Consider the following 224710-nt stretch of genomic DNA (forward strand, 5'->3'; position numbering starts at 1 on the left):
CCGCGCAGCGGCCCCCTGAACAAGGCTGAGCCGGCTTCCGCGTTCAAGTCGCCGGAAACCAAGCTTCCCGCCAAAGCGGCCAAGCCTTCGTTGGAAGACAAGAACCGGCCGGCCGGCATCGCCAGGCCGGCGCTGGTCGACGATCTCAAGCTGATCTCCGGCGTCGGCCCGAGGACCGAGAGCATCCTGCATTCGCTCGGCATCTTCACCTTCGCCCAGGTTGCGTCTTGGAAGAAGGCCGAACGGGAGTGGGTGGACAGCTATCTCTCCTTCCGCGGCCGCATCGAGCGAGACGACTGGGTCAAGCAGGCCAAGGCGCTCGCCAAGGGCGGCGTCGCCGAATATATCCGCGTCTTCGGCAAGAAGCCGGTCTGAGGGACGAACAATGCTTCAGGACAAAGACCGCATCTTCACCAACATCTACGGCCTCTTCGACAAGTCGCTGGCCGGCGCAATGGCGCGCGGCGCCTGGGACAACACGCCCGGCATCGTCGCCAAGGGGCGCGAGTGGATCGTCAACGAGATGAAGGCGTCGGGCCTGCGCGGCCGCGGCGGCGCCGGTTTCCCGACCGGCTTGAAATGGTCGTTCATGCCCAAGCAGAGTGACGGCCGGCCGAGCTATCTCGTCATCAATGCCGACGAATCCGAGCCCGGTACCTGCAAGGACCGCGACATTCTGCGCAACGATCCGCACACGCTGGTCGAAGGCGCCTTGCTCGCCGGCTTCGCCATGGGCGCGGTCGCGGCCTATATCTATGTGCGCGGCGAGTTCATCCGCGAGCGCGAGGCGCTGCAGCGTGCCATCGACGAGGCCTATGAGGCCAAGCTGATCGGCAAGGGCAACACTTCAGGCTACGATTTCGACGTCTATATGCACCATGGCGCCGGGGCTTATATCTGCGGCGAGGAGACGGCGCTGCTCGAAAGCCTCGAGGGAAAGAAGGGCCAGCCCAGGCTGAAGCCACCATTTCCGGCCAATGTCGGCCTTTATGGCTGCCCGACCACCGTCAACAACGTCGAATCGATCGCGGTGGCGCCGACGATCCTGCGCCGGGGCGCGGCCTGGTTCTCATCCTTCGGCCGGCCCAACAACGTCGGCACCAAGCTGTTCTGCGTCTCCGGCCACGTCAACAATCCGTGCACCGTCGAAGAGGCGATGTCGATCCCATTCCGCGAGCTGATCGAGACGCATTGCGGCGGCATCCGTGGCGGCTGGGACAATCTTCTGGCGGTCATTCCTGGCGGCGCCTCGGTGCCGCTGGTGCCGGCCGAGCAGATCATCGATACGCCGATGGATTTCGACGCGCTGCGCGACCTCAAATCCGGCCTCGGCACGGCGGCCGTCATCGTCATGGACAAGTCGACCGATGTCGTCAAAGCCATCGCGCGGCTGTCCTACTTCTACAAGCATGAGAGCTGCGGCCAATGCACGCCGTGCCGTGAAGGCACCGGCTGGATGTGGCGGGTGATGGAGCGGCTGGTGCGCGGCGAGGCGCAGAAGCGCGAGATCGACATGCTGCTCGACGTGACCAAGCAGGTCGAAGGCCACACGATTTGCGCGCTGGGCGACGCGGCCGCTTGGCCGATCCAGGGCCTGATGCGGCACTTCCGCGGCGAGGTGGAGCGGCGCATCGACGAATTTTCGCGCAACGCGCACCGGGCCGAGCCGGTGTTGGTGGCGGCGGAATAGAGAAGCATTGAATGGGCGATAGCCCGGAGCGAGAAGAACGGGGCGGGGCGAACGAAGAAACGACCAGGAGAATTCTATGGCGCCGTATTCGACACCCCACCCGTTGATGCCCAATTTGGACCAGATCGAGAAGATGAACCAGGACCTGACCAGGATGATGCCGAAGGAGATGGCCGGCGCCGTCAACCTTCTGGCGCACCCTGTCGCGGGCGCGGCGGCGATGTCGGCTCTGGGACTTGGGCTCGCCAACCACGCTTTCGGCGTCTGGTTGGGCGCGCTGTCGGGCGCAGCCGAGGCGTCGCAACGCCTCATGCAGCCGCTCATCGAGGATTTCGAGGCGCGCGTCGAACAATTCGAGGATGCGAGCCTTTCATCCACCAGAGCGCGGGCGACGGCCAAGACCCTGATTGCGGAGGCGCAGTCCTTCGCGCAGGAAGTCACCGACATTGCCGCCAGGGAGGCCACCACCACGGTGCCGGCGGCACAGGCGGGGCGGTCAGCGGACGAGCTTCCGGATGTGCTGCTGCCCGAGGATTTCAGGCAGCCCAAGGCTGTGGACAGGCCGGCGAAGCCTTCGGATCTCAAGAAGATATCGGGCATCGGCCCGAAGCTGGAGACGGTGCTCAACGGGCTCGGCATCTGGACGTTCCGCCAGATCGCCGACTGGTCACCCGAAGAGATCGCCTGGGTCGACGACTACCTGTCGTTCAACGGCCGTATCGTGCGCGACGACTGGATTGCCCAGGCGGCTGTGCTGGCCGCGAAGAAGTGAGTGAAATGCCGGGCGCCGCGTCTGTCGCGCCCGGGAAATGAGATTGCGGGAAATCCGCAGAGGTTTGAGGCGAATGGCAAAGCTCAAGGTCGACGGGAAAGAAATCACTGTACCCGACCATTACACGCTGCTGCAGGCGGCAGAGGACGCGGGGGCGGAAGTGCCGCGCTTCTGCTTCCACGAGCGGTTGTCGATCGCCGGCAATTGCCGCATGTGCCTGATCGAGGTGAAGGGCGGGCCGCCCAAGCCGCAAGCGTCCTGCGCCATGGGCGTGCGCGACCTGCGTCCCGGTCCGAACGGAGAAGCGCCGGAAATCTTCACCAACACGCCGATGGTCAAGAAGGCCAGGGAAGGCGTGATGGAATTCCTGCTGATCAACCATCCGCTGGATTGCCCGATCTGCGACCAGGGCGGCGAATGCGACCTGCAGGACCAGGCGATGGCCTTCGGCGTTGATTCCTCGCGCTATCACGAGAACAAGCGCGCGGTCGAAGACAAGTATATCGGCCCGCTGGTCAAGACGGTGATGAACCGCTGCATCCACTGCACGCGCTGCGTTCGCTTCACCACCGAGGTTGCCGGCATTTCCGAACTCGGCCTGATCGGCCGCGGCGAGGATGCCGAGATCACCACCTATCTCGAGCAGGCGATGACCTCGGAGCTGCAGGGCAATGTCATCGACCTGTGCCCCGTCGGCGCGCTGACCTCCAAGCCTTTCGCCTTCCAGGCACGGCCGTGGGAACTGACCAAGACCGAATCCATCGACGTCATGGATGCCGTCGGCTCGGCGATCCGCGTCGACAGCCGCGGCCGCGAGGTGATGCGCATCCTGCCGCGCGTCAACGAGGCGGTGAACGAGGAGTGGATCTCCGACAAGACCCGCTTCATCTGGGACGGCCTGCGCACGCAGCGTCTCGACCGGCCCTATGTACGCAAGGACGGTAAGCTGGTCCCGGCGAGCTGGGCCGAGGCCTTCACGGCGATCAAGGACGCCGTGTCGAAGACTACGCCCGAGAAGATCGGCGCCATAGCGGGCGATCTTGCCGCGGTCGAGGAAATCTACGCGCTGAAGCTCCTGATGGCCGCACTCGGTTCGAAGAACATGGATTGCCGCCAGGACGGCGCCGCGCTCGACCCGTCGCTTGGCCGGGCAAGCTACATTTTCAACCCCACCATCGAAGGCATCGAACAGGCGGACGCGGTGCTGATCATCGGCGCCAATCCGCGCTTCGAAGCCTCGGTGCTCAACGCCCGCATCCGCAAGCGCTGGCGGGTCGGCAATCTGCCGGTCGGCGTCATCGGCGATGTCGGGGATACACGCTATGACTACGAACTGCTGGGCGCAGGACCGGAATCGCTCAAGGATCTGGCCGACGGTGATGGCAAGTTCTTCCAGGTGCTGAAGAAGGCCACGCATCCGCTCATCATCGTCGGCCAGGGCGCGCTGGCACGCCCCGATGGCGCGGCGGTGCTCGGCCAGGCAGCGAAGCTCGCCATGGCCGTGAACGCCGCGCGCGCGGACTGGAACGGCTTTGCCGTGCTGCACAATGCGGCTGGACGCGTCGGCGGCCTCGACCTTGGCTTCGTGCCGAGCGAGGGCGGCAGGAACGTCGCCGGCATGCTGGGCGAGACGGACGTGCTGTTCTTGCTGGGCGCCGACGAAATCGACATGGCAAAGACCGGCGGCGCTTTCGTGGTCTATGTGGGCACCCATGGCGATGCCGGCGCGCACCGCGCCAACGTCATCCTGCCGGGCGCTGCCTACACCGAGAAGTCGGGCACCTATGTCAACACGGAAGGGCGCGTGCAGCAGACCAACCGCGCCGGCTTCGCGCCGGGCGACGCGCGCGAGGATTGGGCCATCATCAGGGCATTGTCGGATGTACTGGGCAAGAAGTTGCCGTTCGATTCACTGCCGCAGCTGCGCGCTAAACTCTACGGCGAGTACCCGCATCTTGCCCGCATCGACCAGGTTGCTGCGGGCAATGCCGAGGATATCGCCAATGTGGCGAAGCTCAGCGGACGGCTGAACAAGGGCACGTTCACGTCGCCGGTCCAGGACTTCTACCTGACCAACCCGATCGCGCGGGCCTCTGCCGTGATGGCGGAGTGCTCTGCGCTGGCCAAGAGCGGCTTCAAGCAGGCGGCGGAATAAGCATGGACACCTTCTTCTCCTTTTACGTGCTGCCGGCGCTGATCATCGTGTTGAAGTCGGTCGTGCTGATCGTCGTGCTTCTCATCGCCGTCGCCTACCTGCTCTATGCCGACCGCAAGATCTGGGCGGCGGTGCAACTTCGCCGCGGCCCGAACGTCGTCGGCCCCTGGGGCACGCTGCAGGCCTTTGCCGATCTGTTGAAGTTCGTCTTCAAGGAGCCGGTGATCCCGTCCGGCGCCAACAAGGGCGTGTTTCTTTTGGCGCCGTTGGTATCGGCGGTTCTGGCGATCTCAGCCTGGGCGGTCATTCCGGTCAGCCAGGGCTGGGCCGTCGCCAACGTCAATGTCGGTATCCTCTATGTCTTCGCCATCTCCTCGCTCGAGGTCTATGGCGTGATCATGGGCGGCTGGGCGTCCAATTCGAAATATCCGTTCCTCGGGGCGCTGCGTTCGGCAGCACAAATGGTGTCCTACGAGGTCTCGATCGGCTTCGTCATCGTCACCGTGCTGCTTTGCGTCGGCTCGCTCAACCTGTCCGACATCGTGCTGTCGCAGCAGGATGGGCTGGGCACCAGGCTCGGCCTGCCCAACACCTTCCTCGACTGGCACTGGCTGTCGCTGTTGCCGATGTTCGTCATCTTCTTCATCTCGGCGCTAGCCGAGACGAATCGCCCGCCTTTCGACCTCGTCGAAGCCGAATCGGAACTGGTCGCCGGCCACATGGTCGAATATTCGTCGACGCCGTTCCTGCTGTTCTTCCTCGGCGAATATGTCGCCGTCGTGCTGATGTGCGCGCTGGCCACCATCCTGTTCCTCGGCGGCTGGCTGCCGCCGTTCGACTTCGCGCCCTTCACCTGGGTGCCGGGGGTGATCTGGTTCGTGCTCAAGATCTGCCTGATGTTCTTCATGTTCTCCATGGTGAAGGCGTTCGTGCCGCGTTACCGCTACGACCAACTGATGCGGCTTGGCTGGAAGGTGTTCCTGCCGATCTCGTTGTTCATGGTGGTGCTGACCGCCGCCTTCCTCAAGATCACGGGGTTTGCGTGATGTCCGCTCTGTCCCAGGCCGCCAAATCGCTGCTGCTGAAGGATTTCGTCAGCGCCTTCTTCTTGTCGATGCGCCAGTTCTTCGCGCCGAAGGAGACGATCAATTATCCGCACGAGAAAGGGCCGGTGAGCCCGCGCTTCCGCGGCGAGCATGCCTTGCGCCGTTATCCCAATGGCGAGGAACGCTGCATAGCCTGCAAATTGTGCGAGGCGATCTGCCCGGCGCAGGCCATCACCATCGAGGCCGGCCCGCGCCGCAACGACGGCACGCGCCGTACCGTGCGCTACGACATCGATATGGTGAAGTGCATCTATTGCGGCTTCTGCCAGGAAGCCTGCCCGGTCGACGCCATCGTCGAGGGGCCGAATTTCGAATTCGCGACCGAGACGCGCGAGGAACTCTACTACGACAAGGATAGGCTGCTGGCGAATGGCGACCGGTGGGAGCGCGAACTGGCGCGCAACATCTCGCTGGACGCACCGTACCGCTGATATCGCATGGACAGGGGCGAGGGCCCTTGTCCGGGGATGACCCGAAGCATTTCAGGCAAGGTCATCCCTCAGGACTTCAGAGTTGCCCATGTTTCTTTGCGCCGGGTCTTTCAACCCGGTTGGAACATGGGCTAGGACAACGCGGCTTCGCACCGGAGGCGGAACGAAGCCACAGACAACAAACAGGACGAACGTCCTGTTTGGACAGGAACCCGGGGGAACCCCAATGCTGAGTGGACTAGAGGCGGCCTTTTTCTACCTCTTCGCCTTTGTCGCCGTGGCGTCGGCGTTCATGGTCATTTCGTCGCGCAACCCCGTGCATTCGGTGCTGTTCCTGATCCTGACCTTCTTCAACGCCGCCGGCCTGTTCATGCTGACGGGCGCCGAGTTCCTGGCGATGATCCTGCTCGTCGTCTATGTCGGCGCTGTCATGGTGCTGTTCCTGTTCGTCGTCATGATGCTCGACGTCGACTTCGCCGAGATGAAGGAGGGCGCTCTGCAATATGCGCCGATCGGCGCGCTGGTCGGACTGATCCTGGCGGCGGAACTGATCGTGGTGCTCGGCGGCTATACCTTCGCGCCGCAGCTCGCCTCGACGGTATCGAAGCCGATTCCCGATCTCGCGGCGCGCTCGAATACGGCAGCGCTCGGCGACATCCTCTATACGGACTACCTCTACTACTTCCAGATCTCGGGCCTCGTGCTGCTGGTGGCCATGATCGGTGCCATCGTTTTGACGCTGCGCCACAAGGAAGGGGTCAAGCGGCAGTCGATCGCAGCCCAGGTCGCCCGCACGGCGGCGACGGGCATGGAAATCCGCAAGGTCAAGTCGGGCGAAGGAGTCTGAGATGGTCGTCGGCATCGCACATTATCTGACCGTATCGGCGATCCTTTTCACGCTCGGCGTGTTCGGCATCTTCCTGAACCGTAAGAACGTGATCGTCATCCTGATGTCGGTCGAGTTGATCCTGCTTGCGGTCAATATCAATTTCGTCGCCTTTTCGGCGGCTCTCGGCGACCTCGTCGGCCAGGTGTTCGCGCTGTTCGTGCTGACGGTCGCGGCGGCGGAGGCCGCCATCGGACTTGCCATTCTCGTCGTCTTCTTCCGCAACCGCGGCTCGATCGCGGTCGAAGACGTGAACATGATGAAGGGTTGACGGAACCACCATGTACCAGGCCATCGTCTTCCTTCCGCTGCTCGGCTTCCTGATCGTCGGCCTGTTCGGCACGTCGCTCGGCGCCAAGGCGTCCGAATACATCACCTCCGGCTTCCTGGTGATCGCGGCGGTGCTGTCGTGGGTTGCTTTCTTCACCGTCGGCTTCGGCCATGGCGAGGTGTTCACCGTGCCGGTGCTGCGCTGGATCCAGTCCGGCGGACTGGAGGCGTCCTGGGCGCTCAGGATCGACACTCTGACGGTGGTCATGCTGGTGGTGGTCAACACCGTGTCGGCGCTGGTCCATATCTACTCGATCGGCTACATGCACCACGATCCGAACCGGCCGCGTTTCTTTGCCTATCTGTCGCTGTTCACCTTCGCCATGCTGATGCTGGTGACGGCCGACAACCTCGTGCAGATGTTCTTCGGTTGGGAAGGGGTGGGCCTGGCGTCCTACCTGCTGATCGGCTTCTGGTACAAGAAGCCCTCGGCCAACGCCGCGGCCATCAAGGCCTTCGTCGTCAACCGCGTCGGCGATTTCGGCTTCGCGCTCGGCATCTTCGGCGTGTTCGTGCTGTTCGGCTCGGTCAATCTCGGCACCATCTTCGCCAATGCGGCGACGTTCATCCCGGCTGAAGGCGCCCCGCAAGGTGCTGCGGTGCTGACCTTCCTCGGTTATGCGCTGGATAAGCAGGCAGCGATGACGATCGTCTGCCTGCTGCTGTTCATGGGTGCCATGGGCAAGTCGGCGCAGGTGCCGCTGCACACCTGGCTGCCGGACGCCATGGAAGGCCCGACGCCGGTCTCGGCGCTCATCCATGCCGCCACCATGGTGACGGCCGGCGTGTTCATGCTGGCGCGGCTGTCGCCGCTGTTCGAGCTGTCGCATTCGGCGCTGACGGTGGTGACCTTCATCGGCGCCTTCACCGCCTTCTTCGCGGCGACCGTCGGCCTCGTCCAGAACGACATCAAGCGCGTCATCGCCTATTCGACCTGCTCGCAACTTGGCTACATGTTCGTGGCGCTCGGCGTCGGCGCCTATGGTGCGGCGATCTTCCACCTGTTCACGCATGCCTTCTTCAAGGCGCTGCTGTTCCTCGGCTCGGGCTCGGTCATCCATGCGGTTTCCGACGAGCAGGACATGCGCAAGATGGGCGGCCTGAGGACGCTGATCCCGACGACCTACTGGATGATGGTAATCGGCACCCTGGCGCTGACCGGCGTCGGCATTCCGGTCACCGTTATCGGCACCGCCGGGTTCTTCTCCAAGGATGCCATCATCGAGACGGCCTTTGCCGGGCATAATTCCGTGGCGGGCCTCGCCTTCGTGCTGCTGGTGATCGCCGCCGGCTTCACCTCCTTCTATTCCTGGCGGCTGATCTTCATGACCTTCCACGGCAGGCCGCGGGCGAGCCATGAGGTGATGCACCATGTCCATGAATCGCCGCCGGTGATGCTGGTGCCGCTGTTCGTGCTGGCGGCGGGCGCGCTGTTTGCCGGCATCATCTTCCACGGTGCCTTCATTGGCGAAGGCTATGCCGAATTCTGGAAGGCGTCGCTGTTCACACTGCCGGACAATCACATCCTGCACGACATTCACGAACTGCCGCTATGGGTCGAGCTGTCGCCGTTCATCGCCATGCTGATCGGCCTGGCGCTGGCGTGGAAGTTCTACATCCGCTCGCCGGAAATGCCGGTCAATCTGGCCGCCCAGCATCGCGGGCTCTATGCCTTCCTGCTCAACAAATGGTATTTCGACGAGCTCTATGACTTCCTCTTTGTGCGGCCGGCCAAACGCCTCGGTTCCTTCCTGTGGAAGACCGGCGACGGCACCGTCATCGATGGTCTCGGGCCTGACGGCATTTCGGCACGCGTCGTCGATGTCACCAACCGCGTCGTCAAGTTGCAGACCGGCTATCTCTATCACTATGCCTTCGCCATGCTGATCGGCGTTGCCGCATTCGTCACCTGGATGATGCTCTGATGACCGCTTGGCCAATTCTCTCGCTGGTCACCTTCCTGCCGTTGGTTGGTGTGCTGCTCATCCTGTTCATCAACGACGACAGCGAAAACGCACGCCGCAACATCCGCGCCATCGCGCTGCTGACGACGACGTTCACCTTCATCGTCTCGCTGTTCATCTGGACCGGCTTCGACAATTCGCAAGCCGGCTTCCAGTTCGTCGAGAAGGTCGCCTGGCTCGATTCCGGCATCTCCTACCATATGGGCGTCGACGGCATTTCGATGCTGTTCGTCATTCTGACCACATTCCTGATGCCGCTCTGTATCCTGGCGTCGTGGGAAGCGATCGAGAAGCGCGTCAAGGCCTACATGATCGCCTTCCTGCTGCTCGAAACGCTGATGATCGGCGTGTTCTGCGCGCTCGACATCGTGCTGTTCTACGTCTTCTTCGAAGCCGGCCTGATCCCGATGTTCATCATCATCGGCGTCTGGGGCGGCAAGCGCCGCGTCTATGCCTCCTTCAAGTTCTTCCTCTACACGCTCGCCGGCTCGGTGCTGATGCTGCTCGCCATCATGGCGATGTTCTACCAGTCCGGCACGACCGATATCCCGACGCTGTTGACGCACAATTTCCCCGCCAACATGCAGACATGGCTGTGGCTCGCCTTCTTCGCCTCCTTCGCGGTGAAGATGCCGATGTGGCCGGTGCATACCTGGCTGCCGGATGCGCATGTCGAGGCGCCGACAGCCGGTTCGGTGATCCTGGCCGCCATTCTGTTGAAGATGGGCGGATACGGCTTCCTGCGGTTCTCCTTGCCGATGTTCCCGCTGGCCTCCGAGATGTTCGCGCCGCTGGTCTTCGCACTTTCGGTCGTCGCCATCATCTACACCTCGCTGGTGGCGCTGATGCAGGAGGACATGAAGAAGCTGATCGCCTATTCGTCGGTCGCCCATATGGGCTTCGTGACCATGGGCATCTTCGCCATGAACCAGGAAGGCGTGCAGGGCGCGATCTTCCAGATGCTCAGCCACGGCCTGGTCTCGGGCGCGCTGTTCCTGTGCGTCGGCGTCATCTATGACCGCATGCACACGCGTGAGATCGCCGCCTATGGCGGCCTGGTCAACAACATGCCGAAATACGCCACCGTGTTCCTGATCTTCACCATGGCCAATGTCGGCCTGCCGGGCACGTCAGGCTTCGTCGGCGAGTTCCTGACCATGCTCGGCGTGTTCCGGGTCAATACCTGGGTGGCGTTCTTCGCTGCCACCGGCGTCATCCTGTCGGCCGCCTACGCGCTTTGGCTCTACCGCCGGGTGATCTTCGGCGCGCTGACCAAGGACAGCCTCAAGGGCCTGCTCGACCTGTCGACACGCGAGAAGGCGATCATCTATCCGCTGGTTGTGCTGGTCATCTTCTTCGGCGTCTATCCCGCTCCCGTCTTCGACGCGACGGCCCAGTCGGTCAAGTCGCTCGTCACCAATGTCACCGCATCCATCGGCGCCGCGCAGACCGCGGCGGCGAACTGACCCAGGGGTTTTGCGAACCATGACGCCGGACCTTCTCTCCAGCCTGTCGCTCTCGACGCCCGAGCTGATCCTTGCCATCGGCGCGCTCGCGCTGCTGATGGTCGGGGCCTATTCGCGCGCCAACACCGCCAACACCGTGACCGGCCTTGCCGTTGCCGTGCTGGTGATATCGGGCGCCTGGCTGATCTTCTCCACCGGGCAGGGCAGCGCCTACGGCAATGCCTTCATCCAGGATTCCTTTGCCCGCTTCATGAAGCTGCTGGCGCTGGTGGGCTCGGCGGTGACGCTGATCATGTCGATGCGCTTCGCCAGGGCGGAGCGGTTCGACAAGTTCGAATATCCGGTGCTGATCCTTCTGTGCACGCTCGGCATGATGCTGATGATCTCCGCCAACGGCATGATCGGGCTCTATCTCGGCCTCGAGCTTCAGTCGCTGGCGATCTATGTCTTGTGCGCGATCAACCGCGAGAACCTGCGCTCGACCGAGGCGGGCCTGAAGTACTTCGTCCTCGGCGCGCTGTCGTCGGGCATGCTGCTCTATGGCATCAGCCTGGTCTATGGTTATACCGGCAACACCGGGTTCCAGGAGATCGCGACGGCGCTGGGCGGCGGAGAGCGCCAGCTTGGCCTCGTCTTCGGCCTGGTCTTCGTGCTGGCCGGCCTCGCCTTCAAGATCTCGGCGGTGCCGTTCCACATGTGGACGCCCGACGTCTATGAGGGTGCGCCGACACCGGTGACGGCTTTCCTGGCGGCGGCACCCAAAATGGCGGCTATGGCGCTGATCGTGCGCGTCACCATGGGCGCGTTCAAGCCGATCGCTTCCGACTGGCAGCAGATCATCGTCTTCATCTCCATCGCCTCGATGGCGCTCGGCTCTTTCGCGGCGATCGGCCAGACCAACATCAAGCGCCTGATGGCCTACTCCTCGATCGGCCACATGGGCTACGCGCTGGTTGGCCTTGCCGCCAACAGCCAGGCCGGCGTGCGCGGCGTCGCGATCTACATGCTGATCTATCTGGTGATGACGCTCGGCACCTTCGCCTTCATTCTCGCCATGCGGCGCAAGGAAGGCAATGTCGAGCAGATCAGCGACCTGGCAGGCCTGTCCTCGACCAACCCGATCATGGCGACGATCCTGACCATCCTGATGTTCTCGCTGGCCGGCATCCCGCCGCTCGCCGGCTTCTGGGGGAAGTGGTACGTCTTTCTCGCCGCCATCAATGCCAACCTCTACGCGCTGGCGATCATCGGCGTGCTGGCCTCGGTAGTGGGCGCCTATTATTACCTGCGCATCATCAAGATCATGTGGTTCGACGAACCGGTCGGCGGCTTCGTGCCGATGGCCAGTGAATTGCGCCTCGTACTCGGTGTCTCCGGCGCTTTCGTGCTGTTCTATGTGCTGATCGGCGGTCCGATCGGCACCTATGCCGAAGCCGCCGCCAAGACATTCTTCTGACGGGATGGCATTTCGGCTGGCTCCAACCTCGGCGTCGGAAGGATTCCGGCTGGAGGCGCATGACAGCGTCGGCTCCACCAATGCGCTGGCGCTGGATCACGCCCGGGCCGGCGACCCCGGCAGATTGTGGGTCGTTTCCAAGAAACAGGAAAGCGGGCGCGGGCGGCGCGGCCGCGTCTGGGCGACACCCGAGGGCAATCTGGCGGCGACGCTGCTCGTCCTCACCGGGGGCGAGCTTCGCCTCGCCGCGACGCTCGGTTTCGTCGCCGGCCTGGCGCTGGCCGATGCGCTCGACGCCGTGGTGCCGGCGGGCCGGATCGCCATCGGCCTCGACGGCGGCAATGAAGGCAAGAACCGTTTCGAGCTGAAATGGCCGAACGACGTGCTCGCCTCCGGCGCCAAGCTCGCCGGCATCCTGCTGGAATCGGCCATGCTGGACGGCGGCCGTTTCGCGGTGGCGGTCGGCATCGGCGTCAATGTTGTGGCGTACCCTGAGGATTTGCCGTATCCCGCGACGTCGCTTCACGCACTGGGTGCGGCATGCGATGCCGAAACGCTGTTCCTGGCGCTGTCGGATGCCTGGAGCGAGAATGCCCGCCTGTGGGACGACGGGCGGGGACTTGCCGCCGTCAGGCGGCGCTGGCTGGCACGCGCGGCAGGGCTTGGCGGCGAGGTTGCTGTCAGAATTGACGGTAATGTGGTGCGCGGGGTGTTCGAGACCATTGACGAGGACTGCCGTTTCGTGATCCGCGACGATGAGGGCTCGGTTTTGACGATCGCCGCCGGCGATGTGCATTTCGGCGCGGTCGCATCCGCCCGGCTATAGTTTTGTTTTTGCGCAATTCCAGACGGAAAACCGTTACAGACTTTTCCCGGAATTGCTTCAATGGCTTGGCCTGAGGGCCAGGAAGGAAAAAATCATGGCGAAAGCGGAAAACGCCGAACTCGTCTTCGTGCCGCTGGGCGGCGTCGGCGAGATCGGTATGAACTTCGCTCTCTACGGCTATGGTCCGCCGAGCGCGCGCGAATGGATCGTCATCGACGTCGGCGTCACCTTTCCCGACGCGGCGCATCCGGGCGTCGACCTGATCCTGCCCGACACGCGCTTCATCGAAGAGAACATCGCCAATTTGCGCGGTATCGTGATCACCCACGCGCATGAGGACCACTATGGCGCGCTGCTGGATATCTGGCCGAGGCTCAAGGCGCCGGTGTGGATGACGCCGTTCAGCGCCGGGCTGCTGGAAGCCAAGCGCCAGGGCGAGCAGGGCGCGCCGAAGATCCCGCTGACCATCTACCGCGCGGGCGAAAAATTCACTGTCGGTCCGTTCGAAATCGAGGCGATCCCGGTCGCGCATTCGATTCCCGAACCGATGTCGCTGGCCATCACCTCGCCGGCAGGCACCGTCATCCACACCGGCGACTGGAAGATCGACCCGGCGCCGACGATCGGACCCAAGACCGACGAAGCACGGTTCCGCGCCTATGGCGACAAGGGCGTGCTGGCGCTGGTCTGCGATTCGACCAATGCTATGCGCGAAGGCGAATCGCCATCGGAAGTCGCGGTCGGCGAGGGGCTGAAAGGGGTTATCCAGGCCGCCAAGGGCCGCGTCGCCGTCACCACCTTCTCCTCCAATGTCGGCCGTATCGTTTCCATCGCCAAGGCGGCGCGCGATGCCGGCCGTCAGTGCCTGGTGCTCGGCCGGTCGCTGAAGCGCGTCATCGATGTCGCCGGCGAACTCGGCTACATGGACGGTCTGCCTGAGTTCATCGCCGAGGAGGATTTCGGCTTCATTCCGCGCGAAAACCTGGTCGTCATCTGCACCGGCAGCCAGGGCGAGCCGCTGGCGGCGCTTGCCAAGCTCTCGCGCGACGAGATGAAGTCGGTGTCGCTGACGGCCGGCGACACGGTGGTGTTTTCCTCGCGTACCATTCCCGGCAACGAGAAGGCGATCCTCGAAATTAAGAACCGCCTCGTCGATCTCGGCATCAAGATCATCGAGGACGGCGATGCGCTGGTTCATGTCTCCGGCCATCCGCGGCGCAGCGAATTGCGCAAGATGTATGAATGGGTACGGCCGCAGATCGGCGTTCCAGTGCATGGCGAGGCCGCGCATCTGGTGGCGCAGGGCTCGCTGATGTCGACGTCGGGCATCGGCCAGGTGGCGCAGGTGCGCGACGGCGACATGCTGCGGCTTGCTCCCGGCCCTGCCACGATCATCGACCAGGTGCCGTTCGGCCGCATCTACAAGGACGGCAGGTTGATCGGCACCGACCAGGCGATGGGCATTCGCGACCGTCGCAAACTGTCCTTTGCCGGCCATGTCGCGGTCAATGTGGTGCTGGACGAGAAGTATGAGCTCGCCGGCGACCCCGATCTCGTCGCAATCGGCGTCGCCGAGGCCGACGCCAGGGGCGAGACGCTGGAGGACCTGATGATCGATGCGGCAATCGGCGCGGTGGACTCCATCCCCCGTCAGCGCCGAAAAGATCTCGATCTGGTGCAGGAGGCGGTACGCCGTGCCGTACGTGGCGCCGCCAACGAAGCCTGGGGCAAGAAACCGCTGGTGACTGTATTCGTCACGCGGTGACGAATAGGGGAATAAGGCAGTAGGGGAGTAGGGGAGAATGAGCCGTTGCTTTTCTTCTGTCTTGTTTCCCTACTCCGTTACTCCCCTAAAGCGGAGCGCTCTATGCTTGGACGCCTGAACCATGTCGCGCTTGCGGTGCCGGATCTGGCTGCGGCTGTCGCTTGCTATCGCGACACGCTAGGCGCCGAAGTGAGCGAACCACAGGCGCTGCCCGGGCATGGCGTCACCGTGGTGTTCGTCAATGTCGGCAACACCAAGATCGAGTTGCTGGAGCCGCTCGGCGAGGGCTCGCCGATCGCGGCTTTCCTCGAGAAGAACCCGTCGGGCGGCATGCACCATCTCTGCTATGAGGTCGACGATATCCTTACCGCGCGGGACCGGCTCCAGGCAGCCGGCGCCCGGGTTCTGGGCGACGGCAAGCCGAAGACCGGCGCGCATGGCAAACCTGTGCTGTTCCTGCATCCGAAGGATTTCTTCGGCACGCTGATCGAACTGGAGCAATCATGAGCTGGGTTTCGTTCACCGCACTGTTTTTCGCGACCTGGTGGGTGGTGCTGTTTGCCGTTCTGCCGTTCAGCGTCAGGACGCAGGATGACGACCGTGACGTGACGCTGGGCACGGTGCCTAGCGCGCCGCGCGGACCACATATGCTGCGTGCGGTGATCCGCACCACCGTCGCCACGGCGGTGCTCATGGGCATTTTCTACGGCCTGACGCACGGGCTGGGATATAGCCTCAACGACATCCCGCACATCGTGCCGGAATTCGGCCAGGCCACGGCAAAATAGCAGCATTCAAACCGGCTCTTGCGCTTCGGGCGAGGTCATGCCGCCATTCGGCGCCGGCTCATCTGTTCAGGCTTCAAAAATCATGACGCAGGGTAAGGTGGTTTGGCAACGCATTGCGCTAAGCAGGTGATTGCACAAAAAAAATGCAAGGCACAAGGCCTTGCAATTTAAACGCGTCCGATCTGTTTCCGGTTTCCGGCGGCAGCGAGTAACCGCGCCTAGATCGCATCCTCCCAAGACTTTGACCGCGTAGGAGAACAGATTTTTCTCTGCTCTCTCGGTTATCGGGGCACATTAGCCCAACGGAAATGAAAATGTCACGAAGAATTTTGCCTTGAAACGGGCATTCTCGTGCTGCACTGCACAATAGTACGGCAGGCTTTGCTTGGGAAACCACCAGCCGGGCGTTTTATGCAACCGTGGCTCCTTCGATCGTCCAGCATTCGCGGCGCGCGCGAGGGGTGCTCAAAACGTTTTCATTCCGCGCGCCACGCCGTTCGTAAGCTGAATTTCCGATTTCCGGGTCGATGCGTCCGGGTTCCCATTGCGCCATGAAATGGCTATGAAGCCGGGGCAAGCAAGCCTGCGTCGCACCGATTCTGGCGCGGCCTCCTCATTCACGGACCAGTCCATGCGTTTGTCGCGCTATTTCCTGCCCATCCTCAAAGAGAATCCGCGCGAGGCGGAGATCGTCTCGCATCGGCTGATGCTGCGCGCCGGCATGATCCGCCAGCAGGGGCAGGGCAGTTTTTCCTGGCTGCCGCTGGGCAAACGGGTCCTGGACAAGGTCTGCCAGATCATCCGCGAGGAACAGAACCGCGCCGGCGCGCTGGAAATCCTGATGCCGACCATCCAGTCGGCCGACCTTTGGCGCGAAAGCGGCCGCTATAACGACTACGGCAAGGAGATGTTGCGCATCAAGGACCGCCAGGACCGCGACATGCTTTACGGCCCGACCAACGAGGAAATGGTCACCGAGATCTTCCGCGCCTATGTAAAGTCCTACAAGGACTTGCCGCTCAACCTCTACCACATCCAGTGGAAGTTCCGCGACGAGGTGCGGCCGCGCTTCGGCGTCATGCGCAGCCGGGAATTCCTGATGAAGGATGCCTACTCCTTCGATCTCGACTTCGAAGGCGCGAGAGCCGCCTACAACAGGATGTTCGTGTCCTATCTCCGGACCTTCACCCGCATGGGCCTACAGGCGATCCCGATGCGGGCCGACACCGGTCCGATCGGCGGCGATCTCAGCCATGAATTCATCATCCTGGCCGACACCGGCGAGAGCCAGGTGTTCTGCCATCGCGATTATCTGTCGCTCGGCGTGCCCGGAGCCAACACCGATTTCTCCAACGACGCCGAGATATCAGGCATCGTCAAGACCTGGACGACGCCTTACGCCGCGACCGACGAAATGCATGACGAAGCGGCCTGGGCTGAGGTTCCCGACAGCGACAAGGTTTCGGCGCGCGGCATCGAAGTCGGCCATATCTTCCATTTCGGCGAGAAATACTCCAAGCCGATGGGCGCCAAGGTGACCGGGCCCGACGGCAAGGATCATTTCGCTTCCGGCGGTTCCTACGGCATCGGCCCGTCGCGGCTGGTTGCGGCGATCATCGAAGCCAGCCATGACGAGAACGGCATCATCTGGCCGGAAGCGGTGGCGCCGTTCGACATCGGCCTGATCAACATGAAAGCCGGCGATGCCGATTGCGACCGTGTCTGCGATGAACTCAACGCAGCTTTCACTGCCGCCGGCAAGGATGTGCTCTATGACGACACCGACCAGCGGCCGGGCGGCAAGTTCGCCACCGCCGACCTGATCGGCCTGCCCTGGCAGGTGATCGTCGGACCGCGCGGCGTGGCCGCCGGCGAGGTCGAAATCAAGAACCGCAAGACCGGCGAGCGCGTGACGCTGCCGATCGCCGATGCGAAAAAACGCTTCGGTGCCGCCGCATGAGCGAGGCGGCGGCAGCGAGACCGGCAGGCGCCGGACCGTTTTCCATCTTCGAACGCACGGTGGCGTGGCGCTATCTGCGCTCGCGACGCAAGGAGACGGTGATCTCGGTCATCGCCTCGATCTCCTTCCTCGGCATCATGCTGGGGGTGGCGACGCTGATCGTGGTGATGGCCGTCATGAACGGGTTCAGGGCCGAGCTGCTCACCCGCATTCTCGGCGTAAACGGCCATCTGATCGTGCAGCCGCTGGATTCGCCGCTTGAGGACTATGCGCAGGTCGCCGGCCGCATCAACGGCGTGGCCGGCGTCAAATACGCCATTCCGCTGATCGACGGCCAAGTGCTGGCGCAAGGCAATGTCGGCGGCGGCTCCGGCGCGCTGGTGCGCGGTATCAGGGGCGAGGACCTGGGCAAGATCGCCATCGTCGCCAGCAACATCAAGCAGGGCTCGATCGCCGATTTCGACACGGGCGAGGGCGTCGCCATCGGCAAGCGCATGGCGGAGAATCTCGGCCTGGCGCTCGGCGACACGATCACGCTCATCTCGCCGGACGGCGACGTGACGCCGCTCGGCACGACGCCGCGCATGAAGGGCTACAAGATCGCGGCGATCTTCGAAGTCGGCATGTCGGAATATGACGCCTCCATCGTCTACATGCCGTTCTCGGAAGCGCAGCTTTATTTCAACATGGACGGACGGGCGCAGACGATCGAGATCTATGTCGACAATCCCGATGATGTCGACGCGCTGAAGCCGAAGGTGGAAGAAGCGGCGCAGCGACCCATCGACCTCGTCGACTGGCGGCAACGCAACGAGACCTTCTTTTCCGCCCTGCAGGTGGAGCGCAACGTCATGTTCATGATCCTGACGCTGATCGTGCTGGTGGCGGCGCTCAACATCATCTCCGGGTTGGTCATGCTGGTGAAGGACAAGGGGCACGACATCGCCATCCTGCGCACCATGGGCGCCTCGCGCGGCGCCATCCTGCGCATATTCCTGATGACGGGCGCGGCGATCGGCGTCACCGGCACCATCGCCGGCGTGCTGCTCGGCGTGATCATCTGCCTCAACATCGAATCGATCCGCGAGTTCTTTTCCTGGATGACGGGCAAGGTGCTGTTCAATCCAGAGCTCTATTTCCTCAGCCAGTTGCCGGCAAAGATGGATCCGCGCGAGACGACCTATGTCGTCATCATGGCGCTCGGCCTGTCCTTCCTGGCGACATTGTTCCCGGCCTGGCGGGCGGCTCGGCTCGATCCGGTCGAAGCATTGAGGTACGAGTGATGGCGCAGGCCATTATCGAGCTGAAGAGCGTCGAGCGGCACTATGTCCAGGGGCCGCGCAAGCTCACCATCCTCAACGGCGCCGACTTCTCGCTGCGGCGCGGCGAGATGGTGGCGCTGGTGGCGCCGTCCGGTACCGGCAAATCGACGCTGCTGCACACGGCCGGCCTTCTGGAGCGCCCGGATGCCGGCGACGTGATCCTGGCCGGACGCGCCTGCGGCCGGCTTTCCGACGACGAGCGCACGTCGATCCGCCGCAACGATGTCGGCTTCGTCTACCAGTTCCACCATCTGCTACCGGAGTTTTCGGCGCTGGAAAACATCATGATGCCGCAGCTCATCAAAGGGCTGCCGCGCAAGGAGGCGGCCGAGCGCGCGGCGCAGCTGCTCGACTACATGCAGATCGGCAAGCGTGCATCGCACCGGCCGTCCGAACTGTCGGGCGGCGAGCAGCAGCGCGTGGCAATCGCGCGTGCGGTCGCCAATGCGCCGCTGGTGCTGCTGGCGGACGAGCCCACCGGGAATCTCGACCCGGTCACTGCCTCCTATGTGTTCGAGGCGCTGGAGGCATTGGTGCGGCAATCCGGCCTCGCGGCGCTGATCGCCACCCACAATCACCAGCTGGCAGCGCGCATGGACCGGCGGGTCACCCTGGCCGAGGGCAAGGTGGTGCCGCTCTAAGGGGTACCTCGATGTCCGCTGCGAGATTGGGTTCAACCTTAACAACGTCCAGCGAGATTTCCGCGGGTTTAGTTTGCCTTCGGGGATACTGATCCCTCCGGGAGTCCTCTGGATCAGAACCGCCAGTGAGCCTTCAGTGCGATCAGGGCGGAAGAGATCGCGGTCATCACCAGGATGAGCAGCCAGGGTCACAAAGTTGCGCGAGAGGCGCCACCGGCGGCCTTGCCTCATGCGCTTTCGCCAGCGATCAGCTTGATTGGCGCCTTGGTGTTGCCTCACGTCCATCACTCGGCAGTCGTAGCTTACCCACTATTGTCTCTACTGAGATTGAGGGCAGCAGGCGCTCATCCCATATGCTAACTGACGATAGCGTCGCCGACATCTTCCTGACCTGTTGATAGGTCCCGCGCCGTCAACCTTTTCTTAACCCTGCCGGTTTGATCGCTCGAAAATTCCGGCAGCGGACGGATTCCGCTCGTTGACTTTGAAACAAAATTAGAACAAATTGCGAACATATCAACAACAGGAGAGAGTTATGACCGATCTGGTTCAGGATGTCATCTCGCTGGTTTGCATGAGCACCTTTCTCATTTCCATGGCGATCTGGATCGGAGCCATGTGAGATGGCGGTGTCTGCCGTCGCTGTTCCGGCGGACGAAAGTCCGCCTTGCCGTTAAGCCTTTCTTGCCGCCATGGCGCTAGGGTATCGCTCCTGAAAGCAGGAGCGCCGCGTGTCGCCCATCGTCACCGCCTTCCTCGTGGCCAGCAATCTCGGGCTGATCTTTCTCCTGATGAGCGTGCCGCTTGGTTTGCGCACAATCAGGCTCAGCCGCACGGTCGCGGCCGACCGGCAGCGTCTGTGGCAGGCGCTGTGGCCGCTCGGGAGCAATGCCGGCTGGTCCGGCGAAATCCTCTCGGCAGAGATGCTGGGCGAGGGAGTGGTCCGCACCAGAATGTCCTGGGAGGGCCGGGACGGCCTGCCGATCGAACGCAAGGCCTTGCTCGAGAATGTCGTGCACGGCAGGTGCTTTTCGATGCGCGTCATCGAGGACACGGCGCTCGATCCGTCTTTCTGGGCGCATTATCGGGAAACCGCGCAGTTGGTCTCGATTGGCGAGGCCACCCGGGTGACGCTCGCCCAGACCGACCGTTACCGCGGCCTGGCCTTCCTGGCGTTCCGCTATTTCGCCATGCGCCGCGAACTCGCCAAGCTGGATGGCTGGGCCAGGACAGGGCGGTATCGCAAGGGCGGCTGGTTCGAACATCCGCTGAGCCAGTTCGGCTTCGCCGCTCTCTCGGCATTCATCCTGTGGCCGTTCTTCGGGCTTCACCGCGGCGGGCTTGCTCTGGCCGCGATCCTGACTTCCGTTGTCGCCCTGCACGAGCTCGGCCACATGGCGGCATTCCGCCTGATGGGCCATCGCAGGGCGCGCATGATCTTCATCCCGCTGCTCGGCGGCCTCGCCATTGGCGGCCGGCCCTATGACAGCCGTTTCGAAGTTGCGTTCGTGGCGCTGATGGGCGCCGGGTTCTCTGCTTTCCTGGTGCCGTTGGCGATGATGGGCAGCACGTTTGCAAGCGCGGAAGGGCACTGGCTTGCCGCGACATTGCTGGCGACACTGGCGGGCTGTGCTGCCCTGTTCAACATCGCCAATCTGGTGCCGGTGTGGAAATTCGATGGCGGCCAGGTGCTGCGCCAGATCTGCCCGGGGCCGGTCGCGCTGGCGCTGGCCTCCTTCTTCCTGCTCTCGGCGTTCCTGGCGCTTGGCTGGCGGGCCGGCTTTTCCATCGGCTTTCTGCTCGTGGCCGGCGCGGTCTTTGCAATCCTCAGCCTTCTGACAGCGGGCAGCGGGGTGAAGCCGCGCCACGAACTGAAGCCGATCCGCACGGCCGACCGTTTCGTCATCGCGGGCGCGCTGCTGGCGGTGTTCCTCATCCACGGTTATGGAGTGCTCTGGGCGTCGGCACGGCTGATCTGAGCTGTCCGGGAAGCGTTCAGCCGGCCTCGCGGGCTGTTTCCACGGGCAAGGCCGTGGCTGGGCCGAAGACATCCTCGAACGCTGATTTCAGCGCCAGGTCGAGATCGGCCATCGTCACCGGCAGCCCGAGATCGACGAGGCTGGTGACGCCGTGGTCCTGCACGCCGCACGGCACGATACCGCTGAAATGGCCGAGGTCCGGCTCGACATTGATGGCGATACCGTGAAAACTCACCCAGCGCCTGAGCCGAATGCCTATTGCCGCGATCTTGTCCTCGGCGGCAGAGCCGTCCGGCAGGGCAGGGCGATCGGGCCGTACCACCCAGACGCCGACGCGATCCTCACGGCGCTCGCCATTGACGTTGAAGGCGGCGAGCGTGCCGATGATCCATTGTTCGAGGGCGGCGACGAAGGCGCGCACATCCTCCCGGCGGCGTTTCAGGTCGAGCATGACGTAGGCGACGCGCTGGCCCGGCCCATGATAGGTGTATTCGCCGCCGCGGCCGGCCGAAAACACCGGGAACCGGTTGGCGTCGATCAGGTCCTCGCTGCGCGCACTCGTGCCGGCGGTATAGAGCGGCGGATGTTCGACCAGCCAGACCATCTCGCCGGCGGCCCCGCTGCGGATCGCTTCGGCGCGCGCCTCCATGAAGGCAAGCGCCTCGGGGTAGGCGGTGAGGCCGGGCTCGATCGCCCATTCGACGGGCGCCGAACCGGGCAAAGGCAGGAACGACGTGGCGATCTGGCTGCGTTCTGGCATGGGATGTCTCTTGTTGTACTCCATATGGCGATATCGGGCCGAAACGTCCAGTTCGCGGTGCATTTTGGCGCTTTGATCCGTTTTGGCAATTCCCAGCGATTAAATGCTCGGGGCGCACTTGTTTCGCCGGAAACGATTTGCTACACGCCGCGAGCCGGTCGGTTCCGGCTCCTACCACGTGCGGTCGTGGCGGAATTGGTAGACGCGCAGCGTTGAGGTCGCTGTGGGGCAACCCGTGGAAGTTCGAGTCTTCTCGACCGCACCATTCTCTCTCCCCAGAATCTGATTTGTAGCGGCACCTCCAGCCCTACGGACACCGCGCATTTCGTTTGATATTCCCGCGCGTTACGCCAGTTTCTTTTTGAGCGTCGGATTTTCCCGAAACCGGTTTCCACTTTCGGGTCCGATGTTCTAGACCTGAGATGCACCTTTTCCAGGATTGCAATGGCGGGAGGCGCTGGTGGAAGGCCAGGACGAACGGACGACCGGCGCTGGGGTCGCTGACGAACACCGCGCCGACATCTACGGTGAGGACGGCGCTGTCCTTTCGTCCTTTCTCGCCCAGATCGGCGCGGCGATCGCCGACCGCGATACGCTCACGCTCAAGCGTGAGGTCGACGACCTGCACCAGTCGGAAATGGGCGACCTGATCGAGGCGCTGCATCCCGACCAGCGGCGCGCCCTTGTCGAGCTTTTGGGGGCCGACTTCGATTTTTCCGCGCTGACCGAGGTCGACGAGGCGATCCGCATGGACATCGTCGACAATCTGCCCAACGCGCAGATTGCCCAGGCGGTGCAGGAACTCGATTCCGACGACGCGGTCTACATCCTCGAGGATCTCGAACCGGAGGACCAGGACGAGATCCTGTCGCAGCTGCCGTTTACCGAGCGCATCAGGCTACGTCGCTCGCTCGACTACCCCGAGGAGACCGCCGGGCGGCGCATGCAGACGGAGTTCGTCGCGGTGCCGCCGTTCTGGACGGTCGGCCAGACCATCGACTACATGCGCGAGGACAAGAACCTTCCCGACCGCTTCAGCCAGATCTTCGTCATCGACCCGAGCTTCAAGCTGCTTGGCGCCATAGACCTCGACCAGATCCTGCGCACCAAGCGCTCGGTCAAGGTCGAGGAGGTCATGCATGAGACGCGGCACGCCATTCCGGCCACGATGGACCAGGAAGAGGCCGCGCGGGAGTTCGAGCAATATGACCTTCTGTCCGCCGCCGTCGTCGACGAGAACGAGCGGCTGGTCGGCGTGCTGACCATCGACGACGTCGTCGACGTCATCCAGCAGGAAGCCGAGGAAGATCTCCTGCGCATGGGCGGCGTCGGCGACGAAGAGCTTTCCGACAGCATCTTTTCGACCTCGCGTTCGCGTGTGCCATGGCTGCTTGTCAATCTCCTGACCGCCTTCCTTGCGGCATCGGTGATCGGCCTGTTCGACCACACGATCGAGCGCATCGTGGCGCTCGCCGTGCTGATGCCGATCGTGGCCGGGATGGGCGGCAATGCCGGTTCGCAGACCATGACCGTCACCGTGCGGGCGCTGGCGACAAGGGATCTCGACATCTACAATGCCGGCCGCATCATTCGCCGCGAGATAGGCGTGGGCTTCATCAACGGCATCGTTTTCGCCATATTGATCGGCATCGTAGCCGCCGTCTGGTTCCGCGATGCCAATCTGGGCGGCATCATCGCCGCGGCCATGATCATCAACATGTTCGTTGCGGCCCTTGCCGGCATCCTGATCCCGCTGCTGCTCGACCGCTTCAAGGTCGATCCCGCGGTCGCTTCGGCAGTCTTTGTCACCACGGTCACCGACGTCGTTGGTTTCTTCGCTTTTCTGGGCCTTGCCACGTGGTGGTTCGGCGTCCATTGATCCGGCTCAATTGACTTTTACGTAAATGCCGTGCGAGGCTCGGCGACAGGCAGACTGCGGCCGATTCCGGCAGGTCTGCCGCGGACGGAGAGCAGCAGTCGCCAATCTCCGGCTATGGGGCGAGAATGCGGGAATATTATTCGATCACCGAGCTGACGCGCGAATTCGACGTGTCGACGCGGACGCTGCGGTTCTACGAGGACGAGGGACTGGTGCAGCCGGTGCGGCGGGGCCGCACGCGGCTGTTTCGTCCATCCGACCGACACTTGATCCGGCAGATCATGCGCGGAAAACGGCTCGGCTTCTCGATCAACGAGATCCGCGAAATCATCCAGATGTACAAGGAACCGCCCGGCGAGGTCGGCCAGCTCAAGCTGATGATCAAGCGCATCGAGGAAAAGCGCGAGGATCTGAGGCAAAAGCGCCGCGACCTCGAGGAGACATTGGCCGAACTCGACCAGGCCGAGGAATCCTGCGTTGAGCGGCTGGTGGAGCTCGGGGTTAATACGTAGCGGCCTTCCAGGCAGGACAATCGCTTTAGAGTCGGCGCCGCCCCTCATCGCCCTGCCGGGCACTTCTCCCCGTATAGTCACGGGGAGAAGGGGGCTGACCGTGATCTCGGTCTCTTTCCTGCAACGCTGGTGGCTGGCGAAACCGCTGATGACAGCGCCCCTCTCCCCGTCACTATACGGGGAGAGGATGCCGGCAGGCAGGTGAGGGGCGGCGCCGACATCGACAAATTGTTGGTCTCCGCCACAAATCGGAAACCGTTATCTTCCCGATATGGCTCTGGCAGCCGGCGTTCAGATGCTCAAATCCAGCGCCGCACTCTTTTGGCATAGTCGCGGTATTTTTTGCCGAACTTTGCCGACAGCATCTTTTCTTCCTTTTCCACCGCGACCTTCTGCGTGACGAAGGCGGCGACGAAGGCGAGCGGCAGGAACCAGACCATCCCGGAGATGAAGGCAACGCCGATCAACAGCAGCGTGTTGGCGAGGTACATCGGATTGCGGGTGATGCCGAAAGGACCCGTGGTGACCAAATGGTCCGGCACGGCGTTGGGGTTGAGCGTGGTCTTGGCCCGCGTCATGGTGCGGATGGCGGTGAACCAGAGTGCGGCGACGCCGAACAGCGCCACCCAGCCGGCCGCGTAGAGGAGGTCGCCCAGGAGGTCGCCGATCCAGGGCAGGGGAAAGAGCAGGCCGAGCGCGATACTGATGGCGATGGCGGCGATGTAGATCAGCGGCGGCCACGGTATCAGCCCAGGTTTGGGCGGGGTCTCGGTCATTCGACACCTTCCTCCGTCATCTTGCTGTCGGTCTGGGCCGTGCAGGTGCCGGCGAGATCCGCCAGATGCGCTCTCCATTCGGCGGTCTGGTCGTTCTTATAGAGCCGATCAAGCGTTGCCTCGCCCTCCAGCGTGTCCAGCATGCACCCACAATAGCTCGAACAGAACTTGCTGTCGCGCTGCTGCTCGCACGAGATCTGGCAGGTCTTGAGAAAGTTCACCTGCGGGGTTTCGACCTTGGCCGGCATTACTTGCGAGAACAACCAGACACTGCCGATCAGCAGCGGCTGATGGATCAGGTAGAAGGCCAGGCTGTGCCGACCGATGAAGACCAGCGGGTTGGACCAGCGCCCGGGCGCCACATCCGCCAGGCGCGCCAAGACGCCGAAGCGGGAGGCAAGCTTGGTCGCTCCGAGGCCCACAAGCACCGCACCGAACCACGGGAACAGCGGGACATAGTCGTTGGAGTGTGGGTTGACCGCGGAAAGACCGACCCACCACAGCCAGGGGTGATCGAATGATTCCAGCCGAAAATAGAAGGGAATGGCGATGACCGCCGCGGCGATCGGCAGTGTAAGCAGCGCCGGCAGGCGCAGGAATGCCAGCCCGAGCAGGCTCGCCAGCGCGATCTGGTGCAGGATGCCGAAGAAGATCCACCCGTCCGGCGTGGCGATACGGGTGGCGACCGAAATGGCGATCGCCGCTCCGGCGACCATGGCGAAGCGTCTCCAGAAGCCGTTCCAGCGGATCTCTTTGCCATGGGCGAGATACAGGCTGACGCCGACCAGGAACAGGAAGGTCGAGGCGATGCAGCGAGCATAGAACTTCCACCAGCCGAAGGCGGTCAGGCCGGGATCGGTGTAGCCGAAGAATTCCAGGTCCCAGGTGAAATGGTAGCTCGCCATGGCGATCAGCGCGATGCCGCGCAGCATGTCGACGGCGACGATGCGCTTGGTCTTCGGCAACTCCGCGGCGGGCATGGTCGGCGTCTGGATGCTCATGGTCTCGCGATCTGATTCAGCCCCGCACGAGGACTATCACGGTTACGCCGGACAAAAGAAGGCCGTGAGCTTCGATACGGACGATCAGCCGGCGCTGCATCAGGCACCCCTTTAGGCCAGCACCGGAAAGCCTTTGACCGGCTTCGTTTTAACCGGGGCACGTCGGTTTCCTGTTACCGGTCGCGAAATGATGGCCGCAGATTTGGCTGATGATTCTGCTTTGGGGAAGCAATGTCCACGCATGTGCGCCATCCGATCTGGCTACCGGCCCTCAAGGCCGCGGATGCCCGCACCTTCGCCTCGCTCTACGCGGTCGAATCCTTCGCTCGCGCCACGGTGTCGAGCGTCATCCCGATCCAGGCCTACGAGATCCTCCACAACGAGCAGATCGTCTCGATCCTCTACACCATCGTGGCGATGCTCGGCCTGTCCGTGACCTTGTTCATGCCGATGCTGATCCAGCGCTTCGCGCGGCGCTGGGTCTACACGGCGGGCGCCTGCCTGCTGGCGATCGGCTCGTTGTTCTTCGTCACGCATACGCTCGCCGGGCAATTGGCCGGCATGCTGTGCCGTGTCATGGGCGCCAGCGCGCTGTCGATCACGCTCAACCTCTACATCATGGACCACATCCGCAAGACCGATTTCATGCAGGCCGAATCGCTGCGCATGGCGTGGTCGATGTTTGCCTGGACGGGTGGGCCGACGCTCGGCATCTTTCTCTACACACGCTTCGGCATCTATGCCGCGCATGGCGCGGTCGCCGTATTCGCCTTGGCCCTGCTGGCGTTGTTCTGGACCTACCGGCTCGGCGACAATCCCTCGATCCGGCCGGGCAAGACGCGCCCGGTCAACCCGCTGGCCAATATCGGCCGCTTCGTCGCGCAGCCGAGGCTGAGGCTGGCCTGGCTGATCGCCTTCGGCCGCTCCTGCTTCTGGACGACATTTTTCGTCTATGGCCCGCTGTTCATGGTCATCACCGGTGAGGGCGAACTTGCCGGCGGCATTCTGGTTTCGGCAGGCAACGCGCTTTTGTTCATGGCGATTTTCTGGGGCAAGGCCGGCAAGCGCTTCGGCGGCCGCAGGACCATGACTTTTGCCTATTTCGCCATGTCGGTGGTGCTGCTGGCGGCGGGTGCCGTCGGCGAAAGCGCGCCGCTCGTCACCGGCGCCTTGCTGCTGTGCGGCGCCTTCTTCACCATCGCGCTCGACGCGCTGGGCTCGACCGCCTTCATGCGCTCGGTCCGCTCTTATGAGCGGGCGCAGATGGCTGCGGTCTACCGCACTTATCTCGACTTTTCCGAACTGACGCCGCCGCTGGTCTACTCGGTGGTGCTGGCCTTTTTCGGACTGGGCTCGGTTTTCGTCACGCTCGGCCTGCTTGCGGCGGTCTGCGGTTATGTCACCTGGCGGTATCTGCCGAAGTCGCTGTGAAGCTTACGGCACAAGCGCAGCATGTCGTTCGCGTACCCAATCGTGGAAGCGGTGGAGGTCGTACTCCTCCGGCATCAGCACGCCGGCCTTATGGCGCATGGAGCGCAGCCCTTTCTGGTTGACCTCGCAGATCGCGGCATCCTCCTCCAGCACCTGGGTGCCGAATCCGACGATGTTGTCGATGTCGGTGGCGGCGAGCGCGTCGGGCGCGAACAGCCATTCGGCGGTCAATTCGGTCTGCTCGGGGCCAAGCGGCACCAGCCGTACGGACCTGACATAGTCGACGTGGCCGACGATGAACATCGAGGGCAGGCTGGTGGCGTAGGTCTGGCCGGCGGCGTGCTCGGCCGGCGTCAGGCCCGAAAAGACCGGCCCATGCGCCTGGCCGTCACGTGACCATGTTTCGGCACCCGCCCGCAGCCCGCCGGAAAATTCCGGCGCGTCATTGTCGGCATGGCGGGTCCATTCGGGGTCGTCATGCCGGCCCATCAGGCCGCGGCCGTAGATCGGCACCAGCCGCGACAGGTCCTTGTGGACGCCGGGGCAATGCAGGCATTCGTTGAAGTTTTCCCAGAAGATCTTCCAGTTGCAGTTCATCACCTTGCGCAGCACATGGCCCGATACCAGCGATTCCAGCGGCCAGTTGCCGAGATCGCCGGAGGCCGGGTCGAAGGATGAGTGCGCCGAGCCGGCGGCATCTTCCGCGAGATTGACGAAGACGAAGCCGCGCCAGACCGACAGCGCGACGCGATAGAGCGGATGGTCCGCCTTGTCGAAACCTTCGGGCAGCGTTTTCGATGGCACGCGCACGAGCTCGCCGCGCAGCGAATAGGACCATGCGTGGTAGGGGCAGGTGATCAGCCGCGCCTTCAGCCGCCCCTCGCGTTCCTGGCAAAGCTGCGAGCCGCGATGCCGGCAGGTGTTGTGGAAGGCGCGCAGTTCGCCGGTATCGTCACGCAGCACGACGATCTCCTGGCTGCCGACACGGAAGGTGCGGAAAGCCAGCGGTTGGGCGAGATCAGCTTCACGGCAGACGAGCAGCCAGTTCCTGTACCAGATGGCGTCGAGGTCGCGCTGGTAGGCCGCCGCATCCCAATAGGCCGAGGACGGCAATGTCGGCTCGGCCCGGGTGAGGCCGTTATAGGGGGCGTGCTGGCTCTGGACGGGCTGCATGGCTGGCCTCCTGTGAGGATGGCAGCCGACACCCGGCCACGGAAATTGTCAATTGCAGCGGAGCAAGCGGCCGGACGGCGCTAAAGCGCTTGTCGCCGTCGGAATTTTGGTTTGCCGGATGCGGCGATTTTCCCTATAGTCACCTTCGTCGTCGGTTCCGATTGGAGCCAAGAGGGAATGCGGTGCGGGCAGATTTGTTGCCCAATGCCGTGGCTGCCCCCGCAACTGTGTGCGGTAGTCCTCTCCATATGCCACTGAAGATTTTCTTCGGGAAGGTGGGGAAGGGCGCTGATCCGCGAGCCAGGAGACCTGCCGGCGACAGGAAACTGACTTCGATGCCCTCGGGTGGAGGGTGAAAGGACAAGACATGAATACCGCTTCCGTCTCCCTCGGCGCCTCCATCTCCTCGCAGTCGCGCCTCCTGCAGCTCGCGCTCGCGGCGCTGCTCGGCGTTTTCGTCGTAGGCTTTGTCGGTTTCTCGCATATCGACGCGGTCCACAATGCCGCGCACGACTATCGCCACTCGATGGCGTTTCCCTGCCACTGATAGGGATTTGACATCATGAACCTGTTTCGCAACGTCGTGTTCATCGCGGCGATCGCAGGGCTCGTGGCCGGTGTCGTTCTCGCCTGCATGCAGGCCTATGCCACCGTGCCGTTGATCCTGAAGGCGGAAGTCTACGAACAGGCCGGCGGCGGCCACCACCACGACCATACCGCACCGGCCCCGACCGACAACAACGCCATGAACTCTGCCGCCCCGGCGGGCAATGCCATGAGCTCCGCCGCGCCGGCAGCCGCTGAAGCTGTTCCGGCTGAAGAGGAAGGCTGGGCGCCGGCCGACGGCTTCGAGCGTTTCGCTTTCAGCGTGCTTGCCAACATCGTCACCGGCATCGGCTTCGCGCTGGTCCTGGTCGCGGTTTCGGAATTCGCCGGCGGCATCGGCAACTGGCGCCAGGGCGTGTTCTGGGGACTGGCCGGCTTTGCCGTGTTCACGCTGGCGCCGGGCCTCGGCCTGCCGCCGGAACTGCCGGCCATGCCTGCCGCCGAGCTTCTGCCACGCCAGATCTGGTGGACGGCGACGGTGGCGGCGACGGCGATCGGCCTTGCCCTGATCGCCTTCCGCAAATCACTGCCGCTGGCGATTCTGGGTGTGGTGTTGATCGTCGCGCCGCATATCGTCGGCGCGCCGCAGCCCGACAGTTTCGAGACGCCGATCCCGGAAGGCCTGCACCATCAGTTCGTGGTGGCGGTGACAGTGACGAACCTGGTGTTCTGGCTCGTGCTGGGCGCTGTCGTCGGCGTGGTGCGTGGACGCTTCACCGGCAGCGCGACGAGCCTGCGCGACAGCTTTGCCTGATCGCGGAAGACTGACCTTCATCATCGGCGGTGCGCGCTCCGGCAAGAGCGCGCACGCCGAAACGCTGATGACCGCCTTGCCTTCGCCATGGGCCTACATCGCCACGGCGCAACCTTATGACGACGAGATGCGGCAGCGCATCGCGTTGCACCGGTCGCGGCGCGGCGAGGGCTGGACGACCATCGATGCACCGCTAGACCTTGTCGGTGCACTCGAGGCCCTACCGGAGGACCAGCCGGTGCTTGTCGACTGCCTGACGCTCTGGCTGACCAATCACATGCTGGCCGATCATGATGTAGAGGCCGAATGTCGGCGGCTGGCTGACATGCTGTCGCGGCCGCGCGGACCCTGGTTCGTGGTATCCAACGAGGTCGGGCAAGGCATCGTGCCCGACAATGCGCTGGGGCGCCGGTTCCGCGACGCCGCCGGCCGGCTCAACCAGCAGGTCGCGGCGATTGCCGAGACCGTGCTTTTGATGGTGGCGGGGCTGCCGCTCAAGGTGAAGTGACATGACCGACATCGACGAAAAGGACGAAGAGCGCCACCGCGCCAAGATGGCCAAGCGCAAGGCGGTCCAAGACGCCGAGGTGGCGAGCAAGACGGTCGAAAAGGGGCTGCTGATCGTCAACACCGGCCCGGGCAAAGGCAAGACCACGGCTGCCTTTGGCCTGGCGCTGCGGATGCTCGGCTACGGCAAGCGCGTCGGCGTCGTCCAGTTCATCAAGGGCAAATGGCATACGGGTGAGAAGGAGGCCTTCGCCGCCTTCGGCGACCGCGTCGTCTGGCACGCGATGGGCGAGGGGTTCACCTGGGAGACACAGGATCTGAAGCGCGACATCGCGGCGGCCGAGGCCGCCTGGGCCAAGGCGCTGGAGCTGATGGCCGATCCGTCGATCAGTCTCGTCGTGCTCGACGAACTCAACATCGCGCTGCGCTACGAGTATCTCGATCTGGACAAGGTGGTTGTCGCGCTGAAAGCGCGCCGCGAGGGCCTGCATGTCGTCGTCACCGGTCGCAACGCCAAGCCGGCGCTGGTCGAGGCGGCCGACCTGGTGACCGAGATGGGGCTGACCAAGCACCATTTCGCGGCGGGCGTGAAGGCGCAGCAGGGGGTGGAGTTTTGAGAGCTGTTGTCCCCTTTTGTGGATGAGCATTCAAGTCTGGTCGCCAAACGCTTCCAGCAGGGCTCACTTCCTTTCCCTCCGGAGGGGGGAAAGGTGGCGCTGCGAAGCAGCGACGGATTGGGGGAAGGCGGTTATCGAACGCGCGGTCCGCAGACAGGCAGGCGCAACCCGGCGGGTGCGAGAAACGCGACTGCCGAGCTCGTCGACCCCCACTCCGTCTCGGCTCGCCGAGCCACCTCTCCCCCGATCGACGGGGGAGAGGAAAGGCGCGAACCTGTTGCAGCCCGGCTCCCTTCCTCCCCTTCGGGAGAGAACTCACGGGGGGGGTGAGATCATGCCAGAATGACGATCGCCGAAACCACGCCGAACAGCGCGATCAACAGGCAGTCGGCGACGCGGTAGAGTTTCAGCGCCCGCCTTATGTCGATGCTGTCGGCTTCGCGCCGGCCGCCTTCGCCCATGAACGCGTCGTCGACCGTTACGCCGCCATAGCTGCGCGGCCCGGCGAGCGCCAGGCCAAGTGCGCCGGCCATCGCCGCCTCCGGCCAGCCGGCATTGGGCGAGCGGTGCTTTTTCGCGTCGCGCCGCACCGCCTGCCATGCGGCTTTCGCGTCGGCGCCTTTCACCAGGAAAGCCGCCAAGGTGATGAGCAACGCCGTCAGCCGCGACGCCGGCAGGTTGATCCAATCGTCGAAGCGTGCGGCTGCCCTGCCGAATGCTTCGTGGCGCGGCGTGCGATGGCCGATCATCGAATCGGCGGTGTTGGCGGCCTTGTAGGCGGCGCCGCCGGCGAGGCCGCCGACGCCCGTCCAGAAGGCGGGGGCAACGATGCCGTCGGAAAAATTCTCGGCCAGGCTCTCGATCGCCGCGCGGCAGACGCCGGCCCTGTCGAGGGTTTCGGGATCGCGGCCGACGATGCGCGAGACGGCGGCGCGGCCCATGTCGAGGCCGCCCGAGTCGAGCGCATCGGCGACGGCCTCGACATGCTCATAAAGGCTCCGCTGCGACAGGAACGATGTTGCCAGAAGGGCGGTGATGAACAGTCCCAGGGGAATGAACCAGAGCAGGATCTGCACGCACAGGCCAATTAGCGCCGGCACCAGCACGATGACCAGAAGCGCCTGGACACCACGTTGGCGACGCAGTGCGTCGGGATCAGTGGCGCGGTTGAGCCTGCGATCGAGAAAGGATATCAGCCTGCCAAACCACGTCACGGGATGGCCGATGGCGCGAAACAGCCAGTCGGGGTAGCCCAGCGCGGATTCGATGGCCAATGACAGGAAAGCGATCAGGACTGACATGAAGCTTCTTGAAGGAGCGGTGGACCATGGTGGAAGTCTCGGCCGGGCAAGGGCGCTTTTCCCCAACGCCCCCCAGCCTTTCGTCGACCTCTCGACCGGAATCAATCCGCACTCCTACCCGCTTTTCGAGCTGCCCGCCACCTCGCTGTCGCGATTGCCGGAAGCGGGGCGGGCGCGTGAGCTGACGGCGATCGCGGCCATTAGCTATGGTGCGCCCTCGCCAGCCAATGTCGTCGCTGCGCCCGGTACGCAGATCCTGCTGCCACGCGTGGCTTCGCTCATCGCACCGGGCAGGGCGCTCGTGCTGGGGCCGACTTATGCCGAACATGCCCGCGCGGCGGCAATCACGGGGCACGAGGTGACCGAAGTCAGCGATTTCGCTGATCTGGCGGATGCCGACCTGGCCATCGTGGTCAATCCGAACAACCCGGATGGGCGCATCGTCGAGCGCGACCGGCTGCTGGCGCTGGCCGCCGGTTTGCGCGCCAAGGGCGGGCTGCTGGTCGTCGACGAGGCGTTCATGGATGTCGGCCCGCGCGAACACAGCCTTGCCGGCTATGTCGGCCAGGGCGGCATCGTCGTGCTGCGCTCTTTCGGCAAGTTTTTCGGGCTGGCCGGCCTGCGGCTTGGATTTGCGCTTGCCGATGCGCCGGCGGCCCAACGGCTGGAAACGCAATTCGGACCTTGGGCCGTCACCGGCCCGGCGCTCGAATATGGCATTCGCGCACTTGCCGATATCGGCTGGCAGGACGCGATGCGCGCGTCGCTGGCGGAGGTATCGGCTCGGCTCGACGGGCTGTTCGGTCGTTTCGGCGTGCCTGCCGCGGGCGGCACCACATTGTTCCGCTATTTCAGGCTGTCGGATGCCGCCGGCTTGTTTGCAGCGCTTGGCGAGCGCGGCATCCTGCTTCGCCATTTCACCGACCGCCCGCACGTCCTGCGGGCAGGCATGCCGGGGAACGAGGAGGAGTGGCTGCGGCTTGAATCCGCCCTTGCCGAATGGGCGGCGCGGCGCGAGGATCGAGCGGAAGGTATCAAACCATGATCCATGTCTGCTCGCTGGCAAAGGTCGAGGAAACGGTGGCGAGGACCGGCGCCGAGCGGCTGCTGTCGCTGTTGGCCGCCGGCACCGATGTGCTCCGCCCGGCCTCGATCATGAGGGAAAACCATCTGCACCTGGTCATGCACGACATCGCGGCGGCGCAGGATGGCATGACCATGCCGGGCGAGGAGCATGTGCGCAATCTGCTCGATTTCGCGCGCCGCTGGGACCGCGCAAGGCCGATGGTCGTTCACTGTTATGCCGGCATCAGCCGCTCGACAGCCTCCGCCTATATCATCGCTGCCGCGCTGGCGCCGAAACGCGACGAGGCCGAGCTGGCCCGGACGTTGCGGAGGTTGTCGCCTTCGGCGACGCCCAATCCGCGGCTGATCGCGGTGGCCGACGCGCTGCTTGGTCGAGGCGGCCGCATGATCGCGGCAATCGAAGCGATCGGGCGCGGCGCCGATGCCTTTGAAGGCACACCGTTCGAACTGAAGATCGATATGTAGGGCTACTTCAGCCAATCGGCGAGCTTCGCCTTGCGTACATCCCTAAGCAGGCTGACAAAACCATCAGCCTGATGTTCCGCTGTCAGCCGACCTTTTTCAGCCGTGGCAATGCTGGCGTCGCCGACCACGCCGTTCGGGTTGAGATCGCTGGCGATCCAGGCGAAGGCGTGGGTGCCGGTGTGGCGCAGGAGCGAAAATTCCTGCTCCGCGTTGGCGACGTTGGAGACGAAATTGTCGGCCTTGGTCATGTCGACGAGATCCGGCCGGAAATGCAGCATCAGCGAGGTCTCGACGTCGCCGCCATGGATGCCGTGGCGGTCCTCGAGTTCGGTGTACATGCCGGCCGGGCGGCCGAAGCGTTGCCAACTGGTCTTCACCGCCAGCATCTTTTCGCGCACCCGCAATTCGCGCGTGACGATGCCCATGATCTCCTCGTTGCCGCCATGCGAGTTGACGACGACCAGCTTGCGCACGCCTGCCCGCGCAATCGACACGCCAAGCTCGGTCCAGGCTTCCACCAGCGTCGCAGCCGGTAAAGTGAGGGTGCCCGGCGCGTGCAGATGCTCGTTCGATTTGCCCACCGCCTGGACCGGAAGGGTGCGGATGTCGAGATCGTCGGGCAGGCGGGCGATCACCGTGTCGAGCATGCCGTTCATGATCGAGGTGTCGGTCGAGACAGGCAGATGCGGTCCATGCTGCTCGATCGCCGCCACCGGCAGTACGGCGATCGTCGCTTCGGGATCGATCGAGGCATATTCGGTGGTCCGATAGTCACCCCACCACACGCGTCTTTTTGCTACGGTCATGTCATGCCTCTTCGATGAACGGTGAGACCTACCGCGAGATAGGCGGTGTGTCGATCACCCGGCCGCGATGGCCTCGACCTCGACCTTGAATTCAGGCCGGGCAAATCCGCTGACGATCATCAGCGTCGAGGCCGGCGCTGGGTTCGAAAACAGCCGGTCGCGGACATCCATATAGGGTCGCAGATGCGCGCGGTCGGTGACATAGGCGTTGATGCGAACGATATTGCCGAGCCCCAGCCCCGCCTCGCCGAGGATCGCGGCGATGTTCTTGAAGCAAAGCTCGGCCTGGGCGCCGGCGTCTTCGGGGATCTGGTCGTCCGCCGTGATCGCGACCTGGCCTGAACACAACACCAGCCGCTTGCCCGGGGGCACTTCGACGCCGTGACTGTAGCGGGCAAAAGGCGGCTTGATCGACTTCGGGGTGAGGAACTTGAACATGGCAATCTCCTGGATACCGCCAGCCTAAGACTGGATTCATCACAGCTTCAAGATGGCGGTGCATGTCGCCGGTGCGATTGTGGACAGGCGTTTAAAAAATAGGCACGATGCCTCCGGTGCAGCACGACCTTTCCGGCGTTCGCAGATGGCTGTGGTGCAGGCGGGCGGGTCCCGGCGCGAGACGCCGGTGGCATGTGTCTTGCTTCTTGAATCTCTGGTGTCGAGCCTGGCGCGTGGCGCGCCGGAGCAAACAAAGGGTGGTGGTGTCGATGTACGGAAAACTGAAGATGTCGGTAGCGGCGGTGGCCGTGCTTGCAGCGAGCACGCTTGGTGCCGCGGCAAATGAAAAAGTCACCTTCGGCACCAACTGGCTGGCCGAGCCGGAACATGGCGGCTACTACCAGGCCGTGGCCGACGGCACCTATGCCGCCTGCGGCCTCGACGTCACCATCATGCAGGGTGGCCCGCAGGTCAGCGGCCGGCCGATGCTCCTGGCCGGCAAGATCGATTTCTACATGGGCGGCAACCTGCTGTCGGCCTTCGACGCCGTCCAGCAAGGCATTCCGATGCGCGTGGTGGCGGCGGACTTCCAGAAGGATCCGCAGGTCATCATGTCCCATCCCGGCGAGGGGCTGGACAAATGGGAGGACCTGAAGAACGCCGAGCAGTACATTCTGGGTGACGAGGGCGCGCAGACCTTCTTCCAGTGGATGATCATCGAGCTCGGCTTCGACGCGGCCAAGCGCGTGCCCTACACCTACAACACTGCTCCCTTCCTCGCCAACAAGAAGTCGATCCAGCAAGGCTATGTCACGTCCGAGCCGTTCGCGGTCAAAAAGGAAGGCGGCTTCGTGCCCAACCAGTTCCTGCTCGCCGACTATGGCTGGGACACCTATTCGACGACGATCGAGGTGATGCAGGACACGATCGACAAGAAGCCGGAGGTGGTCCAGTGCTTCGTCGATGGCTCGGCCAAGGGCTGGTACAAATATCTCTACGGCGACAACAAGGCCGCCAACGACATGATCAAGAAAGACAATCCTGACATGACGGATGAGCAGATCGCTTTCTCAATCGAGCAGATGAAGAAGTTCGGCCTAGCCGATTCCGGCGACACCGAGAAGCTCGGCATCGGCGCCATGAACGAGGCGCGGATCAAGAGTTTTTACGACAAGATGGTCAAGGCCAAGGTCACGCCCGCCGGCATCGACATCACGAAAGCCTACACGCTGGCCTTCGTCAACAAGGGCGTCGGGCTCGAGCTGAAGAAATAGGCCGTCCCAGCATGATGCGGGAACAGGTAGCGCAGGCGCCGGCGAACGGGTCCGACACGGCTCCGGCATTGTTGGCGCTGCGGGGCGTCGGCAAGGTCTTTTCCAATGGCGTGACGGCGCTCGCCGACGTCGACCTGACGATCCGGGAAGGGGATTTCCTCAGCCTGCTCGGGCCGTCCGGCTGCGGCAAGTCGACGGCGCTGCGGCTGATCGCTGGCCTGTCAACGCCGACCTCCGGCATGCTCGACTGGCGTGCGGGCGGTTCGCTCGACCGCTCGAACATCGGCTTCGTGTTCCAGGAGCCGACATTGCTGCCCTGGGCCAGCGTTTTCGACAATGTCTGGCTGCCGCTTAGGCTGAAGGGCGTCAGCCGCGCCAAGGCGGCACCGGTGGTGACCGAGATGCTGGCAAGGGTTCATCTCACCGGTTTCGAGAACGCGGTGCCGCGCGAACTGTCGGGCGGCATGAAGATGCGCGTCTCGATCGCACGGGCCCTGGTGACCAAACCGCGCGTGCTTTTGATGGATGAGCCGTTCGCGGCCCTCGACGAAATCACCCGCTTCAAGCTCAACAACGATCTGCTGGAGTTGTGGCAGGACGAGCGCTTCACCGTCGTCTTCGTCACGCATAGCGTCTTCGAAAGCGTGTTTTTGTCCAACAGGGTTGTCGTGATGGCGGCGCGGCCAGGCAGGATCTTCGACGAGCTTGCCATTGACGCGGCCTATCCGCGCGACGAGGCCTTTCGCACCTCACCCGATTATGCGGCGCTGTGCCGGCAGACGTCCGACGTGCTGGTCAAGGCCATCAACTCAATTGCAGGCTCGCATCATGACGGCCATTGACGGTGCATTGAAACTCGACCCCGAGGAAGCACGCCGCGCGCGCCAGGAGCGGCTCGAGCGGATCGGCCGCTGGGTCCTGCCGCTGGCGATCATGGTCCTGGCGATCTGGCTGTGGGACCGCATCTGCGTATGGAATGAAATTCCGCAATACATATTGCCGCGTCCCGGTGTGGTGCTGGCAACGCTCTACAACGACGCCGGCCTGCTGTTCTCCGCACTGCTGGTCACCTTGCGCATCACCTTCCTCAGTCTGCTCCTTGCCGTCATCGGCGGCGTCGGGCTGGCGGTGCTGTTCGCGCAGTCAAAATGGGTGGAGATGTCGTTCTTTCCCTTCGCCATCGTGCTGCAAGTGACGCCGATCGTGGCCATCTTCCCGCTGATCAACATCTATGTCGACAACCAGACGACCAAGCTTCTGCTCTGCGCCTGGATCGTCGCCTTCTTTCCGATCCTCTCCAACACCACCCTCGGCCTGAACTCGGTCGACCGCAATCTGCGCGACCTGTTCAAGCTCAACGGCGCAACGCGCTGGCAGCAATTGCGCTATCTCAGGCTGCCGGCGGCGATGCCGTATTTTCTCGGCGGGCTGAAGATCGCCGGCGGCCTGTCGCTGATCGGCGCGGTGGTGGCCGAGTTCGTCGCCGGCGCCACCGGCCAGTCTTCGGGCCTCGCCTCGCGCATCATCGAGGCCGGCTACCGGCTGAACGCGCCCAGGCTGTTCGCGGCGCTGTTCCTGATCTCGCTGACCGGCATCCTGATCTTCCTCGTGCTGTCGCTGATTTCGCATCTCATCTTACGGCGCTGGCACGAGAGCGCGCTGAAGCAGGAGCGGTAGCGCCTTGATTCCGAACACAGGTTCATACCGGCTCGCCAACGCACGCGTTCATCGGTCCGTCACGCCTGGCCTTGCCGCGCCCTTCGACGGCGACGGTTTCGCACTTGCCGACATCGCGGTGGGCGACGGCAAGATTTCCAGCATTGCTGTTCCTGGCAGATCGAACGCACCTGCCGATGCGATCGACCTCGGCGGGCGGATTCTGCTGCCGTGCTTCATCGATTGTCATACCCATATCGACAAGGGCCATATCTGGCCGCGAAAACCCAATCCTGACGGCACTTTCATCGGGGCGCTGAATGCCACAGGTGCCGACCGCACTGACCGCTGGAGTGCCGAGGACGTGGCGCGGCGCATGGATTTCTCGCTGCGCTGCGCCTACGCGCATGGCACCAAAGCACTGCGCACGCATCTGGACAGTGTCCCGCCGCAGGAGGAAATCTCCTGGCCGGTGTTCGAGACGATGCGCGAGAGGTGGCGCGGCCGCATCGAGTTGCAGGGCGCCTGCCTGATTGGCGTCGAGGGCGTGCGCGACAAGAATTGGTTCGACAGGCTGGCCAAAAGGGTGGCCGCCGCCAAGGGCGTGCTTGGCGTCGTCACCTACATGGTGCCGGATCTGGAAGAACTGCTCGACCATGTCTTCTCCCAAGCCGTCAAGCATGGCCTCGATCTCGATTTCCATGCCGACGAGACCGACGACGTCGCGGCGATCTCGCTGAAGAAGATCGCCGAGGCGTCGCTGTGGAACGGCTTCGAGGGCAAGATCCTCGTCGGCCACTGCTGTTCGCTGGCGCGCCAGCCAGACCTCGAGGTGCTGGACACGCTGGACAAGGTGGCGAAAGCCGGGCTGGCGATCGTTTCGCTGCCGATGTGCAATCTTTATCTGCAGGACCGGCGGCGCGATCAAACCACGCCCCGCTGGCGTGGGGTGACGCTGCTGCACGAGATGAAGGCGAGGGGCATTCCGGTCGCGGTCGCTTCCGACAACACGCGCGATCCCTTCTATGCCTATGGCGATCTCGACATGCTGGAGGTCTACGGCATGGCGACGCGCATCCTGCATTTCGATCATCCGGTCGCCGATTGGCCGCGGGCCGTCACGGCAACGCCGGCTCACGTGATGCGGCTCGATGGTTTCGGCACGCTTGCCGCCGGCGGCGATGCCGACTTCATTGTCTTCAAGGGCCGCAGCTGGACGGAATTGCTGTCTCGGCCCGAATCGGATCGCATCGTGGTGCGCGCCGGGCGAGCGATCGACCGGCAATTGCCCGACTATGCCGAACTCGACGAGCTGATGGTGGACTGATGGATATCGCCGCGCTGAAACGCGATCTCGACGGGATAAAACTCGACGACAATCCGGCCATCGTCCAGCAGAAAAGCCGCGATTTCTACTGGTACAGCCCGGTGCTGAAGCAGCAGCTCGATCACGTCACCGGCGACCTGGTCGTGACACCCAAGAACGAGGCCGAGCTGATCCGCGTGCTTGCCGCCTGCCACCGGCATGGCGTGCCGGTGACGCCGCGCGGCAGCGGCACAGGCAATTACGGCCAGGCGATGCCGCTCTCGGGCGGCGTGGTGCTCAACCTTGCCGAGATGAACGAGATCAAGTCGATCGCGCCGGGGCGCGTGGTGACCGGGCCGGGCGCGGTGCTGGCCGACATCGACAAGGCAACGCGGGCGCATTCAGGGCAGGAACTGCGGCTCTCACCCTCGACCTACAACACCGCCTCGATCGGCGGCTTCATCGCCGGCGGTTCGGGCGGCGTCGGTTCGATCAATTTCGGCGGCTTGCGTGATTTCGGCAATGTGCTGCGCCTGCGCGTGGTAACCATGGAGGCCGAGCCGAGGGCGCTCGAACTCACCGGCGAGGATCTGCACAAGGTGACGCATGCATACGGCACCAACGGCATCATCATGGAAGTCGAAATGCCGCTGACCGCGGCATATGAGTGGATCGACATCATTGTCGGCTTCGACGCCTTCATGAATGCGGCGCGCTACGGCAACGCGCTGGCCTGCCAGGACGGCATCCTGACCAAGCTGATCACGCCGATCGCGGCACCGGTGCCGCAGCTCTATTTCAAACGGCACCAGAAATTCCTGAAGGATGGGCAGAGCATCTGCGTCGTCATGGTGGCGCGGCATGGGCTGGACGCCTTTCTCGCTTTCACGCGGCGGGCTGGAGGCGAGGTGGTGTTCAATGCCGCGACGGCGACGCCGGAGGAGAAAAAGGGCCTGCCGCCGGCCTATGAGCTGGCCTGGAACCACACGACGCTCAGGGCGCTGCGGATCGACCCCGACATCACCTATCTGCAGTCGCTCTATCCCTTTCCCAACCAGCTGGCGCTGGTCGAGAAAATGGACGCGATGTTTCCAGGCGAAGTGTTCTCGCATCTGGAGTTCGTGCGGCTGGATGGCAACATCACCTGCTTCGGCCTGCCGCTGGTCAAGTTCACCACCGAGGCGCGGCTCGACGAGATCATCCGCTTGCATGAGGAGAATGGCTGCCCGATCTTCAACCCGCATCGTTACACGCTGGAAGAGGGCGGCATGAAGCAGACCGATGCGGTGCAACTCGCCTTCAAGCGCGAGACCGATCCGCAAGGACTGCTCAATCCCGGCAAGATGATCGCCTGGGAAAACCCGGATTATGATTACCGTTCGGGACGAACTTTTCTGTTCAAGGGGCTGCAGAGGACGGGATGAGGAGAGGTTCGCGCTTGAACACCCCCCTCTGGCCTGCCGGCCCGGGCCCTTCGCTGTCGCTTCGGGCGTTCGTCGCTCGGAAAGCCAAGAAATTGGCTTCCCGTCCGCTGCGCGGACCACTCCTCACCCCCCGCATGGGGGGAGATCGGCAGCTTAAGCGCTGCCGCCAACCTGCCGCGCTGACAATTGGCGAAAGCAAGGAGATAGTCCGATCTCCCCCCTTGCGGGGGAGATGCCCGGCAGGGCAGAGGGGGGTGCCTCGCGCTGACCCAGGCAATGCCTCGCCGTGAACATCCTCGTCCTCCACGCCCATCCGGTCGAAACCAGCTTCAATGCCGGCCTGCACCGGACGATCGTCGAGCGACTGACGGCTGCCGGTCATGCGATTGACGACTGCGACCTCTATGCCGAGGACTTCGACCCGCGGCTTTCTCGCCAGGAACGGCTGGACTATCACAATCCGCGCGGCTCCGCCGACCCTGCGGCGCCGTATGTCGAACGTCTGTTGCGCGCCGATGCGCTGGTGCTTTCCTATCCGGTCTGGAATTACGGCTTTCCGGCAATTCTGAAAGGGTTCTTCGACCGCGTCTTCCTGCCCGGCGTGTCGTTCAAGCTGGTCGACGGCAAGGCGCAGCCGTCGCTGCACAACATCAGGAAGATCGCGGCGGTCACCACCTATGGCGGCAGCCGGTTCCGCGCCATGCTGATGGGGGACCCGCCGCGCAAACTGGTCCAGCGCGTGCTGCGCGCCACGGTCAAGCCGGGCGCTTCGGTTTCCTATCTGGCGCATTATTCGATGAACATTTCGAGCGACGAGACGCGCAAGGCGTTCTTGGCCAAGGTCACGGCCAGCATGGACAGATTCTGATGCGCGCGCTGGTGGTTTATTGCCATCCGGTGCCGGAGAGTTTTTGCGCCGCTATCCGCGACACCGCCGTGGAGGTGCTGACGCGAAAGGGCTGGGAGGTGCGGCTGCTCGACCTCTATGCCGAGAAGTTCGATCCGGTGATGAGCTGCGAGGAACGGCGTTTCTACAACAACCAGGCGCCGCAGGACCTTGCGCTGAAGCCGCATTTCGAGCTGCTCAACTGGGCCGAGGCAATCCTCTTCGTCTATCCGACCTGGTGGTACGGGCTGCCGGCGATGCTGAAGGGTTGGCTCGACCGGGTGTGGGCGACGGACGTCGCCTTCAAGCTGCCGGCCGGCAAGGGGCGGATCAAGTCGCTGATGCGGCATGTGACCAAGGTCGGCGTCATCACCACCTGCGGTGCGCCGACATGGTGGAGCGTCGTCGTCGGCCAGCCCGGGCGCAAAACCTTGCTGCGCGGCATGCGCGCGCTGTGCGCCACGCGCTGCCGGACCTTCTTCCTGGCGCACTATCTGATGGACGCCTCGACGCCGAAGACGAGGGCCGCGTTTCTGGCGAAGGTGCGGGCGAAGCTGGAGCGGTTTTGAGGGGGCGAACTTCCCTTCTCCCACAAGGGGAGAAGGGAAAACCGCGCTACGTCTTCACCCGTTCCGATTTCGGATCATACATCGGCTTCAGCGATGCCTCTGCCGCAAACCGCTCGCCGGCGATCTCGATCTCATAGGACGAGGCCAGCACATCCGCCTCGGTCTCCCCCTGGCAGGGCACATAGCCCAGCCCGATCGCGCCGCCGAGATGGTGGCCGTAATTGCCTGAGGTGATCGGACCGACGATCTTGCCGTCGCGCAGGATCGCCTCGTTGTGGAAGAGCAGCGGTTGCGGGTCCTTCAGCCGGAACTGGACCAGCCGGCGGCTCAATCCGGCTTCCTTCTTCTTCAACACCGCGTCGCGGCCGATGAAATCGCCCTTGGCCGTCTTCACCGCGAAGCCGAGGCCGGCTTCCAGCACATTGTCTTCGTCGGTGATGTCGTGACCGAAATGGCGGAAAGCCTTTTCGATACGGCAGGAGTCGAGCGCATGCAGCCCGCACAGCTTGAGGCCGAAATCGGCGCCGGCCGCTTCGATGGCTTCAAAGACGTGGGCCGCCTGGTCGGTCGAGACATAGAGCTCCCAGCCGAGTTCGCCGACATAGGTGACACGGTGGGCGCGGGCGAGGCCCATGCCGATCTCGATCTCCTGGAACGTGCCGAATGGGTTGTTCTCGTTGGAGAAGTCGTTGGGGCTGACCTTCTGGATCAGTTTTCGCGCATCCGGGCCCATCAGGCAGAGTACGCTTTCGGCAGCGGTTACATCGGTGATGACGACGAACTCATCTGTCAGGTGCTTGCGCAGCCAGGCGAGGTCGCGCTGCAGCGCGGCGCCGGGCACGACGAGGAAATAGGCGGTGTCCGACAGGCGCGACACTGTGAGATCGCTCTCGATGCCGCCGCGCCGGTTGAGCATCTGCGTGTAGACGATCTTGCCCGGCGCTACGTCCATGTCATTGGCGCAGAGTTTTTGCAGGAAGGCGCAGGCGTCGCGGCCTTCGACGCGGATCTTGCCGAACGAGGTCATGTCGAACAGGCCGACCTTGTTGCGGACGGCGAGGTGCTCCTCGCGCTGGTTGTCGAACCAGTTCTGCCGCTTCCAGGAATAGCGGTACTCGCGCTCCTGTCCCTCGCGCGCGAACCAGTTGGCGCGCTCCCAGCCGGCGACCTCGCCGAACACGGCGCCGCGCGCCTTCAGATGCTCATGCAGGGGTGAACGGCGCACGCCGCGCGACGTCGCCATCTGGCGATAGGGGAAATGGTCGGCATAGAGCAGGCCGAGCGTTTCGGAGACGCGCTCCTTGAGGTAACGGCGGTTCTTCTGGAAAGGCTGGGCGCGGCGGATGTCGACTTCCCACAGGTCGAACGGTGCCTCGCCGTCGTTGATCCACTGTGCCAGCGCCATGCCGGCGCCGCCTGACGAGACGATGCCGATCGAATTGTAGCCGGTCGCCATCCAGTAGCCACGCAGTTCCGGCGCCTCGCCGAGATAGTAGCGGTCGTCGGGCGTAAAACTCTCGGGGCCGTTGAAGAAGGTGTGGATGCCGGCGGTCGCCAGCATCGGCATGCGGTTTACGCCCATTTCCAGGATCGGCTCGAAATGGTCCATGTCCTCGGGCAGTTGATCGAAGCAGAAGTCCTCGCGGATGCCGTCCATGCCCCAGGGCTTCGCCACCGGCTCGAAGGCGCCGAGCATCATCTTGCCGGCATCTTCCTTGTAATAGGCGCACTCGTCGGGCACGCGCAGCACCGGCAGGCGGCTCAGCCCTGGGATCGGCTCGGTAACGAGGTAAAAATGCTCGCAGGCGTGCAGCGGGATGGTGACGCCGTTCTGGGCGCCCAGTTCGCGCGCCCACATGCCGGCGCAGTTGACGACGATGTCGGCCTCGATCGTGCCTTGCTCCTCGCCCTGCGCCCAGAACACGCCGGTGACGCGGCCGTCCCTGGTGTGGACCTTGGTGACCTTCACATTCTCCACGATGGTGGCGCCGCGTTGGCGCGCGCCCTTCGCCAGCGCCATGGCGATGTTGGCGGGGTCGCACTGGCCATCAAGCGGCAGATGCACGGCGCCGACGACGTCGGACACGTTGAGATGCGGATACATCTCCTTGACTTCCCTGGGCGAAATCTCGCGCACATCGACATCGAAGGCGCGGGCGAGTGACGCCTGACGGTAGATCTCGTGCTTGCGCTCCTCGGTCAGCGCGACGGTGATCGAGCCGACTTGGCGCATGCCGGTGCCGACCTCGGTCTCGGCTTCCAGCTTGACGTAGAGGTCGGCCGAATATTTCGCCAGCCGCGTCATGTTCTGCGAGCCGCGCAACTGGCCGATCAGGCCGGCGGCATGCCATGTGGTGCCCGAGGTCAGCTGCTTGCGCTCCAGAAGGACGATGTCGGTCCAGCCGAGCTTGGCCAGGTGATAGGCGACCGAGCAGCCGGAAACGCCGCCGCCGATGATGACGGCTCTTGCCTTGGCGGGAATGGTTCTGGGGGAGGGGATATTCATGCGGCCTCGCGGCGGTAGCTGGAGACAAAGCGGCGCAGCCGGAGCGCTGCTTCCCGCAAGACGGGTTCCGGCTGGCACAGGCTGACGCGGATATGGCCGGCCGCGGCCTCGCCGAAACTGGAGCCGGGCATGACGCCGACCTTCTCCTTGTCGAGGAAGGCGAAGGCGAATTTCTCGTCGTCGGATTCGACGGCCGATATGTCGAGCATGACATACATGCCGCCTTCGGAGCCGCGCACGCCGACATCGTTCATGCCGCGCACGGCGTCGAGCAGGACGGCGCGTCGCGCCGCATAGCGTTCGGCGATTTCCTTCACGCCATAACCCTTCTCCAGCGCCTCGGTGCAAGCGATCGAGATGAAGGCCGGGAGGCCGTAGGTCGTCACCAGATTGAGGTTGGTCAGCAGCGAGATCATCTCGCTGGGGCCGGTCAGCCAGCCCATGCGCCAACCGGTCATGCCATGGCTCTTGGACATGGAATTGATGACCAGCGTGCGCTCAGCCATGCCGGGCAGGGAACGCGGCGAGATGTGCTCGCCACCGCCGAGCGTCCAGTAGACTTCGTCGGACAGCAGCCACAAATCGTGCTCGCGGCAGACCTCGGCCAGCTGTTCCAACCGTTCGCGCGAATAGACGGCTCCGGTCGGGTTGTTCGGCGTGTTGATCAGGATGGCGCGCGTATTCGGCCGAAGTGCCGCCCGGATCATGTCGGCGCGGGGCTGGAAACCGTCCTCGGCCGGCGTCTCGACAACCGTGAAGGTCGCGCCCGCGGCGCTGAAGGTGTTGGGGTAGGTCGCGTAGTATGGCGCGACCACGATGGCGTGGTCGCCCGGATCGAGCACGGCCTGCACGGCGGCGTAGAGCGCCGCCTGGCCGCCCGGCGTGGCGATGACCTGGTCCGGCGTCGTCCCGACGCCCGTGCAGGCGACCGAGGCCGCCGCCATCGCCTTGCGCAGGCGCGGCAGGCCGGGCAAAGGGGTATAGTGGTGATTGCTGCCGCGAACCGCGGTCACGCAGGCCTCGATCGTTTCGGAAGGTGTGTCGAAATCGTGATCGCCGACCGACAGCATGATGATGTCCTCGCCGGCTTCCTTGCGGGCCCACGCGGCGAAATGGACTTCCCAGCCATCCTTGCCCGACGGCACGATGCCTGAAATGCGCGATGATGGTTTTGGCATCAGGCTCTCAACCTTTCGTTCTTCGGATCCCACAAGGGCTCATCCTTCTGCACGACCGCCTTGAAACGGCCGCCGAAGATCTCGACTTCCACGGCGGTGCCGGGCTCCGCCAGATCGGCACGCAGCATGCCGAGCGCGATCGACTTGCCAACGCGATGGCCCCAGCCGCCCGACGTCGTCTCGCCGACGATCTGGCCGTCATGCCACAGCGTCGACATGTAGGGCGCGTCGCAATCGCCGGGGTTTTCGACCACCAGCGTGACGAAGCGCTTCTTGACGCCCTGCTGCTTCTCGTTCTGGAGCGCCGCCTTGCCGCGGAACTCGGGCTTGTCCCATTTGACGAACCGCTCGAGCCCGCCTTGCAGGATCGAGTAGTCGGTCGAGAGGTCGCCTTTCCAGGTGCGATAGCCCTTTTCGAGCCGCAACGAATCCAGCGCGTACATGCCGAATGGTTTCAGGCCGTGCGGCTGTCCCGCCGCGCAGATGGTGTCGAAAACGGCGGCGGTGTCGTCGACCCTGGTGTGGATTTCCCAGCCGAGTTCGCCGGCGAAGGAGACGCGGACCAGCTTCGCCCAGCGCCCGGCGATCTTGGTTTCCTGATGCGTGAGCCACGGCAAGGTCAGGTCGGCCTCACAGACGGCGGCGAGGATTTCCCGCGACTTGGGTCCGGCCAGGATTTGGGTGGAGAATTCCTCGGTCCGGTCGATCAGCTTGAAAGTCGCATCCACGGGCATGTGCGATTTCAGCCATTCGAAATCATGCCATTGCGCCACCGCCGCGGTGATCAGCGTCATGGACTCCTCGCCGTGGCGCACCACCGACATTTCGGTGACGATGCGGCCCTTGTCGTCGGAGAAATAGACGAGACCGATGCGGCCGGGCTTCGGCACGAGGCCGGTCACTTGCCGGCTAAGCCATTCGGCGGCGCCCGGACCTTCGAGGTTGAAGCGCGAAAAACCCGGCAGGTCGAGGATGCCGGCGGCGTCGCGGACGGCCAGGCATTCCTCGCGCACGCGGTGCTGCCACGGCCCGTCGCGACGGAAGGTGAGCGTTGCTTCCTCCGAGACGTCGTCGCCATCCTGCGCATACCAGGTGGCGCGCTCCCAGCCATTATAGGCGTCGAAGCGCGCGCCGAACGCCTTCATGCGATCATGGATCGGCGACAATTTCCTGTCGCGTCCCGCCGGCCAGGCATGGCGCGGAAACTGGATGGCGTATTCGTTGCCGTAGATCTCCATGCCTTTGGCAACGCAGTAATCCGGAGCCGAAGCGAAGGACGTGAAGCGGCGCGGGTCGCAAGACCACATGTCCCATTCGGTCTGGCCTTGCGTGACCCATTCGGCCAACACCTTGCCTGCACCGCCGCCTTGCGCGATGCCGAAGGTGAAGACGCAGGCCTCGAAGGCGTTGGGGACGCCTGGCATCGGCCCGATCAGCGGATTGCCGTCCGGCGCATAGGGGATCGGGCCGTTGATGACCTTGGACAGGCCGGCGGTACCCAGGATCGGCACGCGGGCGACGGCGTCGGCCAGATAATGTTCCAGCCGGTCGAGATCGTCGGGGAAAAGCTGGAAGGAAAAATCCTCCGGCATCGGATCGTTGTGACCCGCCCAATGCGCGCGGCAATTGCGCTCATAGGGGCCGAGATTCATGCCGTTCTTTTCCTGGCGCAGATAGTAGGAAGTGTCGACGTCACGCAGCAGCGGCAGCTTCCTGCCCTGTTCCTTCGACCATGCGGCGAGCTCGGGGATCTCCTCGAACAATATGTACTGATGGCTCATCACCATCATCGGCACCTCGCGGCCGAACATTTTTCCAACTTCGGCGGCACGGTAGCCGGCGGCGTTGACGACGATCTCGCAGCGGATCTCGCCTTGCGGCGTCACGACCACCCATTCGTCCCTTTCGCGGCGCACGCCTGTCACCGGGCAGAAGCGTATGATCCGGGCACCCATGTCGCGCGCGCCCTTGGCCAGCGCCTGGGTCAGCTGCGCCGGGTCTATGTCGCCGTCGCTCGGGTCGTAGAGGGCGCCTTCCAGCTCATGCGTCTCGATGAAGGGATAGCGGCGCTTGATCTCGTCCGTGCCGACGATATCGATGTCCATGCCCTGGTAGCGGCCCATGCCCTTGGCGCGCTGGAACTCCTGCATGCGCTCTTGCGTGTGGGCAAGCCGCAGGGAGCCGGTGACATGGTAGTTCATAGGATAGTCGACGGCCTCGGCCAGCCCGCGATAGAGCTCGGTCGAATAGCGCTGCATGTTCATCAGCGACCAGGACGAGGAGAAGGTCGGCACGTTACCGGCGGCATGCCAGGTCGAGCCGGAGGTGAGTTCATTCTTTTCCAGGAGAACGCAGTCGGTCCAGCCCGCCTTGGCGAGATGGTAGAGCGAGGAGGCGCCGACGACACCGCCTCCGATGATCACCACGCGTGCCGTGCTCGGCAAACCGGCCATGTTCTTCTCCAACCCTTGGTCCAATTTCATTCAATAAACTGGCGGCGAAACCACCCAGATGACGACCGCCGGCTCCATTCCCGGATTGCGCCAGCGGAATGGCTTGCCCTCGAAGCGAAAGGAATCGCCTTCGCCGAGCCGATGCCATGTCCCCGATATTTCGATGTCGAACGTCCCCGACACGACATATCCAGCCTCTTCGGTCGGCCGACGCGCCTCGCTCTTGAGCTCAGCGCCCGGCGCGAAGACGGAACGCAGCATCTCGAAGCTACCGCCGAGATCGGGCGACAGAAGCTCCTCCATGAGGCCGGATTCGCTTGTGCCAAGGGTGCGGCGGCTGCCGGCCCGCACGACCGCGCCGCGCTCGCTTTCGACAGGCACGTCGTGGCCGAAGAACAGGCTGACCGGCACGCCGAAAAGTTCGCCGAAAGCCCGGAGATCACTGAGCGACGGTGTCGACAGGCCGCGTTCGACCTGGCTGACCCAGCCGACCGACCGGCCGAGTTTCAGGGCGATCTCGGCGAGCGTCAACCCTCGCGCCTTGCGCAGCGCCCTGATGTCGCTGGCCAGCAATCGCTCGTAATTTCCCTGCAATGCTTTCGCTGTAGTTGGAGGCAAATCGCGCTCTCGTGAAAAAATCCCATCAAATTTCATGAGATGCCGGAGCGGTGAAAAAATCAAGCGGATTTTCACGGGTGCACAAGATTTGCTTGCGCGATTTTGGCGGTTCATGCAAAGGCTCGGCCGCGAGCGGCGAGTGGGGACGTCCGATCGGGACACAGGGTAAGGACGGCCCATGCTTGGAAAGAAGGCTCGAATCACGGTTGATGCCGAGATCGTCGACGGCGCGATCGTATCGCGCCGGTCGGTGCGCGCTTTTCTGCCCGACATGGTCGACGACAACACGATCCGCGACATACTGGCGGTCGCGGCACGCGCCCCTTCCGGCACCAATATGCAGCCATGGCGGGTCTATGTCACCAAGGGTGACATCAAGCAGCGGATATCGGATGCCATCCTGAATTCCGGCATCCGTGCTGAAAAGGCCGATTGGGACGAATATCGCTATTATCCCACGCAGTTCTTCGAACCCTACCTGACCCGCCGCCGCGCCAACGGTTTCGGGCTCTACGGCGCGCTCGGCATCGGTCGCCGCGAGGTCGACAAGATGCGTGCCCAGCACGACCGCAACTTCGTCTTCTTCGACGCGCCGGTCGGCATGATCTTCACCATCGACCGCCGGCTTAACCAGGGTTCCTGGATCGACTACGGCATGTTCCTGCAGAACATCATGGTTGCCGCGCGGGGCAGGGGCTTGCACACCTGTCCGCAGGCGGCGTTCGCGCCCTATCACCGGCAGATCAGGCCGGTGCTCGGCATTCCCGACGAGGAGATCGTCGTCTGCGGCATGGCGCTCGGTTATGAAGATACGTCGAAGCCCGAAAACGCCTTCCGAACCGACCGCGTGCCGCTGGAGGAATGGGTGACGTTCAGCGAGTAGGCCGCTGCTGCGCTGCGACATCCGCTATTCCGTGTTCATCTGGGCGCCATGGCCGCTGACATGGGCGCCATCCTGCGGCGTCAGCTTGAGATAGGCTGATAGCGCGCACAGCGTGATGACACCCTCGATCACGAACAGTATCCGGAAGTGATTGGCGACGGCCGGGCCGCCGCCGGCCAGAAACGATAGTGCAGCGGCGGCGAGGCCGACGCTGATCGCCACCGCCAGTTGCCACAATATGTAATAGAGCGCGCTGAAGCGAGCGAGCTGCTCGGGCGCGATGTCGGAATAGGCAAGGTTGCCGGTCGACGCCCATTGCGCGGAGCGGAAGACGCCGAAGATGAAGATGTAGGCAAGCACGATCCACACCGGTGTGGTCGCCTGCATCAGGGCAAAGCCCGCAACCATGGCCGCGACGACGGGCGTGTTGAAAACCAGCACGCGGCGGAAACCGAAGCGGTTGAGCAGGCGAGGCATGAAGACACGCATGACCACCGACCCGACCGCGGCGACGAAGGTCAGCGACCCCGCCTGTACCGCGCTCATGCCGAAGCCGAGCTGGAACATCAGCGGCAGCAGGAAGACGACGGAGCTGAGGCCGATCGTGTCCAGACCGCCGCCGGTGAGGAAGGAGATGCGGAAGGTGCGGATGCGCAGGAGCTTGAGGTCGAGCAAGGGATTGCGCACGCGCAGGCAATAGAACGAGGCGACCGTCAGGATGACCAGCGCCAGGGCAAGCTCGGCCGCGATCACGCCGGCGGCCGCATCTTTCGCCGCCAGCGAATCCATGCCGAAGACAAGCAGGACCATGCCGCTGCCGACCAGCAGGAAGCCCGGGAAATCGAACGGTGTGCGCACGGGTTTGGTCACCGTCGGAAACAGCGAGGCGGCAAGGACAGCCGCGGCCAGCGCGAAGGGCACGTTGATGAAGAAGATCCAGCGCCAGGAAATGTAAGTGGTCAGCGCGCCGCCGACGAGCGGACCGACGAGCGGGCCGGACTGGCCGGCCAGCGAGATATACATGTTGATCTTCAGCGTCCGGCTTCGAGGGAAGGTCGACAGGATGACGACCTGACCGAGCGTGCCCATCAGCGCGCCGCCGAAGCCCTGCAGCGCGCGGGCGCCGACCAGCGTCCAGATGTTGTCGGACAGGCCGCACAGCGCCGACGAGGCGGCGAATACCAGCAGCGCAAAGCAATAGACGTTGCGCAGGCCGAAGCGGTCGGCGGCCCAGCCGCCGAGCGGCATCGAGATGATCAGGCTGGCGACGTAGACCGTGATCAGCAGGCCAAGCTGGCTCGGTGGACGGCCAAGGCTTTCGCTGATGCCGGGCAGCGCCGTCACCACGACATTCTGGTCGAGACTGGTCATGAACACGCCGCAGGCGACCGTCAGCGGCAGCAGGAGCAGGGCTCTGGCTGGCACATCGGCGCGATCGGTGACGCCGGCGGATATTTCTGCGGTCATGGAGATATTCGAACCAAACGGATGCGCGGATTCTGGAGACGGGTTTTGTTACCCTTCGGACCGGCTTGACGGCCATATCACGCCATTATGGCGGCCGCCGGCGCATTGCTGTAGCGTCAGAGCCGGCCGGCCTTGATGCCAGAATCCCTCGAGGCGCGCCTACTGGACCTCGTAGCCGACTTCCTCGCTGGCGTGACACAGCGCCTTCCAGAAGGAGCGCGCGAAAGAGCGGAAGAGGTAGATGTCGAACTGGTCGCCGCCGGTGCGTTGGATCTGGGCGAAGACATCGTGATGGGTGGTCGAGCGGCCGGCGCCGAGCGGGAAGGCAGGCAGCGCGAAATCGATGGCGAAGAACTTCGCCAGCACCCATTCGGCCTTCGGTCCGGCGATGCGGATCGCGCTGCGGCCATGCGAAAGATCGGTCACCGTGCCGATGGCGGGGGTCACCACGCCCGCGAAAGCCGCGGCCAGCCCCTCGGCTTCGTCGGCTACGGTGAACTTTCCCGGTGCGAAACCGAATGCCGATTTGGCGCCATTGGTGGCGCCACCGCCGGCACCGTCGGGCAGCGCAAGCCCGGTGACGGCGCGGATGCATGATATCAGTTTCTTCTCTTCGCCCGGCCAGGCGGCGAGCTGCACGATCGAGCCCGGTCTCGTCTCGGTCAGGATGACCTCGACACCATGTTCGAAATTGCCGTGCGAGCCGACATGGAATTCCGGTTCCAGCGGTGAAAGGCGCTCAACCATGCATGCGGCTCCCGTCCGGATCGTAGAAGTGGTTGGAAACGATCTCGACCGGTCCGAACCGGTTGCGCAGCGGATCGGAGACATGGGCGCGCGAGCCGTGCCTGGCCTTTCCGCCTTTGATCAGCGCCAGCGCGATGTGCTTGCCGAGCGCCGGCGAATAGCAGCAGGCCGTGATGTGGCCGATGGAGCCGTGCGGATTGGACTCGTCAAGCTCCTCGACGATATGCGCGCCGCCGTTGAGCGGCCTGTTGTCGAGCGCGACCAGCCCGACAAGTTCCAGCCGGTCGGGGGAGATGAGGCCCTCGCGGTCCATCATCGCCGAGCCGATAAACGGCTTCTTCTTCGACAGCATCCAGTCGAGATGCAGGTCGCGCGCCGTGGTGCGGCCGTCGATCTCGGCGCCCGTCACATGGCCTTTCTCGATGCGCATGGTGCCCAGTGCTTCCAGTCCGTAGGTTACCAGTCCGAACGGCTTGCCGGCCTCGATAAGCGCTTCCCAGACATGCGTGCCATGGTCGGCGCCGCAATAGACCTCGAACGCCATTTCGCCGGAAAAGGACAGCCGGCAGATCATCACCGGCACACCAGCGATCTGGCCATGCACGATGCCCATGAACGGCAGCGCCGCATTGTCGACAGCGGTGCCGACGACGCAGCCGGCCAGGATCTGCCTGGCTTTCGGCCCGCCGATCGCGGCACCCGCCCACTGGTCGGTCACGGAGGTGACATGAACCTTGAGCTCCGGCCAGACCACATCGAGGAAATATTCCAGATGCTGCATAACCTTGCCGGCATTGGCCGTGGTGGTGGTCATCAGGAAATCCTGTTCGCCGAGCCGCCATGTGGTACCGTCGTCGAAGGCCAGCCCGTCCTCGCGCAGCATCAGTCCGTAGCGCGCCTTGCCAACGGCCAACGTGGAAAACATGTTGGTGTAGACACGGTCGAGGAATTCGGCCGCGTCCGGACCTTGCACCGCGATCTTGCCCAGCGTCGAGACATCGACGATGCCGGCGCTTTCGCGCGTTGCCCTGGCCTCGCGTACATAGGCCTGCTCGATCGTCTCACCGGGAAGGCCGTAGATCATCGGCCGGTACCACAGGCCGGCGGAATACATGGTCGCGCCATTGGCGACATGCCAGTCATGCATCGGCGTCAGCCGTTCGGGCTTGAGGTCACCGAAGCGCTCCGCCGCCAGCGATCCGATCGAAACCGGTGCAAAGGGCGCCCGGAAGCGTGTCGTGCCGACTTCCGGGATCGGCTTGCCCAGCGCCTCGGCCATGATGGCGAGGCCGGGGACGTTGGAATTCTTGCCCTGGTCGGTCGCCATGCCGAGCGTGGTGTAGCGTTTCAGATGCTCGACCGAGACGAAGCCTTCGCGGTGCGCCAGCCGCACGTCCTCCGACGTCACGTCGTGCTGGAAGTCGACGAAGCTCTTGCCGCTGGCCCTGATCTCGAACACCGGCGCCGGATCGGGATCGCAAGCTACGGCTTTGACCGAGGGCAGTGCGGCCGGCGTGGCTTGCGCGCCTGCCGCGGCAAGGCCCGCGGCCCGGCCCTCGGTCATCGCTTCGGCGGTGGAAAAGCTGCCGGTGAAGGCGCCTGCGCCAATCCAGTTCTGCGTCGGCTTCGGCGGCAGGAAGGCTTGTCGGGCGGCATTCCACTCCGCCTTGGCGCCGGCCTGGCTGGCCAGATGGATGGTTGGCGACCAGCCCCCCGACATCAAGAGGCAGTCGGCATGGATGCTGCGGGCGTCGCCGGTGAGCGTGCCGTTGGCCATGTCGAAGCGCTGCAGCTTGACGCCGGAGAGCGCCTTGCCGCCCTCAGTGGCGATCACGGCATGGCCGGGAAAGATCTCGGCTCCGGTCTCCTCGGCCAGCTTGCGCATTTCGCCCGAAAGCTCGGGACGGACATCGACAATCGCGGCAATCCTTGCGCCGGCCTTCTTCAGCGCCAGGGCGCAGCGATAGGCGCTGTCATTGTTGGTGAACAGCGCGACCGTCTGCCCCGCCAGCACGCCGAATTCGTTGGCGTAGCGCTCCGCGGCATGCGCCAGCATCACGCCCGGGCGGTCATTGCCCGGAAATACGAGCGGCCGTTCGAAAGCGCCGGTGGCCAAGACCACCGATCGGGCGCGGATCGCCCAATAGCGATGGCGCGGTTCGCCCTTGCCGGGTGTCTCCTTGTGATCGGTGACGCGCTCAAGGGCGGCAAGCGTATTGCTGTCGTAGTAGCCCCAGACCGTGGTGCGCGGCAGAAGCCGGACGTTGTCGTAACCCTCGAGCTGGGCCACGGTTCGCCTGGCCCAGTCGGCCGCCGGCAGGTCATCGATCGTCTCGTTCGACCAGTTGGCAGAGCCGCCGAAACGCGGATCGAGTTCGGCAAGCATGACGCGCGCGCTCTGATCAGCAGCGGCCTTGGCGGCCGTCAGCCCGGCAGGGCCGGAGCCGACCACCAGCACGTCGCAAAAGGCGTTCATGCGCTCATAGCGCGCCGGGTCGGCGGTGGAACCGGCCCGGCCGAGGCCGGCGGCGCGGCGGATGAAATGCTCGCAGAACATCCAGAAGCGCGTGCCCTTCAGCGGACCGATCACCGGACCCATGAAGGTCTTGTAGTAGAAGCCGGCCGATAGGAGCTTGCCGCCGAGCTGGTTGACGGCGCTGACGTCCCAGGCCAGCGACGGAAAACGGTTCTGGCTGACGGCGACCAGCCCGTCATGAAGCTCGACCATGGTCGCCGCGACGTTGGGCTCGCGGACCTCGCCCTTCAGCACCGTCACCAGTGCGTTCGGCTCTTCCACGCCTGCTGTCAGGAGGCCGCGCGGGCGGTGGTATTTGAACGAGCGCCCGTAAAGCGTGACGCCGTTGGCCAGCAGCGCCGAAGCCAGCGTATCACCGGCATGGCCGGTGTAGGGCGTGCCATCAAAGGTGAAGCGGATGGTCTTCAGCCGGTCGATGCGGCCGCCGGTCTCGGTCCGGCGCGGGCTCACGATCTGCCCTCCGCCTTGCGCCGCGCGACCGGGCCGTGGTCGCCGCGTGCGAAGGCGACGCTGGAAATCTCATGCGTCAGCGTGTTGCGCACGACCCTGAGATGCGCGCGGCAGCCGCCGGAATGCTGCCAGATCTCGTTGTGGTCTCCGGCCGGGTTCAGCCGGTCATAGACATAGGCGTTCCAGGCTTCGAAGTTCTGCGAGGCGGGGTCGGGACGCTCGCGGTTGCCGTCACCCTGGTAGGTGAACTCGATGACGTCGCGCGGGCCGCAATAGGGACAAGTGATCAACATCGGATATTCCTGGTGCAGCCTTGCTCGGTGAAGCCTTGCTTGGAGAGATATTGTTCAGTGCAGTCTGGGATTGGCGCCCTGGCCCTTGTCGTCGATCACCAGGCCGCGATGGAAGCGGTCGAGCGTGAAGGGGGCGTTGAGGTCATGCGGCTCGTCCTTGGCGATGGTCCAGGCAAAGCACCAGCCGGAGGCGGGCGTCGCCTTGAAGCCGCCATAGCACCAGCCGCAGTTGAGATACATGCCGGGCAGGGGCCCGGTGGTGATGATGGGCGAGCCGTCCATCGACATGTCGCAGACGCCGCCCCAGGAGCGCAGCATGCGCACGCGGGCAAGCCCCGGGAACAGCGCCAGCATCTCGCTCATCACCTCGTCGACGATGGGCAGGTTGCCGCGCTGGGCGTAGCTGTTGTAGCCGTCGATGTCGCCGCCGTAGACGAGGCCGCCCTTGTCCGATTGCGACATGTAGAAATGGCCCATGCCGAACGTGACGACCGTATCGATGAAGGGCTTCAGCGATTCGGTGACGAAGGCCTGCAGCACATGGCTCTCGATCGGCATCGTCTCGATGCCGGCAAGCTGCATCACCCGGCCGGTGCTGCCGGCCACCGCGACCGCCACCTTCTTGGCGCGGATGTCGCCGCGTGATGTGGTGACGCCGGTGATGCGGTCGCCGTCGCGCAGGAAGCCGGTGACCTCGCAATTCTCGATGATGTCGACGCCGCGCCGGTCGGCGCCGCGCGCATAGCCCCAGGCCACGGCGTCGTGGCGGGCGGTGCCGGCGCGCCGCTGCATCAGGCCGCCGACCACGGGGAAGCGCGCATCACTGGAAATATCGAGCGCGGGGATCAGGCGCTTGATTTGCGCCGGCGTCATCAGTTCGGCGTCGACACCGAGATGGCGCATGGCGTTGCCGCGCCGTGCATAGTCGTCGAACTGGGCCGGCGTGTGCGCCAGGTTCAGGCAGCCGCGCTGCGAGAACATGACGTTGTAGTTGAGATCGTGCGACAGGTTCTCCCACAGCTTCATCGAATGCTCGTAGAAGCGGGTGTTGGCGGGCAGCAGATAGTTGGAGCGCACGGCGGTGGTGTTGCGGCCGACATTGCCGGAGCCGAGCCAGCCTTTTTCCAGCACCGCGACATTGGTGATGCCGTGTTCCTTGGCGAGATAATAGGCGGTCGACAACCCGTGCCCGCCGCCACCGATGATGATGACGTCGTAGGATGCCTTCGGGTCCGGCTTGCGCCAGGCCGGCTTCCAGTCCTTGTTTCCCTTGAGCGCGTTCGCGAGCAGCGAAAGGGCCGAGTACTCTGCCATGGATATGATGTCCGTTTCGGGCGATGCGGCAGACTATAGAGCAGGCCGCACGCGCAAAGCCAATATTGCGCCATCGCCTTTCGACTGGCCGACGCTCCGGCCACCGCCAGATCAGCGCAGGTGCGGTCGGATCAGGCGACGAGTCCGGGTGACGGGGTCCTTCGCCGGCGCGCTGTTGATGGAGCATTGAACGAAAAAACCCGCCTGTGCGGCGGGTCGTTGGCGCAACTCAGCACCATGACTGAATATCTACCATAGCTGCCTTCACCCAGTCAAGAAAAAATTCCTATCACAAAGCTGCCGGCACAACGGGACTGGCGGTCGTCAGGTCTTTGTTGCCCCGAGTTCGGAGCCCTGGCGGTCGGATGCGACGGCTTGCCCCATGATATGGCCGTCTTTATCAAGGACAGGCAAATTCAATTGCCATTGCCGCCTTGAGTCGCCAACAAATCATGTTTTTCAAATTGCTTCGTCTCGTCTTGATGTTCGCGCTTGTCGTTTCGGCGCCGCTTTCGTTCGATGCGTCGGCGCAAGGGCTTGGCCAGGCGCCTGCCGGACTGGTCGCCGACCAGCAGAAAATCCTTCAGGACCTGACGACCAAGACCGATAATTTCGACAAGAAGATCCAGCAGGACGGCGACGACGACGCCACTCTCGTCGATATCCGCCTGCAACTCGAGGAACTGTCGCGGCAATCGCTGAACAGCGCGCTGGCCTTCCGCACCCGCCTTAGCGAGATCAACAGCCGGCTCGAGCAGCTTGGCCCGGCACCCGCCGCAGGCCAGCCGCCGGAACCCGACATCGTCAGCACCGAGCGCCAGGCGCTGGTCTCCGAAAAGGCCGAGATCAACGCGGTCATCGCGCAGGCGCAGACGCTGTCGATCCGCATCAGCGGGATGATCGACAAGATCGGCAACATGCGCAGCGCGCTTTTCCGCAATCTCCTGACCAAGCGCTATGTGCTGTCGGATGCGCTGAGCCCACAGGTCTTTTCCGACGCCCGCGACGAGTTCGGCAATTTCTACAAGGCGGTCTCGTCCTGGCTGAGCTTCGCCTTCAGGTTCAAGTTCCAGGCCATTCTGGCGGCAACCTTCGTGGCGCTCGGGCTGGCCCTGGTGCTTCTGGTCGGCGGCAGGCGGTTGTTTGGACGGGTGTTCGAAGCCGATCCGTCCAATGAGGACCCGTCCTATCTCAGCCGCCTGTCGGTGGCCTTCTGGTCGACATTGCTGCCGACGCTGGCGGTCGGCGCCTTTCTTGGGTCGACGATTTTCTTTTTCAACTATTACAACGTTTTGCGCGGCGACATTGGCCTTTTCCTCAACGCGCTGGCGACGGTCATCGGGGTGGTGTTCTGCGTCAATCGGCTGGCCAATGCGGCGCTCGAGCCGAGGCTGCCGAACTGGCGCCTGATCCCGGTCGAATCCGGCCCGGCGCGTTGGCTGGTGCGCCTGACCACCGCCATGGCCGTGGTCATCAGCGTCAACACCTTCCTGTCCGTCATCAACGACAAGATGGGATCGCCGCTGTCGCTGACGATCGCGCGCAGTTTCGTGGCCACCATCGTCGTCGGCATCATCCTGATCCTGATGGCGATGCTGCGGCCGTTCAAGGCCCGTGACGGCAGCTGGCGGCCTTGGCCGGCATGGCTGCGCTACCTGGCGCTGGCTCTGGGGCTCTTCACCATCATAGCCGCCTTGCTTGGCTATATCGGCCTTGCGCTGTTCGTGTCGCTGCAGGTGGTGGTCACCGGCACGGCGCTCGTCACCGCTTATATCGGCTTCCTGTCGGCACAGGCGATCGGCGACGAGGGCGCCTTCGCCAATACGTCGGTCGGGCGCTGGCTGTCGGCCAATTCCAGCTACGAGGACACCGCGCTCGACCAGCTCGGCCTTGTCGTCAGCGTGGCCATCAACGTGATGATCGTGCTGGTCTTCCTGCCGCTGATCCTGTTGATGTGGGGCTTCCAACTGGGCGACATCCAGGCCTGGGCCTACAAACTGGCGACCGGGATTAATATCGGTTCGGTGACGATTTCGGTCACCGGCATCCTGTCGGGCATCGTCGTCTTCATCATCGGCTATTTCCTGACGCGCTGGTTCCAAGGCTGGCTCGACGGTTCGGTGATGGCGCGCGGCAAGGTCGACACGGGCGTGCGCAACTCGATCCGGCTGGCCGTCGGCTATGCCGGCGTGGCACTCGCGGCACTGATCGGCATCTCGGCGGCGGGCATCGATCTGTCCAGCCTGGCGCTGGTCGCCGGCGCGCTTTCCCTCGGCATCGGCTTTGGCCTGCAGAACGTGGTGTCGAACTTCGTCTCGGGCCTGATCCTGCTGGCCGAGCGGCCGTTCAAGGTCGGCGACTGGATCGTCGCCGGCGACATCAGCGGCACCGTCAAGAAGATCAGCGTGCGCGCCACCGAGATCGAGACCTTCCAGCGGCAGTCGGTGATCCTGCCCAATTCGAACCTGATCAACAACGCCGTCGGCAACTGGACGCACCGCAACAAGCTCGGCCGCATCGACATCAAGGTCGGCGTCGCCTATGGCAGCGACGTCAAGCAGGTGCACGCCGTCCTGCTCGAGATCGCCCGCGGTCATCCGCTGGTGCTGAAGAACCCCGAACCCTTCGTGCTGTTTTCCAATTTCGGGCCTGCCGCGCTGGAATTCGAGATCCGCCTGTTCCTGGCGGATGTGATGAACGGCAACATCGTGCAGAACGATATCCGCTTCACCGTGCTGGAGACGTTCAGCGACCAGCATATTGAGATACCCTCGACGCCACGCGCGGTCGTCGAGCCCAAGCATGCGAAGGCCTGGCCGACCGACGACGACAAGATCGAGGCCGATTTCGCCGAGCAGGAACGAGCAAAGGCGGAAGCCGCGGCCGAGGCCAAACGTCTAGCCAGATCGGGACGCAAGGCGAAGAAACCTGATCCGGATTAGATCGGCGATCGGAAGGTTTCAGGCCGTCGAAACCAATTGCGGCATGAATGCGGCATTCAGTTGCGGTTCAGCTTCCATCTCATATAAGCTCCCATGCAAAGGCGAGGATGCCTTGCGAAATGCAACAGAGGCGGTGGGAACACCGATATTGCACATGTGGAAGTCTCTCGTCGCTGCCGTCGCCTTGCTCGCCGTGAGCGGCTCGGCCTATTCCGCCAGCGCGGTCAACAAGGACGCCGAGACCCGCACGCTGATCGTGACGGAAGGCGGCAGCAAGACCGACCTGGCGTTGGCCGCCGGCGAAACCGTGGAATTCTGCCCGAATGGCTGCTTCGTCACCTTGCCCAATGGCGACCTCGAAGCCCTGACCGGCTCGGAAACCGTCGAGATCTCGGGCGGCGTCGCCCGCATCAAGTAATTTCGACGGCATGCCTTGAAAGGCCGGACATTTGTTCGGCCTTTTATTGTTTTCGGTAGCGGTTGTTTAACAATGACGCCGGAAATACCGCGGCGACAGCCGCCCACAACCGGGCGTTTTAACGTTCGTTACGCCATCTCCCCGCTATACGTCTTGTGAAGACGCCGACAAACGGCGCGACGGGTTCGAGGCAGGGCAGGACGACATGGACGCGCGGTCCGACGGAAACGCAATACCGCTTGCGGTCGATCTCGACGGCACGCTGATCGCGACCGACCTGCTATGGGAAGGACTGTTCATCCTTCTCAAGAAGAACCCGCTCTACATTTTCCTCGTGCCTTTCTGGGCTGCGGCCGGGCCGGCCCGGCTGAAGCAGGCCATCGCCCAGCGCGTCGATATCGATCCCGCGTCGCTGCCTTACCGCGCGCCATTGCTCGACCGCATCCGGGCCGAGCATGCCGAAGGCCGCAAGATCGTGCTGGCGACAGGCACGCCGCGCAAATTCGCCGACGCCATCGCTCGCCATCTCGGTGTCTTCGACAGGGTGCTGGCGTCGGACGGGGTCGACAATCTGACTTCCGGCAAGAAGCGTGCCTCGCTTGTCGCGGCCTATGGCGATGGCGGCTTCGACTATGCCGGCAACAGCCGCCATGATCTCAAGGTTTTCGATGCGGCACGCAGCGCGATCGTGGTGGCGCCGGACCGCCACGCCGCGCGCTGGCAGGCGGCGCATGGCGCCGAAACCATGTCGGCGCCGAAACCGACATTGCGGACCATCGTCAAAATGCTGCGCGTGCATCAGTGGCTGAAGAATTCGCTGATCGCGGTGCCGATGGTGCTGTCGCACGAATATTTCAACGCCGGCATGATCTGGGAGTGCGTGCTGGCGTTCATCTCGTTCAGCGCGGTGGCGTCGGCCATCTATATCCTCAACGATTTCTTCGACCTGGCGCTCGATCGCAAGCATGCCACCAAGCGTCACAGGCCATTCGCCAGCGGCGCGCTCTCCATCCCGTTCGGGATCGGCGCGATCGCGGTGCTGCTGGCGATCGGCATCGGCACAGGGCTGTTTCTGGCGCCCGAATTCCTCGCCGTGCTCGGCGGCTACATGGCTGTCACCACGGCTTACTCGCTGTCATTCAAGCGCATGCTGCTGGTCGACGTGCTGACGCTGGCCGGCCTCTACACGATCCGCGTTCTGGCGGGCGCGGCCGCGACCGGCGTCGAGGTTTCGTTCTGGCTGCTCGCCTTCTCGATCTTCTTCTTCCTGTCGCTGGCGCTGGTGAAGCGCTTCGTCGAATTGCGCACCACGGCCATTCCACCCGGCGAGCGCATTGCCGGGCGCGGATATCGCACCGAGGACCAGGAGATCGTCGCCCAGGCCGGCATGGCTTCGGCCTTCTCCTCGGCACTGGTGCTGGCGCTCTACATGGATAGTGTTGCAGTGCGTGAGCTCTACCCGCATCCCTGGCTGATCTGGCCGCTGCCGCCGATCGTGCTTTATCTCACCATGCGGGTCTGGATCCTGGCGCGTCGCGATGAGATGCATGACGATCCGGTCGTGTTCATCATCCGCGACTGGCGCAGCCAGATCGTGGTGCTGATCGGCGCCGTGCTGCTGGTGATCGGGGGCTGGTAGACATGGCCGGCGAGCGCTTCGACAGCTTCGGGCGCGCGACGCCGCCCGCGCCCCACGCCATCGGCGTCGATGATGCTATCGTGCTGCTGAAGGGCGGCCAGGCCAGGCACGCCTCGCTGCTTGCCTATGGCAATGGCAGATCCTACGGCGATTCCTGCCAGAACGAGGCCGGCGCGGTCGTCGACATGCGGCCGTTGAACCGCATCCGCGCCTTCAATGCCGAGATCGGCCTTCTCGAAGCGGATGCGGGCGTGCTTCTGTCCGACATCATTGCCCACGCCGCGCCCTACGGCTTCTTCCCGGCAGTCGTTCCGGGCACGCAGTTCGTCACGCTCGGCGGCGCCATTGCCAACGACGTCCACGGCAAGAACCATCACCGGCGCGGCACGTTCGGCTGCCATGTCGAAAGTTTCACGCTGCTGCGGTCCAATGGAAGGACCTACCGCTGCTCCGCGACAGACAATCCGCGGTTGTTCCGGGCGACGATCGGCGGCATGGGGCTGACAGGCCTGATCCTGTCGGCCTCGATCCGGTTGATGCGGGTGCATTCCCTCGACATCATCGAGAAGGTGACGCCGTTTCGCGACCTGGGCGAATTTTTCGAGCTGGCCGAGGCGGCGGACCAGGCCAATGAATATGCGGTCGCCTGGATCGATCAGCTCGCCGGCGGCAGGCGCAGCGGGCGCGGCCTGCTGTTCACGGGCAATCACGCCGAGCATGGCTCGCATACCGCCGCGCGCGCCGGCGGCAATTTCGCGGTGCCGTTCCAGCCGCCGTTCAATGTGCTCAGCCGACCGTTCCTGAGCGCCTTCAATGCGGCCTACCGATGGAGGAAGGGCCGCTCTGCCGCGCCGCGCCAGGTCGGTTACCAGGGCTTCTTCTTCCCGCTGGACGGCGTGCGCGATTGGAACCGGCTTTACGGTCCGAACGGGCTGTTCCAGCACCAGAGCGTTGTGCCGGAAGAAGCCGCGCGTGAAGCGGTGCCGATGCTGCTCGCGGCTGCCAGGCGGGCCGGGCAGAGCTCGTTCCTCACTGTTCTGAAACGCTTCGGCGGCGTCCGATCCCCGGCGCTGCTCTCCTTCCCGCGACCTGGCTACACGCTGACGCTGGATTTCCCCAACAGGGGAGCCGCGACCCTGGCGTTGCTGGACGAACTCGACCGCATCGCCATCGGAGCCGGCGGGGCAGTCAACCCCTACAAGGATGCGCGTATGAGCGCCGCGACCTTCGCCGCGTCCTTTCCGGAGTGGTCACGGCTGGAGGCGCAGCGCGATCCGGCCTTCATGTCCGGCATCTGGGCGCGCACCGCGAAAGACATCGACCTACGAAGGCGGGGCGCCGAGGCAGCCGAATAGATAAAATTGAAATGGATCGTGGTTAGCGAGCGGTTAACGAGAAGATTTACTCAAAATGTCCTTGTGAGTTCACGAAATCTTTTCGGGTTTGTAATAGAAGGCGTCACGGGTGGGTGAGCGGACATGAAATATATCGTCTTCATTCTCTTTACGGTCATGACCAATGCGGCCGCGCAGCTGATGCTGAAGCAAGGCATGATGTCGCTTGGGCCGATCTCGTTCGAAGGCGCCAACCCGCTTATCAGGCTTTTGCAGATCGTCTTCAGCCCCTGGGTGTTCCTCGGCCTGTGCACCTTCGTCATTTCCATGGCCTCGCATCTCTACGTGCTGTCCAAGGTCGAGCTTTCCTTTGCCTATCCGTTCCTTAGCCTCGCCTATGTCGCCGTCGCGGTCTTCGCCTATTTCGTCTTCCGCGAGGACCTCAATGGCTGGCGCATCGCGGGTATCGGCTGCATCTGCGTGGGCACGGTGCTGATCGCCCAAAGCGGCCGAGACCTGGGTGACCACGGGCATGACGAGCAGACCGTTTCCATCACCTCCGACAAGATCGGCACCAGCGAGATCGTTCGATGAGACATGTGATTTTCGGCGGCGACGGCTTTGTCGGTCGCCACCTTGCCCCGAAGCTCGTGGCGGATGGCGAGGAGGTTGTCGTCGCCGACATCGTCAAGAGCGATCTTGCGCATTACCGCAACGTCGGCTTCATCCATTGCGACGTGACCGATCCCGCATCGGTGGCGGCGGTTGGGCTGAAGGCCGACGACATGGTCTATAATCTGTCGGCAAAGATGCTGTCGCCGATCCAGGTGCGCGCCAAGCGGCACGATTTCTTCTTTCCGGTCAATTTCCATGGCACCGAGCATATCATGCAGGCGATGGACAAGGCCGGTGCGCCCCGGCTCGTGCATTACACGACCGACATGATCTACGGCCATACGGTCACCTTTCCGATGACCGAGGAGCATCCGGTCGCGCCGCTCGGCGAATATGGCTGGTCGAAGCAGAAGACGGAGGAATTGGCCGCCGAATGGCGCAAGCGCGGCATGTCGATCTCGCTGTTTCGCCCGCGCCTGATCATCGGGCCCGGCCGCCTCGGCATCCTTGAAAAACTGTTCAAGCTGATCGACTGGAGCCTTCCGGTGCCGATGATCGGCTCGGGCCGGAATCCTTACCAGTTCATCTCGGTGTTCGACTGCGCCGAGGCCGCGCGGGCGGCCTGGAAAGCGGGCGTACCAAACGAGGCCTATAATCTGGGTTCGCTCAACCCGCCGCCGGTCAGGAAATTGCTCGGCGACCTGATCAGGCATGCCGGTTCGAAATCGGTCCTGATTCCGACGCCGGGCTGGGCCGTGAAGCGCACGCTGGACCTGCTCGATCTCATGAACCTGCCGATCATGGATCCGGAGCAATATCTGATCGCCGACGAGGAGTGCGTGCTCGACGTCTCCAAAGCGGGACGCCAGCTCGGCTGGGTGCCGCAACATCGCGACGAGGACATGCTGATCGCCGCCTACAGCGAATACCGCGCCAGGAAGGCCGGCCACGCCGTCGCCACCAAACATGTGCTCGCCGAATAGCAGCCCGCCAACAGTTTCATTTGCGCACGATCCCCGATCCTGCGCGCGGACAGGAGATTGAAATGACCGTCATGGCCAAGCCCGATCAGGCGAGCGCGCGCACCATGGTCAGCGCGCCGGCGCTGTCGCCAGCCACCATCGCCAAGCCTGACCTGATCAGCGTCGAGCAGGCCAAGGCGATGGACGTCGCTGCGATGACGGACCTGTTCAAGGCGCATCTCAACCCGGGCCAGCTGCATTTCATGAAGCTGCTCGGCTTCCACAAGGTCAAGATCGAGCGCGCCGAGGGCATGTTCTACATCGACCAGAACGGCCGCAAGATCCTGGATTTCTTCGGCGGCTTCGGTTCGCTGGCCTTCGGCCACAACCATCCGCGCATCCTCGAAGCGCGGAAAAAATTCCAGGAGGAGAAGCGCCAGGAGATCGCCATCGCCTTCATGTCGCAATATGCGGCCGCGTTGGCCCACAACATCGCCAAATGTTCGCCCGGCGATCTCGACATGGTGTTTCTGGGCTCGTCCGGCTCGGAAGCGATGGAAGCGGCGGTAAAACTCGCCGAGCGTGCCGCCGGTCCGAAGCGGCCCAAAATCGTCTATGCCGAGAATTCCTTCCACGGCAAGACCAAGGGTGTGCTGGCGATCACCGACGGCCAGCTCTACCGCGCCGATTTCAAGGTGGCCGACAATGCGGTCCGGATTCCGTTCGCCGACATCGAAGCGGTCGAGCGCGCATTCCGCTCCGATCCCGAGATCGGCGTCATCGTGCTGGAAACCATCCAGGGCGGCGGCGGCATCATCCAGGCGCCCGCGGAATATTGGCAGAAGCTGCGCGCATTGTGCGATCAGTACGGTGTGCTGTGGGTGGCCGACGAAGTGCAGTGCGGCTATGGCCGCTCCGGCCGCTTCTATGCTTTCGAACATTATGGCGTCGTTCCCGACGTGACGGCGCTCGCCAAGTCGCTCGGCGGCGGCAAGGCGGCGGTCGGCGCGATGGTCGCCAGGCGCGAGATCTATATGAAGGCCTACGGCACGCCGAAGACGGCGATGATCCATGCCATGGCGACTTTCGGCGGCATGGGCGAGGCCTGCGTCACCTCGATCGAAGCGCTCAACGTTCTCTATGACGAGGGCCTGATCGACAATGCCGCCGCTACCGGCGAGTACCTTTTGCAGCGCCTCCAGGCACTGAAGGACAAATACCCCAAGATCATCAAGGACGTCCGCGGTAAGGGGCTCATGATCGGGCTCGAGTTCCATGATTTTTCGCAGACCTTGCCGACGGTGTTGCGGCCGGTGGTCAGCGTGCTTGACGACAAGCTGAAGGGTTCGCTGTCGGGCTTCGTCGGCGCGCTGCTGCTGCGTGACTATGACGTGTTGGTCGCCTTCACCGAGTACAACCGCAACGTCATCCGGCTCGAGCCGCCGCTGATCTGCCAGCGCGAGCATGTCGACCGGTTCGTCGATGCTTTCGACAGCCTTTTGTCGCGCGGCATTGTGGGAATCGTGAAGGATTTCGTCAAAAGCCAGGTTCGTTGAGCCCCACGACGATGCTGACCAAGGCGCCCACTCCGCAAAACCCGCTCGACCGGCTCACAGCGGCCGGCCTGGCGTGGGGCGAGGGGACTTATGCGCGGCTGGCGGCACCCATCGGCGCGGCGGCTTTCGCGCTCTACATCCTTTTGACGGCGCTGACGGCCTGGGTGATGCCCGATGCCAATTGGGACATGCTGCCCTATCTCGCCATATCAGAGGAAGGCACATACCCGGATGCGCAGGCGCTGCATGATTATGCCTACAAAACCGTCAAGGCCGGGGTCTCGGCAGATGACTACAAGACGCTGACCGATGATGGCGGCGGCTTCCGCAGCCACATGGCGGAGAATGCCGCCGACTTCCATTCGTTGCTCGGCATGTACCGGATCAAGTTCCTCTACGCCGAGATCCTGTCGACGCTGAGCGCGGCGATGTCGCCGGTCGAAGCGATGCGGCTGGTGCAGGTGGCCTCGGTGCTGCTGTTCGGCGCGATCACGCTGCTCTGGCTGCGCTCGGAAAAGGCCTTGGCGCTGGCGCCGGTGATCGGCGCGGTGCTGATCATGGCCGATTTCGGCGATGCGGCGCGCGCCTCGACGCCGGATCTGCTGACTTCGGCGCTGCTGCTCGGCGGGCTTTACGCCTATGTCAGGGGCCGCGAGGCGGCGACGGCGATCCTGCTCTTCCTCGCCTTCATGGTGCGGCCGGACAATATTGTCTTTCTTGCCGTTTTCGCCGTTCTGCTCATCGCCTTCCGGCAGCAGGCATGGGGTGCGCTGGTCGGTTTTGCGGCGTCCTTCGTCGCCTATTTCGCCATCTCGCACTGGGCGCATCATCCTGGCTGGTGGCCGCATCTGTGGTTCTCCAGCGTCGAGCAGCACTACAATATGGACGGGTTCGAGCCGCCGTTCTCCGTCGTTGCCTATCTCAAGGCATTTGCCGCATCGCTGCTGCGCGCCGTCAACCTGAACAGCTGGGTCGGCGTCTCGGTGCTGGCGCTGGCCGGCTGGTACGCGGTCGGCCGTGCCGGCTTCCGGATCAACCGACGCGCCGGCATTCTGTTCGCGGCGCTCGTGCTCGGCGCGCTGGCTAAATTCACCGTCTTCCCGATCCACGACACGCGCATCTATTTCCCGCATCTGGTCCCGCCATTCCTGCTGCTGGCCGCCCCTTTCATGGCGCTGTGGGCGACGATCGCCCGCGGCCAGCACCGCGCCGCCTTGCATGCCATTCCCGGAGACACGCCATGAGTTCGCTATCCAGCCTGACGCGCATCGCGCTGTCGCTTGGCCTTCCGGCTGGTTTGCTCGACCGCGGTCCGTCGCTGCGCGGCACGAAATTCCTGGCCGGGGCGGCACTGAAAGCGCGCTTCGGCGGGACAAGGCGGCCTTTCCAGATGGTCAATGTCGGTGCCTGCGACGGCGCCCTGTTCGACGACGTCACGCCGTGGCTGCATCGCATACCGGGCGCCCGTGCCCTGCTGGTCGAGCCGATCCCCTATAACCAGAAGCGCCTGCGCGCCAATTATCCCGATACCAGCCGCTTCATCATCGAGCCGGTTGCCGTCACGAAAATAAGGGGGACGATCACCGTCCACACCTTCGATGCCGCCGCGCTTGAGGCCGGCACGCTGCCGATCGAGTTCATCGGCTGCTCCTCGGTTACCGACACCAACCTGATGTCGGGCAAGAATGCCTGGGGCGAGGATGACGTGAATTTCAACAAATTCGCGCCCTATCTCAGGGACATCGAAGTGCCGTCCGAGACCTTGCAGACATTGCTCGACCGCAACGGCATCAGCCATATCGACGCCTTCCTCGTCGATTGCGAGGGCGCAGACTGGATGGTCTTCGAGCAACTCGATCTCCAACGCTACCGTCCGGGCATGATCAAGGTCGAGGTCGGCGCACTGCCCGCTCCGGAGATCGGCCAGGTCGTGGTCAAGCTCAAGACCGCCGGTTATCAGGTCGGTTTCCAGGCCGAGGACATCTGGGCCTTCGCCTGACCGCAGAGATTTTCCCTGATCCAAACTGGGTCGCGACGCATTCGCGGCGTGTCGCAAACAGGCGGTAGCGCGCTCATCGTCGTCTGCATATTGTGCGCCGATCAGACGGGCGCCGACGCCGCCCGCAACAGCACCTGGAGTCGCGGGCAATGGCAGAGTTTCCGAACAAGGCGAAGGTCGTCATCATCGGCCTGGGTGGCATTGTCGGCGCGTCAATCGCCCATCACCTGATCGAACGCGGCTGGGACGACATTGTCGGTATCGACAAATCAGGCATCCCGACCGACATCGGCTCGACGGCGCACGCTTCCGACTTCTGCTACACCACCAGCCACGATTTCCTGTCCTGCTGGACGACGCTCTACTCCATCGATTTCTACGAGAAGATGGGCCATTATGCGCGCATCGGCGGCCTCGAAGTCGCGCGCGTCGGCGATGACAGCCGCATGGACGAAATCAAGCGCAAGATCGCTTCGGCCAAGGCTTTTGGCACGCGCGCCCGGCTGATCGAACCCGCCGAGATCAAGGAGAAATTTCCGCTCATCGAAGAGGCAATGGTGCAGGGCGGCCTGTGGGATCCCGACGCCGGCCTGGTCATCCCGCGCTCGCAGACGGTCGCCGGCAAGCTCGTCGACCAGGCGGAAGCCTCGGGCAAGCTCAAATCCTTCGCCAACACGCCGGCCCGGTCGCTCGTCGTCAAGGACGGCCGCATCAGCGCCGTGGTGACCCACCGCGGCACCATCGAGGCCGACTACGTCATCGTCTGCGCCGGCATCTGGGGCCGGCTGATCGCCGAGATGGTGGGCGAGGACCTGCCCGTCATGCCGATCGACCATCCGCTCACCTTCTTCGGGCCCTACAACGAGTTCGCCGGCACGGGCAAGGAGATCGGCTGGCCGCTGCTGCGCGACCAGGGCAATTCGGCCTATATGCGCGACACCGGCGACCCCAAGACCGCCGAGGGCGGGCAGATCGAATGGGGTTATTACGAAGAGACCAATCCGCGCCTTTGCCATCCGCGCGACCTGCTCGAGAAGGACCAGGCCCGGCTTTCGCCTTCGCAGCGCGATCTCGACATGGAGCAGATCCTGGCGCCGCTGGAGCGCGCCATGGAACTGACGCCAATCCTGGGCGAACTCGGCTATAACGAAAGCCATTCCTTCAACGGCCTGCTGCAGGTGACGGCGGATGGCGGCCCGTCCATGGGCGAGAGCCAGAAGGTGAGGGGGCTGTGGTATGCCGTCGCCATCTGGGTCAAGGACGGCCCCGGCATGGGCAAGCTCATCGCCGACTGGATGACGGACGGCCGCACCTCGATCGACCATCACGCGATCGACTATGCGCGCTTCTATCCGCACCAGACCAAGGAGCAGTTCATCTGGGATCGCTGCACCGAGACGGCGATGAAGGTCTACAATCCTGCCGTGCATCCGCGCGAGCCCTTCTCCAAGGGCCGCAATATCAGGCGCTCGCCGTTCTGGGAGCGCGAGAAGGAACTCGGCGGCTATTTCATGGAGCTGGGCGGCTGGGAGCGCGCGCACGGCTATGCCGCCAACGAGCATCTTCTGGAGAAATACGCCAACCGGGTGCCGGTGCGCGAGAACGAATGGGACAACCGCCATTTCTGGCGCGTGTCCAATGCCGAGCATCTGGCGATGAGCGAAGACTGCGGCATCGTCAACCTGTCGCACTTTTCGATGTATGACATCGAGGGACGCGACCACGTCGCGCTGCTGGAGTGGCTGTGCGCGGCCAAGATCGGCGGCGACAACAATATCGGCAAGGGCATCTACACCCACTTCCTCGACGAGGAAGGCATGGTGCGCGCCGACTTCACGGTCATCCGCATGGCCGACCGCTGCCGTTTGATCGATGGCGCGGACGCCGGCCCGCGCGACTTCCAGTACATGCGCCGCACCGCGCAGGATAAAGGTTTCGATGTCACCATCACCGATGTGACGGAAAAATACGTCACCATCGGCATCTGGGGCCCGAACGCGCGAGCAACCCTGCAAAAGGTGGTCGAGAATCCCGAGGGCCTTGCGCTGGAGAATTTCCCGTTCGCCGCGATCAAGCCGATCCGGATCGCCGGCAAGGACGTCACCGCCTTCCGCATCTCCTATGTCGGCGAACAGGGATGGGAACTGCACATGCGCTACGAGGACGGCCTGGCCGTCTGGGACGCGCTGCGCTCGACCGGCGTCATGCCGTTCGGCGTCGAGACCTATGCCAATACGCGGCGCATGGAAAAGAGCCTGCGTTTGCAGAATGCCGATCTGCTCACCGAGTACAACCTGCTCGAGGCCGATCTTGCCCGCCCGAAAGTCAAGGAGAACGACTTCTGCGGCAAGGCCAAGCACCTGGAATACCGCGCCCGCGAGCACCAGCCGGCGATGCTGTGCACGCTGGTGATGACCGAAAACACCGATTCCAAGGGTGTGGCGCGTTATCCGGTGGGCACGATGCCGGTGCTGGACCCCGAGACCGGCGAGACGTTGGTCGACGAACTCGGCCGCCGTTCCTTCACCACGTCGGTCGCCTACGGCCCGACCATCGGCAAGAACATCGCGCTCGCCTATCTGCCATGGGCCTATGCCCAAGAGGGCCGCAAGCTGAAGGTGGAGTATTTCGGCGAGACCTATCCGGTCGAGGTCGCCGGGGTCGGCTACAAGCCGCTCTACGATCCGGAGAATCTGAAGCCGAGAAGCTAGGCAACCTCCCAGCAGGGCTCGTGAGCAAATTTTGATAAGCCCGGCGGCTATGGTCGGGCTTTTCTCTTTTTCGGCTGGCGATTCTGGCTTACCCTGCGGCATGTCTGCTTTTGCTCGCGCAAGACATCTGCTTTCAGGCGCCGCCGCCCTGGCGCTGATGCTGTGGCTGGCCCCTGTGTCGCTCGCGGACGAACCCGTCGACGTCGAACTGGTGCTGGCGGTCGACGTCTCGCTGTCCATGTCGGCGGACGAGCTCGAGATCCAGCGTCGCGGCTACGCGGCTGCATTGACGCACGATCATGTGCTGCAAGCCATCGCCGCCGGCGCTTATGGCAGGATCGCCGTTACTTATGTCGAATGGGCTGGCACCAACTCGCAGCACGTCATCGTGCCGTGGACGGTGATCTCCACTCGCGCCGACGCCGAGCAGGTGGTGGCGCGGCTGTCCGCCCAGCCTCCCAACAGCGCGCGGCGCACGTCGATCTCCGGCGCGCTGGAATTCGGCGCGGACCTTTTCGCCGAAAGTGGCTTTCAAGGGACGAAGCGGGTCATCGATATTTCCGGCGACGGCCCCAACAACCAGGGCGCGCCGGTCGATATCATCCGCGACGAGGTGGTCAAGCAAGGCATCGTCATAAACGGCTTGCCGCTGATGACCCGCGGCGGCTTCACCAGCGCCTACGATGTCAACGATCTCGACCGCTATTACAGCGACTGCGTCATTGGCGGTCCCGGAGCCTTCATGGTTCCGGTCAACGACTGGACGCAGTTTCCCGAAGCTATCCGCCGCAAGCTTGTGCTTGAGCTCGCCGGCCCGGCCTCGCCGCGGCCGGTTGACCAGGCCGACCGTCCGCCGGTGGTGCTGGCGCAGGCCGAACAGGCCAGCGATTGCCTGGTCGGCGAAAAGATGTGGCGCAACCGCAATTGGATGCTCGATAGCCGCTGAGAAATTCCAGAAAAAGCGCATAGCGCTTTCCCGGTACGCGCGTAACGCTTTCCCTTTGGAATTGATTGAAAAAAATAGTTAAAGCGGTTCGGCGTTTCCGTGAAATGCCGAACTGTTCCAGGCTTGCCAGTCCGGCAGAAGCAGTGGCAAACTGGCCTTGCCGCGCCATCCGGCGGGCGGGGTGACGCGGTCAAACCGAGGAAACACCAGATGAGACGTCTAGCCATCCTGACTGCGGTCGCGTCCATGCTTTACGCCGACGGCGCCAGCGCCCAATACGACGATCAGGCCGCCTGCATCATGTTCGAAAATGGCAATTTTCGCGGACGGTCGATCGCGCTCGGGGCCGACGATTCGGTCAATTTTCGCGGCCGCGAGTTCTGGAACGACCGCGTGTCGTCGGTGATCGTTCGCCGAGGCTGCACTCTCGTTGCCTATGAGGATTCGCGCAGGGGAGGCCGATCGATCGAGATCAGGCGCAGGGTCCGCGATTTCGGCGGTAGCGACTGGAACGACCGAATCTCGTCCGCGGAGTGCTACTGCGACCAGTATTGACGACAAGGTCCTCGGCCTTGCCGTTTTGTGGCGGCAAGGCGAACCTTCGTCGCCGACGATGTGGGCAAACACGGCCCTGTTCATTGACAGCCGGGCGGCGTCCGTGAACATTCCCCCAGAGAAAACAAAGGGGAACTGACATGAACAGGACCATTATCCTTACGCTGGCGCTTGCCGCCGGCTTGTCCGCGCCGGCGACGGCCGCCACATCGGTCACTATCGGGATCAGCGGCTGGACCGGCTTCGCGCCGCTGACGCTCGCCAAACAGGCGGGACTCTTCGAGAAGCACGGCCTCGACGTGACCTTGAAGAAAGTGCCGCAGGCCAGCCGGCCGCTCGCCATCGCCAGCGGCGACCTGCAATGCGCCGCCACCACGGTCGAGACATGGCAGGTGTGGAACGCCAGCGGCGTGACCACCAAGCAGATCTTCCAGCTCGACAAATCCTATGGCGCCGACGGCATCGTGGTGCGCAACGACATCAAGACCGTCGCCGACCTCAAGGGCAAGACTGTCGCGTCCTCGGCGCCGGGCACCTCGCCCTATTTCCTGCTGGCCTGGGTGCTGAACAAGAACGGCATGTCGACAAAGGATGTCACGGTCGTCAATCTCGAGCCGGACGCGGCGGCGCAGGCCTTCCTTGCCGGCCAGAACGACGCGGCCGTCACCTATGAGCCGTTCATCTCGGCGGTGCGCGACAAGGCCGACCAGGGCCACATATTGGCGACCACGCTCGACTACCCGATGGTGCTCGACACGGTCGGCTGCACGCCCGAATTCCTCAAAGCCAATCCGGACGCCGCCAAGGCGCTTGCCGACAGCTATTTCGACGCGCTCGACCTGATCAAGAAGGACCCGCAGAAATCCTACGGCATCATGGGCGCGGACGTGAAACAGTCGGCCAAGGAGTTCGAGGATTCGGCGAAGTACCTGAAATGGGCCGACCGGGCGGAGAACAAGCAGTTCTTCACCAAGGAGTTCCAGGATTTCTCCAAGACCGCCGGCGAGCTTCTGCTGCAGATGGGGCTGATCAAGGAAGCGCCTGACGTCTCCACGCTGGCCGATACCAGCGCCGTGGCGAACTGAGCGGCCGCTGTCTTGCGGCGGCGCCCCGCGCCGCCGTTTCGCTTCCACAAGGACCGTTGTAAATGCCGCGCCCCCTGCATCCGATCTCGCCGGGCACGCGAACCGTGCTCGGCATTTCCTTCTTCGTGCTGTTCGTCGTTTTCTGGGCGTGGATCACGCTTGGCGGCCACGTCAACCGCATCTTTCTCGCCGATCCGCTGTCGATGCTGCGGGATGGCTGGCGGCTGCTGGTCGAGGACCGGTTCTGGCTCGACATACTGATCACCATCTGGCGCGTCTTCGGCGGCTTCGTGCTGGCATCGGCCGTCGCCGTGCCGCTGGGCATAGCGATGGGCGCGTGGAAACCTGTCGAGGCGTTCCTGGAGCCGTTCGTCTCCTTCGCCCGCTACCTGCCGGCCTCGGCCTTCATTCCGCTGCTTATCCTTTGGGCCGGCATAGGCGAACTGGAGAAGCTGCTGGTCATCTTCGTCGGCTCCGTGTCCCAGGTCATCCTGATCATCGCGGTAAAGGTCGGCTCCACGCGCCGCGATCTCGTCGAGGCGGCCTACACGCTCGGCTCCACCGACAACGGCATCGTCAAGCGTGTAATCATGCCCGCCAATGCGCCCGAGATCGCCGAGACGCTGCGGCTGGTGCTCGGCTGGGCTTGGACCTATGTCATCGTCGCTGAACTGATCGGCTCGTCGTCGGGCATCGGCTATATGATCATCAACAGCCAGTCGCGACTGGCAACCGGCCAGATCATCTTCGGCATCATCGTCATCGGGCTGATCGGGCTGTTGTCCGATCTTGCCTTCAAGGCGCTTAATCGCTGGCTCTTCCCATGGAGCCTGGCATGAGCAAGCTTCTCATCGAGGGCGTCTCGCGCACGTTCGCCGGCGTGCGCGGCGGCTCACCGGTCCAGGCGCTGATGCCTGTCGACCTGGCGGTCGCGGCCAATGATTTCATCACCATCCTGGGACCTTCGGGATGCGGGAAGTCGACGCTCTTGCGCATCGTCGCCGGGCTGGAGGCGCCGAGCGAAGGGCGCGTGCTGCTCGACGGCAAAGCGGTGACCCGGCCGGGGCCGGATCGCGGCATGGTCTTCCAGTCCTATACGCTGTTCCCATGGCTGACGGTCGCCGAAAACATCGCCTTCGGCCTGCGCGAACGCGGCATGGCCGAGCGGGAGAGGGGCGAAATCGTCGCCTCCTATATCGACCTCGTCGGGCTGAAGGGCTTCGAGAACCACTGGCCGAAGCAACTTTCCGGCGGCATGCAGCAGCGCACGGCGATCGCCAGGGCGCTGGCCAACGACCCCGCGATCCTTTTGCTGGACGAGCCGTTCGGCGCGCTCGACAACCAGACGCGCGGGCTGATGCAGGAACTGCTGCTCGGCATCTGGGAACGGCGCAAGAAGACGGTGCTGTTCGTCACTCACGACATCGAGGAGGCGATCTTCATGGCATCGCGCGTGGTGGTGATGACGGCCAGGCCCGGCCGGATCAAGTCGGACGTCGCCATCGACCTGCCGCACCCGCGCCACTACACGCTGAAGACCAGTCCGGAATTCTCCGTGTTGAAGGCGCGGCTGACCGAGGACATACGTGTCGAGGCGATGCGGTCGGCAGAGGCGCTCTGAGGCGCGCCTCTATGCCGCCAGCAGCTGCTTGCGGTCGACGCGTTCCTGCTGCGGCGAGCGGGCGTAGAGCTCGCGGTAGCATTTCGAGAAATGCGAGGCCGAAACGAAGCCGCAGGCGACCGCCACCTCGACCACCGGCATCGAGGACTGGATCAAGAGATGCCTTGCACGGTCGAGGCGGATTTCGAGATAATAGCGGGCCGGCGAGCGTCCCATCTCGGTGCGGAACAGCCGCTCGATCTGGCGACGCGACAGGTCGACATGGTCGGCGATCTCGATCAGCGACAGCGGCTCCGACAGATTGCCTTCCATCAGTTCGATGATGGTCAGCACTTTCGAGTTCTGTACGCCGAGCCGGGCGCGCAGCGGCAGGCGCTGGCGGTCGGTGGGGCTGCGCACACGGTCGGTCAGCACCTGTTCGCAGACGCGGTTGACGAGATTCTCGTCGAAATCGTCGCCGATCAGCTTCAGCATCATGTCGAGCGCGGCGGTGCCGCCGGCGCAGGTGTAGATGTTCTGGTCGATCTCGAACAGGTCGGCAAAGACATTGGCCTTCGGGAATGCCTCGGAGAAGCCCGGCAGGTTCTCCCAATGGATGGCGCAGCGCTTGTTGGACAACAGGCCGGCAGCGGCCAGAACATGCGCTCCGGTGCACAGGCCGCCGACGGAGACGCCACGATTGTATTCCTCGCGCAGCCAGGCGAAAGCGGACTTGTTCTGATAGCGCTCGACATTGGTGCCGCTACAGACGATGGCCATGTTGGGGCGATCCGGCCCTCCCATTTTCCTGCGCTCCTCCTCCAGCGAGGTGTTGACCGCGCATTCGACACCGTTCGAAGCGCGCACCGGCTTGCCGTCGATGCTGGCGAGGCGCCATCGATAGGCCTCGTAGCCGAGCATGCGATTGGCCGAGCGCAGCGGGTCGAGCGCCGTCGCAAACGCGATCATGGTGAAGTCGGGAATGAGAAAAAATACAAACGATCGCTTGATCGGATGCTTAACGGCGTTCACGGGAACCTCACGCAGCCATGGCGCGAACAGAATGTCGCGAATAGCATAGCGACAACAGGAAAAACCATCCTTGTCAATCGGCTAAGGAGCTTTAGCAAGATTTAATTTGCGACATGGGTCGCAAATGGGCAATCGTGTTGCGATGCCGCGCAGCCGCGGCGCCGTCCATGATGGAAGCGCCGTCAGGGGTGTGCAAACAAACGCCGCCTCGGCGGAACCGGGCGGCGTCATCTATTCAGGCAGCGCGAAGGAGCGCTGCCTGCGGGATCGGTTCAGGCGACGAAACCGAGGCGTGCGGCAGCCATGGCGCCGGTCTGGCCGGGCATGGTGTTGGCAAGGCGCTGGCGCTCGAGGGCCGTGGTCAGGTTCATTTCGCGGCGAGGGAAAAGGCGGGCAAAAAGCTTCATGTTCATCTCCAATCGGTTGCTCAGACGGGTCGCCTTCGCTTGATGGAGTGGGGCAGCTCGTTTGCTGGCGTGGATATAGGCTTGTGTAAGTAAAAACTAAATCGCAAAAGCGAAGCACTTCATATGAAAAGCGACACGCAAGGCGGGAGCCTTTGTAGGCACTCCCGGATTTTTCGTTAGCTTACAAAGCGTTAGCTCAAAACCCAGCCGCTATGCGGCTTGTTCATATGCGCCATGCAGCGGCAGCATGGCTCCGAAATTCATGTGAACGCAAATAAAACGGCAAAATAGGTCGGTAAAACAAGAAGACCTGCCCGGCGGTTTGCGCGGCAGGCCTTCAATGCATGATACACACGGTTTACTTTGCTCCAGCCCAGGATCCGACGCCGGCGCGTATGCCGGCCTTCGTGTCGGCCGCTTCAGGCCAGCCAATATCCTTCTGCAGCTCGATCGGCAGGGAGCGGATGGCGCGTTCGGTCTGGTAGCGGGCGCGGGCCGCGCTGAATTCGGTCGCAAGCCGACCGATGGATGACAGGATAGACATTTCGATCTCCTCATGTCGGGGCGGAAGTGCCCGGCAATGCCTTACGTCAGGTCTGTATCAGCTTCATTGCATGTCGAAGGCAGGTCTGTGTCGTGATCGTTTCGTGGCTGCCTTGGCAGCATCCTGCTTCGATGGAGTTGACTATGCGCTCGAACTGATGTTCAATCAAACGAAATGGAATGATAGTTTGCATCAGAAAAATTGAAGGTCGATCGTCATGAACGCCCCACTCAATCATCCGCTGCCGCTGCTGGACCTCGACGTGCTGCGCACTTTCGTGGCGATCGCCGAAACCGGCAGCTTCACCACCGCGGCCAATGCCGTCTTCCGTACGCCCTCGGCCGTCTCCATGCAGATCAAGAAGCTGGAAGATATTCTGGGCCGCTCGGTGTTCGCGCGCGATGCGCGCTCGGTGACGCTGACCACCGACGGGGAAATGCTGCTGGGCTATGCCCGTCGTCTGCTGTCGATCAATCGCGAGGCGGTGTCCAAGTTCATCATTCCCGACATTGTCGGCGTGGTGCGGCTGGGTTCGCCGGACGATTATGGCGAGCGCGTGCTGCCGCATGTGCTGAAGCGTTTTGCGCAGTCGCATCCATCGATCGCCGTCGACGTCACCATCGACCAGAGCAGCAATCTGCGCCGGCGCATGGATGACCGGGCGCTCGACATCACGCTGCTCACCAATTCCTACAAGACCAGTGCGCTCGGCGCCGAGGTGCTGTTGACGGAGCCGATCGTCTGGGCCGGCGCCAAGGGCGGCTGCGCGCATCTGCGCGAACCCTTGCCGGTGTCGCTGTGGGAAGAGGGCTGCGCCTGGCGGGCAGGGGCGCTCGAAGCGCTGAGCCGCGAGGGCCGCAACTACCGCATCGCGTATATGAGCGCGCATACGGCCGGCCAGCGCGCCGCCATCATGTCCGATCTCGCCGTGGCGCCGCTGCCGAAGTCTTTCCTCGGCAACGACATGGTCGAGCTCTGTCCCAAGGACGGCATGCCCGATATCGGCACCTACAACCTCGCCATGGTGGTAGCGCCGGATGCCAGCGCGCCGGTCAAGGCGGTGGCCGACCACATCCGGGCGACGTTCGAAGTCTTCCGGGAAACCGGCAAGTTCTGATCAACCGGGGTGCTCTGACTGGAGGCTCTGCCCCGAAGCCTCGGTGGACGGCGCTTCGAAGCCTGCTCCGGCGCCTTCAACAGGGGGCGAGGAGTTCTCGGTCAGAAACGCCACGATCCGTTCGCGCGCGCGGCGCGATTCCGGCATATCGATCAGCGGCCAGACGTGGAACATCCCTTCCTCGTGCACGAGCTCTACCTCGACGCCGGCGGCCCGCGCCTTTTGTGCGAAGATCAGATTGTCGGGCGTGAGAAGATCGCGAGAACCCGCCAGGAGCAATGTCCTGGGTAGTACCGAGAGATCGCCATAGACGGGGCTGATATGCCAGTCAGTCGGGTCTATTCCGGCACTGTAGAGCCGGATGGCCTCCCGTCCGCCCGCGATGCCCAGCCAGGGATCGTTCCGCTCCGCCTCGAACACCTCGGGGTTTGCAAGCGAGACGTCGAGGCCGGGTGAGATCAGCACATGGCGCGACGGCAAGGGCAGGCCTTCTTCGGCAGCCATCATGGTGAGCACCACGGCCATGTTGCCGCCGGCGGAATCGCCCATGAAGATTATGTCTTCCGCCTCCGTCTCGCCGAGCATCCGGCGATAGACGTCGCCGACCATGCCGAACATGGCGTGGAAGTCATGCTCGGGCGCGATGGGATAGATGGGCACAGTAAAGGCATAGCCCAGCCGGTCGGCCATGTCGGCGATCAGGTGCCAATGATAGGGCGTGATTTCAAAGACATAGGCGCCGCCGTGCAGATAGAGAACCCGCTTGCGCTCGCCGGCCCTGGGGGCGATCTCGTAGACGGGAAAGCCGTCGACGGTGCGCGTCTCGATGTTGAAGCGCTGCTGCACTGACACCGGAGGGTGATGGTCCTCTGTCCGGCGCGCCGCAGCGATCCAGCGCTGCAGGTTTTCCGGGCTGGAAAACGCCTTCTTGCGACTGTGCCTGAGCACGAAGGATACGACGTGGCTTTTCAAACTTGGCATGCGGATACACGAACTTCGGCGGCAGCCGACTAAGAGAAGTCCCCTTCATATTTGAAGATCGTGCCCTGGTCGAAGATGTCAAGATTTACGCTGTGTGCACACGTCGCTGTGATGGGCGCCGCATTTCTCGCGGGAGGGATCAGCGCTGCGGCAGAAGGGCTGCCCGCAGGCGGTTGCTGGTGACGGCCGGAGCCCCTCGCGGGCTCCGGCGCGTGCCGAGCAGTTTGCACTTTTCGGCGAAGGTCATCAGCGCGTAAAGCCCAAAAGCAGGGCGGAAAGCGCCGCCTGCGGGTCGCTGGGCGGCGAGGCCGGCCAGCCGATGTCTTTCTGGACATGCGCCGGCAGGCTGTTCAGGGCGCGGACGGCCTTGTTCCTGGCATGGGCCTGCCTGATGGTCGCACCGTAGCGGCCGAGATTTTCGAAGATCGACATTTTCATCTCCCTTGAAGAACGGCGGCGGCCGAGGATTATCTTCGGCCGCCGTTCGATGCCGGGTAAATGCGCCTGCCATGTATCGGTCGGATTTCACGAAAACGGTGATTTGGTTTCCGGATCAGTCATTCCGGAAACATTTGCATACAAATGAAATTGCAGGGCGATTGACACCCCCGAGCGATCGCTTCTTGGCCGCGTCCAAGAGGGCGTGCCGCGATCCTACCTAGCTTGCCCGTTGACAGCAGATGGCGGATGTCTGCTATTGTGCATTGCAGCATCGGGGGTGCGGGTAAGGAGTATGGCGTGAATGACATTCACAGTATCCAATACCTTCGAGGACTCGCCGCTTCCGCGGTAGTTTGCTTTCACATCAACGAACAGTTCGGCGGTCCGTTCGCGGTCGGTGCTGCTGGCGTCGACCTGTTTTTTGTCATCAGCGGTTTCATCATGTGGGTGACCACGGCCGATCGCCCTGCCAATCCACGGCGTTTCATATGGCGTCGGATTGTTCGCATCGTGCCGCTCTATTGGATCGTCACGGTGCTGACCGCGCTGGCAATTTTCCTCAAGCCGCAATTTCTCTACGGACATGTGCTGAGCCCGGAAAATTTTTTCGGCTCGCTGGTGTTTCTTCCGATCGTGCAGGATGGGGTACTTCATCCCGTGGTGATCCAGGGCTGGACGCTGTGCTATGAAATGATGTTTTACGTCATTTTCGCCTTGGCGCTCTTTTTAAGCGAGAAGCAGCGTTTTGCCGCGCTGATCGGCGTGCTGACGGTGATGGTCGCATCGAACTTGCTGCTCAAAGGCTACCGCTTTACCTCTCCCCTCATGCTCGAGTTCGCGGCCGGCATTGTTATCGGGCGGCTGTGGATGGAGGATATTCGGCTCCGGCTTGTGCCGGCGCTGGCGCTGGTTGTTGGCGGATTTCTCCTGTTGATGACGATCCAGATGCTTGACCCCGAGCTGCCTCGTGTTCTGCGTTGGGGTATTCCGGCGACCCTGATCGTTGCCGGAGCGGTTTTTGCCGAGCGTGCCAGACCGTTCAACCCCGTGGCCCTGCTTACATTTTTTGGTAGTGCCTCGTATTCGATCTACTTGTGGCATGTGCTGGTGGTTGTCGTGGTAACTGGCATCATGCTGCGGCTTGGGGTTCCGCCAAATTGGCAGCCGGCGCCGATTGCCTTGATCAGCATCGCGCTTTCCGCGATGCTTTACCTGTCGATTGAAAAGCCGCTGACGGGCTTTCTCAACCGGTCGCGCGTCAAAAGCATGCCGTTGCTGGCTCAGCGGCCCAGCTTGCGCTTGCCATCGAATGAGGCAAACGACTGACAAGCGGCCAAGGCGCCTCGGCGTTGCATTGTGCCCTAATTTTATTCCCGGCCACGTCGCGCGGCGTGGCCTTCGCGCGAGCGCCGGCGCGGGGTGGCGTCGCCGGCGATGCCGTCTTCGCTCACCGTCTTGCGCGGCGGCAGCTTCACCGCCGCCGACAGTTTCGGGAACGGATCGACCTTGTTCGGCAACGCCATCGCATAGACGAAGTGCTCCTGGAATTTGGGCTCCAGTGCGGTCTCGATCTTCTCGATCTGGCTCACCGTCTCCTCGATCTCGCGACGATAGCCGCGATTGAGCAGCGCCATGCGCGCGCCCGCGCCGGCGGCGTTGCCGACGGCCGAGACCTTGTCGAGGTCGCAATCGGGGATCAGGCCCAGCACCATGGCGTATTTCGGATCGATGAAGGAGCCGAAGGCGCCGGCGAAGTGGATGCGGTCGACATGCTCGGTGTTCTGCTTTTCCATCAACAGCTTGGTGCCGGCATAGAGCGCCGCCTTGGCGAGCTGGATGGCGCGCACATCGGTCTGGGTGATGGTGATCTTCGGCTCGCCTTCCTTCAGCACGTAGGAGAAGGTGCGGCCGTTGGCGACGATACGCGGCGAGCGCATGCTGAGCGATCCGTCGACGACGCCGTCTTCCGAAATGATGCCGGCCAGATACATCTCCGCAACGATCTCGATGATGCCGGAGCCGCAAATGCCGGTGACGCCGGTCGCCTGCACGCTGTCGAGGAAACCCGGCTCGTCGGACCACAGTTCAGAGCCGATGACGCGGTATTTCGGCTCGAGCGTGTCGGGATCGATGCGCACGCGCTCGATGGCGCCGGGCGCGGCGCGCTGGCCGCCGGAGATTTCGGCGCCTTCGAAGGCCGGACCGGTGGGCGAGGAAGCAGCCACGACCCGGGCACGATTGCCGAGCACGATCTCGGCGTTGGTGCCGACGTCGACGATCAGCATCATCTCGTCCTGGCGATGCGGGCCCTCCGACAGCGTCACCGCCGCCGCGTCGGCGCCGACATGGCCGGCGATGCAGGGCAGCATGTAGAGGCGTGCGCCCGGGTTGAGCTTGAGGCCGATATCCGAGGCCTTGATGCGCACCGCGCCCGAGACGGCGAGCGCGAAGGGGGCGCCGCCGAGTTCGGTCGGATCGATGCCGAGGAACAGATGGTGCATGATCGGATTGCCGACGAAGACGGAATCCAGGATGTCGTTGCGCTGGACACTGCCTTCCGCGCAGACCTTGTCGACGAGGCCCGAGATCGCCTCGCGCACCGCGACCGTCATGCCTTCGCGGCCATCCGGGTTCATCATCACATAGGAGACGCGGCTCATCAGATCCTCGCCGAAGCGGATCTGCGGGTTCGACGTGCCTGACGAAGCGGCGACGCGGCCCGACAGCAGCGACACCAGATGCATGGCGATGGTGGTCGAGCCGATATCGCAGGCCAGCCCATAGGCCTCGTTCTTGAGGCCGGGCCACAAAGCGATGACGCGCGCGATATCGCTGTCGGCATCCTTGTGGATGGCGGCGGTCGCGGTCCAGTTGCCCTTGCGCAAGATGCCCTGCACCTGCGGCAGCAAATAGAAATCGAATTCGAGGTTCTTGAAGTTCCAGTCCTTCATCAGCGCGATCTTGAGCCGGTCGAGATCGCCTGAAGGATTGTGCATGTCGGGTTCTTCGATTTCGACATAGCACATGCGGATTGCCGTATCGCGCGCGATCACCCTGGTGTCGGCATCCTTGCGGATGGTCTGTGCGTTGATGACCGTGTCCTGCGGCACGTCGATGACAAGGTCGCCGAGGATCTGCGCCGAGCAGGAGAGGCGGCGCCGTTCCGGCAGGCCGCGCACGCGCTCATAGCGCTCTTCCTTGGGCCCCTTGGGCGAGATGTGGTCGTTGGAGGAGACGATCTTGTGCTTGGCGAAATTGCCTTCCTGCACCTCGATCTGGCAGCGCCCGCAAGTGGCGCGCCCGCCGCACACGCTCTCGACATAGACGCCGAGCTGGCGCGCGGCGTCGAGCACCGGCGTGCCGACCGGAAACCGCCCGCGTTTGCCCGACGGCATGAACAGCACGAGCGGATCGGTGATGTTGGTATGCGAATTCACGATTGCGCGCTTATCCCCTTGCCATGCGGGCTTCACGACCGCCACGACGGCGACCGCCATTGCCGCCGCCTTCGCCTGGTGCATTGACCGCCGTCGGAGCGGCGACCGCTTGGCCGCCTTCGGCCGGCTTGTAATCCTTATAGGTGCGAATCCAGTTGGTGCAATTCTCGTCGGTGCCGTTCAGAACGTTGGCGCCGCGCACGGCTTCCATTTCCTGCGGACGCACCGGGTTCATGATGGCCGATGTCATGCCGGCGCCGATCACCATCGGGATGAAGGCGGCGTTGATGCCGTGGCGGTGCGGCAGGCCGAAGGAGATGTTGGACAGGCCGCAGGTGGTGTTGACCTTCAGTTCCTCGCGCAGGCGCCGCAGCAGGGCGAACACCTGGCGGCCGGCGTCGCCGAGCGCGCCGATCGGCATGACCAGCGGGTCGACGACGACGTCATGCGCCGGAATGCCGAAATCGGCGCAGCGCTGCACGATCTTCTTGGCGACGGCGAAGCGCACATCCGGATCCATCGAAATGCCGGTCTCGTCATTGGAGATGGCGACGACCGGCACGTTGTATTTCTTGATCAGCGGCAGGATGGCTTCGAGTTTTTCCTCCTCGCCGGTGACGGAGTTGACCAGCGGACGGCCCTTGGCGACCTTGAGCGCCGCCTCGATCGCGGCGGTGACCGAGGAGTCGATCGACAGCGGCAGGTCGACCAAGCCCTGGACGATCTCCAGCGTCTGTACCAGCAATGCCGGCTCGGTCGCGTTGGGGTCGACGGCGGTGACGCCGGCATTGACGTCGAGCATGGTGGCGCCGCAAGCGGCCTGTTCCAGCGCGTCCTTGATGACGGTTTCGAAATTGCCGGCGATCATCTCGGCGGCGAGCTTCTTGCGGCCGGTCGGGTTGATGCGCTCGCCAATCACGCAGAAGGGCTGGTCGAAGCCGATGATGATTTCTCGTGTCGCCGAGGCAACGATGGTCCGGGTCATGAAATCTCTCCGTCGTGATATAAAGAGTTCTTTATATCGTTATCTCTTGTCGATCAAGCGAATGGTGGCTGTCCCGCAAGTCAATGCGCGGTCTTCACCATGTCCACCTGGGTTTCGGTAACATCGTCGTGCAGGATATGGTCGAGCCGGTCGGCGACCATCTGGTCGTCGCGGCGGATTTCGCGCTTCCACGGCTGGCGGCCCTTCAGCACGCCCGATTCATCGACGATCTCGGCGACATACTCCTCCTGGCGGTAGGCCATCACATGGACGCCTGAAACGCCTGGGATTTCCTTCACCTCGTTGATGATGTCGATGCAGAGCTGCTTGCCTTCCTTCTTCTGGTCCTGGGCGCCTTCCAGCCGCTTGATGACGGTATCGGGAATATGTATTCCCGGCACGTTGGAGCGGATCCATTTGGCGGTCTTGGCCGAGGCGAGCGGTCCGACACCGCACAGGACGAACACTTTCTCCGTGTGGCCGAGATCGCGTGCCTTTTGCATGAAGGCCTTGAACATCGGTACGTCGAAACAATACTGCGTTTGGACGAACTGAGCGCCCGCGGCGATCTTCTTGCCGAGATGGATCGGGCGGAAGTCGAAGGGTGGTGCGAACGGATTGACGGCCGCGCCGAGGAACAACTGCGGCGGCGTGGTGAGCTTGCGGCCGGACAGGAACTTGCCGTTGTCGCGCATGATGCGGATGGTTTCGAGCAGCGACATGGAATCGAGGTCGAACACCGGCTTGGCGCCGGGCTGGTCGCCGGCCTGCACGCCGTCGCCTGTCAGGCACAGCATGTTGGCGACGCCCATGGCAGCCCCGCCCAGCACGTCGCCCTGGATGGCAATGCGGTTCTTGTCCCGGCAGGCGATCTGCATGATCGGTGCGTAGCCCATGCGGGTCAGGAGCGCGCAGATGCCGACCGACGACATATGGCAATTGGCGCCCGACGCATCGACGGCGTTGATGGCATCGACCCAGCCGTCGAAGATCTTCGCCCTGTTGTAGACGTCTTCGGGATCGGCGCTGTCGGGCGGGTTGAGCTCGGTGGTGACCGCGAATTCACCGCGTCGCAGGACGCGTTCGAGCCGGCCGCGCGAGGTGTGGCCGGGCAAGGGGTCGAGCGGCAGATGGATGCCGGCCGGGTTCTCGTCACGCTGGCGGGCGATCATGCGGCCGCTCCGGTCTTCGCATCGGCCGCGGCTTCACGGGCGGCTGCCGCCTGAGCGGTGACGCGCAGCCAGGCGGACGTTTCGCGCAGCGACTGGTCGACCGGCTTCTGCACCGCAAGAATCCTGTCACCGTGCTCCATGTTGCGCGCCCCTTCCCAGGCCTTGACCCAGACGCAAGGCATGTCGGGCTCGACCTCGCAATTGCCGTTGGCGCGCACGCCGCCACAAGGGCCGTTGCGCAGCTGCTTGGGGCAGTTCATCGGGCACGACATGCCGGTCGAGGACAGGATGCACTGACCGCACATGCGGCAGTCGAACATGAAGCCCTTGACGCGCTTTTCGACAAACTTCACCGGGGCCTCGACACGGCTGTAGCCTATGCCTTTCCACAAGGGATGCAGCAGGAGGAACGTGTCGGCGAAGCGGGCATAGAACCATTCGAGCAGGCGCGAGTGCCGGACCGACCATAATCTCACCGCGAAAGAACGCTGCACGCGGCGCTGTGGCGACACGTCGGCCGGCTTGTAGTCGGATTTCGGTGCCGCCTTCTTGACCAGGGTCGCCTGGGTGACCGGCTGGAGGGCCGCCGGGCTCTCCTTGGCGGGAATGGTTTCAGACATTTTCTTTGCCGCCCGCCTTCACCAGAGCGACCAGCCGCTCGCGGTCATATTTCGCGTCGAGGTCCTGGAATGCCTTCTCGACCTCGGCTTCGAGGTCGTCGCCGACCGGAACCGGATCGGCCTTGCGCCATTCGGCCAGATAGTCGTCGGTGCCGCCGGCGCCGGTGCGCATGGCGCACATGTCGATCGCCTCGGTGAAGCGCAACGGCAGTTCGCGCTTGGCGTTCTGGCGGCCTTTCCTGACGATGACCTGGGCAGGGATGTCGCGCCAGTAGACGACGATCAGATCGGCCATGAATTCTCACTCCTCGATCTGCGAGCATTGCCGCATGCGCAATTGGGCCGCTTGTTATGGGACGACGCGCGCGCATTCAAAAGCGACGCATTTGGATGTCGTAAAATGAAAGGCAATCTTCAATGTCGGCCTGAGGCAGAAATCAGCAGGAATGATCGATGCTGCCATCGAAGCCATTGTGCCTCAGATCGGCAATGCGGACGATCATGCTCCGTTTGGGATCGAATGGAAGATCCTGAAAAGCGAAGTCGCGATAGAAGTCTCTTACGCCTTCGTCCAGCGGGTGTGTGATAACGCCGAAGCAGCCGATATTGCTGGAAAACCGCACCGCCGTCCTGAGCGCAAACAGGAGAAGGGAGCGCCCGCAGCCGCGTCCCTGATATTTGCGATCGACGGCCAACTGGCCGAGCAGGATTACCGGAATAGGGTCAGGCCGATTACGCTGTGCCGATTTGGGCAGGTATGCGCGTTCGATCTGGCCAGCGCTCAGCGCAACGTAAGCCGCTATCCCACCGGTTTCGGAATCACAGACGAGGCTCGTCCGCGACAATCCATCCTGCTGGTTGCGCCATGCATGACGGCGAAGCCAGTTGTTCAACGACTCGCGACCGCAATCGAAAGCGTCCCAGTCGTCATCCCCGGCGAGCGGACGGGGTGGCTTCAGTCCCGCCATACTGGCCTGGACGCAGCAAGCCTTTGCAGTCTGGGCTCGGTCTTTGGTGTCGATTTCGCCCAGGCCTCGAATTGTTCCCAATCGACGACGGGAATAACGACGACACGACCGCCCAAAACCTCCATCTCGGCGGCCTCAACAGCCTTGCGCCGAATGAAGTCGCTCAGATTTGTATGAGCCTGCTTGGCGGCGGCCTCGAGAATGTCACGCTCGTCCGAGGTGACGCGAACGCTGACAGGCGCCATGCTGGACATCGATAGGGCTCCACATTTTGTATGACAATAGCATACGATCGCCCGTATCGCCAGCGCTACCAGATGCCGGTTCTGAGCCCGGTCCAGAGATAGAACCAGATCGTCGGGTGGTACCACTGTTTAGATGGCAGGCTTGGATCGAACGTCACGAGTTTTCCGGCCAGAGCATCGCTGATCGCCTCGACGCAGATGTCGCGCGAAAACGCCGTTTGGCGCAGCGCATAGCTTGAGATCGTGTCGCCTGGTTTCGGCTGGCCGTATGCCTGTTTCAGCACGCCGCCCGTGTCCACGCCGGCATCGACCAGATGCACAGTGGTGCCGAAATTCGCGGAATCGCCTGATGCCAAAGCCCAGTAGCCTCCATTCATGCCGCGATATTTCGGCGTGATGCCTGCGTGATAGTTGAGCACCGGGCAAGGCATCCTGGCCAAGAGGTCCCTCGACAGGAGTCGGCAGCCGTTAAGCAGGACAACGCCTGGCTGGATTCTCTGGATCGCCGCGAGACATTCCGGCCCGTTGGCCGAGGCAACATGGATGATCTCCTGACTCGGCCGCGGCTCGGTCTCGAGCTTCTCCTGCGCAATCAACCGGGCGGCATGGCTGGCGTAGAGCCGCTTGCCCAGCCTGCTCAGCACCATCGTGCCGAACTGGCCGATAGCCTGCAGCCAGCCCTGGCGACGGGCACGGCCAAGCAGCAATCGCTTTTTGGATTCAGGGACTTCCAGGATGACGATGACAGGGCCGACATGGTCGGCAATGGCGTTGACCATTGCCCATACGTGCTGGCCTCCTCCGGTAACGACCACGATCGGTGTCGGATTGGTTTCCGGTATTGCCATTGATCTTGCCACCCCTGGGACCAACTGCCACGGCCGGAGCTTAGACGAGGCGGGTTAATCCTTGGTATGCCGGAGCCGTCAGGAAGGCTCCGCTCAGCGCTTGAACTCCATGATGTCGAGCTTCGATTCGTAATAGGGAGCGGGGAACTCGATGCGCCATTCCCCGGCGCTATTGCGGAAGGCGTAGCCGACCTGGTCTGTCCGAGGACCGCTGCCATAGGGTTTTGCCTGGTCGTTGTTGACGGAACCGGAGCCGAGATAGATCGCGCGCTTTTCGCCGCCGTCGAAGAAGCGGCCTTTGGTGCGCTGCGAGCCGGTGAGCTTTTCCAGCCGCCAGCCGGAGCCGTCGTCGGTCACCCTGCATTTGAACCAGCCATAGATAACGAGCGGGCTCAGCCCGCCCACCTTGATGGTGCGGCATTGCCATTTGCCGGTGAGGTCCTTGTCGGAGAAAGCAACCAGCGGCTTGGCCAGCAAGGCGTCGAGCTGCCTGACCTCGCCAGGATTGCCCGCCTTCGCCTCGGCAAGAGCCGCCTTGCGCGTCTCGCCATATTTGTCCAGCCGCGCCTTGTCGGCGGCGGTGATCAGCTTCTGCACCTCGCCGTCGGCAAGCGCGGGCAAGGTGCAGCAGAGAAGGCCGGCAACGGCAAGCATTGGGCGAAGGGTCATCGGCATTCCTCGTCGGTGTCCGGCAGCCGACCGCTGGACGGCGCCTTTGCATGGCTTGCGCGCAATTTACCCATTCGCGGCAGGCTGTCATCCGTGCTTAACAACGAAACCACGCCGCGATCCAAATTAAGGCAATTGGCCTGGGAACAGATCAAGGCCATTCTCCAGTAGAAGGCGGCGATCCGTCCTGTCTTCGCCTTCGGAAAGGGCGATAATCGCCAATCGCCGCGCAAGAGGGCCGCAGCCCAGCCAGCGTCAGACGTCAGCCGCGGCCTTGGCCAGCCCAGCCGTCAGATCGCCATAGCCTGTCGCGCGCCGCTCATAGACGAGGCCAAGCAGTTTCGCGGCCTTTTCCGCGACCTTGTCGAGCTCCGGATCGTCGGTCTGGGCCAGGTAGATCAGCTTCTCGTAATTGCCGAAATAGTCCTTGATCAGCTCCGGATGCCTGTCGAGACCGAGCGGCTTCATGAAGAAGGCATCGAATTGGCGGCAGAGGAAATCGGTCATGTAGAAGGACATCATGTCGTCGTCGGCGACCTTCGCGTAGGCATCCATGCCCTGGTAGAAGGCGAAGCAATGCGGACCGGCCATGCGTTCGACGCCATGCTTCTCGCAGACCCGATCGAGCAGGCCGCCGGTGCCGCAATCGGCGTAACCGACGAAGATGTTGCTGTAGCCTTCCGCCTTGGCCTTTTCGATGGCCTTGTCCATCGCCGGCGCGATGCGGTCCGGATAAAAATGAAACTCGGCCGGAAGGCATGTCAATTCGAGGTGATGGAGCCCGAGCTGTTCCTTGACGGCCAACACCTCGCGCGCAATCATCCCGCAGGCGATGATGAGCAGCTTGTCCGCTTGATTCTGCTTGGGTCTGGGCATCTTCATGAAACCAGCCGAGCCGGCTTTCGTTGCTGTGGGGCGATCTACCGAGAGAGGGATAAACCGTCGATGAAACTGTTACGCATTGCGCCAATCGCAATCCTGGCTTGTGCCCTGGCCCTTTCGGCCTGTGCCAACACCGTTCGCGGCGTCGGCAGGGATATCAAGTCTACCGCGAAAGCCGTTGACGATACCGTCAAGAAACCCTGACCGCCGCTCCCGACATCTGGGAACAAAAAAGCCGCGCTGCAAGGCGCGGCTTCGTCTGTTGAGCGTCCGCCTTGCCTTGTATCAGGCGGAAGCGCGCACATTGTGCTTGCGCTTCATGTAGTCCTTGGCGGTCTCGACCGCCACAGCGGCGTCGCGGCAATAGGCGTCGGCGCCGACCGCCTTGCCGAATTCCTCGTTCAGCGGCGCGCCTCCGACCAGGACCACGTAGTCGTCGCGGATGCCCTTTTCCTTCATCGTGTCGATGACGACCTTCATGTAGGGCATGGTCGTGGTCAGCAGCGCCGACATGCCGATAATGTCCGGCTGGTGCTGCTCGATGGCATCGAGATATTTCTCGACCGCATTGTTGATGCCAAGATCGATGACGTCGAAGCCGGCGCCTTCCATCATCATGCCGACGAGGTTCTTGCCGATGTCGTGGATGTCGCCCTTGACGGTGCCGATCACCATCTTGCCCTGCTTGGGCGCGCCGGTGGCGGCGAGCAGCGGGCGCAGGATGAACATGCCGGCCTTCATCGCATTGGCCGACAGCAACACTTCGGGAACGAACAGGATGCCGTCGCGAAAATCCTCGCCGACGATGCGCATGCCTTCGACCAGCGCTTCCGTGAGCACCTTGTAGGGTGCCCAGCCGCGCTCGAGCAGGATGCGCGTGCCTTCCTCGATCTCTTCCTTCAGACCGTCGTAGAGATCGTCGTGCATCTGCTGCACCAACTCGTCGTCGGAAAGCTCGGAGAGGATAATCTCGTCGTCGGACATTGTTTCTCAGGCTCCTTGCTGCCGGGAACGACCATGGCAGCTTAAAATCAACGCGCCAATACCTAACCCGCAAGGGGCGGGTATCCATAGCTGATTTGCGACTTCCCGCAAAAGGAAAGCGACTGAAAAATCTATCGGTTTTCTTGTCGATTTTGCGACAGGCGTTGGCGCGGACGGGCCGTTTCGAATAGGGTGCATGGCTACGATCCGCCGGAAGCCGCGATAGGCGGCCACAACGGTTCCGGGCCGGGCGCTAGTCAAGCCGGTCCAAATTCAGGGAAGAACGATCATGAGCGAACACGCGGCAGTGGACCAGGAAGCGTCAAACGCGCGACGTGGACGCGGCGCCAGCGGCGGGGCGGCGGCAAGGCGGGCGGCGCGTTCGGGCGGCGGTCCCGGCACCCAGCTCACCTACATCAAGCGCAAGATCAACGTCTATGAAGTGCTGGACGAGGAAGGCCTGGCGCTGATCGAGAAGAACACCGACACGGTGCTCGAAGAAATCGGCATCATCTTCCGCGACGATGCGGAGGCGTTGCAGCTGTGGAAAGAGGCGGGCGCCGACGTCAAGGGCGAACGCGTGCATTTCCCGAAGGGGCTCTGCCGTTCGCTCTTGAAGACCGCGCCCCCCATCTACACCCAGCATGCCCGCAATTCCGAACGCTCGGTGCAGATCGGCGGCAATGCCACCGTCTTCGCCCCGGTCTACGGACCGCCCTTCGTGCGCGACCTCGACGGCGTCAGGCGTTACGCGACGATCGAGGATTTCCAGAATTTCGTGAAGCTCGCCTACATGGCGCCTTCGATCCACCATTCGGGCGGCACCGTGTGCGAGCCGGTCGACGTACCGGTCAACAAGCGCCATCTCGACATGATCTACGCGCACATCAAATATTCCGACAAACCGTTCATGGGCTCGGTCACCGCGCCGGAACGTGCTGAAGACACGGTCGCCATGGCCAAGCTGGTGTTCGGCGACGACTTCGTCGAAAACAACACGGTCCTGACCAGCCTGATCAACGCCAACTCGCCGATGGTGTTCGACGAGACCATGCTTGGCGCGCTGAAGGTCTATGCGCGCCACAACCAGGCCTGCATCGTCACGCCGTTCATCCTCGCCGGCGCGATGAGCCCGGTGACGGTGGCCGGCACGCTGACCCAGGTGCTTGCCGAGGTGCTTGCCGGCGCTTCGTTCACGCAGCTGATCCGGCCGGGCGCGCCGGTGCTGTTCGGCACTTTTGCCTCGTCGATCTCGATGCAGTCGGGCGCGCCGACCTTCGGCACGCCGGAGCCGTCGCTGGTATCCTACGGCGCCGCACAGCTCGCACGGCGCCTCGGCCTGCCGTTCCGCACCGGCGGTTCGCTCTGCGCTTCCAAAATCCCCGACGCGCAGGCAGCTTATGAAAGCGCCAACACGCTGAACTCGACCATTCTGGCCGGCACCAATTTCGTCCTCCATTCGGCCGGCTGGCTCGAGGGCGGGCTGGCGTCCTGCTACGAAAAATTCATGATGGACATCGACCAGCTCGGCATGACGCAAAAATTCTCCGAAGGCGTCGACCTGTCGGAAAACGGCCAGGCGATGGACGCCATCCGCCAAGTCGGGCCGGGCAGCCACTATCTCGGCTGCGACCACACGCAGGCGAATTTCCAGACTGCCTTCTATCGCTCCAACATCGCCGACAACAATTCATACGAGCAGTGGCTGGCCGAAGGCGAGAAGACCGCGCCGCAGCGCGCCAACGAACTCGCCCGCCGCTGGCTGGAATCTTATGAGGCGCCGCATCTCGATCCGGCGATCGACGAAGCGCTGAAGGACTTCATCGCCAAGAAGAAGGGGTCGATGCCCGACGCCTTCACGTGAAAGGAGCCCGAGTCAGGCGGGGCTAAAGTCGCCAACATCATCCACAAGGAAGTCTGGCGGAGCGCCTTCTCCGATCCGGTCAAGAAGGGATGATTCCTTCGCGCGGCAGGATGGAGGAGATTGCGGCCGCGCTTGGCGCCGACGGCCTCATCCTGCGTGGCGGCTTCACCTTTGCGGACGGCGAGGCGGCGCCTTGTGGCCGCTCCGGTGCACCAACCAGGTCGGCGCTGCTGGTGGGACAGGCGGGGGCAGCACCCTGGCCGCATTTTCTGCGCTGGCGTGAAAAGCAGCCGCGAGCAATCGCCAATCCGCTCGACACCTGGTCCCGGCAGGTCATAGGCGCGGTCGCGGAAGAATTCGGCGCACGCGCCGTGTCGCCGTCCGACAAGCCCTATCTGCCGTTCCAGCGATGGGCGATGCGGGCCGAGGGCCTGAAGCCGTCACCGCTCGGCATCCTCATGCATCCGCGATATGGGCTTTGGCATGCCTATCGCGGCGCGCTGCTGTTCGAGGACGAGATCGCGCTCCCGAAGGCTCGCGGGGCGATCCATCTTTGCGACACCTGTGTCGACAAACCGTGCCTGAAATCCTGTCCGGTCGATGCCTATTCCATCCAAGGCTTCGGCTACCAGGCCTGCCTGGCGCATGTGCGCGGGCCGAGTGGCGGGCCCTGTTGTGACGGCGGCTGCCTTGACCGCAACGCCTGTCCCTATGGCACAGCCTATCGCTATCCCTCAGAGGTGCAGGCCTTCCACATGGCAGCGTTCGCGGGCCGGTAAGCTCGTCGCGCTGCCGCACGAAATGTTGACTGCCAAAATCAGGCAACAGCTTGCCCTGTCGGCGTGCCCGGATATGTATCGCCCAGCAACCGAACGGAGCTGGCGATGCCGAAACAGGACCTTCAGATCAAGACCAGGGACGGCACGGCGAGGGCGGGGCTGTTCCGCCCGGCCAACGCTTCCCCGCCCAAGGCCGGCATCATCCTCTATATGGATGCCTTCGGCCCGCGCCCTGCGCTCGACGGCATGGCCGAGCGGCTGGCGGAGGAGGGCTACGCGGTTCTGGTGCCCGATCTCTTCTATCGCAACGCGCCCTACGGTCCGTTCGATGCCAAAACCGCGTTCGTCGAGGAAAGAACCAAGGTGCCGGTGATGGCGCTGATCAGCGGCACGACGCAGGAGATGACGATTGCCGACAGCGGCGCCTTCCTCGATGCACTCGCTGCCGAAGGCGTCACCGGGCCGATCGGCGTTGTCGGCTATTGCATGGGCGGCGCGCGGGCGCTGAACGCAGCCGCCTCCTATCCGGATCGCATCAGGGCGGCGGCCAGTTTCCATGGCGGCAATCTCGCCAGCGATGCGGCCGACAGTCCGCACCGCAAGGCGGGGTCGGTCAAGGCACGCGTCCATGTCGGCATGGCCGGCGTCGACAGGAGTTTTCCGCCCGAACAATCAGCGCGGCTGGCCGAGGCGTTCAGGGCGGCGGAAGTCGATTACGTGCTGGAGAATTATGTCGGCATGGCGCATGGCTGGTGCGTGCCGGACCACAGCGTCTACAACGAAGATGGCGCCGAGCGGCACTGGAACCGGTTGATCACCCTGTTTTCCGAGACGCTCGGGTAGGTCCTTCGGCCCAAACGCAAACCCAGCCTAATTCGCCGGACGCGGCTGCGTAAACTTTCATGAGTTCGCGCCGCCCCTTCGGGCACCTTCTCCCCGTAGAACGGGGAGAAGGAAGAGGTACCAGTAAAAAAATCTTTCCCTCACCCCAAGGATTGGCCATTAGCCTTCGTCCAACAGGCAAATGATGGCGATGATGCTGGATGAGAGCGAAGCCTCCGACGCCGAACTGATCGGGCGGGCGAAGGGCGGAGACAGGGGAGCTTTCGGCGCGTTGCTCGAAAGGCACTATGACTTCGTCTATCGCGCCGCCTACCGCTGGTGCGGTCGGAAGGCGGACGCCGAAGACATCGCCCAGGAAGTCTGCGTCCGGCTCGGCAAGTCGATCCGCGACTATCGCGGCGGCAGCGCCTTCACCACGTGGCTCTATGCCATGACGCTGAACGCCGCGCGCGACATGATGCGCAAGAGCGCCCGCGAGACGGTCAAGACCGAAGCCTATGGCGTCCATGCGCTGATTTCGGGCGAGGATCCTGCCGAGAACGAGGATCCTGCCGAGGCGATGTGGGTCGCGGTGCGGCAACTGCCCGACAAGCAGCGCGACGCCGTGCTGCTGGTCTATGGCGAGGGCTTGAGCCACGCCGCCGCCGCCGAGGCGATGGCGATCTCGGAGACGACGGTTTCCTGGCACATCCATGAAGCGAAGAAACGGCTGAAGACGCTCATGCGTTCAGCCGGGGAAGTGTGACCATGGTCGACGAGAACGAACTCAAGAGGCTGCGCGACATAGTGATCCCGGCTCCCGGCGAGAGCGCGAAGGCGCGCGCCTTCGAGGCCGCCATGCGCGCCTATGATGAGGAAAATATTTCCGCGGTCAGCCAAGGATCGGTCGGCGGTCTTCGTCTCACAGAGCGAGCACGAAAGCTCTGGAGCGAAATCATGCAAAAGAAACTCATTGCCACGCCGGCTATTGCCGGGCTCGTCGCCCTGCCGATCGCCGGATACGCCACTTTCCATATGCTGAGGGAACAGCCGTCCACTTTCGGCGGCGGCGAAAAGATCACCGAGACGCTGGCCGACAAGCCCGCCACGGTGAAGCCGCTGGCTAAACAGGCCACGGGCGATCAGGCGATCGACAAACCGCTCGCAACGAGCGCGCCTGAGAAAGACAAGAAGACCGACGCGGAAAGCCGCGACGAAACGGAGGCCTTGGCGGCGCCGAGCAGATCCGAATCGGCCGTTGCTGGAGGCCTGGCGCCGCAGAATGCGCAGGAACAGGTTGCGCCGGCGGAACCTGCGCCACCTGCGCCAACGGGCGCGTTCGCCCTGGATAGCACTGCCGCGCCCAGCACGTCGCGAGCCGCACGCATGTCCAAAATGATAGCACCGCAGCAGCCGGCCATGGCGCCGGCGGACCAGATCGCACCACCGGAGGAAAATCGCGACCGCGTCCAGGATTTCAAGACCAATTCGGTGCATTCGGCACTCGAGGACCCGGTCTCGACCTTTTCGATCGATGTCGACACCGCTTCCTATTCCTTCGTGCGTCGTTCGCTGAAAGAGGGTTTCCTGCCGCAGGCCGACACGGTGCGCGTCGAAGAGATGATCAACTATTTCCCCTATGACTGGAAGGGGCCGGATGCGGCGTCGACGCCGTTCAATTCGACCGTCAGCGTCATGCCGACGCCGTGGAACGCGCACAGCAAGCTGATGCATGTCGCCATCAAGGGTTTCGACGTCAAGCCGGCCGAGCAGCCCAAGGCCAATCTGGTGTTCCTGATCGACGTCTCGGGCTCGATGGACGAACCGGATAAATTGCCGCTGCTCAAGTCGGCATTCCGGCTGCTGGTCAGCAAGCTGAAGGCCGACGACACCATCTCGATCGTCACCTATGCCGGCGATGCCGGCACGGTGCTGATGCCGACAAAGGTTGCCGAGAAGGACAAGATCCTCAACGCCATCGACAATTTGCAGCCGGGTGGCTCGACGGCCGGCGAGGCCGGCATCAAGGAGGCCTACAAGTTGGCCGAGCAGTCCTTCATCAAGGACGGGGTCAACCGCGTGATGCTCGCCACCGACGGCGACTTCAATGTCGGCCAGAGCGACGACGACGATCTCAAGCGCCTGATCGAACAAGAGCGCAAGAGCGGCGTCTTCCTGTCGGTGTTCGGTTTCGGCCGCGGCAATCTGAATGACCAGATGATGCAGACCATCGCGCAGAACGGCAACGGCACCGCCGCCTATATCGACACGCTGGCCGAGGCGGAAAAGGTGCTGGTGGAGGATGCCTCCTCGACGCTGTTCCCCATCGCCAAGGACGTGAAGATCCAGGTCGAGTTCAATCCCGCCAAGGTCTCGGAATATAGGCTGATCGGCTATGAGACCCGCGCCTTGAACCGCGAGGATTTCAACAATGACCGCGTCGATGCCGGCGACATCGGTTCGGGCTATTCGGTCACCGCGATCTACGAGATCACGCCCAAGGGCAGCGGCGGCGAACGGATCGACCCGCTGCGCTATGGCCAAGCCGCGGTGAACAATGGCGGCGTCGCCAATGCGGACGAATACGCCTTCGTCAAGATACGCTACAAGCTGCCCAACGAGGACGTCTCGAAGCTGATCACCACGCCGGTTACGTCGGCCAACGAAGTTGCGTCCTTCGGCGAGGCCAGCGCCGACCAGCGTTTCTCCGTCGCCGTCGCGGCGTTCGGCCAGAAGCTGCGCGAGGAGGATGCAACGGCGAAGTTCGGCTACGACAAGATCTTGGAGATCGCCACAGCCGCCCGGGGAGCCGACCCGTTTGGGTACAGGTCCGAGTTCCTCTCGCTTGTGCGCCTTGCCTCGGCGCTGAGCGGCAACCGCTGATGTTGATGACGGTCGGTTTCTTCCAGATGGGGTCGTTCTGATGGGAAAACCGGCCACGGGCGGGTGAGGCGAGGCCGGCGAGGGGGCATTCCCTGCCGGCCCGTTTTTTTCGGAATTTGCGATCGTTAAATTGCGCGGCATTTCCGGTACCGGATCGCAATTTCCTCTTGTTACGCCGGATAGGTGTGTGGGGCTGAGGGAGCCGGAATTGCAGATCAGGACTACCGCCAACTCGACACCGCCGGCACGGGACGCTTCGGCGGCCGCCCAATCAGCCAAATCCAGGCGCATCGGCGACGATGTCGCGCAGGCGCGCCACACCGCCATGTCGGCTCTGACCAACGACCGTTTCCGCATTATGCTGGAGCAGATCACCGATCCGGTTTCATCCGGAGCGCTGATGACGATGCGCGGCGACAATGTCGTCGATCTCAAATCGGCGCAGTCGAGCTACGCCGACAACAGCGAATAATTAGAAAGCGGTGGCTTCAGGCCCGGCTGCGACGACGCTCGCGGCGGGCCTCGCTGGTCTCGGCGCTGTTCGCCGTGGCCACCTTGTTGCGCATCGGACCGATGCGCTCGACGATCGTCTCGACGGTCGGACGATCCGCCTTGGTGTGGGCGTCGAGCGCCTTGCGCATGGCGGCCAGGTGCTGGAACGAGGTGCCGCAGCAGCCGCCGATGATTTTCGCGCCGCCGTCGACAGCAAGGCGCACATAGTCGGCCATCAGTTCGGGCGTGCCGGAATAGTGGATCTCGGTGCCGCGGAATTCGGGAATGCCGCAATTGCCCTTGACGATCACGGTTGCCTCCGGCTTCGCCTGCGTCATGTCGAGCAGCGAGGCGAGGATGTCGGAAGCGCCGACGCCGCAATTGGCGCCGACGCCGAGCGGTGCTTGCGACAAGCCATCGGCGACGCCGTGTATGTCCTTCGGCAGCAGGCCCATCATGGTGCGGCCGGCGGTGTCGAAGGAACCGGTATAGGTATAGGGCAGGCCGACGCGGATCGCCGCTTGGGCGGCGGCACGGATCTCGTCGGGCGCCGACATGGTCTCGATCCAGGCGACCTCGGCGCCGCCCTCCTTGAGGCCTTCGATCTGCTCGGCGAAGGCGTCGACCGCCTCGTCATAGGTCATGGCGCCGAGCGGCACCAGCAACTCACCGGTCGGGCCAACGGAGCCGGCGACGATCACCTTGCGCCCGGCCTTGTCGGCAACGGCGCGGGCGATCTCGGCGGCGCGCTTGTTCAGGGCGTGCACGCGGTCCTGGGCATGATGCAGCTTCAGCCGGTGACGGGTGCCGCCGAAGGAATTGGTCAGGATGATGTCGGCGCCGGCGTCGACGAAATTCTGGTGCAGGCTGGTGATGGTGTCGGGCGCGGTCTCGTTCAGCAACTCCGGCGCCTCGCCAGCCTCCAGACCCATTGCGAACAAATTGGTGCCGGTGGCGCCGTCAGCCAAAAGCACGCCTTTTTGCGCCAGCAGCGCGTCGATCGGGTTGGTCGTCGTCATCGGATTGGCTTTCACATTCTGAATTCGAATAAGGATATAAAGAAATCTTTATGTCCGGTCAATAAAATAGCGACGGCGGAGTCGCGGTTAAAGGGCGCGGTTACGGGTGCGCGCTGTCATGCGGAACCTGATGGGAACGACATGCCGGCCAGATTGCGCGCGAAGCTTGCTGCCTCATGCGGGTTGACGTCGGCGGCCCGGATCAGATTGTCGAAATGCCGGGTCAATGCCTGGACCGGCTGGGTGGCGTTCAGCACGACATACATGTCGCCGACATAAATAGCGGCGCGGTATGGTCCGAAGATGGTGAGCGGGATCGAATAGCGCATGCGGCCGTCGTAGAGAAACAGGCGGAAAGTCGGGTAGAGATCATCAAGCAGCGTCGCCATATGGGCGAGTTGCTGCTGACGGTCGGCCTCCGGAAAGCGATCCCAGACGCCGAGGCCGCGTGCAAAAATCTCCAGCGTGTGACGCGGCATGCAGACTTCCATGTCGGTCTCCGGGCGCCGGTTGTATTCGATGCGGTATTGGGTCTCGCTGGCCTGTGCGAGCCTGCTCCTGTTGGTGATGTTTGCCTCATAGTCGACCAGCGCGTGGGTCCGCAGAAGATCGGGAATGCCGGCCGGCACATAGCGGATCTTGGTGCCCGCGGCCTCGGCGAACCATCTGGCCAGAAGCGTGCGGTCAAAACCGTCGGGGGCTTCCTCGATCTCCAGGCTTTCGCGGATTTCGCCGGTGACGCCCTCGTCCTGGCTGAGGCCGAGCAGCCAATCCAGCGACACCTTGAACTCGGCCGCGATGTTGAGCAGCGTTTCGGCCCGCGGCAAGCGCGTCGACGCGCCCGACATCAGCTGCGACAGCGCCGACCGATCGATGCCGACGGCGGTGGCGAAGGCGGACTGGTTGAGGTCGGACCTTGTCAGGAGCAACTTGAGACGCTCCCGAAAGATTGCTGACAGATCTCGTTTGTCCATCTTCCAAGTCTCCGAATCATGAGGAAAAATTTTCGCCGAGACGTCCTGACGAGGCGCTCCAGGCGTAAACGAATCCCTAGGTCTGTTTACAATCTGTAACATGTGCGGTTGAAAATGCGCAATCGCAACATTTTGTACACTTTGTCTCGTTGAGTGGAATCGTTTCTCCTGACACTATGCTGTCAGGAGCCACTGGGGTTCCGGCGACTGAGGGGCAGTGGTCGATAACATGACTGGCAAGAGCATCAGGCGACGCAATACACCGGCCATCGAGTGGCCAACCGTAGCCCTCGCTTTCTTCTGTTACGGAGCATGGCTCGCCACCGGCCTTCTGCTCTGGCCGTCCTATCCGATCTTCGCGCTCGCTCTCCTCGGTTTCATCCTGGCACTTCAGTCGTCGATCATGCACGAAGTGCTGCACGGCCATCCGACGCGCAATGCCCTGATCAACGAGGCTTTCGTCTTCCTGCCGATCGGTCTGGTCTGGCCGTTCCGCCGCTTCAAGACGCTTCATCTGCGCCATCATGCCGACGAGCGCCTGACCGATCCGCTCGACGATCCGGAAAGCTACTACCAGGCGCTTTGGCAGCATGACGACCTGCCGCGAGCAATGAAATTCCTGCTCAGGATCAACAACACCATGGCCGGCCGGTTCTTTCTCGGTCCCTGGCTGTCCTGCATCGGCTTCTTCATCGACGACGCCAAGCACATAATGGCCGGCGACAAGGCCATCCGCAAAGCCTGGCTGCTGCATGCGATCGGCCTCGCCGTCGTGGCGCCGATCGTGCAGTTCGGCTTTGGCATTCCGCTTTGGCTCTATATTCTCCCGGTGTGGCTCGGCCAGTCGCTGATCGCGATCCGCACCTTTGCCGAGCATCAATGGTCCGAGCATCCCGAAGGCCGCACGGTGATCATCGAGCGCTCGCCGCTGTCGTTCCTGTTCCTCAACAACAATTTGCACTTCGTCCACCACAAGACCCCAACGGTGGCCTGGTACAGACTGCCTCAGCTGTTTCGCGAGCGTCGCGAGGAATGGCTGCGGATGAACAATGGCTATGCCTATCCCAACTATTTCGCGCTGATCAGGTCCTATGCTTTCAAGGCCAAGGAGCCGATCGTGCATCCGGTGTTGCGGCGCCAGCCGGAGCCGGGCAGGGCGTTCAAGCCGCGCGTCAGGGCGCGCAGCATCAGCGGGCTCGGCACCGCGCCAGTCCCGGCCGAGCCGCCCAAGGAATGAAGCCCGCGACACGACGGACGGTGTCGGCTATCTCAAATCCGACGCCGCGTTTTTGTGAACCTCTCTCCAGATTTAATGGTCAGATCCCGGCATGAGCGAATTCGTTGCAGCGCTGCCGATGTATGACTGGCCGGAAGTGCGTCGCGAGGTCGACGACCAATGGGCACTGCTGCGCGATGCCTTCCGTCAAGGGGGGATAATCGATGCGCCGGAGACCGTCATTCGCCGCAACGGCGATCTGCCGCCGGTGCCGGGTGGCATTCATAGTGGCACCGGCGTTCTGATCGCGCCCGACCCCGCGACATTGCCGCCGGACGCGCTCGATTTTCACCAGCTCTGGCTGCATCCCGCACTGCTGTTCGCGCAGACCTGCTGGGGGCCGATGGAGCTTGGCCTGGCCGGCCATGTGCAGGTTGTCGGCCAGCCGAGCTATGACGTCTACGAAGGCGGCCAGGGCGAGCTTTATTCGAGCGCGCTGGTGATGCGGGCGGACGGCAAGGCGTCGGTGCCTGCGCCTGGCAATGGCAGGCCCGTCATCCCGCTCGATCTGATCCGGGGCAAGCGCTTCACCTTCAACAGCCTCGATTCAATGTCCGGTATCATTGCGCCGACGCGAGACCTGGAGGCGCTGGGCGAAAGCCTCGACATATTTTCCTCGCGCAGCGAAAGCGGCGGACATCGCGCTTCGATCGTCGCCGTGGCCGAGGGCAGGGCCGATGTCGCGGCGATCGACTGCGAGAGCTGGGCGCTGGCGCAGCGCTTCGAGCGGGCCGCCCGGCAAGTGAAGGTCGTCGGCTGGACGGGCCTGCGTAAGGGCCTGCCCTTCATCACCGCGAAAACGACGCCGGAAAAAACGGTTGCCGCGATGCGCGAGGCCCTTGCCGGCTTAGCCGAGCAGCCTCGCATCCAGCGGATAGGTTGAAAGCTTTTCGTTGCCGGTGCCGGTGACCAGGATCTGTTCCTCGATCTTGACACCCTCGCGCCCGCCGAGCCTGCCGATATAGCTCTCCACGCACAGCACCATGCCTGGCTCGATCACGCCGTCGGGCGTATCCGATGTCCAGTCGTCGGCATGCGGCAAGGTCGGGTATTCGTCCGCCAGCCCGACGCCATGGTAGAGCACACCATAGCGGATCGGGAAACAGTCGCCGGGCGGCACCGCCGAGCGGTCGACAAGGTCGCGGAAGGCGGTGCCCGGCTGTATCAATTCGGTATTGTGCGCGATCTGGTCGGCAGCGATGCGGAAAAGATCGCACTGTTCGTCGGTTGGCTTCACATCCCCGCACAGCCAGGTGCGCGACAGGTCGGCGCAGAAGCCGTAGGGGCCGATCAGGTCGGTATCGAAGGCGACGAGATCGCCCGCCTCGATGAGGCGCGAGGAGCATTCCTGGAACCATGGATTGGTGCGCGGGCCGGATGCCAGCAGCCGCGTCTCGATCCATTCGCCGCCGCGGGCAATGTTGCCGCGGTGCAGTTCGGCCCATAATTCATTCTCAGAGATGCCGGGCTTCAGCGCCTGTTCCATCTCGCCCATTGCCGCCTCGCAGGCGACGATGACGCGGCGCATGGCAAGGATCTCGTCCGGCGATTTGACCAGCCGGGCATTCTCCATCACCGCTTCGCCATTGCCGATGGAAATGCCGCGGCGCGCAAGTTCCTCGGCGCCTTCCGGATCGATGTGGTCGACCGCGATGCGGCTGTTGCCGCCGCCATGTTCCCGCACCAGATCGGCGATCCCGGCCGCCCAGCGGCGGACCTTCTGCTCGGTGAGTTCGCCGCTGTAGAGATACATCCACGAGACGGCGGGGCGAACCTCGTCGACGACGCCGGAATGGTCCGACAGATGTTCGCAGGAGAAATAGTCGAACAGCACCACCGGCCCTTCGGTGGCGACGAAACAATGCCGTGTCGGGTTGTGCGCCACCCAAAGCTGCATGTTCGTGGAATCGGTCGCATAGCGGATGTTGATGGGATCGTAGAGCAGCGCGCCGGCGTAGCCCCGGCGCCTCAGCTCGGTGCGGATGCGCTCCAGCCGGTATTTGCGCATTTCGGCCAGGTCGGGGGCGGCAATGCCTGCCGCCGCCCATTCCGCTTCGGCTGTCGCGCCGTAGCCCAGCACATGCTGGTTGAGATCAGCCGCCTTCCGGCGGGAGGCGTCGCGCAGCGCCTCGATCGAGCCCGGCACAAACGGCATGATCTTGCGGTGGCGGCCGAAGCTCCCCTTTGGCGCCGCGCTGTCCATGGCGAAACCTCAGCTCCGCATCTTCTCGCCGCTCGGGTCGAACGGCGCCTCGACATTGATGCGGGCCGGACGGCGATGGCCGAGGATTTCGATCTCGAACAGGCCGGCACTTTCATCCTCGGCCAGCGCCGCCGGCACGTAGCCCTGCGCCATCGACTTCTGGACGTAGTGGGCATAGCCGCCGGAGGTGACCCAACCGACCACGCGCCAGTCGCCGTCGACGATGCCGCGCACGGCGGATGCGCCTTGTGCCGCCTTGGAGCCCCGCACTTCCTTGCCGGCCGCATCGAAGCGCGGCGCGCCAAAGCCATGCGGCTTTTCCACCGTACCGTAGTCCTTGCCGACCTTGGCCCAGATCGGCTCGTCACCCATCACGTCGGCGTCGGCCGCCTCGACGATAAAGGACACGCGGCGCAGCTTCGGTCCTTCGGCCCGTTCCCTGGCGGCCGCGTCGCGGCCGATAAAGTCGTTCTTCTCCAGCTTGATGAAGCGGTCCATCGAGCCTTCGAACGGTCCGTAGATCGGGCGCAATTCGCGGAACCAGGTCGGGAAGTTCTTTTCCAGGCGCATGGAGAGCAGGGCGCGCATGCCGAAATCGACCAGGCCGAATTCTTCGCCTGCGTCCCTGATCGCCTTGTAAACCAAGCGCTGATAGGCCGGCGCCATCCAGATCTCGTAGCCGAGGTCGCCGGTATAGGTAATGCGGTTGACCATGCAGGGCGCGCCGCCGACCGCCATTTCGCGGAAATCCATGAAGCGGAAGGCCTTGGTCGAGATGTCGACATCGACCAGCTTCTGCAGGAGATCCCGCGACTTCGGTCCGGCAATCGACAGGCCGACAAGCGTCTGGTCGAAGCGGTGGATGCGCACCTCTGACGCCCTTGGACCATCTTTCGGCAGGTGCTTTTCGAACCAGCGCATGTGATATTTCTGCGCGGCCGACGAGCCCCAGATCATGAAGCGTTCTTCCGCGGCCTTGGCGATGGTGAAGTCGCCGATCAGCTTGCCGAATTCGTTGATCATCGGGGTCAGCACGATGCGGCCCGCCTTCGGCATGCGGTTGGTCATCAGCCGGTTGAGGAAATCCTCCGCCCCCGGTCCGGAGACCTCGTATTTGGCGAAGTTGGCGATTTCGGTGACGCCGACGCGCTCGCGCGTGGCGCGCACTTCCTCGCCGATCGGCCCAAAATCGTTGGAGCGGTGGAAGGACACGATATCCTTCGGCTCCTTGCCCTTCGGCGCGAACCACAGCGGCGTTTCAAGGCCCCAGGAGTCGCCCATGACGGCGTTGTTGGCGAGCATGGTGTCATAAAGCGGCGTCGTCTGCGCCGGGCGCGCTGCCGGCAGTTCCTCATTGGGGAAGCGGATTGAGAAGCGGCGCGAATAGTTCTCGCGCACCTTGGCGTTGGTGTAGCGCAGGCTGGCCCATTCGCCGAAGCGGGCGACGTCCATGCCCCATACGTCGAAGCCGGGATCGCCATGCACCATCCAGTTGGACAGCGCCAGGCCGACACCGCCACCCTGGCTGAAGCCGGCCATGACGGCGCAGGCGCACCAGAAGTTGGTCAGGCCCTGCACCGGGCCGACGAGCGGATTGCCATCCAATGCGAAAGTGAAGGGACCGTTGATGATCTGCTTGATGCCGGCCTTCTCGATGCCGGGGAAATGCTTGAAGCCGACCTCCAGCGACGGCGCGATGCGGTCGAGGTCGGGTTGCAAGAGCTCGTGGCCGAAATCCCAGGGCGTGTTGACCGGCGACCATGGCTTGCACGCCTTTTCGTAAGTGCCGAGCAGGATGCCGTTGCGCTCCTGGCGGGTGTAGATCTCGCCCTTGAAATCCATCACGCCGATCATCTCGCGGCCGGTCGATTTGTTGAATTCCTCGACCTCCGGCATGGGCTCGGTCAAGAGATACATATGCTCCATGGCGAGCACCGGCAGCTCGAGGCCGACCATGCGGCCGATCTCGCGCGCCCACAGGCCGCCGCAGTTGACGACATGCTCGGCGTGAACCGTGCCTTGTTCGGTGATGACGTTCCAGGTGCCGTCGACCTGCTGCGTCAGTTCGACGACGCGGTTGCGCAGCACGATCTCGGCGCCGAGTTTCTTCGCCGCTTTCGAGTACGCAATCGTCGTGCCGGACGGATCCAGATGGCCTTCGACCGGATCCCACATGGCGCCGACGAAATTCGTCTCGTCCATCAGCGGGAACATCGCCTTGGCCTCGGATGGCGTGATCAGCTCGGTATCCATGCCGAGATAGCGGCCCTTGGCATGGGCAAGCCGCAGGAAGTCCATGCGCTCGGGCGAGTCGGCCATCATCACGCCGCCGGTCAGGTGCAGCGAACAGGACTGGCCGGAAAGCTCCTCGATCTCCTTGTAGAGCTGCACGGTATAGGCCTGCAGCTTGGCGACGTTGGGGTCGCCGTTGAGCGTATGGAAGCCGCCCGCCGCGTGCCAGGACGAGCCGGAAGTGAGCTCCGAACGCTCGATCAGCATGATGTCGGTCCAGCCGGCCTTGGCCAGGTGATAGAGCACCGAGCAGCCGACGACGCCGCCGCCGATGACAACCGCTTTTACATGGGATTTCATGAAGATAGGTCCGTTTTTGAAGAGATTGAATCGGGTGAGTGCGGTGTGAAAACAAGGCGGAGGTCGGATGCAGCGATGTTTTCGGTCAGCCTGCCGTCGAGCGCGGCAAGGACGGTTTCACAGACGAGAGTACGATGTTTCGAGAGGCGCAGGATCGAGTAGCCTTGGGCGCGCATGAAATCGTCGCGGCGGCGGTCGTAGGAACTGTCGGCGTGCTGTGAGCCGTCGAGCTCGACGACCAGCCATTTTTCGCGGCAACAGAAGTCGGCGTAGTATGGTCCGATAGAGAACTGGCGTGTGAACTTGTAGCCACCAAGTCTGCGGGCATTTAGTTCGAGCCAAAGCAGTGCTTCGGCCTGATTGTTGCCTTGCCTGAGTTTCCTGGCTCTCTGGGTTGTGCCTGACTTTCGGCGACTGCGGGTTTTACGAGCGGCTTCCCCCACTCCGTCGCTGCTTCGCAGCGCCACCTCTCCCCCCTCCGGAGGGAGAGGAAGGGAGCCAGCCCGGCCAAGCTCACGCCCTTCCTCTCCCCCGTCGATCGGGGGAGAGGTGTCGAGCGCAGCTCGACGGAGTGGGGGTCGACTGCTCATGAAGCCAATACAGATCAAAAATCGGTCGGGGCGCCGCCTTCGGCGCGGCGTTTCTGGACGAAGGCGTTGAGCTCTTCGCGGATCGCCGGGTCCATGTAAGGCTCCTCATAGGAGGCCAGCCGCTCCTTCCACACCTTGTTGGCCTTTTCGAGCGCCGTCGGCGAGCCGGCTTCCGCCCAGGTCTCGAAATTGCGCCAGTCGGACAGGATCGGCGAGTAGAAGGCGGTCTTGTAGCGGTCCTGCGTGTGCTGTGTGCCGAAGAAGTGGCCGCCGGGGCCGACCGACTGGATGGCGTCGAAGCCAAGCGCCTGTTCGGACAGGTCGAGCGGGGTCAAGAATTCCGCCACCATCTGCAACAGGTCGATGTCGAGGATGGTCTTCTCGTAGGAGCAGCGCAGGCCGCCTTCGAGCCAGCCGGCGGCGTGCATCATCAAATTGCCGCCGCCCTGAATGGCGCCCCACAGCGAGAACACGCTTTCATAGGCGGCCTGTGCGTCGACCGTGTTGGCGGCGCAAGTGTTGGAGGTGCGGTAGGGGATGTTGTAGCGGCGGGCGAGCTGGCCGCCGACGAGCTGCGCCTTCATGTATTCGGGCGTGCCGAAGGCGGGCGCACCCGACTTCATGTCGACATTGGAGGTGAAGCCGCCATAACCGACCGGCGCGCCCTTTCTGACCATCTGGGCAAACGCGATGCCGGACAACGCCTCGGCGTTCTGCTGCACCAGCGCGCCGGCAATGGTCACCGGCGCCATGGCGCCCGACAGGGTGAAGGGCGTGACGATGACGACCTGGCCCTTGCTAGACATCTGGATGATGCCTTCCATCATCGGCACGTCGAGTTTCAGCGGCGAATTTGTGTTGATGATGGTGAAGACGGACGGTTCTTCGAGCAGCTGCTCGTGGCTGATGCCGCGCGCGATACGGGTGATCTCGATGCCGTCGACATTTCGCTCCTTGCCGAGCGAATAGATGTGGAACACCTTGTCGGTCAGCGTGGCGAGGTCGCGGATGCATTCGAGGTGGCGGACGGAGGGGTGGATGTCGATCGGCTCGACCGGATAGCCGCCCGTGCAGTTCAGTATGTTGTGCATCTGCGCCAGGCGCAGGAAATTGCGATAGTCCTGCTGGTTGCCGGGCCGGCGGCCACGATCGATGTCCGAGCAATTGGGCGCCGAGGCCATCATCGAGATAATCAGATTGTCGCCGCCGAAGCGCACATTGTGCGCGGGGTTGCGGGCATGGATGGTGAATTCAGGTGGGCAGTGCGACACCAGATCGAGGATCATGTCGCTGTCGAAGCGCACGCGCTCGCTGCCTTCGCGCACGTCGGCGCCATGTTCCTTCATGATGCGGCGGGCTTCGTCATGCAGGACGTCGACACCGATCTCCTTCAGCACCCGCAGCGAGGCCAGGTGGATCGATTCCAGCTCGTCGTCGGAAACCAGCTTGGTCGGCTGGAGCGGGATTTTCAGCTGGCGGAACGGCGGCTGCTCGAACGCGGCCGAGCCGCCTGCGCGTTTTCCGGCGCGGCCACCGCGGCGGGCACGATCGGTTGCCAATGCCGGTTCGGCGGGTTGAAGGGCGGCGGTCATGAGGGGCCTCGTACGATGCGAAAGTGGGCGGCATAATGGACCGGCGGCTGTCCGGCCATTGCGGAGGCGGCGACCACTAGAGCGAGGGAAGCGACATGCCGGAACGGCAGCTGCCTGGTCCCGAGGCAGGCCGGCGGATGTGGGTGCGCCATTCGTTGCAGTATCGTCTTTTGCTTCTGGTAAACTTGTGCGTCGAATATCTCCGGAGGGAGAGCCATGCCTGACGTCGTCAAAGTGCGTGCCGCCACCAACAACGAAGTCGCGTTCCTCTCCTGGGACCTCGACGCGATGATCCCGGGCTGCCTGGGCTTCGAGATCGTCCGCCTCTATCCCGACACCGGCGAGGAGCGTTGCCTGGCGTCCTGGGTGCCCTTCAAGGGACAGCGCAACAAGGATTGGATCCCCCAGGATACCGGCGTCTGGCCGGTGCAGAAGACATTCTGGCGCGATCTCACTGTCCGGCGGCGCCGCGACAGCCTCGATGTCAGGCCAGATGGCGAAATGATCGCCTACCGGGTGCGTCCAGTCGGCGACATGAAGGCGGGGCTCGATCCCGTGCCGGCGCGCCCCGAAAAGGCCTATACCGGCCCAGCGCGGCCGCTGGGCTATCTCGGCCGGGGCGCGGTCAGTCCGCCGATCTTCCTCGGCCAGATGTTCGGCAAGGCGCGCGTCGCCTTCACCAATGGCGTGCTGTCGACGCAATGGATGTCGCGCGCGCTGGCCGAGGCCGGCATCAAGGTCGGGCAGCGCGACAAGATCAGGGCTGTGCTGCAGGATCCGACCAGCAAGATACGCGCCTACCTGCATGGCGACGTGCCTGATGTGCTGACCAGCCTGCTGAAGCGGGCCAAGGCCGAAGGCGGCACGGTCAGGCTTGCGCTCTACGAGCTTGGCGACGACGAACTGTGCGACGCAATCATTGCCGCCAAGGATGTCGTGGAGGTCATTCTTTCCAACTCGGGCAGGGATGACCAGACGAAGGCCTGGGACGCTGGCAACGCGCCTTACAGGAAGCGGCTGCACGACGCAGGCGTCGCGATGACGGATCGCCTGTTCAACAACAACCATATCGGCCACAACAAGTTCGCCGTCTATCGCGATGCCCAGGGAAAGCCGCAATCGGTGATGACGGGCAGCACCAACTGGACCTCGACGGGCATTTGCGGGCAATCCAACAACGCCTTCATCCGCGACGACCCGGCGATGGCCGAGATATTCGACGCCTACTGGCAGCGCATGAAGGCCGACCTGTTCCCGCCGCCGGCCACGGAAAGCGCCGCCGGCCATGTCGCGCAGACGCAAGGCGTGCCGTTTCGCAGGGAAAACCACAGGCCAAACCCGCTCAACGGCGCCACGGCGGCGCTGGACGGCATGACGGTGTGGTTCTCGCCCAATGATCCCGAGCGCAACAAGAAGGACATCTCGGTGCGGCCGGTCGATCTCGAGGACCTCTTCGTCCGCATCAAGGCAGCCAAGCGCGCCGTGCTGTTCCTGGTGTTCAATCCTTCGCGGCTCGGCGACAATTCGATCGTCGACCAGGCGGTGGCGGCGGCAAGGGCCGATCCGAAGCTGATCGTGCAAGGGGCAATCAGCGATGAGACCGCCATGCCCAATTATGTCGCGCCGACCAAGGATCCGGTCACCCATAAATCAAACAGGGACGGCAAGTCGCCCTTCGTCTATCCGGAGAAGGTCTGGGAGGCGCCGAACGTTTCCATCGTGCGGGCGGCGAACCTGACCGGCGCCACGATCGCCCGCGATTTCCAGGCGGAGGTGCTGACCGTCGGCCATGCCATCGTGCACGACAAGATCGTCATCATCGATCCGATGGAGGACAACGCGACGGTCGTCACCGGCAGCCACAATCTCGGCTACAAGGCTTCCTACGAGAATGACGAGAACATGGTGATCGTCGAAGGCGACAAGACCTTCGCCGCGGCCTATGCCGTGCATATGCTCGACGTGTTCGACCACTATAAGTTCCGCGCCTGGCGCAGGACCATCGGCAAGGGACCTTCGGATGACGATGGGCTGTCCATCGACGACAAGTGGCTGAAGCCTTACGCGCAAGGCAGGAAAGGCGCGATCGCACGGTATTTTCCATAGCGCTGCCGGCAGGTGCTGACGGCTTTTGACGCGAGCCTTCCGGTGCACGGCGCCGGCCGTTGGCGCAAGCGGATTTCGCTGTCCGGCCCTTCCTTTCCGGTGATCGAACCGGTAGCTGATGGCTTGCCGATCCGCTGGTCGGCGATTCACTCATGGAACGGCAGCATGGTCGCGACCGGCTCGAGCCAAGGCGAAGCGGCAACGCAGTGGGCAGCGCTCGCCGGCGTCACCGCAGCGCTGGCGATGTTCGGCGCCGCGCAAGGGCTGAGCTCGCCGCTGTTCACGCTGCTGATGCAGAAGCAAGGCATGTCGCCGGGCCTGATCGGCCTGTCGGCGGCGATGATGCCGGTTGGCTTGATCCTGTCTGCCTCGTTCGTGCCCGCCGCCGTGCGGCTGGTCGGCGCCCGCACGCTCGCCGTCGGCTGCTCGCTGATCGGTGCGCTGTGCTTCCTGGGCATCGGCTATCTGCAGGACTGTGTGGCGTGGTTCGTCCTCCGTTTCATCATCGGCGTGGTCATCAACCCGCTTTATATCCTCGGCGAGGTGTGGGCGCTGTCGCTGGCGCCGCCGGCGCGACGCGGCCGGGTGATGGGCGTGTTCAACACGCTGATGGGGGCCGGCTACGCGGCCGGGCCTTTCACACTGACCCTGCTCGGCACGTCGGGCTGGGCTCCCTTCAGCGTCGGCATTGGCGGGTTCGTGCTCTGCGCCGTCATTCTGCGCCTTGTCTCCTCAAAGCTCACCGGTTTCGAGGATGACGGCCAGCCAGCCGGCAGCTTTATCGGTTTTGCCCGGCTGGCGCCGGCGCTGCTGCTGGCGGTGCTGGTCTCGGCAGCGGTCCAGCAAAGCACCTATGCGCTGGTTCCGGTCTTCGGCGCCGGCTATGGCTTGCCGGAAGCCGTGCTCGCCGCTCTGGTGATGGCGTTATCCTTGGGCAATATCCTGCTGCAGATCCCGCTCGGCCTGCTCGCCGAACGCTTCGGCGGCCGCCCCATGATCCTGGCCTGTGCGGTGGCGACCACCGTTTGCGCGCTTCTGCTGCCGCTGCTGATCACGACGCCGCTGATCTGGGCGGTGCTGCTGGTGATGGGAGCGGTCGGCTATGGCGTCTACACGATGGCGTTGGTGGAACTCGGCAGCCGCTTCAAGGGCTCGCTGCTGGTCACCGGCAACGCCGCTTTCGCCTTGTTGTGGGGCGTTGGCGGCATTGTCGGTCCGCCCAGCGCCGGTCTGCTGATGCAGGCGATCGGGCCTTTGGGATTGCCGGCGGTGATCGTCGGCCTGGACGCGCTGCTGGTCGCCTTCGTGCTCTACAGATCGGCCAGCCGCAGAGGCTCCTGACAGGGTTTGGCCGGAACAAGCGTGGGTTCGGGCTTTGAGGCTTACGGCTGTCGGGTCGAAACGCTAAGCCTGCAGCCGAGAGGCGATGTGGATCATGGACCGGGTGGAACCGAAGCGCGACGATACGATGCAGTGGGCAGCGATCACCGGTGTGATCGCGACCGTGTCGGTGTTCGCCATCGCGCAGGGACTGTCCTATCCGCTCTTGAGCTTCATCCTGCAGCGGCAGGGCGTTTCGCCTGTCATGATCGGCCTGTCGGCGGCGATGACGCCGATTGGCTTCATCGTCTCGTCGCCGCTCATCCCGTCACTGGCGCGGCGGTTCGGGGCAGGGCGCACGGCGCTGACCTGCGCGGCGCTTTCGGCGGTCGTGCTGGCGCTGATCGGCTGGACACAGAACGTCTATCTCTGGTTTCCGCTGCGGTTCCTGATCGGCGCGGTGACCAATCCGCTCTATGTCTTAAGCGAAATCTGGGTGATCGCGCTGGCGCCGCCGGCCCGGCGCGGCCGCATCATGGGCGTCTATTCCACGATCATCTCGGCCGGCTTCGCCGCCGGGCCGCTTTGCCTGCTGGCCGTCGGTACGGAGGGCTGGCCGCCATTCCTGGTCGGCATTTCCGCTTTCATCTTCTGCGGCGGGTGCCTCGCCCTGGTGGTCGGGCGCCTGCCTAAGGTCGACGAAGCCGGGCATCGGCTTTCGGTGATGGGCTTCATGCCGCTCGCCTGGCTGCTTTTGTCGGCAGTAATCGTGGCTGCCGGCTTCGAGCAGGCGGTGCTGGCGCTGCTGCCCGTCTACGGCACGCATTACGGCATCGCCGAGAACCGTATGTCGGCCCTGCTGTCGACGATGATCGCCGGCAACATCGCCATGCAGGTGCCGCTCGGCCTGCTGGCCGAGCGGCTGACGGCGCGCCTGGTGCGGTTCATCTGCCTGGTGCTGACGCTGCTCGGCTGTCTGCTGCTGCCGCTATTGATCGAAACGCCGCTGGTCTGGCCGATGATCTTCGTCTGGGGCGCGGTGTCCTACGGCATTTATACGATGGCGATCATCGAACTCGGCGAGCGTTTCAGCGGCTCGGCGCTAATTGCCGGCAATGCCGCTTTCTCCCTGATGTGGGGCGTCGGCGGCATCCTCGTTCCGCCGCTTGCGGGCGGCGTGATGGACGGGATCGGCGCGAGCGGCCTGCCGGTGACGCTCGGCGCGATCTGCCTGGCGCTGGCGGCTGCGACCGTCATCCGGCGGCGGATCGTGTGACGGCCTGAAGCGATCTGCCGCGATGACGCGGCTTCAACACCTTGAATCCGGCGCCCTTTGACGCGATGTAGGCAGGGCCGCCCCCCGATTTCCCGGAGACCCCCATGACCATTTCGACGACAAAGCCTGGCTTGGCGACCGATGATCCCTTTCTTTGGCTGGAGGAAAGGACGAGCAAGGAGGCGCTCGACTGGGTACATCGCCAGAACGAAGTCACGGTGGCGCAATTGCAGGGCGATCCGTCCTACCAGGCGTCGTTCGAAACCGCGCTCGATCTGATGACCGCCGAGGACAACATAGCCGTCGGCTCCGCGCTCAACGGCTACGTCTATAATTTCTGGCAGGACAAGACCAATGTGTTGGGCCTGTGGCGCCGCACGACGGTGGCTTCCTACAAGACCGACAGACCGGACTGGGAAACCATCATCGACTTCGACCAGCTCGCGGCGAAGGAGGGAGTGAAGTGGGTGTTCGGCGGCGCCAGCCGGCTCTACCCCGATTTCAACCGCTGCCTGGTTTCGATGTCGCCTGATGGCGGCGACGCCAGCGAGATGCGCGAATTCGACATCGACGCCAAATCGTTCGTCGAGGACGGTTTTCGCGCGCCCGCTTCCAAGTCCGGCTTCGGCTGGCTCGACAAGGATACGGTGATCGTCTCGGCAGCCTTCGAAGAGGCCGACAAGACCGAATCCGGCTACCCGCGCGTCGTCAAATTGTGGACGCGCGGCACGGACCTTGAAGACGCGACGCCGATCTTCGAAGCGCAGAAGGAAGACCTCGCCGTCGGCGCCGGCCTGGAGTTCGATGGCGAGAAGCGGCATTTGTTTCTAACGCGGACGCTCAACTTCTTTGCATCGCACAGTTTCCTGCGTCTCCCGTCAGGTGAAAACAGACGCATTCCGTTGCCCGACGACGTTACCGACACGGCGCTTTTCAAGGACCAGATGGTGTTTGGCGTGCGTACGCCTTGGACGGCGCCGGATGGCACGTCCTGCCGGCCGGACGGGCTCTATTCGTTCGATTTCGCGCATTGGATCGAGACCGGCAGTTTCGGCGTCATCGAGACCTTGCTCGCGCCGGCGCATCGCGTGTCCATCGCCACTCTTGCCAGGACGCAGGACCGCCTGTTCATCAGCCTGATGGACAATGTGCGCGGCAAGGTTGTGGCCTGCGAACGCAGGGACGGCGCCTGGTCGCTGAAACCGGTCGCGTTGCCGGAAAACGGCACGGTAGGCATCAGCCATGCCGAACATTTCGGCGCCAGCGTCTCCTTCTCTTTCACCGATTTCCTGACGCCGAGTTCGATCATCTGGTCCGACGACAATGGCGAGACGCTCGCCACCGTGAAGTCGCAGCCGTCGCGGTTCGATGCTTCGCAGCTCGTCTCGGAACAGTTCGAGGCGCGCTCGAAGGACGGCACGATGATTCCCTATTTCATCGTCAGGCGGCGTGACCAGAAGGGCCCGGTGCCGACGCTGCTCTACGGCTATGGCGGCTTCGAAGTGCCTTTGCTGCCCGGCTATGCCGGCGTGCGCGGCAGGCTGTGGCTGGAGAAGGGCAATGCCTATGTGCAGGCCTGCATTCGCGGCGGCGGCGAGTTCGGGCCGGCCTGGCACCAGGCAGCGCTGAAGGGAAACCGGCAGAACGCCTTTGACGATTTCGCCGCGGTCGCGCAGGACGTCGTCAGGCGCGGCATTGCGACAGCCGCCTCGCTCGGCATCCAGGGCGGCTCGAATGGCGGCTTGCTGACGGGCGTCTCGTTGACGCAGCATCCTGAGCTGTTCGGCGCCGTCATCATCGAGGTGCCGCTGCTCGACATGCTGCGCTACACCGAATTGCCGCCCGGCGCGTCGTGGATGGCCGAATATGGCGATCCGTCCAAGCCGGAAGATGCGACCTGGCTGGCCGCCTACTCGCCTTACCAGCATGTCGAGGCCGGTGCCTATCCGCCGGTGCTGCTCACCACCTCGACCGCCGACGACCGGGTGCATCCCGGCCATGCGCGCAAGATGGCCGCCCGCCTGCAGGAGGCCGGCCACGCCGGGACGCTCTTCTTCGAAGAAACCGAGGGCGGCCATGGCGGCCGCGGCGACCGCCGGCCGCAGGCGGCACAGGCCGCGATGAAGTACGTTTTCCTGCAGAGGACGCTGGGCGGGAAGGGCTGAACCGAAAGCCTTCGGACCGGAGCGAAGGGTGGTTCACCTCGAACCTTCTTTGCTCTAAGGTGCCTTCATGGCTCCCGTGGTGACATTGGCCGGCCTTTTCGGGGTTCGGGCATTTGGGGGCGCGGTGACGCCGTCGCTGCGCACGTTGCGCGCCGAGCTTTTGCGGCTTTGCGCCCGCATAGGCTATTCGCCACCCGCTATCCTCTGAAGAATCCGCCCCGGCGCAGCCGGATTGGTTCCAGAGGAAGATCAGATCCATGACCTATCAAAATTATTCGCTGAAGCAGCTTCAGCAGATCGACGCCGCGCATCATCTGCATCCGTTCACCGACCATAGGGAATTGCGCGAGGCCGGATCGCGCATCATCACCCACGCCAACGGTCCCTTCATCTACGATTCCGAAGGGACGGAACTGCTCGACGGCATGGCGGGGCTGTGGTGCGTCAATATCGGCTATGGCCGCGACGAGCTCGCCGAGGCTGCCTATGCGCAGATGAAGGAGCTGCCTTACTACAATTCCTTCTTCAAATGCTCGACGCCGACGCCTGTGCTTCTGTCGAAGAAGCTGGCGGAGATCGCGCCGAAGAATGTCAACCAGGTGTTCTATGGCTCGTCCGGCTCGGAAGCCAACGACACTGCGCTCAGGCTCGTGCGCCACTATTGGGTGCTCGAAGGCAAGCCGCAGAAGAACCGCGTCATCTCGCGCAAGATGGCCTATCACGGCTCGACCATCGCCGGCACGTCGCTCGGCGGCATGGACGCCATGCACAAGCAGCTCAACGGAGAGGTGCCCAACATCGTCCATGTGATGACGCCGTACGCCTATGAGCTGTCGCTGCCGGGCGAGAGCGATCATGATTTCGGCCTGCGCGCGGCAAAGGCGGTCGAGGACGCCATCCTCGAAGCCGGCGCCGACAAGGTCGCCGCCTTCATTGGCGAGCCGGTGATGGGAGCTGGCGGCGTGAAGATACCGCCGGCAAGCTATTGGCCCGAGGTACAGCGCATCTGCCGCAAATACGATGTGCTGCTGATGCTGGACGAGGTCATCACCGGCTATGGCCGCACGGGCGAATGGTTTGCCGCGCAGACGCTTGGCATCGAGGCCGACACCATCACCACCGCCAAGGCGCTGACGTCGGGCTACCAGCCGCTGTCGGCGCTGCTGGTCGGCGATCGCATTGCCTCGACGCTGATCGAGAAGGGCGGCGAGTTCAATCACGGTTATACCTATTCCGGCCACCCCGTGGCTTGCGCCGTGGCGCTGAAGAACCTGGAGATCATGGAGCGGGAGGGTCTGGTCGACCGCGTCAGGAGCGACACTGGGCCCTATTTCGCCAAGGCGCTGCAAGAGCGCATCGCCGGGCACGAGCTGGTCGGCGAGGTGCGTTCGATCGGGCTGATGGGTGCGATCGAGATCGTCAAGGACAAGGCGACCAAGGAGCGGTTCCTGCCGGCTGGAAGTGCCGCGGTTACCGTGCGCGACCATGCGATCGCCAACGGCATGATGCTGCGCGCCACCGGCGACACAATGATCCTGTCACCGCCGCTGATCTGGACCCGCGATACGATCGATATGGCCTGCGAGCGTATCGGCAAGGCGCTCGACCTGGCGCAAGCGGATCTGCGCAAACGGTAAAAGAAATGGCCGGGCGTTCGTGATCGAGACGCCCGGCCGCTGGCCCCAGACAGACTGAGGGTTCCGGTCGCCGGCGCTATCGGTTACAACCCGCCAAGGCAGTTTTGCCGACGGGGAACGCGATGGCCGGACAACCGCTCAACCAGCCCGCCGAAATCCCGGCTGAGCTCGATCGCTGGAATTGGGGCGCCTTCTTCCTCAACTGGATCTGGGGCATCGGCAACTCCACCTTCATCGCCCTGCTGGCGCTGATCCCGATCGTCAACATCGTCATGATCTTCGTGCTCGGCGCGCGCGGCAGCCGCTGGGCATGGCGGAACCGGGTGTGGCGCGATGCCGAGCAGTTCCGCAGAACGCAGCGCAACTGGGCGATCGCCGGTCTTGCCGTCTGGGTGCTTAGTATCGGGGGCTGCGCGACGATGGTCGGCGGCATCCCTTTCATGATCAAAGGCAGTGACGCCTATCACATGACCATGGAGGTCGTTCGCGCCGATACCCGGGTGAAAGCCGCTATCGGCGACGACGTGATCGCCAATTTCTGGGTCGGCGGCCATCTCAACGTCAACGCAGATGGGACGGGTGACGCGCAGTTCAGCATTCCCATCCACGGCGCCAAGGGAAAGGGCACGGTGTTTTCGCATCTTGTTCGCAATGCAGGCACGTGGAGCACGCACCTGCTCGTGGTCCGGGTCGAGGGCGCCGATGCGCCGATCGTGCTGACCAATGAAGATCACGTGCCGATCCCGAACGCGGCAATCGGAATATGAGGGATGTCGGATCCTGGAACGCAAAAACCGCGCCCCACCGGGAACGCGGCTTTGCCAGATACGCTTGGCGTTTCGCTACGCAAACACTTGGCGAAACTTACGGGCTCCGGTACGCGAGACCTGATCCGGAGCGCCGGGCGGACGCGATATCCGCCTCGCAGTCCGTTTTATAGGGACATCGTTACCGCGGAGTTATCGAGAGCTTAAGCAAACCTAAATTTTGCGGTTCTCCGGCGAGGCGTACGAAAGAAAAACGAGCTTTATCAATCGCTTATTGATTGGCGCCGCGCAGAAAATTTATGATCCCGGAAAAATCGGCGCCGGCATTCCCTTGCGCGTTGAACAGGCCGTAGAGCTGTGTCGCTTCGGCGCCAAGCGGTGTCACCGCGCCCGCGGCTTGTGCGGCTTCCTGCGACAGCTTCAAATCCTTCAGCATGAGCGCGGCGGCGAAGCCGGGCTTGTAGTCGCGGTTGGCGGGCGAGGTCGGCACCGGGCCGGGCACCGGGCAATAGGTGGTCAGCGACCAGCACTGGCCTGAAGAGGTCGAGGCAACGTCGAACAGGGCCTGGTGCGCCAGGCCGAGCTTTTCGGCCAGCACGAAGGCCTCGGCGACGCCGATCATCGAAATGCCGAGAATCATGTTGTTGCAGATCTTGGCCGCCTGGCCGGCGCCGTCGCCGCCGCAATGGACGATGCGCCCGGCCATGGGCTTCAGGATCGGCTCGGCGGCGGCGAAGGCGTCGTCCGAGCCGCCGGCCATGAAAGTCAGCGTGCCGGCGGCGGCACCGCCGGTGCCGCCCGAGACCGGCGCATCAACCGACAGCAGGCCGTGCTTTGCGGCGATGGCATGCGCCTTGCGCGCCGATTCGACGTCGATGGTCGAGGAATCGATGAAAAGCGCGCCCCTATTTGCCTTGGACGCGATCTCTTCGTAGACCGACAGGACATGCTTGCCGGCGGGTAGCATGGTGATGACGACGTCCGCGTCCCTCACTGCTGCGGCGGCATGGGCCATGATGACCACACCATGCTCGCGTGCAACGGTCAGGTTTTCGGGCATGAGGTCGAAGCCATTCACCGTGTGGCCTGCCTTGACCAGGTTTGCCGCCATTGGATTGCCCATATTCCCAAGGCCGATGAAGGCGATTGTGGTCATTGTGTCTCTCCCGGAGTTTGCACGCTTCAGCGACCGATCAACGCGCGGGCGATGATGACGCGCATGATCTCGTTGGTGCCTTCGAGGATCTGATGCACACGCAGGTCGCGCACCAGTTTCTCGATGCCGTAATCGTGCAGGTAACCGTAGCCGCCGAGCATCTGCAGCGCATCGTTGGCGACGTTGAAACCGGTGTCGGTGACGAAGCGCTTGGCCATTGCCGACCATTTCGAGGCATCCGGTGCCTTGCGGTCGAGCTTGGAAGCGGCGGCATAAAGAAAGATGCGCGCCGCCTGCAACTCGGTTTCCATATCGGCCAGCCGGAACTGCAGCGCCTGGAACTGGTTGATCCTGGAGCCGAATGCCTTGCGCTCGGCCGTGTAGGACAGCGCCTTGTCGAGCGCCGACTGGGCCCCGCCAACCGAACAGGCGGCAATGTTCAGCCGGCCGCCATCGAGCCCGGCCATGGCGATGCCGAAGCCGGCGCCTTCGCCTGACAAAAGGTTTTCGGCCGGCACCTTGCAATCCTCGAAAATGACCTGGCGGGTCGACTGCATATGCCAGCCCATCTTGTGCTCATTGGCGCCGAAGGAGAGTCCCGACGCATCTTTCGGCACGACGATGGTGGAAATGCCTTTCGGTCCCTCGGCACCGGTGCGCACCATGACGGCATAGATATCGCTGTCGCCGGCGCCGGAGATGAACTGCTTGGCGCCGTTCAGCACGTAGTCGCCGCCGCTCTTCACCGCCCGCGTCTTCAGGGCAGCGGCGTCCGAGCCGGAACCCGGCTCGGTCAGGCAATAGCTCGCCAGCCATTCCATGGAGGTGAGCTTCGGCAGGAAGCGCTGGCGCTGGCCGTCGTCGCCGAAACGATCGATCATCGAGGCCACCATATTGTGGATCGAGATGAAGGAGGAAAAGGCAGGGTCGGCGTGGGACAGCGCTTCGAAGATCAGCACGGCGTCGAGCCGGCCAAGGGCGGAGCCGCCGACATCGTCCCTGACATAGATGCCGCCGAGGCCCAGCGGGCCGGTCTCGCGGATCACGTCGGCGGGGAAATGCTTGTTGCGGTCCCAGTCTAGCGCGTTCGGCGCGACGCGATCGGCGGCGAAGGCCTGAGCCATCTCCTGGATGGCGCGCTGGTCCTCGTTGAGTTCGAACTGGCTGGTGCTCGCATCGACCGCGGCGTCCATGGCGTGCTCCCTATATACTGGCCAGCTGGCTCGCTGGCCTGTCGTTTTTGGCTTTGCGCGCGCACCAATCTAGACCAATGATGCCGCCGCGCAACCCGAGCCGCCGCGGAGCGGCTGTGCGTCAATGCATGCCCGGAGCAAGATGTGACGACAAAATTCGATGAGCTGCTAGAGCGGTTCCACGCCTATCTTGCTTCCGTGGATGACTTCCTGGTGCAGGATGCGGTGGCGCGCATAGGGTGGGATATGCCCGCCCGCGAGCTTGAACCGCACCCACTCGGCTGCCTGCGCCATCTCGATCGCGCCGCCGAATTGACGCCGGCGCGGACCAAGCAGCTGGTGCAATTTCTGGCGCAGGAGCGCGGCGAATTGCGCTGGGGCCAGACCTACGGCGAGTCGGATTTCGGCAAGGCGTTCATCGACAATTATGGCTGGCTCGAAGTATTCGGCACCCGCGGCCACTTCGCCAACGACGAGGTCGCCGCCGGCGTGCTAATCCTTGGGCCTGATATCGTCTATCCCGACCACCATCATGTCGCCGAGGAGATCTATATCCCGCTGACCGGCGGCACCGAGTGGCGCATGGGCGAGGACAGCTTTCACAAGCGAGAGGCCGGCGAGGTCATCCACCACGCTTCTAAGGTCAATCACGCCATGCGCACCGGCAAGGAGCCGTTGCTGGCGCTCTATATCTGGCGCGGCGGGCCGCTGGCGCAGAAATCCACGATCACCGGGACCGCGACGCAGGGCAGGGGCTGAGCCATGGCTAAAGCCATTATGCTGCAAGGCACGGGTTCGGATGTCGGCAAGACCGTGCTGGTCGCCGGGCTGTGCCGCGCCGCAAAAAAGCGTGGGCTGAAGGTGCGTCCGTTCAAGCCGCAGAACATGTCGAACAATGCCGCTGTCGCCGATATTCCCGGCGACAACAGGGCTGGCGGCGGCGAGATCGGCCGCGCGCAATGGCTGCAGGCGATCGCCTGCGGCGTGCCGCCATCGGTTCACATGAACCCCGTGCTGCTCAAGCCGCAGACCGATGTCGGTGCGCAGGTCATCGTGCAAGGCAAGGTGTTCGGCGAGGCGCGGGCGCGCGACTACCAGGCGCTGAAGGGCCGGCTGATGGACGCGGTGCTGGACTCCTGGGGCAAGGTCGGCGAGGGCGCCGATCTCGTCATCGTCGAGGGCGCGGGCTCACCGGCCGAGATCAATCTCAGAAGCCGCGACATCGCCAATATGGGCTTTGCGACGCGTGCCGATGTGCCTGTCGTGCTGGTCGGCGACATCGACCGCGGCGGCGTCATCGCCTCGGTCGCGGGCACGCATCTGATCCTGCCGGAGGAAGACCGGCGCATGATCGTCGGCTATCTCATCAACAAGTTCCGTGGCGACGTGTCGCTGTTCGACGACGGCATCAACGCGATCGAAGCGTTCACCGGCTGGCGCTGCTTCGGCGTCGTGCCGTGGCTGAAGGCCGCTGCCCGGCTGCCCTCGGAGGATTCGGTGGTGCTGGAGCGGCTTGCCTCCGGGGAGGCGCGTGCGCTGAAGGTGGCGGTGCCGATGCTTGGCCGCATCGCCAATTTCGACGATCTCGACCCGCTCAAGGCCGAGCCGCAGGTGGAAGTGGTGTTCGTGCCGCCTGGAAAGCCGTTGCCGCAGGATGCGGGACTGGTGGTCATTCCCGGCTCGAAGTCGACGATCGGGGATCTGCTGAAATTTCGCGAAAATGGCTGGGACCGTGATCTTCTCGCCCATCGCAGGCGCGGCGGCCATGTCGTCGGCATTTGCGGCGGCTTCCAGATGCTTGGCCGCATCGTGCGCGATCCCGACGGCATCGAGGGCAGCGTCACCGAAGCGGAAGGGCTTGGCCTGCTCGACATCGAAACAGTGATGGAACCGGAAAAGACGGTGCGCAACGTCAGCGCCCGCTCGGTGCCGTTCGATCTGCCGCTCGAAGGCTACGAGATCCATCTCGGCCGCACCACCGGCCCGGACATGCTGCGGCCGTCGGCGATCATCAATGGCGCCGAGGACGGTGCGGTCTCGGCGGATGGCAAGGTGGTCGGAACCTACATGCACGGCCTGTTTGGCGCCGACGCCTTTCGAGGGAGGTTCCTCGAAAGCCTCGGCGTCAAGGGCGTCGGCATCGACTATCGCGCCGAGGTCGAGAGGGCTCTCGACGAGGTCGCGGCCCAGTTGGAGAGCCATCTCGACTGCGACGCGATCTTTTCGCTGGCGCGGTAGCTAGTTGGCCATTTCGCCTGCCTTCGGCCAGTAGGTGCCAAAGGACCAGACATTCTCCTCTGGGTCGCGGCAGATGAATTCGCGGCTGCCATAGTCGCGGTCGGTCAATTCCTGGAGGATCGTGGCGCCTGCCCTCTTCGCCTTGGCGTAGGCGGCGTCTGCGTCGTTGACGGCGATGTAGATCGACTTGCCGCCGCCTGTGCCGGGTTCGCCGACCATCTTGCCGTAGTCATCGTCGCGCGCGCTGCCGAGCATGATCATCGAGGAGCCGAAGACCAGTTCGGCGTGATGCACGACATCGCCTTCGCCGTAGCGGGCACGGATGCTGAAGCCGAAGGCTTCGCACAGCCAGTCAATCATTTTTGCCGCGTTCCTGTAACGCAAGGCGGGGTAGAGGCGAGGGGCTTCAGGTGATGCGGGCATGGTAACCTCCTTCATTCAGGCTGGTCGATGAACCCAGTCTGAGCGACAGCCGTTCCGGCGTCTTGAAGAAATGTTACCCGAGGCTTCAGGCCTGTGCCGAACCCTCGATCGCGGTCGGTGTCTCGCCGGCAAGGTCGCGGAACTCACGCACCAGATGCGCCTGGTCGGCATAGCCGCAATCGGCCGCGATGTCGGCCCAATCGCCAGCTTGCTGCCTCGACAGGCCAAGCGCACGGTTGAAGCGGACGATGCGCGACAGCGTTTTCGGGCCGATGCCGGTCGCGTCCGCGAATTTCCCCGCCAGATGCTTGCGGCTCCAGCCCAGCCTGTCGGCCAGTGACGAGACGCGCACGCGGCCGCCGGAGGCGAGGATCCTGTCATAGGCCCAGGCAACCCCGGCCTGCGTTTCCGGCGCATCGGCCAGCCGGGCGGCGACGAACATCTCGACAAGGGCAAAACGTTTGCTCCAGTCCGCCGCGTTGCCAAGCCGCTCGCGCAAGGCGACGCCTTCGATGCCGAGCACATCGTCCAGGCTGACCATGCGGTCGGTCAACCCGCTCATCGGCTGGTCAAAGAACCGGCGTGCGCCAAGTGGGGTGAAATTGACCTGGACGCAGCAGGCGCCGCCGAAGGATTCGATCATCACGGGTCCGGCATAGAGGCCGGCGGCGAAACTGGCGAAGCGATCATTGTCGCTGGGCGGCTTGCCAAGGCCGATGGCGAAAGGTTCGGCGAAGCTGATGACCAGAGGCACGGTAAGGGAGGCATATTCGACATTGCGGTAATGGCCGGGCGCCGTTTCGCGATAACCGCAAATGTCTGACACAATGCCCGCGAGGGCAGGGCTGGGAAGGCGCCGCCGCATCTCGAACCGCCCGGGGACTGACCGGTCCTGTTCCTGCTGGCATGGCATCTCGATTGGCATCGACAGGACTCTAGCAGAGCCCGGATCCGAATCAAAAGCGCCCGGCTTTTGGCCGGGCGCTCCGAATTGCCTGAGATTTGAATGTCAGGCGCGCCGCGCATCAGGCAGCCGCCGGCACGCACGAGGTAAGCAATGGGCACGATCCACACCGACGCGAGTGGATGAACGAAAGAGGCCGAGGGCGGCGAGAATGCCGATGAGGCGATGACAAGGGAGATGATGAAAACAATCTCGGTAGGTGCGCTGAGATTCATGTGCGGGTCCTCTCCGCGACATGATTCGAACAGCGGCATTCCATCAGGCGCGCGGGTCACACACCAATCAGGACGCGCAGGGGGTTCGCCGGGTCGGCCAGGAGCTTCGCCGCCAGAGCGACGCAGACGATGACAAGCAGCGGCTTGATCAGCCTGGCGCCGATGCGCATGGCCAGGCTGGCGCCGAGGCGGGCGCCGAGGAACTGGGCGACGCCCATCATCAGGCCGATCTTCCAGGAGATGACGCCGACCGCGGCGAAGACGACGAAGCCGCCGATGTTGGAGGCGAAGTTGAGCAGCTTGGTGTGGGCCGTCGCCTTGAGTACGCCGTAGCCGGCCAGCGCGACGAAGGCCAGCATGTAGAAGGACCCGGCACCCGGCCCGAACAGGCCGTCGTAAAAGCCGATGGCCGGCACCAGCGTTATCCCGAACAGGAAGGGCGTCATACGTTCGGCGCGGTCAACGTCGGTCATGTTGGGCTTCAGGGCGAAATAGAGCGCGATGGCGATCAGCACCAGCGGCAGAAGCGCCCGCAGCAGATCGCCGGGCACGATCGTTGCCAGCAAGGCGCCGACGGCACCGCCGGCAAGCGCCAGCAGCGCAGAAGGCAGTTGCCGGCGAAGGTCGACATGGCCTTTCGCGGCATAGTGGATGGTCGCAGATCCCGAGCCGAACATGCCCTGCAGCTTGTTGGTTCCCAGCGCCTCGACCGGCGAGAAGCCGGCCAGCAGCAGTGCGGGAATAGTGATCAGCCCACCGCCGCCGGCAATCGAGTCGACAAAGCCCGCGGCAAAACCGGCGAAGGCGAGCATGGCGACGGATTCTAAGGTGAGGTCGATCATCAGGGAGAAATCAAGCCAGAGATGCTCCGGCTTCGATCACGAACACCCCGTTTGCGCAAGACCGATTTCACGCTACTTCTATCCAAGCGCGTCGCGCCTGGATTTCGCGTTGTGCTGTCATTATCCCAAAACCGCTCCGCTTTTTTGGGCTACATGGATTAGAGGAATCGGCAAAGGGGCTCCCGATGGCATTCGAACTGCTCGACCAGATACGCTCGATCTTCGATGGCGACCCCGGGGTGCGCAAGGTGGCGGACGACCCCGTGTTGTCGGCGGAACTTCTGATGCTGTTCCGCATGATCCTGGCTGACGGAACGGTCAGCGAGAGCGAGATGGTTGCCTTCCGGCGCATCTGCAAGGATGCCTTCGGCATTCCGGAAACCAGCATCGACGCCGTCATCGAATATCTCAACGAATTCGGCTACGAAACCAATGGCTCACAGGCCATCGCGCTGTTCCGCGACCTCGATGTCGAGCGGCGCAAGCAACTGGCGCAGCATATGGCCGAGATCGCCAAGGCGGACGCGCAATTGGCCGAGACCGAGGTGCGCCTGCTGCGCCGCACGCTCGACCTGCTCGACATCAGCCCGGTCGACGTGGTGAAATCTGAGCAGTAGGTTGATGGGATCCCAGCCGGGCCGGCTGTCTACGGCAGCCCCGGCATTTGCGGCCTTTCACTCACACGGCGGATTCGCTTCGCGAACCGATCGCTCACCCCTGCTCCTGCATACGGCGTGCAATTGCCCTGTGCAGGTCCGGCGCTGCGGCGACAAGCGTCTTGGCCGCCTCGGATTGCGGGTGATCCAGCACCTCGCCCGTCCGGCCACGCTCGACGATCTGGCCGTCATGCATGACCAGCACTTCGTCCGTTATGGCGCGGGCGACGGTGAGGTCGTGGGTGATGAAGAGATAGGCGATGCCGAGTTTCTGGTTGAGCTCGGCGAACAGGTCGAGGATCTGAGCGCGGATCGAAACATCGAGCGCCGAAACCGGCTCGTCGGCGACGACCAGTTTTGGGCGGGTGATGATGGCGCGGGCGATCGACAGGCGCTGGCGCTGGCCGCCGGAAAATTCGTGCGGATACTTTTCCATGTCGTGCTGGTCGAGGCCGACCTCGTGCAGCGCCTGCGCCACCATCTCGCGGCGCTCGGCGCGCCCCGGTTTCCTGTCCAGCACGTGCAGCGGCTCGGCGACCAGTTTCTCGACCTTCTGGCGCGGATCGAACGAGCCATAGGGGTCCTGGAACACCACCTGCATGTCGCGCCGCGCCGGCTTCAGGTCCGCCTCGCTCTTGCCGGTGAGGGGCTCGCCGCGAAAGCGGATGGTCCCCGAACTCGGCCGGTCCAGCGCCAGGATCATGCGCGCCAAGGTGGACTTGCCGCAGCCGGAGCGGCCGACCAGCGCCACCGATTGGCCCGGCGCCATCGACAGCGACACGCCGTCGACGGCGCGGATATCAGGCGCGCGCCGGAACAGCGAGGTGCGCCGGCCTGGATAGTCGCGCGTCACGCCCTCCACCTCGAGCAAGGGCCGGGCTGCCGAGGCGCCATGCGGCCGGGCGCGGGCCGGCACGTGCATCGAGGCCAGCGCCAACTGGCGGGTATAGGGGTGGAGCTGTTCAGAGAGCGTGCGGGCCGTATCGCCGGCTTCCATGACTTCGCCCCGACGAAGAATGGTGATGCGATCCGCCATCTCGGTGACCACGGCGAGGTCATGCGAGATCAGGAGCAGGCCCATGCCGCTCTCCGCGACAAGGTCGCGCAAGAGGGTGAGGATTTGCGCCTGCAGCACCACGTCGAGCGCCGTGGTCGGCTCGTCGGCGATCAGCAGCTTCGGCTTCAGCGCGCAGGCCATGGCAATGACGACGCGCTGGCGCTGGCCACCGGACAGCTCGTGCGGATAGCGCGACAGCGGGAATTTTGCCGATGGCAAGCCAACCCGGTCGAGCATTTTTCGCGCCCGCTCTTCCGCCTCGGCACGTGTTGCCTTGGCATGCCAGCGTATGCCTTCGGCGACCTGCTCGCCGATGGTCTTGAGCGGGTTCAGCGCGGTCATCGGTTCCTGGAACACCATGCCGATATCGTCACCGCGCAGGGCGCACATCTGATCCTCGCTTGCCGCAAGGATGTCGATACCGTCGAAGGTGACGCGCCCGCTGGCACGCGCGGCATATGGCAAGAGCCGCATGACGCTCAGAGCCGTCATCGATTTGCCGGAGCCGGATTCGCCGACCAGCCCCATTACCTCGCCGGGCGCGATGGAGAACTCGATGCTCCGGAGGATCGGCGTGTCGCCGATCGCCAGCGACAGATTGTCGATTTCCAGAAGGCTCATCGTTGCCGCCGCGATTTCGGATCGAGGATGTCGGCGATGCCGTCGCCCAAAAGGTTCAGCCCAAGCACGGTGATCACGATCGCCATGCCGGGAAAGATCGCCATCCAGGGCGCCACCACCATGCGGGTCTGGGCGTCGAACAGCATGCGGCCCCAGCTCGGCATCGGCGGTTGGGCGCCAAGGCTCAGATAGGAAAGCCCGGCCTCGGCCAATATGCCGAGCGCGAACTGGATAGTGCCTTGCACCAGGAGCAAGGTGGCGATGTTGGGCAGCACATGTTCGATGGTGATCAGCGCCTTGCCCTTGCCCGCGGCGCGGGCGGCGAGGATGAATTCGCGCGGCCAGATCGCCAAGGCGCCGGCTCGGGCGACGCGGGCAAAAACCGGGATGTTGAAGATGCCGATGGCGATAATGGCATTGATGGCGCCGGGGCCGAAGATGGCGGTGATCATGATGGCCGACAAAAGCGCAGGGAAGGCGAAGACGAGATCGTTGATGCGCATCAAGGCCTCGTCGACGAGGCCGCCGCGCGCCGCGGCGAAAGCACCGAGCGGCACGCCGACGCCCATGCCGATGCCGACCGCGACCAGCGCCACCGCGATCGAATTGCGGGCGCCGACCATGATCATCGACAGGATGTCGCGGCCGAAATGGTCGGTGCCGAACCAGTGCGCCCAGGACGGCGCCAGCGTCTTGTCGGATATCACCAGCCGGGTCACGTCATAGGGCGTCCAGAGATAGGAGAGGATCGCCACCGCCGCCACGAACAACGTGACGGCGAAGCCGGCAAGAAACGAGCGGTTGCCGAACGCCTTGACGAGGATGCCGCCCAGCGTCTCTTCGGGGATGTCCGGATGCAACATCATTGCCGGCTTCGGAGGCGCGGATCGACGACGGCATAAGAGAGGTCGACGACGAGGTTGACGGCGATGACCGCGGCGACCAGCAGCATGACGACGCTTTCCACGACGATCAGGTCGCGCTGGGTGATCGCCTGGAACACCAGCCGGCCGAGGCCGGGCAGGTAGAAGACGTTCTCGATGATGATGGTGCCGGCGAGCAGGAAGGCGAATTGCAGGCCCAGAATGGTCAGCACCGGGATCATGGCGTTGCGCAGTGCGTGCCGCCACAGGACCGCGCGATAGGGCAGGCCCTTGGCGCGGGCGGTGCGGATATAGTCCTCGTTCAGCACCTCGATCAGTGCCGAACGGGTGACGCGTGCCAGGATCGCGGCCTGCGGCAATGCGAGCGCCACAGCCGGCAGCAGCAGTGATTTCAGCGCCGGCCAGGCACCGGCCCCCCAACCGGGAAAGCCGCCGGCCGGAACCAGCCGCAGCCAGACCGCGAAGAGATAGATCAGCATCAGCGCGAACCAGAAATTGGGAATGGCGACGCCGAGCTGCGCGGCGCCCATCGCCGCTGTGTCACCCATCCGCCCGCGATGGTTCGCTGAAAACAGGCCGACCGGGATGGCGATGAGGGTGGATAGGGCGAGCGCAATCAGCGCCAGCGGCAATGAGACGACGAGACGCTCGCGCACGAGGTCGATGACCGGCACCGAATAGGTGTAGGAGCGGCCGAAATCCAGGCAGAGCAGGCCGCCGGCCCAGTGCAGGTAGCGCCAGGGCAGGGGCGCGTCGAGGCCCATCTGGTTGCGCAGCAGCTCAACCTGGTCGGCGCTGGCATTCATGCCCAGCATCAGCCGCGCCGGGTCGCCGGGCAGGATCTCCAGCACCGCGAAGACGACCATGGAGGCCAGCGCCAACGTGGCGGCGGCGATCGCGAGACGCCTGAGGAGGTAGGCGGTCATCGCTTGATCGGCCAACAGTCGAAATCGGCGCTGCCCCTCATCTGCCTGCCGGCATCTTCTCCCCGTATAGAGACGGGGAGAAGGACGCCTTCGCAAAGGATTTCGCCAATCTTCAGCGTTGCAGAAAGGGTGCCGAGGTTGCGGCCAGCCCCCTTCTCCCCGTCACTATACGGGGAGAAGTGCCCGGCAGGGCGATGAGGGGCGGCGCAAACCTGAAGCGATCGTCCTGCGGCTCGGGTCAGGCAGCCCGGCAGGGCAGAGGGGGGTGCGGAGCGCAAGCGTCGCCTCTTGGCCAACGGCTTCACTCGTTCCACTTCACCTTGGTGAGATCATTGGCCTGGATCGGCGCGTTTTCCCACAGGCCCTGCAGCTTGGCGTCCCAGACGCCGACCTTGGGCAGTTCGTAGAGGAAGCCGACCACGGCGTCGTCGGCCAAGATCTTCTGTGCCTGCCCCAGCAATTCCTTGCGCTTGGCTTCATCGGAGGTGACGTCCAGATCGGCGATCACCTTGTCGAAGGCCGGATTGTCGTAATTGAAGTAATAATCCTTACGCGCATAGATACCGATGTCGTTGGGCTCGGTATGGGAGACGATGGTCAGGTCGTAGTCCTTCTTGGTGAACACCTGGTCCAGCCACTGCGCCCATTCGACCGGGATGATCTCGAGGTTGATGCCGACGTCACGGAGCTGCGAGGCGATGATCTCGCCGCCGAGCCTGGCATAGGTGGGCGGCGGAAGCTTCAGCGTCGCCTTGAAGCCATTCTCCAGGCCTGCTTCCTTCAAGAGTTCCTTGGCCTTGGCGACATCGTGCGGATAGCGGCCGGTGAGGTCGACGTAGTCCTTGTTGGCCGGCGACATATGCGAGCCGATCGGCAGGCCGAGGCCGGCCGAGGCACCGTCGATGATCGCCTTGCGATCGAGCGCGTAGGAGATCGCCTGCCTGACCAGCAATTTGTCGAAGGGCGGCTTCTTGTTGTTGATCGACAGGATGGTTTCGCCTTCGGTCGAACCGATCACCACCTTGAAACGCGGATCGTCCTTGACCTGCGCGAGACTGTCGGGATCGAAGAATGGGAACGCCTGGATATCGCCGGAAAGCAATGCCGGTACGCTAGCAGCGGCATCGGGCACGATGCGGAACTCGACCTTGTCGAGGTAAGCCGGCGTGCCCCAATAGCTGTCGGATTTCACCAGCGTGATCGAGGATCCCTTGGCCCAGCTCTGGAATTTGAACGGGCCGGTCCCGACCGGCTTTTCCTTGTTGGCGTCAGCGGATTTCGGCGAGACGATGACAGCATCGCCCCAGCCCATATTGTAGAGGAAGGGTCCCTGCGGGTTCTTCAACGTCACCTTGACCGTTGCCGGGTCGACCACGTCGACCGTATCGATGGCTGCGAACAGGGCTTTTTGCGCATTGACCGAATTGTCGGCGCGGGCGCGGTCGAGCGAGAATTTCACGTCGTCGGCGCTGAAGCCGGCGCCATCGTGGAATTTCACGCCGGTGTGCAGCTTGAAGGTGTAGGTCTTGCCGTCGTCGGAGATGGTCCAGCTTTCAGCCAAATCCGGCAGGACCTCGCCATTTGGCCCGATGCGGGTCAAGCCTTCGAACACGTTGGCGTAGAGAACCTCGTCGATTGCCGCGGCCGCGCCGGCGGTCGGATCGAGATGTGGCGGTTCGAGCGGGATGCCAATGACCAGATCGGTTCGCGCCGCCAGCGCGGGAGTGCCGACGGCCAGCGCCAGGACGGCGGCGGCCAGGATGGTTTTCCACAATTTCATGGTGCTACTCCCCGTGTGGTCAAACATGCGCTCAAACCGGGCGAATAGAAGCGTGATTTCGCACGGGAGTAAATTGCGTTTCGTGCCGCGCGGCGGCGTAGCCGGGAATGTTTTTCTCCGGACGGCCGCATTGATCGTTGGCTCTTGCCCGTGCGGCGCTATCGGGCGCCGCGCAGCAGCATGTTGAGCCCGAACGCCATCACCTTGGCCGATTCCACCATATCCGAGATCCCGACCCATTCGTCCGGCCGGTGGGCGAGATCGAGAATGCCTGGGCCATAGGCGATGCAATCATAGACATGGCCGATGCGGGCAATGTGCTTCTGGTCGTAGGTGCCGGGTGAAATGACGTAGTCGGGCTCGCGATCGAAGATCGCGTGGATGCCTTGCGCGATTGCCTTGACGACGGGAGCGTCGCGTTCGGTCATCAGCGGCAGCACCTCCATCAGGTCACGGATCTCGTAGTCGAACTTTTGCCGATCACGCTTCAGCCGCTCGAGAATGCCGGTCACCTCGCCCTTGACCGTGGCGATATCCTCTTCGAGCAGGAAGCGGCGGTCGATGGTCAGCCGGCAGGAATCGGGCACGTTGGGCGAGGGCAGGCCGGGCCGGAAATCCTCGGTCTGGCCGCCATGGATGGAGTTGATGTTCATGGTGGAACGCTTCGCCCCTTCGGGCACGACCGGCATGCGCGTCATCTTGCGGTCGAGCGCGGGGAACAATTCGTCCTCGAATGCCTGCAGCACGGCGCCCATATGGCGCACCGCATTGTCGCCGAGGAACGGCATCGAGCCATGCGCGATCTCGCCCTTGGTCTCGATCTCGGCCCACCAGACGCCGCGATGGCCAAGGCAGATGCGGTCCTTGTTCAGCGGTTCGGGAATGATGACGTGGTCGACCCTGGGTTTCGAGAAATAGCCGAGCCTCGCCAGATGCGCGACACCGCCGAAGCCGCCGGATTCCTCGTCGACCGTGCCTGATATCTCGATGGCACCGGGAAAATCGGGAAATACCTCCATGAAGGCTTCGGCCGCGATGATCGAGGAAGCCAGGCCGCCCTTCATGTCGCAGGCGCCGCGGCCATAGACCTTGCCGTCCCTGACGACGCCGGCGAAGGGATCGACGGTCCAGCCGTCGCCGGCCTCGACGACATCGATATGCGAGTTGAAGTGGACGCAGGCGCCGGGCGAGCGGCCCTCGAAGCGTGCGACGACGTTGACGCGCGGGTAGCGGTCGGTGTCGCCGGGCGTGCCTTCGGCGCGGATGAACTCGGTTTCGAAGCCGCTCTTCTTCAGCCGCGCGCCAAGAAATTCGGCGCATGGCCGGTACGCTTCGCCGGGGGGGTTGATGGTGGGAAAACGGATCAACTCGGCGGTCAGCGCGACGAGATCGTCGCGCCGGTCATCGATCGCTTGGAAGAGTCGCTCGTTCATGGCCCGAGTTGAGCAACGATCGGCGTCGTTTTGCAAGTCCGCTGGCAATTGGGCCGTTGCGGCGTGTCGTTACGGCAACTCTTGCGGGAATTCGTTCAAATTCGCTGCTTTGGATTGGCGAATTGGTCAAGGGTATATGTTATGCCGTTCACCTGTCATTAAAGAGATGAAAAACGACGTGAAGGCAGGCAAGGGGCAATCAAAGGGGTTTGATCGCATGAAAAAGACAGTTCTCATGGCAGCAGCACTTGTCACGATGCTGTTGGGTGTTTCGGTGCAGAGCTGGGCAGCCAGCCTCATTGCAAATATAGACGTGTCGTCGCAGACGATGACGGTCAGGTACGGCCAGGACGTTTACCGGTGGAGCGTGTCCACGGCTCGGTCCGGCTACTTCACGCCACGCGGCACCTACCGGCCGCAGCGAACGGCCCGGATGTGGTATTCGCGCAAATACGACATGTCGCCGATGCCTTATTCCGTGTTCTTCCACGGCGGCTATGCCATCCACGGAACGGGCGCGGTGAGGCAGCTCGGTCGACCGGCGTCGCATGGCTGCGTGCGGCTGCATACGGCCAATGCGGCGGCTTTCTACTCGATGGTGCGAGAAGTCGGCTTCGGCAACACGCGCATCGTCGTGAGGAACTGACTGCTAAGCCGGCTTGTGCCGGAGGCGCATCGGACGGCTCCAGACTACGCGCTTCGGGTCTTTGCCTTGCGTCGCTTGCGGCTGATGTCCCATCTCTTGTGGAACCACATCCACTGGCCGGGATCCTCGCGCACCCAGCGCTCGACCACGTCGTTGAGGAGCTGGGTGGTGGCGCGCACGTCGACACTGCCATCGGCGGTGCGGGGCAATGTCAGCTTCTCTTCTATCTCGAGCCTGAAGCGGTTGCCCGGCAGCCTGACGCAGCGCGCCGGGTAGACGTCGCAATCATAATGACGGGCAAGTGTGCCGAGCACGCGATTGCTCTGGCAGGGGCGGCCGAAGAATGTCGTTTCCAGGCCGCCCGTGAACTTCTGGTCGACGAGGACCCCGATATTGCCGCCGTTTTCCAATACCGAGGCGAGCGCGAACGAAGCGCCCGCCATCGAGGGCAGCAACGATCCCATGGTCGCGCGGCGCGTCGAGAGGATGTAGTCGGCCAGGTACGGATTGTTGGGCGGGCGAAACAGCGCGGTGATATTCATGCCGAAAGTAGCCGCCGCCACCGGCAGCAATTCAAAATTGCCGAGATGTCCGGTGAAGACGATGTGCGGCTTCTTTTCGGCCGCGATCTCGACGAAATGGTCTACTCCCCTGACCTCGACACGGCCGGGACTGGTGGCGGCTGGATCGTAGTCGAACAAGGCGTCGAGAAAGATGTATTCGGCGGCGAGACGCGCCATGTTGCCCCACATGTCGGAGGCGATGGCCTGGATCTCGGCTTCGCTCTTGTGCGGATAGGCCTTGCGCAGATTCTCGACGGCCACATTATGGCGTCCGACCCATGGACCGATGCGGCGGGCGACGCGGTCGGCGAAATTCAGCGCGCTGTCGGGGGGCAGCAGGCGCAGCACCGAGATGATGATCATCGCAATGCGCGCGACCAGCCAGTGCTCGAACCGGCGCAATTGCCGGCCGTAGCGGAACATCAGGTCGCGGCGAAGCTTCTTCAACACAGAAGTCAGGGCCTAGACGACGCGTAGGATGATCTTGCCAAAGACGTCGCGGCCTTCCATGCGCTTCAGCGCGGCGTCGATGTCGTCGAAGCCGACTTCGGTATCGATGACGGGTGCGACCTGTCCCGCCGCCATCTTCTGCATGGCGTCAGCCATGTTCTCCATGCGGCAGCCGAAGGAGCCGAGCAGCTTCAACTGCTGCTGGAAAAGCTGCATCAGATTGACCTGCGCCGACACGCCGGACGTCGAGCCGCAGGTGACGAGCCGGCCACCGCGCTTCAGGCACAGCATCGAGCCGGCAAAGGTGTCGGCGCCGACATGTTCGAAGACGACGTCGACGCCCTTCTTCTTGGTCAGCTTGCGCACGACGCCCTCGAACCGGTCGTCACGGTAGTTGATGACATGATCGGCGCCGAGCGCCTTGGCCTTGTCTATCTTGTCGTTCGAGCCGACCGTGGTGATGACCGTGCAGCCCATCCGCTTCGCCAGTTGGATGGCGGCCGAGCCGATGCCGGATCCGCCGGCGTGGACAAGGATCGTCTCGCCGGGCTCGAGCCTGGCATTGTCGAACAGCATGTGTTCGACGGTGCCGAAAGTGACGGGGGCGACAGCCGCGCCGATCTCGCTCACGCCTGGAGGGACGGGGACCAGCAGGCGCGCCGGCAGGTTGATCTTCTCCTGCGCGAAGCCGTCGAGGTGGAAGCCATGAACGCCCGAGACGTGTTCGCAAAGATTGTCGCGGCCTTCGCGGCAGGCACGGCAAAGGCCGCAGGTGCGCGCGCCGTAGATCGAGACCAACTGTCCCGGCAGCAGGCCGGAAACGCCGGGACCGACGGTCTCGACCTCGCCGGAGGCTTCCGCGCCGACGACCAGCGGCAGCTTGCGCTTGGCGAAAGCCATGCCGCGCCAGCCCCAGACGTCAATGTGGTTCAGCGCCACTGCCTTGATGCGCAGCGTCACCTCGCCGAGCGCGGGCGGCGGCGGGGGCGGCAGGTCCACCGTTTCAAGACGGCGGTCCTCGATAAGTTGCAGTGCGCGCATGGAGCCTGTCGGTTCTGTTCTAGCGGAAGTGGCTCGCTTAGACCGGTTCCCGCGCCATGACAAGGCAAGTGTTCTGGCCGCCAAAGCCGAAGGAGTTCGAAAGCACGGTGCCAACCTGCGCATTGCGCTTCTTGTTGGGCACGACATCGAGCACGATCGCCGGATCGGGATTGTCGTAGTTGATGGTCGGCGGAATGACGCCTTCGCGCATGGTCATGAGAGAAAACGCCGCTTCCACCGCGCCGGCGGCGGACAGCGTATGGCCGATCATGGACTTGTTGGACGAGATCGGCATCGAGCCGATCCGCTCGCCGAACACCGTCGACAGCGACAGGTGCTCCATCTTGTCATTTTCCGGCGTCGAGGTGCCATGCGCGTTGACATAGTCGATCTCGTCCTCGCCCAGGCCGGCATCGGCGAGGGCGGCGCGCACCGCCGCGATGGCCGGCGAACCATCCGGCTTGGAGCGGGTGCGGTGGAAATCGTCCGCCTTTTCGCCGCAGCCGCGCAGAATGCCCAGAACGCTTGCTCCACGGGCGAGCGCTGCCTCCAGCGATTCCAGCACCAGAGCGCCGGAACCTTCGGCCAGCACGAAGCCGTCGCGGTCCTTGGAGAAGGGCTTAGAAGCCTTTTCCGGGATGTCGTTGTGGGTCGAAAGCGCCGACAGCAGCGAAAAACGGATCAGCGCCTCGGCGGTCGCCGAGCCGTCCGCGCCGATCGACAGCGCCCGGTCGCATTCGCCTCTGCGGATTGCCTCGACCCCAAGCTGGATGGCCGTTGCACCGGAGGCGCAAGCGGTCGACAGCGTGATCGGCAGGCCGCGCGTGCCGAAACGGTCGGCGAGCCGGTCGGCGATCGACCCGAACTGCGTGGTCTCGAATGTATCGAGCTCCTTCAAGCCGCGCGCCACCCGAAGCAGCCTTTCGGCACCGGCGTCGTGCTTGTCGGAATTATAGAGCGCGAACCGCTCATGCCAGTCGAGTTCGACCGGCGGCGAGGCCAGAAACAGCGGTCCGCCGAAGTCGCTGGAATTGAGGCCGGCTTCGGCAACGGCTTCCTGCGCGGCCGTCTCCGCCAGTTCGTATGTGAGGGGGCTGGCGCCCTTCGAGCTCGACGCAAGGAAATCGACCATGCCGGAAATGCGGGTGTTGAGGTGGTCGACAGGGAAGCGGGTGATCGGGTGGATGCCCGATCTGCCCGAGGTCAGCGCCGTCCAGTTGTCTGATTTGCCGGCTCCAAGGGAAGTAACCACGCCGATGCCTGTGACGGCAACGATCGGCCTGCCCATGTGATCTCTGAGATTGGCCATCCGGAAGCCCTAACCTTTGTCGTTGTATGTGGCTGGCCGCTCTATGCGGCGTTGACCAGCGCCATGCCCTCGAATTGGTGGTAGCCGATCGCCGTTGCAAGGACGCTTCTTGGAATGCCTTCGAACGGTTTCTCGGCAGCGGCATCGAAAACGGGGTAGGCGGCCTTACGGTCGACGGCGAGCGCCGCCAGCGCCACGGCGAAGGGAAACTGCGCTTCCTTCATGTGGCCGGTCAGCGTCGCGAAGCCGCGCACCGCGATCGCGGGATTGCTGTCGAACGCCGACTTCTCGGCAGCGGTAGCCGCGTGAGCGCCTGAGGCGCCAGACAGGGAAAGCAAGCCGCCATTCGGCACGGCGGTCTTCTTGAGCAGCGCGGCGATCTCGGAATCGAGCTCGCCCTGCCGCCGCCTGGCACGGCCGGAGACGACCGGGCCGAGCTCGGCATAGATCCTGCGCCCCCGGCTTGCCGCGTGTTCGCGCTGCTCCAGCACCAGGAAAGCGCCGCCGGATCCCGATACCACGCCGCCACCTTCGGCGCCTTGCCGCTGCCAGACGGGCTTCCAGGCGCCGCGATGCAGGTAGCCGGCAAGCTCATAGCCGAGCAACATATCGGAATGTTCGGTCTGGAAGGCGCCGCCCACCAGTATATGCGTCGACTGGCCGGAACGAATGCGCGCGGCAGCCGTCTCGACGGCGGCTACGCCGGCGCCTTCCTCGCCCATGAAGGTCCTGGACGATCCCGTCACCTTGTGGACGATGGAGATGTTGCCGGCGAGCAGATTGGAAAGCTGTGCCAGGAACAGGGTGGGGCGCAGTTCGGTGGTGAGCTTCTCGTTGAGCAGCACGTCACGGTCGTTGCGGCTTTCCGAGGCGGCCAGGATGGCGGCATCGACCGCTTCGTCGCGCTCGCCGCCGCCGGCGGCCACGACCATGTCCATGGTCGTGCAGAGCTCGTCATTGCCCTTGATGCCTGCATCGTCCAGCGCAAGACCCGCGGCATAGGTGCCGAGCCTCTGCCAGGTTTCCATCTGGCGCTGGTCGCCGCGCTTGGCGATCTGCAGGTTCCAGTCGATCTCCGGCAGCGGATGGACGGTGTAGGGCGCGAAACGCTCGGCTTCGAGCACCGGCTTCTGACCCGGCTGAGTGAGCTTGCGCCAGTGTTCATCGGGGCCTTCTCCCAACGAGGAGACAAGGCCAATGCCGGTGATGACGACGTCGCGGGGGCTCATGGATGATCGGGTACGGATCAGGCGGTCTTGGCGGCGACCAGTGCGTCGATCTTGGCGCACAGGTTCTTCATGACAAAGTAATCGTCCGTCGAGGCCTTGCCGTCATTGACTTCCTGGGTCCACTTTTCCAGCGGCACCTTGATGCCGAATTCCTTGTCGATGGCGAAGACGATGTCGAGGAAATCGAGGCTGTCGATGCCGAGATCGTCGATCGTGTGGCTCTCGGGCGTGATGGTGTCGATATCGATCTCGCTGGTGTCGGCAATGATCTTGGCGACTTTGTCGAACGTGGTGGACAAGGGCTTTTCCTTCGGTTGCGGGCGGAATCTGTCCGCATCTTGTTTGGGCGCTGTCTAATCGGTTTTTCCCGGCAGGAAAAGGCCTGATACGCCGGGCGCAGATGGGTAGCGTGCCCAAGAAACGCAAGACGGGCCGCCGGTCAACCCGGCGGCCCGTACATGGCTGGCGGCCGCGGATGATGTTGGCCTCATTGTCGCGGCCCTAGCGCGGCATCTTTTTTGGGTGGTATTTTGGCAACATTACCTCTGTCGCAAGTTCTCATCGACGCGTGGCTGCTCGCGGATGCGCCGGTCGGCCCCGATTTAGAACGTAACCCGGCCGAGCACACGCAGACTGTCGCCCTGCGGCTCGACGACAACGGCTTCGCCCTCGCGCGGCGAGACGCCGGTCAACGCAGCGATATTTTCCAGATGAGTGACCATGACCAGGTTGTCAGAGCCGGAATAGGCGCGGATTTCCTTCATGATCGCGGCGATCTGGGCCGCCTTTTGCGCCGCGTCGCCCTTCAGCAGGTCGAGCGGCGCGAAAGGCTCCGGCTCGGTCTCGAAGGCGATGCGCGCGGTGTCGAGGCAGCGGCAATAGCGGCTGGACAGCACGCGCTCGATCGGCGCGGCGCGGGCGGCAAGCAAGGCGCCGATCTTGCTCGACTGCTGCTTGCCGCGTGCTGACAGATTGACCTGGGTGGCGCAGCTGTCGATATCAAAATTGGCGGGATCGGTGGTGCCGGTGACCATGGCATGGCGCAAAAGCACGACATGGCCGCCATCGCGCAGCAGCGCCCAGCCGGCATCCGTCGCATGCGCTGCAGCCGGAACGCCAAACAGGAACAACGCCAAGGCAAATCGGATCATCGTAATCCTTCCAGGAGCCGGGCACCGGCCACCCGCATATAGGGATCGGAAAGCAGGTACAAAGACAAGCGAAAGGCCTGCGGTCTCCGCGGTCTCACTTCTCCTTCGTCATCCGCTGCTTCACCAGATCGGTCTTCCGGTCGTGAGCGGGATGGGAAAAGTCCAGCCGCCTTCGGCGATGCCCCGCTTGGCAGAACAAATTCGGGGTCGAAGAAATTCGGGCGCGATTGCACCGCGACCTTGGCTCGCCTATCCCTGGAAAAATGTCTCCGCTTACCGAAACCGTCCTTTTCGTCTTCAGCCTCGTGGCGCTCGGCTACCTCGCCGGGTTCACCGGTTATATGAAGCCGGCGAGCGGCGAGGGGATATCCGATTTCGCGGTCAGCGTTGCGATGCCGCTGCTGTTGTTCCAGACGATGGTGAATGCCGATTTCCACGGGGTGGCACCGTGGTCGCTATGGGGGGCCTATTTCGCGGCGGTGGCAATCACCTGGGCCGCCGGCCATGTCGTTACCACGCGGATATTCGGACGCGACGCACGCGCCGGTGTCGTCGGCGGCGTGTCGTCGGCCTATTCCAATGTTGTCCTGCTCGGCGCGCCGTTCATTCTCGGCATATTCGGGCGGGACGGATTCGAGGTGCTGTCGCTTCTGGTTTCCGTGCATCTGCCTGTCATGATGATGGCTTCGATCGTGCTGTTCGAGATGTTCGGCCGCGGCGGCGGCGAGCATGTGCATCCCGTGCGCGTCGTCCGCAACTTCCTGAGGCGGCTGTTCATCAATCCGCTGATCATCGGCATTCTTTTGGGTCTCGCATGGCGCTTCAGCGGCATCCCGCTGCCCGAACTGGTCATGCGGCTGGTGGACGCGCTGGCCGGCACCGCCGGGCCGGTGGCGCTGTTCGCCATGGGGCTCAGCCTGCGCCGCTTCGGCATATCAGGCAATGTCCGCCCGGCGCTGGCGCTATCAACACTGAAGCTGTTCCTGATGCCGGCGCTGGTTCTGATCTTCGTCTGGTTGCTCGGCCTGCCGCCCTTGACCGCCAAGGTAGCGGTCGTGGTGGCGGCGCTCCCATCCGGCATCAATTCCTATCTCATTGCCGTGCAGTTCAACACAGGCCAGGCGCTGGCTTCGAACCAGATGACCATCGCGACCGCGAGCGCGGTCGTCACCACTGCTTTCTGGCTGGCGGTGAGCGTGCACGTCTTCGGCTGACATGAATAAGACCAGGGTATGAGCCGCTCGGCGTGAGTCCGTTCGACGCGATGTCTCAGCGGTGAAATCAAACCTCGGCTCTCGCCTTGCACTGGCATAACCCCTATATGCCATCTTGCGATTGCTTGCGGGGCTTTCCCTAGGTTAAGAGCAATGGCCCCAGCGCACGGTGCGCTAATCGAAGACATCCAGATAGCGGCCCGTGAGCGCCGAACGGAGGCTAGACCATGCTTCAGAAAACCAGCCATTTCATGCGCCAGGCCAATCTCATCAACGGCGAATGGGTGCAGGCCGACAGCGGCCAGACGGTCGACGTCACCAATCCGGCAACCGGCCTCAAGATCGGCACCGTGCCCAAGGCAGGCAAGGTCGAGACCCGCCGCGCCATCGAAGCCGCCGACGAAGCTTTCAAGACCTGGCGCAAGACGACCGCGCTCGAGCGCTCGAAGCTGCTGCGCAAGCTGCACGATGCCATGATGGACAATCAGGACGTTCTGGCGGAGCTCCTGACCATTGAACAGGGCAAGTCGCTGTTCGAATCGAAGGGCGAGATCGGCTCGGCCGCCTCCTACATCCTGTGGTTCGCCGAGGAGGGCCGCCGCACCTATGGTGATGTCGTGCCGTCGCCGTGGGCGGACCGCCGCATCCTGGTGACCAAGGAACCGGTCGGCGTCATCGCCGCCATCACGCCGTGGAATTTCCCGTCCTCGATGCTGGCCCGCAAGCTCGGCCCGGCACTCGCCGCGGGTTGCACCGCCGTGGTCAAGCCCGCCTCGCAGACGCCTTACTCCGGTCTCGCCTGGGGCGCGCTGGCCGAGGAAGTCGGCTTCCCCAAGGGCGTAATCAACATCCTGACCGGTGCGGCCGGCGAAATTGGCGATGAGATCTGCGCCAATCCGCTGGTCAAGAAGATCACTTTTACCGGCTCGACCGAGGTCGGCAAGATCCTGATCCAGAAGTCGTCCGTCACCGTGAAGAAGGTGTCGATGGAGCTCGGCGGCAATGCGCCGTTCATCGTCTTCGACGACGCCGACATCGACCGCGCCGTCGCCGGTGCGATCACGGCCAAGTATCGCAATTCGGGCCAGACCTGCGTCTGTACGAACCGCTTCCTTGTCCAGGCCGGCGTCTATGACCGGTTCGTCGAGAAGCTGGCTGCCGCCAGCGACAAGCTGAAGGTCGGCTCCGGCCTGGAGGAGGGCGTGCAGCAGGGGCCGCTGATCGACGAGAAAGCGGTGGAGAAGGTCGAGGAACTGATCGCCGACGCGACTTCGAAGGGCGGCAAGATCGTCGCCGGCGGCAAGCGCCATGCGCTCGGCGGCTCGTTCTTCCAGCCGACCGTCATCGCCGATGCGACGCCCAAGATGCGCTTCATGAAGGAAGAGATTTTCGGGCCGGTGGCGCCCGTCTTCAGGTTCGAGACCGAGGAAGAGGCGATTGCGCTTGCCAATGACACCGAATTCGGCCTCGCCTGCTATTTCTACACCGGCGATCTCGGCCGCGCCTTCCGCGTCATGGAAGGGCTGAAATATGGCATGGTCGGCGTCAATGAAGGCCTGATCACCACGCCGGAAGCACCGTTCGGCGGCGTCAAGGAGTCCGGGCTCGGCAAGGAAGGCGGACATCAGGGTATCGAGGATTACCTCGACACCAAATATGTCTGCATCGGCGGCCTCGGCCTCTGATAGACTGTCGCCGGGACAGGCAGGCCTGTGATCTGCCTGCCCCGGCTACGAAACGGGCCGTCTGGATCAACTGACGTTTGCGGGCATGGCAATGAAGGACGGCGAGGTTTTCGGCACCACCCAGGCGGGCGACCCGATTCGCCGCTTCACCATCAGAGGCGGCGGACTTAGCGCCAATATCCTTGGGCTCGGCGCGATCATCCAGGACCTGCGCCTGGCCGGCCACGATGCGCCTCTCGTGCTCGGCTATGATAATCTATCATCCTATGAAACCGACACGGCTTTCTTCGGCGCGGTCGTCGGCCGCTATGCCAACCGCATCCGCGACGGCCGTTTCACCATCGCCGGCAAGCGCTACCAGACCGAGCGCAATTTTCTCGACAAGCACACGCTGCATGGAGGCTCGCAAGGCTTTTTCCATCGGCCGTGGACGGTTTCGCTGCACGGGCGGGACTTCGTCACGCTGACGCTGCACGATCCCGACGGCACGATGGGCTTTCCCGGGGCACTCGACGTCACCTGCACCTACCGGCTGAAGATCCCCGGTACGCTCAGCGTCGAGATATCAGCGACGTGCGAGGAGCCGACGCTGTGCAATCTCACGCAGCATTCCTACTTCAACCTCGATGATGGCGGGACGGGCGACATCCTCGATCACCGGATGATGCTCAATGCCGGCGCCTATCTGCCGGTGGATGGCGAAATGATTCCGACGGGCACGGTGAAGCCTGTCGACGGCACGCCCTTCGATTTCCGCCAGGCGCGGCCGCTGCGCATGGAGACCGAAGGCGAGCAGCTTGCCTACGACCAGAATTTCTGCCTCGCCTCGGCGCGTGGGCCGCTCAAGCAGGCGGCGTGGGTGCAAGGAGCGAGCTCCGGCGTCGAGATGGAACTGTGGACCACGGAGCCCGGCGTCCAGCTCTATACCGGCCAGTATGTGACGCCGCGCACGGGGCTGGAAGGGCGAAACCACAAAGCTTTCTGTGGTTTTTGCCTGGAGCCGCAAATATGGCCGGACGCACCGAACCGGCCCTATTTCCCGCAGGCGACACTGTGGCCGGGTGCGATCTACCATCACGTGACGGAATATCGGTTCCGGCTGCCCTGACCCTCAATCCGTTTCGAATGCCGCACGCAACGTCTCGAATGGCGCCAATGCGCCGCGAACCTGCACCACGCTGGCCGCGACACGGTGCGCGCGCTTTGTAGCCTCCGCAGGGGTGTGTCCGGCGAGACGCGCGGCGAGATAGCCGCCGTTGAAGGAATCGCCCGCGCCCGTGGTGTCGACGGGCGTGGCCACATGGATCGCCTGAACGTCCCGCAGCGTCCCGTTCTCGACGATCAGCGCCGGCTGTTCACCGTTCTTGACCACGACTTCGCCGACCAGTTGCCCGAGCCGCCCAGCCGTTGCCTGTGGCGCTTCATCGCCGAACAGCATCTGCTCGTCCGGGAAAGTCGGCAATGCGATGTCGGTGACGGCGAGCGCCTCCAGGATCGCGGCTTGCGCCTCCTCGCGATCGCGCCACAGCCGTGGCCGGTAGTTGGGATCGAAGGCGATCAGCGACCCCGCGGATCGCGCCTCGGCCACGGCCGATAGCAACGTGGCGCGCGCAGCGGAGTCCAGAATTCCCAAAGTGATTCCGGAAAAGTAGACAAGCGCCTGCTTTTCAAGGCTTTTTGCCAACGCAGCCGGATTGGAGGCAAGCTGCCTGGCAGCCGCATCGCCGCGCCAATAGGTGAAGGAGCGTTCCGCGCCGGTCAGCGTGATGGCATAGAGGCCGGGCCGCGCCCCCGGGATAACAGGGCTTTCGCCAATGCCGATGCCATTGTCCGCGAAGAAGCCGATCTGGTCTTGCGAGAAAGGATCGTCTCCGAAAGCCGAGACGTAGGTCGCTGGCCTTCCACTCAGCGCATGCAGGGCCCACAGCGTGTTGAACGTATCGCCGGCAAATCCCATGCGCCAGTTCGAACCTGTTTGGCCCGAAAGCTCGATCATGCATTCGCCGATCGAGGCGACACCTTTGCCGATCATGATCCATCCCCTTTTACGATGCTGCTGTAGCTTTTTGGAGAGTAGAGCGCCATGCTTGGCAAGGGCGGTTTTTTCCGTCACCTGCGATTCCAACAGGTTTGGCGGGATGCGATCGGTGCGGCAAAACGTTATCCCCTGAAGAGGAACCGGCTTGGCTTCGATATGGCGTTATCTTTTGGCGGGTCTTGGTCTGGCAGCCTTGCTGGCTGGCATCCTGGCAGTGGTCTATCTGACCGCACCGCGAACCGCGCAGGTTGCCGGCCCGGATATCTCCCGAACCAAAAAGACCGAGAACGGATTGTTCATGGCGAGCTTCGCGCCGGAACGCGGCGTCGTCCGTCAAGGCGAACTGGAAGCCTGGCTGTTGACGTTGAAGACGATAGCCGGGACGCCGGTGGAAGGGGCCGCGATCGCGGTATCGGGAGGCATGCCGCAGCACCGCCACGGCCTGCCGACCAGCCCGCAAGCGACGGACTATCTCGGCGACGGGCGCTATCGCATCGAAGGCGTGAAATTCACCATGAGCGGCTGGTGGCAGCTGCATTTTGCCATCTCCGCGACGGCTGGGTCGGATACGGTCGTCTTCAACGTCGTGCTGTGAGCCGCAGATGAGGCGTCTTGCGCGCTTTTTCGTCTTGATGGCGATGGCCGTCCTTGCCGGCTGCGGCAAGCCGGACTTTTCCGATGCCGAGAAGAAGACCATCGCCTCGCTGGCGCTGTCGAGGCTGCCGGCGCTGAAACCCGACACCACCAACCGGTTCGCCGATGTCCCGGCCGCCGCTGCCCTTGGCTCGACGCTGTTCTTTGACGCCAGCATGAGCCGCGACGGCACGGTGTCCTGCTCGACCTGCCACAAGATCGACAGGCAGTTTCAGGACGGCCTGCCGCAGGCGGTTGGCGTCGGCCGCACGAACCGGCGTACCATGCCGCTCGCCGGCATCGCGCGCGATCCCTGGTTTTTCTGGGACGGACGGCGCGACAGCCTGTGGGCGCAGGCGCTGACGCCGCTGGAGAACCCCCTGGAGCAGGCGGGAAACCGCGCCGCCTATGCGCATTACATCAAGGCGCGCTTCGGCGACCGCTATGAGCGCATCTTCGGCCCGCTGCCCGATCTGTCCGACATACCAGCCAATGCCAGTCCGCTCGGCAGCGATGCCGAGAAGGCTGCATGGCGCGCCATGAGCGACCAGCAGCGTGACGCGATAAACGGGGTGTTCGCCAACATCGGCAAAGCAATCGCTGCCTTCGAACGCTCGATCGAGCCGCCGCAGGCCCGCTTCGACCGGTTCGCGCTGGACCTGGCGACCGGCGCCGAGCCGAAAGGCGACGCCGCCTTCTCCCGGGAGGAAATCCTCGGCCTGAAACTGTTCATCGGCAAGGCCAATTGCGTGACCTGCCACAATGGGCCGCGCTTCACCGACAATGGGTTCCACAACACCGGCGTGCCGCCGGTCAACGGGCTGCCGCCGGATCGCGGCCGCGTCGACGCGGTACGCCAAGTTCAAGCCGACCCGTTCAACTGCTTCGGCGCCTATCGCGATGGCGATGTCGGCGCCTGCGGCGAATTGCGGTTCATGGTCAAGGATGCGCCGGAATTGGTGCGCGCCTACAAGACGCCTTCGCTTCGCGGCGCGGCGACGCGGCCGCCCTACATGCACGCCGGTCAGTTTGCGTCGCTCGACGAGGTGGTGGCGCATTATGCCAAGGCTGCCCCCAGTGTGGAGGGGACATCCGAAATTCATCCGCTGGCGCTGTCGGACCGCGAGCGCGCGGCGCTGGTGGCGTTTTTGAAGACCTTGGCGGAATGAACTATCGATCCTTCACAGTCTCCATCGCCACGAAGGTCGAGGTCTGGGCGACATGGGGCAGGGCGGAGATGCGCTCGCCCAGCACGCGGCGATAGGCGGCGATGTCGCGGGTGCGGACCTTCAGCAGATAATCGAAGCTCGACGCCATCATGTGGCACTGTTCGATCTCCGGAACGGCTTGGACAGAGCGGTTGAAAGCGTCCAGCGCGGCGGACCGGGTGTCGGACAGTTTCACCTGGACGAAGGCGACATGGCCTTCGCCCATGCGCTCGCGATCGATAATCGCCTGGTAGCCCCTGATATAGCCGTCCTTCTCCAGCCGCTTCACCCGCGCCTGCACCGGCGTCTTGGACAGGCCGACCTTGGCGGCGAGCTCCGACATGGAAAGCCTGCCGTCGCTTGCCAGCGCCGACAGGATGTTCCTGTCGATGCGGTCCAATTGGTCTTCCCTCATCGAAAATGCAGCCTTCTTCGGGTAGTTTGCGGTGACATGATAGATCGATCGAACTGCAATGTCGATTTCTTCAGACCGCCTGAAAATCGGGACTTGTGCTAGCTTGCGCCATTCGGTCCGGTGACCGCCGGCCCGCTCCCTTGTGCTTGCCAGTAGGACCCGCCATGCCAGCGCTCGACGCCATCCGCCAGCAAATCCGCGCCAACTATCTGCCCGACGAGGATCAGGCCGTGAAGCGGCTGGCCGAGGCGAGCGGCCTCTCGGCGGAGGATCGCCGGGCGATTTCGGCTCGTGCCGCCGATCTGGTGCGGGCAGTGCGCGGCTCGTCCGATCCACGGCTGATGGAGGTTTTCCTCTCCGCCTATGGCCTTTCCACCAAGGAGGGCGTGGCGCTGATGTGCCTGGCCGAAGCACTGCTGCGCGTGCCCGATACCGAGACGATGGACGACCTGATCGCCGACAAGATCGCGCCGCACGACTGGTCGGCGCATTCGGGCGGCTCGAGCTCCATCTTCGTCAATGCATCGACCTGGGCGCTGATGCTGACCGGCCGCGTGCTCGATGAAGGCGAGGGCGGCATCGAAGGCACGCTGCGCGCCATGGTGCGCCGGCTCGGCGAGCCCGTCATCCGCAAGGCGGTGGCGGCGGCTATGCGCGAGATGGGCGAGCAGTTCGTGCTCGGCCGCACCATCGCCGAAGCGGTGAAGCGCGGCCGGCCGATGACGCAGAAGGGTTATCTCTATTCCTTCGACATGCTGGGCGAGGCGGCCCGCACCGAGGCCGATGCGCTGCGCTACCACAAGGCGTATGCCGATGCCATCTCGTCACTCGATGCCGGTTCAAACGGGCCTGATATCCGCCACAACCACGGCATCTCGGTGAAGCTCTCGGCGCTGCATCCGCGCTACGAGGAAGCGCAGAAGGAAGAGATGCTGCCTGTCATGGCCGAGCGGCTCCTTTCGCTGGCGCTCGCGGCGCGCCATTCGCGCATGGGCCTCAATATCGATGCCGAGGAGGCCGATCGCCTCGACCTCTCGCTCGACGTCATCGAGCGCGTGCTTGCCGAGCCGGAGCTTGCAGGCTGGAACGGCTTTGGCGTCGTCGTCCAGGCCTATGGTCCGCGCGCTGCCTTCGTCATCGACTGGCTCTATGCGCTTGCCACGAAATACGATCGCACCATCATGGTGCGGCTGGTCAAGGGTGCCTATTGGGATACCGAGATCAAGCGGGCGCAGACGCTGGGGCTCGCCGGCTACCCCGTCTTCACCCGCAAGGTCAACACCGACGTTTCTTATCTCGCTTGCGCGAGAAAGCTTTTGTCGATGACCGATCGCATCTATCCGCAATTCGCCACCCACAATGCCCACACTGTCGCCGCCATCCTGTCGATGACGAAGAACCGTGAGAGCTTCGAGTTCCAGCGCCTGCACGGGATGGGCGAGGCGTTGCACGAGACGGTGCGTAAGGCCGAAGGCACGCGCTGCCGCATCTACGCGCCTGTCGGCGCGCATTCCGACCTGCTCGCCTATCTGGTGCGCCGGCTGCTGGAGAACGGCGCCAATTCATCTTTCGTCCACCAGCTTACCGACGAGGATGTCGAGCCCGAAGACATCGCGCGCGACCCGCTAGAAGCGGTCGAGAGCCAAGGCCCCGCCGCCAATCCCGCGATCCCCCGGCCTGCCGTCATCTTCGGTGCAAGCCGCCGCAACTCGAAAGGGTTCGACATCACCGATCCGGTGACGTTGGCAGCAATCGAGAAGGAGAGGACAGCCTTCGCGGGCCCTAACCGCTGGCACGCCAAGCCGATCACGCGCGCGGCCGGCTATGGCGAGCAACGCCCGGTCGTCAATCCCGCCAGGCCTTCGGAAGTGGTGGGCACGGTCAGCGAAGCCACCGCCAAGCAGGCGGCAACCGCCGTGCGCATCGCCGTCGAAGCGCAGCCAGCCTGGGCAAAGCGTCCGGTTGCCGAGCGCGCGGCCATCCTCAATCGCGCCGCCGATCTCTACGAGGCCAATGCCGTCGAATTCTTCGCGCTGGCCACCCGCGAGGCCGGCAAATCGCTGGCCGACGGCGTCGCCGAAGTGCGCGAAGCGGTGGATTTCCTGCGCTATTACGCGGCCGAGGCGGCCAATGCCGAAGCGGGCACCGAGGCGCGCGGCGTCATTGTCTGCATCTCGCCGTGGAATTTCCCCCTCGCCATCTTCACGGGCCAGATCGCCGCAGCGCTCGTCACCGGCAATTCGGTAATTGCAAAGCCCGCCGAACAGACGCCGCTGATCGCTTTCCGAGCCGTCGAAATGCTGCGCGAGGCCGGCGTGCCGGAAGACGTCATCCAGCTTCTGCCGGGCGATGGCCCCTCGGTCGGGGGGCCACTGACATCAGATCCGCGCATTGCCGGCGTCTGCTTCACCGGCTCGACCGAGGTCGCCAAGCTGATCGAGAAGCAACTGGCCGAGACAGCCGCGCCCGATGCCATGCTGATCGCCGAGACGGGCGGGCTGAATGCCATGATCGTCGATTCCACCGCGCTGCCCGAGCAGGCGGTGCGCGATATCCTCGCCTCCGCCTTCCAGAGTGCGGGCCAGCGCTGTTCGGCGCTGCGCGTCCTCTATGTGCAGAAGGATGTCGAGAAGAAGATGCTGGAGATGCTGAAGGGCGCCATGGAGGCGCTCAAGGTCGGCGATCCCTGGGCTATCTCGACGGATGTCGGTCCCGTCATCGACGACGAGGCGCAGGGTTCGATCCGCGATTACTGCACGACGATGGGTTTGCAGGGACGGCTGATCGCCAAGCTCGAAGCACCCAGGGATGGCCGCTTCGTCGCGCCGCATGTGTTTCGGGTCAAGGGTATCGAGGAGATGGAGCGCGAAGTGTTCGGGCCGGTGCTCCATGTCGCCAGTTTCGACGCCGATGAGATCGATGCGGTGATCGCCGCCATCAACCGCAAGGGCTACGGCCTGACGTTCGGTCTGCACACCCGCATCGAGGGTCGCGTGCAGCATTTCGTCGACGGGATCCATGCCGGCAACATCTATGTCAACCGCAACCAGATCGGCGCGGTCGTCGGCTCGCAGCCGTTCGGCGGCGAGGGGCTGTCCGGCACCGGGCCCAAAGCCGGCGGACCGCATTATCTCCGGCGCTTTCGCAAGGGACCGGAGGCAGGCGCGCCTGTTGGCGACGGCCACAAGGTGACGGCGACCGAACTCGCCGACAATCTGCCCGATCCCGCGCTTGGCGGCTGGTCGACGCGGCCGGACCGCATCGCCATCCTGCGCAAGCATTTGCGCGGCAAAGGTGCCGCGGCGATCGGAGCAGCCGCCGGTATCGATTTCGGCCAGATCGACCTGCCCGGGCCGACCGGCGAGGCCAACACGCTGTCACTGGCGCCGCGCGGCCGGGTGCTGTGCCTGGGACCAGACGGCGACACGCTGCTTGCCCAGACGATTCAGGCGCTCGCCGCCGGCAATGCGGTGCTGGCGGTGGCGCCAGGAGCGCCGGCGGCACTTTCAGCGCTGACCGGCAAGGGCCTGCCGCTGGCGGCGATCGACGGCCGCCCCGATCCGGTCGAGGCTCGGTCGTTGCACGTCGACGTCGTCGCCTTCTCGGGGACGCCGGAAGCGGCGCGTATCGTGCGCAAGGTGATCGCCGAACGCGCAGGGCCGATCGTGCCGCTGGTCAGCGAGGTGCTCAATCCGGCGGCTTACGCGCATGAGCGGGCCGTTTGCGTCGACACGACCGCCGCGGGCGGCAATGCCAGCCTGCTTGCGGCGGCGTGAGGACCCTTATCCGGCTGGCGAGGTTGCTTCAGGCGCCCTCGACGACCGAAAAACCCTCGAACTGGGGATGGCCGATATAGTGGACCTTCGTCGTGCCGACGTTCCTGTGGGCGGCGCGAAAGTTCTCCGACTTGGTCCAGGCGATGAAATCGTCGTGGCTTGCCCAGACCGTGTGCGAGGCAAACAGCGTATAGCCCTCGGTCTCGTTCACTGGGCCGCGAAGCAGATGGAACTCCCGGAAACCCTTCATTTCCGCGAGGCTGGAATCGCGGTTTTTCCACACAGCTTCGAAATCGGCTTCCGAGCCGTTCTGCACCTTGAAGCGGTTCATGGCGATGTACATGGAGTTCCTTTCGATTTCCTGGACTGAGACGGGTGGCTCCCGATTGGGTAAGTTCAGAAAGGCCTGCTTGCGTGCCGCAGGCATGCCGCACGCAGTCCCACGCCGTGCTCAGACCCCGAAGGCGATGCTGGTCTTGGCATCTGTCTTGAGTTTTCGCATGCAGGTGTTCGGCTCGACGCCGGTGCCGACGCATTCGGTCGCGCTGTTGATCAGCACGCGGCTGACCTTGGCGCAGTTGGTGCCAGCGAGATCGAAGCGCGTCACCTTGGTCTTGCCGGCCGGCAGGTCCTTGAAGTCGAGCACGGTCAGGCGGTCGACGACGCCAGCGTCGTTGAACAGCGCGATCTCGAACGCCGCCCTGGAAAGGTCGGCGCCGAGATTGTTGGTGACCACGAAGGTCAGGCGGCAGCCCTTTTCGGAGGGTTGCGCGCCATTGAGTTCAAGGACGAGAGCAGGCGCCGACGCGGACTCTTGTGCCCACGCCGGAACTGCTGCAAGCGACATCGCCAGCGCCGAGGTCAGCAGACGAAGGGATGCCGTCAAGTTCGTCATCATCATCCTCCAAATCGCATCGTTGCCGCCAGCTTCAGCGTTATGCCCGGTTCATAGACCGCGACCGTGGTGCTACCGTTCAACGGATTGGCGTATTTGACATCGAATAGATTGTCGGCGCGGAAATCAACCTTCAGACTGTCGATCGCCTGGTAGCTGGCGAAAGCGTTGACCAGCGTATAGTCCTCGGCGATCGGGTTACCCTTGGGCTTGCCATTGTACTGCACCTCGCCGCCGACAGTGAGTTTGTCCTCGAGGAAGCGCAGGCCGAGCTGCGCGGTGACCTGCGCGGACGGTATCGTGGCAAGGTCCGCCCGATCGCCTTCGTAGGATATGGTGTGACCATTGATGATGGAGGCGGAAAGTCCGGCGTAGCCCCATGCTGCATCATAAACGCCTTCCATCTCGAAGCCGTTGATCTTTGCCTTGGCGAAGTTCTGGTACTGGAAGCAGATCGGAATGCCCGGCCCCAAGGGGCAGCCACTGGTCGGATCAAAGGCCGACAGCGTAACGCCGTCAATATAATCGTCGACGTCGTTGTTGAAATAGGCTGCCTTCAGCCGAAACGCGTCGCCGGATTCCAGAATGTCGTTCTGCTTGTAATTGACACCGAATTCGACGGTCTTGCCGGTTTCGGGCTTTAAATTGGGATTGGGCAGGAACGGGAAGCTGACACCCGCCGGATGGTTGCCGCTGATCAGGGTTTCGGTCAGCGAAGGCGACCGGTAGCCCTCCGCGTAGGTGCCGTAGAATTGCAGGCCGGCAAGGCCGGCGCTTTCGAAAGGCGAGACGCCGACGGTGATGCGCGGCGACAGGCGGTCGCCCGACGTTTCGTGCGTGTCGTCCTCGAGGCTGTAATTGTCATAGCGCAGCCCGGCAATGACTTCGAGCCAATCCCAGCTGAGCTTGTCCTGGACGTAGGCGCCAGAAACGTTGCGCTCGCCGGAAGGCGTGTAGAAGCTGTCGCCGCCTGCCGTGCCGCCAGTCTCGACGTCGTCATTCACCCAGTCGCCGCCATAGGTCAGTTCATGCGCGAGGCCGCCTGTCTCGAATCGCGACGTGTTCCAGATGTCGATGGCGGCTGTGCCGACATCGAAGGTCGACGTCGAACCTGCCGGCAACATCACGGGAAGGCCGGTGACGGGATCGAAGCGGCGCTGCGGAACAAGGCCGGTCAGGTCGAGATTGGTCTTGTTGTAGGAGGTGTTGACGTGGAGGTCGAGCCAGCTCCTGTCTTCGTCCGTGACATTGTAGCGAGCCGTGAAGGTGTTCGATTTCAGGTCGACGTCATTGACCGGCATGCCGCCGCTGATCTCGTTCCAGCCGTCGCTCGAACCGACCCAGCCGAGCTTCAGTTCGCTATTGTCGCTCGGGCGGATCGTGGTCTTTAGCAATCCGCTCAGCACGTCGAAGCCGGTGCCCTTGACGGTGTCGCCGTCGCCATCCTTGTAGTCGTCATAATTGCGGTAGACGATATTGCCCAGCGCATCCAAATTGTCGTTAAAGCGATAGGCGCCGGATGCGCTGGTGGTCCAGCCCTTGCCGTTGCTCTCGTAGCGTCCGGTGACGGAACCAGCCCATGTCTCGTCCGGCTTGAGGATGTCCTGGGCGTCCTTGGTGTCGAAGAAGACCACGCCGCCTATCGCGCCCGAACCATAGGTGTTGGCGACCGGACCACGGATGACGTCGACGGATTTGATAAGCTCGGGGTCGACGTAGAAGGTCGATTGGGTGCCATGGTCGGAACGCTGGAAGTTCTGCCGCGCGCCGTCGACGATGATCGCGACGCGGCCGAAATCCTGCAGGCCGCGGATATTGACGCTGGTGCTGACGCGCCTGGCATCGGCCTGCGCCGCGACGCCGGGCACGCCGAACAGCATTTCGTTCGGCGTCGTCGCCATGCGGCGATCGAGCTGTTCCTGGTCGATATGGCTGGCCGAGGCCAGCGATTGGATGGCCGTTTCTCCGGTGCGGCTAATGACCAGAACCTTGTCGAGCAGTGTTGCGCCCGCTGGCGCCGGCTTTTCCTGCTCAGCCTGCTTCGATTGATCGGCCTGCTCTCCCGCCGCCTGTGCTGATTGCTGAGCGTTGGCAGGTGGCACGAACAAGGCAATCGCCGCCACGCCCGCCAGCAAAGCCGCTGCACCGTTCGGCCCCGACCAGCCGCGCCGTTCCCAAATCGCTAACCCCATGTGCCCCAACTCCAAAGTTTCCAGGTTCGATGCGGGCTGGCCTGGGGCTGGCTGGCATTTGTGATCGTATTCGCGTCTTAAATCTTGACTAATTTAATCCGGTATTGCACTGACTAGTAAACATGATTATTCAAGTCAAGAATGAATCGGATTACGCAAAACGCCTAGCCAGACGCCCGGCACAGGAAAGGGACCGATCCACATGAACACGCACAATCCCAACGACTTCCGCTATCGCATCCGCCGTTCCGACGATGCCTCCGCCCGCTTCGACGGCGTTCCGCTGGCGGTGCGGACGCTGTCGAGCAACACGCTGTTCCAAGGTGAGCACGAGATCGGCATCGAGCATCACGGCGCGCTCTACCGGCTCAAGATCACCCGTCAGGGCAAGCTCATCCTCAACAAGTAAGCGCAAGGCAGCAGGACAATGGACCAGCGCGTAAAACCCACCCCGCACGAAATCCGGCGGGCGCGGACGGATAATCCGAAAACGCGCGAGCGCGATCTGGCCGCACAGCTTGGCATTTCGGAGGCTGAGTTGGTGGCCGCGCATTGCGGCGACGGTGTCGTTCGCGTCGAGCCACGCGTCAACGATCTTCTGACCGGCCTCGAAGCCGTCGGCGAGGTGATGGCGCTCACCCGCAACGAAAGCGCCGTGCATGAAAAGATCGGCGCCTACGACAAGGTCGTCACCGGCAATCACAATGCCATGGTGCTGGGCGAGAACATCGACCTGCGCATTTTCCCGAAAATATGGGCGCACGGCTTTGCCGTGGAAAAACGCGACGGCGACGACATCCGCCGCAGCCTGCAATTCTTCGACGCGGCGGGCGAGGCGGTGCACAAGGTGCATCTGCGGCCGGGGTCAAACCTCTATGCCTATCAGAAACTGGTCGCTTCGCTGGAATCGCCGAACCAGGAGCCACTGGTCGCCATTTCGGGGCCAGCCGCCGAGAACGAAGGCGAGGCGGTGACAACGACCGCGAATCTCGACGATCTGCGCGATCGCTGGAGCCGGCTGACCGACGTGCATCAGTTCTTCGGCATGCTGAAGACGTTGAAGCTCAGCCGCCGCCAGGCAGTGCGCATGGTGGGCCAGGACTATGCATGGCTGCTCGACAATGATGCGGTGAGAGCCATGTTCAATCGTGCCGCCGAGGGCGAGATGCCGATCATGTGCTTTGTGGGAAACCGTGGCTGTATCCAAATCCATTCCGGTCCGGTCAAGTCGGTCAAGCCAATGGGGCCGTGGATCAATGTGCTGGACGAGACCTTCCATCTGCACCTGCGCACCGACCACATCCATGAAGTCTGGGCCGTGCGCAAGCCGACCAAGGACGGCCATGTCACGTCGCTGGAGGTCTACGACGCCGACGGCAACATGATCATCCAGTTCTTCGGTAAGCGCCATGAAGGAGAGGGCGAGCGCGACGACTGGCGCTTCCTGGCCGAGAACCTGCCGCGCATTCCAAGCCCGACCGCAGCCTGAGGAAACAACGATGGGTCTTCTCACCGGATTGACGGCTGTGCGCGGATCGATGCTTGGCCCGATGCTCAGCTTTTCCCTTGCTTTCGGCGCGCTGCAGCCGGCCGACGCCGGCGACGGTGTCTCCGTCTTCGCCGATCCCGCCAGGATCGCGTCCATCGGCGGCTCGATCACCGAGATCGTCTATGCGCTCGGCGAGGAAAAGCATCTTGTGGCGCGCGATTCCACCAGCCGCTATCCGAAAGCAGCTCTCGACCTGCCAGATGTCGGCTACATGCGCCAGCTGTCACCGGAGGGTGTGCTGTCGGTAAACCCTTCGGGCATGCTGGCGCTGCACGGTAGCGGCCCCAAGGAGGCGCTCGATGTGCTGAAGAAGACGAGCATCCCCTTCATCGAAGTGCCTGACCGGTACGACCGTGAGGGCATCCTCGAAAAGGTCCGCGTGGTCGGCAAGGCGCTCGGCGCCGACGCCAAGGCCGAAGCGCTGGCCAGGGAGATCGATGCCAAGCTGCAGGCGGCGGAAAAGCAGACGGCCTCGATCGAGGAGCGCAAGCGCGTTCTGTTCGTGCTGTCGATGCAGGGCGGCAAGATCATGGCGGCCGGCAGCGATACCGCTGCCAACGGCATCATCAAGCTGGCCGGCGGCGTCAACGCGATCGAAGGCTTCTCCGGCTACAAGCAACTGTCTGACGAGGCTGTTGTCACCGCCAGGCCGGACGCGATCCTGATGATGAGCAATGCCGGGCCGCCGGTATCGGACGATGAACTGTTCGGCAACGCATCGATCGCCTCGACGCCGGCCGGAACCGCGCGCAAGCTGATCCGCATCGACGGCGGGTATCTGCTCGGCTTCGGACCGCGTACGGCCGACGCCGTCCACGACCTTGCCGTCGCGCTCTATGGCACGCAGATTACGGACTGAGCGGCATGGTCGACCAGTCGATCGCCGGGCCGGCGGAGAGGAAGATGGCCAGCGCCGGTGACCGTTCCGGGCGCGCCCGTCTGGTCATCGCGCTCGCCTGCGTCATGCTTGCGGCAGCGGTATTGCTGTCGCTGACCTCCGGCGCCTCGGATGCGTCCGCCGTCAAGGTGGTCGGCGACTGGCTGTTCGGCGCAGCGCCTGGCGACGTGGCGATGAGCGCGCGAGATCGCCTCATCGTCTATGACATAAGGCTGCCGCGCGTCGTGCTCGGCGTGCTGATCGGGGCCGCGCTCGCGGTCTCCGGCGCGGTCATGCAGGGGCTGTTCCGCAATCCGCTTGCCGACCCCGGCCTTATCGGTGTTTCGGCGGGCTCCAGCCTCGGCGCGGTGGCCGTCATCGTGCTCGGCACGACCGTGCTGTCGCCGGTGACCGCCTCGCTCGGCGCGCTGATCCTTCCTCTGGCGGCCTTCGGCGGTGGTTTGTCGGTGACGTTGCTGCTCTACAAGGTCGCGACGCGGCAGGGCCGCACATCCGTCGCCACCATGCTGCTTGCCGGCTTGGCGCTGGCCGCACTTGCCATGGCGCTGACCGGTATCCTGATCTTCATGGCCGACGACCGGCAACTGCGCGACCTGACCTTCTGGCAACTCGGCTCGCTGGCCGGTGCGACATGGCAGAAGATCGGCTCTGTCGGCCCGGTCATCGTGCTTTCGCTGGCGGCGATGCCGTTCCTGGCTCGCGGCCTTAATGCGCTGGCGCTGGGCGAGGCGACCGCCGGCCATCTCGGCATTCCGGTGCAGCGGCTTAAGTACACGGCCATCGTCGGCGTCTCGGCGGCGGTCGGCGCCTCCGTCGCCGTCAGCGGCGGCATCGGTTTCATCGGCATCGTGGTGCCGCATCTGCTGCGCCTGCTGATCGGCCCCGACAATCGCTATCTGCTGCCGGCCTCGGCGCTGCTCGGCGCCTCGCTGCTGCTTTTGGCGGACGCGGTCGCGCGCACCATCGTGGCGCCCGCCGAACTGCCGATCGGCATCGTCACGGCGATCGCCGGAGCGCCGTTCTTCCTCTGGATCCTGCTGCGCAAGCGCGGCGTCATCGACCTGTAGGGGTGTTTCATGATCGAAGCGCGCGATGTTTCGGTGGCGATCGGCAGGAAAGGCATTGTCGCCGGCGTCGATTTCGAGGTCAGGCCGGGTGAGATTTCGGCCATTGTCGGCCCCAATGGGTCGGGCAAGACGACCTTCCTCAAGGCGCTGTCGGGGGAACTCGCGCATACCGGCCGGATTGCCATCAACGGCCGCGAGCTCTCGACGATAACGCCAGTCGAGGCGGCGACGCTGCGCGCGGTGCTGCCGCAGGCGACGACCTTGTCGTTCCCCTTTACTGTGCGCGAGATTGTCAGGCTCGGCCTTGTCGGAGGCTGCTCGGGTGTGCTGCCGGGCGAGGACGAACGCCTGCCGGAACGGGCGCTGGCGCGTGTCGACCTCGACGGTTTCGCCGGCCGCTTCTATCAGGAGCTTTCCGGCGGCGAGCAGCAGCGCGTTCAACTCGCCCGCGTGCTGTGCCAAATCTGGGCGCCGGTGCTCGACGGCAAGCCGCGCTATCTGTTCCTGGACGAGCCGGTGTCCAGCCTCGACATCAAGCACCAGCTGATCATCATGAACATTGCCCGCGACTTCGCCAGAAGGGGCGGCGGCGTGGTTGCCATCCTGCACGACCTCAACCTGACGGCGATGTATGCCGACCGGATTTTCGTCATGCACCGCGGCCGGCTTGCCGCCACCGGTTCGCCGCAGGATGTGCTGAGCGACGATCTGATCGAAAGGGTATTCGGTTGCCGCTTAAAGGTTGGAGTCCTGCCAGCCGGCAATATGCCGTTCGTGCTGCCTCAATCAGCGGCCTAGATTCTGGCAGCGGCCTAGATTCTGGACGTTCGCCGCAGGTCCAGCCTGCGGCAAACCGGATCAGGCCGCCGGTGCGCGGCGCTCCAGCAGGTCAATGCCGAGCAGGTTGCGCACGTTCGGACGCGCCGCCACGAGATCGGCGATCGTATAGCGGGCAAGGACCGCGAAGAAGGCGTTGAGCGCCTCGCGCAACGCGGAATTCAGCGCGCAACTGTCGACCAGAGGGCATTCCGCGGCGTCGTTCTCGAAGCACTCGGCCATGGCGAAGCTTTCCTCCGTCACGCGCACGACGTCGAACAGGTTGATCGATTCCGCGGCACGGCCAAGCCTGACGCCGCCATTGCGGCCACGCACCGTCTCGACAAGGCCATTCTCGACCAGTGGCTGGAGGATCTTGAACAGGAAAAGCTCCGACACCGAATAGGCGGCGGCGATCTCGGGGATGCGGCTCAGCCGATCGGTATTGGCCGCGCAATACATCAGGATGCGCATGGCGTAATTGGTCTGGCGGGTAAGTCGCATCTTGTCCTCACAAAGCGCCGGCGAGCTGCGATCACGCCAGATTTTGAACTTTGCTGGTGCGGCTTTGCTCCGAGCTTTCGGATTCGCCACACTGGCCTCGGCGGAATATGGCCTATACCTTGGAATAATTCCAGACTAGCTTCGCCTAATAGCTGAATATTCCCGTCAACTTTGTGTGCGCAAGGCGGCAAGACGCGGGCCGAATCGGCTGTCACGCGCATTTTCTCGGGCGAAACACCAGAGCGGTCCAGTGATTGGCAGAATGGCCGACCGCCCTAACTCTTTGTTTTCACGCAATTCCCTGGGGAAAGCGCCAGGCGCTTTTCCAGAGAACAGCGTTACACACCTTTCCTGGAATGCTCTAAATAGATCAGAGATCGACGAGGAGCGGCTCTGACATGTCACAATCAGCCACGGCCCTGGCTTCCGGCGGATACGATGCCGACGCGCATGCCAAGCTTACAATGCTGCGGCGGACCAAATTCGTCGCCACGGCGGCACTTGCGCTTTGCGTCGCCGTGTTCGCTCTGGCCAAGTCCTTCGAGAGCACCTATCCCTGGCTCGGCTTCGTCGCCGCCTTTGCCGAGGCGGCGACCATTGGCGGCCTGGCCGACTGGTATGCGGTGGTCGCGCTGTTCAAGCGGCCTCTCGGTCTGCCGATCCCGCACACCGCGATCATTCCCGAGAACCAGAACCGTATCGCCGATAGTCTCGGCCGTTTCATCGAAGCCAATTTCCTTGCCCCCGAGCCGGTGCGCGAAAAGTTGGCCGAGGTCGATTTCTCGGCGCTCGTCGCCGACTGGCTGGCCGATTCCGAACGTGCCGCGGGCCTGTCGCGTTTCGTCGTGCGCCTGGTTCCGCAGACGCTTGCCGCCGTCGAGCAATCGGGGCTGCGCGGCTTCGTCACCAGCCGGATGCTGGAGCAGATCGAAAAAGTGCCGCTGGCGCCGTTGGCGGCCGAATTGCTCTCGGCCCTGACCGACGATCGCCGTCACCAGAGGCTTTTCGATGAGTTCATCAAGGTGATCGGCCGGTTCCTCAACGATGAACAGGCGCTGACGACCATGCGCGAAAAGATCCGCGAGGAACTGCCGTCGCTGTTCAACCTGTTCAGGGCCGACGCCTATCTCCTGAAGAAGATCGTCGCCTCGGCCGGTTCGCTGCTCGACGAGGTGAGAGCCGATCCCGAGCACCCGATGCGCGCAGAATTCGATCGTTTCGCACAGGGCTTCGTCGAGCGGCTGAGAACGTCGAAGCAATATGCAAGGCGCGCCGAGAAGCTGAAGCGCGATTTCCTCGCCAGGCCGGAAGTCAAGGCGCTGGCCGGCGACATGTGGGAAAGCCTCAGCCTGTTCATCGAGCAGGATGCCAAGGCGCCGCGATCGATCATCCGCGCGCATCTTGCCAACATGTTCGTCGAGGTCGGCCGGCATCTGGCCGGAGACGCCAAGATCAGGGCCGACATGAACCAGGGATTCGTGGTGGCGCTGTCCTCTTTCGTCGAGAGCCAGAAGAGCGGCGTATCGAAATTCATCGCCGACCAGGTCAAGCGCTGGGACCTGGCGCAGCTGACGCGGTTGATCGAGATGAATATCGGCCGGGACCTGCAATATATCCGCTTCAACGGCATGATCATCGGCGGTCTGGCTGGCATCGCGCTTTACACAGCTGAGCGGCTGTTTCTCGTCAATTGACGGGCGCACGCCATGCCCTATTCTCATGGACGGGCATCAGCAGTCGCGGCAACAGGGGAGCAGATGAGCATGGCCAAACAACCGGATTCCGATTCCTTCACGGACATGTTCGGCCGGTTCGGCCGTGACCTGAAACTGCCCAATGTCGATGTCGAGGCGATCCTCGCGCACCACCGCAAGAACCTTGAAGCACTGGAGAAATCGGCGCGGGCAAGTGCCGCCGGCGCGTCGTCGCTGTTCTCCAGGCAACGCGAGATGCTGCAGGACACGCTGCGCGAAATTGCCGACATGACGCAAGGCTACAGAGCGCCCGGCACGCCGCAGGACCTGATGGCCAAACAGACTGAGTTCGCCAGGAAATCCTTCGAGACTACGTTGAAGAATGCCAGCGAAGTGGCCGAGCTGGTCAGGAAATCCGGCACCGAATCGGTCGACATCCTGCGCATGCGCATCAAAGAGGCGATGGAGGAAATCCGCGCCGGCTACGAGAAGAAGTAGCTTGCGTGACAAAGACCGGTTGCCTGCCAACCCTGCGCCAGGCGAAGTTTGTTCGGATGCTCTTCATCGGCCGCTATGCCTTTACACCATGGGTACCCTCAAATGCCAAGGCCGGGCGAACACGGCTTGACGTAGAGTGATGCCAGGATTCGCATCGATCCCAAGGGGACCGAATCATGCAGGGCGAATTGACAGAGGCCGCCGGTTCGTGGTCCGGAAGCGTTGGAAGCTATCGGGAAAACAGGAATGACCGAAAAACGGCCTAAGACGCCGCCGACCTACGAGCAGTTGAGGACGATGTCCGGGCAGGAGCTTGGCGTCTCGGAATGGACGACAGTCGACCAGAACCGTATCAACCAGTTCGCCGAATGCACCGGCGATCATCAATGGATCCATGTCGACCCCGAACGGGCGCGGCGGCAAAGCCCGTTCCGCACGACGATCGCCCATGGCTATCTGACGCTGTCGATCATCGGCGCGCTGGCGCTCGGCATGGGAATCGTGCCCGAGAACACGCAGGCCGCCTTCAACTACGGCTTCGACAAGGTGCGTTTCCTGGCGCCGGTCAAGGTGGGCGCACGCATCCGGCTGCGCACCACGCTGCTGTCCATGGAGGACAGGGGGCCGGGCCAATACCTGATGAAGGCCGCCAACACCGTCGAGATCGAGGGCGAGGAAAAGCCGGCGCTGACGGCCGAGACGCTGGTCATGCTCTATGAGCGCCGCAAGCGGGCAGGGGCCTGAGCGGCATTCGCCCAAGCCCCCTGAATTGATCTTCGTCAGGCATTCTCCGCCCGCCGGCTCGGCAAAAGGCTGAGCGCCAGCGCCGCCACCGCCAGTGCCGTTGCCGTCTGGAAGGTCACCTGCATTCCGCTGGCCGCCGCCGCTGACGTCAGCATGCCTTGGCCGCCGGCTTCACGTCCTCCGGCCGATGCGGCGGCGAATATGGCGCCCATGACGGAGGCGCCCGTAATGAGGCCAAGGTTGCGCGAGAGATTGAGCAGGCCGGAGATGACGCCGCGTTGACCGGCGCCGACGCTGCGCATGACGGCGGCGTTGTTCGCTGTCTGGAACAGGGCATAACCGAAGCAGGTCACGGTGATGGGGACGACATAGCTGGCGATGCCGAGTGTCGTTATCGCCAGGGACAGGAGGAACGTGCCCGTGGCAAGGCCGAGCAGGCCCGCGACCATCATCCTTTTGGCTCCGAAGCGATCGGCAAGGCGTCCGGCGAGCAACGCCGACAGCGCCGAAACCAGCGGGCCTGTCGAGAGCACCAGTCCGACGTTTGCCGCGTCCAGTCCGAGCCCGCGCGAGAGATAGAACGGCGCAACCACCAAGGTAGCCATCATCACGGTGGCGACGATCAGATTCATGGCCAGGCTGGCGCTCAGCGAGAGATCACGGAAGGCGGAAAGCTCGACCAATGGGTTTTTCGCCATACTTTGCGCCGTGGCGAACAGGAAGATGCCGATGCCAGCCGCGACCAGCAGGCCGATGTTGATGAGCCCGAAACTGCCTCTACCCAGTGTCATCGCCAGCGCGTAGGCCGCCAATGTCAGGGCCAGCAGGCCCGTGCCCAAACCATCGAAGCCGGCTTGACCGGTCCACGCCGTCCGGTTGCCGGCAGGCAAAGCACGCCAGGCCATTGCAAAGGTCAGGATGCCGAGCGGCACGTTGACCAGGAAAATCGAACGCCAGCCGAGAGCGGCGATCAGCAGACCGCCCATGGAGGGGCCGAGCGTGGTGCCGATGGCCGACATGGCGCCGAGCAGGCCCATGGCGCTGCCGGTCCTGGCCTTGCTCACCGTCTCGGCGACAAGGGCCAATGTCAGCGCCATCATCAGCGCCGCGCCAAGCCCTTGCACCGCCCGCGCCGCGATCAGCAGCCACAAAGCCGGCGAGAGGCCGCAGAGCACCGACGCCGATGTGAACAGCGCGATGCCGAAAAGCAGCAGCGGCCGCCGCCCGAGCATGTCGGCGAGGCGCCCGGCACTGACGATCAGGATGGTGATGGCGAGCAGATAGGCAATCACGACCCATTGCACCTGTTGGAACGAGGTATCGAATGCCTGCATCAGCGCGGGAAGGCCGACGCTGGCGATGCTGGTGCCGAGCGACGACAGCAGCGTGGCCAGCGACAGGCTCGCGAGCGCCCATCCAGCCGATGGGATTTTCTGTGCGACCGATGCGTGCCCGTTGCGATGTTGCTCAGTGACTGCCACGGCGATCTCCCTTTGTCGGCTTCAGGTCGAAGCTTCGAAGATCTAATCGTTTGCATGATGTGGCGGAACGCGCAGCATTTGCATTCTATTCGTGCGTTGCACGCCACATCAGCGGATTTCGTGCTAGGATCGAACCATGTCGCCGCCCGATCTCAACCTGCTCGTCGCCCTCGATGTCCTGCTGGACGAAGGCAGCGTGGCGCGTGCGGCGACGCGATTACGGCTCAGCCCCTCGGCGATGAGCCGCACGCTGGCGCGCCTGCGCGCGGCGACGGGAGATCCGCTGCTGGTGCGGGCCGGTCGCGGTCTGGTTCCAACGCCACGCGCGCAGGAACTGCGCCAGCAGGTCGGTCGTGTGGTTCAGGATGCGGAAACGCTGCTGCGCCCGGCGAGGCTGCTTGATCTGCCGGGCCTGGAGAGGACCTTCACGCTGCGCACCAATGAAAGCTTCGTCGAGGAGTTCGGGCCGCGCCTGATCGCCCGCATCCAGGCCGATGCGCCGGGCGTGCGGCTGCGTTTCGCGCCGAAGTCGGACAAGGACATGGCGTCACTGCGCGAAGCGGCGATCGACCTGGAAGTAGGTGTGGCCGGCGAGACCGGGCCGGAGGTGCGCATCCAGGCGCTTTTTCGCGACCGTTTCGTCTGCGCGGTGCGCAGCGGCCATCCGCTCGGCCAGGGCGCGATGACGCCGGAACGCTATGCGGCTGGCTGCCACATCAATGTTTCGCGGCGGGGCCGCGAAAGGGGACCGATCGACGAGGCCTTGAGTCGGCTCGGATTGCAACGAATGGTCGTGTGCATGGCTTCCGGTTTTTCGGCCGCGCTCGCGATGGCGCGCGCCTCGGAGCTGATCGCCAGCGTGCCCGAGCGGCATACGCAAGGCGCGCGCGCCGGCATGCAGACTTTTTCCCTGCCGGTCGACATTCCGGCGGTCACCATTTCCATGCTCTGGCATCCGCGGCTCGATGCCGATCCGGCGCAGCGCTGGCTGCGGAGTTGCGTGCGCGACATTTGCGTGAAGTCCTGATCGCGCAAGCCGCGCCGCAGCCGTCAGCGCGGCATGGCTGCCTCTAGCACCTTGAAAATCCGCTCGTCTTCGCATTGCGCAACGTTGAAGCGCAGGAATCGGCTGGCTGATTGCGACAGGCTGAACGCGTTCCCGGGCGCCAGCACGACATTGGCCGCAAGCGCGCGGCGGGCAACCTCGGCTGCGTCCACTGCATCCGGCAGGCTGCACCAGAGGAACAGACCGGCGGGCTGCTCGATCCAGGGCGTGATCCCGCTCGCCTTCAGCCGAGCGCCTGTCTCGATCATGGCGCGTGAGAGCCGGGCGCGCAGCAGGTCCATGTGCTTGCGATAGCTGCCATCCCTGAGCAGGGTCAGCACCAATTCGGCCGCGAGCCGCCCGCCGCCGAAGGTGGTGGCGATCTTGAGGTCGGCCAGCCCTTCCATCCAGTCACGGGGCGCGGCGATGAAGCCGCAGCGTATCGAGGCCGAAAGCGTTTTGGAGAAACTACCGATATGGACGACACGCTCGAGACCGTCGAAAGCCGCGAGCCTTGGGGCAGGAGCGTGTTCGAAATCGGCGAAGATGTCGTCCTCGACGATGGTCAGGTCCGATTGATCGGCGAGCTTGAGCAGCCGGTGCGCGGTGACCGGCGACAGGATCGCGCCGGTCGGGTTGTGGATGGCGGAGTTGGTGATGTAGAGGCGCGGCCGATGCTCGGCCAGCGCCTGCGCGAACAAGTCGATATCCGGTCCCGATGGCGTATAGGGGACGCTGACGACCTTGGCCTGATGGGCACGCAACAGTGCGTGGAAATTGAAATAGCAGGGATCGTCGACCAGCACTGTATCGCCGGGTTCGAGCAGGAACCGGCACAAGAGGTCGATGGCCTGCGTGCCCGATTCCGTCAGCATGATCTGTTCGGGGGAAGCCTCGATGCCATGCGTGGCCATGCGCCGCGCCAGCAATTGGCGCAGCGGCGGCAGCCCGAGCGGCGTGCCGTAGTCGGCAAGGGCCACATCATCGGCGCGCGCCACGTTGCGCAGCGCGCGACGTAGCGCTGCCTGCGGCATCCACGAGGCGGGCAGCCAGCCGCAGCCGGGCTTCAGCATCTCATCGCCCGCTTCCAGCGACTGCCGCGAAACCCAGAGCGGATCGACGGCGCGATCGAGTCGGGGGCCGATCTCGGCCAGCGACAGCGGCGCCAGCGATCCGGCGGCATAGAAGCCGGAGCCTGGCCGGGAACGGATCGCGCCTTCCGCCGCCAGTCGCTCATAGGCCTCGACCACTGTCGATTTGGAAACCTGCATGGATTTCGCGAAGGCGCGGATCGAGGGCAATCGGGCGCCGGGCGTGAGGCTGCGCGCGGCAATTCGCTGGCGGATGGTGGACATGACGCCTTCGACAAGGGTTCCGCTGTTGTCGAATCTCGCTGATACGTTCATCTGTACCTTCCGGCGAACCATTACAGTTTTGTTGAATTGTACTGCATTGTCTCTGGTGACGCCATGGGTATGGGCCCGATAGAGGCGCAACGGATGGAGTGCCTGCAATGGACAAGACGACGAGCGGCTGGGTGAGCGGATTCATCGGCGTGTTGATTTTCAGCGGCTCCTTGCCGGCAACGCGCGTGGCGGTGATGGATCTCGATCCGACATTCCTGACGTCGGCGCGCGCGGTGATAGCAGCTTTGCTTGGCCTCGCGCTGCTGCTCGTCTTCCGCGAGAAGCGCCCGGAGCGTCATGACCTGATGTCGCTTGTCATCGTCGCGTTGGGTGTGGTGGTCGGCTTTCCCTTGCTGACAGCCTTGGCGCTGAAGCATGTCACCTCTGCTCATTCCATCATCTTCGTCGGCCTGCTGCCGCTGGCGACCGCGATCTTCGGCGTGCTGCGCGGGGGCGAGAGGCCGAGACCGGCCTTCTGGCTGTTCTCATGCCTCGGCAGCGCGCTGGTGGGCGGGTTTGCCCTTGCGCAAGGCGTGACGGCCTCGCCGGTTGGCGATGCACTGATGCTCGCCGCAATCGTCGTTTGCGGCCTGGGCTACGCAGAAGGCGCCGCGCTGTCGCGCAGGCTGGGCGGTTGGCAGGTGATCTGCTGGGCGCTGGTGCTGTCACTGCCGGTCATGCTGGTGGTGACCCTGGTCACCTTGCCACCGTCCTTCGCCACGGTCGGGACCAATGCATGGATCGGGCTTGCCTATGTCTCGCTGTTCAGCATGCTGATCGGCTTCGTGTTCTGGTATCGCGGCCTCGCGCAAGGCGGCATCGCCGCCGTGGGGCAGTTGCAACTGCTGCAGCCCTTCTTTGGCCTCGCCCTGGCGGCGTCCCTGCTGCATGAACAGGTCAGCCCCCTGATGGTCGTCATCACGCTCGGCGTGGTGCTGTGCGTATTCGGCGCCAAAAAGTTTGCCAGGCGGGATTTGCCACGGCCCGCAACCGGCGCCGCTGGCTAAAACTTCGTCACCGCACCGATGCCGATGCCTTCGAAGCCGCCCATCGCCATCAGTGCAGCCGGCGCTTCCTCAAGGCTGATCTTCTTGCCGACCAGAAGCTCGGGTTTCAGCTTGCCGGTGCGGATCATCTCCATCATCGCGGGGTAGCGGTAGGCCTGCATGCCGTGGCTGCCGAGGATTTCGAGCTCGAACGCGATCACCTTGTCCATCGGAACCTGCGGGCGGGCGTGATCGCCCAGCATCAGGCCGACCTGCACATGGCGGCCGCGCCGGCGCAGATTGGCGATCGAATTGAACGAGGTCGTGGGATGACCGAGTGCATCCATGGACATATGCACGCCGCCATTGGTGATCTGCTTGACCGCCTTGACGACGTTCGGGGTCGTCGCCGCGTTGATGGTCGCCACCGCGCCGATCTTCCTGGCAAAGTCCAGCTTCTCTTCGGTGAGGTCGATGGCGATGACATTGGCACCCATGGCGCTGGCGATCATGATCGCCGACAGGCCGACGCCGCCGCAGCCATGCACCGCCACCCATTCGCCCGGCCTCACCCGGCCCTGGTCGACGATGGCGCGGAACGAGGTGACGAAGCGACAGCCGAGGCTGGCGGCAGTGGCGAATTCCATCTCGTCGGGCAGGCGCACGAGGTTGGTGTCGGCGTGCTCGATGGCGACATATTCGGCGAACGAGCCCCAGGCGTTGAAGCCCGGCTGGGACTGGTGCTCGCAGACCTGGTGATTGCCGGACGTGCATTCGAAACAATGGCCGCAGCCGACGGCGAACGGGACGGTGACGCGCTCGCCAGCCTTCCAGCGGGTCACCTGCTTGCCGGCGGCTACCACGACGCCGGCCAGTTCGTGACCGGGGACATGCGGCAAGCGGATATCGGCGTCATGGCCCATCCAGCCGTGCCAATCGCTGCGGCACAGGCCTGTCGCCTCGACCTTGATGACGACGCCGTCCGGCGCCGGCTTCGGATCGGGAACGGTCTGGATCGTCGGCGCCTCGCCGAATTTTTCGAAGACGACGGCTTTCATCGGCAACTCCACCTTGCGCGCACTTCGGGAAACGATAGCCGATTCCCTGGCCGGTCAAGCGGAAATCGATTCCGCCAGACAAGTCGGCCGTTTGGGCATACGCCGATGGCGACGCTGCGCGTTGGCGAATGAAGGTTACTCGGCATCGATCTGGTTGTGCGGCGCGGCGTTCTGGAAGGCCGGCAGGGCCATGCAAGCGGCGTTGATGCGCGAGATCGTCGGGTAGGGCGCCATATCGACGCCGAAACGGGCATTGCTGGTGATTTGTGCCGCCAGGCAGATATCGGCCAGCCCCGGCGTGTCGCCGTGGCAGAAGGTGCCGGTCTCGGGCGAAGCCATCAACAGGTCTTCGAGTGGCTTGAAACCCTCTTTGACCCAGTGCCGGAACCAGTTGGCGACATCCTCGTCGCCGGCACCGAACAGGGTTCGCAGCGCGGTCAGGATACGCAAATTATTCACCGGATGGATATCGCAGGCAATCATCTGCGCCAGCATCCTGACGCGGGCGCGCCCAACTGCGTCCTTCGGCAGCAGAGGCGGTTCGGGCGTCGTCTCGTCGAGAAATTCGATGATCGCCAGCGATTGCGTCAGCAGGGTGCCGTCGCCCAGGATCAGCGCCGGCACCAGGCCCTGCGGGTTGACCGCGAGATAGGCCGGTTCGAGATGCTCGCCATGGCGCAGGTGATGCGGCACGTAGTCATAGGTGAGCCCCTTCATCTCCAGCGCAATCCGCACCCTGTAGGAGGTGGAGGAGCGGTAGTAGTTGTGAAGGACGATGTCGCTCATGCATTCACCGATTCGGCTGGCCGATGGTCACTTCGATCGTGCCGATGCCGTCGACCCCGCCGGTCATCGTCTCCCCAGGGTTGACCGCGCCGACGCCGGCCGGCGTGCCGGTGAAGATGAGGTCGCCTGGCTGCAATTCCATGCCTTCGCTGCAGATCGAGACGATGTCGGAGATCGGCCAGATCAACTCGGCGAGGTCGGCGTCCTGCCGGACCTTGCCGTCGACGGCCAGCCAGATACGGCCCTGGCTCGGATGGCCGGATTTTTGCGCGGGAACCAGAGGACCGCACGGCGCGGAGCGGTCGAAAGCCTTCGACCAGTCCCAGGGCCGCGCCGCTTTCTTGGCTTCGTCCTGGAGATCGCGGCGGGTGAGGTCGATGCCGACGGCATAGCCCCAGACATGATCCAGCGCCTGGGCGCGCGGGATGCGGAAGCCCGGCTTGCCGATCGCGGCCACCAGTTCGATCTCATGGTGCAGGTTGGTCGTCAGCGGCGGGTAGGGGATCGTGGCGCCGGAGTCGGCCACCGCATCGGCGGGCTTGGTGAAGAAGAAGGGTGGATCGCGCTCGTCATTGCCGAACTCCCTGATATGCGCGGCGTAGTTGCGCCCGACGCAAAAGATGCGGCGCACCGCAAATCGTTCGTTCGAGCCGGCTACCGCGACCGAGGGCGTTGGCGGAGCGGGGAGGACAAAGGCGGTCATGGTCTGTCTCTGCTGTTGGATGTCGGGGTCGCGGGCACCTTCGGCCGAATTAAGGGGTCGGGCAAGGCGTCGCTTTTCATAAAGCATTGGCTTGCCGGCCCGTATAAGGAATCCGGAGTTTCCATCACTTTCGCGGCGATGCATCCTCCGTTGGGATAGACTATTTGCCAATAAGTCGGCCATGGTCGCGGGATTATGCTGCAGCCGGCAAACCGAAACGAGCCACATGACAGCAGCCACTGACAGCGCCCGGTTCCTGATCATCGACGATCATCCGCTGTTTCGCGAGGCGCTGCACAGCGCCGTGCAGATGGCCTATCCCGAGGTCGACACGGTGGAGGCGCGCTCGATCGCCGAGGCACTCGACCTGCTGGCCGGGACAAAGCCGTTCGACCTTGCCCTGCTCGATCTCAGCATGCCCGGGGTGCACGGCTTCGAGGGGTTGCTGCAGCTTCGGACCCGCTATCCGCGCCTGCCCGTGGTCATAGTATCCGGTTACGAGGAGCCCAAGATCATCTCCGAGGCGCTGTCCTACGGTGCTGCCGGCTTCATCCCGAAATCGGCGCGCAAGAGCGATCTGGCCAACGCCATACGCTCGGTGATGGAAGGTGCCATCTATGTTCCGGAAACTTATGAGGGCCGCCCGCCCGACGCCGACAGCACCGACCGCGCCGACATGGTGCAGCGCCTTTCGACATTGACGCCGCAGCAGTTGCGCGTGTTGCAGATGCTACGCCAGGGCCTGCTCAACAAGCAGATCGCCTATGAGCTGCAAGTGGGCGAGACCACAGTCAAGGCGCACGTCTCGGAGATCCTGCGCAAGCTCAACGTCTACAGCCGCACGCAAGCGGTGATCGAGGTTTCGAAGCTTGATAATGCGGAGCTTTTCAGGGATCAGGCGGGGTTTTGAGTCGGCGATCAGGGCAATGGGTGCACTAGCGCAGTATTTTCCCAGTCCGCGCGACGATCAAACCCTTCATTTCAATTCACGCCTCATAGGTGACGGCTACCTGGTCTTCCCCGCGCTTCGTTCGTACAACTGTGGACTGCCCTTCCCAGTGGCCATCGTGGCTTATCCATCTTCGCGCGACATCTACGGGAGAGATCACAGCCCAATCGTCCCATCTGATCGACAGTTGCCATCGACCAGGAACAATCGGCGAAATGAAATAACGGAAGTCGGTAGTCCCATTATTTGTTTGAGCAAACGCACGGCCAGCGGTTTCCTTGAGCGGACTGACCTGAACATCAAAGCGAACGACATTGTCAGTTAGCACCGCTTCGACTTGGGGCATGCCTTCCGATTGCTGGAAGGGGCCGGACACATGTATTACCACCTGACCAAACACTGTGATGTTGAACTGTGGTTGGCATGTCTTGCATCCATCGTAACCGACCTGCACAGCCTCCTGCCATGAAACAAAACGGCGGATATTTGTGGCGTTTATTAAGTCACCGAACTGACAGCCTGACGGAACGTGAAACTCGCGGCTCAGCTTGTGCGCTCTCATATAGGTGGGCTTTTCGGTGGCCGGAGACACCCTGTTCGTAAGTGCAACGGGGATTCCCAATCCATCCGGACGGATCAGAATCGATCCAGATGCCTGGGCCGCCGCAAAGCTCTGCTCGAAGGGAACCTCATCCGCAAAAAGGCCCAAGGTTCCGAAAGCACCACCGCCGATGGACTTCACCGCCGCAGGAATTGCCTCTTCAAGAGCCCGGGTGACCGCGCCTGCCGAAAAGAAGTCCAGCAAATCTCCAAGAATATCTGTGTCCTGTTGCGTACGGGCGACGGATACCTGAACGTTCCCTCCTTGTACGAAAAGTGTCAGCCAGGCCTTGAAATGAACGGTCGAGGTAAACGGACCTACGTCAGCGTCCATGGTGCCCTTCACGAACACGTGCCCGGCCTTCAATTCGATCGAAAGGGAGGTCAGTGTCCCTCCTTCAAGTCCGGCAGGCAGTTGTCCCAGACCATGGGCGGCAAGTTGATCGTGAATGTTCGCGTTGATGGTTTCAACCGGAACAAGAACCATAATGCTGTTGGTAAGGGTGTTTGCTGAGTCTGGTAGATCTGGCACATTCCCCACGTCGGCGATGAAAACGGCGAGGATATTAGCCCGCGGCGGGGCCGAAAGAAAAGTTTTGAAGAAAAACGGCCGGCCGCTCGTCGGGAAAAGCGGTCCAGCAGTTATCGTTCCCTGCCCCTTGAGCGAGTCAAACAAGGCCTGATGCATAACTGCCTTGAATTTGTCCTTGTTGACGCTGACTTCGAACGCCGCAACCGACAGCCCCCGAAAATCGACCATGGGCGGCGATCAGGGTCTGGCCGTTCTGTTGGACCTCGGTTTGGATCAATGACGGCCTGACCACCAAAGTACCTACGCATTCATCGAATTGGTCGCTCGCCCGGCCGATAAAAGGCAGGCTTATTTCCACCAGGTTTTCGAACGGATTATTGCTCGCAATCAGTCGGACGCTCGGGCTTAAATTGCCGAACCAGATGTTAACCGTGACACCTTCCACCGAACGCTGAATTTTTGGCATCAATCCGAGGAATGTCTTCACAAAAATCGACGAGATTTCCTTTTCAGCAACTTGTGCGACCAAGGCGAAGCCTGATGTCAGTTCGCGCGACATGATGGTCTCCAGCGAAGACGAAGTGGATCAGTGCGACTACGTTGCCGAGTTGAGGCGACCTTTCTTCAGGTCCGCCGCGACGTCTCCAAAAGTTCGCCCGACATACGTGTCGAGGATTCCAATCGCTTGTTCCATGGCTTCGTGCAGATCCTTGCTCGACAGGCGCTTCTGGACGTCCTTCGCGAGCGCAACGACCCATTCATGAAGGTCAGGCTGGTATTGCAATCGAAGCATCGGATCCTTGTCGTTCTCTGCTAGAACCGCGGTAGAAACACTGCTCAAGAACCCCACACCTTCTGCGATGCGGCCGGCAATCGACCTGTCGCTCATTGCGATCTTGATGAGTTCGTCAGAGTCGTTGATCAAGGCGAGAGAGCGAACCAGATGCGTGTCGAAAAAGGCATCCCGGACGCGTCGCACAGGATCCAACACCGCTGTCGTCAGCGACATTGCAGAAGATGTCGAGCCAGTCATCTGACCAACAGAAGACGTGCTTGCTCCGCAGGATGTGGTTTCATCTGGGACGATGTTTCCCCCGCTTTCGGTGCATTGCCGTCCGCCCTCATCATTTGGCAAAGCTGGAATGTTCCAACTGGTTTGCCCTGGCGGAACAAGGCTACCACCTACGCATTTCCTGGCCATTCAACCCTCCGAGCAGTAAAATTGCGTGCCGAAACTTAGTATTATTTCATCAGTAAGTAAATTAGTATTCACGCTTCTTCACGTTTAGAGCGGAATGAATTTAGGCTGGATTGGCCGGGGCCTCCTTTAAGCCAGCAGATGTGCCAGCAGCGCCCTTAGTTGCGCGGGCTTGAGCGGCTTGCGCATCAACTCGATGCCGCCGGCCCGCGCCGCCTTGGCGACGGCTTCGGAACTGTCGGCGGTGACGATCAGCGCCGGCACCGCGCGGCCGAGATAGCGGCGGACCTTCGATATGGTGGCGGTGCCGAGATCGCCGCCGTCGAGATGCTGGTCGGCTATGACGATGTCGGGCACCCAGTCCGTGTCGCCGAGCATGTCGAGCGCGTCGTCGGTCGAGGTCGCGGCGCGCACCAGGCATTGCCAGCGTTCGAGCAACGAGGTCATCGCCTGCAGCACCTCGACATCGTTCTCGACCAGCAGAACCTTGGTGCCGAACAAGCCGTAGCCGCGCGGCCGCTCCAGGCTTGCAGCGCTGGCGACGGCGTCCGCCGTGGCACCGATGCCGACGGGGACATCGATGTGAAAAATCGTGCCGCGACCGACCTTCGAGGAAAACGTCACGGGATGGCCGAGCGCGCCGGCGATGCGCCGCACGATGGCCAGCCCAAGGCCGAGGCCGCCGCCGGCGAGTTCGGCATTGGCAGGCATGATGCCGCGATGAAATTCCTCGAACACCGCCTCGCGCTGGTCGTCGGGAATGCCGCAGCCGGTGTCGGCGACATCGATGCGGATGGCATCGCCGCGGTGCCTGGTGCCGACAAGGACACCGCCCGAGCGGGTGTAGCCCAGCGCATTGGAGAGGATGTTCTGCAGGATGCGGCGCAGCAGCGTGCGATCGGAGCGAACCACTGCGTTGACGGCGCGGAATTTCAGCGACAGGCCCTTCAGTTCGGCCACAGGCTGGAAATCCGACCGCAGCGACGAGAACAGCGCCTCCAGGCTGACGTCGCCAATGTCGGGCTGGACCACACCCGCATCGAGCTTGGAGATGTCGAGCAGCGTGCGCAGCAGGTCCTCCATCGTCTCCAGCGAGCGCTCGACCTGCCGTACCAGTTTCCGGCCCTCGTCGCTGGTCTGCACTTCGGCAAGGGCGGAGACGGACAGATGCGCCGCATTCAACGGCTGCAGCACGTCGTGGCTGGCCGCCGCGAGAAAGCGGGTCTTGGACAGGTTCGCCTGCTCGGCATTTTCCTTGGCGGCGCTGAGGTCGATGTTCGATTGTTCCAGCCGCCGCAAGGTCGAGTGCAGTTCCTCGGTGCGGGCGCGTACCCTGCTTTCCAGTGAGATCGCGGTCTGGAACAGCGAGAAGGCGTTGCCTTGCTGGTCCATCGAGCGCTCGACGCGGCTGACCAGCGCGGCGTTGATCTTCTTCAGCCTGTCGGGATCGTCTATGTCCTTGAGGGGCACGGCAGCGCTCACTCGGCGGCCGGGCGCTCGCCGAAGGCGATGCCGGTGAAGGTCTGGTTGAGATGCATCGACCGGTATTGTTCGCCATAGGTGCCGAAGCCGATGACGTTGTTGACCCGGTAGAGTTCGGAAATCTCGCGAAAGACCTGGCGGTTGCGCGCATCCAGCCGGCGCAGGACACAGTCGAAGCCGATGATCATATCGATGCCGCCAAGCCTCGCCTCGACGTCGAGCAGAGCCGCGCGGGTCGATTCCACCATGTCCTTGGGTTGGGCGATCGACAGCACGACACCATCGTCGATGGCGCAGAAGAACGACAGCGAGCCGTCCGCATGCATCTTCTGGATGGAGCGGCAGTAATATTCACCGCCTACCTTCACCACCACCGGATGCGAGGCGAAGCTCAGCGGTGTCAGCGTCTGCGCGACGATGCCGACCGAAGCGGCATATTCCTCGGCCGCATTGGTGGCATTGAACTCGCGCACGATGCGGTGATCGGGATCGGAGGCGGTGACCACCAGCTTTTCGTCGGTGGGAACGAAATTGTCGGTCTTGAAGACATGGAAAGGGATTTCCGTGGCGACCAGCACGATGATGGCGCTGTCGGAGGTGACCTTGCCGTTGGAGATCAGGCTCGTCGTCTCGAATTTCAGGTCGTCACCGGCGGAACCGCCGAGCAGTGGTATGTCATCGAGGCCCCAATGGATGGCCGAACTCACCGCTTCCTCGGCATAGGACAGTCCGTCGATGAAACAGAGCGCGAAGGTGTTCCCAGCCCGCTCGCCGCCGATGCGCCCATACAGCGTGCGCCGCAGATCCTCGACATCACCAGTGACCCTGTCCAAGCCCGATGACGACAGGTTGTCGACCGTGGTGCTGACCGCGGTAAACGACGCCGAAGGGAGCAGCATGGCGAGGATATGGCCCTCCTCGAGGCCCTGCGGCGTGATTTCGCCGGCGGTCGAGCAGCCGGCGTAGTGGAGCGCCGGCGCATGAGCCGCGATTGCGCGCGAAAGGGCGCCGGCCTCGACAAGGCGCTGGGAAAAGAATAACAGGGCGAAGCTGGCCTCGATGGCGGCCGCCTCCGCCGCCACCGCGCGTGCGAAGACGTCCGGGTCGGGCTCGTCCGTGGTCAGCGCCGACAAACCGCATGCGTAGCGCGTCCGTGAAACGGTCAGCGACGTTCTCCCGCATTTCCTCCGACGCTGCCTGTGCGCGGCTGTTGATGTGCTTCTTGCGCCAACGTCGAAAGCCATTGTTGCCGCCAATCGGCATTTTGGCAATGGGGCGAGGGGAATGCGTGTTTCGCCCTGCCATGGCCGAAAGTACAATGATCCGGCTTTTGCGCCGCGCTGTTTTTTACGGCTTGTGCGGTGTACGAATAACGCATGGCCGAAGCCAACACCGCGTCGGCAGCGTGATGACCAAGGTGATACCCAGGGAGGATTCATGTCGGACGTTTCGTTGATGGTGAACGGAAAACAGGTCCGCGGTGCGGCCGAGGACCGGACGCTGCTGGTTCACTTCTTGCGGGAGAATCTCGGTCTCACCGGCACCCATGTCGGTTGCGACACCTCGCAATGCGGCGCCTGCGTCGTCCATGTCGACGGCAAGGCGGTGAAGTCCTGTACGATGCTCGCGGTGCAGGCGTCCGGATCGAGCGTGGTGACGATCGAGGGACTTGCCAACGGTGCCGACCTGCATCCCGTGCAGGCGGCGTTCAAGGAGCATCACGGACTGCAATGCGGCTTCTGCACGCCGGGCATGATCATGACGGCGACCGACATGATCAAGCGCCACCCCGAAGGCCTCGACGAAGCGACGGTGCGCGCAGAGCTCGAGGGCAACATCTGTCGCTGCACCGGCTACCACAACATCGTCAAGGCGATCCTCGCCGCATCGGAGGGGATGAGCGGCAAGGTCAGGCAAGCGGCGTGAGAAAAGTTGAGTAGTGAGTAGTCGGTACGAACCGGCGCCGATCTCCACCACTCACTACTTCCTACTCACTATTTCGGGAGGAATTTCTGATGGGCATTGAAGGTGTTGGCGCTCGCGTGGCGCGCAAGGAAGACAAGCGGTTCATCACTGGTGCCGGCCGCTATGTCGACGACATGGTGGTGCCCGGCATGAAGCATGCGGCCTTCGTGCGCAGCCCGCACGCGCATGCCCAGATCGTGAAGATCGACGTCGACAAAGCTCAAGCCATGCCGGGTGTTATCGGCGTGCTGACCGGCAAGGAGCTGAAGGCCGATGGCATCGGCAATCTCATCTGCGGCTGGATGATCCATTCCAAGGACGGCTCCCCGATGAAGATGGGAGCCTGGTCGCCGCTGGCGGTCGACAAGGTTCGCTATGTCGGCGATGCGGTCGTCGTCGTGGTCGCCGACACCAAGGGCCAGGCGCGCGACGCCGCCGAAGCGGTCGAGATCACCTACAATGAACTCGAGGCGGTGGTGGATGCGACGAAGGCGCTCGAAAAGGGCGCTCCGCAACTCCATCCGGAAGCCGAAAACAACCTGATCTTCGACTGGGAGATCGGCGACGCCAAGGCGACCGACGCGGCGATCACCGCGGCTTCCCACGTCACCCGCATGAAAATCGTCAACAACCGGCTGGTGCCCAACGCCATGGAGCCGCGGGCAGCGCTGGGCCACTATGACAGAGCGGAAGACCACTATACCTGCTGGACGACCTCGCAGAACCCGCATGTCGCGCGGCTGGTGATGAGCGCCTTCTATAACATCGCGCCGGAAAACAAATTGCGCGTCATCGCGCCCGATGTCGGCGGCGGCTTCGGCTCCAAGATCTATATCTATCCGGAAGAGATCGTCTGCCTGTGGGCGTCCAAGAAAACCGGCGTGCCGGTGAAGTGGGTGGCCGACCGCACCGAAAGCTTCCTCTCCGACGCACATGGCCGCGATCATGTCTCGACAGTGGAAATGGCCTTCGACAAGAACAACAGGATCACCGGTCTCAAGGTCGACACGTTGGCCAATCTCGGTGCCTACATGTCGTTGTTCTCGTCCTGCGTGCCGACCTATCTCTACGCGACGCTGCTGTCGGGTCAATACAATATCCCGGCGATCCACGCCAATGTCCGAACGGTCTATACCAACACGGCACCCGTCGATGCTTATCGCGGGGCAGGGCGGCCGGAAGCCACCTATCTCATCGAGCGCACGATGGAGACCGCGGCGCGGGAACTCGGCGTGTCGCCGGCGGAGCTTCGGCGAACCAACTTCATCACCACGTTTCCGCACCAGACGCCGGTCATCATGAACTATGACGCCGGTGACTATGGCGCCTCGCTCGACGCGGCCATGGAGGCCGCCGACTATGCCGGCTTTGCCGGGCGCAAGGCGGAGGCCGCCAGGAACGGCAAGCTGCGCGGCATCGGCATGAGCTGCTACATCGAAGCATGCGGCCTGGCGCCGTCGGCCGCGGTGGGCTCGCTCGGCGCGGGCGTCGGCCTTTGGGAATCGGCCGAGGTGCGCGTCAATGCCGCCGGCACCATCGAGGTGCTGACCGGCTCGCACAGCCATGGCCAGGGCCATGAGACGACCTTCGCGCAACTGGTCAACGAACGGTTTGGGGTGCCGATCGACAGCGTCTCGATCGTCCATGGCGACACTGACAAGGTGCAGATGGGTATGGGTACCTACGGCTCGCGCTCGGGCGCGGTCGGAATGTCGGCGATTGCCAAGGCGCTGGACAAGGTCGAGGCCAAGGCCAAGAAGATCGCGGCGCACCTGCTCGAGGCCGACGAGGGCGACATCGTCATCGAGAACGGCGCGCTGAAGGTCGCCGGCACCGACAAAAACGTGCCGTGGTTCCAGATGGCGCTGGCGGCCTATACCGCTCATAATTTGCCCGGTGGCATGGAGCCGGGATTGAAGGAGACGGCGTTTTACGACCCGTCCAATTTCACCTTTCCGGCCGGCTGCTACATCTGCGAGGTCGAGATCGATCCGGAGACCGGAACGACCGAGATTATCCAGTTCGTCGCGGCCGACGATTTCGGCAACATCATCAACCCGATGATCGTCGAGGGCCAGGTGCATGGCGGCATCGCGCAGGGCATCGGCCAGGCACTGCTCGAAGGCGCCCACTATGATGCCGACGGCCAGCTTCTGACAGCGAGCTACATGGACTACACCATGCCGCGCGCGGATGACCTGCCTTCGTTCAAGGTCTCGACCTCGAACACGCCGTGTCCGGGCAATCCGCTCGGCATCAAGGGCTGCGGCGAGGCCGGCGCTATCGGCTCGCCGCCGGCGGTGATCAACGCCATCACCGACGCCATAGGAATCTCTGACATCGCCATGCCGGCTTCGCCGTCTACGGTGTGGGCCGCGATCCGTGCGGCGGCGAAGCACTGAAAGGAGAGTGAGTAGTGAATAGTGAGTAGTGAACAAAAACGCGGTTGCCGCGGCAATTGATCACCCGCTATTCACCAAATTACCGACCAATGCTACTCACTAATCACTACTGACTACTGACTATCCACTCTTCACCAGGGAGAGCCTCCAAATGTACGCAGTCAATTACCACCGCGCCGCCTCAGTCGCCGATGCCGCGAAGCTCGTCACGGGCGGCGACGCCAAGTTGCTGTCGGGCGGCATGACCCTGATCCCGGCCATGAAGACGCGGCTGGCGGCCCCCTCCGATGTCGTCGACCTGTCGCGGATCAAGGAATTGCAAGGGGTGACAGTGTCCGGCAGGGCAGTCACGATCGGCGCCGCCACCACGCATTTCGATGTTGCCAGCGACGACAAGTTGAAACAGGCCTGCCCGGCGCTCGCGCATCTGGCATCGCTGATCGGCGATCCGGCAGTGCGCTATAGGGGCACGATCGGCGGCTCGATCGCCAACAACGACCCTGCGGCCGATTATCCAGCGGCCATGCTGGCGCTAAATGCCACCATCATTACCAACACGCGCCAGATCGCGGCCGACAAGTTCTTCACAGGCCTGTTCGAGACGGCGCTGGAGGACGGCGAAATCCTCACGGCCGTCACCTTCACCGCACCGGCAAAGGCAGCCTATAAAAAATTCCGCAATCCGGCCTCCCGCTACGCCATTGTCGGCGTGTTCGTGGCCAAGGGTGAGGACGGCGTCAGGGTGGCCGTGACCGGGGCCGGCGACGATGGCGTCTTCCGCTCGAAGGAGATCGAGGCCGCGCTCGCGAAGGACTTCGTGGCTTCGGCGCTCGACGGCGTCAAGGTGCCGGCGACCAAGCTGATGAGCGATATCCACGCTTCCGCCGACTACCGTGCCAATCTGGTCGCGGTCATGGCTAAGCGCGCGGTGGCCGCCGCCAACGCCTGATTCCTTCCTGCTCCTGTCAGGCAGGAGAGGGACTTCTCGCCCCTTTTCCGCAGATGGGCGCATTGTGGCAATCTCGCACTTGCACAAAGCGATATTGCACTGCACTATGCCGGCGATCAAACGCGAGCCGGGTTCGGAGTGTTCATCACGACCTGCGACCCTATTCGCATGTTTCAATGCGAAGGGAGCGGCATGACCGACATCTCCGCGACGCATGTTGTGCCGCCAAGATCCGTCGCCGACAGATCCGCCAGGACAAGACTGGCCTATCTCGACGGCTGGCGCGGACTTTCGATCGCGCTGGTGCTCATTGGCCATTTCTTTCCCGTTGCAGGGATCAATCTCGGCGTACTGGGCGTCGAATTCTTCTTCGTGCTCAGCGGCCGGCTGATGGCCGAGATCCTGTTCGTCGAGCGCTACCCGCTGAAGAAATTCTTCAAGCGCCGCTTCTCCCGCATCTATCCCGCGCTGCTGGTGTTCGTGATCGTTTCGATGATTGCGCTGTCGGGCACGTTCGTCGCCTTCAAATGGAAGGCGGCGCTGACGGCGCTGACATTCACCTACAACTATGCCGGAATTCTCGTGAACCGCGCCGGCGCGCTCGACCACATCTGGTCGCTCTGTGTCGAAGAGCATGCCTACATCATCCTGGCAGCGATCAGCGCACTTGTCGCAAGCCGTAGCCGCGTCATCCCGCTGCTCCTGGTGCTGGCGGTGCTGGCCATGGCAAACGGTGCGGTTTCGTACTGGTTCCTGCACATGGACTACGAGACCACATACTGGCGCACCGACGTGCATATTGCGTCGATCCTGCTGTCGGCCGCCATCTGCCTGCTGAAGACCGACGGCAAGCTGCCGGCCCTGTTGAAGGGCCCTTATGTGGCGGTGGCGGCGGCCATCGCGGCGGTGCTTCTGTTCATGGACCCGGTACCAACCCCGATCCACTATCTGGTCGCCGTGCCGCTCCTGGCGCTTGCCGTCAACGCTCTCGATTTCAGCACGAGATTGTTTTCTGGACTGCTGTCGTCCTGGCCTATGGCGACGTTGGGTCTATGGTCCTATTCGCTCTATCTGTGGCAGCAGCCATTCTACAAATTCGTCTATGAGCGAGGCAGCGACCCATGGCTGATGCTGGCTGGGGTCTTTGCCTGCGCGCTCTGCAGCTATTATGTCATCGAGCGGCCGTCGCGTGAGTGGCTGAACCGCAACTGGTGAGTGACGCCGCAGTGTCCCTCCCTTGCGTTGCCTAGCGGCCAAGGTCAGCCTCGCTCGATGCCGCCTGTCCGGCAGCTTGTTTGGTAAGTTCGTCCTAATATAGCCAGGGGTGACCTGGCGATCTGCTTGCCGGATAGCCCAATGTCCTTAGACATTGGTATTATGGCAGCTATTCCTTGTTGTCCCGCCCCGTGCTCCGCCTAGTTTATTCGAATCGGAGCATTGCATGGGAGGATGGAATGGCAACGACCAGGGAAAACGCCGGCGGCTGGCTCGACCGCTCGCGCACGATCGCCGAGCCCGGTTTCAGCAGATGGATGGTGCCGCCGGCGGCGTTGTGCATTCATCTTTGCATCGGTCAGGCCTACGCGTTCAGCGTCTTTAACCTGCCGATGTCGAAACTGATCGGTATCACCGATTCGGCGCCCGACGACTGGAAGCTGACCGGACTCGGCTGGATTTTTTCGATCGCGATCCTGTTTCTTGGCCTCGCGGCAGCCTTCGGCGGCGGTTGGCTGGATCGCGTCGGCCCGCGCAAGGCGATGGTCGCGGCCGCCTGCTGTTTCGGCGGCGGTTTCATCGTGTCGGCGCTCGGCGTCACCTTGCATCAACTGTGGATCATCTATCTCGGCTACGGCGTCCTGGGCGGCATCGGCCTCGGGCTCGGTTACATCTCCCCGGTCAAGACGCTGATCACCTGGTTTCCCGACCGGCCGGGCATGGCGACCGGCATGGCGATCATGGGGTTTGGCGGCGGAGCCTTCATCGCTTCGCCGCTTTCGGTCTATCTGCTGAAGCTGTTTTCGACCCCGCAGCATATCGGTGTCGCCGAAACCTTCATCGTGCTGGGCATTGTCTACTTCATCTTCATGCTGATCGGCGCTGTCATCGTCAGGGTGCCGCCCGATGGCTGGCGTCCGGCCGGCTGGACGCCGCCGACGACACAAAACACGATGGTGACAACCGCCAACGTCCATCTCGACGACGCGTTGAAGACACCGCAGTTCTGGCTGTTGTGGGGCGTGCTGTGCCTCAACGTGACGGCCGGCATCGGCGTCCTCGGCCAAGCCTCCGCCATGAGCCAGGAGATGTTCCCGGGACGCATCACGCCGGCCGCCGCCGCCGGCTTCGTCGGCCTGCTATCGATCTTCAACATGCTCGGCCGCTTCTTCTGGGCGTCGACCAGCGACTATATCGGCCGCAAGACGACCTACGCGGTCTTCTTCGTGCTGGGCGTGATCCTTTATGCAGTGGTGCCGTGGACGGGCCAGTCGGGCAACGTGTTCCTGTTCGTGCTGTTCTATGGCGTCATCTTGAGCATGTATGGCGGCGGCTTTTCCACCATTCCGGCCTATCTGCGCGATGTCTTCGGCGTGCGGTATGTCGGTGCCATCCATGGCCGCCTGCTGACGGCGTGGTCAGTGGCGGGCGTGCTGGGGCCGGTCCTGGTCAACTACATCAGGCAGTACCAGATCGATGCAGGAGTAGCGAAGGCCGATGCCTACACGGTCACCATGTACATCATGGCCGGCCTGCTCGTCGTCGGTTTCCTGCTCAACCTGATGATGCGGCCGGTGGATGCACGGTTCCACATGAAGGCCGAACCGGCTGCAGCGTAAGGAGAGTGATCATGGCGCAAGACAACAGCAATTCTGTCAAATTGGTCCTTGCCTGGCTGCTGGTCGGCATCCCGCTGTTGTGGGGGTTCTGGACGACGCTGGTCAGTGCAGCGGCGTTGTTCCAGTAGTGGCAGAGACCTGGAAAGGAGCAGCGCTCAGGCGATGATCCGCCTGACGTAGTAGCGCACCGCCTTCTTGCCGCCATGGATCACCGCGTCGCCGACCTCGGTGAAGCCGAGCGCTGCATGGAAGGCGTCCGAAGCCGGGTTGGGCGGGTCGGCATTGACCTCGCATGTGACCAGTGCATGGCCGGCGCGCGTGGCGTGCTCGAACAGGTCTTGGTAGAGCAGGCGGGCATGGCCGCGGCCACGAGCTTGCGCCGCCACCACGACGCGATCGACATAGACGAAGCGCTCGTAGCGTTCGCGAAACCAGAGAAAATTCGGACTGTCGTACCGAGCCCCTTGATCGAAGGTCATGATGAAGGCTTCGAGCGCGCCGATGCGGCGCGCATAGAACGCCTCGCCAAGCAGGAAAGACAGGCGCTCGGGCTCAAGCCACGACAATTCGGCGGCATGCTCGTTGTTGAGCGCGAGTATGGCCGCTTCGTCGCTTTGCCTGACACGGCTGATCGGGGAGAGGGCGGTCATGCCTTGGCCGCCGCGATCGTCGCTGCCACAAGCGGCGTATCGGTGAGCGTATTGCGATACTCGCGGTCGAGATCGGAGCCACCCATGCCGACCTTGGGATTGCGGTAGCGCATGGCGCTGGGCACGTCCTTAAGGACGGCGAAATGCATTTCGGACAGTCCGGTCCTTTGCCGCACCTCGGCAATGTTGCCGAGATCGAGCCCGCCGCAGCCGAGAATGACGATGCGGTCGCCCCCCTGTCGCACCAGGTCCGCCAGCAGCGACAGGCCCTCCATCGCCGTGTCGCGTTGGCCGCTGGTCAGCACGCGGCCGACCTTGCAACGGATCAGCGCTTCCAAAGCCTCGGCCGGGTCGCGCGTCATGTCGAAAGCGCGGTGACACGTGACGTTAAGGCCGCCGGCGGCCTCCGTCAGTTCGCTCATGCGGCGCTCATCGATGGTGCCTTCGGCGGTGAGGCAGCCGAACACCACGCCGGGCACGCCGAGGTCGCGCAGGGCGGCTACGTCGGCCAGCATCGAACGGTACTCGGTTTCGCTGTAGAGAAAATCGCCGCCACGCGGCCGCACCATGACATGGAACGGCACAATCGCCTGGTCGAGCGCGGCGCGCACGGTTCCCAAGCTCGGCGTGATGCCGCCTTCGACGAGGCTGGCGCACAGTTCGACCCTGTCGGCGCCGCCGGCCTGTGCGGCCAGAAGGCCATCAATGCCCTCGACACAGATTTCGATCAGCGGCGGGCGGGCTTCTTCAGTCAAGGTGTGATCCTGTCCATGATGTTGTGAGAAGCCCGTAGCACCCGCGCGGCGGGCGCGAAAGCAGGAACGGCACGGCGCATTGGACCAGGGGGCATTTCCCTGCTTGACAGTCTTATAACTACATGGTTATGAGTTAACCCATAGCCATCGAGTTATTGATCGCGAGCGGTGGCTCGACGACGACTAAGAGGAGCACGGCATGACACAGACCAAATCGATCGTCGTTGAACGGCTGATTCCGCATTCGGCGGAGAAGATATGGCGTGCGCTGACAGTGCCCGAACTCGTCGCAGAATGGCTCATGCAGAATGACTTCGCGCCGCAAGAGGGGCATCGCTTCACGTTCCGCGCTTCACCGGTACCGGGCTGGTCCGGGGTGACGAACTGCGTCGTGCTGAAAGTCGAGGCGCCACGCCTGCTTGCCTATAGCTGGGGCGACGGAAGCGAATCCGACAGCGGACTGAAAACCGTGGTGACCTGGTCGCTCACGCCTGAGGGCGCGGCGACCCGGGTGCGGATGGAGCACTCGGGGTTCCGGCCGGCCGACGAGCGTGGATATGTCGGCATGGGAAGCGGCTGGCCGCGTATTCTTGAGCGACTTGAGCAGGTGGCTGCGAAGCAAGGCTGAGCGCCGACTCTCCTCGACCAACCGGTCGCCATGGCCGGCGAACCACAACAAGTCTCCCGGATGCGCCGCTTCCGGGCATGGCAAACCGCGCCATGTTCAAAGGTTTCAAACGGAGAAAGACCATGGAAGCCAGGCTCAAGAACCCCGTGATGCTCATCCCCGGCGCCCTGCAGGCGCTGCTGGCGCTGGACAAGTCGACCGAGGCGGCCGATTTGCCCTATGTGACGCGCAAGCTCGTCCATCTGCGCGCCAGCCAGATCAATGGCTGCTCGGTTTGCGTCGACATGCATGCGCGCGAACTCAAGAAGGCTGGCGAGAAGGACGAACGCATCTTTGCCTTGTCGGCCTGGCGGGAGACGCCGTACTTCACCGATGCCGAACGCGCCGCGCTTGCCCTTGCCGAAGCCGGCACAAGGCTGGCCGACAGAACGGATGCCGTGACGGACGAGGTATGGGACGAGGCCGCCCGGCACTATGACGAAAAGGCGCTTGCCGGGCTCGTCATCCAGATCGCCGTGATCAACGCCTTCAACCGGCTGAACGCCACGACACGCCAAATGGTCGGCGCCTGGGGCTAAGGCCGCGCGAAGGCGAGCCGTGCCACGGTGCAATGGCGGCTGGACTCGCGGTGCACCAAACCTGCTTGCCTAGCCGGGCCGGGTCGCGGCCGGCGGCAATTCGAACAGTTTGGCGCCATTTTCCTCGCCGCGTTCGACATAGCCGATGGTGCGAAACCATTTTGCGATTTCCGGTCCCGTGAGCCAACTGCGGGAGTGAATAGGGAGATTGCCGGCGAGCGCCTGGATCTGCCTGATATGCCGCCTGCAGAAACGCACGGTCGCGGCCCTGAAAAAGCCCTCGCGCGCCGCGAACAGCGTGTCCGCGGCGTCGCCATGCTCGTGCCAGGCGACGATTGCTACGGTCCCGTCGCTGTCGACAAGGGCATGGGCGCGGCCCTCCTTCAGGTTCATCATCAGATTGTCGTAGGCGACCTTGCTGTCCTTGCCCGCGGCGATGTATTCGTCGGACATCCGCTTGGACAAATGGCGAAACACGTCTTCCAGATCGCCGACCGTCGCTGTTCGTGCTCTCATTTCTGCTCCTTGAGCCCCGGCAGGGAGTTTGCTCCAGGAAAAGGCATTCACCAAGCAAAGGGATTTCGCGAAAAACCCAACGGGGGGAATCCGGTTCCGCCGGTAAGGCGGGCAACCGGCGTAGCATCGTCAGCCCGGTCGTGCGGAACCGGATGTGAAGAGCTGGGCCAACGCTTAACGCGGCGCGCTCCCGTGGCGAGACAGTTCGAGGAGCCGGAGCAGCGGTGGCTTACTGGCGCAAAACCGTGTTCTTGGTGCCTTCCTCGACCTGGTCGATCACCAGCAGCTTGACCGGGCCTTCACCGATATTGGTGGCCTGATGCCACTGCCCGATCATCTCGATGATGAAATCGCCAGTCTTGTAGGTGTTGCTGTTGCCGGTCTCGACATTGGTGACCTTCAACGTGCCGGCCTCGACATAGGCGTAGCGCGGGAACGGATGCTTGTGCACCGGCAAGGTCGCGCCCGGCGCTATGTCGTAGGTCGACACCAGCACCTGCACGTTCTTCTGCGGCAGCGTGATCGGCTGGCCGGAAGCGGTGGTCGTGCGCGAGGCGAGGGGTGTCACGACGACGGGTGTGCCGCTGCTGTCCAGCGCATGAGCGCCGGTCGCGAACGCCGCAGCCGCCAGCAGCAATGCCGATGCCAGGACTTTTCGCATGATTCCTCCCCAAACCGCCGCATCTATCGCGCCGCGAAGGCCGGTGCGCAAGCATGTCCCTGACGAATCTGATTGGACTCGCTGGCCTGGACGTGGCGGGCGACGTGTCAAATCGCTGCGGTAAGCTGGATCTCGACACGGATCTCGGGCAAGGCGAAGCTCGCCCCGACCGTGGCGCGTGCCGGGGGCTCCACGCCGTCGAGCCATGTGACCCAAGCCTTGTTCATCGCGTCGAAGTCTTCGACATCCCTCAACCAGATCTGCGCGACCAGCAGCTTCGATCTATCCGAACCGACGCTCGCCAGAAGGCGATCCGCCTTTTCCAATATCTCCTTCGTCTGGTCAGACGTGCCGGTTTTCTTGTCATCGGCCGTCAAGCCCGAGAGATAGGCCGTGCCGTTGTGAACGACGATACGGCTAAGCCGTTCGTTCTTGTCGAATCGTTCGATGTTCCCCATGGCGGAGGCCCCTGGTTGCGTTGGTCAAAAGCAGGCCGCCGTACGCAATCCAGCGGTCTGCTGAGCGGGATCAGACGTGCGCGACAGCGGAGCGCTGGGCGTGGGCCTGGAAGAAGCGTTGCGGACGAAACGTTTCCATTTCGTCATGGATTTTGCCGCGCACGACTTCGTCGGCGACCACCTTGCCCAATTGCGGGCCGATGGTCACACCACTGTGCGTTACGGCCATGTAGTGGCCGACGATATCCGGCATGGCGCCGGCACAGGTGTAGCCGTCCTCCGGGAACGGCCGGACCGTCGTGCGAATGGCTTCCACACCTGCGTCGCGGAGCGAAGGCAGGACCTTGGTCGCCGCATCCAGGAGCGTCGCCGCCTCGTTCCCGGCAGGGCTGAGCACCTCCGGCTTCTCCAGGGTCATGTCTACCGAGACCTTATGGATCATGATGCGCCCCGCTCCGTCGGGACGGATATCCAGATCGTCGGCATGCAGCTGGCTTCGGAGCGTCAACGCCACCGGCGGGGTGAAGGCGAGCACGCCTATGGTCGAGGAAAGTGGAATACCCTGGGCATCGCCGAGCCTCTCACTAGACCAGCCGCCGGTGCAGCTCACGACGGCATCCGCAGCGTGTCGGCCTCCGTTCGCCGTCCGAACTGCCCGTACGCGCCCGCTTTCGGTCTCGATCTCGGTCACGCGTGAACCGAGTTTGACCTGTGCTCCCCAGCGCTCCTTCGCCGCCCGCAAAAGCCAGGCCGAGTAGAGCACCGGATCGACCCAGCCCTCTTCCGGATAGTAGGAGATTGGACAATCGCCGAAGGCGGAGGCATCGATATCGGGCTCCATCTCGGCGACGCGCTTCTTGTCGATCCACTCGACGCCGTAGCCCCATTCCTTCATCTGCCTGAAGTTCTCGAAATAATCGTCCATCGACTCCGGCACTGTTCGCCAATCGAAACTGCCGGTCTGGGTGAACCAGGGAGCGACGCCGAAGTCGCGCTTGAGTTCAAGATGGGCGCGCATTCCCGAGACGTTCAGATCGAAATACGGCCGGGGCTGCTTGGTCGTCGCATTTGTCCAGGCAAAGCTTACCGCCGACGTGCCGCCTGCTATCCGTCCGGCCTCCAGCACGACGACGCTTGCTCCCGCCTTGGCGCATTCATAGGCGGCGGAACTGCCGACGATACCGGAACCAATGACCACGACACGCATAAAAATGACCTCCAAAAATTCCCGGGCTAATGACGTCATCCGATACGAGTAATCTCTGAAAGACGAATCGATGCAAATGCCGCTATATCGTTGAGAGATGTTGCTGGAGTTCTTGACAGTACTGCTGACGCCGCTCTTCTTAATTCGATCGGCGCCTGCGATGTGTTTGCAACCCCGCACAACATCCTCGGTTGCCTGAAAACATTGCAATGGGTGCCAACTGCGGTCAATTGAACTGGTCGCTGCCGTTCATGGCCAAAAGTTATGAACCAATGTCCCAGCCATCTGCGGCTGCCCAGGTCGGCCCATTAGCCCGCACGGGCAACTTCTCGTGCGAAGTTATCAAATTCGGGCGCAACCGTTTGCGAGAGCAATGCTACGCTTATCGGCGCATCGGGGATCGCGGAATGGAAGAGACTGCACGGTGAGTGGCGAGCCGGAATTCCTCCTGATCGACAAGAACGCGATCCGGGACATTTTGAGCCTATCCCTGGCTCTTGAAGCGACCGAGGCCGCACTGCGCAAAACATCGAGCGGCATGGCGCGCCAGCAGATCAGGCGCACACTTGAGCTGCCGGGTGCGGCCGGGAGTTGTCTGTCGCTTATGTATGCTGCGCTGGATGACCGGCCGCTGTTCGGGGCGAAGGTGCTTTCCGTGTTTCCTGACAATTTCGCGCATGGGTTCGCGTCTCATCGCGGCGGTGTCTTCCTGTTCGACAAGGATCATGGACGGCCTGTAGCCTTGATCGACGGGGGAGAGCTTACGGCTTGGCGGACCGCGGCGGCCAGTGCTGTCGCGACGAGGGCACTTTCGCGCGAAGACAGCACCTCGCTGACACTGTTCGGATATGGCGAGCAAGCGCGCCGGCATGTCGCGGCTATTGCGGACGTCCGGCCGATCCATGCGATCCATGTTTGGGGTCGCGACTTTGCAAAGGCGCAGCACTTCGCCGAGGAGCAGTCAGCCGCCGGATTCCAGGCGAAGGCACATCGCGACCCTGGCGAGGCCGTTCGCGAGGCCGACATCATCTGCACCACGACATCTTCCGAAAAGCCGGTGCTGTGCGGCGAATGGCTTCCGCCTGGTGTCCATATCAATGCGGTCGGGGCGAGCGTCGCTTCATGCCGCGAGCTCGACCTCGACTGTGTGCGCAGAGCGCAGATCTGGGTCGACTACCTGCCTATGGCGCTGACGGCCGCGGGAGAACTGATCGAGGCGATTGAAACCGGCGTGATCGGCGTCGATCATATCCGTGGCGAGGTCGGCGACGTGCTGGCAGGTGCGAAACCCGGCCGCACTGGCGACGATCAGATCACGCTTTTCCGGTCTCTCGGCGTTCCCGCGCAAGACATCGAGCTTGCCAATCTTGTCTATATCTCCGCCCGCAACGCCGGACTCGGCACCTCAATTGATTTCAGGTTGTGATGCCATGCTGAGCTGCCAACGAGATCTCTTCTCCATTCCCCGCGAGACAGCTTATCTGGATGTCGCATACATGTCTCCGATCCCGACCGCCGCCGTCGCGGCCGGCGAGGCCGGCGTCAGGGTGAAAGCCGAACCCTGGAAAATGACCATCGCCTCCTATTACGACGAGGTGGAAGAGGCTCGGCAGCTCGCCGCATCAATGGTGGGCGCCGATGCCGATGAGATCGCCATTGTGGCCGCCACCAGCTATGGCATGGCTATCGCAGCCGCCAACGTTTTGGTTGCGGCAGGTTCGGCCATCCTTCTGATGGAGAACGAACACACCTCGCACAGATATGTCTGGTATGACCTCGCGCAACGCGCCGGCGCCTGCGTTGATATCGTCCCGCAACCAGCCGACGGCGACTGGACCAGCGCGATCGTATCGGCAATCCAAGACTCGAGCCGTCCCATCGCGGTCGTTGCGGGGACGCTGGTGCATTGGTTCGAGGGCGTGGCGATCGACCTGGAGGCGGTGGCCGCCGCCACACGGGCAGCGGGCGCCAGTCTTGTCGTTGACGGAACCCAGTGGGTTGGCGCGATACCCTTCGATGTCCGGCGCGTCCGACCGGACTTTCTCGTCTTTGCCACCTACAAGTTCCTTCTGGGGCCATATCGCCTCGCATTCCTTTACGCCGACCGGCGTTGGCACACAGAGGGGCGCACTCTGGAGCATCATTCATGGAACCGGATGGGCGGGGACAAATCGGACTTCTACAAGGTGGCCGTGGCCGAGTTTCTTCCCGGCGCGCGGCGGTTCGACATGGGGGAACGCTCCGATTTCGCGGTCCTGCCTATCGCAATCGCCGCAATGAAGCTCATCCGCGGTTGGACCGTCGGGCGCGTGTTTGAGCGCCTGCGTCACCTTAATGAGCTTGTCTGGGCGCAGGCGGAAAGCAGAGGGCTGCCGGTCGCGCGTCCGCGACACCCAACGCCCCATATCGCGATCCTCGACATAGGGGGCCGTCTCGCGCCGAATGCGGCACAAGAGCTGAAGCGGGCTGACGTGCACGTCACGCTGCGCGGCACGAAGATGCGCGTGTCGCCGCATGTCTACAATGACGAAGCCGATATCGGCCGCCTGTTCGAATGCCTGCCGCTCCGCTAGAGGCTTTCAGCGGTGAATGAAAACAGTTCTGTCGGCCTGGCGGCGAGGACCCAGGGCGGTGATTCCTGCCTCTACGCCGTTCATAAAGCTTCGCGTCGTCTGGATAAGATGCTCGGTGAAGGCGTCCGCCGCCGTCGATGCAATGACACCCCAAGGCCGGTAGACGCTGAGGTTCAGATCGAGACGTGGCCGGAAATCCCTGATCTCGATCGGCAGGTCGCGTGCCAGCCACGCCGAAAGCCTGTCGACGACGCTCACGCCCGCCCCGGACGCGACAAGGGCGATGCACGCACTGGACAGACTGGCCTCTATCTTCAACAGACGTCCCACTCCGCGTTCTTCGTACAAGGCATCGAGCTGCTGCCGCATCGGATCAGCGGAGCCCATCGAGATGAAGTCGAGACCGTCGAGATCTTCTGCCTGCACCACGTCGAGCTCGGCCAGACGGTGACCCGCCGGCATGACGCAAACCGGTGGGGTCGCTGTCAGCGCTCGCCTGACGATTGAAGAATTCTCGTCCGATGCCGTTACGCCTATTCCGATGTCGAGCTGATTGCGGCTCGCCCGCTGCACCACCGTGGCGGAGCTGCGGATATCCAGGGAAATCGACACGGATGGATGCTGTTTTGAGAAGCTCGTGATGATGGATGGCAGCAGCGTGGACCCGAAGGCCGGGAGCGCGCAGATATTCAACCTGCCACTTCGTAGCTCGCGTATCTCCCTCGCGGCGCGCGAGATGCCGCGCGCGGACTCGAAAACGCGCTTCACCTCGGCATAGAGCATGTGCGCTTCAGGAGTGGGGATCAGCCGCTGCCGGCTTTTCCTGAACAGCTGGAAATCCGCCTTCTCGCTGAGTTGCTGGAGCATCTTGCTGACAGCCGGCTGCGTGATGTCAAGTGCGTCGGCCGCCTTGGTGGTTGTTCCATGCAGCATGACCGAAGCGAAGACCTCGATCTCGCGAGGCGTAAACTCTGCCTCCTTCGTGACGGTGTCCTTTTCGCCAAATTTCATGCCCGCTTACCTTGCCAGGCAGCTGGATCGCTGTGCCGAAACAGCGAGCTGCGAACGCCAAGATTAATGGGAAGGGTCGGATGTTCCAAGAGGCGCGCGAAGGAAGTTTATTCCTGGAGGTTATGAACTTTCAGCGATTTGGCGGAACTGATTTCAGTTGCTTGTCAACATTTCGGCGAGATCGAGCAAACCGGCGTCCTGACCCGGACCTGCGGCCAGTTGCACCGACACCGGAAGCCCGTCAGGAACCGGCAAAGGAATAGCCAACGCCGGCATGCCAAGCATATTTGCCCAGCGGCGGAAGCGGCCGCCGGCCAGTCCCCACGGCACCATTTCCCCATTCACCTCGGTAAGTTCGTCGGAAAGCCGCGGCGCCGATCCAGGCGCCGTAGGAATGGCAAAAGCGTCCAGGCCCGCGATTTTCTCCAGAAACCGGCCTCGCACGCCGTTACGGATTTCGATGGCGCTATCATAGGCGCCGGCATGGATGCGAATGCCGCCCTGCAGGAATGAGTGAACCGCGTCGCCGACCATGTCCGGCTTCTGCTCGATTGCATTGCGGTAGATTCGCGCGAACTCACATTGGAGGATTGTCAGTCCCGCGGCAACGAACGCCTCCCTGTCGTCGAAGGTGATCTCGACCGTGCGCACTTCAGGACGATCGAGCATGGTAGCCAACGCGATATCGACTGACGTGTCGACGTGAGCGCCAAGCAGTTCGGGGCAGATGCCGATCGTGATGCCCGTTGTCGTTTTGCTGCCCCCGCTTGCCGACGGGGCGAGCCGTTTTCCGGCAAGCGCCTCGGTCATCAGGCGAACGTCCCTGACCGAGCGTGCAAGAACGCCGACGCAGTCCAGCGAAGGCGCTATGCTCATGACGCCCTGCACAGCGATCAGATCATTCGTCGGCTTGTAACCGAACAAGCCGGTTGCAGCAGCCGGGGATCGGTTTGACCCGCCGCTGTCCGTGCCAACCGCTGCCAGGCAAAAACCGGCCGCGACCGCTGCGGCCGACCCGCTGCTCGTGCCACCTGTCCCACGGTCCGGATCAAGCGGGTTGGCGACCTTGCCGTGCCAAGGATTGTCGTGGCCGCCGACGCACAGTTCGTGCAGGTTCGTCTTGCCGATGATGATGGCGCCGGCCGCCTGAAGATTGGCAATGCATGTTGCCGTTTCCGTCGCGACGTGATCCCGAAACAACCGGGAGCCAGCCGTTGTCGGCCAATCCTTGACGTCGATAACGTCTTTGACCGCGATCGGCACGCCATGCAGCGGGCCGCGCCTGTGACCGGATCTGATTTCGCGTGTGGCCTGAAGCGCGGCGTCCAGGGCATCAGCTTCGGCCACGAAAATCATCGCCTTGATGTGTTCATTCAGTTCCTGGATGCGATCGAGGCAACCCTCCATGATTTCCACGGGCGACAGGCCGGCAGCGATCTTTTCGCTCATCTCCTCGATGGACCGGCAAGGGCTGCTATTCATATGACGACCTTAGAGCGAACGCACCGGACCGACCGCATTGCGGCCGGCCATCCCGGAACCAGCCGACGATGCCACATCAGAAATTTGGTGGACAGTCGCGAGCTTATTCCCGTGGGCGCGGGACTATCGCTGAAAGCTCATAGGCGCGATCAATGGCGGCGTCGTGAACCGTTCAATTCAGCCCTGTCCTCGCACGCGCCGATCAATGAGCGCCGATCGTTTGCCGGTCGCCGGACTGCGTCACTCGAAGGGGCTATCGTCATAACTATTGGTGATGAACCGCACGGCAGGGGGCATTAGATCGAGATCATTTGAACTGTTAGCGTTTTCAAACACCGCCCTGAAAGAAGGTCGACCGAGCCGAATGGCCAAGTTCGCATCGCCGACATCCGAACCAGTCCACGATGCTCGATGCTGCCGGCTGGCCACGGGCCGACGTCGAAAGATCGGCAGATGCCCGGCTACCAGCATCATCATTGCGGAAGATACAAATCCACATAAACAAAAAGGGGAACAATCATGAAAAAGCTTGCACTCGCCTTGTCACTGATCGTGGCGGTATTTGGCGCCGCCAATTCATCGTCGGCGGCCGACGATGTCATCCGTTTCGGTGTCGCCGCGGAGCCATACCCGCCTTTCTCCGTCAAGGATGCCAGCGGCACCTGGCAGGGCTGGGAAATCGACCTGATGAATGCCGTTTGCAAAGAGATGAAGGCGAAATGTGAGATCGTCGATATCGCCTGGGACGGCATCATTCCCGCGCTGTTGGCCAAGAAGTTCGACGTCATCTGGAGCTCGATGTCGATCACGGACAAGCGCAAGGAGGTGATCGATTTCACCGACAAGTACTACTATTCGCCCAACGTGCTTGTCGGCGCCAAGGCGGATACGCGGCAGTTCGACGTGACCAAGCCGGAGACATTCAAGGGGATTGCGGTCGCGGCACAGAGTGCCAGCCTGCAGGCGACCTACATGCAGGATAAGTTCAACGGCATTGCCGAAGTGAAGATCTATCCAACACTCGATGACGAAATCGCGGACATCCAGGCCGGACGCGTGGATCTCATGGCTGCGGCAGGCATCCAGATCCAGGATTTCTTGAAGAAGCCGGAGGGCCAAGCTTATGAAATCAAGGTGACGCTGCCGCATGAGAAAATGTTTGGATACGGCGACGGCGGCGGCCTGCGCAAGGAGGACACCGCTCTGAGGGACCGCCTCAATGCAGCACTCAAGGCGGTGCGCGCCAGCGGCGAGTACGAGACGATCACCAAGCGCTATTTCGATTTCAACATTTACGGCGATTGATCATCTGGTTCAGGCCCAGGGGACGGCCGGCCCGGGGCGGCCGTCGCCATCTTCATTGAACTGGAACGCGCTGTATGAACTCGACCGTGTCTTGGGCAACCCTGCTCAGCTTCGGGGACAAGGGCTGGGGCGACGAATTGCTTCTTGGCGCTTGCCTGAGCCTTGGAATTTCGATCAGCGCCTATCTCGTGGGCCTGACCCTCGGCCTCATGGGTGCGGTGGCCAAGATCTCGAAGAACCGCGTGGCGGTCTCCGCAGCCGTTGCCTATACGACAATCATCCGGTCCGTACCGGACATTCTCATCATATTCCTCGTCTACTATACCGCGACGGACGCGTTGCGCTGGGCCGTGAGCCTGGCGGGACTGACTTCCGAATTCCAGGTCAATGGGTTTGTCGCCGCGACCCTGTCGCTTGGGATCGTTCAAGGCGGCTACAGCACGGAGGTCCTGCGCGGCGCGATCGTGGCCATCCCGCGAGGTCAGGTCGAGGCAGCCCATGCACTCGGTCTGACACGGCGCCAGACCTTCTTCCTGGTCACCGTGCCGCAAATGGTCCCCCTGGCCTTGCCGGGGCTTGGCAATTTGTGGCTGGTCGTTTTGAAGGAAAGCTCACTGGTCAGCCTGATCGGTTTTACCGAGCTCGTTCTCGCCGGCAAGATGGCTGCCGGCGCGACGCGCGATTACTTCATGTTCTATTGCGCGATCGCGTTCGTGTTCCTCGCCATGTCCGGCATATCGGCGATGCTTTTCCATGCCCTCGAAACAGCCACCGTCCGTGGCGGGAGGCGGGGCTAGCGTGACTGAGTTTGGAGCCTACCTTGCCAATCAGCTTCTGGCCGGCGTCCAGGTCACCATAATCCTGTTCCTCGGCTGTGCGGTGGTCGGCAATTTGCTTGCCATCCCGGTTGCACTGGCCCGGCTATCCAACAGCAAATGGCTGCGATATCCAGCGGTTGCGTTTATCCTCGCGTTCCGGGGGACCCCGCTCCTGGTCCAGCTTTACCTCTGCTACTTCGGTATCGGCCAAATTCTCTCGGGGATCCCCTCGATCCGCTACAGCCCGCTCTGGCCCATTTTGCGAGGCGCGGACTTCTATGCGTTTTTTACCCTTTCCCTGAACACCGCGGCCTACTGTGGCGAGATTTGGAGAGGGGCGATACAGGCCATTCCAGAAGGGCAGCGTGAGGCCGGCCAATCGCTTGGCCTGTCGAAAACACGGATCATGATTTCCGTCCTTCTCCCGCAGGCTTTCAGGTTGGCTTTGCCGGCGATCGGCGGCCAGAATATCCTGCTTTTGAAGGGGACCGCACTGGCGTCGACGATCACGGTGTTCGAACTCATGGGTGCGGCGAACCTCGTTCGCGCGCAGACATTTCGGGTCTACGAGCCTCTGTTCGCCGCCGCGCTAGGATATTTCCTGCTGGCGGCATTGATCACTATCGGCTTTGGTTTCTTCGAGAGACGGCTTGCTCGACGACATTGAGCGGAACGGATCGGCATATCGAGCCGCTGCGTGGAAGGCGACGTGATCTTCAGGCCACGCCGAATTCGCCATAGGATCGCGCCGCTTCGATGACCTCGCCAAATCCCATTTTGCCAGCAGCGGCTATTTCGTCGCGGAACTGATCCCACGCTGTCGGGGCAGTTGGCGCGCTTGACCGCGTCGGACAAAAAACTTCTCGGCCTCTGCATGAACCGCAGGGTATTTCTTTAGCGCCTCCTGGTAAGTGGCACCAAGCGGGCACGAGGTGTTCTCGCGTGCCCAAAATGGTCCAAAGTTCTCCAGGGATTTTGCGCCTGTAGCCCCATCCGGCCTTGCCGCGCTTCTGAATGTGGTTCACGCCGATCGTCATAGCCCAGTGTACCCCGCAGTGTACCTCTGGGAGGCGGAAACCCTTGCAGTGCTTGGGTTTAAAGACATTTCTGGATTAAGTGGCTCCCCGGGCCGGATTCGAACCAGCGACCAACCGGTTAACAGCCGGTTGCTCTACCACTGAGCTACCGGGGAACAGAGGCTCTCATGCGAGTGGCGCAGCCTATAGCAAACCCTTTTCGGCTTTGCAAAGAACCATTTCGCATTTTTCCGAGACTTTTTCGCTCAGGCGTTTCTCGCAATCGGCGGCGTTCGTCCTCATATTAGCCGTCTTGCGAGGGCGCGGAACCGAATGCGCGGTCGCGGCTTTCGTCAAGTGACATCCTCAAACCACCAGACGGACCAGCCATTCGAGATGACGGCAGCAGAAGAAAACCAGGCACCGGCGCGAAAGATATCGGTCTTCGGGCGCAAGTTCACCATGCCGCGTTCGCGCGGCCTCAGGATTGCAATCGGCGTGCTTTTGACGATTGGCGGCATTCTGGGGTTCTTGCCGATTCTCGGTTTCTGGATGGTGCCGCTCGGACTTTTGGTGCTCTCCTACGAATTCGCCATGGTGCGCCGCCATCGGCGCCGGTTCGTCGTCTGGTGGGAACGGCGGCGCCGGCCGGATTGATCGGCCACGCCGGGGACCTTGCCCGGCTTCGTCGCGGCGGCCTTTGGGGCCCGAATCAAATCGCAGCGCTATCCTGCGTTCCAGTGCTCGCCTCCTCCGGGGCGTCCTGCTGGCCTGCTCTCAGATCCTCGCTGATTTCCTTCAGGACGGCGGAAGCCGAGGCAAGGCGCGCGCGGTCGCGCGGTGAAAGCCGGCCGGTGCCTTCTATCTTGAGGCAATCCATGGCGTAGCGCACCAGCTCCTCGCACCCCAGCAGCGGCGAGCTGTCCGCGTTGTTGGTCGACTCGTCCGGTTTGGCCAGCTGCATGGCGCAGTCCTCCTCGGCCTCAACGCAGCCCGGTGCGCGGAGTTTCTCCCGATCCTCCGCCATGCTTAACGGCTTGCTAACGCAGCTCGAACCGCCCCGTCTCGCATTTAGGGCGGGGTGCGAGGACTGGCGCAGGCGAAACCGTCGCGAATGCATTGTCGCCGCTTGACGGCTTTTTCGCCGCAACCTATTGGAACCGGGTGGAACGCCGGGAGTAACGAGGCCTCGTGGCGGAGTGGTTACGCAGAGGACTGCAAATCCTTGCACCCCGGTTCGATTCCGGGCGAGGCCTCCATTCTCAAGCGCGCTGTGCGCTTGATGAATGATTTTGTTCGATAAATTCGGTCGGTGTGGCAGCCGGAACCGAACCCTCACCGCCAAGGTGTGGCAATAAGTTCCCGAAATCCCCCCAGTCAATTCGTTGCACGGCCTGCCTGGCAAGGCGGGATTGATTCTTTCGGGCAGTGTAAATCTTCGACGTTTTTCCGTCGGACCAAGCGAACAGACCGTCCAGCATCGAATCAGTCGCCTCGTTGTCGGCGATATTTGTGGCCAGACCCTTGCGCACCGAGTGCGCGGTGCAATGCGGTAGCCCGGCCTGGCTGAACCATTCCGACACGCGCTGCGACAGGCCCTTGATCGAGTAGGGCTCACCGTATTCGGTCATCAGGTAGTAGAGGCCGGCGACTTTGTGCAGCGACAGGATGTGCCCCAGAATCGGGTGTATGGGCACTTCCAGCGTCTTCGGATTGCGGTTGCGGCCCTTGAAAACCCGGAACATGAACAAGTCGCCGCGGCGGTGCCGGGGGCCGATCGCCTGAAGGTCCGACACACGGAAGCCGACATACATCAGCAGAGCCAGCCCAAGCACCGCCTTCGAAGCGACGCCGTGATGCTCGAAATATTGCCGGATCTCGGCGCCCGTGATGGTGTGGTGGCCTTCCGTCTTCATGCGGTAGGAACGCACAAACTTGGCGGTGTTCACCTTCATGATGTGCTCGGGCTTGCCGTCGCGGCCGGGCCGTGTCGTGTCGAACACCTGGCGCAGGATCTTCAACCGCTCGTCGGCGGCGAATGGCGTTTCGGCCTTGCGGTCGCGCAGCTTCGTGATGTTGTCGATGGTCAGCAGCTTGATGGGCATGTCGGCGAAGATGTCGGTGCCATCCTTCTTCACCGGCTCGAGCCACATGGCGTCGATGATCTGGCGACGCTTGCCTTGCGTGGTCTTGTCGAGCTTCAGGAAAGCATCGGAGCGCATGTAGAGCATGCAGAGCCAGCGGAAGGTATTCGGCAGCGGTTGGCCAGGCAGGGCCTTCCGGACCGGCGCCGGCGCTGCGCCATTCTCGACTTGGTTGCGAGCCAACCAGTAGGCGGTCGAGAAGGCTTCACTGTCGGGATCCTTGGGCAAGCGACAAATGCGCACACCCTCGAAGCGGAAGTAGTAGCGCATGCTGCCATGGCGCGACTTATTCTTCTCGATGTAAGGCAGATCGATGGTGGCCAAATCCGACATCAGTCAGCATCCCACCGTCCTGGTTCGCCGACTTCCCCTTCCTCGTCGCCGTCAGTAGGCCATTCGGCGAGGGCCGCGTCAATCTCGGCCAGGCGCCACAGTTTCCGGCGCCGCCAGACACGGGGGCGCGGCAACAGGCCTTCCTCGACCATCTGCAGCACGCTGTTCGGGCTGACATCGAGCGCGATCGCCACCTTGGCCAGCGACATGGCCATCCGGGGCACCGTGGCCGTTATTGGTGACGTGTCGTGCTTCACGGCTTCGCCTTGCGGATGGCGTTGCCGCTGGTGACCATCACGAATCTGTCGGCGAACTCGACCCGGATGGAGTTGAAACGGGCCATAGCGGGCCGCCCGAAGCCCGCCAGGGCGAATGAGGCGGTTCCGGCACGGCTGCGTGCCGTGACAGCGCAGCGCTCGCCCTTGCGGCCGTGGCGGGCCCAGCGGAACATGTAGGGCAGGGAGGTCAAGCCGGCCTCCAGTTCCAGAAGCCTTGCAAGCCCTTGATTGGCTGGATCGGCTTCAGAGGCTCGATCTCGGTGAGCGGCCATGCCCAGTTCGAATGCTGGTCGCGGTCACTGTCGTTGAGCCTGGCGCCGAATTCCGAGACGATGTCGAAGGCGCGCTTCGGCTGGCCGAGCACGGCCGTGCCAAGGATCGAGGCGAGCGGCAGGGCGGCCGGATTGGAATGCCAGCGCTCGAGCATGGCCAGAGCTTCCGGCTTCAGGGCCGTCGACCAGGCCTCGGGCGAGCGCAGGCGGATGATCAGGTCGGCAAGCTCGGCCTTCCTGACCGGCCGGGCGCCGGCGTGAATGGCGATTCTCTGGCCGCGCAACGCGACAGGCGCCGGCCAGCTGCGAAACTCGTAGGGCTTGGCGCCGGCGATGATCAGCGTCGCCCAAGGCTGCCAGATGGTCAGCGCTTTCATGCCGGTACCTTTGGGAGTTCTGAGTGTTCAACGCCATCGAGCAGTCGACCGGCGGTCTTCTTGCCAACATTGCGCATGGCGACGACGCGATCTCCGTGGAAGCCGCAGCCGCCGGCAAAGTTGTGAAAGCGCGTTGCACCGGGGCCCATCTGACCATCCACCGTGGGGACTTTGCGCCAGTCGGGATCCTCGCGATCCCGGTCATAGAATTCGGACCAGGCGCCCCACTGCTTGAAGAAGAAGGCTGTTCCGTTGGCCGCGCATTGCTCACGTAACCAGCGCGGCCAATCAGGATGCATCGGCCGTGCACCCCTGCCGCTCTCACCGCCGACGATGATTTGATCGAGCGGCTTCAACGCTTCTAGGCCAGGAGAGAATCGGCCGCGCGACATGAAGCCGGCCGCAATGTCGAGACGGTTCCTCGATAAAGCCCAGACCAGGTCAAGCGGCCCAAGCAGCGGCTCGGCTGAGACAAAGCGGATCTTGGCCGGTGTCGCCAAAAGGTCCGGCACGCGCTCGTCGGCACGCTTCTGATCCTCGGCCGAGACGCCGCACCAAACGTTGTGCAGCGGCCATGAAAAGACCTCGCGCGCCTGGCCGGTGAAATTATACCAGTTGGCGTAGATGTCCTCGAGGAGATCGCGCCGCGACAGGAATTCGCGCATACGGTCGGCGCGCTTGGTCAGCACCTGGTAGGTGTGATGGCGCGCTGCCGCCATGACGGTGAAGACGTCGAGGATCCACTCGTCCGGCACGTTCTCGGCGAACAGGTCGCCGTGGGCGCAGACGAAGATGCGGCGCGGCTTCCTCCAGTCGAAGGGCTGATGGAGCCATTGCCGGTTGAGCCTAACCTCGCCGGTCCAGACCGGGCCGGCCTTGGTGTCGCGCGTCAGGCCCTTGCGGCTGTCGATGTGCTTCAGCCGCGTGCCGGCAAGTTTCATGGCGTAGCAGTTGGTGCAGCCGGGCGACACGACGGAACAGCCGGTGATCGGGTTCCAGGTCGCGTCGGTCCACTCGATCGAGGAATGGTCAGCCATTGCCGCACCCAGCAATGGTTGTGTGTTTCATGACTATGCCGGCGCCGCCATCGGCACGATGCTCGATTTCGATGATCGCTCGCTTCAGATAGTTGGCCTGGTCGAGCGTCTCTTCGTAGGCATGCTGCAGCCAATCGCGCAGGTTAAGGTCCTTGCGATCGAGGGTGAACCCATACTTGGCGATGCCAAGCTCGGAGCGGCGGAGCAGGTCGGCGCGAACGGCTGCGACGACGGTGTCAACAACGTCGGCCATCACGGCACCCTCATTGGCATCAGGACAAAGAGCGGCTTCAGGCCGTTTTTGTCGGCGTCCTCCGGCTCGATCAGCGTCGGCGAACCGGGGTCGCCGAGGCTGAAGACCAGGCGCTTGCCTTCGACGGCGTTGAACAAATCAAGGCAGTATTTGCCGTTGAAGCCGATCTCGACCGCGTCGCCCTGGCTGTCGTCGATCGTCACCTCGTCATCGGCGCTGCCGGCATCGGGATTGTTCGTGGTCAGCACGAGGTTGCCGCCGGGTTCGAAGGCGAACTTCACCGCGCTGCCGCGCTCGCTTGAGACCGTGGTGACGCGGTCGACCGCCTTGGCCAGCGTCTCCTTGTCCACCGTGAAGCGGTTCTGGTTGCCGGACGGGATGACGCGCCGGTAGTCGGGGAAGGTGCCGTCGATCAGCTTCGACAGCAGCGTGACGTTGCCGGCCTCGATGCGTATTTTCGAATCCGAGACCGAGATCGTGACGGTGACCACCTTGTCGCCCAGGATCTGCTTGATCAGGCCGGCCGTCTTCTTCGGCACGATGATGGCGGGCATGCCGGCAGCACCCTCCGGCAGCGCCGTGCAGAACTTGGCCAGGCGATGACCATCGGTGGCGACGGCGTTGAAGGCATCCTCGGCCGCGTGCCAGTGGATGCCGTTGAGATAGTAACGCGTCTCTTCCGACGAGATGGCGAACGTCACCATCGCCAGCATGCGCTGGAGCGTGCCCGTGTCGAGCGGGAAAGTGTGGCTGAAGTCGCCGGTGTTGATCGCCGGAAAGTCCGCCGCCGGCAGGACCTGTATCTTGAAGCGCGCGCGGCCGGCCGTCAGCGTCGCGAAGTCCTTCTCGGCCGCGATCGCGATCTCTGCGCCGTCCGGCATCTTGCGCACGGCGTCATGCAGCAGCGTCGCCGGCAGGGTGAAGGCGTCATCCTTGCCCGCCTGGCAGGGAATGGACGTGCGCAGCTCGCAATCGAGATCGGTGCCGGTCAGCGTCAGCATGCCCGCCGCGGCGTCGACGGCGAGCAGAAGGTTCTGCAGAACGGGGATGGTGCTGCGCCGCTCGACAGCCTTGGTGACGAGCGCGAGCGCGGGAAGCAATGCCTCCCGCGCAAGGATGATCGTTTGCGTCTTCACGCCGCCATCTCCGGCGTGCCTTCGAAGGTCGGCAGGTTAGTCTGCCGGCGCGTCTCCCCGAGCACGTCGCGAACGTGCTGAGTGATGAACTGGTCGGGCCGGTAGATCTGATAGAACCAGATCACCTTGCCGCCCGACGGCCGGTAGCGCAGTCGAACCGGGATGCGCACCTTTTCGCCCATGAAGAACGGGGCGATGTTGAGCATGAAGATGCCGGGTACCTTCAGCGGCTTGCCGTCGGCGCCATTGTGGGTTTCCTCCCAGGCGATCTGGCCTTCGCCGCTCTGCAGCGTGGTCGATGCCTTGACCTTGCTCTCGACATTGACCTGCAAGCCGCGCGACAGTTCGACCAGCTGCGCCGGCGTGGCGATCGTGGTCGCGAAGTCACGCTCATACTGGAGCTTCTCCTCGTCCGTCGGCGACGACAGCTCGGCAACGCGATCCTCGAGGAACCAGGCGAAAGCGCCCTGGTCCATCTTCTCACCATCGGTCGCAACCCATTTCTGCCATTCTTCGGACAGCGGGAAAGCGTAATGGATGCGATGTTTGCCGAAGTTGGCATGGCCATCCGCCAGTTCGTGATAGTCGACGATCGTCGTCAGGGTCGGCTTGCGCCAGTCCATGTTGGCGAAGATCGCGCTGTGCTCGGTCTGATGACGGAGGGTCAGGGTGCAGAAGGCCTCGAAGGTCTGCGCCACTGCCTGGCCCGTCTTGCGGGCCGGGTGCTGCCGGTAGGGTTCGAACAACCGGTCCAGTCCGTCAATGCCCGGGGCGGTGCCGCGCTTGAGCAGTACAGGAATCGCCTCAGGCAGGCCGGGGACTTGGGCGGTGTTGGCAAGCGCGGCGATCTCGACGCCTTCCGCCTTGGCCCCGAGCGCGGCCATGATATCGAGGTCCGCGCGCAGGGCGTCGCCTGCGACGAAAGTGTCGGTTTTATTGCCAGTCATGGAAGAGGATCCTCTCGGTTGTTAAGGTGAAAAAAGCCGGTCTGCTACTGGCGATCGGCGGCCGACCGTGGGCCGCTGAACATGTCTGTTTGCTGGGGATGCTCGGTCGACAGCGAGCCGTCGTCCGTGATCCAGTAGAAGGATGAGCCGCGCGGCGCCTTCGGCACCTTGGTGTCGATGCCGGCGAGAACCGTGACGGCGCCGGCCTTGACCTCGAAGTCGAGCGTCAGCACCACCTTGCCCTTGACGGTCGACTTGCTGCCGGTGATTTCACCCAGATCCTTGAGCTTGGTGAGCGTCTCGGTGATATCACCCGACAAGGCCTGGGCGAGTTCGCCGCCCTCCAGCATGCCGATGATGGTCTGCGCATCTCTGATTTTCTTCATGTCCTCGCGGCCGTTCCGCGCCCGTCTTGAGTTTGTCCGATCCGGAAGCGCCCGGGCGCTGGCCTCCGGACCGGGCGGCGAACGATCGCCGGCCCGCAGTCGCGGGCTAGAAGGGGATGTTGTCATCGTAGGGACTGCTGCGATCGCAGCGCTTGACAAAGTCGCCCACGTCCAGAAGTGCGAGATTGGAAATCGCGCGAAGCGTTCCTTCCAGTGACCGCACGCGATGCTGCAACCGCTCAAGGTTGCGCCTGTCCTCGTGCCACCAATCCGAGAATTTCTTTGCCTCTTCCGCCAAGCGCTTGATGGTCGCCTCCGGCATCTCGGTCTGGTCCGCGCCCCTTGCCGCGTGAGGTGAGGCCGTCTTCCTGGCGGCGGGCTTGGCGGCTACGGGTTTCTTACTGGCTTGCGCCATGGTCATGCTCCTCTTTAGAACGGGATTTCGTCGTCCAGTTCGCGCGAACTGGATTGCTGCTCGGCCGGGCCGCGCTCCTGGCGGCTGGAGCCGCCGCGCTGGGTACCGTAGTCGCCGGGGTCGCGCGCGGGATGGTCGAGCTTGTCGAGCATCTGGATTTCGCCGCGGTATTTTTGCAGCACGACTTCGGTGCTGTAGCGGGCGGCACCGCTCTGGTCTTCCCATTTGCGGGTCGAGAGCTGGCCCTCGATATAGACCTTCATGCCCTTCTTCAGATACTGCTCGGCGACCTTGCAAAGCCCCTCATTGAAGCAGACGATCGTGTGCCACTCGGTCTTCTCCTTGCGCTCGCCGCTGTTCTTGTCGCGCCAGCTTTCGGAGGTCGCGATGCGAAAATTGACGACGGCGTCGCCGCTGGCGAGACGGCGGATCTCGGGGTCGGCGCCGAGATGGCCGATGAGGATGACCTTGTTGACGCTGCCGGCCATTAGTCCTGTCCTTCGCTTGTCGCGGTTTCGCCGCTCGCTGCGGGCCCGTAGCCCTTGCCGCTATCGGCGGGCTGATCGAAACTTGCGATCCCTTCATCGATGTCGCAAAGGAAGGCGGCGCGCAGGTCGGCCATGAACCCGGCCGCCGGTACGATCTCGACGGCCCTGTGCAGCACATGGCCGATCAGGATGCGGAGCGGCTCTCCGTCGACGAGGCGAGCCCGGGCATTGTGAAGGCTGGCCAGTTCGCTCATTCTGCCGCCCTCGCTGCGCGCTTCGCGGCCCTGGCAGCTTCCTTGGCGCCACCATGAGCCGGATAGTCCTTCTTGCCGGGCTTGAGCAGGCGCTTGCCGATGTTCTTGTTTGTGATCGGTTTGCAGCGCTGATACTTTTGGGGAGATCCGCTCATCTCGGCCTCACGACAATGCCGAGATAGCGTTCCAGCCGCTCGACGAAGGCGATCTCGGCCTTCATCGCACCCCATGGCTCGATCGTGCCGGTGAGCCTTGGCGGCGGCAGGTTCAGCTTGGGCAGGCAGCGGCGATCCGCGTTGGGGCCGAACAGCGCCAGCGCCTCGGCGACTAGCATGCGTTCGTCCATCTCGCGCACCTGGCGCACATAGAGCGGCATGCGCTGGATGTCGGGCAGTTGCGCCGCCTCGTAGATGGCGAGATCGAGGCATCGCTTGACCTCGCCGATGGCTCGGTGGACGAGCTTGTCGACGAAGTCGGGCCGATCGAGCTTGGCCGACGCGGCAAGTTTCGCCACCCAGTACTGGATGATGTCGACGGCCGGCCGGGTGATGTCGCCGAACGGGTATTCGTGTCCGTCATGGATCAGGAAGTAGCCGGCAAGGACGCTGTCGCCGGTCTCGCGGAAGATCGCGTCGGCGCCCATCACCGAATGCTGCCCGACGGCGTAACCCTGGCAGCGGTAGATGCCGTTGAAACGCGCGATCTTGGACAGCGCGTTGGCCATGTCGGCGAAGTCGATGTCGGCGGCCTTGGGATTGATCAGGTCGAAGGCCGAGCCGTCCGGCCGGAATGCCGGCACCACGGCCGAGGATCCGCGAGCGGCTTCGCCAGCGCGATTGGAGCGAGACGGCACCTGGTTCACTGGGGCACCCGCGGCAAGGTTTCCTCGACGGCGGCCACGACAGCCCGGCGAATGGTCGGGAAGATCGGCAGCCGGTCGAGATAGGCCGACAGGACGGCGATGCAGCGTTCGCGCTGGCCGGGCCAGGGATCGACCAGCAGCGCCCCACGAGCGGCGCAGTAGCGGCCCCACGCAAGCGTCAAGGCCTGCGTCTGGCTGGTGTCGCGTGGCAGGGGCAGGCGGTTCGGCATGGCTTGCCGTGCCTTGTCGATGATGTCGGCGAGCAGATCGGGGCGGATCGAGACCTGCCGGGTCGACAGTTCCGTGGCGAGCTTCGCCGCAGCCTCCTTGAACTCGACGATCTCGGCCGACGTGAAGTCGGCGCGGATCAGGTCGGCGAAGCGCACGCCGCCGCCGGAGGCGAGCAGGTCGCGCATGGCTTCGGCCATCTCGCGGCAGCGCGGATGAAACTCGCCGCCGTCTTCCGGCATGCCACCTTCCGGAAGTATGGGGCGCGTCTGGGCGGACGATCGATAGCCAGCATGATCAAGCATGCGCGGTCTCCTTTTCTTCGGGGCAAAGACGGTCGATCGCGCTGCGCAGATCGGCGTCGGAAAAGACGGTTCGCCAGTCGCCGGCGCCGGCCGCGTCCTGGTCGAAGCCGAGGCATTCCAGCGTCTCGATCAAGTCGCGACGCTCGGCGGACATGCCTTCCGGCCATGCGCCGGCGTTCATCGCACGGCTCCGCAAAGAAGCATGACGCAAAGCAGCAGGCAGGCGACAGCGACCAGGGCCGCAAGATTCTTGGCTAGCGAAGCATGCTCGTGATAGCCTCGCGCCCGCCGCAGGCGCTCACCTTCGATGACGCCGAGATGGCGCGGCTGCGAGGGGTGGACTTGATGCGTGGACTGATGATCGCGACGGCGCTGGTAGCGGCTTGGGCCGGGCTCGCGCGAGCAGATGATGTGCCAGAGGCCGTCATTGATCCGATCGCCGAAGCGTCGGCGCTCGATAGATTGTGCGACGCGCTGCGCTCGGATGAGCAAGCCGTGATCGGCTATTTCGCTGCCCATGGCATCGACAAGGACGCCTTGAGCAGGGAGTCTAAAAAGGGATCGCCGTTTCGGGATTTCGCGACAATGCGCGCCGCCGAGTACGAAGTTCAGTTCCGGAGCCTGTCCGATGAGGGCCGCTGCGCCAAGGGGCGCTATCTGTTCGGCGCGAGCGGAATCAAGGTTCCCGGAATTCTTGTGAACAACTGACACGAAACGCTCCATCGTTGAGACGATAGAGTGAAGTGTGATTTACTCACATCATAGTGTCAAGTGAAAATGTGAGAAACTCACACTCGACGGATCGGGAGTGAGAATCAGCTAGGCCTTATGAAGAGCGTTTGCGCGGTTTGACCGCAAGGGCAGTCGCCAGTTCGCTGGCCAGCCTTACGACCTCTGCACGATCGTCTGGGTCGAGCGGCGCAAGATAGGTGGCGATGATCTCGCCGAATCTCGTCGCCAGATCTTCTCCGAATGATCGCTGCAATCTGTCGTTCACCTCGCGGTTGAGGCTCTTGCGTCCCCGCACCTCTTCCAGTCTCGACTTGAGTTCTGGCGAAAGGCGGACATGGAAGCTGGGACGTGGCGGTCGGGACATGGCCCGAGTTATCGCCGAAATGTCAAGTCTTCGAAATGGTTCCAGAATTAGACCAAAAGTGGTACTATTTTCCCCGCTATCCACAGGGATCGTTACAGGTTGAAATAATCTAGTGATCAATCAGCAAGGGTTGTGTACGTATCAAATTGGGACAACTGGATGGCTTGAAAAACTGAATTGACAAGATCAGAGGAAATAGTTCCTATTTTCGCGCCGTCCGGTTTGGGAGGAAGAAAAGAAAGTGATCCAGTACGAATCGCGCGAAGCGGCGGGCGAACAGGCAATGGCCAAGCTGCGAGCGATCGCCGCATCGCCGCAATCAAGGGCGGCGATGATCACCAAGCGAATTGACAGGGATACGCGATCGATCGCCGCCGCGATGGAGGAAATCCACGGCGGTCATTGGCGCGTGTTGATCGATCATGATGTCGGGTTGGTCGCCGTCTCACGGGATTTTTCGGCACCGCTGGGGTCGCCCAGCGCAAATCTGGCATAAGTCAGCACCGCGGCCTGAACCTCCCGCGGCGCCGCCGCCAGGCGGGTGAATACCTCGCGCAGCTCGTCGCTGCCATCGATATCCTGCGGTAAGCCTTCGCCGGTGATGAGCCATGCCTCTCTCACGCGGAAGGCGCGGGCATAGTCCTTCACTGCGCGAGTGATACCGGCCCTGCCGCTTTCGTGCTGGATGTAGGTATTGTAATTAAAGCCGAAACGCTCCGCTGCGGCCTTGGCATTGACAAAGCCGCGCATCTCGCGAGCCTGGCGCAGGCGCGCCGCTTGCTCGTCTATTCGGGTTACATCCGTCATGGCGTGACTTTTTCACATTTCTGATGTGAGTTTCTACTTGACAGATCAGTGTGACTTTCTCACACTATCGGTCATGATGGATCATCCGTTCGATGTAGAGACGGCTGTCGACGTGGTCGCCCTGCGGGGTGAACTCGGATGGACGCAGCAGCAGCTTGCTGAATTCTGCGGCGTCGACCGATCGACTGTCTCGACCTGGGAGACGCGGCCGCCGACCAAGGGGCCGGCCCTGATCCTCCTGCGCCAACTTCAGGCGTCGCTTTCCGATGCCGCTCGCCCCGGTGGTGTCGCGGCCGGCTCCGTTCCAGTCCCCCAAGCCGGAGCCGGCCACCCTCGTAGCTGTGCGGAGGTCGAATGACCGCCGTCCATTGCTCGCCGTCGCTGACCCTGCTGCCGCCGCCGAGCGAGCCGGCACGCAAGCTGCCGTCGAAATCGGTGCATCTTTTAAAGCTGCTGTCAGCCTTTTCCAATCAAAGCCCCGTCGACTTCCTGGCGCGCCTGTTGCGCGACGAAGCCCGCCGGGTGTTGCGCCTGCCCAGACTGGGGGACGGCGATGCGACATAATCCCCCGAGCGAAGAAGGACCCGGGAGGGCAGGCTTTTGGCTGCTCTCCCGGGGGCCGCCCTGACGATGTGATGTGAATGCGGGTTTTCATGCCCGCGAGTTGAACCCGAAAACCCGCTTCCGATCACGGAAACAATTTTGCTGATTGTTTCCTTGACCGGCGAAGCCTTGCCCGAGTTGGACCATGGCCGACGCTGACGATTTCCGAGCCATCCCGCGCCTGACCACCGATGCCGAGCGCCGGCACCTGAAAGGCCTGACCAGGACGGTTCTTGCCGGCGTCAATGGCGGCGACGCCTTCGCGCCGTCGACCAGGGTCGAGAAGGCGGCGCTGTCGAAATACGGCAGCAATTCGTTTCCCGACCATTTCATTCCGCTCGACGTGGCGATCGAGCTCGACCGCTTCGGCGACGCACCGGCGCTGATCGGCGCCGCGGCGGCGATGCTGGGCTTTCGCCTGGTGCCGGCGGGCGAGGCGGCCGGCGAAGAGATCAGCGTCGCCGCCTCGCAGTCGGTGGCGAAGGAAACCAGCGATGTCGTCAACCTGCTGCTCAACCTGCTTGCGCAGCGCAAGCACATCGACGCCGCCGACCGGCGCGACATCCTGAAGGAAGTCACCGAGGCGGTGGCCGCGCTCTACCGGGTCGCGGCCAGGCAGGGCGGAGGCGTGTCATGAGCTGGACCGCCGAGGAACTGGCCGTGCTGAAACGGGCTGCCGACGAAGGGTTGAGCTCCGGCACGATCGCATCGCGGCTTCCGGGCAAGAGCCGAAACGCAGTTATCGGCATGCTGCGGCGGGGCGACGGCAAATATGGCCGCTTGCTCGGCCAGCCGGTAAACCAGGCGCGCGGCCGGGCGACGCCAAAGACAGGGCAGCCGCCGAAGCGGAGGTACAAACCCGCCCGCACCATCGTCCCGGTTGCGCCGCCGATCGCGCCGGCAGCCTCACCCGTCGAGATCCTTTTTGCCTCGCCCCCATGCACGCATTTCACGGTGCCGGTCAAGGAGCCGCCAGCGCCGAACCTCCCGGCGCCGGTGCCGATCACCTTCCTCGACGCGGTGATGACCGATCGTTGCCTGCATTTCGCCTGCGATTGGAATGCGCCCGACGGCCCCGACATGCCGGTCTGTGGAGCCGAGCGGGCGCGGGACGTGCCGCACACCCGCTACTGTCGGCGGCACTTGAGAAGCGAGCGTCAGCCGAGGGTTGCCGCATGAGCGCCGCGATGCTTGCCGCCCTCAAATGGCTGCGAAACCGCAATGGCGACGGCGTCTTTGATCGCAACCAGGTGCTGGTCTCGGCCTGTGAACGTGCGCCGGTCATGCGGGCAACATGGAACAAGCTCGAAGCGGCAGGAGCGGTTGAATTCTACCTTGATCGCCGACGCCTTCGCGTCACTGAAGCCGGTCGCCGCGTCGATGTTTCGAAGGTCGAGGAATCGGCATGACCGCGCATCCCGATTATTCCGAATTCCTCAAGGCCAAGGTGCGCGTGGCGCCGTCGCTCGGCTTCGAGGTCGACCCGGCGTCGGTCAACCCGCTGCTGAAGCCGATGACGCAGGCGATCGTGCCATGGGCCTGCCGCGGCGGCCGGCGCGCGCTGTTCCTGCGCTTTGGCCTGCACAAGACGTCGACGCAGATCGAGATCCTGCGGCAGTCGATGATGCACGCCGGCGGCCATGCGCTTCAGGTCGTGCCGCTCGGCGTGAAGCACGAGTTCTTCCTGGAGCAGGAGAAGCGTCACCCCGAGGTCGAACTGAAGTTCGTCAACCGCCCGCAGCAGATGGAAGAGCCGAACAAGGCAGGGCCCGGCAGGAAGCTCATCCACCTCACCAATTACGAGACGATCCGCGACGGCAAGCTTGACCCGTGCCTGTTCACGGCCGCTGCGCTCGACGAGGCGGCCGTGCTGCGCGGCTTCGGCGGCACCAAGACCTTTCGCGAGTTCATGGCGACTTTCGCCGGCGACGATCGCACACGAGGCGTGAAGCATGCCGGCGTGCGCTACCGTTTCGTCGCAACGGCGATCCCCGACCCCAACGAGTATATCGAGCTGCTCGCCTATGCAGCCTTCCTCGGCGTCATGGATGTGGGCGAGGCCAAGACCAGGTTCTTCAAGCGAGACTCGACCAAGGCCGACCGGCTGACGCTGCACCCGCACAAGGAAGACGAGTTCTGGCTGTGGGTGTCGACCTGGGCGCTGTTCGTGCAGATGCCGTCCGACCTCGGTTTCTCGGACGAAGGCTACGAGCTGCCGCCGATCGACGTGCGCTGGCACGAGATCCCGTCCGACCACAGTGCGGCCGGCGCCGAGAAGAACGGGCAGGGCCGCATGTTCGCGGATGCCGCGCATGGCGTCGTCGACGCTGCCCGCGAGAAGAAGCGATCGCTCGATGCGCGTGTCGACAAGATGCTGGAAATCCGCGCCGAGGATCCAGCGGCGCACCGTATCCTCTGGCACGATCTCGAGGTCGAGCGCGAGGCGATCCAGAAAGCAATCCCGACCGTCAGGTCGGTGTGGGGCAACCTCGATCCCGAGAGCAAGGAAGAGCGCGTCGTCGGCTTCGCCCGGGGCGAATTTCCCGAGCTCTCGACAAAGCCGGTGCTGAACGGCTCCGGCTGCAACTTCCAGGAGCATTGCTGGTGGAATATCTACCTCGGCATCGGCTTCAAGTTCCACGACTTCTTCCAGTCGCTGTTCCGCACCCAGCGCTATGGCCAGTTGCACCCCGTCCGCGCCGACCTGATCTACACCGAGGCCGAGCGCGGCACCCGGCGTGAGCTGGAGCGCAAGTGGCGCGAGTTCGAGGCGCAGGCGGCCAAGATGTCCGCCATCATCCGCAAGCACGGCCTGGCGGAGCAGGCACTGGCTGGCGCCATGAAGCGCTCGCTCGGCGTCGAGCGGCGCGAGGTGCGCGGCGACAATTACCTGATCGTCCACAACGACACGGTCGAGGAAACCAGGTCGATGGCTGACGACAGCGTCGACCTGATCGTCACCTCGATCCCGTTCTCGACGCAGTATGAGTACACGCCGTCGTTCAACGATTTCGGCCACACCGATTCCGATGCGCATTTCTGGGCGCAGATGGACTTCCTGACGCCGCAGCTGCTCAGGGTTTTGAAGCCCGGCCGACGCGCCGTCATCCATGTCAAGGATCGGATCGTGCCGGGCGGCATCAACGGCCTCGGCTTCCAGACGGTGAGCCCGTTCTCCGACGATTGCTGCGCGCATTTCCGCCGGCATGGCTTCGCCTTCCTGTCACGCGTCACCATCGGCACCGATGTCGTTCGCGAGAACAACCAGACTTACCGGCTGGGCTGGACCGAGCAATGCAAGGACGGGACCCGCATGGGCCACGGCATGCCGGAATATCTGCTCGAATTCCGCAAGCCGCAGACCGACCGCAGCCGCGGTTATGCCGACGAGCCGGTGGTGAAGGCCAAGCCTGATTTCGTGTCGATCATCGACCATCAGCCGATCGAGCCGGGCGATGACGATTATGACAGCAAGCGGGTCCGGGCGATTCCGGGCACGGGCTACAGCCGTGGCCGCTGGCAGCTCGATGCCCATGGCGTCTGGCGCTCGTCCGGCAACCGGCCGCTGCTGCCCGACGAACTTGCCAGCCTGATCAAGCTGTCCGGCCGGGCGATCTATCGGGGCTGGAAAAAATTCTGCCAGGACCATGTCTACAATCACGCCCTGCATGTCGAGTTCTGCGAGCAGCTCGACGAGGCCGGGCGCCTGCCGCCGACCTTCATGATCGCGCCGCCGCACGTCGACCATCCGGCAATCCGCACCGACGTCGCCCGCATGCGCACGCTGAACATGTTGCAGAAGCGCAAGGGCAGGGAGATGCATCTATGCCCGCTGCAGTTCGACATCGTCGACCGCGCGATCGAGGATTATTCGATGCCCGGCGAGACGGTGTTCGATCCCTTCGGCGGCATCATGACCGTGCCCTATTGCGCGCTGCGCATGGGCCGCAAGGCGATCGGCGTCGAACTCAATCCGGACTATTTCGCCGACGGCGTGACCTATGCCAAGGCCGCCGCCGCCGGCGATGTCGGACCGGGCCTGCTCGACCTGATCGAAGCGGAGGCCTTGGCGTCTGAACCGGAAAATGCCGGCGAGACGGGGGCGGCGGAATGAGCAACGTCGTCGCCTTTCCACGCTCATCCGTGCCGCGTTGGCGCGCCGAGGTCGTCTACCGCTCAGATCTTGGGCCACTCGAGATCGTGCATGTCTTCGAGGAGATCGAAGACCTGGCGGCCCTGATCGAGCACGGTCCGGACTGGCGGTGCATGGTTTCCTGCGAGATCACGCTCAATCGAAGCGGCAAGGAATTCGCCACGCTGACCATAGAACAGGCGGCGAAGCTATGACCGCCGGCCCGATCGTCACCGACGCTTTCGACCCGAGCCACGTCGATTTCGACGTGTTCGCCATCTTCCTCGAGGCGCGGCGCGTCCATCGCGGCAAGACATCGCGCCGCGTCGCGAAGGAGGCCGAGGTCGAGCTTGACGCGGTGCTGCGCGCCGCGCGCGGCCGCAATCCCGGCAGCCATGCGTTCTTCGCGCTCTGCGACTGGATCGGCGAGGAACCGGCCATTTTCCTGAAGAAGGAGCTTCGCCATGGGTAGCAGTCCTCGCTCCTGCGCGCCTGCGGCGTCGCGGCTGGCCACCTACGACTATCGCGGCCTGGGCAGGCTGCTGCGCGCCCGGCTCGAAGATGATGGTCGCGGCTGGCGCGTCTGCGCGGCCGAGATCGGCGTCTGCGCCTCCGACCTGTCGCGCATCTGCAACGGTCAGAGCGTCTCGGCGCCCAAGGTCATCGCCGTCTGCGACTGGCTGAAGCTTGCCGTCCGCGCCTTCTACGACCCTCCCGAAAAGCCCGTTGCCGACCGTGAAACAGACAAGGTGTTTCACGGGAAGAGCACTGAAACAGGATCAGCCGCCGATGTCTGAGGAGCCGCGCCATATCTACTGGTTGCAGATGATCAACGGCTTCGGCCCGACGGCGAAATCCTTCGTCGTCATCTTCGAATGCCGGCATCCCACGGTCGCCGACATCGAGCGGCAGCTGCTCCAGCACGGCGTGGTCAGCGGTTGCCGGCTTGACACGGTCGACGACGGTAAGGGCGGCCGGCTGATCCGCAACCGCAGCGGTTTCCTCTTCGGCGTCGCCGGTCTCGGCAGCGCGCAGCCCTATCACAAACCATGCTGGGAGCCGGCAGAATGACACTCTTGACCAAAGCAGGCCGGTCCGGTCCCGGGTTCGGCAATCCCGACGCCATCGATCCGGCGCGGCTTTTCAGGCTGCCCCTGGCCATGCAGGCCGAAGGCATTCGGCTGCTGTTCGAAATGGGGCAGAGCCTCGACCAGGTGAAAACCCGCGTCGGCCTCTCGCGCAAGGCGATCGAGCAGCTGCTGCTAGTCGAAAAGCCGTTCCGGCGCGGCGGTGACGTCAATGTCGCGGCGCAGGGCGTGTGATGAAAAACCGCCTTTCCGATCTGAACAATCATCTGTTCGCGCAGCTCGAACGCCTGTCCGACGAGGATCTGACCAAGGAGCAGATTGACCAGGAATCGGTTCGCGGCGAGGCCATTGTGGCAGTGGCCGACCAGATCATTCGCAATGCCGCCCTCCAGATCAGGGCGGCGGAGCTTGTCGCTGAATACGGCTCGGACCCAGCACCCTATCTTCCTCAGATCGAAGGGCAGAAGGGGTCATGAGGAGAAATCGCATCCTCTATAGCGCCGCTGAGATGGCGTGGCTGGAGGCCAATCGCAGCATGGTCATCAGCGACTATCATAGAGCTTTCCAAGCCGAGTTCGACCGACCGGATATATTGCAGATACACCTTCACGGTCTCCGCAAACGACTGGGCTGGAAGGTCGGCCGCGACCCCGCCCGTTACAAGGGGCGCCGGCTGAAATACACCGAAGCCGAGATTGCATGGCTGCGCGGCAACTCGACGATGGAAATCAACGCCTGGTGCGCCGCGTTCCGGGAGAAGTTCGATCGGGGCGATGCGACACCCGCCAAGCTGCACAGTCTGCGCAAACGCGAGGGCTGGAAGACAGGTCGGACCGGGCAATTCGAAAAGGGATCGGTGCCTGCGACCAAAGGCAAGAAGATGCCCTTCAACCCGAATAGCGCGGTGACCCAATTCAAAAAGGGGCAAGTGCCACATACCTATCGTGGAGCTGGGCACGAGCGGGTTGACCGTCACGGCTATGTCTGGATCGTCATCGATCAGCCCAATCCCTGGACGGGCGCGGCGACATGGAGTGTTCACAAGCATCGATGGCTTTGGGAGCAGGCGAACGGGGCTGTGCCGGAAGGCATGGTGCTTAAGTGCCGTGGCGACAAGGCGAACACCGATCCATCAAACTGGGAGTTGGTCCCTCAAGGGCTTCTGCCGCGGCTGAATGGCAAATCTGGCCGTGATTACGACCATGCTCCGAGAGAACTGAAGCCGACCATCATGGCAATCGCCAGGCTGGAGCATCGCGTTCGCGAAAAGGCCAGAGGTGGCGCGGCATGACCTCGGCAGTCCAGCAGCTGAGCCTCTTCGATGCCATGCACCGGCCGCCCGTGATCATGCCGGTCGACCCGGATGGGGCGGTTTTGCAAACTGACCCTGATCTGGTGTTCGTGCTGCCGCACAAGCGCATGGCGTGGGATCAGGCGACGATCGAGCTTCACCGCCATGACAACGGCCTGTGGATGTGGTCGACGAGCGTCCATTGCGATAGCGGCGGCGGTGGCTACAGGGTCGGCGCGAAATGGGGGAAGTTCGCCGAAAGCAAGGCTGATGCGCTGTACTACGCTGTTCGCGAGATCGAGGGACGGCTTGAACGATTTGACACCCCAACTGCGGCGCTCATCCTGATCTGGGCGAGGGGGCTGGCCGCATGAAGCCGTCAGTCACCTCCCTTGCCATGGATGTGCGGCAGAGCGCGGCCGATGTCGTCGCACGGCACAAGAAGCTGGCCTCCTTCCGGCTCTATGCCGTGCTGGCGCCATGCCTTGAAATCTGTGAGCGATGCCAGGCCAACCCGGCCGAGCTGGCCGAGATCGAGGCGTTGTTCCGGCAGCAGCCGCATGACGGTCGCCGCCGCTATGTCGAAGCCGGCAGCGATATCTTCGTGCTCGTCTGCCGCTTCGTCTTCGCTGGCACCAACCGGACCAACGCCATTCGCTATTCGCAATGCCTGCGCGAGGCAGTGAAGCTCGGCATCGGCAGTGCGGCCCTTGAGGGCTGGCTGCGCCAGAATGGCGGCGTCAACGCCCTCTATTTCCGCCGCCCGCTCGCGTCGGCGACATCGAGCGCCCGGACGTTGCGCCTCGCCCGATCCATCACCTTCCCGCGCGACAAGCCATTCACGCTGACACTGCAATGGGGAACCGAGAATGCGTTTCGGGTCATTGAACAGCGGGCGATTGAGGCGGTGGAATGAAGCCTTTCCAGCCGACGCTTTTCGAAGGTTCTAAGCGTCTTGTCTATGACGAGGCGGTCGACCTGACTTTGCAATCCATGCAAGCCTACGGTCCTGCACACGATCACTGGGGTATTGCCTGGTCAGGCGGCAAGGACAGTTCCGCAACGCTGTCGCTCATTGTCCATCTGATCGATGTGGGGAGGCTCGCCGCGCCGAAGAGCCTCACAGTGTTCTATGCCGACACGCGACAGGAATTGCCGCCTCTGGCGATCGCCGCGGAACGCATCATGCAGCAGCTCGCCGCGCGGGGCATTCGGTGTGAGGTGGTGCGTGCCCCTCTCGACAAGCGATTTCTCGTCTACATCCTCGGCCGTGGCGTGCCGCCGCCAAACAACAACACGCTGCGCTGGTGCACCCGGCAGATCAAGATCGATCCGATGGCCGAAGCGCTGGAACAGCGGCTCGGCGATATCGACGGCAAGATCCTGATGATCACCGGCGTGCGCCAGGGCGAAAGCGCCATCCGAGACGATCGGATCGCCATGTCATGCGGCAAAGACGGTGCCGAGTGCGGGCAAGGTTGGTATCAGGAGGTCTTGCCGAACGCCAAGGGCATCCGGGGCCGCATCGCTACGCTTGCACCATTGCTGCACTGGCGTGTGTGTAATGTCTGGGATTGGCTTCGCATCTATGCACCTATGGCCGAGTACGGCGGCTGGGCAACGGCGGCCATCGCCGATGCCTATGGCGGCGATGAAGCGACGGAAATCAACGCCCGAACTGGTTGCGCAGGATGCCCCTTGGCGAGCAAGGACATGGCGCTCGACACAATCGTCGCGTCGCCAGCTTGGGATCATCTGGCCCCGCTCAAAGGCCTGAAGCCGCTCTATCGCGAATTGCGTGAGCCAAAACACCGCATTCGCAAAGCCGGGCTTGAGCGGCTGAAGGATGGCTCGGTGGCGGCCAATCCGCAACGCATGGGGCCGCTCACATTTGCCGCTCGGCTGATGGGTCTTGATCGCGTGTTGGCGATCCAGGCCGCGTGCAACACGCGCGCCGCCGAGCTTGGCCGGCCGCTCCTCGATATCCTCAATGCTGAGGAGGAAGCCAGAATTCGCGAGCTGATCGCTGCCGAGACATGGCCGAACGGATGGGGCGGCGATGAACCGGCGGCAGATAAGCCAATGGATAGCTACTTTTCGGACGGCTCCGTGCAGCCGTTGCTGGTGTAGGGATGAGCGACCTTCCGTACACTACCATCGACGGCGTGGCCCTCACGGCAGATCGCAGCATGCTGATCCCGCCCGGATCCATCGTGGAAACGGGGTACGTCGCGGTCGAGGATGTCGTCATGGCCTGCCGGGACCGCATGGCCGTCGGCGACGTGGACGCGGCTTACCGGAAGAAGTTGCAGCTCGGATTCTCCCAGTCGTGGCCGCCGCCGCGCGGATACTGGCAGGACAATCGTTTCATCGTGGTCGACGGACGTCATGAATACGTCGCGGCCTTGATGCTGGGGCATTCGCATTTGTTCGTCGCCTGGGTGAGGCAGCCATGAGCGAGATCATCAAGCTCTTCGTCGAAGACGCCCGCGCCGTGTCGATCGAGACGGCGGCCAAGATCCTCAACCTGAAATTCAGCCAGCGCGGCGGCGAGCATCCGCAGCCATGTCCGAATTGCGGAGGCACCGACACCTTCGCCTTCAACACGAAAAAGAACAAATGGAACTGCCGCGCCGGGGGCGTCGGCGGCAATGACGGGATAGGCATGGCCGCGCATTGCGCCGATCTCGACGTCAAGCGCCGCGACGGGTTTCTGGAGGCCTGTTCGATCGTGCTCGATCAGGACATTCCCGACGAGGGGGAGCGCGAGAGCGACGAGGATCGCGCGGCCCGCCTGAAGCGGCTCGAGGAACGCCGCCTGCAGAACGAGGCCGCTGCCGCCTCCCGCGCGGACAGCCAGGCGGATTTCCGCGAGAAGGAGCGCGGCAAGGCACGCGGCATCATCAAGGCCGCGAGCGTGCTGTGTTCGGTCGCGGCGCCGCCGCACGGTCGGCACTACCTCCGACACCGTTGCAACGGCTTTCCGGATGCGTCCTGGCTGCGCATTGGCGCCAGCGTGACTTACTGGCATGGGCAGGACGAGCGGGGCGGTCCGATGGAGCTGTTCTCCGGCCCGGCGATCGTCGCGCCGTTCATCGGACCCGGCCTGGTCGAGATCGGCTGCCACATCACCTGGATCGATTTGCACGAGCCGCCGAAATTCCGGCCGAAGCTGTTCGGCCTGACCAAAGACGGCATCGCGGCCGGCCTGGTCGAATGGGCCTATGGCGATGGCGCACCCTCGGGAATCGACGTCGCCGACGGGCTTTATGAGCAACTGCCGTCCAAGAAGATGCGCGGCACGAAGAAGGGCGGCCTGATCCCGATTGCCGGCCATCCTGAAGCCCGCCGATGGGTCGGCGGCGAGGGGATCGAGAACGGCGCCGCCTTCGGCATCTGGGAGGGCTGGAGGCCCGACACGTTCTATTTCGCCGCCGGCGATCTCGGCAATCTGACTGGCCCGGCCGAGCCCTCGTCGCGCTTCGCGCATCCGCTGCTGAAGAAAGCGGACGCCAAGGGTGTGGCGCGCGCGGTGATGGTGCAAGGCCCGGTGCCGAAACGCGACCAGGGCGCCGACGACGCCATGTGGGTGGCCGATCATGTCGACGAGCTGGTGCTGCTTGCCGATGGCGATTCCGAGCCGGTGATGACGGCCGCGGCAATGGCCCGGGCTCGCGCACGGCATGCCCGGCCGGGCCGGCTCATTCCAATCGTCTGGCCGCGTGCCGGATATGACTTTTCACGCATGGCTGTCGAGGCGGGGGAATAGTGGCAAAGAAAAAGACTGGCATGCCTGAAGAGGTAGCCGCACTGCTCGAGGAAGCCACGCGTCAGGCGGAGGCGGCGGGTTTGCCCCGCACCCCGTTCGATGCCGATCCCGGTGGCGATGTAACTGTCGATGAACTGGATGATGGCGAACCCGGCACGGGGCCACGCCGCGGCAGCAAGGTCGACATCGAGGCGGTCAAGGCCTGTGCCGGCCTCGACCATTCCGACACCGACAATGCCGAGCGCCTGCTCGCTCACTTCGGCGAGGATCTGCTCGTGTTGGCGCAGGCGAAGGCGCGCAAGGCCGCCTACGCGGTATGGACCGGCACGCATTGGGATATCGACACCGGCGAGCCGCGCGCCCTGGCTGTGGCGCAGAACCTCGGCGGACGCATCGCGCTGGAGATCGAATATATCGACCACACACCGGCCGAGAAGGTGGCGATCGAGCGCGGCCATGAAGCGCTGAAGAAGCTGGAGCAGGAGCGATCCCCCGGCGAGAAGAAGCTCGCCAAGATGGCCGAGGATGCCCACAAGAACCTCAAGGCACGTATCAGCCGGCGGATGTCGCACGCCGTCTCCTCCAAGAACAAGGGCCGGCTTGAGGCGATGCTCGCCTGCGCGGCGCCGCACGTCATGCGCGGACCCGACGAATTCAACGCCGACCCGCTCAAAGTCGCTCTGCGCGGCCACACGCTGTGTTTCCGCAAGGTGATGAAAACCGTTCGCAACCCCGCCTGCGACGATCCCCCGGACTTCGAGGAACAGGACGGCCGCGCGAACCTGCCCGAATTCATCGTGGCGCCGGTGGCCGAGCTGAAGGTGGTCAAGGGTCATCGCCGGCAGGATCTGATCACGCAGGTCGTGCCCGTCGACTACGACGCCGAGGCGACTTGCCCGAAATGGGAAGCCTTCATGGCGCGCATGCTGCCGCAGGACGATGTCAGGCGCATGGTGCAGGTCTCGGCCGGGCTCGGGCTGATCGGCTTGACGGTGCAGAAGCTGTTCTTCCACTACGGCTTCGGCGCGAACGGCAAATCCGTCTTCCTCGAGGTGCTGTGCCGGCTGCTGGGCGAGGTAGCGGTGACCTTGCCGTCAGAATCGTTCACCGGCGAGGGCAAGGCCGGTGGCTCTGCCAACCCCGATATGGCGCGGCTCTATGGCCGCCGCTTCCTGCGCGTCAAGGAAATGCCTGAGGGCGAGGATCTCCGGGAGAACCTGGTCAAGGATCTGACCGGCGGCGAGCATTTCGCGGTGCGCGACCTCTTCCAGGGCTATTTCGACTTCAAGCCGATCTTCACCGGCCACATGTCGGGCAACGGCTATCCCAAGGTCACCGGCACCGACAACGGTATATGGCGGCGCATGTCCGTCGTGCATTGGCCGGTCACGCTCGCTGCCAGCGAACAGCGCGAATTCGAGGAGGTGGTTTCGGAGTTCCTGCCGGAAAATCCCGGCATCCTGAACTGGCTGATCGAGGGTGTGCTGATCTTTCTGCGTGAAGGGCTTGTGGTGCCCGAAGCGGTGCGCCTGAAAACGCAGGAGTATCGCGACCAGATGGACCCGACGGCCGCCTTCTGCGCCCGCTGCGTGGTGAGCGAGGAAGGCGAGCCGGTCACCGCCAAGCAGTTCTATCAGGCCTATGTCGACTTCACGGTCGACCAGGGCGGCAAGCCGATATCGCTGACCCGGTTCGGGCTGATCATGCAGAAGAAGTACCGGCGAGAGGATGGCCGCATCGTGCATTACCACGGCATCCGGCTGATGGACGTGCCGCCGCCGAAACAGGGCGGTTCCGGGCAACATGATTTCGAGGATCATCTGCGATGACGCTGCGCCTCCCCGTAACCCCTCCCTGGTCTCGTGTCTCGGTCCGCCAACCGGCGCACACATTGATTTCATTGCCTTTTCCAGCGCGACACTTGGCGATACTCGCGCCACCTTGCGCCACTCGCCTCGCGGCGAATAAGACAGCGGAAACAGTGTGTTGCTTTGCACCACTTTGGGCAGGGCTATAAGGCGAGGGAAGGGGTCCGGGGGAATTCGGTACTATGCGTATAGCAGCAGATAAGTATCGCAACTCTCGCAATATCCCGCCAACACATTGAAATCACGAACAAAGCTATCGCTTTCAAACTATCGCTCTACTCCCGCTGACTATCGCAAAGTGTCGCAAGGATAAAAGAATGAAGACCGTGACCATTGAGGAACTGCTGACCTGGGCCTTTGTCCACGAATTGCCGAAAGGCGGTGGCGTGGATGGTCTGGACAATGCGAATTCGGCCTGGCGGATGCTGGAGGCATCGTCGTGGGGCAAGATCACCAGCTTTGCGGAGTTGGGCGCCTTGATCGACACCGGCGGCCACGGCAGCAATTATTTCATCGAACAGGGCGAGCCGCATGAGGATGCGGTGACGGTTGGGCGCGCGGTTGCCGCCTTGCAGCGCTGCGATGTCGCGATACCGGCCAACTGGCATGCGCTGGCCGACTGGCCGGACACCGACGGCATGGCGGATGCCGCGGTGAAGCGCGCCGTCGATCGCTACATGGTCAGGACCGCGCATCGGCGCGCCGCCGGCATCGTCAGCCTTGTCGTCGGCACGGCGATCCTTGGGCGCGAGCCGGATTACCAGGCTGAGCCGAGCAAGATCCGCTTGGTCGAGCGTGGCGGCAAGCCGGCATGGTTCGTCATGCGACAGATGAAGCACGATGACGGGCGGAGCTATAACCTGGAGGTGGATGGCTACAACGGTCGCACGCACCGGCCGGTGAAGGGCGCCTATCGCAAGTCGGAGTTCTCGACCGATCCGAGCGGCGACATCCTCGGCAGGCTCGATTATCAGATTTGGGTGGCGGCGCTGCGCCGGCTTGAAACCGAGATCGCGGCCGAGCTGGTCGCGCATCGCCTGGTGCACTCGGATCGATCGATGACGCCGTGGCTTGAACGCGACAAGCCGGGCGTCGCCATTGTCGAAAGGGCTGTCGACCGATCCGCGAAAAAAACAGCACCCGCCTGTTGACGTGCGACCGAAACTTGACATACCTCTGAACACGGTAAAAAAGAAATCACCCCGGCGCCCAAGCGACCGGGTTTTTTTATTGGTCGCTCCCGTCATGCCCGGCCTGAAATTCACCAATGCCAGCTCCGGCGGTGTCGGATATTCGGCGGGCGGGCCAGCGGTCACGATGGTCTTCAACTTCGACCGGCTGTTTGCCCGCGCCAACGATATCGAGCGCAAGCAGTTGCCGTTCGCGACGGCGCGAGCGCTGACCTGGACGGCCAAGGCCGCGCAGGCGGACATGCGCGCCGCCATGGGCAAGGTCTTCGATAGCCCGATCGGCTACACCTTGCGCGGGGTGACGATCGAGCCCGCCACCAAGGATCGGCTGCGGGCCACGGTGCTGCTCAACGGCTATGCACCGGGCAAGCTGCCGGTTGGCGCGTATCTCTATCCGCAGGTGTTCGGCGGCAAGCGTGGCCAGAAAGCTTTCGAGCGTGCCTTGAGCAAGGCGGGCTTGTTGCCTGCGGGTTGGGTGACGGTGCCGGCTGCGGGTGCCAAGCTCAATGCGGCGGGCAACATCACTGCCGGTCAGATCGTGCAGATGCTGTCCGACCTGAAGCTCCAGTTCGATGCCACGGCCAATCGCAGCAAGCGATCGCTGAAGCGCAACAAGAGCTACCGCAAGCAGCGCTTCTTCGTCCCTGCCAAGGGATCGCACCTCAAGCCCGGGGTATGGATCAGGGATGGCAAGGGCGGGATCAAGCCGATGGTCCTGTTCGTGCAGCAGCAGACCTACGCGCCGCGCCTCGACTACTTCGGCATCGTGCGGGAGAGCGCGACGCGTAACTTCCCCGAGCTTTGGACCAAGTCATTCGGTCAAGCGATGGCCAGCGCGCGCCGCTGAACGCCATGGTGCGACGCAGCACCCCACCGGGTGCGCCGCACCATCGATTTGGGTCCTTCCCCGAGGGGTCCGACCGCGGGTATTTGGGACCGCGTGGGTTCGGTAGTCTGCGTGGAAAATCGAAGCCTAAAGTCCGGGCTAAACTGGAGCCTAAAGAAAGGTAAAGTCGCCGGTTGCGCGGCGGAAAGCTGGGCATGGCGACGGAGACGAAGACGGAATTTGCGGCGCGCTGCAATGTCAGTCCGGGTCGCGTCTCGCAGTGGATCGCCGCCGGCAAGATCAAGCGGACCTCGCTTGAGGGCGAGGGGCGTTCGGCCAAGATCGTCATTGCGGCCGCGCTCGCCGACCTGAAGCGCTCGCTCGACGTCTCGCAGTCGATCGGCCTCAACGGGTTTGCGACGAAGCTGAACAACACGCCGCCTGCCGACGCAGCGCCCGCTGTCGCGCCGCTGGCCGAGCAGACCGAAACCGCCGCCACCAAGGAGCCGGAACCTCGCCGTCAGGACGACACGTCCGAGCAGATCGCGCAGGAGCGGCTGCGCCAGGCGAAGATCCAGACGCGGAAAGCTGAGCGCGAGGAAGCGCTGCTCGTCGGGCGCTACATGCTGCGCGAGGAAGCGGAGGCGCAGATCGCCCGCACCGCCGGCATGGTGCTGACCACGGTCGAGAGCGGCTTCAACGGCATGGCCGACGCGCTCGCCGCCGAGTTCTCGATCCCGCGGCGTGACGTGTTGCACACCTTGAACAAGGCGTTTCGCACGGTGCGGGAAGCCGCCACCCGCGCGTTCGCGGAAAAAGAAGCCGCCATCGCCAAGGCCGAAGCCGAGGCGATCGAGGACGACGAGGAGGACGATCAGGAAGACTGACCCGAACCAGGTCGCAGGATTGGAACGATGACCTTTCACGATCCGCACCTGGCCAAGGCCGAGGTCTCGCTCTATCGCGTTCTGCGCGATGTGTTCGCGCCGCCACCGCCGGTCGATTATCTGCAATGGGCGAAGCGCAACATCGTCTTTTCCGAGCGCATAACGTCGCGGCCGGGGCCATACAGCGAGGAGACGTTCCCGTTCTTCTCCGAGATCCTGACCGCGCTCGGTCCGGACGATCCCTGCCAGATCGTCACGCTGATGAAGTCGGCGCAGGTCGGCGGCACGGTCGCCGCCAACATCTTCACGCTCGGGACCATGTCAATGGACCCCTGCGACCTGCTCTACGTCCATCCGACGGACAGCAACGCGATCAAGTGGTCGAACCAGAAGTTGGTTCCGCTGCTGAAGGAAACGACGTGCCTCGCGCCGCTGTTCCCGCTGACCAGCCGCGAGGGGTCAAACTCCAAGCTCTACAAGGAGCGCAAGGACGGGCGCGGCGCGATCTCGGCCGCCGGCGCCAACTCGCCGTCGAACCTGTCGATGGTCTCACCGAAGCGGCAGGTCCAGGACGATCTGGCGAAGTGGGAGAACAACCAGGCCGGCGACCCCGAAGCGCAGGCCGATTCGCGCTCCAAGGCGTTCCTTGGTCGCAAGGTTCTGAAGATCTCGACGCCGCTGGTATCGCCCGGCTGCCGCATCACGGCCAATTACGAAGCCGGCAGCCAGGAGAAGTATCACGTCCCGTGCCCTCATTGCGGGCATCTGCAGCCGCTCGAATGGGAGGCGATGCGCGATCACATCGATCCGGCGCATCCCGAGAAGGCCGCGTTCCTCTGTGTCGCCGAAGGCTGTGGCGGCTTTATCGAAGAGCATCACCGGGCGGAAATCTGCCGACCGGTGCATCTTGGTGGCCGGGCCAAATGGGTGGCGAAATATCCGGAGCGGAAGCGCCATCACCGCTCGTTCTTCCTCTGGGTGCCATACTCGCCGCTCGAGAGCTGGGAGGCCCTGGCGCGAGCGTACCTCAATGTCCGGGCTGGCGGGTCGGACGAGCAGAAGCGCAACCAGGAGGCCGAGCAGGTCTTCTGGAACGACTGGCTTGGCCTCGCCTATGAAGCGACAGGCGAGACGCTGCCATGGGAGGATCTGCGCGACCGGGCCGAGCTGATCGGTCATCGCCGCGGCGTCATTCCGAAAGGCGCGCTGACGCTGACCATCGGCGTCGACGTTCAGGGCGACCGGGTCGAGTGGCAGCTTGTCGGCTGGGGCGCGCGCCGGCAGCGCTGGACGATCGACTACGGCGTCTTCGACGCGCAGACGGTGCCGCCAGGCGGCAAGCCGCACTCCGGACATATCTCGGAACCGGAAATCCGCACCGCGCTCGACAGCCTGCTGAAGCGCCAATGGCCGGATACCTTCGGCAACCGCCGCGCCGTCGACCTGCTTGCCATCGACGGCAACGCCTGGACAGCCGACGTATGGGAATGGGCCAAGCGCCACCCTCTGTCGCGGGTGATCATGACGCGAGGCGTGCCGAACGAGACCGCCTCGCTGCTGGCGATGGTGAAGAAGGAGCGGGATTCGAAGGGCCGCGTCGTCAAGTACTCGCGCAAGTTCTTCAACCTCGCGGTGTCGATCCTGAAAATGGGTCTCTATCGCGGCCTGAAGAAACAGGATCCCGACGAGGTCGGCTTTGTCCACCTGCCGAAAGGACTGCCGGATGACTTCTTCCGGCAGCTCGTCTCGGAGCGTCGCCTGCAAGAGAAGAGCCGCTCTGGCATCGTATCGTGGCGATGGGTGCTGCCGGACGGGCTGCGCAACGAAGTGCTCGACACGATGAACATCGCCGAGGGCGCCGCGATCCGCATCGGCGTGCGCCAGCGCACCGAGGAAGAATGGGAAGCGCTCGCCGCGATGATTGAGGTGGCGCCGGCCGACGCGCAACTCGATCTCGAGGAAATGCTTGCACCTCTGCCGCTCTTTGCCGAGCCGGCCGAACCGGTCACGCCGAAGCCCGCCGGGCTGTCCATGGCCGATCTGATGAAACAGTTGAACAGGTGAGACGATGGCGCTGACCGACGACGAAAGGGCTGTGCTGACCGCGCGCCTTGCATCGGCCGAGACGGCCCTGCACAGCCTGATGGTCGGCCAGTCCGCCGTGTCGCTGTCCTATGACGGCGAAAGCGTGACATACAGCCAGGCCGACGAGGCGAAACTGCGCCGCTATATCGGTGAGTTGAAATCGCAGCTCGGAATCGGCTGCAATCCATACCGGCGAGGGGTGCGCGCATGACCGCGATCCTCGACCGCTTCGGCGCGCCGATCAAGGCGCAGGGCATCGTGCAGCGTGGCATGCCGTTCGGCCGCACGGCCTACGAGGCAGCCAGCTATTCGCACCAGGACCTCGCCGGCTGGCTGCCGCGCTCGGTGTCAGGCCAATCCGCGCTGACCAATGAGCGCGAGCTGATCACCGATCGCGTGCAGGACATCGCGCGCAACGACGGCTGGGCGTCGGCATCGATGTCGCGCTCGCTCGATCTCGTCGTCGGTTCGGGCTGGCGGCTTTCCGTCGACCTGCCGGCGGCGATGCTCAACCTCGATCCCGACGAGGCCGACGCGATCTCCGACCAGATCGAGGAAGCCTGGACGGCCTATGCCGAGGATCCCGGCTTCTGGTGCAACGCCTCGCGCCAGGGGCCGATGGCGGCCGTGCTTGGCCTCGCCTATCGCCAGCGTGTCGGCGACGGCGAGGCGCTTGCCGAGATCTGCTGGGACGAACGCCGCGGCGGGCCCTTCGCCACCTTCGTCAAGATGATCGATCCGGACCGGCTGTCTAATCCGAACAACACCTTCGACACAGCCGACCTTCGCGCCGGCGTGCAGCTGGACGAGCATGGCGCGGCGATCGGCTATCACGTGCGCACGCACCATCCCGACGACGATGCGGTCTGGGGCGCCGGCATGCCCGAATGGAGCTTCGTCGAGCGCGAGACCGAATGGGGCCGTCCGGTCATGGTCCATGCCTTCGAGGCGGACAGGGCTGGGCAGTTCCGCGGCGTTCCCCCGATGGCGCCGATCCTGCGCAAGCTGAAGCAGATGGTGAAGTATGACGAGGCCGAGCTGCAGGCCGCCCTCGTCAACGCGGTGCTGGCCGCGTTCATCACCTCGCCGGGGAATCACGATGATCTCGCCGAGGCATTGACCGCGCCCGACATCAACAAGCTCAACCTCGACCGGCTCAACGCTTACAAGGAAGCGCCACCGCGGCTGCCCGGCGGCACCGCGCATTTCCTCTACCCCGGCGACCAGGTGACGCTGACCCAGCCCGGTCATCCGAATTCCGGCTTTGAGGCATTCTTCCGCGCCGGCTTGCGCAACGTCGCGTCGACGGTCGGCCTGACCTACGAGCAGCTGACCATGGACTGGTCGCAGGTGAACTATTCCAGCGCCCGAGCCGCGCTGCTGGAAATCTGGCGCGGCCTGACAGCGCGCAAGGACATGTTTGCCGCCCAGTTCATGGGCCAGATCTATCGGGCAT

At 63.5% G+C, this 224710-nt stretch carries 225 protein-coding genes, 3 tRNA genes and 1 riboswitch (2 of these 229 running past the window's edge); of the genes, 130 read left to right on the plus strand and 98 right to left on the minus strand.

Annotated elements, in window-relative coordinates:
- From FJ973_RS04810 to FJ973_RS04900, 19 genes are all read left to right on the plus strand, one after another.
- Nucleotides 1–375: the 3' portion of an NADH-quinone oxidoreductase subunit E gene (locus tag FJ973_RS04810; RefSeq protein ID WP_140495579.1), read on the plus strand. Its footprint begins 903 nt before the window's first position; the window shows 375 of its 1278 coding nt (coding positions 904–1278); its start codon lies off the left edge, out of view; it ends in the stop codon at nucleotides 373–375.
- 10 nt (nucleotides 376–385) lie between these two features.
- A complete protein-coding gene (gene nuoF, locus FJ973_RS04815; RefSeq protein WP_140521143.1) occupies nucleotides 386–1690 on the plus strand; it encodes an NADH-quinone oxidoreductase subunit NuoF in 1305 nt (434 codons plus the stop codon).
- Nucleotides 1691–1766: 76 nt separating this feature from the next.
- Entirely contained in the window at nucleotides 1767–2462 is a 696-nt protein-coding gene (locus FJ973_RS04820) for an NADH-ubiquinone dehydrogenase (RefSeq protein ID WP_140521142.1), read from the plus strand.
- 73 nt (nucleotides 2463–2535) lie between these two features.
- Nucleotides 2536–4617, plus strand: coding sequence for an NADH-quinone oxidoreductase subunit NuoG (nuoG, locus tag FJ973_RS04825; RefSeq protein WP_140521141.1), 2082 nt, complete (start codon nucleotides 2536–2538; stop codon nucleotides 4615–4617).
- Nucleotides 4618–4619: 2 nt separating this feature from the next.
- Nucleotides 4620–5663 (plus strand): NADH-quinone oxidoreductase subunit NuoH, encoded by a 1044-nt coding sequence (gene nuoH, locus FJ973_RS04830; RefSeq protein ID WP_140495583.1) that lies wholly within the window; start codon nucleotides 4620–4622, stop codon nucleotides 5661–5663.
- Complete coding sequence (gene nuoI / locus FJ973_RS04835) at nucleotides 5663–6154, plus strand: NADH-quinone oxidoreductase subunit NuoI (RefSeq protein ID WP_140495584.1); 492 nt, start codon at nucleotides 5663–5665, stop codon at nucleotides 6152–6154. Before nuoH ends, nuoI begins: the two co-directional genes overlap by 1 nt.
- Before the next feature lie 226 nt (nucleotides 6155–6380).
- A complete protein-coding gene (locus tag FJ973_RS04840) occupies nucleotides 6381–7001 on the plus strand; it encodes an NADH-quinone oxidoreductase subunit J (RefSeq protein ID WP_140495585.1) in 621 nt (206 codons plus the stop codon).
- A gap of 1 nt (nucleotide 7002) precedes the next feature.
- A complete protein-coding gene (nuoK, locus tag FJ973_RS04845; protein ID WP_019858930.1) occupies nucleotides 7003–7311 on the plus strand; it encodes an NADH-quinone oxidoreductase subunit NuoK in 309 nt (102 codons plus the stop codon).
- Between the two features lie 10 nt (nucleotides 7312–7321).
- Nucleotides 7322–9295 (plus strand): NADH-quinone oxidoreductase subunit L, encoded by a 1974-nt coding sequence (gene nuoL, locus FJ973_RS04850; RefSeq protein WP_140516407.1) that lies wholly within the window; start codon nucleotides 7322–7324, stop codon nucleotides 9293–9295.
- Nucleotides 9295–10800, plus strand: a complete 1506-nt coding sequence (locus FJ973_RS04855) for an NADH-quinone oxidoreductase subunit M (protein ID WP_140495587.1) — start codon at nucleotides 9295–9297, stop codon at nucleotides 10798–10800. The genes nuoL and FJ973_RS04855 overlap by 1 nt, the downstream gene beginning before the upstream one ends.
- A gap of 19 nt (nucleotides 10801–10819) precedes the next feature.
- Entirely contained in the window at nucleotides 10820–12256 is a 1437-nt protein-coding gene (gene nuoN, locus FJ973_RS04860) for an NADH-quinone oxidoreductase subunit NuoN (RefSeq protein ID WP_140495588.1), read from the plus strand.
- Nucleotides 12257–12260: 4 nt separating this feature from the next.
- Nucleotides 12261–13082: a biotin--[acetyl-CoA-carboxylase] ligase gene (locus FJ973_RS04865; RefSeq protein ID WP_140555001.1), complete on the plus strand. Its 822-nt coding sequence runs from the start codon at nucleotides 12261–12263 to the stop codon at nucleotides 13080–13082.
- Between the two features lie 94 nt (nucleotides 13083–13176).
- Nucleotides 13177–14847, plus strand: coding sequence for a ribonuclease J (locus tag FJ973_RS04870; RefSeq protein ID WP_140495590.1), 1671 nt, complete (start codon nucleotides 13177–13179; stop codon nucleotides 14845–14847).
- 102 nt (nucleotides 14848–14949) lie between these two features.
- Nucleotides 14950–15354, plus strand: coding sequence for a methylmalonyl-CoA epimerase (mce, locus tag FJ973_RS04875; protein ID WP_140555002.1), 405 nt, complete (start codon nucleotides 14950–14952; stop codon nucleotides 15352–15354).
- Nucleotides 15351–15635 carry a DUF1467 family protein gene (locus FJ973_RS04880; RefSeq protein WP_140495592.1) on the plus strand — a complete coding sequence of 95 codons (285 nt, stop codon included), beginning with the start codon at nucleotides 15351–15353 and terminating at the stop codon, nucleotides 15633–15635. The genes mce and FJ973_RS04880 overlap by 4 nt, the downstream gene beginning before the upstream one ends.
- A gap of 631 nt (nucleotides 15636–16266) precedes the next feature.
- On the plus strand, nucleotides 16267–17595 hold the full coding sequence (gene proS, locus FJ973_RS04885) for a proline--tRNA ligase (RefSeq protein ID WP_140495593.1): 1329 nt from the start codon (nucleotides 16267–16269) through the stop codon (nucleotides 17593–17595).
- Nucleotides 17592–18878, plus strand: coding sequence for a lipoprotein-releasing ABC transporter permease subunit (locus tag FJ973_RS04890; RefSeq protein ID WP_140516404.1), 1287 nt, complete (start codon nucleotides 17592–17594; stop codon nucleotides 18876–18878). Before proS ends, FJ973_RS04890 begins: the two co-directional genes overlap by 4 nt.
- Nucleotides 18875–19558: an ABC transporter ATP-binding protein gene (locus FJ973_RS04895; RefSeq protein ID WP_181170865.1), complete on the plus strand. Its 684-nt coding sequence runs from the start codon at nucleotides 18875–18877 to the stop codon at nucleotides 19556–19558. The genes FJ973_RS04890 and FJ973_RS04895 overlap by 4 nt, the downstream gene beginning before the upstream one ends.
- 731 nt (nucleotides 19559–20289) lie before the next feature.
- On the plus strand, nucleotides 20290–21537 hold the full coding sequence (locus FJ973_RS04900) for a site-2 protease family protein (protein ID WP_140555004.1): 1248 nt from the start codon (nucleotides 20290–20292) through the stop codon (nucleotides 21535–21537).
- 16 nt (nucleotides 21538–21553) lie between these two features.
- Here FJ973_RS04900 and lipB read toward each other — a convergent pair whose 3' ends face one another.
- On the minus strand, nucleotides 21554–22297 hold the full coding sequence (gene lipB, locus FJ973_RS04905) for a lipoyl(octanoyl) transferase LipB (RefSeq protein WP_140555005.1): 744 nt from the start codon (nucleotides 22295–22297) through the stop codon (nucleotides 21554–21556).
- A 180-nt stretch (nucleotides 22298–22477) separates the two neighbouring features.
- Between lipB and FJ973_RS04910 the strand changes: the two genes are divergently transcribed.
- The 3 genes from FJ973_RS04910 to FJ973_RS04920 all read left to right on the plus strand — a co-directional run bounded on the left by FJ973_RS04910 (nucleotide 22478) and on the right by FJ973_RS04920 (nucleotide 24688).
- Nucleotides 22478–22562, plus strand: a tRNA-Leu gene (locus tag FJ973_RS04910).
- Between the two features lie 195 nt (nucleotides 22563–22757).
- Nucleotides 22758–24176 carry a magnesium transporter gene (gene mgtE / locus FJ973_RS04915; RefSeq protein ID WP_140495597.1) on the plus strand — a complete coding sequence of 473 codons (1419 nt, stop codon included), beginning with the start codon at nucleotides 22758–22760 and terminating at the stop codon, nucleotides 24174–24176.
- Nucleotides 24177–24301: 125 nt separating this feature from the next.
- Complete coding sequence (locus FJ973_RS04920) at nucleotides 24302–24688, plus strand: MerR family DNA-binding transcriptional regulator (RefSeq protein ID WP_006203215.1); 387 nt, start codon at nucleotides 24302–24304, stop codon at nucleotides 24686–24688.
- A 299-nt stretch (nucleotides 24689–24987) separates the two neighbouring features.
- On the opposite strand, the gene FJ973_RS04930 is transcribed toward FJ973_RS04920, so the two are convergent.
- Both FJ973_RS04930 and FJ973_RS04935 read right to left on the minus strand, forming a co-directional pair.
- A complete protein-coding gene (locus FJ973_RS04930; protein WP_140555006.1) occupies nucleotides 24988–25464 on the minus strand; it encodes an isoprenylcysteine carboxylmethyltransferase family protein in 477 nt (158 codons plus the stop codon).
- Nucleotides 25461–26465, minus strand: a complete 1005-nt coding sequence (locus FJ973_RS04935) for a DUF1624 domain-containing protein (protein ID WP_140555007.1) — start codon at nucleotides 26463–26465, stop codon at nucleotides 25461–25463. The genes FJ973_RS04930 and FJ973_RS04935 overlap by 4 nt, the downstream gene beginning before the upstream one ends.
- 231 nt (nucleotides 26466–26696) lie before the next feature.
- Here FJ973_RS04935 and FJ973_RS04940 point away from each other — a divergent pair, with 231 nt between their 5' ends.
- Nucleotides 26697–27896: an MFS transporter gene (locus FJ973_RS04940; RefSeq protein ID WP_140555008.1), complete on the plus strand. Its 1200-nt coding sequence runs from the start codon at nucleotides 26697–26699 to the stop codon at nucleotides 27894–27896.
- 3 nt (nucleotides 27897–27899) lie between these two features.
- On the opposite strand, the gene FJ973_RS04945 is transcribed toward FJ973_RS04940, so the two are convergent.
- Nucleotides 27900–29069, minus strand: coding sequence for an aromatic ring-hydroxylating dioxygenase subunit alpha (locus FJ973_RS04945; protein ID WP_140555009.1), 1170 nt, complete (start codon nucleotides 29067–29069; stop codon nucleotides 27900–27902).
- 135 nt (nucleotides 29070–29204) lie between these two features.
- Nucleotides 29205–29401, plus strand: a riboswitch (cobalamin riboswitch).
- A 35-nt stretch (nucleotides 29402–29436) separates the two neighbouring features.
- On the opposite strand from FJ973_RS04945, the gene FJ973_RS04950 reads away from it, so the two are divergent.
- From FJ973_RS04950 to cobO, 4 genes are read left to right on the plus strand one after another with little or no spacing between them, the layout of a single operon-like run.
- A complete protein-coding gene (locus FJ973_RS04950) occupies nucleotides 29437–29616 on the plus strand; it encodes a CbtB domain-containing protein (RefSeq protein ID WP_140495602.1) in 180 nt (59 codons plus the stop codon).
- A 15-nt stretch (nucleotides 29617–29631) separates the two neighbouring features.
- Nucleotides 29632–30429 (plus strand): CbtA family protein, encoded by a 798-nt coding sequence (locus FJ973_RS04955; RefSeq protein WP_140555010.1) that lies wholly within the window; start codon nucleotides 29632–29634, stop codon nucleotides 30427–30429.
- Nucleotides 30422–30937 (plus strand): bifunctional adenosylcobinamide kinase/adenosylcobinamide-phosphate guanylyltransferase, encoded by a 516-nt coding sequence (gene cobU, locus FJ973_RS04960; protein ID WP_140555011.1) that lies wholly within the window; start codon nucleotides 30422–30424, stop codon nucleotides 30935–30937. The genes FJ973_RS04955 and cobU overlap by 8 nt, the downstream gene beginning before the upstream one ends.
- Before the next feature lies 1 nt (nucleotide 30938).
- Nucleotides 30939–31553 (plus strand): cob(I)yrinic acid a,c-diamide adenosyltransferase, encoded by a 615-nt coding sequence (gene cobO / locus FJ973_RS04965; RefSeq protein ID WP_140555012.1) that lies wholly within the window; start codon nucleotides 30939–30941, stop codon nucleotides 31551–31553.
- Between the two features lie 332 nt (nucleotides 31554–31885).
- Here the strand turns inward: cobO and cbiB are convergent, their stop codons facing one another.
- A complete protein-coding gene (gene cbiB / locus FJ973_RS04970; RefSeq protein WP_140555013.1) occupies nucleotides 31886–32854 on the minus strand; it encodes an adenosylcobinamide-phosphate synthase CbiB in 969 nt (322 codons plus the stop codon).
- On the opposite strand from cbiB, the gene cobD reads away from it, so the two are divergent.
- Both cobD and FJ973_RS04980 read left to right on the plus strand, forming a co-directional pair.
- On the plus strand, nucleotides 32853–33899 hold the full coding sequence (gene cobD / locus FJ973_RS04975; RefSeq protein WP_140555014.1) for a threonine-phosphate decarboxylase CobD: 1047 nt from the start codon (nucleotides 32853–32855) through the stop codon (nucleotides 33897–33899). The genes cbiB and cobD overlap by 2 nt on opposite strands.
- Nucleotides 33896–34405: a tyrosine phosphatase family protein gene (locus FJ973_RS04980; protein ID WP_140555015.1), complete on the plus strand. Its 510-nt coding sequence runs from the start codon at nucleotides 33896–33898 to the stop codon at nucleotides 34403–34405. The genes cobD and FJ973_RS04980 overlap by 4 nt, the downstream gene beginning before the upstream one ends.
- Before the next feature lie 2 nt (nucleotides 34406–34407).
- Here the strand turns inward: FJ973_RS04980 and FJ973_RS04985 are convergent, their stop codons facing one another.
- Both FJ973_RS04985 and FJ973_RS04990 read right to left on the minus strand, forming a co-directional pair.
- Complete coding sequence (locus tag FJ973_RS04985; protein ID WP_140555016.1) at nucleotides 34408–35211, minus strand: creatininase family protein; 804 nt, start codon at nucleotides 35209–35211, stop codon at nucleotides 34408–34410.
- A gap of 54 nt (nucleotides 35212–35265) precedes the next feature.
- Entirely contained in the window at nucleotides 35266–35649 is a 384-nt protein-coding gene (locus FJ973_RS04990; protein ID WP_140555017.1) for a RidA family protein, read from the minus strand.
- Nucleotides 35650–35918: 269 nt separating this feature from the next.
- Between FJ973_RS04990 and FJ973_RS04995 the strand changes: the two genes are divergently transcribed.
- The 7 genes from FJ973_RS04995 to FJ973_RS05025 all read left to right on the plus strand — a co-directional run bounded on the left by FJ973_RS04995 (nucleotide 35919) and on the right by FJ973_RS05025 (nucleotide 42764).
- Nucleotides 35919–36923: an ABC transporter substrate-binding protein gene (locus tag FJ973_RS04995; protein ID WP_140495611.1), complete on the plus strand. Its 1005-nt coding sequence runs from the start codon at nucleotides 35919–35921 to the stop codon at nucleotides 36921–36923.
- Nucleotides 36924–36934: 11 nt separating this feature from the next.
- Entirely contained in the window at nucleotides 36935–37765 is an 831-nt protein-coding gene (locus FJ973_RS05000) for an ABC transporter ATP-binding protein (RefSeq protein ID WP_140495612.1), read from the plus strand.
- Entirely contained in the window at nucleotides 37752–38600 is an 849-nt protein-coding gene (locus tag FJ973_RS05005; RefSeq protein ID WP_140555018.1) for an ABC transporter permease, read from the plus strand. The genes FJ973_RS05000 and FJ973_RS05005 overlap by 14 nt, the downstream gene beginning before the upstream one ends.
- 4 nt (nucleotides 38601–38604) lie before the next feature.
- On the plus strand, nucleotides 38605–39906 hold the full coding sequence (locus tag FJ973_RS05010; protein ID WP_140555019.1) for a cytosine deaminase: 1302 nt from the start codon (nucleotides 38605–38607) through the stop codon (nucleotides 39904–39906).
- On the plus strand, nucleotides 39906–41309 hold the full coding sequence (locus FJ973_RS05015) for an FAD-binding oxidoreductase (RefSeq protein WP_140516380.1): 1404 nt from the start codon (nucleotides 39906–39908) through the stop codon (nucleotides 41307–41309). The genes FJ973_RS05010 and FJ973_RS05015 overlap by 1 nt, the downstream gene beginning before the upstream one ends.
- Nucleotides 41310–41595: 286 nt before the next feature.
- The gene (locus tag FJ973_RS05020; protein WP_140555020.1) at nucleotides 41596–42177 is read left to right on the plus strand and encodes an NAD(P)H-dependent oxidoreductase; all 582 of its coding nucleotides are present in this window, start codon (nucleotides 41596–41598) and stop codon (nucleotides 42175–42177) included.
- Nucleotides 42177–42764: an NAD(P)H-dependent oxidoreductase gene (locus FJ973_RS05025; protein ID WP_140521127.1), complete on the plus strand. Its 588-nt coding sequence runs from the start codon at nucleotides 42177–42179 to the stop codon at nucleotides 42762–42764. Before FJ973_RS05020 ends, FJ973_RS05025 begins: the two co-directional genes overlap by 1 nt.
- A gap of 46 nt (nucleotides 42765–42810) precedes the next feature.
- On the opposite strand, the gene FJ973_RS05030 is transcribed toward FJ973_RS05025, so the two are convergent.
- The 4 genes from FJ973_RS05030 to FJ973_RS05045 are packed head-to-tail and all read right to left on the minus strand — an operon-like array spanning nucleotide 42811 to nucleotide 49474.
- Nucleotides 42811–45270, minus strand: coding sequence for an FAD-dependent oxidoreductase (locus FJ973_RS05030; protein ID WP_140555021.1), 2460 nt, complete (start codon nucleotides 45268–45270; stop codon nucleotides 42811–42813).
- Nucleotides 45267–46448 (minus strand): pyridoxal phosphate-dependent aminotransferase, encoded by a 1182-nt coding sequence (locus tag FJ973_RS05035; RefSeq protein WP_140495619.1) that lies wholly within the window; start codon nucleotides 46446–46448, stop codon nucleotides 45267–45269. The genes FJ973_RS05030 and FJ973_RS05035 overlap by 4 nt, the downstream gene beginning before the upstream one ends.
- Complete coding sequence (locus tag FJ973_RS05040; RefSeq protein ID WP_140555022.1) at nucleotides 46448–48901, minus strand: FAD-dependent oxidoreductase; 2454 nt, start codon at nucleotides 48899–48901, stop codon at nucleotides 46448–46450. The genes FJ973_RS05035 and FJ973_RS05040 overlap by 1 nt, the downstream gene beginning before the upstream one ends.
- A 30-nt stretch (nucleotides 48902–48931) precedes the next feature.
- Entirely contained in the window at nucleotides 48932–49474 is a 543-nt protein-coding gene (locus FJ973_RS05045; protein ID WP_181167629.1) for an XRE family transcriptional regulator, read from the minus strand.
- Nucleotides 49475–49697: 223 nt separating this feature from the next.
- On the opposite strand from FJ973_RS05045, the gene FJ973_RS05050 reads away from it, so the two are divergent.
- The gene (locus FJ973_RS05050) at nucleotides 49698–50402 is read left to right on the plus strand and encodes a nitroreductase (RefSeq protein WP_140555023.1); all 705 of its coding nucleotides are present in this window, start codon (nucleotides 49698–49700) and stop codon (nucleotides 50400–50402) included.
- Nucleotides 50403–50426: 24 nt separating this feature from the next.
- On the opposite strand, the gene FJ973_RS05055 is transcribed toward FJ973_RS05050, so the two are convergent.
- The 5 genes from FJ973_RS05055 to FJ973_RS05075 all read right to left on the minus strand — a co-directional run bounded on the left by FJ973_RS05055 (nucleotide 50427) and on the right by FJ973_RS05075 (nucleotide 57209).
- Nucleotides 50427–51869 carry an MFS transporter gene (locus FJ973_RS05055; RefSeq protein ID WP_140555024.1) on the minus strand — a complete coding sequence of 481 codons (1443 nt, stop codon included), beginning with the start codon at nucleotides 51867–51869 and terminating at the stop codon, nucleotides 50427–50429.
- A gap of 159 nt (nucleotides 51870–52028) precedes the next feature.
- The gene (locus FJ973_RS05060) at nucleotides 52029–52616 is read right to left on the minus strand and encodes a sarcosine oxidase subunit gamma (protein WP_140555025.1); all 588 of its coding nucleotides are present in this window, start codon (nucleotides 52614–52616) and stop codon (nucleotides 52029–52031) included.
- Nucleotides 52609–55602, minus strand: a complete 2994-nt coding sequence (locus FJ973_RS05065; RefSeq protein WP_140555026.1) for a sarcosine oxidase subunit alpha — start codon at nucleotides 55600–55602, stop codon at nucleotides 52609–52611. The genes FJ973_RS05060 and FJ973_RS05065 overlap by 8 nt, the downstream gene beginning before the upstream one ends.
- Nucleotides 55599–55895, minus strand: coding sequence for a sarcosine oxidase subunit delta (locus FJ973_RS05070; protein WP_140516363.1), 297 nt, complete (start codon nucleotides 55893–55895; stop codon nucleotides 55599–55601). Before FJ973_RS05070 ends, FJ973_RS05065 begins: the two co-directional genes overlap by 4 nt.
- A gap of 54 nt (nucleotides 55896–55949) precedes the next feature.
- Nucleotides 55950–57209 (minus strand): sarcosine oxidase subunit beta, encoded by a 1260-nt coding sequence (locus FJ973_RS05075; RefSeq protein ID WP_140495627.1) that lies wholly within the window; start codon nucleotides 57207–57209, stop codon nucleotides 55950–55952.
- A 452-nt stretch (nucleotides 57210–57661) separates the two neighbouring features.
- Between FJ973_RS05075 and FJ973_RS05080 the strand changes: the two genes are divergently transcribed.
- The 15 genes from FJ973_RS05080 (at nucleotide 57662) to FJ973_RS05150 (ending at nucleotide 75592) form a co-directional block, all read left to right on the plus strand.
- The gene (locus FJ973_RS05080; RefSeq protein ID WP_140555027.1) at nucleotides 57662–60151 is read left to right on the plus strand and encodes a mechanosensitive ion channel family protein; all 2490 of its coding nucleotides are present in this window, start codon (nucleotides 57662–57664) and stop codon (nucleotides 60149–60151) included.
- 154 nt (nucleotides 60152–60305) lie between these two features.
- On the plus strand, nucleotides 60306–60569 hold the full coding sequence (locus FJ973_RS05085; RefSeq protein WP_140555028.1) for a hypothetical protein: 264 nt from the start codon (nucleotides 60306–60308) through the stop codon (nucleotides 60567–60569).
- Between the two features lie 205 nt (nucleotides 60570–60774).
- Nucleotides 60775–62208, plus strand: a complete 1434-nt coding sequence (locus FJ973_RS05090; RefSeq protein ID WP_140555029.1) for a UbiA family prenyltransferase — start codon at nucleotides 60775–60777, stop codon at nucleotides 62206–62208.
- Between the two features lie 2 nt (nucleotides 62209–62210).
- On the plus strand, nucleotides 62211–63563 hold the full coding sequence (locus tag FJ973_RS05095; RefSeq protein ID WP_140555030.1) for an FAD-binding oxidoreductase: 1353 nt from the start codon (nucleotides 62211–62213) through the stop codon (nucleotides 63561–63563).
- Between the two features lie 123 nt (nucleotides 63564–63686).
- Complete coding sequence (locus tag FJ973_RS05100; RefSeq protein ID WP_140521117.1) at nucleotides 63687–64136, plus strand: EamA family transporter; 450 nt, start codon at nucleotides 63687–63689, stop codon at nucleotides 64134–64136.
- Complete coding sequence (locus FJ973_RS05105; RefSeq protein WP_140555031.1) at nucleotides 64133–65140, plus strand: NAD(P)-dependent oxidoreductase; 1008 nt, start codon at nucleotides 64133–64135, stop codon at nucleotides 65138–65140. The genes FJ973_RS05100 and FJ973_RS05105 overlap by 4 nt, the downstream gene beginning before the upstream one ends.
- Nucleotides 65141–65244: 104 nt before the next feature.
- Nucleotides 65245–66675: an aspartate aminotransferase family protein gene (locus FJ973_RS05110; RefSeq protein WP_181170883.1), complete on the plus strand. Its 1431-nt coding sequence runs from the start codon at nucleotides 65245–65247 to the stop codon at nucleotides 66673–66675.
- Nucleotides 66676–66686: 11 nt separating this feature from the next.
- Nucleotides 66687–67919: a DUF2029 domain-containing protein gene (locus FJ973_RS05115; protein WP_140555384.1), complete on the plus strand. Its 1233-nt coding sequence runs from the start codon at nucleotides 66687–66689 to the stop codon at nucleotides 67917–67919.
- Nucleotides 67916–68674, plus strand: a complete 759-nt coding sequence (locus tag FJ973_RS05120) for an FkbM family methyltransferase (protein ID WP_140521114.1) — start codon at nucleotides 67916–67918, stop codon at nucleotides 68672–68674. Before FJ973_RS05115 ends, FJ973_RS05120 begins: the two co-directional genes overlap by 4 nt.
- Before the next feature lie 149 nt (nucleotides 68675–68823).
- Complete coding sequence (locus FJ973_RS05125; protein ID WP_140555033.1) at nucleotides 68824–71385, plus strand: FAD-dependent oxidoreductase; 2562 nt, start codon at nucleotides 68824–68826, stop codon at nucleotides 71383–71385.
- 100 nt (nucleotides 71386–71485) lie between these two features.
- Nucleotides 71486–72331 (plus strand): DUF1194 domain-containing protein, encoded by an 846-nt coding sequence (locus FJ973_RS05130; RefSeq protein WP_140495637.1) that lies wholly within the window; start codon nucleotides 71486–71488, stop codon nucleotides 72329–72331.
- 210 nt (nucleotides 72332–72541) lie between these two features.
- Nucleotides 72542–72886: a peptidase inhibitor family I36 protein gene (locus tag FJ973_RS05135; RefSeq protein WP_140495638.1), complete on the plus strand. Its 345-nt coding sequence runs from the start codon at nucleotides 72542–72544 to the stop codon at nucleotides 72884–72886.
- Between the two features lie 140 nt (nucleotides 72887–73026).
- A complete protein-coding gene (locus tag FJ973_RS05140; protein WP_140555034.1) occupies nucleotides 73027–73971 on the plus strand; it encodes an ABC transporter substrate-binding protein in 945 nt (314 codons plus the stop codon).
- Between the two features lie 62 nt (nucleotides 73972–74033).
- The gene (locus tag FJ973_RS05145) at nucleotides 74034–74810 is read left to right on the plus strand and encodes an ABC transporter permease (protein ID WP_140555035.1); all 777 of its coding nucleotides are present in this window, start codon (nucleotides 74034–74036) and stop codon (nucleotides 74808–74810) included.
- Nucleotides 74807–75592 carry an ABC transporter ATP-binding protein gene (locus tag FJ973_RS05150; RefSeq protein ID WP_140516345.1) on the plus strand — a complete coding sequence of 262 codons (786 nt, stop codon included), beginning with the start codon at nucleotides 74807–74809 and terminating at the stop codon, nucleotides 75590–75592. Before FJ973_RS05145 ends, FJ973_RS05150 begins: the two co-directional genes overlap by 4 nt.
- Nucleotides 75593–75601: 9 nt before the next feature.
- Here FJ973_RS05150 and FJ973_RS05155 read toward each other — a convergent pair whose 3' ends face one another.
- The 3 genes from FJ973_RS05155 to FJ973_RS05165 form a co-directional block, all read right to left on the minus strand.
- Nucleotides 75602–76603 carry a GlxA family transcriptional regulator gene (locus FJ973_RS05155; RefSeq protein WP_140495642.1) on the minus strand — a complete coding sequence of 334 codons (1002 nt, stop codon included), beginning with the start codon at nucleotides 76601–76603 and terminating at the stop codon, nucleotides 75602–75604.
- A gap of 272 nt (nucleotides 76604–76875) precedes the next feature.
- Nucleotides 76876–77010, minus strand: coding sequence for a hypothetical protein (locus FJ973_RS31565; RefSeq protein ID WP_127853696.1), 135 nt, complete (start codon nucleotides 77008–77010; stop codon nucleotides 76876–76878).
- Nucleotides 77011–77368: 358 nt separating this feature from the next.
- Nucleotides 77369–77554, minus strand: coding sequence for a hypothetical protein (locus tag FJ973_RS05165; RefSeq protein WP_140495643.1), 186 nt, complete (start codon nucleotides 77552–77554; stop codon nucleotides 77369–77371).
- Nucleotides 77555–77771: 217 nt separating this feature from the next.
- Between FJ973_RS05165 and FJ973_RS05170 the strand changes: the two genes are divergently transcribed.
- The gene (locus tag FJ973_RS05170; RefSeq protein WP_140495644.1) at nucleotides 77772–78671 is read left to right on the plus strand and encodes a LysR substrate-binding domain-containing protein; all 900 of its coding nucleotides are present in this window, start codon (nucleotides 77772–77774) and stop codon (nucleotides 78669–78671) included.
- On the opposite strand, the gene FJ973_RS05175 is transcribed toward FJ973_RS05170, so the two are convergent.
- Together FJ973_RS05175 and FJ973_RS05180 are read right to left on the minus strand one after the other, a co-directional pair.
- Entirely contained in the window at nucleotides 78672–79652 is a 981-nt protein-coding gene (locus FJ973_RS05175; RefSeq protein ID WP_140555036.1) for an alpha/beta hydrolase, read from the minus strand.
- Between the two features lie 246 nt (nucleotides 79653–79898).
- Nucleotides 79899–80084, minus strand: coding sequence for a hypothetical protein (locus tag FJ973_RS05180; RefSeq protein WP_140555037.1), 186 nt, complete (start codon nucleotides 80082–80084; stop codon nucleotides 79899–79901).
- A 306-nt stretch (nucleotides 80085–80390) separates the two neighbouring features.
- On the opposite strand from FJ973_RS05180, the gene FJ973_RS05185 reads away from it, so the two are divergent.
- A complete protein-coding gene (locus tag FJ973_RS05185; protein ID WP_246675823.1) occupies nucleotides 80391–81419 on the plus strand; it encodes an acyltransferase in 1029 nt (342 codons plus the stop codon).
- 41 nt (nucleotides 81420–81460) lie between these two features.
- Here the strand turns inward: FJ973_RS05185 and FJ973_RS05190 are convergent, their stop codons facing one another.
- The 11 genes from FJ973_RS05190 to FJ973_RS05245 all read right to left on the minus strand — a co-directional run bounded on the left by FJ973_RS05190 (nucleotide 81461) and on the right by FJ973_RS05245 (nucleotide 90903).
- A complete protein-coding gene (locus FJ973_RS05190; RefSeq protein ID WP_140495647.1) occupies nucleotides 81461–83590 on the minus strand; it encodes an ASKHA domain-containing protein in 2130 nt (709 codons plus the stop codon).
- Nucleotides 83541–84515 carry a methyltetrahydrofolate cobalamin methyltransferase gene (locus FJ973_RS05195; protein ID WP_140495648.1) on the minus strand — a complete coding sequence of 325 codons (975 nt, stop codon included), beginning with the start codon at nucleotides 84513–84515 and terminating at the stop codon, nucleotides 83541–83543. Before FJ973_RS05195 ends, FJ973_RS05190 begins: the two co-directional genes overlap by 50 nt.
- Before the next feature lie 80 nt (nucleotides 84516–84595).
- On the minus strand, nucleotides 84596–85687 hold the full coding sequence (locus FJ973_RS05200) for a methylenetetrahydrofolate reductase (protein WP_140495649.1): 1092 nt from the start codon (nucleotides 85685–85687) through the stop codon (nucleotides 84596–84598).
- Nucleotides 85684–86307, minus strand: a complete 624-nt coding sequence (locus FJ973_RS05205; RefSeq protein WP_140555039.1) for a methylenetetrahydrofolate reductase C-terminal domain-containing protein — start codon at nucleotides 86305–86307, stop codon at nucleotides 85684–85686. Before FJ973_RS05205 ends, FJ973_RS05200 begins: the two co-directional genes overlap by 4 nt.
- Nucleotides 86300–86602 carry a virulence factor gene (locus FJ973_RS05210; protein WP_140555040.1) on the minus strand — a complete coding sequence of 101 codons (303 nt, stop codon included), beginning with the start codon at nucleotides 86600–86602 and terminating at the stop codon, nucleotides 86300–86302. The genes FJ973_RS05205 and FJ973_RS05210 overlap by 8 nt, the downstream gene beginning before the upstream one ends.
- Before the next feature lie 142 nt (nucleotides 86603–86744).
- Nucleotides 86745–87275: a GNAT family N-acetyltransferase gene (locus FJ973_RS05215; protein ID WP_140555041.1), complete on the minus strand. Its 531-nt coding sequence runs from the start codon at nucleotides 87273–87275 to the stop codon at nucleotides 86745–86747.
- Complete coding sequence (locus FJ973_RS05220) at nucleotides 87263–87529, minus strand: DUF6290 family protein (RefSeq protein WP_140521108.1); 267 nt, start codon at nucleotides 87527–87529, stop codon at nucleotides 87263–87265. The genes FJ973_RS05215 and FJ973_RS05220 overlap by 13 nt, the downstream gene beginning before the upstream one ends.
- Nucleotides 87530–87585: 56 nt before the next feature.
- Nucleotides 87586–88368: a formyl transferase gene (locus FJ973_RS05225; protein ID WP_140555042.1), complete on the minus strand. Its 783-nt coding sequence runs from the start codon at nucleotides 88366–88368 to the stop codon at nucleotides 87586–87588.
- Nucleotides 88369–88461: 93 nt separating this feature from the next.
- The gene (locus FJ973_RS05230; protein ID WP_140555043.1) at nucleotides 88462–89037 is read right to left on the minus strand and encodes a DUF4893 domain-containing protein; all 576 of its coding nucleotides are present in this window, start codon (nucleotides 89035–89037) and stop codon (nucleotides 88462–88464) included.
- Nucleotides 89038–89292: 255 nt separating this feature from the next.
- Nucleotides 89293–89919 carry a DUF1638 domain-containing protein gene (locus FJ973_RS05235; RefSeq protein ID WP_140555044.1) on the minus strand — a complete coding sequence of 209 codons (627 nt, stop codon included), beginning with the start codon at nucleotides 89917–89919 and terminating at the stop codon, nucleotides 89293–89295.
- A gap of 285 nt (nucleotides 89920–90204) precedes the next feature.
- Entirely contained in the window at nucleotides 90205–90903 is a 699-nt protein-coding gene (locus FJ973_RS05245; RefSeq protein WP_140495658.1) for a B12-binding domain-containing protein, read from the minus strand.
- A gap of 289 nt (nucleotides 90904–91192) precedes the next feature.
- Between FJ973_RS05245 and FJ973_RS05250 the strand changes: the two genes are divergently transcribed.
- The 6 genes from FJ973_RS05250 (at nucleotide 91193) to FJ973_RS30760 (ending at nucleotide 97723) form a co-directional block, all read left to right on the plus strand.
- The gene (locus FJ973_RS05250) at nucleotides 91193–92767 is read left to right on the plus strand and encodes a trimethylamine methyltransferase family protein (RefSeq protein WP_140495659.1); all 1575 of its coding nucleotides are present in this window, start codon (nucleotides 91193–91195) and stop codon (nucleotides 92765–92767) included.
- A gap of 89 nt (nucleotides 92768–92856) precedes the next feature.
- Entirely contained in the window at nucleotides 92857–93546 is a 690-nt protein-coding gene (locus FJ973_RS05255) for a 4Fe-4S dicluster domain-containing protein (protein ID WP_140555045.1), read from the plus strand.
- 105 nt (nucleotides 93547–93651) lie between these two features.
- Nucleotides 93652–94389: a dienelactone hydrolase family protein gene (locus FJ973_RS05260; RefSeq protein WP_140555046.1), complete on the plus strand. Its 738-nt coding sequence runs from the start codon at nucleotides 93652–93654 to the stop codon at nucleotides 94387–94389.
- 184 nt (nucleotides 94390–94573) lie between these two features.
- The gene (locus FJ973_RS05265) at nucleotides 94574–95134 is read left to right on the plus strand and encodes an RNA polymerase sigma factor (RefSeq protein WP_140555047.1); all 561 of its coding nucleotides are present in this window, start codon (nucleotides 94574–94576) and stop codon (nucleotides 95132–95134) included.
- 2 nt (nucleotides 95135–95136) lie between these two features.
- Nucleotides 95137–97251, plus strand: coding sequence for a VWA domain-containing protein (locus FJ973_RS05270; RefSeq protein ID WP_140555048.1), 2115 nt, complete (start codon nucleotides 95137–95139; stop codon nucleotides 97249–97251).
- Nucleotides 97252–97459: 208 nt separating this feature from the next.
- On the plus strand, nucleotides 97460–97723 hold the full coding sequence (locus FJ973_RS30760) for a hypothetical protein (RefSeq protein WP_181170866.1): 264 nt from the start codon (nucleotides 97460–97462) through the stop codon (nucleotides 97721–97723).
- A gap of 16 nt (nucleotides 97724–97739) precedes the next feature.
- Here the strand turns inward: FJ973_RS30760 and bmt are convergent, their stop codons facing one another.
- Both bmt and FJ973_RS05285 read right to left on the minus strand, forming a co-directional pair.
- The gene (gene bmt / locus FJ973_RS05280) at nucleotides 97740–98762 is read right to left on the minus strand and encodes a betaine--homocysteine S-methyltransferase (protein ID WP_181170867.1); all 1023 of its coding nucleotides are present in this window, start codon (nucleotides 98760–98762) and stop codon (nucleotides 97740–97742) included.
- A gap of 116 nt (nucleotides 98763–98878) precedes the next feature.
- Nucleotides 98879–99736 (minus strand): helix-turn-helix transcriptional regulator, encoded by an 858-nt coding sequence (locus FJ973_RS05285; RefSeq protein WP_140555050.1) that lies wholly within the window; start codon nucleotides 99734–99736, stop codon nucleotides 98879–98881.
- Between the two features lie 229 nt (nucleotides 99737–99965).
- Here FJ973_RS05285 and FJ973_RS05290 point away from each other — a divergent pair, with 229 nt between their 5' ends.
- Both FJ973_RS05290 and FJ973_RS05295 read left to right on the plus strand, forming a co-directional pair.
- On the plus strand, nucleotides 99966–100973 hold the full coding sequence (locus FJ973_RS05290) for a fatty acid desaturase (RefSeq protein ID WP_140555051.1): 1008 nt from the start codon (nucleotides 99966–99968) through the stop codon (nucleotides 100971–100973).
- Nucleotides 100974–101064: 91 nt separating this feature from the next.
- Nucleotides 101065–101895: a PhnD/SsuA/transferrin family substrate-binding protein gene (locus FJ973_RS05295; protein ID WP_140555052.1), complete on the plus strand. Its 831-nt coding sequence runs from the start codon at nucleotides 101065–101067 to the stop codon at nucleotides 101893–101895.
- Here the strand turns inward: FJ973_RS05295 and FJ973_RS05300 are convergent.
- The 4 genes from FJ973_RS05300 to FJ973_RS05315 all read right to left on the minus strand — a co-directional run bounded on the left by FJ973_RS05300 (nucleotide 101860) and on the right by FJ973_RS05315 (nucleotide 107989).
- Nucleotides 101860–103215, minus strand: a complete 1356-nt coding sequence (locus FJ973_RS05300; RefSeq protein ID WP_140555053.1) for a Xaa-Pro peptidase family protein — start codon at nucleotides 103213–103215, stop codon at nucleotides 101860–101862. The genes FJ973_RS05295 and FJ973_RS05300 overlap by 36 nt on opposite strands.
- 9 nt (nucleotides 103216–103224) lie before the next feature.
- Nucleotides 103225–105807, minus strand: a complete 2583-nt coding sequence (locus FJ973_RS05305; RefSeq protein WP_140555054.1) for an FAD-dependent oxidoreductase — start codon at nucleotides 105805–105807, stop codon at nucleotides 103225–103227.
- The gene (locus FJ973_RS05310) at nucleotides 105804–106274 is read right to left on the minus strand and encodes a DUF559 domain-containing protein (RefSeq protein ID WP_140555055.1); all 471 of its coding nucleotides are present in this window, start codon (nucleotides 106272–106274) and stop codon (nucleotides 105804–105806) included. Before FJ973_RS05310 ends, FJ973_RS05305 begins: the two co-directional genes overlap by 4 nt.
- A gap of 137 nt (nucleotides 106275–106411) precedes the next feature.
- A complete protein-coding gene (locus FJ973_RS05315) occupies nucleotides 106412–107989 on the minus strand; it encodes a trimethylamine methyltransferase family protein (RefSeq protein ID WP_140495671.1) in 1578 nt (525 codons plus the stop codon).
- A gap of 216 nt (nucleotides 107990–108205) precedes the next feature.
- Between FJ973_RS05315 and FJ973_RS05320 the strand changes: the two genes are divergently transcribed.
- The 7 genes from FJ973_RS05320 to FJ973_RS05350 all read left to right on the plus strand — a co-directional run bounded on the left by FJ973_RS05320 (nucleotide 108206) and on the right by FJ973_RS05350 (nucleotide 117260).
- A complete protein-coding gene (locus tag FJ973_RS05320; protein ID WP_140555056.1) occupies nucleotides 108206–110095 on the plus strand; it encodes a phospholipase D-like domain-containing protein in 1890 nt (629 codons plus the stop codon).
- Nucleotides 110096–110260: 165 nt separating this feature from the next.
- On the plus strand, nucleotides 110261–111436 hold the full coding sequence (locus FJ973_RS05325) for an MFS transporter (RefSeq protein ID WP_140555057.1): 1176 nt from the start codon (nucleotides 110261–110263) through the stop codon (nucleotides 111434–111436).
- Between the two features lie 94 nt (nucleotides 111437–111530).
- On the plus strand, nucleotides 111531–112691 hold the full coding sequence (locus FJ973_RS05330; protein ID WP_140555058.1) for an MFS transporter: 1161 nt from the start codon (nucleotides 111531–111533) through the stop codon (nucleotides 112689–112691).
- Nucleotides 112692–112795: 104 nt separating this feature from the next.
- Nucleotides 112796–114856, plus strand: coding sequence for a prolyl oligopeptidase family protein (locus tag FJ973_RS05335; protein WP_140555059.1), 2061 nt, complete (start codon nucleotides 112796–112798; stop codon nucleotides 114854–114856).
- 67 nt (nucleotides 114857–114923) lie between these two features.
- Nucleotides 114924–115064, plus strand: a complete 141-nt coding sequence (locus FJ973_RS05340; RefSeq protein ID WP_140495676.1) for a capsid protein — start codon at nucleotides 114924–114926, stop codon at nucleotides 115062–115064.
- Between the two features lie 49 nt (nucleotides 115065–115113).
- Nucleotides 115114–116493 (plus strand): aspartate aminotransferase family protein, encoded by a 1380-nt coding sequence (locus tag FJ973_RS05345; RefSeq protein WP_140555060.1) that lies wholly within the window; start codon nucleotides 115114–115116, stop codon nucleotides 116491–116493.
- A 122-nt stretch (nucleotides 116494–116615) separates the two neighbouring features.
- A complete protein-coding gene (locus FJ973_RS05350; protein ID WP_140555061.1) occupies nucleotides 116616–117260 on the plus strand; it encodes a cytochrome c oxidase assembly factor Coa1 family protein in 645 nt (214 codons plus the stop codon).
- A 271-nt stretch (nucleotides 117261–117531) separates the two neighbouring features.
- Here FJ973_RS05350 and mmsB read toward each other — a convergent pair whose 3' ends face one another.
- Both mmsB and FJ973_RS05360 read right to left on the minus strand, forming a co-directional pair.
- Nucleotides 117532–118416 (minus strand): 3-hydroxyisobutyrate dehydrogenase, encoded by an 885-nt coding sequence (gene mmsB, locus FJ973_RS05355; protein ID WP_140555062.1) that lies wholly within the window; start codon nucleotides 118414–118416, stop codon nucleotides 117532–117534.
- 26 nt (nucleotides 118417–118442) lie between these two features.
- Nucleotides 118443–119609 carry an isobutyryl-CoA dehydrogenase gene (locus FJ973_RS05360; RefSeq protein ID WP_140555063.1) on the minus strand — a complete coding sequence of 389 codons (1167 nt, stop codon included), beginning with the start codon at nucleotides 119607–119609 and terminating at the stop codon, nucleotides 118443–118445.
- A 144-nt stretch (nucleotides 119610–119753) separates the two neighbouring features.
- Here FJ973_RS05360 and FJ973_RS05365 point away from each other — a divergent pair, with 144 nt between their 5' ends.
- Together FJ973_RS05365 and FJ973_RS05370 are read left to right on the plus strand one after the other, a co-directional pair.
- Nucleotides 119754–120368, plus strand: a complete 615-nt coding sequence (locus tag FJ973_RS05365) for a dimethylsulfonioproprionate lyase family protein (protein ID WP_140517255.1) — start codon at nucleotides 119754–119756, stop codon at nucleotides 120366–120368.
- A gap of 3 nt (nucleotides 120369–120371) precedes the next feature.
- Nucleotides 120372–121847, plus strand: coding sequence for a cobyric acid synthase (locus FJ973_RS05370; RefSeq protein ID WP_140555064.1), 1476 nt, complete (start codon nucleotides 120372–120374; stop codon nucleotides 121845–121847).
- On the opposite strand, the gene FJ973_RS05375 is transcribed toward FJ973_RS05370, so the two are convergent.
- The 3 genes from FJ973_RS05375 to FJ973_RS05385 all read right to left on the minus strand — a co-directional run bounded on the left by FJ973_RS05375 (nucleotide 121848) and on the right by FJ973_RS05385 (nucleotide 124291).
- Nucleotides 121848–122270, minus strand: a complete 423-nt coding sequence (locus tag FJ973_RS05375) for a VOC family protein (protein WP_140555065.1) — start codon at nucleotides 122268–122270, stop codon at nucleotides 121848–121850.
- 85 nt (nucleotides 122271–122355) lie between these two features.
- Nucleotides 122356–123195, minus strand: coding sequence for an AraC family transcriptional regulator (locus FJ973_RS05380; RefSeq protein WP_140555066.1), 840 nt, complete (start codon nucleotides 123193–123195; stop codon nucleotides 122356–122358).
- 310 nt (nucleotides 123196–123505) lie between these two features.
- Nucleotides 123506–124291 carry a TSUP family transporter gene (locus FJ973_RS05385; RefSeq protein ID WP_140555067.1) on the minus strand — a complete coding sequence of 262 codons (786 nt, stop codon included), beginning with the start codon at nucleotides 124289–124291 and terminating at the stop codon, nucleotides 123506–123508.
- 185 nt (nucleotides 124292–124476) lie between these two features.
- Between FJ973_RS05385 and FJ973_RS05390 the strand changes: the two genes are divergently transcribed.
- Complete coding sequence (locus tag FJ973_RS05390; protein WP_140495687.1) at nucleotides 124477–124908, plus strand: TerB family tellurite resistance protein; 432 nt, start codon at nucleotides 124477–124479, stop codon at nucleotides 124906–124908.
- A gap of 94 nt (nucleotides 124909–125002) precedes the next feature.
- Here the strand turns inward: FJ973_RS05390 and FJ973_RS05395 are convergent, their stop codons facing one another.
- The 5 genes from FJ973_RS05395 to FJ973_RS05420 all read right to left on the minus strand — a co-directional run bounded on the left by FJ973_RS05395 (nucleotide 125003) and on the right by FJ973_RS05420 (nucleotide 131648).
- A complete protein-coding gene (locus tag FJ973_RS05395) occupies nucleotides 125003–126625 on the minus strand; it encodes a dipeptide ABC transporter ATP-binding protein (protein WP_140555069.1) in 1623 nt (540 codons plus the stop codon).
- Nucleotides 126622–127491: an ABC transporter permease gene (locus FJ973_RS05400; protein WP_140555071.1), complete on the minus strand. Its 870-nt coding sequence runs from the start codon at nucleotides 127489–127491 to the stop codon at nucleotides 126622–126624. Before FJ973_RS05400 ends, FJ973_RS05395 begins: the two co-directional genes overlap by 4 nt.
- Entirely contained in the window at nucleotides 127488–128435 is a 948-nt protein-coding gene (locus FJ973_RS05405) for an ABC transporter permease (RefSeq protein ID WP_140555073.1), read from the minus strand. The genes FJ973_RS05400 and FJ973_RS05405 overlap by 4 nt, the downstream gene beginning before the upstream one ends.
- 301 nt (nucleotides 128436–128736) lie before the next feature.
- Nucleotides 128737–130215, minus strand: a complete 1479-nt coding sequence (locus FJ973_RS05415) for an ABC transporter substrate-binding protein (protein WP_140555075.1) — start codon at nucleotides 130213–130215, stop codon at nucleotides 128737–128739.
- A 158-nt stretch (nucleotides 130216–130373) separates the two neighbouring features.
- On the minus strand, nucleotides 130374–131648 hold the full coding sequence (locus tag FJ973_RS05420) for an acetylornithine deacetylase/succinyl-diaminopimelate desuccinylase family protein (protein ID WP_140521077.1): 1275 nt from the start codon (nucleotides 131646–131648) through the stop codon (nucleotides 130374–130376).
- A gap of 217 nt (nucleotides 131649–131865) precedes the next feature.
- Here FJ973_RS05420 and FJ973_RS05425 point away from each other — a divergent pair, with 217 nt between their 5' ends.
- The gene (locus FJ973_RS05425; RefSeq protein WP_140555076.1) at nucleotides 131866–132294 is read left to right on the plus strand and encodes a L,D-transpeptidase; all 429 of its coding nucleotides are present in this window, start codon (nucleotides 131866–131868) and stop codon (nucleotides 132292–132294) included.
- Between the two features lie 44 nt (nucleotides 132295–132338).
- On the opposite strand, the gene FJ973_RS05430 is transcribed toward FJ973_RS05425, so the two are convergent.
- The 6 genes from FJ973_RS05430 to FJ973_RS05455 form a co-directional block, all read right to left on the minus strand.
- Nucleotides 132339–133307 (minus strand): lipid A biosynthesis lauroyl acyltransferase, encoded by a 969-nt coding sequence (locus FJ973_RS05430; protein WP_224519172.1) that lies wholly within the window; start codon nucleotides 133305–133307, stop codon nucleotides 132339–132341.
- Between the two features lie 12 nt (nucleotides 133308–133319).
- The gene (locus tag FJ973_RS05435) at nucleotides 133320–134348 is read right to left on the minus strand and encodes a zinc-binding dehydrogenase (protein ID WP_140517233.1); all 1029 of its coding nucleotides are present in this window, start codon (nucleotides 134346–134348) and stop codon (nucleotides 133320–133322) included.
- 37 nt (nucleotides 134349–134385) lie between these two features.
- Nucleotides 134386–135657: a beta-ketoacyl-ACP synthase gene (locus FJ973_RS05440; protein ID WP_140495696.1), complete on the minus strand. Its 1272-nt coding sequence runs from the start codon at nucleotides 135655–135657 to the stop codon at nucleotides 134386–134388.
- Nucleotides 135658–135698: 41 nt separating this feature from the next.
- Complete coding sequence (locus FJ973_RS05445; protein WP_140555078.1) at nucleotides 135699–136886, minus strand: beta-ketoacyl-ACP synthase; 1188 nt, start codon at nucleotides 136884–136886, stop codon at nucleotides 135699–135701.
- Between the two features lie 17 nt (nucleotides 136887–136903).
- The gene (locus FJ973_RS05450; protein ID WP_010909964.1) at nucleotides 136904–137185 is read right to left on the minus strand and encodes an acyl carrier protein; all 282 of its coding nucleotides are present in this window, start codon (nucleotides 137183–137185) and stop codon (nucleotides 136904–136906) included.
- Between the two features lie 303 nt (nucleotides 137186–137488).
- Complete coding sequence (locus tag FJ973_RS05455; RefSeq protein WP_140555080.1) at nucleotides 137489–138037, minus strand: histidine phosphatase family protein; 549 nt, start codon at nucleotides 138035–138037, stop codon at nucleotides 137489–137491.
- A gap of 263 nt (nucleotides 138038–138300) precedes the next feature.
- Here FJ973_RS05455 and FJ973_RS05460 point away from each other — a divergent pair, with 263 nt between their 5' ends.
- From FJ973_RS05460 to FJ973_RS05470, 3 genes are all read left to right on the plus strand, one after another.
- Complete coding sequence (locus FJ973_RS05460) at nucleotides 138301–139251, plus strand: AEC family transporter (RefSeq protein ID WP_140521072.1); 951 nt, start codon at nucleotides 138301–138303, stop codon at nucleotides 139249–139251.
- Between the two features lie 227 nt (nucleotides 139252–139478).
- Nucleotides 139479–140936: an NAD-dependent succinate-semialdehyde dehydrogenase gene (locus tag FJ973_RS05465; RefSeq protein WP_140555081.1), complete on the plus strand. Its 1458-nt coding sequence runs from the start codon at nucleotides 139479–139481 to the stop codon at nucleotides 140934–140936.
- 85 nt (nucleotides 140937–141021) lie between these two features.
- Nucleotides 141022–142044: an aldose epimerase family protein gene (locus FJ973_RS05470; protein WP_140495701.1), complete on the plus strand. Its 1023-nt coding sequence runs from the start codon at nucleotides 141022–141024 to the stop codon at nucleotides 142042–142044.
- Nucleotides 142045–142047: 3 nt separating this feature from the next.
- On the opposite strand, the gene FJ973_RS05475 is transcribed toward FJ973_RS05470, so the two are convergent.
- Nucleotides 142048–142968 carry a sugar kinase gene (locus tag FJ973_RS05475; RefSeq protein ID WP_140495702.1) on the minus strand — a complete coding sequence of 307 codons (921 nt, stop codon included), beginning with the start codon at nucleotides 142966–142968 and terminating at the stop codon, nucleotides 142048–142050.
- A 151-nt stretch (nucleotides 142969–143119) separates the two neighbouring features.
- Between FJ973_RS05475 and FJ973_RS05480 the strand changes: the two genes are divergently transcribed.
- Both FJ973_RS05480 and FJ973_RS05485 read left to right on the plus strand, forming a co-directional pair.
- Nucleotides 143120–143569 carry a FixH family protein gene (locus tag FJ973_RS05480; RefSeq protein WP_140495703.1) on the plus strand — a complete coding sequence of 150 codons (450 nt, stop codon included), beginning with the start codon at nucleotides 143120–143122 and terminating at the stop codon, nucleotides 143567–143569.
- 7 nt (nucleotides 143570–143576) lie between these two features.
- Nucleotides 143577–144776 carry a cytochrome c peroxidase gene (locus tag FJ973_RS05485; RefSeq protein WP_140517218.1) on the plus strand — a complete coding sequence of 400 codons (1200 nt, stop codon included), beginning with the start codon at nucleotides 143577–143579 and terminating at the stop codon, nucleotides 144774–144776.
- A gap of 1 nt (nucleotide 144777) precedes the next feature.
- Here FJ973_RS05485 and FJ973_RS05490 read toward each other — a convergent pair whose 3' ends face one another.
- Nucleotides 144778–145230, minus strand: coding sequence for an Lrp/AsnC ligand binding domain-containing protein (locus FJ973_RS05490; protein WP_140517216.1), 453 nt, complete (start codon nucleotides 145228–145230; stop codon nucleotides 144778–144780).
- A 164-nt stretch (nucleotides 145231–145394) separates the two neighbouring features.
- On the opposite strand from FJ973_RS05490, the gene putA reads away from it, so the two are divergent.
- On the plus strand, nucleotides 145395–149006 hold the full coding sequence (gene putA / locus FJ973_RS05495) for a bifunctional proline dehydrogenase/L-glutamate gamma-semialdehyde dehydrogenase PutA (RefSeq protein ID WP_140555083.1): 3612 nt from the start codon (nucleotides 145395–145397) through the stop codon (nucleotides 149004–149006).
- A 28-nt stretch (nucleotides 149007–149034) separates the two neighbouring features.
- On the opposite strand, the gene FJ973_RS05500 is transcribed toward putA, so the two are convergent.
- The 3 genes from FJ973_RS05500 to FJ973_RS05510 form a co-directional block, all read right to left on the minus strand.
- Nucleotides 149035–149349 (minus strand): antibiotic biosynthesis monooxygenase, encoded by a 315-nt coding sequence (locus tag FJ973_RS05500; RefSeq protein WP_140555085.1) that lies wholly within the window; start codon nucleotides 149347–149349, stop codon nucleotides 149035–149037.
- 108 nt (nucleotides 149350–149457) lie between these two features.
- Nucleotides 149458–149901, minus strand: a complete 444-nt coding sequence (locus FJ973_RS05505; protein ID WP_140555086.1) for a hypothetical protein — start codon at nucleotides 149899–149901, stop codon at nucleotides 149458–149460.
- Nucleotides 149902–149903: 2 nt separating this feature from the next.
- Nucleotides 149904–152093 carry a TonB-dependent hemoglobin/transferrin/lactoferrin family receptor gene (locus tag FJ973_RS05510; protein WP_140555088.1) on the minus strand — a complete coding sequence of 730 codons (2190 nt, stop codon included), beginning with the start codon at nucleotides 152091–152093 and terminating at the stop codon, nucleotides 149904–149906.
- A 202-nt stretch (nucleotides 152094–152295) separates the two neighbouring features.
- Between FJ973_RS05510 and hemP the strand changes: the two genes are divergently transcribed.
- From hemP to FJ973_RS05535, 5 genes are read left to right on the plus strand one after another with little or no spacing between them, the layout of a single operon-like run.
- A complete protein-coding gene (gene hemP, locus FJ973_RS05515; RefSeq protein WP_140555090.1) occupies nucleotides 152296–152502 on the plus strand; it encodes a hemin uptake protein HemP in 207 nt (68 codons plus the stop codon).
- Nucleotides 152503–152520: 18 nt separating this feature from the next.
- Nucleotides 152521–153582: a hemin-degrading factor gene (locus FJ973_RS05520; protein ID WP_140555092.1), complete on the plus strand. Its 1062-nt coding sequence runs from the start codon at nucleotides 152521–152523 to the stop codon at nucleotides 153580–153582.
- Between the two features lie 10 nt (nucleotides 153583–153592).
- Nucleotides 153593–154501, plus strand: coding sequence for a hemin ABC transporter substrate-binding protein (locus tag FJ973_RS05525; protein ID WP_140555093.1), 909 nt, complete (start codon nucleotides 153593–153595; stop codon nucleotides 154499–154501).
- 5 nt (nucleotides 154502–154506) lie between these two features.
- Entirely contained in the window at nucleotides 154507–155607 is a 1101-nt protein-coding gene (locus FJ973_RS05530) for an iron ABC transporter permease (protein ID WP_140555095.1), read from the plus strand.
- Between the two features lie 9 nt (nucleotides 155608–155616).
- Entirely contained in the window at nucleotides 155617–156405 is a 789-nt protein-coding gene (locus tag FJ973_RS05535; RefSeq protein WP_140555097.1) for a heme ABC transporter ATP-binding protein, read from the plus strand.
- 60 nt (nucleotides 156406–156465) lie between these two features.
- Here the strand turns inward: FJ973_RS05535 and rirA are convergent, their stop codons facing one another.
- Entirely contained in the window at nucleotides 156466–156927 is a 462-nt protein-coding gene (gene rirA / locus FJ973_RS05540; RefSeq protein ID WP_140495713.1) for an iron-responsive transcriptional regulator RirA, read from the minus strand.
- Nucleotides 156928–157325: 398 nt separating this feature from the next.
- On the opposite strand from rirA, the gene FJ973_RS05545 reads away from it, so the two are divergent.
- The 3 genes from FJ973_RS05545 (at nucleotide 157326) to FJ973_RS05555 (ending at nucleotide 159863) form a co-directional block, all read left to right on the plus strand.
- Nucleotides 157326–158621 carry a DUF445 domain-containing protein gene (locus FJ973_RS05545; RefSeq protein ID WP_140555099.1) on the plus strand — a complete coding sequence of 432 codons (1296 nt, stop codon included), beginning with the start codon at nucleotides 157326–157328 and terminating at the stop codon, nucleotides 158619–158621.
- Between the two features lie 69 nt (nucleotides 158622–158690).
- Nucleotides 158691–159119, plus strand: a complete 429-nt coding sequence (locus tag FJ973_RS05550) for a phasin family protein (RefSeq protein WP_140495715.1) — start codon at nucleotides 158691–158693, stop codon at nucleotides 159117–159119.
- Between the two features lie 246 nt (nucleotides 159120–159365).
- Complete coding sequence (locus tag FJ973_RS05555; protein ID WP_140555100.1) at nucleotides 159366–159863, plus strand: MaoC family dehydratase; 498 nt, start codon at nucleotides 159366–159368, stop codon at nucleotides 159861–159863.
- 35 nt (nucleotides 159864–159898) lie between these two features.
- Here FJ973_RS05555 and FJ973_RS05560 read toward each other — a convergent pair whose 3' ends face one another.
- A complete protein-coding gene (locus FJ973_RS05560) occupies nucleotides 159899–161344 on the minus strand; it encodes an MFS transporter (protein ID WP_140555102.1) in 1446 nt (481 codons plus the stop codon).
- Between the two features lie 136 nt (nucleotides 161345–161480).
- Between FJ973_RS05560 and FJ973_RS05565 the strand changes: the two genes are divergently transcribed.
- Entirely contained in the window at nucleotides 161481–162371 is an 891-nt protein-coding gene (locus tag FJ973_RS05565) for a LysR family transcriptional regulator (RefSeq protein WP_140555104.1), read from the plus strand.
- A 23-nt stretch (nucleotides 162372–162394) separates the two neighbouring features.
- Here the strand turns inward: FJ973_RS05565 and FJ973_RS05570 are convergent, their stop codons facing one another.
- On the minus strand, nucleotides 162395–163795 hold the full coding sequence (locus FJ973_RS05570; RefSeq protein ID WP_140555106.1) for a PLP-dependent aminotransferase family protein: 1401 nt from the start codon (nucleotides 163793–163795) through the stop codon (nucleotides 162395–162397).
- A 107-nt stretch (nucleotides 163796–163902) separates the two neighbouring features.
- Between FJ973_RS05570 and FJ973_RS05575 the strand changes: the two genes are divergently transcribed.
- Nucleotides 163903–164802 carry a DMT family transporter gene (locus tag FJ973_RS05575; protein ID WP_140555108.1) on the plus strand — a complete coding sequence of 300 codons (900 nt, stop codon included), beginning with the start codon at nucleotides 163903–163905 and terminating at the stop codon, nucleotides 164800–164802.
- Here the strand turns inward: FJ973_RS05575 and FJ973_RS05580 are convergent.
- The 3 genes from FJ973_RS05580 to FJ973_RS05590 form a co-directional block, all read right to left on the minus strand.
- Nucleotides 164799–165839: a zinc-dependent alcohol dehydrogenase family protein gene (locus FJ973_RS05580; RefSeq protein ID WP_140555109.1), complete on the minus strand. Its 1041-nt coding sequence runs from the start codon at nucleotides 165837–165839 to the stop codon at nucleotides 164799–164801. The genes FJ973_RS05575 and FJ973_RS05580 overlap by 4 nt on opposite strands.
- Nucleotides 165840–165974: 135 nt before the next feature.
- Nucleotides 165975–166625, minus strand: coding sequence for a maleylacetoacetate isomerase (gene maiA, locus FJ973_RS05585; RefSeq protein ID WP_140555111.1), 651 nt, complete (start codon nucleotides 166623–166625; stop codon nucleotides 165975–165977).
- Nucleotides 166626–166629: 4 nt separating this feature from the next.
- Nucleotides 166630–167328 (minus strand): fumarylacetoacetate hydrolase family protein, encoded by a 699-nt coding sequence (locus FJ973_RS05590; RefSeq protein WP_140517182.1) that lies wholly within the window; start codon nucleotides 167326–167328, stop codon nucleotides 166630–166632.
- Nucleotides 167329–167554: 226 nt separating this feature from the next.
- Between FJ973_RS05590 and FJ973_RS05595 the strand changes: the two genes are divergently transcribed.
- Complete coding sequence (locus FJ973_RS05595) at nucleotides 167555–168238, plus strand: response regulator transcription factor (protein ID WP_140495724.1); 684 nt, start codon at nucleotides 167555–167557, stop codon at nucleotides 168236–168238.
- 76 nt (nucleotides 168239–168314) lie between these two features.
- Here the strand turns inward: FJ973_RS05595 and FJ973_RS05600 are convergent, their stop codons facing one another.
- The 5 genes from FJ973_RS05600 to FJ973_RS05620 form a co-directional block, all read right to left on the minus strand.
- A complete protein-coding gene (locus tag FJ973_RS05600) occupies nucleotides 168315–169637 on the minus strand; it encodes a hypothetical protein (RefSeq protein WP_181170868.1) in 1323 nt (440 codons plus the stop codon).
- On the minus strand, nucleotides 169546–169968 hold the full coding sequence (locus tag FJ973_RS05605; RefSeq protein WP_140555115.1) for a hypothetical protein: 423 nt from the start codon (nucleotides 169966–169968) through the stop codon (nucleotides 169546–169548). Before FJ973_RS05605 ends, FJ973_RS05600 begins: the two co-directional genes overlap by 92 nt.
- A gap of 36 nt (nucleotides 169969–170004) precedes the next feature.
- On the minus strand, nucleotides 170005–170610 hold the full coding sequence (locus FJ973_RS05610) for a hypothetical protein (RefSeq protein ID WP_140521055.1): 606 nt from the start codon (nucleotides 170608–170610) through the stop codon (nucleotides 170005–170007).
- A 126-nt stretch (nucleotides 170611–170736) separates the two neighbouring features.
- A complete protein-coding gene (locus FJ973_RS05615) occupies nucleotides 170737–172077 on the minus strand; it encodes a hybrid sensor histidine kinase/response regulator (protein WP_140495725.1) in 1341 nt (446 codons plus the stop codon).
- 8 nt (nucleotides 172078–172085) lie between these two features.
- A complete protein-coding gene (locus FJ973_RS05620; protein WP_226880289.1) occupies nucleotides 172086–173222 on the minus strand; it encodes an FIST signal transduction protein in 1137 nt (378 codons plus the stop codon).
- 304 nt (nucleotides 173223–173526) lie between these two features.
- On the opposite strand from FJ973_RS05620, the gene FJ973_RS05625 reads away from it, so the two are divergent.
- The 5 genes from FJ973_RS05625 to FJ973_RS05645 all read left to right on the plus strand — a co-directional run bounded on the left by FJ973_RS05625 (nucleotide 173527) and on the right by FJ973_RS05645 (nucleotide 180239).
- Nucleotides 173527–174015 (plus strand): (2Fe-2S)-binding protein, encoded by a 489-nt coding sequence (locus FJ973_RS05625; protein WP_140555119.1) that lies wholly within the window; start codon nucleotides 173527–173529, stop codon nucleotides 174013–174015.
- 89 nt (nucleotides 174016–174104) lie between these two features.
- Nucleotides 174105–176456, plus strand: coding sequence for a xanthine dehydrogenase family protein molybdopterin-binding subunit (locus FJ973_RS05630; protein ID WP_140555120.1), 2352 nt, complete (start codon nucleotides 174105–174107; stop codon nucleotides 176454–176456).
- Between the two features lie 151 nt (nucleotides 176457–176607).
- Nucleotides 176608–177405 carry a xanthine dehydrogenase family protein subunit M gene (locus FJ973_RS05635; protein ID WP_140555122.1) on the plus strand — a complete coding sequence of 266 codons (798 nt, stop codon included), beginning with the start codon at nucleotides 176608–176610 and terminating at the stop codon, nucleotides 177403–177405.
- A 192-nt stretch (nucleotides 177406–177597) separates the two neighbouring features.
- On the plus strand, nucleotides 177598–178620 hold the full coding sequence (locus tag FJ973_RS05640) for an acyltransferase (RefSeq protein WP_140517169.1): 1023 nt from the start codon (nucleotides 177598–177600) through the stop codon (nucleotides 178618–178620).
- Nucleotides 178621–178859: 239 nt separating this feature from the next.
- Nucleotides 178860–180239: an OFA family MFS transporter gene (locus FJ973_RS05645; protein ID WP_140495731.1), complete on the plus strand. Its 1380-nt coding sequence runs from the start codon at nucleotides 178860–178862 to the stop codon at nucleotides 180237–180239.
- Nucleotides 180240–180394: 155 nt separating this feature from the next.
- Here the strand turns inward: FJ973_RS05645 and FJ973_RS05655 are convergent, their stop codons facing one another.
- Both FJ973_RS05655 and FJ973_RS05660 read right to left on the minus strand, forming a co-directional pair.
- Nucleotides 180395–180889 (minus strand): GNAT family N-acetyltransferase, encoded by a 495-nt coding sequence (locus FJ973_RS05655; protein ID WP_140495733.1) that lies wholly within the window; start codon nucleotides 180887–180889, stop codon nucleotides 180395–180397.
- On the minus strand, nucleotides 180886–181644 hold the full coding sequence (locus FJ973_RS05660; protein ID WP_140555124.1) for a copper homeostasis protein CutC: 759 nt from the start codon (nucleotides 181642–181644) through the stop codon (nucleotides 180886–180888). The genes FJ973_RS05655 and FJ973_RS05660 overlap by 4 nt, the downstream gene beginning before the upstream one ends.
- 199 nt (nucleotides 181645–181843) lie before the next feature.
- Between FJ973_RS05660 and FJ973_RS05665 the strand changes: the two genes are divergently transcribed.
- Together FJ973_RS05665 and FJ973_RS05670 are read left to right on the plus strand one after the other, a co-directional pair.
- Nucleotides 181844–182272: an SRPBCC domain-containing protein gene (locus FJ973_RS05665; protein WP_140495735.1), complete on the plus strand. Its 429-nt coding sequence runs from the start codon at nucleotides 181844–181846 to the stop codon at nucleotides 182270–182272.
- Between the two features lie 122 nt (nucleotides 182273–182394).
- Nucleotides 182395–182850, plus strand: coding sequence for a carboxymuconolactone decarboxylase family protein (locus FJ973_RS05670; RefSeq protein WP_140495736.1), 456 nt, complete (start codon nucleotides 182395–182397; stop codon nucleotides 182848–182850).
- Nucleotides 182851–182919: 69 nt separating this feature from the next.
- On the opposite strand, the gene FJ973_RS05675 is transcribed toward FJ973_RS05670, so the two are convergent.
- The 4 genes from FJ973_RS05675 to FJ973_RS05690 all read right to left on the minus strand — a co-directional run bounded on the left by FJ973_RS05675 (nucleotide 182920) and on the right by FJ973_RS05690 (nucleotide 185902).
- Nucleotides 182920–183366 carry a hypothetical protein gene (locus FJ973_RS05675; RefSeq protein WP_140495737.1) on the minus strand — a complete coding sequence of 149 codons (447 nt, stop codon included), beginning with the start codon at nucleotides 183364–183366 and terminating at the stop codon, nucleotides 182920–182922.
- Between the two features lie 229 nt (nucleotides 183367–183595).
- Nucleotides 183596–184027: a cupin domain-containing protein gene (locus FJ973_RS05680; protein WP_140495738.1), complete on the minus strand. Its 432-nt coding sequence runs from the start codon at nucleotides 184025–184027 to the stop codon at nucleotides 183596–183598.
- Nucleotides 184028–184134: 107 nt separating this feature from the next.
- On the minus strand, nucleotides 184135–184485 hold the full coding sequence (locus FJ973_RS05685) for a RidA family protein (RefSeq protein WP_140555125.1): 351 nt from the start codon (nucleotides 184483–184485) through the stop codon (nucleotides 184135–184137).
- Nucleotides 184486–184555: 70 nt separating this feature from the next.
- Complete coding sequence (locus FJ973_RS05690) at nucleotides 184556–185902, minus strand: FAD-dependent oxidoreductase (protein ID WP_246674704.1); 1347 nt, start codon at nucleotides 185900–185902, stop codon at nucleotides 184556–184558.
- Nucleotides 185903–186116: 214 nt separating this feature from the next.
- Between FJ973_RS05690 and FJ973_RS05695 the strand changes: the two genes are divergently transcribed.
- Together FJ973_RS05695 and FJ973_RS05700 are read left to right on the plus strand one after the other, a co-directional pair.
- Nucleotides 186117–187118, plus strand: a complete 1002-nt coding sequence (locus FJ973_RS05695) for an ornithine cyclodeaminase family protein (protein ID WP_181170869.1) — start codon at nucleotides 186117–186119, stop codon at nucleotides 187116–187118.
- The gene (locus FJ973_RS05700) at nucleotides 187051–188265 is read left to right on the plus strand and encodes an aminotransferase class V-fold PLP-dependent enzyme (protein WP_246675824.1); all 1215 of its coding nucleotides are present in this window, start codon (nucleotides 187051–187053) and stop codon (nucleotides 188263–188265) included. The genes FJ973_RS05695 and FJ973_RS05700 overlap by 68 nt, the downstream gene beginning before the upstream one ends.
- A 6-nt stretch (nucleotides 188266–188271) precedes the next feature.
- On the opposite strand, the gene FJ973_RS05705 is transcribed toward FJ973_RS05700, so the two are convergent.
- A complete protein-coding gene (locus FJ973_RS05705) occupies nucleotides 188272–189276 on the minus strand; it encodes a LysR substrate-binding domain-containing protein (protein ID WP_140555129.1) in 1005 nt (334 codons plus the stop codon).
- A 153-nt stretch (nucleotides 189277–189429) separates the two neighbouring features.
- Nucleotides 189430–190725, minus strand: a complete 1296-nt coding sequence (locus FJ973_RS05710) for an amidase (RefSeq protein WP_181167635.1) — start codon at nucleotides 190723–190725, stop codon at nucleotides 189430–189432.
- Nucleotides 190726–191277: 552 nt separating this feature from the next.
- Here FJ973_RS05710 and FJ973_RS05715 point away from each other — a divergent pair.
- The 3 genes from FJ973_RS05715 to FJ973_RS05725 all read left to right on the plus strand — a co-directional run bounded on the left by FJ973_RS05715 (nucleotide 191278) and on the right by FJ973_RS05725 (nucleotide 193548).
- Nucleotides 191278–192063 carry a transporter substrate-binding domain-containing protein gene (locus FJ973_RS05715; protein WP_140495742.1) on the plus strand — a complete coding sequence of 262 codons (786 nt, stop codon included), beginning with the start codon at nucleotides 191278–191280 and terminating at the stop codon, nucleotides 192061–192063.
- A gap of 74 nt (nucleotides 192064–192137) precedes the next feature.
- Nucleotides 192138–192860, plus strand: coding sequence for an ABC transporter permease subunit (locus FJ973_RS05720; RefSeq protein ID WP_140495743.1), 723 nt, complete (start codon nucleotides 192138–192140; stop codon nucleotides 192858–192860).
- A gap of 1 nt (nucleotide 192861) precedes the next feature.
- Nucleotides 192862–193548 (plus strand): ABC transporter permease subunit, encoded by a 687-nt coding sequence (locus FJ973_RS05725; protein WP_140495744.1) that lies wholly within the window; start codon nucleotides 192862–192864, stop codon nucleotides 193546–193548.
- A 450-nt stretch (nucleotides 193549–193998) separates the two neighbouring features.
- Here the strand turns inward: FJ973_RS05725 and FJ973_RS05730 are convergent.
- Nucleotides 193999–194073, minus strand: a tRNA-Asn gene (locus FJ973_RS05730).
- 220 nt (nucleotides 194074–194293) lie between these two features.
- Here FJ973_RS05730 and FJ973_RS05735 point away from each other — a divergent pair.
- Complete coding sequence (locus FJ973_RS05735; protein WP_140495745.1) at nucleotides 194294–194554, plus strand: hypothetical protein; 261 nt, start codon at nucleotides 194294–194296, stop codon at nucleotides 194552–194554.
- Nucleotides 194555–194609: 55 nt separating this feature from the next.
- Here FJ973_RS05735 and FJ973_RS05740 read toward each other — a convergent pair whose 3' ends face one another.
- Nucleotides 194610–194861 carry a hypothetical protein gene (locus tag FJ973_RS05740; protein ID WP_140495746.1) on the minus strand — a complete coding sequence of 84 codons (252 nt, stop codon included), beginning with the start codon at nucleotides 194859–194861 and terminating at the stop codon, nucleotides 194610–194612.
- Nucleotides 194862–195082: 221 nt separating this feature from the next.
- On the opposite strand from FJ973_RS05740, the gene FJ973_RS05745 reads away from it, so the two are divergent.
- Nucleotides 195083–195156 (plus strand) — tRNA-Cys (locus FJ973_RS05745).
- 3 nt (nucleotides 195157–195159) lie between these two features.
- Here FJ973_RS05745 and FJ973_RS05750 read toward each other — a convergent pair.
- From FJ973_RS05750 to FJ973_RS05820, 16 genes are all read right to left on the minus strand, one after another.
- Nucleotides 195160–196365 (minus strand): site-specific integrase, encoded by a 1206-nt coding sequence (locus tag FJ973_RS05750; protein WP_181170870.1) that lies wholly within the window; start codon nucleotides 196363–196365, stop codon nucleotides 195160–195162.
- 8 nt (nucleotides 196366–196373) lie between these two features.
- Nucleotides 196374–196631 (minus strand): hypothetical protein, encoded by a 258-nt coding sequence (locus FJ973_RS05755; RefSeq protein ID WP_140555134.1) that lies wholly within the window; start codon nucleotides 196629–196631, stop codon nucleotides 196374–196376.
- Nucleotides 196628–196843, minus strand: a complete 216-nt coding sequence (locus tag FJ973_RS05760) for a hypothetical protein (protein WP_140555136.1) — start codon at nucleotides 196841–196843, stop codon at nucleotides 196628–196630. Before FJ973_RS05760 ends, FJ973_RS05755 begins: the two co-directional genes overlap by 4 nt.
- Nucleotides 196840–197301, minus strand: coding sequence for an ASCH domain-containing protein (locus tag FJ973_RS05765; protein WP_140555138.1), 462 nt, complete (start codon nucleotides 197299–197301; stop codon nucleotides 196840–196842). Before FJ973_RS05765 ends, FJ973_RS05760 begins: the two co-directional genes overlap by 4 nt.
- A complete protein-coding gene (locus FJ973_RS05770; protein WP_140555140.1) occupies nucleotides 197298–198338 on the minus strand; it encodes a phage Gp37/Gp68 family protein in 1041 nt (346 codons plus the stop codon). Before FJ973_RS05770 ends, FJ973_RS05765 begins: the two co-directional genes overlap by 4 nt.
- The gene (locus FJ973_RS05775) at nucleotides 198331–198591 is read right to left on the minus strand and encodes a hypothetical protein (RefSeq protein WP_181170871.1); all 261 of its coding nucleotides are present in this window, start codon (nucleotides 198589–198591) and stop codon (nucleotides 198331–198333) included. Before FJ973_RS05775 ends, FJ973_RS05770 begins: the two co-directional genes overlap by 8 nt.
- On the minus strand, nucleotides 198591–199727 hold the full coding sequence (dnaN, locus tag FJ973_RS05780; protein WP_246675825.1) for a DNA polymerase III subunit beta: 1137 nt from the start codon (nucleotides 199725–199727) through the stop codon (nucleotides 198591–198593). The genes FJ973_RS05775 and dnaN overlap by 1 nt, the downstream gene beginning before the upstream one ends.
- Nucleotides 199724–200674, minus strand: coding sequence for a DUF2303 family protein (locus tag FJ973_RS05785; RefSeq protein WP_246675826.1), 951 nt, complete (start codon nucleotides 200672–200674; stop codon nucleotides 199724–199726). The genes dnaN and FJ973_RS05785 overlap by 4 nt, the downstream gene beginning before the upstream one ends.
- A 44-nt stretch (nucleotides 200675–200718) precedes the next feature.
- On the minus strand, nucleotides 200719–201060 hold the full coding sequence (locus FJ973_RS05790) for a hypothetical protein (protein WP_140555142.1): 342 nt from the start codon (nucleotides 201058–201060) through the stop codon (nucleotides 200719–200721).
- A gap of 106 nt (nucleotides 201061–201166) precedes the next feature.
- The gene (locus tag FJ973_RS05795) at nucleotides 201167–201475 is read right to left on the minus strand and encodes a hypothetical protein (protein WP_140555143.1); all 309 of its coding nucleotides are present in this window, start codon (nucleotides 201473–201475) and stop codon (nucleotides 201167–201169) included.
- A gap of 14 nt (nucleotides 201476–201489) precedes the next feature.
- Nucleotides 201490–201963 carry a single-stranded DNA-binding protein gene (ssb, locus tag FJ973_RS05800; protein WP_140555145.1) on the minus strand — a complete coding sequence of 158 codons (474 nt, stop codon included), beginning with the start codon at nucleotides 201961–201963 and terminating at the stop codon, nucleotides 201490–201492.
- Entirely contained in the window at nucleotides 201963–202217 is a 255-nt protein-coding gene (locus FJ973_RS05805) for a hypothetical protein (protein WP_140555147.1), read from the minus strand. The genes ssb and FJ973_RS05805 overlap by 1 nt, the downstream gene beginning before the upstream one ends.
- Entirely contained in the window at nucleotides 202214–202372 is a 159-nt protein-coding gene (locus FJ973_RS30765; RefSeq protein ID WP_181170872.1) for a hypothetical protein, read from the minus strand. The genes FJ973_RS05805 and FJ973_RS30765 overlap by 4 nt, the downstream gene beginning before the upstream one ends.
- Complete coding sequence (locus tag FJ973_RS05810; protein ID WP_140555148.1) at nucleotides 202369–203019, minus strand: hypothetical protein; 651 nt, start codon at nucleotides 203017–203019, stop codon at nucleotides 202369–202371. Before FJ973_RS05810 ends, FJ973_RS30765 begins: the two co-directional genes overlap by 4 nt.
- 56 nt (nucleotides 203020–203075) lie before the next feature.
- Nucleotides 203076–203612 (minus strand): hypothetical protein, encoded by a 537-nt coding sequence (locus FJ973_RS05815; RefSeq protein ID WP_140555150.1) that lies wholly within the window; start codon nucleotides 203610–203612, stop codon nucleotides 203076–203078.
- On the minus strand, nucleotides 203605–203793 hold the full coding sequence (locus FJ973_RS05820; protein WP_140555152.1) for a hypothetical protein: 189 nt from the start codon (nucleotides 203791–203793) through the stop codon (nucleotides 203605–203607). The genes FJ973_RS05815 and FJ973_RS05820 overlap by 8 nt, the downstream gene beginning before the upstream one ends.
- A gap of 83 nt (nucleotides 203794–203876) precedes the next feature.
- Here FJ973_RS05820 and FJ973_RS05825 point away from each other — a divergent pair, with 83 nt between their 5' ends.
- Nucleotides 203877–204320, plus strand: coding sequence for a hypothetical protein (locus FJ973_RS05825; RefSeq protein WP_140555153.1), 444 nt, complete (start codon nucleotides 203877–203879; stop codon nucleotides 204318–204320).
- Nucleotides 204321–204438: 118 nt separating this feature from the next.
- Here the strand turns inward: FJ973_RS05825 and FJ973_RS05830 are convergent, their stop codons facing one another.
- Both FJ973_RS05830 and FJ973_RS05835 read right to left on the minus strand, forming a co-directional pair.
- Entirely contained in the window at nucleotides 204439–204708 is a 270-nt protein-coding gene (locus FJ973_RS05830) for a hypothetical protein (RefSeq protein WP_140555154.1), read from the minus strand.
- A 420-nt stretch (nucleotides 204709–205128) separates the two neighbouring features.
- Complete coding sequence (locus FJ973_RS05835; protein WP_140555156.1) at nucleotides 205129–205515, minus strand: helix-turn-helix transcriptional regulator; 387 nt, start codon at nucleotides 205513–205515, stop codon at nucleotides 205129–205131.
- A gap of 37 nt (nucleotides 205516–205552) precedes the next feature.
- Between FJ973_RS05835 and FJ973_RS05840 the strand changes: the two genes are divergently transcribed.
- The 25 genes from FJ973_RS05840 to FJ973_RS05960 form a co-directional block, all read left to right on the plus strand.
- A complete protein-coding gene (locus FJ973_RS05840) occupies nucleotides 205553–205873 on the plus strand; it encodes a helix-turn-helix transcriptional regulator (protein WP_140555157.1) in 321 nt (106 codons plus the stop codon).
- Nucleotides 205870–206079 carry a hypothetical protein gene (locus FJ973_RS05845; RefSeq protein WP_140555159.1) on the plus strand — a complete coding sequence of 70 codons (210 nt, stop codon included), beginning with the start codon at nucleotides 205870–205872 and terminating at the stop codon, nucleotides 206077–206079. Before FJ973_RS05840 ends, FJ973_RS05845 begins: the two co-directional genes overlap by 4 nt.
- Before the next feature lie 184 nt (nucleotides 206080–206263).
- Nucleotides 206264–206755, plus strand: a complete 492-nt coding sequence (locus FJ973_RS05850; RefSeq protein WP_140555160.1) for a hypothetical protein — start codon at nucleotides 206264–206266, stop codon at nucleotides 206753–206755.
- Complete coding sequence (locus FJ973_RS05855; protein ID WP_140555162.1) at nucleotides 206752–207297, plus strand: GcrA family cell cycle regulator; 546 nt, start codon at nucleotides 206752–206754, stop codon at nucleotides 207295–207297. Before FJ973_RS05850 ends, FJ973_RS05855 begins: the two co-directional genes overlap by 4 nt.
- Nucleotides 207294–207527 carry a hypothetical protein gene (locus FJ973_RS05860; RefSeq protein ID WP_140555164.1) on the plus strand — a complete coding sequence of 78 codons (234 nt, stop codon included), beginning with the start codon at nucleotides 207294–207296 and terminating at the stop codon, nucleotides 207525–207527. The genes FJ973_RS05855 and FJ973_RS05860 overlap by 4 nt, the downstream gene beginning before the upstream one ends.
- A complete protein-coding gene (locus FJ973_RS05865; RefSeq protein ID WP_140555166.1) occupies nucleotides 207524–210232 on the plus strand; it encodes a DNA methyltransferase in 2709 nt (902 codons plus the stop codon). Before FJ973_RS05860 ends, FJ973_RS05865 begins: the two co-directional genes overlap by 4 nt.
- Complete coding sequence (locus FJ973_RS05870; protein ID WP_140555167.1) at nucleotides 210229–210465, plus strand: hypothetical protein; 237 nt, start codon at nucleotides 210229–210231, stop codon at nucleotides 210463–210465. The genes FJ973_RS05865 and FJ973_RS05870 overlap by 4 nt, the downstream gene beginning before the upstream one ends.
- Complete coding sequence (locus FJ973_RS05875) at nucleotides 210462–210722, plus strand: hypothetical protein (protein ID WP_140555169.1); 261 nt, start codon at nucleotides 210462–210464, stop codon at nucleotides 210720–210722. Before FJ973_RS05870 ends, FJ973_RS05875 begins: the two co-directional genes overlap by 4 nt.
- Complete coding sequence (locus tag FJ973_RS05880; RefSeq protein WP_140555171.1) at nucleotides 210715–211047, plus strand: hypothetical protein; 333 nt, start codon at nucleotides 210715–210717, stop codon at nucleotides 211045–211047. The genes FJ973_RS05875 and FJ973_RS05880 overlap by 8 nt, the downstream gene beginning before the upstream one ends.
- Nucleotides 211040–211321: a hypothetical protein gene (locus FJ973_RS05885; RefSeq protein ID WP_140555172.1), complete on the plus strand. Its 282-nt coding sequence runs from the start codon at nucleotides 211040–211042 to the stop codon at nucleotides 211319–211321. Before FJ973_RS05880 ends, FJ973_RS05885 begins: the two co-directional genes overlap by 8 nt.
- Nucleotides 211318–211572, plus strand: a complete 255-nt coding sequence (locus FJ973_RS05890) for a hypothetical protein (RefSeq protein ID WP_140555174.1) — start codon at nucleotides 211318–211320, stop codon at nucleotides 211570–211572. The genes FJ973_RS05885 and FJ973_RS05890 overlap by 4 nt, the downstream gene beginning before the upstream one ends.
- Nucleotides 211572–211814 (plus strand): hypothetical protein, encoded by a 243-nt coding sequence (locus FJ973_RS05895; RefSeq protein WP_140555176.1) that lies wholly within the window; start codon nucleotides 211572–211574, stop codon nucleotides 211812–211814. Before FJ973_RS05890 ends, FJ973_RS05895 begins: the two co-directional genes overlap by 1 nt.
- Nucleotides 211815–211873: 59 nt before the next feature.
- Nucleotides 211874–212629, plus strand: coding sequence for an HNH endonuclease (locus FJ973_RS05900; protein WP_140555178.1), 756 nt, complete (start codon nucleotides 211874–211876; stop codon nucleotides 212627–212629).
- Complete coding sequence (locus tag FJ973_RS05905; protein WP_140555179.1) at nucleotides 212626–213003, plus strand: hypothetical protein; 378 nt, start codon at nucleotides 212626–212628, stop codon at nucleotides 213001–213003. The genes FJ973_RS05900 and FJ973_RS05905 overlap by 4 nt, the downstream gene beginning before the upstream one ends.
- Nucleotides 213000–213545 carry a hypothetical protein gene (locus tag FJ973_RS05910; protein WP_140555181.1) on the plus strand — a complete coding sequence of 182 codons (546 nt, stop codon included), beginning with the start codon at nucleotides 213000–213002 and terminating at the stop codon, nucleotides 213543–213545. Before FJ973_RS05905 ends, FJ973_RS05910 begins: the two co-directional genes overlap by 4 nt.
- Nucleotides 213542–214759, plus strand: coding sequence for a phosphoadenosine phosphosulfate reductase family protein (locus FJ973_RS05915; RefSeq protein WP_140555183.1), 1218 nt, complete (start codon nucleotides 213542–213544; stop codon nucleotides 214757–214759). Before FJ973_RS05910 ends, FJ973_RS05915 begins: the two co-directional genes overlap by 4 nt.
- A 2-nt stretch (nucleotides 214760–214761) precedes the next feature.
- The gene (locus tag FJ973_RS05920; RefSeq protein ID WP_140555185.1) at nucleotides 214762–215085 is read left to right on the plus strand and encodes a hypothetical protein; all 324 of its coding nucleotides are present in this window, start codon (nucleotides 214762–214764) and stop codon (nucleotides 215083–215085) included.
- Entirely contained in the window at nucleotides 215082–216398 is a 1317-nt protein-coding gene (locus tag FJ973_RS05925) for a P4 alpha zinc-binding domain-containing protein (RefSeq protein WP_140555187.1), read from the plus strand. The genes FJ973_RS05920 and FJ973_RS05925 overlap by 4 nt, the downstream gene beginning before the upstream one ends.
- 20 nt (nucleotides 216399–216418) lie before the next feature.
- Nucleotides 216419–218227, plus strand: a complete 1809-nt coding sequence (locus FJ973_RS05930; protein ID WP_140555189.1) for a DNA primase family protein — start codon at nucleotides 216419–216421, stop codon at nucleotides 218225–218227.
- A gap of 356 nt (nucleotides 218228–218583) precedes the next feature.
- Nucleotides 218584–219417: a hypothetical protein gene (locus tag FJ973_RS05935; RefSeq protein ID WP_140555191.1), complete on the plus strand. Its 834-nt coding sequence runs from the start codon at nucleotides 218584–218586 to the stop codon at nucleotides 219415–219417.
- Complete coding sequence (locus FJ973_RS05940; protein WP_140555193.1) at nucleotides 219365–220303, plus strand: hypothetical protein; 939 nt, start codon at nucleotides 219365–219367, stop codon at nucleotides 220301–220303. The genes FJ973_RS05935 and FJ973_RS05940 overlap by 53 nt, the downstream gene beginning before the upstream one ends.
- A gap of 194 nt (nucleotides 220304–220497) precedes the next feature.
- Nucleotides 220498–221169, plus strand: coding sequence for a hypothetical protein (locus FJ973_RS05945; protein ID WP_140555195.1), 672 nt, complete (start codon nucleotides 220498–220500; stop codon nucleotides 221167–221169).
- A 27-nt stretch (nucleotides 221170–221196) separates the two neighbouring features.
- Nucleotides 221197–223233 (plus strand): terminase gpA endonuclease subunit, encoded by a 2037-nt coding sequence (locus FJ973_RS05950; RefSeq protein WP_140555197.1) that lies wholly within the window; start codon nucleotides 221197–221199, stop codon nucleotides 223231–223233.
- A 4-nt stretch (nucleotides 223234–223237) separates the two neighbouring features.
- A complete protein-coding gene (gene gpW, locus FJ973_RS05955) occupies nucleotides 223238–223465 on the plus strand; it encodes a gpW family head-tail joining protein (RefSeq protein WP_140555199.1) in 228 nt (75 codons plus the stop codon).
- Nucleotides 223462–224710 carry the 5' portion of a phage portal protein gene (locus FJ973_RS05960; protein WP_140555200.1) on the plus strand. It continues 365 nt past the right edge of the window, so only the first 1249 of its 1614 coding nucleotides appear in the window; it begins with the start codon at nucleotides 223462–223464; its stop codon lies off the right edge, out of view. The genes gpW and FJ973_RS05960 overlap by 4 nt, the downstream gene beginning before the upstream one ends.

It is taken from the genome of Mesorhizobium sp. B2-1-3 (assembly GCF_006442495.1).
Classification (GTDB): domain Bacteria; phylum Pseudomonadota; class Alphaproteobacteria; order Rhizobiales; family Rhizobiaceae; genus Mesorhizobium.

Bases quoted from the DNA above. Each gene is read 5' to 3' on its own strand.
- FJ973_RS05715 (WP_140495742.1), top strand. From the start codon at position 191,278: ATGAAAAAGCTTGCACTCGCCTTGTCACTGATCGTGGCGGTATTTGGC.
- FJ973_RS05125 (WP_140555033.1), top strand. From the start codon at position 68,824: ATGGCAGAGTTTCCGAACAAGGCGAAGGTCGTCATCATCGGCCTGGGT.
- FJ973_RS05890 (WP_140555174.1), top strand. From the start codon at position 211,318: ATGACACTCTTGACCAAAGCAGGCCGGTCCGGTCCCGGGTTCGGCAAT.
- FJ973_RS05270 (WP_140555048.1), top strand. From the start codon at position 95,137: ATGGTCGACGAGAACGAACTCAAGAGGCTGCGCGACATAGTGATCCCG.
- nuoF (WP_140521143.1), top strand. From the start codon at position 386: ATGCTTCAGGACAAAGACCGCATCTTCACCAACATCTACGGCCTCTTC.
- FJ973_RS05630 (WP_140555120.1), top strand. From the start codon at position 174,105: ATGGGCATTGAAGGTGTTGGCGCTCGCGTGGCGCGCAAGGAAGACAAG.
- nuoI (WP_140495584.1), top strand. From the start codon at position 5,663: ATGTCCGCTCTGTCCCAGGCCGCCAAATCGCTGCTGCTGAAGGATTTC.
- FJ973_RS05935 (WP_140555191.1), top strand. From the start codon at position 218,584: ATGAAGACCGTGACCATTGAGGAACTGCTGACCTGGGCCTTTGTCCAC.
- FJ973_RS04865 (WP_140555001.1), top strand. From the start codon at position 12,261: ATGGCATTTCGGCTGGCTCCAACCTCGGCGTCGGAAGGATTCCGGCTG.
- FJ973_RS05475 (WP_140495702.1), bottom strand. From the start codon at position 142,968: ATGATCGGCAAAGGTGTCGCCTCGATCGGCGAATGCATGATCGAGCTT.
- FJ973_RS05075 (WP_140495627.1), bottom strand. From the start codon at position 57,209: ATGGCAGAGTACTCGGCCCTTTCGCTGCTCGCGAACGCGCTCAAGGGA.
- FJ973_RS05315 (WP_140495671.1), bottom strand. From the start codon at position 107,989: ATGACCGCCGCCCTTCAACCCGCCGAACCGGCATTGGCAACCGATCGT.
- FJ973_RS05580 (WP_140555109.1), bottom strand. From the start codon at position 165,839: ATGAAAGCCGTCGTCTTCGAAAAATTCGGCGAGGCGCCGACGATCCAG.
- FJ973_RS05645 (WP_140495731.1), top strand. From the start codon at position 178,860: ATGGCAACGACCAGGGAAAACGCCGGCGGCTGGCTCGACCGCTCGCGC.
- FJ973_RS04880 (WP_140495592.1), top strand. From the start codon at position 15,351: ATGAGCTGGGTTTCGTTCACCGCACTGTTTTTCGCGACCTGGTGGGTG.
- FJ973_RS04840 (WP_140495585.1), top strand. From the start codon at position 6,381: ATGCTGAGTGGACTAGAGGCGGCCTTTTTCTACCTCTTCGCCTTTGTC.
- FJ973_RS05110 (WP_181170883.1), top strand. From the start codon at position 65,245: ATGGTCAGCGCGCCGGCGCTGTCGCCAGCCACCATCGCCAAGCCTGAC.
- FJ973_RS05570 (WP_140555106.1), bottom strand. From the start codon at position 163,795: ATGAACGTATCAGCGAGATTCGACAACAGCGGAACCCTTGTCGAAGGC.
- FJ973_RS05220 (WP_140521108.1), bottom strand. From the start codon at position 87,529: ATGTCCAGCATGGCGCCTGTCAGCGTTCGCGTCACCTCGGACGAGCGT.
- FJ973_RS05360 (WP_140555063.1), bottom strand. From the start codon at position 119,609: ATGGACGCCGCGGTCGATGCGAGCACCAGCCAGTTCGAACTCAACGAG.
- FJ973_RS05520 (WP_140555092.1), top strand. From the start codon at position 152,521: ATGGACCAGCGCGTAAAACCCACCCCGCACGAAATCCGGCGGGCGCGG.
- FJ973_RS05330 (WP_140555058.1), top strand. From the start codon at position 111,531: ATGGACCGGGTGGAACCGAAGCGCGACGATACGATGCAGTGGGCAGCG.
- FJ973_RS05445 (WP_140555078.1), bottom strand. From the start codon at position 136,886: ATGAGCCCCCGCGACGTCGTCATCACCGGCATTGGCCTTGTCTCCTCG.
- FJ973_RS05505 (WP_140555086.1), bottom strand. From the start codon at position 149,901: ATGACGAACTTGACGGCATCCCTTCGTCTGCTGACCTCGGCGCTGGCG.
- FJ973_RS05425 (WP_140555076.1), top strand. From the start codon at position 131,866: ATGAAAAAGACAGTTCTCATGGCAGCAGCACTTGTCACGATGCTGTTG.
- FJ973_RS05210 (WP_140555040.1), bottom strand. From the start codon at position 86,602: ATGGCCGATCTGATCGTCGTCTACTGGCGCGACATCCCTGCCCAGGTC.
- FJ973_RS05600 (WP_181170868.1), bottom strand. From the start codon at position 169,637: ATGGTCGATTTTCGGGGGCTGTCGGTTGCGGCGTTCGAAGTCAGCGTC.
- FJ973_RS05105 (WP_140555031.1), top strand. From the start codon at position 64,133: ATGAGACATGTGATTTTCGGCGGCGACGGCTTTGTCGGTCGCCACCTT.
- FJ973_RS05345 (WP_140555060.1), top strand. From the start codon at position 115,114: ATGACCTATCAAAATTATTCGCTGAAGCAGCTTCAGCAGATCGACGCC.
- ssb (WP_140555145.1), bottom strand. From the start codon at position 201,963: ATGGCCGGCAGCGTCAACAAGGTCATCCTCATCGGCCATCTCGGCGCC.
- FJ973_RS05835 (WP_140555156.1), bottom strand. From the start codon at position 205,515: ATGACGGATGTAACCCGAATAGACGAGCAAGCGGCGCGCCTGCGCCAG.
- FJ973_RS05830 (WP_140555154.1), bottom strand. From the start codon at position 204,708: ATGTCCCGACCGCCACGTCCCAGCTTCCATGTCCGCCTTTCGCCAGAA.
- FJ973_RS05735 (WP_140495745.1), top strand. From the start codon at position 194,294: ATGACGGCAGCAGAAGAAAACCAGGCACCGGCGCGAAAGATATCGGTC.
- FJ973_RS04950 (WP_140495602.1), top strand. From the start codon at position 29,437: ATGAATACCGCTTCCGTCTCCCTCGGCGCCTCCATCTCCTCGCAGTCG.
- FJ973_RS05905 (WP_140555179.1), top strand. From the start codon at position 212,626: ATGACCTCGGCAGTCCAGCAGCTGAGCCTCTTCGATGCCATGCACCGG.
- FJ973_RS05655 (WP_140495733.1), bottom strand. From the start codon at position 180,889: ATGACCGCCCTCTCCCCGATCAGCCGTGTCAGGCAAAGCGACGAAGCG.
- FJ973_RS05180 (WP_140555037.1), bottom strand. From the start codon at position 80,084: ATGTCGATCTTCGAAAATCTCGGCCGCTACGGTGCGACCATCAGGCAG.
- nuoN (WP_140495588.1), top strand. From the start codon at position 10,820: ATGACGCCGGACCTTCTCTCCAGCCTGTCGCTCTCGACGCCCGAGCTG.
- FJ973_RS05395 (WP_140555069.1), bottom strand. From the start codon at position 126,625: ATGAGCCTTCTGGAAATCGACAATCTGTCGCTGGCGATCGGCGACACG.
- FJ973_RS05195 (WP_140495648.1), bottom strand. From the start codon at position 84,515: ATGACCCGGACCATCGTTGCCTCGGCGACACGAGAAATCATCATCGGC.
- FJ973_RS04990 (WP_140555017.1), bottom strand. From the start codon at position 35,649: ATGTTCAAGTTCCTCACCCCGAAGTCGATCAAGCCGCCTTTTGCCCGC.
- FJ973_RS04855 (WP_140495587.1), top strand. From the start codon at position 9,295: ATGACCGCTTGGCCAATTCTCTCGCTGGTCACCTTCCTGCCGTTGGTT.
- FJ973_RS04890 (WP_140516404.1), top strand. From the start codon at position 17,592: ATGAGCGAGGCGGCGGCAGCGAGACCGGCAGGCGCCGGACCGTTTTCC.
- FJ973_RS05005 (WP_140555018.1), top strand. From the start codon at position 37,752: ATGACGGCCATTGACGGTGCATTGAAACTCGACCCCGAGGAAGCACGC.
- FJ973_RS04930 (WP_140555006.1), bottom strand. From the start codon at position 25,464: ATGACCGAGACCCCGCCCAAACCTGGGCTGATACCGTGGCCGCCGCTG.
- FJ973_RS05675 (WP_140495737.1), bottom strand. From the start codon at position 183,366: ATGAGAGCACGAACAGCGACGGTCGGCGATCTGGAAGACGTGTTTCGC.
- FJ973_RS05175 (WP_140555036.1), bottom strand. From the start codon at position 79,652: ATGCCAAGTTTGAAAAGCCACGTCGTATCCTTCGTGCTCAGGCACAGT.
- FJ973_RS05165 (WP_140495643.1), bottom strand. From the start codon at position 77,554: ATGTCTATCCTGTCATCCATCGGTCGGCTTGCGACCGAATTCAGCGCG.
- FJ973_RS05705 (WP_140555129.1), bottom strand. From the start codon at position 189,276: ATGAAATTTGGCGAAAAGGACACCGTCACGAAGGAGGCAGAGTTTACG.
- FJ973_RS05060 (WP_140555025.1), bottom strand. From the start codon at position 52,616: ATGGTTGAGCGCCTTTCACCGCTGGAACCGGAATTCCATGTCGGCTCG.
- FJ973_RS05590 (WP_140517182.1), bottom strand. From the start codon at position 167,328: ATGACCGCCTTTGTCCTCCCCGCTCCGCCAACGCCCTCGGTCGCGGTA.
- FJ973_RS05390 (WP_140495687.1), top strand. From the start codon at position 124,477: ATGGCATTCGAACTGCTCGACCAGATACGCTCGATCTTCGATGGCGAC.
- FJ973_RS05320 (WP_140555056.1), top strand. From the start codon at position 108,206: ATGCCTGACGTCGTCAAAGTGCGTGCCGCCACCAACAACGAAGTCGCG.
- FJ973_RS05035 (WP_140495619.1), bottom strand. From the start codon at position 46,448: ATGCCAAAACCATCATCGCGCATTTCAGGCATCGTGCCGTCGGGCAAG.
- FJ973_RS04955 (WP_140555010.1), top strand. From the start codon at position 29,632: ATGAACCTGTTTCGCAACGTCGTGTTCATCGCGGCGATCGCAGGGCTC.
- FJ973_RS05795 (WP_140555143.1), bottom strand. From the start codon at position 201,475: ATGGCGCAAGCCAGTAAGAAACCCGTAGCCGCCAAGCCCGCCGCCAGG.
- FJ973_RS05545 (WP_140555099.1), top strand. From the start codon at position 157,326: ATGTCACAATCAGCCACGGCCCTGGCTTCCGGCGGATACGATGCCGAC.
- FJ973_RS05115 (WP_140555384.1), top strand. From the start codon at position 66,687: ATGCTGACCAAGGCGCCCACTCCGCAAAACCCGCTCGACCGGCTCACA.
- lipB (WP_140555005.1), bottom strand. From the start codon at position 22,297: ATGCCAGAACGCAGCCAGATCGCCACGTCGTTCCTGCCTTTGCCCGGT.
- FJ973_RS05850 (WP_140555160.1), top strand. From the start codon at position 206,264: ATGGCCGACGCTGACGATTTCCGAGCCATCCCGCGCCTGACCACCGAT.
- FJ973_RS05815 (WP_140555150.1), bottom strand. From the start codon at position 203,612: ATGCTTGATCATGCTGGCTATCGATCGTCCGCCCAGACGCGCCCCATA.
- FJ973_RS05325 (WP_140555057.1), top strand. From the start codon at position 110,261: ATGGTCGCGACCGGCTCGAGCCAAGGCGAAGCGGCAACGCAGTGGGCA.
- FJ973_RS05775 (WP_181170871.1), bottom strand. From the start codon at position 198,591: ATGGCCGACGTTGTTGACACCGTCGTCGCAGCCGTTCGCGCCGACCTG.
- FJ973_RS05235 (WP_140555044.1), bottom strand. From the start codon at position 89,919: ATGAAGATGCCCAGACCCAAGCAGAATCAAGCGGACAAGCTGCTCATC.
- FJ973_RS05670 (WP_140495736.1), top strand. From the start codon at position 182,395: ATGGAAGCCAGGCTCAAGAACCCCGTGATGCTCATCCCCGGCGCCCTG.
- maiA (WP_140555111.1), bottom strand. From the start codon at position 166,625: ATGAGCGACATCGTCCTTCACAACTACTACCGCTCCTCCACCTCCTAC.
- FJ973_RS05255 (WP_140555045.1), top strand. From the start codon at position 92,857: ATGATTCCTTCGCGCGGCAGGATGGAGGAGATTGCGGCCGCGCTTGGC.
- FJ973_RS05380 (WP_140555066.1), bottom strand. From the start codon at position 123,195: ATGCCAATCGAGATGCCATGCCAGCAGGAACAGGACCGGTCAGTCCCC.
- FJ973_RS05565 (WP_140555104.1), top strand. From the start codon at position 161,481: ATGTCGCCGCCCGATCTCAACCTGCTCGTCGCCCTCGATGTCCTGCTG.
- FJ973_RS05335 (WP_140555059.1), top strand. From the start codon at position 112,796: ATGACCATTTCGACGACAAAGCCTGGCTTGGCGACCGATGATCCCTTT.
- FJ973_RS05525 (WP_140555093.1), top strand. From the start codon at position 153,593: ATGGGTCTTCTCACCGGATTGACGGCTGTGCGCGGATCGATGCTTGGC.
- proS (WP_140495593.1), top strand. From the start codon at position 16,267: ATGCGTTTGTCGCGCTATTTCCTGCCCATCCTCAAAGAGAATCCGCGC.
- FJ973_RS05635 (WP_140555122.1), top strand. From the start codon at position 176,608: ATGTACGCAGTCAATTACCACCGCGCCGCCTCAGTCGCCGATGCCGCG.
- FJ973_RS05375 (WP_140555065.1), bottom strand. From the start codon at position 122,270: ATGCCCGCATCACCTGAAGCCCCTCGCCTCTACCCCGCCTTGCGTTAC.
- mce (WP_140555002.1), top strand. From the start codon at position 14,950: ATGCTTGGACGCCTGAACCATGTCGCGCTTGCGGTGCCGGATCTGGCT.
- FJ973_RS04870 (WP_140495590.1), top strand. From the start codon at position 13,177: ATGGCGAAAGCGGAAAACGCCGAACTCGTCTTCGTGCCGCTGGGCGGC.
- FJ973_RS05050 (WP_140555023.1), top strand. From the start codon at position 49,698: ATGCTTGGAAAGAAGGCTCGAATCACGGTTGATGCCGAGATCGTCGAC.
- FJ973_RS05300 (WP_140555053.1), bottom strand. From the start codon at position 103,215: ATGGACAGCGCGGCGCCAAAGGGGAGCTTCGGCCGCCACCGCAAGATC.
- FJ973_RS04920 (WP_006203215.1), top strand. From the start codon at position 24,302: ATGCGGGAATATTATTCGATCACCGAGCTGACGCGCGAATTCGACGTG.
- FJ973_RS05370 (WP_140555064.1), top strand. From the start codon at position 120,372: ATGGCTAAAGCCATTATGCTGCAAGGCACGGGTTCGGATGTCGGCAAG.
- FJ973_RS05295 (WP_140555052.1), top strand. From the start codon at position 101,065: ATGAGCGAATTCGTTGCAGCGCTGCCGATGTATGACTGGCCGGAAGTG.
- FJ973_RS05130 (WP_140495637.1), top strand. From the start codon at position 71,486: ATGTCTGCTTTTGCTCGCGCAAGACATCTGCTTTCAGGCGCCGCCGCC.
- FJ973_RS05625 (WP_140555119.1), top strand. From the start codon at position 173,527: ATGTCGGACGTTTCGTTGATGGTGAACGGAAAACAGGTCCGCGGTGCG.
- FJ973_RS05950 (WP_140555197.1), top strand. From the start codon at position 221,197: ATGACCTTTCACGATCCGCACCTGGCCAAGGCCGAGGTCTCGCTCTAT.
- FJ973_RS05470 (WP_140495701.1), top strand. From the start codon at position 141,022: ATGGCAATGAAGGACGGCGAGGTTTTCGGCACCACCCAGGCGGGCGAC.
- FJ973_RS05665 (WP_140495735.1), top strand. From the start codon at position 181,844: ATGACACAGACCAAATCGATCGTCGTTGAACGGCTGATTCCGCATTCG.
- FJ973_RS05510 (WP_140555088.1), bottom strand. From the start codon at position 152,093: ATGGGGTTAGCGATTTGGGAACGGCGCGGCTGGTCGGGGCCGAACGGT.
- FJ973_RS05245 (WP_140495658.1), bottom strand. From the start codon at position 90,903: ATGTCCGACGACGAGATTATCCTCTCCGAGCTTTCCGACGACGAGTTG.
- FJ973_RS05915 (WP_140555183.1), top strand. From the start codon at position 213,542: ATGAAGCCTTTCCAGCCGACGCTTTTCGAAGGTTCTAAGCGTCTTGTC.
- nuoK (WP_019858930.1), top strand. From the start codon at position 7,003: ATGGTCGTCGGCATCGCACATTATCTGACCGTATCGGCGATCCTTTTC.
- FJ973_RS05575 (WP_140555108.1), top strand. From the start codon at position 163,903: ATGGACAAGACGACGAGCGGCTGGGTGAGCGGATTCATCGGCGTGTTG.
- FJ973_RS04945 (WP_140555009.1), bottom strand. From the start codon at position 29,069: ATGCAGCCCGTCCAGAGCCAGCACGCCCCCTATAACGGCCTCACCCGG.
- FJ973_RS05900 (WP_140555178.1), top strand. From the start codon at position 211,874: ATGGTCATCAGCGACTATCATAGAGCTTTCCAAGCCGAGTTCGACCGA.
- FJ973_RS05920 (WP_140555185.1), top strand. From the start codon at position 214,762: ATGAGCGACCTTCCGTACACTACCATCGACGGCGTGGCCCTCACGGCA.
- FJ973_RS05880 (WP_140555171.1), top strand. From the start codon at position 210,715: ATGGGTAGCAGTCCTCGCTCCTGCGCGCCTGCGGCGTCGCGGCTGGCC.
- FJ973_RS05885 (WP_140555172.1), top strand. From the start codon at position 211,040: ATGTCTGAGGAGCCGCGCCATATCTACTGGTTGCAGATGATCAACGGC.
- FJ973_RS04995 (WP_140495611.1), top strand. From the start codon at position 35,919: ATGTACGGAAAACTGAAGATGTCGGTAGCGGCGGTGGCCGTGCTTGCA.
- FJ973_RS05095 (WP_140555030.1), top strand. From the start codon at position 62,211: ATGGCCGGCGAGCGCTTCGACAGCTTCGGGCGCGCGACGCCGCCCGCG.
- FJ973_RS05485 (WP_140517218.1), top strand. From the start codon at position 143,577: ATGAGGCGTCTTGCGCGCTTTTTCGTCTTGATGGCGATGGCCGTCCTT.
- FJ973_RS04935 (WP_140555007.1), bottom strand. From the start codon at position 26,465: ATGAGCATCCAGACGCCGACCATGCCCGCCGCGGAGTTGCCGAAGACC.
- FJ973_RS05875 (WP_140555169.1), top strand. From the start codon at position 210,462: ATGACCGCCGGCCCGATCGTCACCGACGCTTTCGACCCGAGCCACGTC.
- FJ973_RS05595 (WP_140495724.1), top strand. From the start codon at position 167,555: ATGACAGCAGCCACTGACAGCGCCCGGTTCCTGATCATCGACGATCAT.
- FJ973_RS05870 (WP_140555167.1), top strand. From the start codon at position 210,229: ATGAGCAACGTCGTCGCCTTTCCACGCTCATCCGTGCCGCGTTGGCGC.
- FJ973_RS05710 (WP_181167635.1), bottom strand. From the start codon at position 190,725: ATGAGCGAAAAGATCGCTGCCGGCCTGTCGCCCGTGGAAATCATGGAG.
- FJ973_RS05340 (WP_140495676.1), top strand. From the start codon at position 114,924: ATGGCTCCCGTGGTGACATTGGCCGGCCTTTTCGGGGTTCGGGCATTT.
- FJ973_RS05140 (WP_140555034.1), top strand. From the start codon at position 73,027: ATGAACAGGACCATTATCCTTACGCTGGCGCTTGCCGCCGGCTTGTCC.
- FJ973_RS05765 (WP_140555138.1), bottom strand. From the start codon at position 197,301: ATGAAAGCGCTGACCATCTGGCAGCCTTGGGCGACGCTGATCATCGCC.
- FJ973_RS05550 (WP_140495715.1), top strand. From the start codon at position 158,691: ATGGCCAAACAACCGGATTCCGATTCCTTCACGGACATGTTCGGCCGG.
- FJ973_RS05225 (WP_140555042.1), bottom strand. From the start codon at position 88,368: ATGGCAATACCGGAAACCAATCCGACACCGATCGTGGTCGTTACCGGA.
- FJ973_RS04820 (WP_140521142.1), top strand. From the start codon at position 1,767: ATGGCGCCGTATTCGACACCCCACCCGTTGATGCCCAATTTGGACCAG.
- nuoL (WP_140516407.1), top strand. From the start codon at position 7,322: ATGTACCAGGCCATCGTCTTCCTTCCGCTGCTCGGCTTCCTGATCGTC.
- FJ973_RS05015 (WP_140516380.1), top strand. From the start codon at position 39,906: ATGGATATCGCCGCGCTGAAACGCGATCTCGACGGGATAAAACTCGAC.
- FJ973_RS05170 (WP_140495644.1), top strand. From the start codon at position 77,772: ATGAACGCCCCACTCAATCATCCGCTGCCGCTGCTGGACCTCGACGTG.
- nuoH (WP_140495583.1), top strand. From the start codon at position 4,620: ATGGACACCTTCTTCTCCTTTTACGTGCTGCCGGCGCTGATCATCGTG.
- FJ973_RS05820 (WP_140555152.1), bottom strand. From the start codon at position 203,793: ATGAACGCCGGCGCATGGCCGGAAGGCATGTCCGCCGAGCGTCGCGAC.
- FJ973_RS05770 (WP_140555140.1), bottom strand. From the start codon at position 198,338: ATGGCTGACCATTCCTCGATCGAGTGGACCGACGCGACCTGGAACCCG.
- FJ973_RS05910 (WP_140555181.1), top strand. From the start codon at position 213,000: ATGAAGCCGTCAGTCACCTCCCTTGCCATGGATGTGCGGCAGAGCGCG.
- FJ973_RS04940 (WP_140555008.1), top strand. From the start codon at position 26,697: ATGTCCACGCATGTGCGCCATCCGATCTGGCTACCGGCCCTCAAGGCC.
- FJ973_RS05455 (WP_140555080.1), bottom strand. From the start codon at position 138,037: ATGATCCGATTTGCCTTGGCGTTGTTCCTGTTTGGCGTTCCGGCTGCA.
- FJ973_RS05215 (WP_140555041.1), bottom strand. From the start codon at position 87,275: ATGGCGGGACTGAAGCCACCCCGTCCGCTCGCCGGGGATGACGACTGG.
- FJ973_RS05350 (WP_140555061.1), top strand. From the start codon at position 116,616: ATGGCCGGACAACCGCTCAACCAGCCCGCCGAAATCCCGGCTGAGCTC.
- hemP (WP_140555090.1), top strand. From the start codon at position 152,296: ATGAACACGCACAATCCCAACGACTTCCGCTATCGCATCCGCCGTTCC.
- FJ973_RS04980 (WP_140555015.1), top strand. From the start codon at position 33,896: ATGATCCATGTCTGCTCGCTGGCAAAGGTCGAGGAAACGGTGGCGAGG.
- FJ973_RS05680 (WP_140495738.1), bottom strand. From the start codon at position 184,027: ATGCGAAAAGTCCTGGCATCGGCATTGCTGCTGGCGGCTGCGGCGTTC.
- FJ973_RS05080 (WP_140555027.1), top strand. From the start codon at position 57,662: ATGTTTTTCAAATTGCTTCGTCTCGTCTTGATGTTCGCGCTTGTCGTT.
- FJ973_RS05385 (WP_140555067.1), bottom strand. From the start codon at position 124,291: ATGATCGACCTCACCTTAGAATCCGTCGCCATGCTCGCCTTCGCCGGT.
- FJ973_RS05440 (WP_140495696.1), bottom strand. From the start codon at position 135,657: ATGGCCAATCTCAGAGATCACATGGGCAGGCCGATCGTTGCCGTCACA.
- bmt (WP_181170867.1), bottom strand. From the start codon at position 98,762: ATGACGACGACCAACCCGATCGACGCGCTGCTGGCGCAAAAAGGCGTG.
- putA (WP_140555083.1), top strand. From the start codon at position 145,395: ATGCCAGCGCTCGACGCCATCCGCCAGCAAATCCGCGCCAACTATCTG.
- gpW (WP_140555199.1), top strand. From the start codon at position 223,238: ATGGCGCTGACCGACGACGAAAGGGCTGTGCTGACCGCGCGCCTTGCA.
- FJ973_RS05150 (WP_140516345.1), top strand. From the start codon at position 74,807: ATGAGCAAGCTTCTCATCGAGGGCGTCTCGCGCACGTTCGCCGGCGTG.
- rirA (WP_140495713.1), bottom strand. From the start codon at position 156,927: ATGCGACTTACCCGCCAGACCAATTACGCCATGCGCATCCTGATGTAT.
- cobO (WP_140555012.1), top strand. From the start codon at position 30,939: ATGACCGACATCGACGAAAAGGACGAAGAGCGCCACCGCGCCAAGATG.
- FJ973_RS05740 (WP_140495746.1), bottom strand. From the start codon at position 194,861: ATGCAGCTGGCCAAACCGGACGAGTCGACCAACAACGCGGACAGCTCG.
- FJ973_RS05825 (WP_140555153.1), top strand. From the start codon at position 203,877: ATGCTCGTGATAGCCTCGCGCCCGCCGCAGGCGCTCACCTTCGATGAC.
- FJ973_RS05610 (WP_140521055.1), bottom strand. From the start codon at position 170,610: ATGGCCAGGAAATGCGTAGGTGGTAGCCTTGTTCCGCCAGGGCAAACC.
- FJ973_RS05555 (WP_140555100.1), top strand. From the start codon at position 159,366: ATGACCGAAAAACGGCCTAAGACGCCGCCGACCTACGAGCAGTTGAGG.
- FJ973_RS05435 (WP_140517233.1), bottom strand. From the start codon at position 134,348: ATGCGCGCACTGCAACTTATCGAGGACCGCCGTCTTGAAACGGTGGAC.
- FJ973_RS05420 (WP_140521077.1), bottom strand. From the start codon at position 131,648: ATGAACGAGCGACTCTTCCAAGCGATCGATGACCGGCGCGACGATCTC.
- FJ973_RS05070 (WP_140516363.1), bottom strand. From the start codon at position 55,895: ATGTTGATCACTTGTCCCTATTGCGGCCCGCGCGACGTCATCGAGTTC.
- FJ973_RS05415 (WP_140555075.1), bottom strand. From the start codon at position 130,215: ATGAAATTGTGGAAAACCATCCTGGCCGCCGCCGTCCTGGCGCTGGCC.
- FJ973_RS05500 (WP_140555085.1), bottom strand. From the start codon at position 149,349: ATGTACATCGCCATGAACCGCTTCAAGGTGCAGAACGGCTCGGAAGCC.
- nuoG (WP_140521141.1), top strand. From the start codon at position 2,536: ATGGCAAAGCTCAAGGTCGACGGGAAAGAAATCACTGTACCCGACCAT.
- FJ973_RS05200 (WP_140495649.1), bottom strand. From the start codon at position 85,687: ATGATCGCCCGCCAGCGTGACGAGAACCCGGCCGGCATCCATCTGCCG.
- FJ973_RS05535 (WP_140555097.1), top strand. From the start codon at position 155,617: ATGATCGAAGCGCGCGATGTTTCGGTGGCGATCGGCAGGAAAGGCATT.
- FJ973_RS05100 (WP_140521117.1), top strand. From the start codon at position 63,687: ATGAAATATATCGTCTTCATTCTCTTTACGGTCATGACCAATGCGGCC.
- FJ973_RS05290 (WP_140555051.1), top strand. From the start codon at position 99,966: ATGACTGGCAAGAGCATCAGGCGACGCAATACACCGGCCATCGAGTGG.
- cobD (WP_140555014.1), top strand. From the start codon at position 32,853: ATGAAGCTTCTTGAAGGAGCGGTGGACCATGGTGGAAGTCTCGGCCGG.
- FJ973_RS05490 (WP_140517216.1), bottom strand. From the start codon at position 145,230: ATGAGGGAAGACCAATTGGACCGCATCGACAGGAACATCCTGTCGGCG.
- FJ973_RS05260 (WP_140555046.1), top strand. From the start codon at position 93,652: ATGCCGAAACAGGACCTTCAGATCAAGACCAGGGACGGCACGGCGAGG.
- FJ973_RS05030 (WP_140555021.1), bottom strand. From the start codon at position 45,270: ATGAATATCCCCTCCCCCAGAACCATTCCCGCCAAGGCAAGAGCCGTC.
- FJ973_RS05190 (WP_140495647.1), bottom strand. From the start codon at position 83,590: ATGGCGGTCGCCGTCGTGGCGGTCGTGAAGCCCGCATGGCAAGGGGAT.
- FJ973_RS05055 (WP_140555024.1), bottom strand. From the start codon at position 51,869: ATGACCGCAGAAATATCCGCCGGCGTCACCGATCGCGCCGATGTGCCA.
- FJ973_RS05925 (WP_140555187.1), top strand. From the start codon at position 215,082: ATGAGCGAGATCATCAAGCTCTTCGTCGAAGACGCCCGCGCCGTGTCG.
- FJ973_RS05250 (WP_140495659.1), top strand. From the start codon at position 91,193: ATGAGCGAACACGCGGCAGTGGACCAGGAAGCGTCAAACGCGCGACGT.
- FJ973_RS05025 (WP_140521127.1), top strand. From the start codon at position 42,177: ATGCGCGCGCTGGTGGTTTATTGCCATCCGGTGCCGGAGAGTTTTTGC.
- FJ973_RS04985 (WP_140555016.1), bottom strand. From the start codon at position 35,211: ATGACCGTAGCAAAAAGACGCGTGTGGTGGGGTGACTATCGGACCACC.
- FJ973_RS05855 (WP_140555162.1), top strand. From the start codon at position 206,752: ATGAGCTGGACCGCCGAGGAACTGGCCGTGCTGAAACGGGCTGCCGAC.
- cbiB (WP_140555013.1), bottom strand. From the start codon at position 32,854: ATGTCAGTCCTGATCGCTTTCCTGTCATTGGCCATCGAATCCGCGCTG.
- FJ973_RS05945 (WP_140555195.1), top strand. From the start codon at position 220,498: ATGGCGACGGAGACGAAGACGGAATTTGCGGCGCGCTGCAATGTCAGT.
- FJ973_RS05845 (WP_140555159.1), top strand. From the start codon at position 205,870: ATGACCGCCGTCCATTGCTCGCCGTCGCTGACCCTGCTGCCGCCGCCG.
- FJ973_RS05285 (WP_140555050.1), bottom strand. From the start codon at position 99,736: ATGGACAAACGAGATCTGTCAGCAATCTTTCGGGAGCGTCTCAAGTTG.
- FJ973_RS05120 (WP_140521114.1), top strand. From the start codon at position 67,916: ATGAGTTCGCTATCCAGCCTGACGCGCATCGCGCTGTCGCTTGGCCTT.
- FJ973_RS05205 (WP_140555039.1), bottom strand. From the start codon at position 86,307: ATGTCTGAAACCATTCCCGCCAAGGAGAGCCCGGCGGCCCTCCAGCCG.
- mmsB (WP_140555062.1), bottom strand. From the start codon at position 118,416: ATGACCACAATCGCCTTCATCGGCCTTGGGAATATGGGCAATCCAATG.
- FJ973_RS05785 (WP_246675826.1), bottom strand. From the start codon at position 200,674: ATGACTGGCAATAAAACCGACACTTTCGTCGCAGGCGACGCCCTGCGC.
- FJ973_RS31565 (WP_127853696.1), bottom strand. From the start codon at position 77,010: ATGAAGCTTTTTGCCCGCCTTTTCCCTCGCCGCGAAATGAACCTGACC.
- FJ973_RS05145 (WP_140555035.1), top strand. From the start codon at position 74,034: ATGCCGCGCCCCCTGCATCCGATCTCGCCGGGCACGCGAACCGTGCTC.
- FJ973_RS05685 (WP_140555125.1), bottom strand. From the start codon at position 184,485: ATGGGGAACATCGAACGATTCGACAAGAACGAACGGCTTAGCCGTATC.
- FJ973_RS05530 (WP_140555095.1), top strand. From the start codon at position 154,507: ATGGTCGACCAGTCGATCGCCGGGCCGGCGGAGAGGAAGATGGCCAGC.
- FJ973_RS05135 (WP_140495638.1), top strand. From the start codon at position 72,542: ATGAGACGTCTAGCCATCCTGACTGCGGTCGCGTCCATGCTTTACGCC.
- FJ973_RS05720 (WP_140495743.1), top strand. From the start codon at position 192,138: ATGAACTCGACCGTGTCTTGGGCAACCCTGCTCAGCTTCGGGGACAAG.
- FJ973_RS05460 (WP_140521072.1), top strand. From the start codon at position 138,301: ATGTCTCCGCTTACCGAAACCGTCCTTTTCGTCTTCAGCCTCGTGGCG.
- FJ973_RS05930 (WP_140555189.1), top strand. From the start codon at position 216,419: ATGCCTGAAGAGGTAGCCGCACTGCTCGAGGAAGCCACGCGTCAGGCG.
- FJ973_RS05405 (WP_140555073.1), bottom strand. From the start codon at position 128,435: ATGACCGCCTACCTCCTCAGGCGTCTCGCGATCGCCGCCGCCACGTTG.
- FJ973_RS05640 (WP_140517169.1), top strand. From the start codon at position 177,598: ATGACCGACATCTCCGCGACGCATGTTGTGCCGCCAAGATCCGTCGCC.
- FJ973_RS05230 (WP_140555043.1), bottom strand. From the start codon at position 89,037: ATGACCCTTCGCCCAATGCTTGCCGTTGCCGGCCTTCTCTGCTGCACC.
- FJ973_RS05790 (WP_140555142.1), bottom strand. From the start codon at position 201,060: ATGAAGAAAATCAGAGATGCGCAGACCATCATCGGCATGCTGGAGGGC.
- FJ973_RS05090 (WP_140555029.1), top strand. From the start codon at position 60,775: ATGGACGCGCGGTCCGACGGAAACGCAATACCGCTTGCGGTCGATCTC.
- FJ973_RS05085 (WP_140555028.1), top strand. From the start codon at position 60,306: ATGTGGAAGTCTCTCGTCGCTGCCGTCGCCTTGCTCGCCGTGAGCGGC.
- FJ973_RS05305 (WP_140555054.1), bottom strand. From the start codon at position 105,807: ATGAAATCCCATGTAAAAGCGGTTGTCATCGGCGGCGGCGTCGTCGGC.
- FJ973_RS05040 (WP_140555022.1), bottom strand. From the start codon at position 48,901: ATGGCCGGTTTGCCGAGCACGGCACGCGTGGTGATCATCGGAGGCGGT.
- FJ973_RS05605 (WP_140555115.1), bottom strand. From the start codon at position 169,968: ATGTCGCGCGAACTGACATCAGGCTTCGCCTTGGTCGCACAAGTTGCT.
- FJ973_RS05265 (WP_140555047.1), top strand. From the start codon at position 94,574: ATGGCGATGATGCTGGATGAGAGCGAAGCCTCCGACGCCGAACTGATC.
- FJ973_RS05465 (WP_140555081.1), top strand. From the start codon at position 139,479: ATGCTTCAGAAAACCAGCCATTTCATGCGCCAGGCCAATCTCATCAAC.
- FJ973_RS05860 (WP_140555164.1), top strand. From the start codon at position 207,294: ATGAGCGCCGCGATGCTTGCCGCCCTCAAATGGCTGCGAAACCGCAAT.
- FJ973_RS05400 (WP_140555071.1), bottom strand. From the start codon at position 127,491: ATGATGTTGCATCCGGACATCCCCGAAGAGACGCTGGGCGGCATCCTC.
- FJ973_RS05805 (WP_140555147.1), bottom strand. From the start codon at position 202,217: ATGAGCGAACTGGCCAGCCTTCACAATGCCCGGGCTCGCCTCGTCGAC.
- FJ973_RS05000 (WP_140495612.1), top strand. From the start codon at position 36,935: ATGATGCGGGAACAGGTAGCGCAGGCGCCGGCGAACGGGTCCGACACG.
- FJ973_RS05865 (WP_140555166.1), top strand. From the start codon at position 207,524: ATGACCGCGCATCCCGATTATTCCGAATTCCTCAAGGCCAAGGTGCGC.
- FJ973_RS05895 (WP_140555176.1), top strand. From the start codon at position 211,572: ATGAAAAACCGCCTTTCCGATCTGAACAATCATCTGTTCGCGCAGCTC.
- FJ973_RS30765 (WP_181170872.1), bottom strand. From the start codon at position 202,372: ATGAGCGGATCTCCCCAAAAGTATCAGCGCTGCAAACCGATCACAAAC.